159 protein-coding genes, 2 tRNA genes, 4 pseudogenes and 1 riboswitch are annotated in these 193,296 nt (G+C 72.1%); of the genes and pseudogenes, 88 read left to right on the forward strand and 77 right to left on the reverse strand.

Translation table 11 applies throughout. The features are described 5' to 3' along the window. A pseudogene (locus IE239_RS21235) lies at positions 1–102 on the forward strand (IS481 family transposase); the annotation flags it as partial. A gap of 159 nt (positions 103–261) precedes the next feature. Here the strand turns inward: IE239_RS21235 and IE239_RS21240 are convergent. Together IE239_RS21240 and IE239_RS21245 are read right to left on the reverse strand one after the other, a co-directional pair. Continuing rightward, complete coding sequence (locus tag IE239_RS21240) at positions 262–699, reverse strand: PLL family lectin (RefSeq protein ID WP_190150951.1); 438 nt, start codon at positions 697–699, stop codon at positions 262–264. 20 nt (positions 700–719) lie between these two features. After that, positions 720–1,067, reverse strand: coding sequence for an alpha-amylase inhibitor (locus tag IE239_RS21245; RefSeq protein WP_190150952.1), 348 nt, complete (start codon positions 1,065–1,067; stop codon positions 720–722). A gap of 331 nt (positions 1,068–1,398) precedes the next feature. On the opposite strand from IE239_RS21245, the gene IE239_RS21250 reads away from it, so the two are divergent. Further along, a complete protein-coding gene (locus IE239_RS21250; protein ID WP_190150953.1) occupies positions 1,399–2,280 on the forward strand; it encodes a helix-turn-helix domain-containing protein in 882 nt (293 codons plus the stop codon). Then, positions 2,277–3,095 (forward strand): helix-turn-helix domain-containing protein, encoded by an 819-nt coding sequence (locus tag IE239_RS21255; RefSeq protein ID WP_190150954.1) that lies wholly within the window; start codon positions 2,277–2,279, stop codon positions 3,093–3,095. Before IE239_RS21250 ends, IE239_RS21255 begins: the two co-directional genes overlap by 4 nt. A 214-nt stretch (positions 3,096–3,309) precedes the next feature. Here the strand turns inward: IE239_RS21255 and IE239_RS21260 are convergent, their stop codons facing one another. Next, positions 3,310–4,179, reverse strand: coding sequence for an alpha/beta fold hydrolase (locus IE239_RS21260; protein ID WP_190150955.1), 870 nt, complete (start codon positions 4,177–4,179; stop codon positions 3,310–3,312). A 148-nt stretch (positions 4,180–4,327) separates the two neighbouring features. After that, entirely contained in the window at positions 4,328–7,168 is a 2,841-nt protein-coding gene (locus IE239_RS21265; RefSeq protein WP_190150956.1) for a DEAD/DEAH box helicase, read from the reverse strand. Between the two features lie 512 nt (positions 7,169–7,680). Between IE239_RS21265 and IE239_RS21270 the strand changes: the two genes are divergently transcribed. Beyond that, on the forward strand, positions 7,681–8,424 hold the full coding sequence (locus IE239_RS21270) for a ferritin-like fold-containing protein (RefSeq protein WP_190150957.1): 744 nt from the start codon (positions 7,681–7,683) through the stop codon (positions 8,422–8,424). A gap of 215 nt (positions 8,425–8,639) precedes the next feature. On the opposite strand, the gene IE239_RS21275 is transcribed toward IE239_RS21270, so the two are convergent. The 4 genes from IE239_RS21275 to IE239_RS21290 all read right to left on the reverse strand — a co-directional run bounded on the left by IE239_RS21275 (position 8,640) and on the right by IE239_RS21290 (position 10,644). Then, positions 8,640–8,909 (reverse strand): hypothetical protein, encoded by a 270-nt coding sequence (locus tag IE239_RS21275; RefSeq protein ID WP_190150958.1) that lies wholly within the window; start codon positions 8,907–8,909, stop codon positions 8,640–8,642. A 308-nt stretch (positions 8,910–9,217) separates the two neighbouring features. Beyond that, the gene (locus IE239_RS21280; protein WP_020130831.1) at positions 9,218–9,445 is read right to left on the reverse strand and encodes a DUF3107 domain-containing protein; all 228 of its coding nucleotides are present in this window, start codon (positions 9,443–9,445) and stop codon (positions 9,218–9,220) included. Positions 9,446–9,603: 158 nt separating this feature from the next. After that, positions 9,604–10,245 (reverse strand): TetR/AcrR family transcriptional regulator, encoded by a 642-nt coding sequence (locus IE239_RS21285; protein WP_190150959.1) that lies wholly within the window; start codon positions 10,243–10,245, stop codon positions 9,604–9,606. A gap of 180 nt (positions 10,246–10,425) precedes the next feature. Further along, positions 10,426–10,644, reverse strand: coding sequence for an Rv3202a family protein (locus IE239_RS21290; RefSeq protein WP_190150960.1), 219 nt, complete (start codon positions 10,642–10,644; stop codon positions 10,426–10,428). Between the two features lie 233 nt (positions 10,645–10,877). Here IE239_RS21290 and IE239_RS21295 point away from each other — a divergent pair, with 233 nt between their 5' ends. From IE239_RS21295 to moeZ, 8 genes are all read left to right on the forward strand, one after another. Next, entirely contained in the window at positions 10,878–11,861 is a 984-nt protein-coding gene (locus IE239_RS21295; RefSeq protein ID WP_190150961.1) for an alpha/beta fold hydrolase, read from the forward strand. 7 nt (positions 11,862–11,868) lie between these two features. Next, complete coding sequence (locus IE239_RS21300) at positions 11,869–13,290, forward strand: DUF3152 domain-containing protein (protein ID WP_190150962.1); 1,422 nt, start codon at positions 11,869–11,871, stop codon at positions 13,288–13,290. A gap of 781 nt (positions 13,291–14,071) precedes the next feature. Then, positions 14,072–15,844 carry a DUF3492 domain-containing protein gene (locus IE239_RS21305; RefSeq protein ID WP_190150963.1) on the forward strand — a complete coding sequence of 591 codons (1,773 nt, stop codon included), beginning with the start codon at positions 14,072–14,074 and terminating at the stop codon, positions 15,842–15,844. Next, on the forward strand, positions 15,841–17,121 hold the full coding sequence (locus IE239_RS21310) for a hypothetical protein (protein WP_190150964.1): 1,281 nt from the start codon (positions 15,841–15,843) through the stop codon (positions 17,119–17,121). Before IE239_RS21305 ends, IE239_RS21310 begins: the two co-directional genes overlap by 4 nt. A gap of 129 nt (positions 17,122–17,250) precedes the next feature. Then, entirely contained in the window at positions 17,251–17,397 is a 147-nt protein-coding gene (locus IE239_RS21315; RefSeq protein ID WP_190151097.1) for a hypothetical protein, read from the forward strand. Further along, positions 17,346–18,356, forward strand: coding sequence for an NAD-dependent epimerase/dehydratase family protein (locus IE239_RS21320; protein WP_506005308.1), 1,011 nt, complete (start codon positions 17,346–17,348; stop codon positions 18,354–18,356). Before IE239_RS21315 ends, IE239_RS21320 begins: the two co-directional genes overlap by 52 nt. Beyond that, a complete protein-coding gene (locus IE239_RS21325; protein ID WP_190150966.1) occupies positions 18,344–19,102 on the forward strand; it encodes a spherulation-specific family 4 protein in 759 nt (252 codons plus the stop codon). Before IE239_RS21320 ends, IE239_RS21325 begins: the two co-directional genes overlap by 13 nt. Before the next feature lie 63 nt (positions 19,103–19,165). Continuing rightward, positions 19,166–20,344, forward strand: a complete 1,179-nt coding sequence (gene moeZ, locus IE239_RS21330; RefSeq protein ID WP_190150967.1) for an adenylyltransferase/sulfurtransferase MoeZ — start codon at positions 19,166–19,168, stop codon at positions 20,342–20,344. A gap of 86 nt (positions 20,345–20,430) precedes the next feature. Here the strand turns inward: moeZ and IE239_RS21335 are convergent, their stop codons facing one another. From IE239_RS21335 to IE239_RS21345, 3 genes are all read right to left on the reverse strand, one after another. Continuing rightward, entirely contained in the window at positions 20,431–21,993 is a 1,563-nt protein-coding gene (locus IE239_RS21335; RefSeq protein WP_190150968.1) for an alpha/beta hydrolase, read from the reverse strand. 155 nt (positions 21,994–22,148) lie between these two features. After that, positions 22,149–23,693, reverse strand: coding sequence for an alpha/beta hydrolase (locus tag IE239_RS21340; protein ID WP_190150969.1), 1,545 nt, complete (start codon positions 23,691–23,693; stop codon positions 22,149–22,151). A gap of 84 nt (positions 23,694–23,777) precedes the next feature. Then, positions 23,778–26,480, reverse strand: a complete 2,703-nt coding sequence (locus IE239_RS21345) for a lysylphosphatidylglycerol synthase transmembrane domain-containing protein (RefSeq protein ID WP_190150970.1) — start codon at positions 26,478–26,480, stop codon at positions 23,778–23,780. Positions 26,481–26,665: 185 nt separating this feature from the next. Between IE239_RS21345 and IE239_RS21350 the strand changes: the two genes are divergently transcribed. From IE239_RS21350 to nudC, 5 genes are all read left to right on the forward strand, one after another. After that, entirely contained in the window at positions 26,666–27,052 is a 387-nt protein-coding gene (locus IE239_RS21350) for an MGMT family protein (protein WP_190150971.1), read from the forward strand. Between the two features lie 311 nt (positions 27,053–27,363). Further along, a complete protein-coding gene (locus IE239_RS21355) occupies positions 27,364–30,939 on the forward strand; it encodes an ATP-dependent helicase (RefSeq protein ID WP_190150972.1) in 3,576 nt (1,191 codons plus the stop codon). A 268-nt stretch (positions 30,940–31,207) separates the two neighbouring features. After that, the gene (locus IE239_RS21360) at positions 31,208–34,801 is read left to right on the forward strand and encodes an ATP-dependent helicase (protein ID WP_190150973.1); all 3,594 of its coding nucleotides are present in this window, start codon (positions 31,208–31,210) and stop codon (positions 34,799–34,801) included. Positions 34,802–34,811: 10 nt separating this feature from the next. Next, positions 34,812–36,224 carry a dipeptidase gene (locus tag IE239_RS21365; protein WP_190150974.1) on the forward strand — a complete coding sequence of 471 codons (1,413 nt, stop codon included), beginning with the start codon at positions 34,812–34,814 and terminating at the stop codon, positions 36,222–36,224. A 149-nt stretch (positions 36,225–36,373) separates the two neighbouring features. Beyond that, the gene (gene nudC, locus IE239_RS21370; RefSeq protein WP_190150975.1) at positions 36,374–37,315 is read left to right on the forward strand and encodes an NAD(+) diphosphatase; all 942 of its coding nucleotides are present in this window, start codon (positions 36,374–36,376) and stop codon (positions 37,313–37,315) included. A 209-nt stretch (positions 37,316–37,524) separates the two neighbouring features. Here nudC and IE239_RS21375 read toward each other — a convergent pair whose 3' ends face one another. Further along, the gene (locus IE239_RS21375) at positions 37,525–37,860 is read right to left on the reverse strand and encodes a YnfA family protein (protein WP_190150976.1); all 336 of its coding nucleotides are present in this window, start codon (positions 37,858–37,860) and stop codon (positions 37,525–37,527) included. A gap of 336 nt (positions 37,861–38,196) precedes the next feature. Beyond that, positions 38,197–38,454, reverse strand: a complete 258-nt coding sequence (locus IE239_RS21380; RefSeq protein ID WP_190150977.1) for a mycoredoxin — start codon at positions 38,452–38,454, stop codon at positions 38,197–38,199. 225 nt (positions 38,455–38,679) lie between these two features. Between IE239_RS21380 and IE239_RS21385 the strand changes: the two genes are divergently transcribed. The 5 genes from IE239_RS21385 (at position 38,680) to IE239_RS21405 (ending at position 42,606) form a co-directional block, all read left to right on the forward strand. After that, positions 38,680–40,884, forward strand: coding sequence for an ATP-dependent DNA helicase UvrD2 (locus IE239_RS21385; RefSeq protein WP_190150978.1), 2,205 nt, complete (start codon positions 38,680–38,682; stop codon positions 40,882–40,884). Between the two features lie 189 nt (positions 40,885–41,073). Continuing rightward, on the forward strand, positions 41,074–41,391 hold the full coding sequence (locus IE239_RS21390; RefSeq protein ID WP_190150979.1) for a hypothetical protein: 318 nt from the start codon (positions 41,074–41,076) through the stop codon (positions 41,389–41,391). A gap of 178 nt (positions 41,392–41,569) precedes the next feature. Continuing rightward, positions 41,570–41,938, forward strand: coding sequence for a WhiB family transcriptional regulator (locus IE239_RS21395; RefSeq protein WP_190150980.1), 369 nt, complete (start codon positions 41,570–41,572; stop codon positions 41,936–41,938). Further along, entirely contained in the window at positions 41,935–42,258 is a 324-nt protein-coding gene (locus IE239_RS21400; RefSeq protein ID WP_190150981.1) for a putative WhiB-interacting protein, read from the forward strand. The genes IE239_RS21395 and IE239_RS21400 overlap by 4 nt, the downstream gene beginning before the upstream one ends. A 135-nt stretch (positions 42,259–42,393) precedes the next feature. Then, a complete protein-coding gene (locus IE239_RS21405) occupies positions 42,394–42,606 on the forward strand; it encodes a hypothetical protein (RefSeq protein ID WP_190150982.1) in 213 nt (70 codons plus the stop codon). 135 nt (positions 42,607–42,741) lie between these two features. On the opposite strand, the gene IE239_RS21410 is transcribed toward IE239_RS21405, so the two are convergent. Together IE239_RS21410 and IE239_RS21415 are read right to left on the reverse strand one after the other, a co-directional pair. After that, complete coding sequence (locus IE239_RS21410) at positions 42,742–44,166, reverse strand: ABC1 kinase family protein (protein WP_190150983.1); 1,425 nt, start codon at positions 44,164–44,166, stop codon at positions 42,742–42,744. Continuing rightward, complete coding sequence (locus IE239_RS21415; protein ID WP_190150984.1) at positions 44,159–45,373, reverse strand: TOMM precursor leader peptide-binding protein; 1,215 nt, start codon at positions 45,371–45,373, stop codon at positions 44,159–44,161. Before IE239_RS21415 ends, IE239_RS21410 begins: the two co-directional genes overlap by 8 nt. A 238-nt stretch (positions 45,374–45,611) precedes the next feature. On the opposite strand from IE239_RS21415, the gene IE239_RS21420 reads away from it, so the two are divergent. The 4 genes from IE239_RS21420 (at position 45,612) to IE239_RS21435 (ending at position 49,483) form a co-directional block, all read left to right on the forward strand. After that, positions 45,612–46,208: a M48 metallopeptidase family protein gene (locus IE239_RS21420; protein WP_190150985.1), complete on the forward strand. Its 597-nt coding sequence runs from the start codon at positions 45,612–45,614 to the stop codon at positions 46,206–46,208. A 144-nt stretch (positions 46,209–46,352) separates the two neighbouring features. After that, positions 46,353–48,017: a TerD family protein gene (locus IE239_RS21425; RefSeq protein WP_190150986.1), complete on the forward strand. Its 1,665-nt coding sequence runs from the start codon at positions 46,353–46,355 to the stop codon at positions 48,015–48,017. A gap of 11 nt (positions 48,018–48,028) precedes the next feature. After that, positions 48,029–48,709, forward strand: a complete 681-nt coding sequence (locus IE239_RS21430) for an AIM24 family protein (protein WP_109002741.1) — start codon at positions 48,029–48,031, stop codon at positions 48,707–48,709. Positions 48,710–48,727: 18 nt separating this feature from the next. Continuing rightward, positions 48,728–49,483 carry an AIM24 family protein gene (locus tag IE239_RS21435; protein WP_190150987.1) on the forward strand — a complete coding sequence of 252 codons (756 nt, stop codon included), beginning with the start codon at positions 48,728–48,730 and terminating at the stop codon, positions 49,481–49,483. A gap of 60 nt (positions 49,484–49,543) precedes the next feature. Here IE239_RS21435 and IE239_RS21440 read toward each other — a convergent pair whose 3' ends face one another. After that, the gene (locus IE239_RS21440; RefSeq protein WP_190150988.1) at positions 49,544–50,059 is read right to left on the reverse strand and encodes an NUDIX hydrolase; all 516 of its coding nucleotides are present in this window, start codon (positions 50,057–50,059) and stop codon (positions 49,544–49,546) included. After that, positions 50,056–51,519, reverse strand: a complete 1,464-nt coding sequence (locus IE239_RS21445) for a zinc-dependent metalloprotease (RefSeq protein ID WP_190150989.1) — start codon at positions 51,517–51,519, stop codon at positions 50,056–50,058. Before IE239_RS21445 ends, IE239_RS21440 begins: the two co-directional genes overlap by 4 nt. Positions 51,520–51,711: 192 nt before the next feature. Here IE239_RS21445 and IE239_RS21450 point away from each other — a divergent pair, with 192 nt between their 5' ends. The 4 genes from IE239_RS21450 (at position 51,712) to IE239_RS21465 (ending at position 54,953) form a co-directional block, all read left to right on the forward strand. Beyond that, entirely contained in the window at positions 51,712–52,821 is a 1,110-nt protein-coding gene (locus IE239_RS21450; RefSeq protein WP_190150990.1) for an SDR family oxidoreductase, read from the forward strand. Between the two features lie 197 nt (positions 52,822–53,018). Further along, positions 53,019–53,480, forward strand: a complete 462-nt coding sequence (locus IE239_RS21455) for a molybdenum cofactor biosynthesis protein MoaE (protein WP_190150991.1) — start codon at positions 53,019–53,021, stop codon at positions 53,478–53,480. Positions 53,481–53,642: 162 nt separating this feature from the next. Beyond that, positions 53,643–53,807, forward strand: coding sequence for a hypothetical protein (locus tag IE239_RS21460; protein ID WP_190150992.1), 165 nt, complete (start codon positions 53,643–53,645; stop codon positions 53,805–53,807). A 54-nt stretch (positions 53,808–53,861) separates the two neighbouring features. Continuing rightward, complete coding sequence (locus IE239_RS21465) at positions 53,862–54,953, forward strand: YlbL family protein (protein WP_190150993.1); 1,092 nt, start codon at positions 53,862–53,864, stop codon at positions 54,951–54,953. Positions 54,954–54,987: 34 nt separating this feature from the next. Here the strand turns inward: IE239_RS21465 and IE239_RS21470 are convergent, their stop codons facing one another. Further along, complete coding sequence (locus tag IE239_RS21470; protein WP_268254523.1) at positions 54,988–55,530, reverse strand: PPA1309 family protein; 543 nt, start codon at positions 55,528–55,530, stop codon at positions 54,988–54,990. Positions 55,531–55,694: 164 nt separating this feature from the next. Here IE239_RS21470 and IE239_RS21475 point away from each other — a divergent pair, with 164 nt between their 5' ends. From IE239_RS21475 to IE239_RS21490, 4 genes are all read left to right on the forward strand, one after another. After that, positions 55,695–58,661 (forward strand): UPF0182 family membrane protein, encoded by a 2,967-nt coding sequence (locus IE239_RS21475; RefSeq protein ID WP_190151084.1) that lies wholly within the window; start codon positions 55,695–55,697, stop codon positions 58,659–58,661. A gap of 47 nt (positions 58,662–58,708) precedes the next feature. After that, a tRNA-Met gene (locus IE239_RS21480) sits at positions 58,709–58,782 on the forward strand. 206 nt (positions 58,783–58,988) lie between these two features. Beyond that, positions 58,989–60,890, forward strand: coding sequence for a tetratricopeptide repeat protein (locus tag IE239_RS21485; protein WP_190150994.1), 1,902 nt, complete (start codon positions 58,989–58,991; stop codon positions 60,888–60,890). Positions 60,891–61,285: 395 nt separating this feature from the next. Continuing rightward, positions 61,286–61,359 (forward strand) — tRNA-Met (locus IE239_RS21490). A 129-nt stretch (positions 61,360–61,488) separates the two neighbouring features. Here IE239_RS21490 and IE239_RS21495 read toward each other — a convergent pair. From IE239_RS21495 to hisN, 3 genes are all read right to left on the reverse strand, one after another. Next, entirely contained in the window at positions 61,489–61,905 is a 417-nt protein-coding gene (locus IE239_RS21495; protein WP_190150995.1) for a Fur family transcriptional regulator, read from the reverse strand. A 48-nt stretch (positions 61,906–61,953) separates the two neighbouring features. After that, a complete protein-coding gene (locus IE239_RS21500; RefSeq protein ID WP_190150996.1) occupies positions 61,954–62,391 on the reverse strand; it encodes a CBS domain-containing protein in 438 nt (145 codons plus the stop codon). Between the two features lie 160 nt (positions 62,392–62,551). Then, a complete protein-coding gene (gene hisN / locus IE239_RS21505; protein ID WP_190150997.1) occupies positions 62,552–63,352 on the reverse strand; it encodes a histidinol-phosphatase in 801 nt (266 codons plus the stop codon). A gap of 187 nt (positions 63,353–63,539) precedes the next feature. Between hisN and IE239_RS21510 the strand changes: the two genes are divergently transcribed. Continuing rightward, positions 63,540–64,193, forward strand: a complete 654-nt coding sequence (locus IE239_RS21510; protein WP_190150998.1) for a TetR/AcrR family transcriptional regulator — start codon at positions 63,540–63,542, stop codon at positions 64,191–64,193. A gap of 2 nt (positions 64,194–64,195) precedes the next feature. On the opposite strand, the gene IE239_RS21515 is transcribed toward IE239_RS21510, so the two are convergent. The 4 genes from IE239_RS21515 to IE239_RS21530 form a co-directional block, all read right to left on the reverse strand. Further along, the gene (locus IE239_RS21515; protein ID WP_190150999.1) at positions 64,196–64,519 is read right to left on the reverse strand and encodes a DMT family transporter; all 324 of its coding nucleotides are present in this window, start codon (positions 64,517–64,519) and stop codon (positions 64,196–64,198) included. A 108-nt stretch (positions 64,520–64,627) separates the two neighbouring features. Continuing rightward, positions 64,628–65,638, reverse strand: a complete 1,011-nt coding sequence (gene rsgA, locus IE239_RS21520; RefSeq protein ID WP_190151000.1) for a ribosome small subunit-dependent GTPase A — start codon at positions 65,636–65,638, stop codon at positions 64,628–64,630. A 19-nt stretch (positions 65,639–65,657) separates the two neighbouring features. Further along, the gene (gene aroA / locus IE239_RS21525; protein WP_190151001.1) at positions 65,658–66,998 is read right to left on the reverse strand and encodes a 3-phosphoshikimate 1-carboxyvinyltransferase; all 1,341 of its coding nucleotides are present in this window, start codon (positions 66,996–66,998) and stop codon (positions 65,658–65,660) included. A gap of 128 nt (positions 66,999–67,126) precedes the next feature. Continuing rightward, a complete protein-coding gene (locus IE239_RS21530; protein ID WP_190151002.1) occupies positions 67,127–67,849 on the reverse strand; it encodes a M50 family metallopeptidase in 723 nt (240 codons plus the stop codon). Positions 67,850–68,131: 282 nt separating this feature from the next. Here IE239_RS21530 and IE239_RS21535 point away from each other — a divergent pair, with 282 nt between their 5' ends. The 11 genes from IE239_RS21535 to IE239_RS21585 all read left to right on the forward strand — a co-directional run bounded on the left by IE239_RS21535 (position 68,132) and on the right by IE239_RS21585 (position 80,545). Then, positions 68,132–70,117 (forward strand): glycosyl hydrolase, encoded by a 1,986-nt coding sequence (locus IE239_RS21535; protein ID WP_190151003.1) that lies wholly within the window; start codon positions 68,132–68,134, stop codon positions 70,115–70,117. A 180-nt stretch (positions 70,118–70,297) separates the two neighbouring features. Then, the gene (locus IE239_RS21540; protein WP_190151004.1) at positions 70,298–71,113 is read left to right on the forward strand and encodes an SOS response-associated peptidase; all 816 of its coding nucleotides are present in this window, start codon (positions 70,298–70,300) and stop codon (positions 71,111–71,113) included. Positions 71,114–71,168: 55 nt separating this feature from the next. Then, the gene (locus tag IE239_RS21545; RefSeq protein WP_373308129.1) at positions 71,169–71,825 is read left to right on the forward strand and encodes an alpha/beta hydrolase family protein; all 657 of its coding nucleotides are present in this window, start codon (positions 71,169–71,171) and stop codon (positions 71,823–71,825) included. 313 nt (positions 71,826–72,138) lie between these two features. Then, on the forward strand, positions 72,139–72,834 hold the full coding sequence (gene sigR, locus IE239_RS21550) for an RNA polymerase sigma factor SigR (protein ID WP_190151005.1): 696 nt from the start codon (positions 72,139–72,141) through the stop codon (positions 72,832–72,834). Continuing rightward, positions 72,831–73,133: a mycothiol system anti-sigma-R factor gene (gene rsrA / locus IE239_RS21555; protein WP_190151006.1), complete on the forward strand. Its 303-nt coding sequence runs from the start codon at positions 72,831–72,833 to the stop codon at positions 73,131–73,133. Before sigR ends, rsrA begins: the two co-directional genes overlap by 4 nt. A gap of 141 nt (positions 73,134–73,274) precedes the next feature. Then, positions 73,275–74,585, forward strand: a complete 1,311-nt coding sequence (locus IE239_RS21560) for an HD-GYP domain-containing protein (protein ID WP_190151007.1) — start codon at positions 73,275–73,277, stop codon at positions 74,583–74,585. Next, entirely contained in the window at positions 74,582–75,853 is a 1,272-nt protein-coding gene (locus tag IE239_RS21565; protein WP_190151008.1) for an HD-GYP domain-containing protein, read from the forward strand. Before IE239_RS21560 ends, IE239_RS21565 begins: the two co-directional genes overlap by 4 nt. A gap of 105 nt (positions 75,854–75,958) precedes the next feature. Then, positions 75,959–76,939 (forward strand): tetratricopeptide repeat protein, encoded by a 981-nt coding sequence (locus tag IE239_RS21570; RefSeq protein ID WP_190151009.1) that lies wholly within the window; start codon positions 75,959–75,961, stop codon positions 76,937–76,939. A gap of 181 nt (positions 76,940–77,120) precedes the next feature. Further along, positions 77,121–77,771 (forward strand): peptide deformylase, encoded by a 651-nt coding sequence (def, locus tag IE239_RS21575; RefSeq protein WP_190151010.1) that lies wholly within the window; start codon positions 77,121–77,123, stop codon positions 77,769–77,771. Between the two features lie 285 nt (positions 77,772–78,056). Continuing rightward, a complete protein-coding gene (gene cyc1 / locus IE239_RS21580) occupies positions 78,057–79,178 on the forward strand; it encodes an epi-isozizaene synthase (RefSeq protein WP_434093213.1) in 1,122 nt (373 codons plus the stop codon). Further along, a complete protein-coding gene (locus IE239_RS21585) occupies positions 79,175–80,545 on the forward strand; it encodes a bifunctional albaflavenone monooxygenase/terpene synthase (RefSeq protein ID WP_190151011.1) in 1,371 nt (456 codons plus the stop codon). Before cyc1 ends, IE239_RS21585 begins: the two co-directional genes overlap by 4 nt. 10 nt (positions 80,546–80,555) lie before the next feature. Here IE239_RS21585 and IE239_RS21590 read toward each other — a convergent pair whose 3' ends face one another. After that, the gene (locus tag IE239_RS21590) at positions 80,556–81,521 is read right to left on the reverse strand and encodes a GlxA family transcriptional regulator (protein ID WP_190151012.1); all 966 of its coding nucleotides are present in this window, start codon (positions 81,519–81,521) and stop codon (positions 80,556–80,558) included. Positions 81,522–81,613: 92 nt separating this feature from the next. Here IE239_RS21590 and IE239_RS21595 point away from each other — a divergent pair, with 92 nt between their 5' ends. Continuing rightward, on the forward strand, positions 81,614–81,883 hold the full coding sequence (locus IE239_RS21595; RefSeq protein ID WP_190151013.1) for a hypothetical protein: 270 nt from the start codon (positions 81,614–81,616) through the stop codon (positions 81,881–81,883). On the opposite strand, the gene IE239_RS21600 is transcribed toward IE239_RS21595, so the two are convergent. The 6 genes from IE239_RS21600 to IE239_RS21625 all read right to left on the reverse strand — a co-directional run bounded on the left by IE239_RS21600 (position 81,796) and on the right by IE239_RS21625 (position 88,919). Further along, entirely contained in the window at positions 81,796–82,830 is a 1,035-nt protein-coding gene (locus IE239_RS21600; RefSeq protein WP_190151014.1) for a ribonucleotide-diphosphate reductase subunit beta, read from the reverse strand. The two genes, IE239_RS21595 and IE239_RS21600, sit on opposite strands and share 88 nt — an antisense overlap. Beyond that, positions 82,830–85,214 (reverse strand): ribonucleoside-diphosphate reductase subunit alpha, encoded by a 2,385-nt coding sequence (locus IE239_RS21605; RefSeq protein ID WP_190151015.1) that lies wholly within the window; start codon positions 85,212–85,214, stop codon positions 82,830–82,832. Before IE239_RS21605 ends, IE239_RS21600 begins: the two co-directional genes overlap by 1 nt. A gap of 123 nt (positions 85,215–85,337) precedes the next feature. After that, positions 85,338–85,473: riboswitch (cobalamin riboswitch) on the reverse strand. A gap of 52 nt (positions 85,474–85,525) precedes the next feature. Next, on the reverse strand, positions 85,526–86,032 hold the full coding sequence (locus IE239_RS21610) for a GNAT family N-acetyltransferase (RefSeq protein WP_190151016.1): 507 nt from the start codon (positions 86,030–86,032) through the stop codon (positions 85,526–85,528). A gap of 106 nt (positions 86,033–86,138) precedes the next feature. Beyond that, on the reverse strand, positions 86,139–87,764 hold the full coding sequence (gene mctP, locus IE239_RS21615) for a monocarboxylate uptake permease MctP (protein ID WP_190151017.1): 1,626 nt from the start codon (positions 87,762–87,764) through the stop codon (positions 86,139–86,141). Continuing rightward, positions 87,761–88,054 carry a DUF3311 domain-containing protein gene (locus IE239_RS21620; RefSeq protein ID WP_190151018.1) on the reverse strand — a complete coding sequence of 98 codons (294 nt, stop codon included), beginning with the start codon at positions 88,052–88,054 and terminating at the stop codon, positions 87,761–87,763. The genes mctP and IE239_RS21620 overlap by 4 nt, the downstream gene beginning before the upstream one ends. A 100-nt stretch (positions 88,055–88,154) precedes the next feature. Next, positions 88,155–88,919 carry a GntR family transcriptional regulator gene (locus IE239_RS21625; RefSeq protein ID WP_190151019.1) on the reverse strand — a complete coding sequence of 255 codons (765 nt, stop codon included), beginning with the start codon at positions 88,917–88,919 and terminating at the stop codon, positions 88,155–88,157. 372 nt (positions 88,920–89,291) lie between these two features. On the opposite strand from IE239_RS21625, the gene IE239_RS21630 reads away from it, so the two are divergent. From IE239_RS21630 to IE239_RS21645, 4 genes are all read left to right on the forward strand, one after another. Further along, the gene (locus IE239_RS21630; RefSeq protein WP_190151020.1) at positions 89,292–90,572 is read left to right on the forward strand and encodes an extracellular solute-binding protein; all 1,281 of its coding nucleotides are present in this window, start codon (positions 89,292–89,294) and stop codon (positions 90,570–90,572) included. 74 nt (positions 90,573–90,646) lie between these two features. Beyond that, complete coding sequence (locus tag IE239_RS21635) at positions 90,647–91,645, forward strand: carbohydrate ABC transporter permease (RefSeq protein ID WP_190151021.1); 999 nt, start codon at positions 90,647–90,649, stop codon at positions 91,643–91,645. Next, positions 91,642–92,526, forward strand: coding sequence for a carbohydrate ABC transporter permease (locus IE239_RS21640; RefSeq protein ID WP_190151022.1), 885 nt, complete (start codon positions 91,642–91,644; stop codon positions 92,524–92,526). Before IE239_RS21635 ends, IE239_RS21640 begins: the two co-directional genes overlap by 4 nt. Before the next feature lie 8 nt (positions 92,527–92,534). Further along, the gene (locus IE239_RS21645; protein ID WP_190151023.1) at positions 92,535–94,040 is read left to right on the forward strand and encodes a glycoside hydrolase family 3 protein; all 1,506 of its coding nucleotides are present in this window, start codon (positions 92,535–92,537) and stop codon (positions 94,038–94,040) included. A 74-nt stretch (positions 94,041–94,114) separates the two neighbouring features. Here IE239_RS21645 and nagB read toward each other — a convergent pair whose 3' ends face one another. Further along, complete coding sequence (gene nagB, locus IE239_RS21650) at positions 94,115–94,900, reverse strand: glucosamine-6-phosphate deaminase (RefSeq protein ID WP_190151024.1); 786 nt, start codon at positions 94,898–94,900, stop codon at positions 94,115–94,117. A 532-nt stretch (positions 94,901–95,432) separates the two neighbouring features. Here nagB and IE239_RS21655 point away from each other — a divergent pair. After that, the gene (locus IE239_RS21655; RefSeq protein WP_190151025.1) at positions 95,433–96,908 is read left to right on the forward strand and encodes a sensor histidine kinase; all 1,476 of its coding nucleotides are present in this window, start codon (positions 95,433–95,435) and stop codon (positions 96,906–96,908) included. A 259-nt stretch (positions 96,909–97,167) separates the two neighbouring features. Here IE239_RS21655 and IE239_RS21660 read toward each other — a convergent pair whose 3' ends face one another. Together IE239_RS21660 and IE239_RS21665 are read right to left on the reverse strand one after the other, a co-directional pair. After that, on the reverse strand, positions 97,168–97,425 hold the full coding sequence (locus tag IE239_RS21660) for a WhiB family transcriptional regulator (protein ID WP_006142322.1): 258 nt from the start codon (positions 97,423–97,425) through the stop codon (positions 97,168–97,170). 320 nt (positions 97,426–97,745) lie between these two features. Continuing rightward, positions 97,746–98,711: a diacylglycerol/lipid kinase family protein gene (locus tag IE239_RS21665; protein WP_190151026.1), complete on the reverse strand. Its 966-nt coding sequence runs from the start codon at positions 98,709–98,711 to the stop codon at positions 97,746–97,748. Positions 98,712–98,857: 146 nt separating this feature from the next. Here IE239_RS21665 and IE239_RS21670 point away from each other — a divergent pair, with 146 nt between their 5' ends. Further along, entirely contained in the window at positions 98,858–99,298 is a 441-nt protein-coding gene (locus IE239_RS21670; RefSeq protein ID WP_190151027.1) for a hypothetical protein, read from the forward strand. 66 nt (positions 99,299–99,364) lie between these two features. Here IE239_RS21670 and IE239_RS21675 read toward each other — a convergent pair whose 3' ends face one another. From IE239_RS21675 to IE239_RS21685, 3 genes are all read right to left on the reverse strand, one after another. Beyond that, entirely contained in the window at positions 99,365–100,468 is a 1,104-nt protein-coding gene (locus tag IE239_RS21675) for an RNA polymerase sigma factor SigF (protein ID WP_190151028.1), read from the reverse strand. 17 nt (positions 100,469–100,485) lie between these two features. Beyond that, positions 100,486–100,899 carry an ATP-binding protein gene (locus IE239_RS21680; protein WP_004925829.1) on the reverse strand — a complete coding sequence of 138 codons (414 nt, stop codon included), beginning with the start codon at positions 100,897–100,899 and terminating at the stop codon, positions 100,486–100,488. Positions 100,900–101,266: 367 nt separating this feature from the next. Continuing rightward, the gene (locus tag IE239_RS21685) at positions 101,267–101,527 is read right to left on the reverse strand and encodes a UBP-type zinc finger domain-containing protein (RefSeq protein WP_190151029.1); all 261 of its coding nucleotides are present in this window, start codon (positions 101,525–101,527) and stop codon (positions 101,267–101,269) included. Positions 101,528–101,586: 59 nt separating this feature from the next. Here IE239_RS21685 and IE239_RS21690 point away from each other — a divergent pair, with 59 nt between their 5' ends. Further along, positions 101,587–103,185: a Na+/H+ antiporter gene (locus IE239_RS21690; protein WP_190151030.1), complete on the forward strand. Its 1,599-nt coding sequence runs from the start codon at positions 101,587–101,589 to the stop codon at positions 103,183–103,185. A gap of 6 nt (positions 103,186–103,191) precedes the next feature. Here IE239_RS21690 and IE239_RS21695 read toward each other — a convergent pair whose 3' ends face one another. Continuing rightward, a complete protein-coding gene (locus IE239_RS21695) occupies positions 103,192–104,142 on the reverse strand; it encodes a 1-aminocyclopropane-1-carboxylate deaminase/D-cysteine desulfhydrase (protein ID WP_190151031.1) in 951 nt (316 codons plus the stop codon). Between the two features lie 113 nt (positions 104,143–104,255). Between IE239_RS21695 and IE239_RS21700 the strand changes: the two genes are divergently transcribed. The 4 genes and pseudogenes from IE239_RS21700 to IE239_RS42230 form a co-directional block, all read left to right on the forward strand. Continuing rightward, positions 104,256–105,662 carry a family 2B encapsulin nanocompartment shell protein gene (locus IE239_RS21700; protein WP_190151032.1) on the forward strand — a complete coding sequence of 469 codons (1,407 nt, stop codon included), beginning with the start codon at positions 104,256–104,258 and terminating at the stop codon, positions 105,660–105,662. A gap of 50 nt (positions 105,663–105,712) precedes the next feature. After that, positions 105,713–106,771, forward strand: coding sequence for a family 2 encapsulin nanocompartment cargo protein polyprenyl transferase (locus tag IE239_RS21705; protein ID WP_229878242.1), 1,059 nt, complete (start codon positions 105,713–105,715; stop codon positions 106,769–106,771). A 388-nt stretch (positions 106,772–107,159) separates the two neighbouring features. Then, the gene (locus IE239_RS21710; RefSeq protein ID WP_190151098.1) at positions 107,160–107,363 is read left to right on the forward strand and encodes a hypothetical protein; all 204 of its coding nucleotides are present in this window, start codon (positions 107,160–107,162) and stop codon (positions 107,361–107,363) included. Between the two features lie 269 nt (positions 107,364–107,632). Further along, positions 107,633–107,806: pseudogene (locus tag IE239_RS42230) on the forward strand (polyphosphate kinase 2); the annotation flags it as partial. 153 nt (positions 107,807–107,959) lie between these two features. On the opposite strand, the gene sodN reads toward IE239_RS42230, so the two are convergent. Beyond that, positions 107,960–108,355: a superoxide dismutase, Ni gene (gene sodN, locus IE239_RS21715; protein ID WP_069773659.1), complete on the reverse strand. Its 396-nt coding sequence runs from the start codon at positions 108,353–108,355 to the stop codon at positions 107,960–107,962. A 145-nt stretch (positions 108,356–108,500) separates the two neighbouring features. On the opposite strand from sodN, the gene sodX reads away from it, so the two are divergent. Next, positions 108,501–108,935, forward strand: a complete 435-nt coding sequence (gene sodX / locus IE239_RS21720) for a nickel-type superoxide dismutase maturation protease (protein WP_190151034.1) — start codon at positions 108,501–108,503, stop codon at positions 108,933–108,935. On the opposite strand, the gene IE239_RS21725 is transcribed toward sodX, so the two are convergent. The 4 genes from IE239_RS21725 to IE239_RS21740 form a co-directional block, all read right to left on the reverse strand. Next, on the reverse strand, positions 108,839–109,468 hold the full coding sequence (locus IE239_RS21725) for a CGNR zinc finger domain-containing protein (RefSeq protein WP_190151035.1): 630 nt from the start codon (positions 109,466–109,468) through the stop codon (positions 108,839–108,841). The two genes, sodX and IE239_RS21725, sit on opposite strands and share 97 nt — an antisense overlap. A 219-nt stretch (positions 109,469–109,687) precedes the next feature. Continuing rightward, on the reverse strand, positions 109,688–110,449 hold the full coding sequence (locus tag IE239_RS21730; RefSeq protein WP_308435404.1) for an amino acid ABC transporter ATP-binding protein: 762 nt from the start codon (positions 110,447–110,449) through the stop codon (positions 109,688–109,690). Continuing rightward, positions 110,446–111,414, reverse strand: coding sequence for an amino acid ABC transporter permease (locus IE239_RS21735; protein ID WP_190151036.1), 969 nt, complete (start codon positions 111,412–111,414; stop codon positions 110,446–110,448). The genes IE239_RS21730 and IE239_RS21735 overlap by 4 nt, the downstream gene beginning before the upstream one ends. A 39-nt stretch (positions 111,415–111,453) precedes the next feature. Beyond that, a complete protein-coding gene (locus tag IE239_RS21740) occupies positions 111,454–112,416 on the reverse strand; it encodes an ABC transporter substrate-binding protein (protein WP_190151037.1) in 963 nt (320 codons plus the stop codon). 627 nt (positions 112,417–113,043) lie between these two features. Between IE239_RS21740 and IE239_RS21745 the strand changes: the two genes are divergently transcribed. The 4 genes from IE239_RS21745 (at position 113,044) to IE239_RS21760 (ending at position 116,534) form a co-directional block, all read left to right on the forward strand. Beyond that, complete coding sequence (locus tag IE239_RS21745; protein ID WP_190151038.1) at positions 113,044–114,273, forward strand: NAD(P)-dependent malic enzyme; 1,230 nt, start codon at positions 113,044–113,046, stop codon at positions 114,271–114,273. Positions 114,274–114,602: 329 nt separating this feature from the next. Then, complete coding sequence (locus tag IE239_RS21750; RefSeq protein WP_190151039.1) at positions 114,603–115,568, forward strand: zinc-binding dehydrogenase; 966 nt, start codon at positions 114,603–114,605, stop codon at positions 115,566–115,568. Between the two features lie 124 nt (positions 115,569–115,692). Continuing rightward, entirely contained in the window at positions 115,693–115,902 is a 210-nt protein-coding gene (locus IE239_RS21755) for a helix-turn-helix domain-containing protein (protein ID WP_040248424.1), read from the forward strand. Beyond that, on the forward strand, positions 115,902–116,534 hold the full coding sequence (locus IE239_RS21760) for a Clp protease N-terminal domain-containing protein (RefSeq protein WP_190151040.1): 633 nt from the start codon (positions 115,902–115,904) through the stop codon (positions 116,532–116,534). Before IE239_RS21755 ends, IE239_RS21760 begins: the two co-directional genes overlap by 1 nt. Before the next feature lie 134 nt (positions 116,535–116,668). Here IE239_RS21760 and IE239_RS21765 read toward each other — a convergent pair whose 3' ends face one another. The 4 genes from IE239_RS21765 to IE239_RS21780 form a co-directional block, all read right to left on the reverse strand. Continuing rightward, positions 116,669–117,808 carry a PadR family transcriptional regulator gene (locus tag IE239_RS21765; protein WP_190151041.1) on the reverse strand — a complete coding sequence of 380 codons (1,140 nt, stop codon included), beginning with the start codon at positions 117,806–117,808 and terminating at the stop codon, positions 116,669–116,671. A 1-nt stretch (position 117,809) separates the two neighbouring features. After that, positions 117,810–118,754: a DUF4097 family beta strand repeat-containing protein gene (locus IE239_RS21770; protein WP_190151042.1), complete on the reverse strand. Its 945-nt coding sequence runs from the start codon at positions 118,752–118,754 to the stop codon at positions 117,810–117,812. Positions 118,755–119,189: 435 nt separating this feature from the next. Further along, positions 119,190–120,311 (reverse strand): FAD-dependent oxidoreductase, encoded by a 1,122-nt coding sequence (locus tag IE239_RS21775; RefSeq protein WP_190151043.1) that lies wholly within the window; start codon positions 120,309–120,311, stop codon positions 119,190–119,192. Between the two features lie 393 nt (positions 120,312–120,704). Next, positions 120,705–120,884 (reverse strand): DUF6104 family protein, encoded by a 180-nt coding sequence (locus IE239_RS21780; protein WP_003992906.1) that lies wholly within the window; start codon positions 120,882–120,884, stop codon positions 120,705–120,707. 151 nt (positions 120,885–121,035) lie between these two features. Between IE239_RS21780 and IE239_RS43265 the strand changes: the two genes are divergently transcribed. The 8 genes from IE239_RS43265 to fxsT all read left to right on the forward strand — a co-directional run bounded on the left by IE239_RS43265 (position 121,036) and on the right by fxsT (position 135,407). Continuing rightward, a complete protein-coding gene (locus IE239_RS43265; protein WP_229878228.1) occupies positions 121,036–121,782 on the forward strand; it encodes a CU044_2847 family protein in 747 nt (248 codons plus the stop codon). Beyond that, complete coding sequence (locus IE239_RS42240; RefSeq protein ID WP_229878229.1) at positions 121,779–124,289, forward strand: VMAP-C domain-containing protein; 2,511 nt, start codon at positions 121,779–121,781, stop codon at positions 124,287–124,289. Before IE239_RS43265 ends, IE239_RS42240 begins: the two co-directional genes overlap by 4 nt. A gap of 109 nt (positions 124,290–124,398) precedes the next feature. Beyond that, the gene (locus IE239_RS21800) at positions 124,399–125,421 is read left to right on the forward strand and encodes an AAA family ATPase (protein ID WP_190151044.1); all 1,023 of its coding nucleotides are present in this window, start codon (positions 124,399–124,401) and stop codon (positions 125,419–125,421) included. 7 nt (positions 125,422–125,428) lie between these two features. Further along, positions 125,429–128,824: an SAV_2336 N-terminal domain-related protein gene (locus tag IE239_RS21805; RefSeq protein WP_190151045.1), complete on the forward strand. Its 3,396-nt coding sequence runs from the start codon at positions 125,429–125,431 to the stop codon at positions 128,822–128,824. A gap of 25 nt (positions 128,825–128,849) precedes the next feature. After that, on the forward strand, positions 128,850–129,092 hold the full coding sequence (gene fxsA / locus IE239_RS21810) for an FxSxx-COOH cyclophane-containing RiPP peptide (RefSeq protein ID WP_229878230.1): 243 nt from the start codon (positions 128,850–128,852) through the stop codon (positions 129,090–129,092). 414 nt (positions 129,093–129,506) lie between these two features. Beyond that, positions 129,507–130,649: an FxsB family cyclophane-forming radical SAM/SPASM peptide maturase gene (locus IE239_RS21815; protein ID WP_229878231.1), complete on the forward strand. Its 1,143-nt coding sequence runs from the start codon at positions 129,507–129,509 to the stop codon at positions 130,647–130,649. Then, entirely contained in the window at positions 130,649–132,232 is a 1,584-nt protein-coding gene (locus IE239_RS21820; RefSeq protein ID WP_190151089.1) for an aKG-HExxH-type peptide beta-hydroxylase, read from the forward strand. Before IE239_RS21815 ends, IE239_RS21820 begins: the two co-directional genes overlap by 1 nt. A 133-nt stretch (positions 132,233–132,365) precedes the next feature. Continuing rightward, a complete protein-coding gene (gene fxsT / locus IE239_RS21825; RefSeq protein ID WP_190151047.1) occupies positions 132,366–135,407 on the forward strand; it encodes an FxSxx-COOH system tetratricopeptide repeat protein in 3,042 nt (1,013 codons plus the stop codon). A 78-nt stretch (positions 135,408–135,485) separates the two neighbouring features. Here the strand turns inward: fxsT and IE239_RS21830 are convergent, their stop codons facing one another. The 4 genes from IE239_RS21830 to IE239_RS21845 form a co-directional block, all read right to left on the reverse strand. Next, complete coding sequence (locus tag IE239_RS21830; protein WP_190151048.1) at positions 135,486–139,328, reverse strand: multifunctional oxoglutarate decarboxylase/oxoglutarate dehydrogenase thiamine pyrophosphate-binding subunit/dihydrolipoyllysine-residue succinyltransferase subunit; 3,843 nt, start codon at positions 139,326–139,328, stop codon at positions 135,486–135,488. Positions 139,329–139,630: 302 nt separating this feature from the next. After that, a complete protein-coding gene (locus IE239_RS21835; protein ID WP_190151049.1) occupies positions 139,631–140,746 on the reverse strand; it encodes a HAMP domain-containing sensor histidine kinase in 1,116 nt (371 codons plus the stop codon). Next, the gene (locus IE239_RS21840; RefSeq protein WP_109002674.1) at positions 140,743–141,483 is read right to left on the reverse strand and encodes a response regulator transcription factor; all 741 of its coding nucleotides are present in this window, start codon (positions 141,481–141,483) and stop codon (positions 140,743–140,745) included. Before IE239_RS21840 ends, IE239_RS21835 begins: the two co-directional genes overlap by 4 nt. A 122-nt stretch (positions 141,484–141,605) precedes the next feature. Beyond that, positions 141,606–142,292 carry a spermidine synthase family protein gene (locus IE239_RS21845; RefSeq protein ID WP_190151050.1) on the reverse strand — a complete coding sequence of 229 codons (687 nt, stop codon included), beginning with the start codon at positions 142,290–142,292 and terminating at the stop codon, positions 141,606–141,608. 217 nt (positions 142,293–142,509) lie between these two features. On the opposite strand from IE239_RS21845, the gene IE239_RS21850 reads away from it, so the two are divergent. After that, positions 142,510–143,346 (forward strand): rhomboid-like protein, encoded by an 837-nt coding sequence (locus tag IE239_RS21850; protein ID WP_229878232.1) that lies wholly within the window; start codon positions 142,510–142,512, stop codon positions 143,344–143,346. 89 nt (positions 143,347–143,435) lie between these two features. Here IE239_RS21850 and IE239_RS21855 read toward each other — a convergent pair whose 3' ends face one another. Then, complete coding sequence (locus IE239_RS21855) at positions 143,436–144,455, reverse strand: DUF5954 family protein (RefSeq protein ID WP_190151051.1); 1,020 nt, start codon at positions 144,453–144,455, stop codon at positions 143,436–143,438. A 329-nt stretch (positions 144,456–144,784) separates the two neighbouring features. Between IE239_RS21855 and lon the strand changes: the two genes are divergently transcribed. Then, complete coding sequence (gene lon / locus IE239_RS21860) at positions 144,785–147,214, forward strand: endopeptidase La (RefSeq protein ID WP_190151052.1); 2,430 nt, start codon at positions 144,785–144,787, stop codon at positions 147,212–147,214. Between the two features lie 164 nt (positions 147,215–147,378). Further along, positions 147,379–147,861: a MarR family winged helix-turn-helix transcriptional regulator gene (locus tag IE239_RS21865; protein ID WP_190151053.1), complete on the forward strand. Its 483-nt coding sequence runs from the start codon at positions 147,379–147,381 to the stop codon at positions 147,859–147,861. 52 nt (positions 147,862–147,913) lie between these two features. On the opposite strand, the gene IE239_RS21870 is transcribed toward IE239_RS21865, so the two are convergent. After that, positions 147,914–148,705, reverse strand: a complete 792-nt coding sequence (locus IE239_RS21870) for a hypothetical protein (protein ID WP_190151054.1) — start codon at positions 148,703–148,705, stop codon at positions 147,914–147,916. A gap of 368 nt (positions 148,706–149,073) precedes the next feature. On the opposite strand from IE239_RS21870, the gene IE239_RS21875 reads away from it, so the two are divergent. Genes IE239_RS21875 through IE239_RS21895 form a run of 5 tightly spaced genes read left to right on the forward strand, consistent with a single transcriptional unit; the run spans position 149,074 to position 154,689 of the window. Next, positions 149,074–151,848 (forward strand): sensor histidine kinase, encoded by a 2,775-nt coding sequence (locus IE239_RS21875; RefSeq protein WP_229878233.1) that lies wholly within the window; start codon positions 149,074–149,076, stop codon positions 151,846–151,848. After that, on the forward strand, positions 151,845–152,348 hold the full coding sequence (locus tag IE239_RS21880; protein ID WP_190151056.1) for a roadblock/LC7 domain-containing protein: 504 nt from the start codon (positions 151,845–151,847) through the stop codon (positions 152,346–152,348). The genes IE239_RS21875 and IE239_RS21880 overlap by 4 nt, the downstream gene beginning before the upstream one ends. Continuing rightward, entirely contained in the window at positions 152,345–152,776 is a 432-nt protein-coding gene (locus IE239_RS21885; protein WP_190151057.1) for a DUF742 domain-containing protein, read from the forward strand. The genes IE239_RS21880 and IE239_RS21885 overlap by 4 nt, the downstream gene beginning before the upstream one ends. After that, positions 152,757–153,413, forward strand: coding sequence for a GTP-binding protein (locus IE239_RS21890; protein WP_190151058.1), 657 nt, complete (start codon positions 152,757–152,759; stop codon positions 153,411–153,413). The genes IE239_RS21885 and IE239_RS21890 overlap by 20 nt, the downstream gene beginning before the upstream one ends. A 22-nt stretch (positions 153,414–153,435) precedes the next feature. After that, the gene (locus IE239_RS21895) at positions 153,436–154,689 is read left to right on the forward strand and encodes a styrene monooxygenase/indole monooxygenase family protein (RefSeq protein ID WP_190151059.1); all 1,254 of its coding nucleotides are present in this window, start codon (positions 153,436–153,438) and stop codon (positions 154,687–154,689) included. Here the strand turns inward: IE239_RS21895 and IE239_RS21900 are convergent. The 10 genes from IE239_RS21900 to IE239_RS21950 all read right to left on the reverse strand — a co-directional run bounded on the left by IE239_RS21900 (position 154,662) and on the right by IE239_RS21950 (position 165,519). Further along, positions 154,662–156,071, reverse strand: coding sequence for a C40 family peptidase (locus tag IE239_RS21900; protein WP_190151060.1), 1,410 nt, complete (start codon positions 156,069–156,071; stop codon positions 154,662–154,664). The genes IE239_RS21895 and IE239_RS21900 overlap by 28 nt on opposite strands. Positions 156,072–156,141: 70 nt before the next feature. Beyond that, positions 156,142–156,504 carry a DUF8847 domain-containing protein gene (locus IE239_RS21905; RefSeq protein ID WP_190151061.1) on the reverse strand — a complete coding sequence of 121 codons (363 nt, stop codon included), beginning with the start codon at positions 156,502–156,504 and terminating at the stop codon, positions 156,142–156,144. A gap of 14 nt (positions 156,505–156,518) precedes the next feature. After that, a complete protein-coding gene (locus IE239_RS21910; RefSeq protein WP_190151062.1) occupies positions 156,519–157,169 on the reverse strand; it encodes a TetR/AcrR family transcriptional regulator in 651 nt (216 codons plus the stop codon). 226 nt (positions 157,170–157,395) lie between these two features. Further along, entirely contained in the window at positions 157,396–158,334 is a 939-nt protein-coding gene (locus IE239_RS21915; protein ID WP_190151063.1) for an AurF N-oxygenase family protein, read from the reverse strand. Positions 158,335–158,467: 133 nt separating this feature from the next. Beyond that, the gene (locus IE239_RS21920; RefSeq protein WP_190151064.1) at positions 158,468–159,925 is read right to left on the reverse strand and encodes a penicillin-binding transpeptidase domain-containing protein; all 1,458 of its coding nucleotides are present in this window, start codon (positions 159,923–159,925) and stop codon (positions 158,468–158,470) included. Next, complete coding sequence (locus IE239_RS21925) at positions 159,922–161,502, reverse strand: FtsW/RodA/SpoVE family cell cycle protein (RefSeq protein ID WP_229878234.1); 1,581 nt, start codon at positions 161,500–161,502, stop codon at positions 159,922–159,924. Before IE239_RS21925 ends, IE239_RS21920 begins: the two co-directional genes overlap by 4 nt. Positions 161,503–161,553: 51 nt before the next feature. Beyond that, positions 161,554–162,276 carry an SH3 domain-containing protein gene (locus IE239_RS42245; protein ID WP_229878235.1) on the reverse strand — a complete coding sequence of 241 codons (723 nt, stop codon included), beginning with the start codon at positions 162,274–162,276 and terminating at the stop codon, positions 161,554–161,556. A gap of 70 nt (positions 162,277–162,346) precedes the next feature. After that, positions 162,347–163,732 (reverse strand): ATP-binding protein, encoded by a 1,386-nt coding sequence (locus IE239_RS21940; protein WP_190151065.1) that lies wholly within the window; start codon positions 163,730–163,732, stop codon positions 162,347–162,349. Further along, entirely contained in the window at positions 163,729–164,484 is a 756-nt protein-coding gene (locus tag IE239_RS21945) for a hypothetical protein (protein ID WP_190151092.1), read from the reverse strand. The genes IE239_RS21940 and IE239_RS21945 overlap by 4 nt, the downstream gene beginning before the upstream one ends. 525 nt (positions 164,485–165,009) lie before the next feature. Then, positions 165,010–165,519, reverse strand: coding sequence for a protein-tyrosine phosphatase family protein (locus tag IE239_RS21950; RefSeq protein ID WP_190151066.1), 510 nt, complete (start codon positions 165,517–165,519; stop codon positions 165,010–165,012). Between the two features lie 112 nt (positions 165,520–165,631). On the opposite strand from IE239_RS21950, the gene IE239_RS21955 reads away from it, so the two are divergent. Next, a complete protein-coding gene (locus IE239_RS21955) occupies positions 165,632–166,435 on the forward strand; it encodes a nuclease-related domain-containing protein (RefSeq protein WP_190151067.1) in 804 nt (267 codons plus the stop codon). 65 nt (positions 166,436–166,500) lie between these two features. Here IE239_RS21955 and ligD read toward each other — a convergent pair whose 3' ends face one another. Beyond that, complete coding sequence (gene ligD / locus IE239_RS21960; RefSeq protein WP_190151068.1) at positions 166,501–167,400, reverse strand: non-homologous end-joining DNA ligase; 900 nt, start codon at positions 167,398–167,400, stop codon at positions 166,501–166,503. 55 nt (positions 167,401–167,455) lie between these two features. On the opposite strand from ligD, the gene ku reads away from it, so the two are divergent. The 6 genes from ku (at position 167,456) to IE239_RS21990 (ending at position 176,833) form a co-directional block, all read left to right on the forward strand. Further along, entirely contained in the window at positions 167,456–168,604 is a 1,149-nt protein-coding gene (gene ku / locus IE239_RS21965; RefSeq protein ID WP_444545010.1) for a non-homologous end joining protein Ku, read from the forward strand. Between the two features lie 222 nt (positions 168,605–168,826). After that, a complete protein-coding gene (locus IE239_RS21970) occupies positions 168,827–170,131 on the forward strand; it encodes an MFS transporter (RefSeq protein WP_190151070.1) in 1,305 nt (434 codons plus the stop codon). Between the two features lie 166 nt (positions 170,132–170,297). Further along, entirely contained in the window at positions 170,298–172,061 is a 1,764-nt protein-coding gene (locus IE239_RS21975; protein WP_190151071.1) for a glycoside hydrolase family 35 protein, read from the forward strand. Between the two features lie 222 nt (positions 172,062–172,283). Further along, on the forward strand, positions 172,284–173,390 hold the full coding sequence (locus IE239_RS21980; RefSeq protein WP_190151072.1) for a LacI family DNA-binding transcriptional regulator: 1,107 nt from the start codon (positions 172,284–172,286) through the stop codon (positions 173,388–173,390). A 132-nt stretch (positions 173,391–173,522) separates the two neighbouring features. Continuing rightward, positions 173,523–174,065, forward strand: coding sequence for a hypothetical protein (locus IE239_RS21985; RefSeq protein ID WP_190151073.1), 543 nt, complete (start codon positions 173,523–173,525; stop codon positions 174,063–174,065). Positions 174,066–174,235: 170 nt separating this feature from the next. Beyond that, positions 174,236–176,833 (forward strand): SpoIIE family protein phosphatase, encoded by a 2,598-nt coding sequence (locus IE239_RS21990; protein ID WP_190151093.1) that lies wholly within the window; start codon positions 174,236–174,238, stop codon positions 176,831–176,833. Positions 176,834–176,924: 91 nt separating this feature from the next. Here IE239_RS21990 and IE239_RS21995 read toward each other — a convergent pair whose 3' ends face one another. Further along, a complete protein-coding gene (locus IE239_RS21995) occupies positions 176,925–178,076 on the reverse strand; it encodes an eCIS core domain-containing protein (protein WP_229878236.1) in 1,152 nt (383 codons plus the stop codon). A gap of 380 nt (positions 178,077–178,456) precedes the next feature. Further along, on the reverse strand, positions 178,457–179,347 hold the full coding sequence (locus IE239_RS22000) for a fructosamine kinase family protein (RefSeq protein ID WP_229878237.1): 891 nt from the start codon (positions 179,345–179,347) through the stop codon (positions 178,457–178,459). 812 nt (positions 179,348–180,159) lie between these two features. Here IE239_RS22000 and IE239_RS22005 point away from each other — a divergent pair. Next, positions 180,160–180,450, forward strand: a complete 291-nt coding sequence (locus tag IE239_RS22005; protein ID WP_190151074.1) for a DUF6355 family natural product biosynthesis protein — start codon at positions 180,160–180,162, stop codon at positions 180,448–180,450. An 86-nt stretch (positions 180,451–180,536) separates the two neighbouring features. On the opposite strand, the pseudogene IE239_RS43270 reads toward IE239_RS22005, so the two are convergent. The 5 genes and pseudogenes from IE239_RS43270 to IE239_RS22025 all read right to left on the reverse strand — a co-directional run. Then, positions 180,537–180,698, reverse strand: a pseudogene (locus tag IE239_RS43270) (IS1380 family transposase); the annotation flags it as partial. Positions 180,699–180,832: 134 nt separating this feature from the next. Beyond that, positions 180,833–184,207, reverse strand: a complete 3,375-nt coding sequence (locus IE239_RS22010) for a S8 family peptidase (RefSeq protein ID WP_190151075.1) — start codon at positions 184,205–184,207, stop codon at positions 180,833–180,835. Beyond that, positions 184,208–185,293 carry a CU044_5270 family protein gene (locus IE239_RS22015; protein WP_190151076.1) on the reverse strand — a complete coding sequence of 362 codons (1,086 nt, stop codon included), beginning with the start codon at positions 185,291–185,293 and terminating at the stop codon, positions 184,208–184,210. After that, positions 185,290–185,934, reverse strand: coding sequence for an RNA polymerase sigma factor (locus tag IE239_RS22020; protein ID WP_190151077.1), 645 nt, complete (start codon positions 185,932–185,934; stop codon positions 185,290–185,292). The genes IE239_RS22015 and IE239_RS22020 overlap by 4 nt, the downstream gene beginning before the upstream one ends. Positions 185,935–186,173: 239 nt before the next feature. Further along, positions 186,174–186,551 (reverse strand): hypothetical protein, encoded by a 378-nt coding sequence (locus IE239_RS22025; RefSeq protein WP_190151078.1) that lies wholly within the window; start codon positions 186,549–186,551, stop codon positions 186,174–186,176. A 696-nt stretch (positions 186,552–187,247) separates the two neighbouring features. Between IE239_RS22025 and IE239_RS22030 the strand changes: the two genes are divergently transcribed. After that, positions 187,248–188,441 carry a PP2C family protein-serine/threonine phosphatase gene (locus IE239_RS22030; RefSeq protein ID WP_229878238.1) on the forward strand — a complete coding sequence of 398 codons (1,194 nt, stop codon included), beginning with the start codon at positions 187,248–187,250 and terminating at the stop codon, positions 188,439–188,441. 263 nt (positions 188,442–188,704) lie between these two features. Here the strand turns inward: IE239_RS22030 and IE239_RS43480 are convergent, their stop codons facing one another. The 5 genes and pseudogenes from IE239_RS43480 to IE239_RS22060 form a co-directional block, all read right to left on the reverse strand. Beyond that, positions 188,705–189,013, reverse strand: coding sequence for a hypothetical protein (locus IE239_RS43480; RefSeq protein ID WP_190151099.1), 309 nt, complete (start codon positions 189,011–189,013; stop codon positions 188,705–188,707). A gap of 207 nt (positions 189,014–189,220) precedes the next feature. Continuing rightward, positions 189,221–189,580 (reverse strand): transposase, encoded by a 360-nt coding sequence (locus IE239_RS22040; protein WP_190151079.1) that lies wholly within the window; start codon positions 189,578–189,580, stop codon positions 189,221–189,223. A 295-nt stretch (positions 189,581–189,875) separates the two neighbouring features. Continuing rightward, on the reverse strand, positions 189,876–190,484 hold the full coding sequence (locus IE239_RS22045) for a hypothetical protein (RefSeq protein WP_190151080.1): 609 nt from the start codon (positions 190,482–190,484) through the stop codon (positions 189,876–189,878). Beyond that, on the reverse strand, positions 190,481–191,068 hold the full coding sequence (locus tag IE239_RS22050) for an RNA polymerase sigma factor (protein WP_190151081.1): 588 nt from the start codon (positions 191,066–191,068) through the stop codon (positions 190,481–190,483). Before IE239_RS22050 ends, IE239_RS22045 begins: the two co-directional genes overlap by 4 nt. A 725-nt stretch (positions 191,069–191,793) precedes the next feature. Further along, positions 191,794–193,185, reverse strand: a pseudogene (locus tag IE239_RS22060) (Tn3 family transposase). Positions 193,186–193,296 lie beyond the last annotated feature (111 nt).

Consider the following 193,296-nt stretch of genomic DNA (forward strand, 5'->3'; position numbering starts at 1 on the left):
GCAGACTTCCTGCACACCTACAACCACCATCGCTGCCACACCGCACTCGGCGGCCAGCCACCCATCAGCCGTGTGAACAACCCTGCGGGTCAATACAACTAGCGCGCAGGGCCTGCACTCGGCCCCCCTGTGGCAGCGACCTCGACGAGCCGCCGCCTGTCCGCACCCCGGGCGTCCGGTCACGCCACCGGGCCCCCGGGCGTCCGTCAGGACGTCCCCCGAGGCCCGGCCCTGCGCGGGTCACGGCTGGAGGCAGGTGCGTCAGCCGCTGGTGGTCCAGTTGTGCCACCGGCCGTTGTAGTGGCAGTTCTGGTAGTAGCGGTAGCCCTTCTTGATCACGTAGACGATGATGCAACGGCTCCGTGAGCCGGTGCCGTTGTCCCCCACCATGTCGTCGGCACGGCCGCGGCCCGGCATCTCCTTCCAGCCCCCGGCGTTCTTCCAGGTGTGCCAGATGTGGCGGTTCGGCGCGATCACGAAGACCTCGTCGGTCCGCCCGTCCCTGTTCCAGTCGATGTAGCCGGCCTTCAGCTTCGTGCCGCACATGTAGTGGCCCCGGTAGCCCCAGGCCTTGACCGGGCACGAGTTCGAGGCCGTGGTGGGCGCGCCGGTGGTGGACGACGCGGCCGGCAGCGCCGTGCCCGCCAGTCCCGTCAGGGCCGCCGTGGCGACGAGGAGCGTCCTGGTGGCGATGTTCATGAGTTCTCTCCCCGTCCCGCTCAGCAGACCACGGTCCGGTCGTACCGGCCGCCGACCGTCTGGAAGAGCCGGCCGGACCCGTTCGGCATGGACCTGCACCCGCTGTCCGACCAGGACTTGACGATCACCTTGACGTGCATGGTCCTGCCGCAGAAGTTGCGGAGGTGGACCCGGACTCCCCCCTCGGGCTTGTTCGTGACGCTGGTGCGCTCGATGCAGGCGGGCGCGGTCCCGGCAGCGGTCACCCGTCCGGCCCTGCCGTCCTGTCCGGTGTCTGCCCGGTCGGCGGCCGTGGCGCCGCCGACGAGGCCGACGGTGAGGGCGGCCGCCGCAGCCGACGTGGCGAGGGCCGATGTGATCCTGCGCATGACTTCTCCTTGTCTGTCGTGACCGGTGAACGGTGCGAGCGGTGGACCGGGCCGCACCGTCCGGCTCGGCCCCACCGAGATTGCTGGCCAATCTGGAACGGGGCCAGCGGTGTCGGGGCGGTTGGGACACCGTGGGACGTCCCACGCGTTGACCTGCGAAGACGCGGGACGGGATGCCGGATCGCCGGGACGCCGGACCGCTGTGCGGGGTGGCCGACAAGGTACGGGCGGGGGATGGGGGCAGTGACCAGGAGCCTGCGCCGGGGTTGACCACGGTCGGAATATGAAGAAGGTGAGGGCTCTTCGGCCCTCACGTCCGACGGAGCGAGCCATGCCTTGGAAGGAACTGCCGGATTCGCTTGACCGGAGAGTCCGTCAGCTGGTCGTACAGCTGAGGAGAATGAAGGACCGCAGCGGGCTGAGCCTCACCTCGCTCGCGGCCAGGACGGGATACAGCCGGTCGTCGTGGGAGCGTTGTCTGAACGGAAAGGCGCTGCCCCCACGTCACGCGGTGGAGGAACTGGCACGGATCACGGAGACGGAACCGACCCGCTTGCTGGTCCTGCACGAGGTGGCCGAGCAGGCTTGGCAGCAGCGGACCGCGCCGTCGCCGTCGGTCGACGTGAAAAGCGAGGAGGACGAGCAGCGGCAGGGCACCGCCGGCCCGGCCGTACCGGCGGTGCCGCCCCACGAGGAGCGCGCCTCGGCGCGCAGCGGGCGTCGGCCGGGAGTCCCCGGGCCCGTCTTCGCCGTCAGCGTCACGGTCGCCGCGGTCGTCGGCCTGGGGGTGGGAGTGCTGGTGAGCGAAAAGCTGCCCGGTGACCGCGACGGCGGCCGAGCGGGCACCGCGTCCGCCGAGCCGACCGTACAGTCCGGTTCCTCTGCCCGGCCCGCGCCCCTCGCGCACGGCCCGGCGGGCTACGTTTTCGTACCGGGCAAGTCCTATCCCTGCGCGGTGCACCGGGCCGGTGGCCCCGGCAAGGGCGTCCTGGTCGCGGGCTACAGCACGACCCGCACCGCCGTCCTCGCCGGACCCGGCTGGGACGTGGTGGAGGCCCAGTGCCTGCTGAGGCACCACAGGATGGACCCGGGCACCGTCGACGGGGTCTACGGACAGCAGACGATCGCGGCGGTCGTGCGGCTGCAGAAGAAGGCGGGGCTGCCGGCGGACGGCATCGTCGGCCCCCACACCTGGCGGGTGCTGCGCGAATGACCACCCCCGCACCCGAATGCGCGGCTCTGGCCGAGGAACTCCGCGCGGTACGGGCCCGCACGGGCCTGAGCCTGGCGGCCCTGGCCGAGCGCACCCCGTACAGCAAGTCCTCCTGGGAGCGCTATCTCAACGGCAAGCTGCCGGCTCCCAGGCAGGCCGTCGAGGCGCTCTGCGCCATGGCGGGTGAGCATCCCGGGCGGCTGCTCGCACTCTGGGAGCTGGCCGACGCCGAGTGGAGCGGCCGCGCCCGTTCCACCGCCCGGCCGCCGGCCTCCCCGGGGCCGGGCACACCGGACGCCGGGCGGACGGCCGCCCACACCCGGCGGGTCCTGCGGTGGCGCCTGCCGGCCCTCGGCGCCGGAGCCGCTGCGGCGGCCGTCGCGATGACGGCAGCCCTGTGGCTGCCGAACCACACCTTCGGCGATCCCGCCACGCCCGTTTCCCCGGCACTGGATCCGGCCCCCGGCTGCCGGGGCAGGGCATGCGACGGCCAGGACCCCGCCCGGATGTTCTGCGGGCTGCCCGGCCGTGCCGGCGTGCTCGGGCCGCTCCACCGCACCCGCACCGGCGCACAGGTGGAGATCCGGTACAGCACGGTGTGCGCCGCGGCGTGGGGCCGGGTCTGGCACACGCGGGTCGGGGACGCGGTCGAGGTCTCGGCGCCCGGCGCACCGCCGCGCCGTGTCGTCATCCGGACCACGGCCGACACGAGCGCGTACCGCTTCACCCCGATGCTCGGCGGAGACCACCGGGCCGGTCTGCGGCTCTGTTTCCTGCCCGCCGACGGCGCGGTCCGCGAGTGCTTCCGCCCATGACGCCCACGTGGAATGACGCCCACGTGGAAGGAAGGAGCAGCGGCCGGAGGATCCACGCACGCCGGGCGCGCCAGGCACGTCAGGCGCGCCAGAAGAAGTCGAGCACTCTCAGCCGCCACCCGCATGGACGTCCTCGCGCCCGTGGACCGTCGAGAACACGCCCCAGCCGCAGACTTCACGGCCTTGGCGCCGGCCGGCGCCGCGGCGGTTCCGGTCAGCGGTCCCAGAAGTCGGCGAGCGCGTGGGCCGTCGGCAGCGGCTTGTCCAGGTTCGGCGAGTGTTCGGCGCCCGGCACGACCGTCCGGTGCGCGCGCAGGTCCTCGGCCATGGCGTCCAGGAGCGGCACCGGCCAGGTGTCGTCCCGCGCTCCCGACAGCACGTGCAGGGGCAGCGGCACCGTCGCCAGTTCTCCGACGCGGTCCGGTTCGACGCACAACTGGCGTCCCGTGGTGAGGAGTTGGGCCGGCTTGTGATTCAGCCAGCGCAACCGCATCTGTTCCAGCTTGCCGAAGCCGCGGGCCGGACCGCCGACCTCCTCGGGCGGTCCCATCGCCAGGATCGCCGCCCACACCTGCGACATGGACATCACCGCGAGCGCGTCGTGCAGCAGCTTCACCCGCTGCTTCTGGGACTCCGAGATCTCGCCGGGGCCCGAGGAGAGAAGCGTGAAGGAGACGAACGGGGAGTGGTCCAGCAGAACGGCGGCTCGGGCGATCTGGCCGCCCAGGGAGTGCCCGACCAGATGCACGGGAGCGTCGAGGGCGGCCGCCTGTGCGAGCACGTCCTTGGCCAACTCCTCCTGGGCGTAGGGCGATTCGTCCTCCGCCGGTCCGTCGGACTCGTTCTGGCCGCGCCCGTCCACGGCGATGCTCCGGTAGCCGCGGGCCGCGAGCGGCTCGTGCAGCCGGTGGAAGTCCTCCTTGCTCCCGGTGAAGCCGGGCAGCAGCAGCGCGACGCCGCGCTGCTCGACGCCGGCGGCCACGGGCGCGTCGACGACGGCGAACTCACCGCGCTCGGTCCGCAGCGCACGGGAACGCGCGCCGGGAGGGGGCGGGAAGGGGGTGGCGATGCTCGGCCTGGTCACGTGCCGAGGCTACCGGCAGGGCTCGCGACGCGCCCCCGCCGGGACCCTCCCCGAAGAATCGCCGACGGCCGGGAACGCCGACGGCCGGGAACGCCGACGGCCCGGCCCCTCACGAGGAGGGACCGGGCCGTCGGGCCGTGCTGTCCGCTCAGCCGTCCGCGGGTTCCGCGGCGGCCGTCACCTTGCGGGCGCGGCGCACCCGGGGCTTCGCCTCGGTCGCTGCTTCGGCCTCGGCGGGGGCCGGGGCGGTGGCGGCGGTCTTGCGGGTGCGGCGCGGCTTGGCGGGCTCCGCCTCCTGGGTGGCCTGGGCCGGGATCTCGGCCGCGGTGGCCGTCGTCTCGGGCTGGGCCGTCTTGCGCGTGGTGCGGCGGCGCGGCTTGGCCTCGGCCGCTTCGGCCGTGTCGACCACGCTCTCCGCGGCGGCCGCCGTCTTGCGGGTGCGGCGCGGCTTGGCCACGACGCCCTCGGCGGCCGGCTCGGCCTGCGCCTCCGTCGCCTTGACGGCCGCGGCGGCGGTCTTGCGGGTACGGCGCGGCTTGGCCTCCGTGCCCTCGGCCGTGTCGACCGCGGCCACGGCCGGAGCCGCCGCTGCCTTACGGGTGCGGCGCGGCGCGGCCTCGGCCTCGACGGCCTCCGCAGCCTGTGCGGTGACCGCCGCCGTCGCTGCCGTCTTGCGGGTGCGGCGCGGCTTGGCCTCGACGGCCTCGGCCGTGTCCACGGCGGCCTCCGCCGGGGCGGCGGTCTTGCGGGTGGTGCGGCGGCGCGGCTTGGCCTCCGTGCCCTCCGCCGTGTCGACGACGACCTCGGCCGCTGCTGCGGCCTCGGCGGGGGCCGGGGCGGTGGCGGCGGTCTTGCGGGTGCGGCGCGGCTTGGCGGGCTCCGCTTCCGGGGTGGCCTGGGCCGGGATCTCGGCCGCGGTGGCCGCAGTCTCGGTCTGGGCCGCCTGGGGCTGGGCCGCCTGGGGCTGGGCCGCTTCGGGCTGGGCCGTCTTGCGGGTGGTGCGGCGGCGCGGCTTGGCCTCCGTGCCCTCCGCCGTGTCGACGGCGGTCGCGGCGGCGACCGCAGACTCGGCCTCGACCGGAACCGTCGGCGCAGCCGTCTTCCGCGTGCGGCGCGGCCTGGCCTCGGCTGCCGGAGCCTCGACCTCGACCGCGGTCACGGCCTCCACCGGAGCCGTCGCCTTGCGGGTGCGGCGGCGCGGCTTGGCCGGCGCGCTCTCCGCGGCCTCGGCCGGTTCGACGACGGCCTCGGCCGCGGGGGCCTCGGCGACCGGCAGCTCGGTCACGGTGGCGACCGCGGCCTCGGCGGCCTTGCGGGTGCGGCGGCGGCGCGGCTGCGCCGAAGCGTCCGTCGTGTCCTCCGCGGGAGCGCCCGCGGTGTCCGGCGCCGGGCGCTGCGCCGTCGCCACGGCGGCCTCGGCGACAGCGTCGGCGGTGCCCGTCACGGTCGTCGCGGTCGCGGCGGCGATCTCCGGCGCGGGGCCGTTGCGGGTGCGGCGGCGGCGACGCGGGGTGCGCGGGGCGGCCGTCTCCTCCGCCACGGGGGCCTGCTCGGCCACGGGGGTCTGCTCTGCCGCGACGGTCCCGGTGGGAGCGGACGTCACGTCGAGCGGAGAGCCGTTGCGGGTACGGCGGCGGCGACGCGGCGTGCGCGCCGACCGCTCGCGCTCGTCGGGCCGGTCTGTGGCCCGGTCTGCCGACCGCTCGCCGGAACGCGACTCGCTCCGGCCGCCCCGGTCGCCACGACCGCCGCGATCGCGGCCGTTCCGGTCGTTGCGACCGCGTGCGTTGCGGCCGCCCGGCTCGCCCAGGTCCTCGAGCTCCTCGGCGTCGAGCCCGGCACGGGTGCGCTCCGCGCGCGGCAGGATGCCCTTGGTGCCGGCCGGGATGCCGAGTTCCTCGTAGAAGTGCGGGGAAGTGGAGTACGTCTCCGGCGGGTCGCTGAAGTCGAGCTCCAGCGCCTTGTTGATGAGCTGCCAGCGCGGGATGTCGTCCCAGTCGACGAGCGTGACCGCGATGCCCTTGGCGCCCGCGCGGCCGGTGCGGCCGATGCGGTGCAGGTACGTCTTCTCGTCCTCGGGGGACTGGTAGTTGATGACGTGCGTGACGCCCTCGACGTCGATGCCGCGGGCGGCGACGTCGGTGCAGACGAGGACGTCGACCTTGCCGTTGCGGAAGGCCCGCAGGGCCTGCTCGCGGGCGCCCTGGCCGAGGTCGCCGTGGACCGCGCCGGAGGCGAAGCCGCGCTGCTGGAGCTGGTCGGCGAGGTCGGCCGCCGTGCGCTTGGTACGGCAGAACACCATGACCAGGCCGCGGCCCTCGGCCTGAAGGATGCGCGCGACCATCTCGGGCTTGTCCATGTTGTGCGCGCGGTACACGTGCTGCTTGGTGTTCGCCACGGTCCGGCCCGCGTCGTCGGGCGACGTGGCGTTGATGTGCGTGGGCTGCGACATGTAGCGGCGGGCGAGACCGATGACCGCACCCGGCATGGTCGCCGAGAACAGCATGGTCTGGCGCTTCGCCGGAAGCATGTTGATGATCTTCTCGACGTCGGGCAGGAAGCCCAGGTCGAGCATCTCGTCGGCCTCGTCCAGCACCAGCGACCTGATGTGCTTGAGATCGAGCTTGCGCTGGCCCGCGAGGTCCAGCAGCCGGCCCGGGGTGCCGACGACGACGTCGACGCCCTTCTTCAGGGCCTCGACCTGCGGCTCGTAGGCGCGGCCGCCGTAGATGGCCAGGACACGCACGTTGCGGACCTTGCCGGCGGTCAGCAGGTCGTTGGTGACCTGCGTGCACAGCTCGCGCGTGGGGACGACGACGAGCGCCTGCGGGGCCTCGGTGAGAGCCTCGGGCGCGGCGCGGCCGGCCTCGACGTCGGCGGGGACCGTCACGCGCTCGAGGAGCGGGAGGCCGAAGCCCAGCGTCTTGCCGGTGCCGGTCTTGGCCTGTCCGATGACGTCAGAGCCCGACAGGGCCACGGGGAGCGTCATCTCCTGGATGGGGAAGGCTGTGGTGATGCCGACGGCCTCCAGGGCCTCGGCGGTCTCGGAAAGGATTCCGAGCTCTCGGAACGTCGTAGTCAGGGTGCTGCCTCTTCTGTGTGCGCGGTGCGAGGCGAGCGCGGGGGTCTTTGACGGACCGTGCCGGGGACGTCGGCGGCCTTACGGGCGAGCCGTGAAGGGCAAGCCGTTCGGCACGGGACCACTGCCGACGCTCGAGCGCTCGTACCGCTGGAGGGTGTCCCTCTGGCCGGCGTACGCAATGTGCCGTACGAGCCATGAGGGCTGTCGGGTCGGAGCCGATCGGGCCACCGACCGGGCATCCTCATACGTGCGGCCCGTCGAATATTCGGCAGGCGCATTACCACCATACCCCGGAATCGCGCACATGCGATGGCCGATTCGGTCACGTTGTGGTTGTCACAGTGCCGGGACCGGTCCCGTACGTCTTCGGTGTCACACTGACTGACCAGGGACTTCCACCGCGCGGGGAGCGGGCTATTGTGCGCTTCATGACGACCTCTGACAAGCCCGAGCCCACCGCCGCCGCAACCGGGATCGCCGCCCAGGACTGGGCGACGGCCGCCGCCGACCCGCAGTACCGGGCCGCCGTCGTGGACTTGCTGGGTGCGCTGGCGTACGGCGAGCTGGCGGCGTTCGAGCGGCTCGCGGAGGACGCCAAACTGGCGCCCACGCTGGACGACAAGGCGGAGCTGGCGAAGATGGCGTCGGCCGAGTTCCATCACTTCGAGCGGCTGCGCGACCGGCTCACGGAGATCGGTGCGGAGCCGACGCCGGCGATGGAGCCGTTCGTCGCCGCGCTGGACGGCTTCCACAAGCAGACGGCCCCGTCGGACTGGCTGGAGGGCCTGGTCAAGGCGTACGTCGGCGACTCGATCGCCAGCGACTTCTACCGGGAGGTCGCGGCGCGGCTGGACAGCGACACGCGCGGCCTGGTGCTGGCGGTGCTCGACGACACCGGACACGCCGGCTTCGCCGTGGACCGGGTGAGGGCGGCGATCGACGCGGAACCGCGCGTGGGCGGGCGTCTCGCGCTGTGGGCGCGGCGGCTGATGGGCGAGGCCCTGTCGCAGTCCCAGCGGGTGGTCGCGGACCGTGACGCGCTGTCGACGATGCTGGTGGGCGGCGTGGCGGACGGCTTCGACCTCGCCGAGGTGGGCCGGATGTTCTCCCGGATCACCGAGGCGCACACCAAGCGGATGGCGGCACTGGGGCTGGCCGCCTAGGAAGGGGCTCGCCGGGCGTCGGCGCACTGTCGGGGGCGCGCACGCGGTCCGGAGCGGCGGCGGTGCGCCCCCGGAGCCGTGTGCTCGCTCCAGCGCGCCGCACTCACGGAGCAGCGTGGCGCGCGCGGTTCACGGAGCGGCGTGGCGCGGGGTGCGATCGGGGGACGGGGGCGTGTTCGAGGGCCGGGTGCCGTGCTCAGGGACCGGAGCCGCGGCTACGCCGGCGCTGATCGTCGCCGGCGCAGGCCGGCCGGGCGCAGCAGGAGCGAGAGCGAGGCGGCGGAGACGATCGCCGCGCCGAGGAGGCTCGGCAGGGCCGATCCGGGGCCGAGTGCGCTGTGGGTGACGAAGTCGCCGAACAGGGCTCCGGCGACACCCGTCGCGTAGACGAGGGTGTGGACCGGCAGACGGTGGGAGAGGCGGGTGACCGCCGCCCACGCGAGTACGACACCGAGCGCAGTGGAGCCGAGCGCTTCCAAGATCATTTAGGTCCCTCCCGGACGGCGGGGCTGTGCACCGGTTGTCGTAGCCCGTCATACCCGTGACCTGCGAAAGGCAATCCTCCCCGGGGGTGCCTCGTGCTCCGTCCGCGACACGAACGCCGACGGCGAACCCGCCCCGGCAGGAAGCGGAGCCGGACGCCGGGCTCGAGAGGGCGGACGCCGGGCTCGAGAGGGCGGACGCCGGGCTCGAGAGGGCGGGCGGTGACGGACGTGGGTGGGCGGCGGTGCACGTGGGAGGGCCCGGCGATCACTCGGCCGAGTGATCGCCGGGCCCTCCCACGTCCGTTCGCCTACAGAGCGCCGAAGCCCACCTTGCGCGGGGCGGGCTCGCCCAGCTCGACGTAGGCCAGACGGTCGGCCGGAACCAGGACCTTGCGGCCGTGCTGGTCCACGAGGCTGAGCAGCTGTGACTTCCCGGCCAGGGCCTCGGCCACCACGCGCTCGACCTCCTCGGGAGTCTGACCGCTCTCCAGAACGATCTCGCGAGGCGCGTGCAGCACGCCGATCTTGACCTCCACGGCTATGTCCCTCCGACGGTCACGAGGTGCGCGGGCGTCCGCGCCGTACGCTGCACACATTAGCCCGGTGAGGGGATGTGCACGGCGCGACCGTCCACGCCAGGAGCGAACAGCGGGCGGGAATGAACGGGCGACCGCCCGCAGTACCGCCCCCGCGGTCAGTGCTGATCGGTTCCGTGCAGCGGGAAACCGGCGATGCCCCGCCAGGCCAGCGAGGCCAGCAGCTGGACCGCCTGGTCGCGCGGGACGCTGCGGTCGCTGTGCAGCCAGGAGCGGGCCACGACCTGCGCGAGGCCGCCCAGGCCGGAGGCGAGGAGCATCGACTCCGCGCGCGAGAGGCCGGTGTCCTCGGCGATGACCTCGCAGATCGCCTCGGCGCACTCGGTGGTGACCTTGTCGACCCGTTCGCGCACCGCGGGCTCGTTCGTCAGGTCCGACTCGAAGACCAGGCGGAACGCGCCGCCGTCGTCCTCCACGTAGGCGAAGTACGCGTCCATGGTGGCCCGGACGCGCTGCTTGTTGTCGGTCGTCGAGGCGAGCGCGCCGCGCACGGCCTGGATGAGCGCCTCGCAGTGCTGGTCCAGCAGGGCCAGGTACAGGTCGAGCTTGCCGGGGAAGTGCTGGTAGAGCACCGGCTTGCTGACGCCGGCCCGCTCGGCGATGTCGTCCATCGCGGCCGCGTGATAGCCCTGCGCGACGAAGACTTCCTGGGCGGCGCCCAGCAGCTGGTTCCGTCGGGCACGGCGCGGCAGGCGTGTGCCCCGCGGGCGCGCCGCCTCTGTCTGCTCGATGGCTGTCACGCCGCCTCCCAAAGTCGTCCTCATGCGGTGAGCGCCGCGTCGCCATCGTACTTTTCGGTAACCGTGGTGTGCGCGGTGCGAGCGCAGAATTTCACGGACTGGACGACGGCAAAAGCGGTAGAGATGGTTTCGAAACATCACGTTCCGGGCATACTCGCGCCCCGCTCCTGCTCAGCGCAGTCAGCGATAGTCCTCCTCGTCGAGCGAGACCACGCGTGCCTGTTCGATGAGGTCGCCCTCGTCGGCCCGGTCGGGGTCCACGTCCTCCAGGGAGTCGTCGCGCTCCGGCCTGACGTCGGTGGACTGCTCGGCGGCGTCGTTCTCCGGCGCCTCGACGTCGATCTCCCCGAGGTCGTCGTCCTCTTCGAACGTGCCCGGGTCGGTGGGGTCAACGGACATGGTGGGCTCCCTTCCTGCGAACGTCCCCGCGAGATGCAGGGCTACTAGCGGGTGCCCTCGCTACGAGCCTAGGAGACACCCGATTCGGACGCTATGCGATCGCTGTGCAGGGTGCCCCTGATTCCCGCCGTCATGGCGCGGGCGCGGCGTCGCCCGGTGCGGGTGCGGGTGCGGTCCGCGTGTGTGACGGCGAACACACAAAGGCGCACGTGATCGTCTCGTAACATTGCGGCATGTCTTCGACCGAGCTGCCCTCCGTGCCGCCCACCAGTGTGCTGCCGAAGGCGATCGCGGTACAGGTCGCGGAGGGCGAGCGGCTCCGGTCGGCCGGGCTGCCGGGCGTCACGCTGACGGTGCGTTCCAGGCCGCCCGCGCGCGAAGGGCTCCAGCCCGCGCTCTTCGTGCACGGGCTCGGCGGTTCCTCGCAGAACTGGTCCGCACTGATGGCCCTGCTCGACGGGGTCGTGGCGAGCGAGGCCGTCGACCTTCCGGGCTTCGGCGACTCCCCGCCGCCGGACGACGGCAACTACTCCGTCACCGCACACGCGCGTGCCGTGATCCGCTATCTCGACGCCACCGGACACGGGCCCGTCCATCTCTTCGGCAACTCCCTCGGCGGCGCGGTGTCCACCCGCGTCGCCGCGGTCCGGCCCGACCTGGTGCGCACCCTGACCCTGGTGTCTCCGGCGCTGCCGGAACTGCGGGTGCAGCGCACCGCGGTGCCCACGGGGCTGGTCGGACTGCCCGGCGTCGCCGCGCTCTTCAGCCGGTTCACCCGGGACTGGACGGCCGAGCAGAGAGTCCGCGGCGTCATGGCCCTCTGCTACGGCGATCCCGGGCAGGTGACTCCCGAGGCGTTCCGGCACGCGGTGGACGAGTTGGAGCGGCGGCTCCAACTGCCCTACTTCTGGGATGCGCTGACGCGTTCCACGCGTGGGCTGCTCAGCGCCTACACGCTGGGCGGCCAGCACGGGCTGTGGCGGCAGGCCGAGCGGGTCCTCGCCCCGACGCTCCTCGTCTACGGCGGACGCGACCAGCTCGTCGGCTTCCGCATGGCGCAGCGGTCCGCCCGTACGTTCCGCGACTCCCGGCTGCTCACCCTGCCGGACGCCGGTCACGTCGCGATGATGGAGTACCCCGAGACGGTCGCGGCGGCCTTCCGGGAGCTCCTCGCCGAGACGACGACCGGGACGACGACCGAGACGTCGGGGGGCTGAGGCCGACGTGGGACGCCACAGCCGGCGTGGGCGCGCCCCCAAGGGCGGCGCCAAGGGATCGTCCGAGGTCCCGCCACAGGGGCCCGCGCAGAAGCCCTCTCAGGGGTCCTCGGGGGGAGCGGCGCAGGGGCCTTCACAGGGCGACGCCAGGGACGCACGCGTCCGCGGCCCGCACTCCGGTCACGACGGAGCCCTGTCGCACGGAGCGGCCCCGTCCCGCGTTCCCGGCGCGACGCCAGGCCGCGAGGTCCCGCAGGCGCGCGGCGGCCACCCCGAGCAGCGTGAAGCCGGAGGCGGATGGGGTGAGTTGAGGGGGCGACAGGCGGGTACCGGGCAGCCCGTGATACCGCGTCAACGACCCGCCCCCGAGGGCGGTTCGCGTCAGGGGCCCCGCCCGGGTCCGCGTCAGGGCCCCCGCCAGGACTACCTCGCCGCCTTCGAGGAGGACGACGACGTCTTCGCGCGTGCCGGGACGCCGTACGCGTCGACGCGTACGCGCGGGGGCGGTCCGCCCGTCGGGGCCGCCGACGCGCGCACCGTCTCCCGTGGCTCCTACCAAGCCGCGTCGGCCGCCCTCGACGTCGCCGACGAGACGGCGGCCACCGGCGCGCCTGTCCCGGTCAGGGGAGCCAAGGGGCGGACGTTCACCGGCATCGCGGCCGCCGCCGTCACCACGGTGCTGGCCGTCGTCGTGGCCGGGCAGGTCACCGGCGGGCGGGACGACACCGTCCGCCCGCAGTCCGCGGTCGACCGGGCCGGCGGCGACGAGGGTGACACCGCGCGCGGGGACGACCGGCCCACTCCGTCGGCGTCCACCGGCGCGATCGCGCTCACCTACGCGCAGAAGATGGCAGCCAGGTATCCCCTCGGCGCCGGGCTCAAGGGGTCCGGCAGGTTCGAGGCGGTCGCCGGCGTCGACAAGGCCCCCGGCAAGGGCCGGAAGTACACCTACCGCGTGGACGTGGAGCAGGGTCTCGGACTCGACGGCGCGCTCTTCGCCGAAGCCGTGCAGCAGACGCTCAACGACGACCGCAGCTGGGCTCACGGCGGTGCCCGCACCTTCGAGCGGATCCACTCGGGCACACCCGACTTCGTCATCACGCTCGCCAGCCCCGGCACCACCGCCGTCTGGTGCGCCAAGTCGGGTCTGGACACCACCGAGGACAACGTCTCGTGCGACTCGGCCGCCACCGAGCGCGTGATGATCAACGCCTACCGGTGGGCCCAGGGCTCGAAGACCTTCGGCGACGAGATGTACGCGTACCGGCAGATGCTGATCAATCACGAGGTCGGTCACCGCCTCGGCTTCGGCCACGTCACCTGCGACAAGGACGGCGAGCTCGCGCCGGTCATGCAGCAGCAGACGAAATTCCTCGACCACGGCGGGATCCACTGTCTGCCCAACCCGTGGGCCTTTCCCGGTAGTTGACGGACAGCGTCGGAGAGCGCGCCGCCCTGCGCGGGACTGCTGGGCCGGCGGGTGGGGCGCGAGGCGTCGAGCATGCGTCGGGTGTGAGGCGTCGAGCAGGGGGCGTAGGGCGCGGGGGGCTCGAGTTGGCGCGCTGTGCCCCCGCCGCACGTTCGGCGGGGACCGGCTGCCCGCGCGTGGGCATAGGACCGGCGCTCGCGCCCGATAGCGCGTGATCGTCTGTGACGAGCCGGCCCGGCGCTCGAGGTGACGACCCGGGCCCAGGTCCTCGCCCTGCTCTGCGAGTCGCGAAGCGGGTCCGGGCCCGCTTCGCGACTCGTCGCCGCTGGCGGCGCGAGTCACCGAGGGCCCCTGCATCAGTAGCTGCCGAGTGCCGTACCGGCGCTCGCCCCGGCGGACGCGGCCCGGCGGCGCGCGCGATGGCGCAACGCGGAGCGAGGAGCGCGAGCACTCGCGTGACGCGCGCTGTGCGCCGTTGCACGCGCCCGTCGCACGCCCCGTCACGGGTTTCCTCGCGGGGAGTGGCCCGGTTCGGCGCGTGTCCTGGCGGGACGCCTCTTCGCACTAGCCGGGACGTGACATGTGGGGCGTGACGTTTCGCGGTCGGATGATCTCCTAGCGCGACCGAACGCGGCCCGCACGCGAAAGTTACGCCCGTTCACCCCTTTTGGTGGCGCGATGGACAACCGTCCGTCGCGCCACCGCCTTGTCCGCATACGTTCTTCCCGCTGCGAGCTGTCGAGTCAACGACGGCTCCCCAAACGGGAGATCGGGGGTACGCGTGCGCATCGCACTGCTTACGGAGGGTGGTTATCCGTATGTGAGCGGTGACGCCGGGGTCTGGTGCGACCGGCTCGTGCGCGGGCTCGGGCAGCACCGCTTCGACGTCTATGCGCTCAGCCGGGCCGCACACCAGGAGGAGGCGGGCTGGATCGCCCTTCCGCCGCAGGTCGGCCGGGTGCACACGGCGCCGCTGTGGCGGGCCGAGGAGGACGGGGTGTCCTACGGGCGGCGCGCGCGCCGGCGTTTCGCGGAGTGCTACGAGGAGTTGGCGGCCGCCTTGTGCGAAGGCGATTCGCCGGACGCGACAGCCCCTTCCGGAGCCGGTTCCACCGCTCAGGCGGACCGTTTCGCCAATGCGCTGTACGGCCTCGCCGAACTCGCCCACGACGAGGGCGGGCTCGTGGGGGCGCTCCGCTCGGAGACCGCGGTGCGCGCTCTGGAACGCGCCTGTCGCGCGCCCGGCGCGCTGCGCACGGCGCGCGAGGGGCGTTTACCCGACCTGCTCGCCGTCGTGGCCCACCTCGAACGCGCGCTGCGCCCCCTCTCGCTCGACTGGTACGACGACCAGGGCGGCGCCGAGGGAGCGAGCCTCGGCTCCGTCGACCTGTGCCACGCCGCCTCCGGCGGCGCCGCGGCCCTGCCCGGGCTGCTCGCCGCGCAATTCTTCGATGTGCCGCTCCTGGTGACCGAGTACGGGGTGCGGCTGCGCACGCACTATCTGAGCGCGGGCGGCCCGCCGTCGCCCGCGGGCTCAGGGAACACGCCTTCCGCCGAGGCCGCACCTGCCGTGCGCGCCCTGCTCGCCGCCTTCCACGGCCGGCTCGCGGCAGAGGTCTACCGGCAGGCGGCGTGCGTCACGCCCGGCAACGCACACGCCCGTCGCTGGCAGGAGCGCTGCGGCGCCGACCGCGCCAAACTGCGCACCGTGTACCCCGGGATGGAGGCGTCCCGCTTCGCCGACGTGGGCGATGCGCCGGACGCCGCCGACCCGCACACCCTCGTCTGGGTGGGCCGGGTGGAGCCGGCCAAGGACCTGGTGTCACTGCTGCACGCCTTCGCGGAAATCCGCAGGGAGGAGCCCAGGGCCCGCCTGAGGATCGTCGGCACCGCGGCCGGCGCGGAGGGCCGGGCCTACCTCGGCCACTGCAGGATGCTGGCCGCGCAGCTCTTCCCCTACGAGGCCGCCGGACCGCACTGCGTCGGCGACGACCCGGTGTCCTTCGAGGAGGTCGGCGCCCCGGAGGCCCCCACTCCCGCCGACGCGTACGCGGCCGGCGCGGTGGTCGTGCTGTCCAGCGTCGTCGAGGGATTCCCGGTCGGTCTGGTCGAGGCGATGTTCTGCGGCCGGGCGACCGTGTCCACCGACGTGGGCGCGGTGGTCGAGGTCATCGGAGGCACGGGACTGGTCGTACCGCCCCGCAACCCGCGGGCGCTCGCGAAGGCGTGCGGGGCGCTGTTGCGTGACCCCGCACGCCGTGCGCGCCTCGGCGCGGCCGCCCGAGCCCGCGCCCTCGAACTGTTCACCGTCGAGCAGAACGTGGCGGCGTTCCACGGCATCTACCTGGACCTCGTCTCCCGGGCCCCGGTGAGCCCGCACGTCTTCGACGACGACGGTGAGCCCCATCCGTTCGCCGTCCCAGCCGAGGCGCGGGTGCCGGGCCTGTGGATCGACCTGGCCGCGCGAGGCACCGGCCGGCAGAGCCCGTCCTGGGCGGCGGGACCGCCGGTAGGGGAGGCCGCACCGGTGGCCGCCACGGAGGGGGCACGATGAGCGGGCTCGGCGAACTGGACCGGCCCGGGGCGCCGGGCGGCTCCGATGCGCTCTCCGACGCGGGTACGGACCCCGACGGCCCCGGGCCCGGCGTCTCCGACGGTCGCGGGCCCGGCGTCTCCGACGGTCGCGGGCCCGGCGTCTCCGACGGTCGCGGGCCCGGCGTCTCCCGTCGCGGGGTGGCGGTGGACCCGGTGAAGGCCCTGATGCACCGTCACCGCGATCTGTGCCAACGGGCCGTCGATCCACTGGAGATCGCGGCGGGCCTGGAGGCGCACGGGGTCACCGACCGCACGGCCGCGCGGTTTCGGCACCGTGACGTCTTCTCCCTCGCCGAGGAGATGTACGCCCGTGTGCCCCGTGACGGCGACACGCCACCGCCCGCCCCGCCCACCGCACTTCCGCGGGAGGCACGGCTCCGACCGGACTGGGCGCTGCTCACCCTCCTGCCGGGCGCCTTGTGCGCCGCGACCTTGACCGGCGTGCGCCTCACCGACGGGCGGACCCGCCTCCTCGTAGCCGCCGCGGGCCTCCTCGCCGTGGCGCTCGCCGTGCACGCGGCGCTGCGCCGGGGCCCGCTGGGCGGACCCCGCCGCGTCCACCCCGGCCTGCAGCGGACCGAGGCCTGGACCTGCTGGCTCCTCGGCTACGCGGCCCTCGGTGACGGCCTGCTGCGCGCCGCCGTGGACGGCGGCCCCGACGCGCTCCCCGACGGCACTTCGGGAGGCCCCTGGCCCTTCGCCGCCGTCCCCCTGCTGACCCTCACCCTGGCCTGCGCACCCGCCGCCTGGAGCGCTCACTTCCTCGCCTTGCAGGCCCGCCGCCGTCTGAACTCCAGCCGTGGCCTGGAGGAGTTCGCGGCAGGTGTGCGGCCGCTGCTGTTCGCCGCCCTCGCCCTGTTCCTGAGTGCGCTGACCGTCCTGACCGCCCTCTGCGCCGCGGCCCTGGACGAGCCCGCCGACTGCGTCCCGGTCGTCGCCCTGGGCGCCCTCCTCTTCCTCGCCCGCCTTCTCACCGTGCACGGCTTCGCCCACGCCCCGGCCGTCGGCATCGCGGTGGCCGGCGCGGCGGAGGCGCTAGCCCCGGCCACGGTCTTCGCCGGCCGTCTGCCCGGATGCGGCTTCGTGGCCACCCCCGTCGAGAGCCTCGTGACCGCCTGGGGCCCCGTCGGCGTGCCCTCCCTCGCGTGCGCGAGCGCCGCCCTGATCCTGCTCATCCACGCGACCCGCACGCTGACCAGGGCCTCCGCCCACGTCCGAACGGACCAGCCGTGCTGAACCGAGCCCGCCGTCGCCGGCACCTCCGGCCACCGCGCGCACGCAGCCCCCACCGTGCCCGAGGGGTACGACGCGCGCTTTCCTCCACCCGGCCGCAACCCACCGCAACACCCTCGAAGGAGAGACCAGATGACCACCTCCCGATCCGGAGCGACCGGTGCCACCGGTGCCACCGGTGCCACCGGGGCACCCGAGGTCGCCGGAGCACCCGGGGCGACCGGAGCCTGCGCGGCCCCCGCCACCGCCGCGACGCACACCCCGGGAGCCGCACGATGAGGGTCCTGCTGATCGGAGCCAACGGTTACCTGGGCCGTTTCGTCGCCGACCGTCTGCTCGCCGACCCTGCGGTCCAGCTCACCGCGCTCGGCCGCGGCGACGACGCAGACGTCCGCTTCGACCTCGCGTCCGGCAGCCCCGGCGCGCTCACCCGGTTCCTCGACGCGGTCCACCCCCAGGTCGTCGTCAACTGTGCGGGCACCACCCGCGGCGGCGCCCGCGAGCTCACCCGGCACAACACCGTCGCCGTCGCCACCGTCTGCGAGGCACTGCGCCGCAGCGGCTGCGGCGCCCGGCTCGTGCAGATCGGCTGCGGCGCCGAGTACGGCCCGAGCCAGCCCGGCTCCTCCACCGCCGAGGACGCCGTTCCCCGCCCCGGAGGCCCGTACGGCGTCAGCAAACTCGCCGCCACCGAACTCGTCCTCGGCTCCGGTCTGGACGCGGTCGTGCTCCGGGTGTTCTCGCCCGCGGGCCCCGGCACGCCCGCGGGCTCCCCACTGGGCCGGCTCGCCGAAGCCATGCGGCGCACGATGCAGTCCGGCGACGGCGAGCTCAAGCTCGGCGGCCTCGGCGTCCAGCGCGACTTCATCGACGTCCGGGACGTCGCCCGCGCCGTGCACGCGGCCTCCCTCTCCGCCGCGCAGGGCGTCATCAACATCGGCTCGGGCCGAGCCGTCCGGCTGCGCGACGCGGCCGCGGTCCTCGCGCGCGTGGCCGGGTTCGGCGGCTCACTCCATGAACTCGACGGCCCGCCCGGCGGCCACCTCAGGAGCGCCATCGGCCACCCCCGCCCCGAGTCCGACCACGCGGGACCGGTCGCGTACCCGTATCCGGACGGGTGCGGAAGCTGGCAGCAGGCCGATGTGCGCACGGCCCGCGACCGGCTCGGCTGGCGTCCCCGCATCAACCTCGAGGAGTCCCTCGCCGACATCTGGATGGAGGCGGCGTGTCGTATCTGACCGGGACGCCGGCGGGCACCGCGAGCGCCGGGACCACCGACGTGCGCACCGGCCTCGGCGTCCCGGGCCTCGCGCACCCCCTCCTCGCGCCGGCCGAGTGGGCCGAACTCACCCGCCCCGGCCGGCCGCTGCACTGGGTCGTCCTCGACGTCGCCGACGGGCCCGGCGTCAGGCCCGACCCGCGCTGCCTGGAATCGGCGGGCCGGCTGCGCAACGCGGGCGTCCACGTCCTCGGCCGTCTCGACCTCCGCCACGGCGCCCGTGCCTTCGCCGAGGTGATCTCCGACGCACGGCGTCATCTCGACTGGTACCAGGTCGACGGCTTCCTCCTGGACCGCTGCCCGGCCGAGCGCGCCGCGCTCCCCGCGGTGCGCCGCACCACCGACACGCTCCGCACGCTCCAAGGCACGCCCCACCTCGTCCTCGGACACGGAGCCCACCCGTGCCCCGGCTACGCGGAGCACGCCGACCAGTTGATCACCTTCCGCGGCCCCTGGAGCGACTACCGCTGGTCGCAGGTGGCGGAGTGGACGGCCGATCATCCGCCCGAGCGCTTCTGCCACCTCGTGCACGGGGTGCCGCGCCGCCATCTCGACGAGGCCCTGCGCATCGCACGCTGGCAGGGCGCGGGGACGATCTGGTTCACCGACGGCACCGATCGCGGCGGCCTGACCGACCCCTGGGAGACCCTGCCCGGCTACTGGGACGAAATCGTCTCGCGCATTGGAACAGGTGTCTCGGAATGAAGAAGGCCGTGGCAGTGTTACGGGAAGAACAACCGTAGTGATCGACCGACCAACGGAGTCCCCGTGTCGCTGCCACCCCTGGTCGAGCCAGCCTCTGAGCTCACCGTAGACGAGGTTCGACGGTACTCCCGCCACCTGATCATCCCCGATGTCGGGATGGACGGGCAGAAGCGGCTGAAGAACGCCAAGGTGCTCTGTGTCGGCGCCGGCGGCCTGGGCTCGCCGGCGCTGATGTACCTGGCCGCGGCGGGCGTGGGCACGCTCGGCATCGTCGAGTTCGACGAGGTCGACGAGTCGAACCTGCAGCGGCAGATCATCCACAGCCAGGCCGACATCGGCCGCTCCAAGGCCGAGTCCGCCCGCGACTCCGTCCTCGGCATCAACCCGTACGTCAACGTCGTCCTTCACCAAGAGCGGCTCGAAGCCGAGAACGTGATGGAGATCTTCGGCCAGTACGACCTGATCGTCGACGGCACGGACAACTTCGCGACCCGGTACCTGGTCAACGACGCGTGCGTGCTGCTCAACAAGCCCTACGTGTGGGGCTCGATCTACCGCTTCGACGGACAGGCCTCGGTCTTCTGGTCCGAGCACGGCCCCTGCTACCGCTGCCTGTACCCGGAGCCCCCGCCCCCCGGCATGGTCCCCTCGTGCGCCGAGGGCGGCGTCCTGGGCGTGCTGTGCGCGTCCATCGGCTCCATCCAGGTCAACGAGGCCATCAAGCTCCTCGCGGGCATCGGTGAGCCGCTCGTCGGCCGCCTGATGATCTACGACGCCCTGGAGATGCAGTACCGCCAGGTCAAGGTTCGCAAGGACCCCGACTGCGCGGTCTGCGGCGAGAACCCGACCGTCACCGAGCTGATCGACTACGAGGCCTTCTGCGGCGTCGTCTCCGAGGAGGCCCAGCAGGCGGCGGCCGGCGCGACGATCACTCCCAAGCAGCTCAAGGAGTGGATCGACGACGGTGAGAACATCGAGATCATCGACGTCCGCGAGCCGAACGAGTACGAGATCGTCTCCATCCCCGGCGCGAAGCTGATCCCGAAGAACGAGTTCCTGCTGGGCACCGCCCTGGAGGGCCTGCCGCAAGACAAGAAGATCGTCCTGCACTGCAAGACGGGTGTCCGCAGTGCGGAAGTCCTCGCCGTGCTGAAGTCCGCGGGCTTCTCGGACGCCGTGCACGTCGGCGGTGGCGTGATCGGCTGGGTCCACCAGATCGAGCCGAGCAAGCCCGTCTACTGACAGGGCCGTTCGCTTCGCCCACCGGGCCGCCCGGTGGGATCGGCGGGGGCTGCGCGTACCGCGAGTGCGCGCAGCCCCCGCCGTCGTCATGAGCAGACCTTGCCGTCCTTCGGCACCGTCCCCTTCAACAGGTAGGCGTCCACCGTCGAGCCGACGCAGGCGCTCCCGCTCGTGTACGCGCCATGTCCCTCGCCCTTCCAGGTGAGCAGCACGCCGACTCCCTTGCCGAGCTCGTCCGCCATCTCGCGCGCGCCCTCGTAGGGCGTCGCCGGGTCCCCGGTGTTGCCGACCAGCAGGATCGGCGCCGCGCCCGCCGCGCTCACCTCCGGGGTGTCGTACTGTCCGGCCACCGGCCAGTCGTGGCACCAGCCGGCCGTGTCCCAGCCCAGGAATTCCCCGAACACGGGCGAGATCCTCTCGAACTCCGCGAGCCGCTTCCTCGTCGCCTCCGCGGTCGGCCGCTGCCTGTCGTCCAAGCACGATATGACCCGTTGTGCGTGGGCCGACGTGCCGTAGTGCCCTGAGGAGTCGCGGTCGTTGTAACCGTCGGCGAGCGCCAGAAGTCCGGTGCCGTCCCCGTCCTTCGCAGCCGCCAGCGCACTGGTGAGACGCGGCCAGCTCCGCTCGCTGTACAGCGGCACCACGATGCCGGTGAGAGCGAGCGTCTGCGTCAGCTTGCGCCCGCCCGAGGTGGGCAGCGGCTCGGCGTCGAGCCGGCCCAGCAGGTCCGCGATCTCCTGGCTGCCCTTCTTCGGGTCCTCGCCGGTCGACTCGAGGTAGTCGTCGAGAGCCCGCTGGAAACCGCGCGCCTGGTTCTGCGCATGGCCCACCGCGTCGGCGCTCGGGTCGACGACCGCGTCCAGGACGAGCCGCCCCACGTGTTTGGGGAACAGGTGGGCGTACACGCCGCCCAGTTCGGTGCCGTAGGAGATGCCGAAGTAGTGCATCTTCCGATCGCCGAGGACCTGTCGCATCAGGTCCATGTCGCGGGCGGTGTCGGTCGTCGACGCGTGCGCCATCAGCTTGCCCGCCGCCTTGGCGCAGCCCTTGCCGAAGTCGGTGGCGTCCTGGAAGAAGGCCTGTTCCTCGGCCGGGGTGTCGGGGGTGTAGTCCAGCGACTCGGCGGCCTGGATGTCCTTGTCGCTGCGGCAGCGGACGCCCTCGCTGGCGCCGACCGAGCGCGGATCCCAGCTCACCAGGTCGTAGTGCTCGCGGAGCGAGGAGAACGCGGAACCGTAGGCGGGCAGCGTCGAGACGCCCGAGCCGCCGGGGCCGCCGAAGTTGAAGAGCAGCGAGCCGAACCGGTCGCTTCCGCTCGCGCGGGACGTGGCGCGCACCAGGGCCAGGCCGATCGTGTCGCCGCCCGGCCTCGACCAGTCCAGAGGCGTCTTCAGCGTGGCGCACTGCCAGTCGCCGTCCGGTGCGGTTGCGTCCGCGGTGTCCTTGCAGCGCCCCCAGTCCAGCTTCTGTCCCGTCAAGGACGCGGGCAGGGCGACCGCGGCGCCCGTCGTCGCGGTGGAGCCGGTCGAGGCGTGTACGTCCGCCGTACTCCTCCCGCCGTCCCCGCTCCCGCCCGGCCCGCCGCCGCAGCCCGTCGCCAGCAGTGCGGCGGCGGCGCCCAGCGCCGTCCACCGTCCGAATCGCGCCATTGCCGTTCCCCCCTCGCAGGCCGTCCGCGCTCGGCGGCGAACGGCTGTCAGCCCATGTTAGGCGGCGGGTTATCCACCTGCCGAAGCCTGTGGATAACCCTTTGACCTGGCGTTTTCCGGAATTCGGAGGGGTCGGCCCTCAGATGGGGCGGGTGTCAGGAACAGACGGTTCCGTTGGCGGGGACCGTGCCGTTCAGCAGGTAGCCGTTCACCGCCCCCTGCACGCACTTGTTCTTGCTGTCGTACGCGCCATGGCCCTGACCCTTGTACGTCAGCTCGACCCCGACCCCGCGGCCCAGCGCGTCCACCATCTTGCGCGCGCCCTCGTACGGGGTCGCCGGATCCCCGGTGTTGCCCACGACCAGGATCGGCGCCGACCCCTGCGCGCTCACGTCCGGATGGTCGGCGGCGCCCGGCACGGCCCAGTCGGTGCAGCTCACCATGCCCCAGGCCAGGAAGTCCCCGAAGACGCGGGAGGCGGCCCGGAACCGGGGCAGCATCTGCTGCACATAGGAGGTCGAGTAGCGGGGCTTGTCGTCGGCGCAGTTGATCGAGACGTTGGCTGCCGTGAGGTTGCTGTACTCGCCGTTCTCGTTGCGCCCGTTCATCAGGTCGGACAGCAGCATCAGGGTCTGGCCGTCCCCGGCGTAGGCCTGTTCGAGGCCGTCGGTGAGGTATGGCCAGAACTCCTTGGCGTACAGCGCCTGCGCGATGCCGTTGGTCGCGGCGCTCTGGGTCAGCATCCGCGGGAGGATGCCCGGGATCGGCTTGCGGTCGAGGGCCCGCAGCAGCTCCGTGATCCGGTCCTCGACGTCCTGAGCGGTGTTCCCGACGGGACAGTCCTGTGCCTTGGACGTGCAGTCCTCGGCGAAGTTGTCGAGCGCGAGCTGGAAGCCTCTGGCCTGCCCGAGCGAGCCCTGCTCGGACGTCTGCGTCGGGTCGACGACCCCGTCGAAGACCGCCCGCCCCACGTGTTTGGGGAACAGGTGGGCGTACACGCCGCCCAGTTCGGTGCCGTAGGAGATGCCGAAGTAGTACAGCCGGTCGTCGCCGAGCACCTCGCGCATCAGGTCCATGTCGCGGGCCGCGTCGGTGGTCCGCACATGAGGGAGCGTCTTCCCGGAGTTCTTCTCGCAGGCCGCGTTGAACTTCTTGGTGTGGTCCACCAGGGCGGTGCGCTCCGCGGCGTCGTCGGGTGTGGAGTCCTGCTGGAAGTAGGCGTCGAGCTGCTGGTCGTTCTCGCATCGCACCCCGGCGCTGCGGCCGACGCCGCGCGGGTCGAAACTCACCAGGTCGTAGCGGGCGCGCAGGGCCGCGTACTGGTCGCCGAAGGCGGGCAGCGTGGAGACGCCCGAACCGCCCGGTCCGCCGAAGTTGAAGATCAGCGAGCCGATGCGTCTGCTGCGGTCGCCGTCGGTTCGGACCCTGATCAGGGCGATGCCGACGGTGTCGCCCCGGGGGTCCGCCCAGTCGAGGGGCGCCTTCATGGTGGCGCACTGCCAGGTGCCGCCGTGCGGCAGCGGGGTGGGCGCGCTGCCGCCCCCTTCCGCCTGGGACGGGGCGGGGCAGTCCTTCCAGGTCAGCTTCTGGGCCGACAGACCCTCGCCCCGGGCCTCGTCGCCGCAGCCCGCCACCAGGCAGGACAACAGCGCGCAGGTGGCGGTCACGGCGGCGACGCGCAGACGGGAGGGGGTCGGCATGACCCCATCCTGCGGTGGCGGGCGGGCACGCGCGCGGGGCGCGGGCCGTACGAGGTACACCGTCCGGTTCGGCCGGGCGGGTCCCTACAGGGCGCCCTTGCGGCTCAGTTGGTTGAAGGCGAGCCAGCCGGGGAGGACCGGCAGCCACAGGGTCAGCAGGCGGTAGAGCAGCACCGCGGGAGCCGCGACCTCCTTGGGGAGCCCGACCGCGATCAGACCGACCGTCAGGGTCGCCTCGACGGCGCCGACCCCGCCCGGCGTCGGCGCGGCGGAGCCGAGCGCGTTGCCGGCGAGGAAGACGACGGCGACGCTGGCGATGCTCAGCGAGGTCGATCCGTCGCCGAACGCGCGGATCGACGCGTCCAGGCACATCACGAAGCACGCGGTGAGCAGAAGCATGCCGCCGATGCCGGTGACCAGCTTCTGCGGCCGCTGCAGCACGTCCAGCATGCGCGGCACGACACCGGCGAACAGCGACCTCACGCGCGTGGAGACGAACTTGCGCAGGAACGGCACCGAGGTCACCACCAGCACGAGCACCGCCACGGTGAGCAGACCCGCGATGACCGTGCGGGACGGCGACAGCGACGGCGTCTTCTCCGTCCCGGTCAGATAGCCGAACGACAGCAGCATCAGGATGTGGCAGCCGAGCCCGAACAACTGCGACGCACCGACGCTGGCCACCGCGAGGCCCGGCCGCACCCCCGCGCGCTGCAGGAAGCGCGTGTTGAGAGCGACCCCGCCGACCGCGGCCGGAGCGACGATCTTCACGAAGGAACCGGCGACCTGGGCGGCCACGGTCCGCGGGAACGGCACCCGCTCCGGGACGAAGCCCAGCAGGCTCATCGCCGCGGCCACGTAACTGAGCGCCGAGAACAGCACGGCGGCGGCCACCCAGCCCCAGTCGGCGTTCTCGATGAGCGGGCCGAACTCGATGTGTGTGAGCTGCGTCAACAGGAAGTACGCGCCGATTGCGCCCGCGATGACACTCATCAGGGTGCGCGGCCGCACCCGCTCCAGCCGGGCCGGCTCGACCGGGGCCTGGGGGCGGATGAGCAGCACCTCGTGCCGGATCTGCGTCAGCAGGTCCTCCTCGCGTGCCTCCTCGCGGGCTTCCTCCACCGCCTCGTCGATGGCCCGTTTCTCTGCTCGAGCCTCCGCGCGTTCGGCCTTCTTGCCGGGCTTCTCCAGGACGACCGTCCCGGTGTCGTCGTGCCCTGCCGCCTCCAGGCGCGTCTGCTTGGCCTGCTGGGAGGCCCGCAGCACGGCCTCGCGCTCCCGCTGCGCCCGCTCGCGTGCCAGTCGGCGCAGCGTCGCGCGCGTGGAGCGGGTCAGCGCGATGGGCTGGAGCATCGGCAGGCAGTCCGCGACCGCGTCCGGTCCGAGGACGCCCACCGCGGAGGCCACCGCACGTTCGGCGCCGACCCGCAGCCCGAGCGTCGTCACGAGCTGGGCCACGTCCATGCGCAGCAGCAGGTCGCCTGCCGCGATCTCACCGCCGCGCAGATCGGTGAGGATCACCGTGCCGGAACGATCCACCAGGATCGCGTCGCCCGCGAGCCTGCGGTGCGCGATGCGCCGCGACTGCAGGGCCCGTACCTGGTGCCAGGCGTTGCGCAGCAGGTCGTCGGTGATCTCCTCGTCCGGCAGCGAGTCGAGGGTGCGGCCGCCGGTGTGCTCGTAGACGAGGATGACCGCGTCGGGCCCCAGCTCCGAGGTCGCGATCAACTTCGGCGCGTTGGCGCCCGCCGCGATGGCCGCGTAGGCGAGCAACGCCTCCTGTTCCAGGGCCTGGCGCAGCGACTGGAGGCTGCTGCGGGTGGCGAAGCCGCGCAGGGTCAGATTGCGCCACGCGCGGTAGAAGAACCCCTGGGCCTGCTGCTCCCGGTCGACGACCGTGACGTCCAGCGGCGGACCGTCCTCCAGGGTGACGAAGTAGCGTCGCCCGCGGTCGCCCTCGGCGGCGTCGGGGACCTCCTCGCGGGCCGCGCTCACCGGGCGGAACCCGACGTGCCGCAGACCCGCCATCAGGGTCCGTCCCGTGGGGCGCACGTTCGGCGAGCCGACCGCGTACAGCGTCCCGTACGCCACCGTCCATCCGATCAGCACCGTGAGGATGATCGAGAAGGGCGTCGTGTAGCCGGTCACGAGCATCGAGAAGGCGTCCAGCAGCAGCACGATCCACAGCACAGAGCGCCAGCGCGGCCGCCGCGACATGCCGACGGCGGTCATGTAGGCGATGACGGGCGCCAGGTAGCCGTGCACCGGGTCGGTGAGGGCGTGGATGTCACCGGGGGAGGGCTGGGTGAGCGCTTCCTGGATCGAGTTCGGAGCGGCCTTGGCGACCCAGAGGTCGGTGGCGAGGGTCACACCGTGCGCGAGGACGGCCGCGAGGACGCCGTCGGCGATGCGCAGCCCGTCCCGCTTGATCAACCGCTCGATCGCGAATGCTACGGGCACCAGCAGGATCGCGATGCTGGACGCCAGCCCCGCGATCTTGATCAGGAGATCGGGCGCCTGCCCGGTGCCCTTGTTGATGTCCTGTTCGAGGCCCGAGGTCGTTCCGTGCGCGAAGGCGGCGATGCCCAGCAGAACGACGATGCCGAGCACGCCGATCAGCAGGCGCATCAGGTCGGACGGACGGTGCACGCGCGCGGGAAGCAGGGGTTCGTCACCCTCCACCTCGTCGATGTGCACCTCCTCCAGTGCCTCTTCGGCGGTGTCCGGGCGCGGCGCAGCGTGAGAGGTGCCCTGCGCACCCTCAGCCTGCACGCCCTGCTGCTTCATCGTCTCTTCTTGGTCTCGTATCACCGGTCACCGCCCGCACGATGGTGGCATGCCGCACCGACACACGGGGGCATCAGGGTGCAAATGCGGGGGCGCACAGTCTGCCCGACGGGCCGTCGGGGAGCGAGAGGCACACGGAGTCGCGGCCCGTCGCATTGTCGGTGCCGTGGGGCAGGATGGTGCGGATGAGCGAGCAGAGCCTTCCGGACGACGCCCGCCCGGAGTACACCGACGCGCTGCCGGAGTACGCCGAGCGGGTCCTCGAGGTCGCGGAGCTGATCCCATCCGGCCGGGTCATGACGTACGGGGACGTCGCGGAGTGGCTGGAGGAGGGCGGGCCGAGACAGGTCGGCCGGGTCATGGCGCTCTACGGCGGCGCCGCCCCGTGGTGGCGTGTCGTGCGCGCGGACGGGATGCTGCTTCCCGGCCATGAGCTGCGGGCGCTGAACCACTACCGCGCCGAGGGCACCCCGCTGAAGGAGGCGAGCAGGGCGGCCGAGGGCCATGTGCCGCGTCTCGACATGAGACGGGCGAGATGGGACGGCGGCGCAGACACGGGAGGTCACACCTGACAGCTTCCGCCATCGAGCGGGGCCGGGGGGATCTTGTGGCTCGTACGGGGGAAACTGTGCAAACAGGGCACGCCCGCGGCATGGCGTACGTTCGAGGGGCGAGGGACGCGCGTGGCCTGCGGGCCGGGAGGGCTGTGCGGGCAACCGGGTTCGCGTGGGCGACCGGCATTGTGAGGGAAGAATCGGAAGCTGTCCTTCCGGGCTGCCGGTCGGCGTAGCGTCGGCCGCACACGTCCCCCTCATCCCGCGATCACCGCTCTTCCCGAGCGTCGCTCCGTCAACCAGCACACCCACCAGGACCGGCGAACCACGTGAGCTCCTCTTCCTCCACCAGGCGCCTGTCGCACCCCCAGGGTCGACAGGGGAGCCGTGGCGCTTACCGACTGGTGCGTACCCCGGCGGCCCGGGCGGACGCCCCTCGTCTGGACGCCGCCCAGCGCTCGGTGGTTGACCACGGCGCCGGTCCGCTGCTCGTCCTGGCAGGTCCGGGCACGGGGAAGACCACCACGCTCGTCGAGTCGGTGGCGGCCAGGATCGACCGCGGCGGCGACCCCGCGCGCATCCTGGTGCTCACCTTCAGCCGCAAGGCGGCCGTCGAACTGCGCGACCGGATGGCGCACCGCATGGGCGCCGCCCACGCGCCCCAGGCCACCACCTTCCACTCGTACTGTTACGCCCTTGTCCGCGCCCATCAGGACGCCGAGCTGTTCGTCGAACCCCTGAGGCTGCTGTCCGGCCCCGAGCAGGACGTGGCCGTCCGCGAGCTGCTCGCCGGCCAGCTCGACCTGCAACGGCTCGGCCTCGCGCACGTGAGGTGGCCGGACGAACTGCGGGCCTGCCTCACCACCCGCGGTTTCGCCGACGAGGTCCGCGCGGTGCTGGCCCGCAGTCGCGAACTGGGCCTGGACCCCGCTTCCCTGGACGCCTTCGCCCACCGCATCGGCCGTCCCGACTGGCGGGCCGCCGCCGCCTTCCTGGCCGAGTACCTGGACGTGCTCGACCTGCACGGCGTGATCGACTACGCGGAACTCGTCCACCGCGCGGTCCTCCTCGCCCATCGCGCCGAGGTCGCCCGACGGCTCGCCGCCCAGTACGACGCGGTGTTCGTCGACGAGTACCAGGACACCGACCCGGCCCAGGTGCGGCTGCTGCGGGCCCTCGCCGGCGGCGGCCGCACCCTGGTCGCCTTCGGCGACCCCGACCAGTCGATCTACACCTTCCGGGGCGCCGACGTGAACGGCATCCTGGACTTCCCGCATGCCTTCCCGCGCCGCGACGGCCGTCCGGCCCCTGTCGAGGTCCTGCGCACCTCCCGTCGCTCCGGAGCCGCCCTGCTGGCCGCCACCCGGCTGCTGACCCAGCGGATGCCGCTGACCCGCCTGCCCGCCGAAAAGGTCCGCGCCCACCGCGAACTCGCCGCCGCACGGGACGGCGGCAGCGTCGAGGTCCACACGTACCCGACCCCGGGCGCCGAGCTCGACAACATCGCCGACATCCTGCGCCGCGCGCATCTGGAGGACGGCGTGCCGTGGGGCGAGATGGCCGTCCTGGTGCGCGCCGGCTCCCGCACGATCCCGACCGTCCGCCGCGCCCTCACGTCCGCCGGCGTCCCGCTCGACATCGACGGCGACGACCTCCCCCTGCGCCACGAACCGGCGGTCGCCCCCCTGCTGACGGCTCTGCGGGCGGTCGCCACGGCGGAGACCGCCCGGCCGGCGGCCGCCACGCCGTCGGCGACCGCCTCGGTGTCACCCGACGGGGACGTCGACCAGGCGGGCGCGCCCGATCCGGGGACGGCGCAGGAGACAGGGGGCATCAGGGGCTCCCAGGGCCCAGGGCACTCCGAGAGCCCGGGGGACTCCGAGGCGCCAGGGTGCTCAGGGGACTCCGACAGCGGGGGAGACACCGACGCCCCGGCGAACCCCGGCGGTGCGGAGGCCACGAAGGCGGCGGAGTCCGTGGAGGCGGCGGAGTCCGTGGAGCACGCCCAGGACACCGGAGGCGCCGACGGCTGCTGGCTCGACACAGAGACCGCCCTCACCCTGCTCGCCTCACCCCTCGCCGGCATGGACGCTGCCGATCTGCGCCGACTCGGCCGTGCGCTGCGCGAGGAGGAGCGCGCCGCCGGCGACCCGCTGCCGCCGCCCTCCGACGTCCTGCTCGCCCGGGCGCTGGCCCAGCCGGAGCGGCTGGTCGCCCACGACCCGGCCTACGCGCGCGGCGCCCAGCGCCTGGGCGCGCTGCTGGCGACGGCCCGTGAGCGGCTCGCGCGCGGCGGCACGGCCGAGGAGGCGTTGTGGGACCTCTGGGACGGCACGCCCTGGCCGGCGCGTCTGGAGCGGGCCGCCCGACGCGGCGGCGCGGCCGGCCGCAACGCCGACCGGGACCTGGACGCCGTGTGCGCGCTGTTCGCCACCGCCGCGCGCGCGGAGGAGCGCACCGGCGGGCGGGGCGCCCTGAACTTCCTGGCCGAGATCGAGGCCGAGGACATCGCCGCCGACACCCTCGCCCGCCGGGCCGTACGCCCCGAAGCGGTGCGTCTGATGACCGCCCACCGCGCCAAGGGCCTGGAGTGGAGCCTGGTGGTGGTGGCCGGCGTGCAGGAGGGCCTGTGGCCGGACCTGCGCCGCCGCGGCTCGCTCCTGGAGGCCGACCGCATCGGCCGCGACGGACTCGCCGAGCCGCTCACCCCGGGCGCGCTGCTCGCCGAGGAGCGCCGCCTCTTCTACGTCGCCGCCACCCGCGCGCGGGAGCGGCTCGTCGTCACCGCCGTGAAGGCGCCCGCCGACGACGGTGACCAGCCCTCCCGCTTCCTGACCGAACTCGGCGTCGAACCCCAGGACGTCACGAGCCGCCCCCGCCGCCCCCTGTCGGTCGCCGCTCTGGTCGCCGAACTGCGCGCCGCGACGGTCGACCCGCGCGCCTCCGCCGCGCTCAGGGAGGCGGCCGCCCGTCGTCTGGCCCGGCTGGCGGCGCTCGCCGACGAGGACGGCAGGCCCCTGGTGCCGGCCGCCCACCCCTACCGCTGGTGGGGCATGTTCGAGCCGACCGAGAGCAAGGTTCCGCTGCGCGACCGGGACCAGCCCGTCGTGCTCTCCGGCAGCGCCCTGGACCAGCTCGCCAACACCTGTGCGCTGCAGTGGTTCCTGGGCCGCGAGGTGAAGGCCGACGCCCCCGCCACGGTCGCCCAGGGCTTCGGCAACGTGGTGCACGTCCTCGCCGACGAGGTCGCCTCCGGGCACACCCCGGCGGACCTCGACGTGCTCATGGAACGCCTCGACTCCGTGTGGAACGCCCTCGCCTTCGACGCCCCCTGGAAGTCGGCGCAGGAGAAGGCACACGCGCGTGTGGCGCTCGAACGCTTCCTGCAGTGGCATGTGATGGACCGCACGGGCCGCACCCCGGTCGCCAGCGAGCACGACTTCGACGTCACGCTCGAAGCAGGCGAGTACGAGGTCCGCATCCGCGGCCAGATGGACCGCGTGGAGGCGGACGGCGACGGCCGCGCCTATGTCGTCGACTTCAAGACGGGCAAGCAGGCGCCGACCGCCCGTGAGGTGGAGCGCCACCCCCAGCTCGCCGTCTACCAGCTGGCCGTGCGTGAAGGCGCCGTCGACGAGGCGTTCGACGGCGTGCGGCCCGTACCGGGCGGCGCGGAACTCGTGCAGCTGCGTCAGGGCGCCGCCAAGCGGGACGGCGGCGACGCCCTGCCCAAGGTGCAGGCCCAGGAGCCGCTGGAGGGCGAGTGGGTCGGCGACCTGCTCGCCACGGCGGCCGGCAAGGTCCTCGACGAGCGGTTCACTCCGACCGCGGGTCAGCAGTGCGCCCACTGCGCGTTCCGCGCCTCGTGCAGCGCTCGGCCCGAAGGACGGCACGTCGTCGACTGAGCCGACCGAGCCGACCGAGCCGGGCGAATCGGGGGATCGGGCGAAGCGAGCGAGTCGGAAGAGTCAGGGACGGTCGAGTGGGTCGAGCGAGCCGGGGCGCCGGAGGGCCGGGTGGGCCGGGGAGCCGGGGGAGCGGGCGTCGGCAGATGTCGAGCGAGGTCTTCCCGTACGGGTGTGACGGACCGCACCACCGGCGCCGACCTGCGTTTCTGCCGAAGTGACGGGTGATTTGTCATCGAGTGTCAGTGCCCGCCGCTAGCCTCTCCCCATGCCCGCCCGTATCAGCGATCCCGAGCAGCTCAAGGAGCTCCTCGGGATCCCCTTCACCCCGGAGCAGACGGCCTGCATCATCGCGCCGCCCGCCCCGCAGGTGATCGTGGCCGGGGCCGGATCGGGCAAGACGACCGTGATGGCGGCGCGCGTGGTGTGGCTGGTCGGCACCGGCCAGGTCGCTCCCGAGCAGGTCCTCGGCCTGACCTTCACCAACAAGGCCGCCGGAGAACTCGCCGAGCGCGTCCGCAAGGCACTGGTCAGGGCAGGCGTCACCGACCCCGACGTCATCGACCCCGACAACCCGCCGGGCGAGCCGGCGATCTCCACCTACCACGCCTTCGCCGGCCGTCTGCTGACCGATCACGGCCTGCGCATCGGACTGGAGCCGACGGCCCGCCTGCTCGCCGACGCCACCCGCTACCAGCTCGCCGCGCGCGTGCTGCGCGAGGCGCCCGGCCCCTATCCGTCGCTCACCCGCTCCTTCGCCGATCTGATCAGCGATCTCCTCGCGCTCGACGCCGAGCTCGCCGAGCACCTCGTGCGGCCCGAGGACCTGCGCCGGTGGGACGCCGGGCTGCTGCAGTCCCTGGAGGGCGCCCGACTCAGCAACGCCGATCTGCGCAAGGCGCCCGAGACGGCCGCCGCCCGGCGTGAACTGGCCGACCTGGTGCTGCGCTACCGGGCCGCCAAACGCGAGCGCGATCTGCTCGACTTCGGCGACCAGATCGCCCTGGCGGCACAACTCGCCCAGGTTCCCGAAGTGGGCCCCCTTCTGCGGGACGAGTTCCGCGTGGTCCTGCTCGACGAGTACCAGGACACCTCGGTGGCCCAGCGCATTCTCCTGGCCGGGCTGTTCGGCGAAGGCACCGGCCACCCCGTGACCGCCGTCGGCGACCCCTGCCAGGCCATCTACGGCTGGCGTGGCGCGTCCGTCGCCAACCTCGACGACTTCCCCGAGCACTTTGCGCACGCCGACGGAAGCACGGCGCGGCGTCAGTCGCTCAGCGAGAACCGCCGCAGCGGCGGCCGCCTCCTGGAGCTCGCGAACGGCCTCGCCGAGCCCCTGCGCGCCATGCACGCGGGCGTGGAGGCGCTCAGCCCCGCACCCGGCGCCGAACGTGACGGAATGGTCCGCTGCGCCCTTGTGACCACGCACGCCGAGGAGATGGACTGGATCGCCGACTCGGTCGCCCATCTCGTGCGCACCGGCAAGGAGCCCGGCGAGATCGCCGTCCTGTGCCGCACGGCCGGCGACTTCGCCGAGATCCAGGGCGCGTTGGTCGCCCGGGACATCCCCGTCGAGGTCGTGGGCCTGTCAGGGCTCCTGCATCTGCCCGAGGTCGCGGACCTCGTCGCCGTCTGCGAGGTCCTGCAGGATCCGGGAGCCAACGCGTCCCTGGTCCGGCTGCTCAGCGGCCCGCGCTGGCGCATCGGCCCACGCGACCTCGCCCTCCTGGGCCGGCGGGCCCGGCTGCTCGTCAGCCACGCGCGCGGGGGCGGCGACGACGACCCGGACCGCCGCCTCGCCGAGGCCGTCGAAGGGGTCGATCCGTCCGAGGTGATATCGCTCGCGGACGCCCTCGACACCTTCCTGGAGACACCCCTGTACGCGGACGGCGGCACCGGGGACGACGACGGGCTGCCCTTCTCACCGGACGCGCGGGTGCGTTTCGCGCGACTGGCCACCGAACTGCGCGACCTGCGCCGCTCGCTTGCCGACCCCCTGATGGACGTCCTGCACCGCGTCCTGGCCGTCACCGGACTGGAGGTCGAACTGTCGGCGTCCCCGCAGGCCCTGGCCGCCCGACGCCGCGAGACACTGGCCAACTTCCTCGACATCGCCGCCTCCTTCGCCGCCCACGAGAGCGAGGCGAGCCTGCTGGCCTTCCTCGGCTTCCTGCGCACCGCCGCCCAGTACGAGAAGGGCCTGGACAACGCGCTCCCCGGCGGTGAGAACACCGTCAAGGTGCTCACCGCGCACCGGTCCAAGGGCCTGGAGTGGGACGTCGTAGCCGTCCCCGGCCTGGTCGACGGTGCCTTTCCCAGCGGTCAGGGCCGGGAGAAGTGGACCGCGCAGGCCAAGGTGCTGCCGCACGAGCTGCGCGGCGACGCCGACACGCTCCCCGACGTGGAGTCCTGGGACGCGCGAGGCATGAAAGCCTTCCACGAGGCCATGAAGGACCATCAGCACACCGAGGAACTCCGCCTCGGCTACGTCACCTTCACCCGCCCGCGCTCCCTCCTCCTGGGCTCCGGCCACTGGTGGGGCCCCACCCAGAAGAAGCCCCGCGGGCCGTCCGGCTTCCTCCAGGCCCTGCACGACCACTGCGCGGCCGGGCACGGCGAGATCGAGGTCTGGGCGGACGAACCGGAGGAGGGTGAGGAGAATCCCGCCCTGCACCGGGCCACGCTCGACCAGGTGTGGCCGCTCCCGCTGGACGACGCCGCGCTGGCCCGTCGGCGCGCCGCCGCCGAGACCGTCCTCGCCCACCTGGAGAACCTCGCCGCGCACGAGGACGGCCACCCGGCGGCCCCCCACGACTCCGACGCCTACGACGACCCCGACTGGCCCTCTCCGCCGGACGAGGACGAGCCGCCCTATGACGAAGCAGACCCCTTCGCTGCGGACCCCTTCGAGGACGCGCCCTTCGAAGCAGACCCCTTCGAGGACGCGCCTTCGCCTTACGAAGACGCGCCTTACGAAGACGCGCGTTCCGAAGACACGCCCGTCGCGAACCCTCGCGGCGAGGCCCGCCCCTCCGTGCCCCACCAGACCACGGGCCCCGACTTCGACGCCGTCCGCCCGCGCGGGAACCGTCTCACCCCCGAGGAGGCCCGCGCCGTCGCCTCCTGGGACCGTGACCTGGACGCGCTCGCCGGGGAACTGTTGCGTGCCCGCCGGAGTGTCACGGACGTCCCCCTGCCGACAACCCTGACCGCCTCCCAGGTGCTGCGGCTGGCCACCGACCCGGACGGTCTCGCCCAGGAACTCGCGCGCCCCCTGCCGCGCCCTCCACAACCGGCCGCGCGCCGGGGCACCCGGTTCCACGCCTGGGTGGAGGCCCGCTTCGAGGAACTGACGCTCCCCCTGCTCGGGCCGGACGAACTGCCCGGAGACGACGCCGAGATCGCCGACGAACGCGACCTGCAGGCGCTCAAGGACGCCTTCGAACGCACTGAGTACGCCCACCGCACGCCGTACCGCGTCGAGGCGCCCTTCCAGCTCGCCCTAGCCGGCCGCGTCGTGAGGGGCCGCATCGACGCCGTCTACAAGGAGGGCGACGGGGAGTCCGCGACCTACGACATCCTCGACTGGAAGACCCATCGCGCCCACACCGCCGACCCCCTCCAGCTCGCGCTCTACCGGCTGGCGTGGGCCGAGCAGCAGGGCGTGCCCGTGGAATCCGTCACAACGGGGTTCCTGTATGTGCGCACCGGCGACGTCGTACGCCCGCCGGGGCTGCCCGACCGTGCCGCGCTGGAGCGCCTGTTGACCGGGGAAGAGGCCGCCGGGCGCGACCGCGACGCACGCGCCGGGCAGGCACAGCCCGCTCGAAGGCCAGGCGAGGATGTCGGCGCGGGCCGATAGGCTCGTGACCATGAGCCATCCCGTTGACAGTGCCGTCAGCGCCGTCCGTTCGTACATCGAGCAGCACCGCGCCGCCTTCCTCGACGACCTCGTCGAATGGCTGCGCATCCCGTCGGTGTCGGCCCAGCCCGACCACGCACCCGACGTACGGCGCAGCGCGGACTGGCTCGCCGCCGAGCTGAGGGCGACCGGCTTCCCCACGGTCGAGGTGTGGCCGACGCCGGGTGCGCCGGCCGTGTACGCCGAGTGGCCGTCCGGTGATCCGCTGGCCCCCACCGTCCTGGTCTACGGCCATCACGACGTACAGCCCGCGGCCCGCGAGGACGGCTGGGACACCGACCCCTTCGAGCCCGTCGTGCGCGACAACCGCCTCTACGCGCGCGGGGCGGCAGACGACAAGGGCCAGGTCTTCTTCCACACCCTGGGCGTACGCACCCACCTCGCCGCCACCGGCCGCTCGGCTCCGGCCGTCACCCTCAGACTGCTGATCGAGGGCGAGGAGGAGTCCGGCTCCCCTCACTTCCGCGACCTGGTCGAGCGGCAGGCGGAGCGGCTCACCGCGGACGCCGTGATCGTGTCCGACACCGGCATGTGGTCCGAGGACACCCCCACCGTGTGCACCGGCATGCGCGGTCTCGCCGAGTGCGAGATCCGGCTCTTCGGCCCCGACCAAGACATCCACTCCGGCTCCTTCGGCGGCGCCGTGCCCAATCCGGCCACCGCGCTCGCGCGCCTGGTGGCGGCCCTGCACGACGAGCACGCGCGTGTGGCCGTCCCCGGCTTCTACGACGGCATCGTCGAGCTCACCGACCGTGAGCGCGAACTCTTCGCCGAGCTGCCCTTCGACGAAGAGCGGTGGCTGCGCACCGCCCGGTCGCACGCCGTCCACGGAGAGGCGGGACACTCCACCCTGGAGCGCGTCTGGGCCCGCCCCACCGCCGAGGTCAACGGCATCGGCGGCGGCTACCAGGGCCCCGGCAGCAAGACGATCGTCCCGTCCTCGGCGTTCGTGAAGCTGTCCTTCCGGCTCGTCGCCGGCCAGGAACCCGAGCACGTCGAGAAGGCCGTCCGCGCGTGGGCGGCCGAGCAGCTGCCCGCGGGGATCCGGCACGAGATCACCTTCAGCCCGGCCACCCGCCCGTGTCTGACCCCGTTGGACCACCCGGCGCTGCAGTCCGTGGTCCGCGCCATGGGCCGCGCTTTCGAAACGCCCGTCCGCTTCACCCGCGAGGGCGGCTCCGGACCGGCCGCCGACCTGCAGGAGGTCCTCGGCGCCCCCGTGCTCTTCCTGGGCATCTCCGTCCCCTCGGACGGCTGGCACGCGCCGAACGAGAAGGTCGAGGTGGACCTCCTCCTGAAGGGCGTCGAGACCGCCGCCCACCTCTGGGGCGACCTCGCGGAGAACTGGCGTCGTGCACCCTGACGTCCCCGATCGGTCCGGAGGGTCTGCGCGCGGGGCGCACACTGGAGAGACCGCCCCGCACCGCGACACCGCACCGGTCGTCCCCTGCTGTACGTCCCGCTGAACCGCCCGCCGAAACAACCGTTCCACCGGGGGAGTTGGAAGTACCCGTGACCACCTGGACCGACCAGAACGCCGATCGACCCATCTCGCTCACCGCGCCGAGCGGCGTCGACCGGGCCGCCCACCACCGGCTCGACGAGGCCTGGCTGGCCGCGGCCTGGAGCCACCCGACGACGCGGTGCTTCGTCGTCTCCGGCGGCCAGGTCCTCATCGACGAGACGCCCGACGGCCGCACCGAACTCGTCATGACCCCGTCGTTCGAGGCGCCCCTCACCGAGGCGCACCGCTACTTCCTCGGGACCGACGACGACGGCGTCAGTTACTTCGCCCTGCAGAAGGACGCGTTGCCCGGCCGTATCGACCAGTCCGCGCGCCCGGCCGGACTGCGCGAGGCGGGACTGCTCCTGTCACCGCGCGACGTGGGGCTCATGGTGCACGCGGTCGGCCTGGAGAACTGGCAGCGCACCCACCGCTTCTGCTCCCGCTGCGGCGAGCGCACGGTCATCGCCGCCGCCGGCCACATCCGCCGCTGCCCCGCCTGCGGCGCCGAGCACTACCCGCGCACCGACCCCGCGGTGATCATGGCGGTGACCGATGACGACGACCGCATTCTTCTCGGCCGCCAGGTCCACTGGCCCGAGGGCCGTTTCTCCACGCTCGCCGGCTTCGTCGAGCCGGGCGAGTCCATCGAGCAGTCCGTGCGCCGGGAGGTCTTCGAGGAGGCCGGCATCACCGTCGGCCCGGTCGAGTACATCGCCAGCCAGCCCTGGCCCTTCCCGTCCAGCCTGATGCTCGGCTTCATGGCCCGCGCCACGTCCACCGAGATCGACGTCGACGGTGACGAGATCCACGAGGCCCGCTGGTTCTCCCGCGACGAACTCGGCGCCGCCTTCGAGTCAGGAGAGGTGCTGCCCCCCTACGGCATCTCCATCGCGGCCCGCCTGATCGAGCTCTGGTACGGCAAGCCGCTGCCCACCCGCAGCGTCTGACCCGACGCGGACGAAGGGCTGCCCCGGGATTCCGGGCGTCGGATTTCGAGGCCGCCCTTCCTCCTACGGCTGCGCCCGGTCACGCGCGGGACACGATCCCACGCCGATCTTCGAACCGGGGAGCCGCAGCGATCACCGGAACTGGAGCCGAGCCGGTAGCCGCCGCCGGCGTGCAGGGGCGTCCGTCTGACGGGTGGTCGAGGAGCGGATCAGTGGCTGCGCGGCGCGTACATGATCACAGCCATCCCCGACAGGCACACCAGAGCACCGATGACGTCCCAGCGATCAGGCCGGTAGCTGTCGGCGACCATGCCCCAGGCGATCGACCCGGCCACGAAGATCCCGCCGTACGCGGCGAGGATGCGCCCGAAGTTGTCGTCGGACTGGAAGGTGGCCACCACCCCGTACACGCCGAGGGCGATGACACCGGCACCGATCCAGAGCCAGCCCCTGTGCTCGCGGATGCCCTGCCAGACCAGCCAGGCGCCGCCGATCTCGAAGAGGGCGGCGACGACGAACAGGGCGACGGAACGAGCGACAGTCATACCGGCTGACCCTACCGACCTGCCGGACCGGTGATCTTCAGCGGATTCTGGGACGCCCGACAGCCGCGTCCCCCTCGCCTGCGGTCTTCGACGCGCATGAGCGGGAGCGACGGTGCCGGCCCCGGCCACCGGTTTCCGCCGGCCGGCAGGGCGAGGACGACGGCGAGAGCAGGCAGCCGGTCCACAGCCACCCCGGCATCCCCCGACGACGCCCGCAGTGATCAGGACCGGCACCGCACAGCACGCCGCACAGGCCGGCTCGCCGCCCGCTGTCCCTGCATACAGAGCGGCCCCCTCCGGTGACCTTGACCGGAGGGGGCCGAAGCGCTGGGGGCGTCAGACCGCGAGAGCCTGCTTCACCTGGGCAAGGCTCGGGTTCGTCATCACGACCTCGTCGCCACCGGTGGAGGGGACCACCCGAACCGTCGGCACCGTCTGGTTTCCGCCATTCGCCTTCTCGACGAAGGCTGCGGAATCCGGGTCCTGCTCGATGTTGATCTCGGTGTACGCGATGCCCTCGCGGTCCATCTGCTTCTTCAGCCGCTGGCAGTAGCCGCACCACGTGGTGCTGTACATCGTCACGGTGCCCAGCATGTCTCTCGTGCTCCTTAGGCGGGTCGGGGGGACAGGGAGTCGTAGGGGGAGAACGTACGTGCAAGGGCTGCCATTCCCGCGAGCCGAGGCCGGACGCGGGCCCCGACGTGACGACGGCTACCGCGTCAGGTCGCCGTGACGACGCTCACCGCATCAGTACGACTGCGAGGGCCTGCCTGTGGACAACCGACCCGCCCGTCTCCGGAGACCTGGCAGCATGGCTGTGTGACAGCAGCAACGCACTCCCCTCTCTTCCCGCAGGCACCGGACTCGGCCGACGCGGTGCTCGAAGGGCTCGACCCCGAGCAGCGCGAGGTGGCCACCGCCCTGCGCGGTCCGGTGTGCGTGCTGGCAGGAGCCGGCACCGGCAAGACCCGGGCGATCACCCACCGCATCGCCTACGGAGTCCGCGCCGGCATTCTGCAGCCCTCCAGCGTGCTCGCCGTCACCTTCACCAACCGTGCCGCCGGAGAGATGAGGGGCCGGCTGCGCCAGCTCGGCGCCCACGGGGTCCAGGCCCGCACATTCCACTCCGCGGCCCTGCGTCAGCTCCAGTACTTCTGGCCGAAAGCGATCGGTGGCTCCCTGCCCCGGCTCGTCGACCGCAAGATCCAGCTCGTCGCCGACGCAGCCGTCGCCTGCCGTGTCCGGCTCGACCGGGGCGAGCTGCGGGACGTCACCGCGGAGATCGAGTGGTCCAAGGTCACCCAGACCGTCCCGGCCGACTACGCCCTGGCCGTCGGCAAGGCGGGCCGTGAGATCCCCCGCGACCCCGCCGAGATCGCCCAGCTCTACGCCGCCTACGAGGACCTCAAGCGGGCCCGCGCCGTCATCGACTTCGAAGACGTCCTGCTGCTGACCGTCGCCGTCCTGCAGGACCGGCACGACATCGCCGAGCAGGTGCGCGCCCAGTACCAGCACTTCGTGGTCGACGAGTACCAGGACGTCAGCCCTCTTCAGCAGCGCCTGCTCGAACTGTGGCTCGGCGAGCGGGAGGACCTGTGCGTGGTCGGCGACGCCAGCCAGACGATCTACTCCTTCACCGGCGCCACCCCCGACCACCTTCTCGACTTCCGCACGCGCCATCCCGGCGCCACCGTCGTCAAGCTGGTGCGCGACTACCGCTCCACCCCTCAGGTCGTCCATCTCGCCAACGGCCTGCTCGCCCAGGCCCGTGGCCGCGCCGCGGACCACCGCCTGGAGCTGGTCTCCCAGCGCGCGCCCGGTCCCGAGCCCGCCTACGCCGAGTATCCGGACGAGCCGGCCGAGGCCGAGGGCGCGGCCCGCCGCATCCGCGAGCTCCTCGACGCGGGCGTCCCCGCCGCGGAGATCGCCGTCCTGTTCCGCACGAACGCGCAGTCGGAGACCTACGAACAGGCGCTGGCCGACCTCGGCGTCCCCTACCAGCTGCGCGGCGCCGAGCGGTTCTTCGACCGGCCCGAGGTGCGCAAGGCGAGGGTCGCCCTGCGCGGCGCGGCACGCTTCGGCGGCAATGACACGCTTCTGGAAGACGCCGTCGACCTGCCCTCCCAGGTGCGTGCGGTCCTCTCCGGCGAGGGCTGGACCTCGCAGCCGCCGGCCGGCTCCGGAGCGGTCAGAGAACGCTGGGAGTCGTTGGCCGCGCTGGTCAACCTCGCCCAGGACTTCGCCGGCGCCCAGCGCGGCGCCACGCTCGCCGACCTGGTCGCCGAGCTCGACGAGCGGGCGAGCGCCCAGCACGCCCCGACCGTCCAGGGCGTCACCCTGGCCTCCCTGCACTCGGCCAAGGGTCTGGAGTGGGACGTCGTCTTCCTCGTCGGCGTCGCCGAGGGCATGATGCCGATCGCCTACGCCAGGACCGACGAGCAGATCGAGGAAGAGCGTCGCCTCCTCTACGTCGGGGTCACCCGGGCCCGCGAACGCCTCCAGGTCTCCTGGGCGCTCGCCCGTTCACCCGGCGGCCGCCCCAACCGGCGTCCCAGCCGATTCCTCGACGGCCTGCGCCCCGGTTCGGGCGCCGCCACCGGTCGCGCCGGTGTCGGAGGCGCCGGTGGCATCGAGCGCGGCTTCGCCGGCACGACGGCGCACACGCCCGTCGTGCCGCGCCGGACCCAGCGCAGCCCGGCCCGCTGCCGGGTCTGCGGAAGGACCCTGACGGACGCCGGCGAGATGAAACTGATGCGCTGCGAGGACTGTCCCTCCGACATGGACGAGGGACTCTACGAACGGCTGCGGGACTGGCGGGCGGTCCAGGCGCGGCGGAGCGGACAGCCGGCGTACTGCGTCTTCACGGACAAGACGCTGATGGCGATCGCCGAGGGCGTGCCCGAGGAGGAGGGCGAACTCGCCCGGATCCCGGGGGTCGGAGTGCGCAAGCTCAACCGCTACGGCGCGGACGTTCTGGCCATCTGCGCAGGCCAAGAGGCCACTGAGGGCGACGCGCAGGGCTGAGGAACGAGGCGCGAGGGATCGATCGGAACTCGTCGAAAAAATAGTTTGCGCATGCCCCGGCAATCCCCATAGGTTCTTAGGCACGGGAACGGCGGCCTTCTCCAAGGCCCTGATTCCGTGCTGTACTTGCATATCCGTCGGGCCGGGCTCACCCCCGGTCCCCCGAGACGCCGAGAGGAGGCGATTCCAGTGATCATCATCAACCGCAACTCCACCGTCAAACTGACCGATCGCTCGATCGTCTCCACGTGCATGCTCGGCGTCTCCACCCTGGGCACCGGTCTGTCCGGCATCAGTGTCGGTCGGCCGGCGTTCTCCGCCGTCACCTCCGCGGATCTTCCCGTCCGCGAGCGCAATGAGCGACCGACCGAGGCACTGGAAGCAGTAAAGGGACAGGCGCACGCCTATGCCTTTGCGGCAGCCGGTGCCGGATTCCGGAAGCAGACGACGCAGCACCACCTGATGTGGGCCTTCCGTGGGCCGGAACCCTGGAGCGATCCAGCCTGATCGACGATCAGGCCGGCGCCTTCAGGGCCGCGGAACCCCACCCGGGATCCGCGGCCCTTCTGTTTGTCCCGCACACGGGGACGACGGAGCGAAGGGGCCTCGGGACAAGAAAAGAACCCGGTACCCGCCGACAACCGGTCCCACCGGACCGGAACGACCAGACGAGGACAAACACACCGTGCAACTCGAAGCGCACGCCCCGTCCGTACCGCCTTCCGAAACGATCCCCCCGCCCGGCCTCACGAAGGACCCCACCTTGACCCCGCTCACGGCGCTCACCGCGCTCGACGACGCCATCGAGAACCTCGGCGTGCCCGTCCCCTGCCGTTCCTACGACCCGGAGGTCTTCTTCGCGGAGACGCCGGCCGACGTCGAGTACGCCAAGTCCCTGTGCCGCACCTGCCCGCTGATCGAGGCATGCCTCGCCGGTGCCAAGGAGCGCCGCGAGCCCTGGGGTGTCTGGGGTGGCGAGCTGTTCGTCCAGGGTGTCGTCGTCGCCCGCAAGCGGCCGCGTGGCCGCCCGCGCAAGAACCCGGTCACAGCATGAACATCCCAGGAACGATCGACCGCCCCCTCACGCAAGACCCGAAGAAGCAGGCCCCGATGAAGCCGTTCACCAGCGAGCCCGCAGGCTCCGCGACCGAAGACGTCACCACCACCGGCGCGTACGACTCGCGTCAGAACAGGACCCGCGAGATGCAACTCATCCCAGAAGCCCTGGCTCGTGCGCATATGCACGACCGCCTGCGTGAGGCCGAGCAGGGCCGTCAGGCGGCGCGCCTGCTGGCCGCTCGCCGGATGCAGCGTCGGGCCGAGCGCGCCTCGCTGCGCGCCCGCCGGGCGCTCGCCATGGCCGTGATGCAGTAACGACACCCACCTGAAGCGGTGGCCTCCGCACACCGGGGGCGAAGCTCTCCTTGAGGGGCCCGGTCCGTCCGAACGGACCGGGCCCCTCGGTGCGTTGTGCGAGCGAACCGCTGCCTCGGCGTTATCGTCCCGAGGATGACGCGTCCTCCCGGAGACAGTGACCGAGACGACTCCTCGACCGAGTCCGGCCCTGTGGTGTGCGCCCGCTGCGGCGCGCAGGCCGCGCAGCCCCCGCCCCTCACCTGGACGTGCTCCGTGGACAAAGGCGTCCGGAGCTACTTCTGCGGGACCTGTTCCCGCGACAACCTCAGGGCGATCGAGGGGCGGCTGGACTCGGACTGGTGGTGAGAAACGTCACGCCGGGCTGCTCGGGGCCGCTTCAGCAGGCCGGACCCTGCCCGTCTCGCACTTCCCTCTCCCTCCTCATGCGCCCCCTGCACCCCCTGCACCCTCTGCGCCTTCCCCACCTCCGCACCTTCCGCCTCATGCCTCCGCGACCGACTCCTCGGCCTCCAGCTCGTCCAGTTCCTCCAGCGCTTCCTGCCCGTCCGGTGCTTCCGAAGCATTCAGTGCCTCCTCCGGGAGAAATCCGGGCAGCCACTCCTCCAGTTCCTCGCGCAGCCGTACCGTCGCGCCGAGCTGGCACAGCACGCCGATCGTGCTCAGGGTCACCCGGTGTATCAGCAGGTAGGCAGGCGGAAGGTTGAGCTGCTTGCCCAACTGGTGGGCGGGGGAGCGTATGTCGGCGATCCTGGCCGCCTGGCTGCGCATCCAGCCACGGGTGAACGTGAACTCCTCCACCCGGGCCGGCTCGATGATCGGCAGGAGATAGTCGAGGACCGCGTCGGGGTCCAGCTCGATGGACTCCTTGACGAAGCCCTCCCTGCGAAGGAGTTCGTAGACCGCCTCCGCCTCGCTGTCCAGGGTCATACGCAGCGACTCGCCGATCGGATCGGGCAGTCCGCCCGGGAGCCGGTCCACCGTGCCGAAGTCCAGTACCCCCAGCCGCCAGTCGTTCTCACCGCCCGGCCCGCCCGGCAGGAGACGGAAGTTGCCGGGGTGCGGGTCGGCATGCAGCAGGCCGGTGCGCGCCGGGCCGGAGAAGAGGAAGCGGGACAACAACTGACCCGCGCGATCGCGCTGCTCCTCGGTGCCGTCGGTGATCACCTCGGAGAGCGGCACGCCGTCGATCCACTCGGTGACCAGGATCTGGTCGCACTGGTGGACGACCGCCGGGACCATGACGTCGGGGTCGTCGGCGAACTCCTCCGCGTGGGCCTGCTGGGCCTGCGCCTCCAGGGCGTAGTCGAGCTCCTCGGAGACACGGTCCCTGAGTTCCGAGATCAAAGGCTTGACGTCCATGCCCGGGATGAGCGGGCCCAACAGCCTTGCGAAGCGGCTGAGTTGGTTCAGGTCGGACAGCAGGGCCTCGCCGGCCCCCGGGTACTGGACCTTGACGGCGACCTGCCGGCCGTCGTGCCACACCGCTCGATGCACCTGGCCGATCGAGGCGGCCGCGGCCGGCTTGTCGTCGAACTCGACGAACAGCTCGGACCAGTCCTCGCCGAGCTGTGCCGTGAGCACGGAGTGCACGGTGCGGGCCGGCATCGGCGGCGCCGCGTCCTGGAGCTTGGTGAGGGCCGCGCGGTAGGGCCCGGCCACCTCCTCGGGCAGGGCTGACTCGAAGACGGACAGCGCCTGGCCGAACTTCATCGCGCCCCCCTTCAGCTCGCCCAGGACCTTGAAGAGCTGCTCGGCGGTGCGCTGCTGCAGCTCGCGGCCGACGATCTCCGCGGACTCGCCCACGATCCGCTTGCCCAGGCCCCAGGTCGCCCGCCCGGCGAAGCCGAGCGGGAGCGCGGCGAGCTTGGCGGTCCGGGTGACCGCCTTCCGGGGAAGATCAGACATGCGCCCTCCAAGTCCCAGACAGCCGCGTCGCGTCCGCCGTACGGCGATGCTCCGTCGGATGCCGATGCCTCTCCATTGTCGCGTGCGATCCCCGGTCCTCGGAGGAGTGTTCCCGCTCACCTTTGCGCGCGGCACCGCACGGGCAGGCGGAGTGGGGACGTACCGGTCGCGAGCGCCACCGAAGGGCGGGGGCGCTGACCTCCCAGCGTGCGCCTTCGTCGGCCGGGGCCCGGCCGTCGAGGAACGCGAGGGCATGGGCGGCCGCCAGTCCGGCGACGGTCGTGGCCAGGGCCAGGTCACAGGCGCGTGCCGCTCGTCTCGCTCCGGAGTGCCACTGGGCGACCAGCCGTGGCCAGGCCGGGTCCCGGTCGATGCGCTCCTGCTGCAGACACCCCGCGCAGCCCGTCTCGCCCGGCAGCACCAGCGGGCCGACGATGCCAGTGCCCTCCACGACGCCGGTGTAGAGATGGGGTGTGCCCGAGGCGATCAGCGGCTCCGCGGCCGACGGTGCGGGCGCGTGCACGGACACATCGTCCCGCGGAGAGAGGATCACCAGGCTGAAGCCCGGGGTGTCCGACCCGTGCGGCGACCCCGAGGGCCTGCGCGGCGGACGGTCCGGTGCGGCCCGGCGAACGACGCGACGGGCGGACTCGTCCCGCCGCTCGCCGATCGCCTCGGCCGGCAGCCCGCCCGGAGCGACGTCCCCCGGCTCCACCCGGCCGCCGTCCTGCACGTCCACCTCGCCGACGCCCGCCCCCGACAGCAGTGCGGCGAGCACCGCGCCGACTCTGCCCGCACCCCGCACCTGGACCCGCAGCCCGCGCCGGGCGGCCAGACGCTCGATCGCGTCGCCCGGTTCCGGCGTGAGGAGGGAGAGCCCGGCGAGATCGGGCCGCATCCGGTCCATGACCTCCTTCTTCTCCCGCAGCGCGTGGGCGTCCGGTCCGCCGCCGCGCGCGTCGTCGAGCAGCCCGGCCCGGGCCAGCCGCTCGACCAGCCGGTCGACGTGGCCGTCGGGCAGGTCCATGCGGCGGCCCTCCTCGCGCAACAGCGCCAGCCCGCGCGTGCCGTCGAGCAGGTCGAGGAAACTCCCGGTGGCCGTGTCCACCGGGCCGAGCGTCAGTGCGTGCGCCGGCGTCATCCCGAACTGCACGGTGTTGAGGTCACGCCAGCCGCGCCGCAGTGCGTGCTTCACGATCGGATGCATCGAAGGCCCCCGTATGCCTGGAAAACTCCCCGTCACGTCGACGGAGCGGGGCGCGGGGTCCTCGCTCCGCCGACGAGTGCCAGCATGCCCGGACCCGCCGGAGGCCGCCGAAAGTTGTCCACAGGCAGACGCATTCATCGTACAAATCCGTCGTATGAGGCAAACGTGGCGGCAGAGATCGGAACCGAACCGCCCCGGAGCCGGGACTTCCCCCATGTGCAGCGGGTAACGTCGGGGCGTGTCCGCCGACCCCCTGCACCGCGCCGGAACACCACAGCGCAGTACGACGAGCCAGCCGCCGAGCGGCCCCCGGGCGAGCGCCATCGAGGTCCGCAGGAGCGCCCGTCGACGGCGGACGGTCTCCGCGTACCGCGAGGGCGACCGCACCATCGTGCTGATCCCCGCCCGGATGTCCGAGGCCGAGGAGCAACGCTGGGTGAGCGTCATGCTCGACAAGCTCGCCGCCCAGGAGAGCCGGCGGGTGCCGGGGGACGCCGAGCTGGCCGAGCGCGCGGAGCGGCTGTCGGCCCAGTGCTTCGGAGGCCGGGCCCGGCCCACCTCGGTCCGCTGGGTGACCAACCAGAACACCCGCTGGGGGTCGTGCACCCCGGCCGAGGGCAGCATCCGGCTCTCGCACCGCCTCCAGGGCATGCCCGAGTACGTCATCGACTACGTTCTCGCCCACGAACTCGCACACCTGCTCGTACCCGGCCACGGCCCCGACTTCTGGCGGCTGCTGGAGGCGTACCCGCGCACCGAGCGCGCACGCGGCTATCTGGAGGGCGTCGTCGCGGCCGAACGGCTGCCCCACCCGCCGGACGCACGCGGGGAGTGACCTGCTCCGTGCGCGCAGTGAACCCCTCGGCTCTCCCGTGACGCCGGTTGTGTACCGGGTCTGTACCGACATCGTGCGTTGTCCGACTTTGCCGTTAGCCTGACGCGACGCACTCGCAATCGGGATGGGGGACGGTCGTTACGCATGCCCAGGGAATTCCAACGCGGCCACAAGGCCAAGATCAGTGACCTCACCGTGGGCACCGACCTGTACGTAGGCGTGCAGATCACCGCACCCGGCCTGACCTTCGACATCAGCTGCTTCGGCCTCGACGCCGACGAGCGGCTCTCGGACGACCGGTACTTCGTCTTCTTCAACCAGCCGAAGTCCCCCGAGGAGTCCATCCAGCTCCTGGGCCCCCAGGCCGGCGACACGGAGTCCTTCCGCATCACTCTGGACCGGATCCCGCCGCAGATCCACAAGCTCTCCTTCACGGCGACCCTCGACGGCGCCGGGCAGATGTCGCAGATCCGTCCCGGATATCTCCGCATCGTCGCGGGCGGTGAGGAAGTGGCGCGCTACGCGTTCAGCGGCGCGGAGTTCACCACCGAGCGGGCCGTGATGCTGGGCGACTTCTACCTGAAGGACGTCTGGCGGTTCGCGGCCGTCGGCCAGGGCTTCGACGGCGGTCTGGACGCGCTGCTGAAGAACTTCGGCGGTGAGGTCGCGGAGGAGGAGGCGCCTGCCGCGCCCGCGCAGCCCCAGGCCGGCGGGGCCGCTCCCGCCTTCGCTCCGCCCGCGTTCGGCGCCCCCTCGGCGCCGGCCCCCGCCCCGCATCAGCCGCAGCCCGCCGCGCAGGGCTTCGCGGCCCCGCCCGGCGCGACTCCGCCGCCCGCCCCGGCGCCCGCGCCCTCGGTGCACGGTGCGCCGACCATCATCGCGCCCCTGGCCCCGCCCGGCGGCGGCCACGTCCCGCCCCCGGCCCCCGCCCCGGCGCCCTACGGCCAGCCGCCGCAGCAGCCCTACGGGCAGGGCCCCGCACCGACCGTGCCCATGCCGCCCGGCTACGGCCAGCAGCCCCAGGCCCCGCAGGCCCCGCCCGGCTACGGACAGCCGGCCCCGCCGCCCGGCTACGGCCAGCAGCCGCCGTTCGGCCAGGTCCCGGGCCAGCAGGGGTACGGCGTGCCACAGGGCGCTCCGCAGGGCGGCGCCGGTGTTGCCGCCGCTCTCCAGCAGTTCAAGGAGACGCCCACCGGGCAGCGCTGGACGCAGCAGAACAAGAAGCTGATCCGCGTCGACCTCGGCATGGGAGGCCAGCCGGTGCTCGCCCGTCAGGGCAGCATGGTCCTCTACCAGGGCAAGGTCGACTTCAGCTACAAGGGCGCCGGGTTCGCCGGCCGGATCGTCGGCGGCGCCACCGGCCAGGAGATGCAGCTGATGCGCTGCACCGGCCAGGGGCAGGTCTTCCTCGCCGAGAACGCCACCCATGTGCACCCCATCGAGCTCCAGGGCGACGCGATCTGCGTCTCCGCCGAGAACGTCCTCGCCTTCGACGAGAGCCTCCAGTACGAGGTCCGTCGCATCGAGGGCCACGGCATTCCCGGCGGCGCGCTGTTCACCATGCAGTTCCAGGGCACCGGCACGATCGTCGTCAAGACGCACGGCACGCCCGTGGTCCTGCCGGTCACGCCCACCACGTTCGCCGACTGCAACGCCGTCGTCGCCTGGTCGGCCGCCGCCCAGGTGGTCGTCTCCAGCCAGGTGCGGATGCGCCGCAACGCCTACCCCGGCGACACCGGAGAGAGCGTCAACCTCCAGTTCCGGGGAGCTCCCGGCAACTTCATCGTCGTCCAGCCGTACGAGGTCTGAGGGAGCCCGTCATGAACCAGCCGCTCGCGGGCTACGCCCCCGCACCCGTCACCGCCCGCATGGAGAACCATGGCGACCACATGCTGAAGGTCGCCATGCAGACCGGGAACGACCTCTTCGCGCGCGTGGGCTCGATGGTCGCCTACGAGGGCTTCGTCCAGTACGAGCCCAACCCGCCGGCCGTGCGGCAGATCGCGCGCGACTGGATGACCGGCGAGGGCGCGCCCCTGATGAAGTGCACCGGCGACGGGCTGCTCTACCTCGCCGACTACGGCGCGAACGTCGTCGTGATCAACCTCAACGGCGACGGCATCTCCGTCAACGCCACCAACCTGCTCGCCTTCGACGCGCACCTCACCTGGGGCGTCGAGCGCGTCAAGGGGCTCGCGAAGTTCGCCGGCCAGGGCCTGTGGAACACCAAGATCAGCGGCCAGGGATGGGTCGCGCTGACCTCCCGGGGCAAGCCGATCGTGGTCGACTGCGGAGGCGGCGAGGACGAGACGTACGTCGACCCCGACGCGCTCGTCGCCTGGTCCCCGAACCTGAAGGTGAAGGGCAAGCGCAGCTTCAAAGCGCAGTCGCTCATCGGCCGGGGCAGCGGCGAGGCCTACCAGATGGCCTTCTCCGGCCAGGGCATCGTCGTCGTCCAGCCCAGCGAGGACAGCACGGACCGCCTCCGGGTCCGGGGCTGAGGGGGAGCCAGAAACGTCATGCAGAGCCCACTTTTCGCGCACAACGACTCGCAGACCCAGGAACGCTGGAGTCTGCAGAACAAGCAGATGCTCCGGGTCGCTCTGGGGGGCCACGACGACATCCTCGCCCGCAAGGGCACGATGGTCGCCTACCAGGGCCTGATGGAGTTCGACGCCGAGTACCAGAGCAACCAGCAGGGACGCGCCCGTGCGCGCACGGGCGAGGGTCTGGACCTGATGCGCTGCCACGGCCAGGGCACGGTCTACCTCGCCAACCTCGCCCAGCACATCCACGTGATGGAGGTGGAGCAGGACGGCCTGACCGTGGACAGCAGCTATGTGCTCGCCATGGACTCCTCGCTGCACCATGAGGTCATCGCCGTCGACAGCCTCTACGGCATCTCCGGCTCAGGGAAGTACCAGCTCAACATCACCGGCCGGGGCAAGGTCGCCCTGATGACCTCGGGCGCGCCCCTGATGATGCAGGTCACGCCGGACAAGTACGTCAACTGCGACGCCGACGCCATCGTCGCCTGGTCCACCGGGCTGCGGGTGCAGATGCAGGCGCAGACCCACTCCTCCGGGGTGTGGCGCCGGCGCGGCAATACCGGTGAGGGCTGGGAGCTCAGCTTCATGGGCTCCGGCTATGCGCTCGTACAGCCCAGTGAGCTGCTGCCGCCGCAGAACGCGGCGATCGGCTCCGGCCTGGCCGCGCAGTACGGCATGGGCCAGCAGGGGGTGCGCGGTCAGAACCAGGGCAACGCCTGGAGCTGATCGTCCGGCGGACGACGACGTGAGGGGCGGCCCGCAAGGCCGCCCCTCACGCGTTCCGGCTCACAGCCGCGCGCGGGTCGCCTCGAGCAGCCGCACGACCGACTCGTCGGCGACGTCCGCCACCTGCGCGTAAGGGAACCAGCGCAGGTCGAGGGACTCGTCGCTGATGGCCTCCACGGACCCGGCCGGGGCCAGGGCCGCGTACTGGACGTCGTAGTGCCAGGCGCACGGTGTCAGATGCCGGTCGAGCCGGACCGGGCCGCCGGGCAGCAGGGTCAGACCCGGCACGCCCGACTCCTCGGTCCCCTCCCGCAGGGCGGCGGCCGCCAGCGTCACGTCGACCGGCTCGCAGTGCCCGCCCGTCTGCAGCCACATCCGCAGCTTCCTGTGGAGCGTCAGCAGCACCCGCTCCCGCTCCGGGTCGATCACCAGCGCGCTCGCCGTGACGTGCCCGTCCCGGCAGGCCTTCCACACGCCGTCCGCATGCGCCGCCAGATGGTCCAGGTAGGACTGGCGCAGCTCCTCCTGGCCCTCGTACCCCTTCAGGACGAGGACCGCGTCGTCGTACAGGCTCACTCGGTGTCGTCGCCCTCGGAGTCGTTCTCGGCGTCGTCCTTCTTCAGGTTCGGCTTCTCGCCGGAGGCTCCGCCGCTCGCCGCCTCGCCGAGCATCTTGTCCAGCTCGGAGAAGTCCATGTGCTCGCGGTGCACGAAGCCGTCCGGGTCGTCCAGGTCGGAGGCCGTGGGCAGCATGTCCGGGTGCGCCCACAGGGCGTCCCGGCCGTCGACCCCGCGCGCGTCCGTCAGTGAGGCCCACAGGCGGGACGCGTCGCGCAGACGGCGCGGGCGCAGCTCCAGGCCGATCAGCGTCGCGAACGTCTGCTCCGCGGGACCACCGGTGGCACGACGACGGCGCAGCGTCTCGCGCAGCGCGTCGGCGGACGACAGACGCGGCTTCGCGGCCGCGTGCACCACCGCGTCCACCCAGCCCTCGACGAGCGCCAGAGCCGTCTCCAGACGGGCCAGCGCGGCCTTCTGCTCCGGGGTGTCCTCGGGCTGGAACATGCCCTGCTGCAGCGCGTCCTGCAGCTGTTCGGGGTTCTGGGGGTCGAACTGGCCGACCACGTCCTCCAGCTTGGCGGTGTCGACCTTGATCCCGCGCGCGTAGCCCTCGACCGCGCCGAACAGGTGCGAGCGCAGCCACGGCACATGCGCGAACAGACGCTGGTGGGCGGCCTCGCGCAGGGCGAGATACAGCCGCACCTCGTCCTGGGGCACGCCCAGGTCCTTGCCGAACGCCGCGATGTTCACCGGCAGCAGCGCCGCGCGCCCGGCCGGACCGAGCGGAAGGCCGATGTCGGTCGACCCGACGACCTCGCCCGCGAGGACGCCGACGGCCTGGCCGATCTGTGAGCCGAACATCGCTCCGCCCATCGAGCGCATCATGCCGATCAGGGGGCCGGCCATGGCCTGCATCTCCTCCGGCAGGACGTCGCCCATGGCGGCGCCGACGCGTTCGGCGACCGGGTCGACGAGCTCCTTCCACGCGGGCAACGTCGCCTCGACCCACTCCGCGCGCGACCACGCCACCGCGGAGCCGGCGCCGGACGGCAGGGAGGTGGCGTCGTCCAGCCACAGGTCGGCCAGGCGGACGGCCTCCTGCACGGCGGTGCGCTCGGAGGAGCCGACGCTCGCGTCCTTCACGCCGTCGGAGGTGCCCTGGGAGACCGTCTGGCGGGCGATCTGCTTGGCCATGTCCCAGTTCACCGGCCCGCCCTCGTACGAGAGCATCTGACCGAGCTGCTGGAACGCGGCGCCCAGGTCGTTGGGGTTCAGTGAGCCGAACATCGCGGCAAGGGGGTTGTCGGCGCCGGGACCGCCCGGAGCGCCGAAGCCTCCGGCGCCGGGGAACCCGCCGAAGCCGAACGGGTTGGCCGGTCCCTGACCACCGCCGCTCTGCGAGTCCTTCTTCTTGCCCTCGTCGCCGTCTTCCGGCTCCTCCGGCGGAAGGCCGAATCCGAATGGGGTGTCACTCACGGGGTTCCTCGGCTGGTAAGGCCACCGGTTCTCGCCCGGCGGCGACTGCCCTGCAACACCACCCAGCGTAGACACCCCGGCTCGATCGGGCCTCGGTGCTTCGCCGACTGCCGGCCTGCGGCAGGATGGATGCCACCTGGTACGTACGCGTCACTCACGCCCGTATGCCAAGACAACCGCTGGAGACACCCGGTGAGTTCCCCAGATCCGCAGGTTCGCGCAGCGCGAAACCCTTCGACCCCGGGCGGTTCGCGCGGGCCCGTAGTGGCCGTGACCGGCGCGGCGAACGGGGTGGGCGCGCTGCTCACGGAGCGCCTCGCCGCGTCGGAGGAGGTCAAGCAGGTCGTCGCCATCGACGAGCGGCGCGGCGAGTGCGACGCCGCGCAGTGGCACATCCTCGACGTCCGCGATCCGGCGATCGCCGACAAGCTGCGCGGGGCGGACGTCGTGGTACATCTCGCGCTCGACCTCGACCTGGGGAGTGACGCCGCCGCCCGGACGGCCTACAACGTGCGCGGCACGCAGACCGTGCTGACGGCCGCCGCGGCGGCCGGGGTGCACCGCGTGGTGCTGTGCACCTCCGCGATGGTCTACGGCGCGCTGGAGGACAACGAGCTGCCGCTGTCCGAGGACGCCGAGCTGCGGGCGACGGCCGAGGCGACCGGCGTCGGAGACCTCCTGGAGGTCGAACGGCTCGCGCGGCGCGCACCCCGGGCGCACCCCGGGCTCAACGTCACCGTGGTGCGGCCCGCGATCCTGGTCGGCGGCACGGACACGGCGCTGACCCGGTACTTCGAGTCGCCGCGGCTGCTGGTCGTCGCGGGGTCGCGGCCCGCGTGGCAGTTCTGCCACGTCGAGGACCTGGTGAGCGCCCTGGAGTACGCAGTCCTGGAGAAGGTCGACGGGGAGCTGGCCGTCGGGTGCGACGGGTGGCTGGAGCAGGAGGAGGTCGAGGAGCTCAGCGGGATCCGCCGGATGGAGCTGCCGTCGGCGGTCGCGCTGGGCGCCGCGGCCAGGCTGCACCGGATCGGGCTGACGCCGTCCCCGGCGGGCGACCTGGCGTACACGATGTATCCCTGGGTGGTGAGCGGGAGCCGGTTGCACGACGCGGGATGGCGGCCTCGCTGGACCAACGAGGAGGTCCTCGCGGAGCTGCTGGAAGAGGTCTCCGGACGGCACACCGTCGCCGGACGGCGGCTGGGACGCAAGGACGCGACCGCGGCGGGCGCGGCCGGCGCCACGGTCGCCCTGCTGGGCGCGGCGGCTGTCGTGCGGCGAGCCCGGAAGGCCCGGCGGAGGTGAGACCGGGGCGGCGGGTGACGGGGTCTTTCCCCACTGCGCTTCCTCGCTGCCCTTCCCCGTCGGCAGGCGCCGCCCCGTCGCCGCCGGACAGGCGCGGTCTGCAGGTCGCCCCCCCGAGGCCGCTCCGAAGCGGCACGCGCGTGTGCCGGGCGATCACACAGTTCCGTCGCGTCTCCCGGGTACGGCACGATGGGGGTATGGCAGCCATCGACGACCATCCGGGCGAGCACGCGGCGCAGGACCCCATCAAGCTGATCGCCGTGCGCGACACGGCGCTTTCCCTGGACGAGGTCTTCACAGCCGTCGGGGACGACGCGGCCGGCGGGACCGCGCTGTTCGTGGGCACCGTGCGCAACCACGACGGCGGCGCCCAGGTCGACGCCCTCGGGTACTCCTGCCACCCCAGCGCCGAGGCCGAGATGCGGCGCGTCGCGGAGAAGGTCGTCGCCGAGTACCCGGTGCGGGCGCTCGCGGCCGTCCACCGGGTGGGGGACCTCGCGGTGGGCGATCTCGCCGTCGTCGTCGCCGTGTCGTGTCCGCACCGCGGCGAGGCCTTCGAGGCCTGCCGGAAGCTGATCGACGACCTCAAGCACGAAGTCCCCGTCTGGAAGCACCAGAAGTTCTCGGACGGGACGGAGGAGTGGGTCGGCGCCTGCTGACCCGCGGCCCCGGCGGACGCGGCTCCGGCGGGCGCGGACCCGGCCGCCGCCCGGTCATGCGTCCGGTTGCGTAACCCGACCCCTGCCATGAGCGTTGTCAGTGCGGACGGTTAATCTGCTGATCAGTCAGTTGCGGTGGTTCGTCGGGGTTGGGAGGTCGGCATGGCGGCGCTCGTCTGGTTGCTGATTCCGCTGGTCGCCGCGATCGGTGCGGGCCTGTGGGGCAGTTGGGCCAACCGGACCCGCAAGGCCCGGGGCGACGGCCCCGAGCTGGACGGATACGCCCGCTTCCGCGAGGCCATGGAGAAGCCCCGCTCACGTACGTGACCCGGGTGGCAGCCCTGACGGGGCGCTGACAGACCCGTCACGTAATGTCGAGGCATGCCACGCCGCACCGCGACGATGCTCGCCTCCACCCTGATGCTGATCGCGCTCCTGTGCGCGGGAGTGCTCATCCCCGTGCCGTACGCGGAGATGTCCCCGGGGCCGACGGTGAACACGCTCGGCGACCACGACGGCGAGCCGGTGCTGCAGATCTCCGGGCGCAGGACCTACGCGACCAGCGGCAACCTGAACATGACCACCGTGCGGGTCACCAGCGCCGACTACCGGATGAACCTCGTCGAGGCCGTCTACGGCTGGCTCGCGCACGACACCAAGGTGGTCCCGCACGACACGCTGTACCCGGACGGCAAGACCGAGGAGCAGTCCACCCAGGAGAACGCCGAGGAGTTCAGCCAGTCCCAGGAGAGCGCCAAGGTGGCGGCCTTGAAGGAGCTGAAGGTCCCCGTGACGTCCTGGGTGATCGTCTCGACCGTGGTGAAGGGTTCTCCGGCCGAGGGCAGGCTGCACGCCGGCGACGTGATCAAGGCGGTCGACGGGACGGCCGTGAAGCAGCCGGGCGACGTCGCCAAGCTGGTGACCAGGCACAAGCCGGGCGAGAAGGTCGTCTTCACCATCGTCCCGGCCAAGGAGCAGGCGGCCGCCGAGAAGGCGCACAAGGCGGCGACCGTGACCCAGGAGGTGACCGTCACCACGGCCGCCTCCGCCGACAGCGGCCAGAAGCGGGCGATCGTCGGGATCTCGGCCGGCACCGACCACACGTTCCCGTTCACCGTCGACATCAAGCTCGCCGACGTCGGCGGGCCCAGCGCCGGTCTGATGTTCGCCCTCGGCATCTACGACAAGCTCACCCCGGGCAGCCTCACCGGCGGCAAGTTCGTCGCCGGCACCGGGACCATCGACGACGACGGCAAGGTGGGGCCGATCGGCGGCATCGAGTTGAAGACGGTCGGCGCGCGCAGCCAGGGCGCTCAGTACTTCCTGACGCCCGCCGACAACTGCGCGGCCGCCGCCAAGGACACCCCCTCGGGGCTCAGGCTCGTCAAGGTGAACACCATCGACGACGCCCTCGGCGCCCTCAAGGACATCCGCGGCGGCGACACCGCCGCCCTGCCCTCGTGCACGAAGTAGCCGCACGGCCACCCGGCTTCGGGCTCGGGAGCCGCTATTCGGCGAACGTCGCCGACAGCGCCTCCGCAAGCCCCGGCACCAGGCCCGCGCCGGTGAGGACCTCCGTGGGGGCGTCCTTCTCCCGCAGCCGCAGGGCGGAGTCACGGGTGCCGTCGCGCAGGACGCCGACCGTCATCCGGACCTCCTGGCGGTCGGGATGGTCCGACACCCACTTCGCGAGCTTGGCCTCGCTCAGGCCCTGAGGGACCTGGGCCTCGGCGGACGGCGGCAGCATCAGCCGCTCCACGGTGAGGGCGCAGCCGACCACCGCGTCGGGCCAGGCGATCGTGGCGAGGAACTCGTCGAGCGGCTTGTCCGTCGGCACCTCGTCCTGCTCGATGGGGGTGAGGCCGGTGATCTCGGGCTCGTCCTGAAGGCCGAGCTGGGCCGCCAGCGACGGTTCCTGGGCACGCAGCCGAGCGGTGTCTACGAGGGCGAAGAGGCGGGCGGGCTGGTCCCAGCCGAGGCCGGAGGCGTACTCGTCGATCTCGAGCACGGCCCGGGTGAGCGGGCTCGCCGCCATGGGAGTGTTGGACATGGTCACAATCCTCTCTCGTTCCTGGCCGGAATCGGGAACCGAGTAAACCGTGAGTAAGTTGCATAGGTGTGGGCCCGCGATCACGGGGGGCCACGAACGGTCCACGAACACGCGGGCCTGACGTATCTACTGCGACTTTCGAGGTGCGCACCTTGGCTTTCCAGATGCCGGACCGCGGCGGAGGCCCCACGGGGCCGCGGATCAGAGTGGGCCGCCCGTCCCGGCGGGTCCGGACCCTGCTCACGACACTGGGCGTCCTGGCCGTCCTGGCCATGGCGTTCACCATGTTCGCCGGGTTCTGGACGGACTGGCTCTGGTACCGCTCGGTGCATTACTCGTCGGTCTTCACCACCACGCTGTGGACCAAGATCGGGCTGTTCTTCGTCTTCGGTCTGCTGATGGCCCTCGCGGTCGGCGTCAACATCTGGCTGGCGCACCGGCTGCGGCCGCCGCTGAGCGCGATGTCCGTGGAGCAGCAGAGCCTCGACCGCTACCGCATGGGCATCGCGCCGTACAAGACGTGGCTGCTGCTCGGCATCACCGCCCTCGTCGGCCTGATCGCCGGCGCGTCCGCGGCTGGCCAGTGGCGGACGTGGCTGATGTGGGTCAACGGGGTGTCCTTCGGCCAGAAGGACCCTCAGTTCCACCTCGACGTGTCCTTCTTCGCCTTCGACCTGCCCTGGTACCGGTTCCTGCTCGGCTTCGGCTTCGCCGCCACGATCCTGTCCCTGATCGCCGCGGCGCTCACCCACTACCTGTACGGCGGGCTGCGGGTCACGAGCCCGGGCGCGCGTGCCACCGCCGCGGCCACCGGCCACCTGTCGGTGCTGCTGGGCGTCTTCGTCACCCTGAAGGCGGTCGCCTACTGGCTCGACCGCTACGGCCTGGCGGTGAAGTCCAGCGACTTCAAGGCCACGGACAACTGGACGGGCCTGCGCTACGTCGACGCCAACGCCTATCTGCCGGCGAAGACGATCCTGTTCTGCATCGCCGTCATCTGTGCCCTGCTCTTCTTCGCCACCCTGTGGCGGCGCACCTGGCAGCTGCCGGTGATCGGCTTCGGCCTGATGGTGCTCTCGGCGATCCTGATCGGCGGGCTGTACCCGGCGATCGTCCAGAAGTTCCAGGTCCAGCCCAACGAGCAGGCCAAGGAAGCCCCGTACGTCGAGAAGAACCTCAAGGCGACGCGCGAGGCGTACGGCATCGACGGCGCGCAGGTCACCGAGTACTCGGGCACCAGCACGGCCAAGGACAAGACGACGCTGCGCGATGACGTCGACTCCACCGCGAGCATCCGCGTCCTGGACCCGAACATCGTCTCCCCGACGTTCCAGCAGCTCCAGCAGATGCGGAAGTACTACGCGTTCCCGACCAACCTGGACGTGGACCGCTACAACGTGAAGGGGACCGACGAGGACACCGTCATCGGTCTGCGCGAGCTGAACCTCGCGGGCGTCGACAAGCAGAACTGGATCAACAACCACTTCCGCTACACCCACGGCTACGGCGTCGTCGCCGCCAAGGGCACCACGTCCGACCCCGAGGGGCGCCCGGTCTTCACCGAGTCCGACCTGCCCTCCGAGGGCGAGCTCGGCACCTACCAGCAGCGGGTCTACTACGGGGAGAAGACGACCACGTACTCGATCGTCGGAGGTCCCCAAAAGGAGATCGACTACTCCGACAACCAGGGTGAGAAGACCACCAGCTACACCGGCAAGAGCGGCGTGAGCCTCTCCAGCCCGGTCAACCGCGCCGTGTACGCGGTGGCGTTCGGCGAGCCGCAGATCCTGTACTCCGGCGCCATCGGCGAAGGTTCGCGGATCCTGTACAACCGCACGCCCAAGGAGCGCGTCGAGGCGGTCGCCCCGTGGCTGACCATCGACGGCGACGCCTACCCGGCGGTGGTCGACAACAAGATCCAGTGGATCGTCGACGCGTACACGACGACCAACGGGTATCCGTACGCCTCCCGTACGACTCTCGGCGACACGACGGCCGACTCGCTGACCGCGACCAACGACAACCGTGCGGTGGTGGCCCAGCAGAACCAGGTCAACTACATCCGCAACTCGGTGAAGGCGACCGTCGACGCGTACACGGGCGAGGTCAAGCTCTACCAGTGGGACACCGAGGACCCGGTCCTGAAGACCTGGATGAAGGCGTTCCCCGGCACGGTGAAGGCCAAGTCGTCCATCTCCGGCTCGCTGATGGCCCATCTCCGGTACCCGCAGGACCTGTTCAAGGTCCAGCGCGAGCTGCTCAGCCGCTACCACGTGAAGGACGCGACGACGTTCCTCAGCGGCAGCGAGGTGTGGCAGGTGCCGAACGACCCGTCCAACAAGTCGGGCGACGCGGTGCCGCCGTACTACCTGAGCATGAGGATGCCCGACCAGAAGGCGCAGGCGTTCTCGCTCACGACGACGTTCACGCCCAACGGCCGTGACAACCTGAGCGCGTTCATGGCGGTCGACTCCGAGGCGGGCACACCCGACTACGGCAAGATCAGAGTCCTGAAGCTGCCGACGAGCACGACCGTCGACGGGCCCAAACAGGTGCAGAGCCAGTTCAACTCCGAACAGGACATCGCCGAGTCCATCAGACTCCTGAAGGGCGGCGACTCCGACATCGAGTACGGCAACCTGCTGACGGTTCCGCTCGACGGCGGCCTGCTCTACGTGGAACCGGTCTATGTGCGCGGCGGCGGGCTCAAGTACCCGCTGCTGAAGAAGGTGTTGGTGACCTACGGAGGCAACACCGCCTTCGAGGACACCCTGGACGAAGCCCTCAACAAGGTCTTCGGCGCGGAGGGCGCGCCCCAGACTCCGCCGCCGGCGGACGAGGGCGGGGGCACGACCCCGCCGCCCACGTCGTCCAACCCGACGGTGCGCCAGGCGCTGGCCGACGCCCAGAAGGCATTCGAGGCCGGCCAGGAAGCGCTCAAGAAGCCCGACTGGGACGCGTACGCCAAGGCGCAGAAGGATCTCGAGGCCGCGCTGAAGCGGGCCGAGGACGCGCAGGCCCAGGCGGACAAGAGCGCCAAGCCGAGCAGCAGCCCGAGCCCGACGGGTTCGGCGAGCCCGAGCGCGGGCAGCGGAAAGGCGACCGGCAGCCCCAGTCCCGGTACGAGTTAGCGGCTGATCAGGACCGCTCCGCGTCGTGGTACGGTTGTGGAACACGACGCGGGGTGGAGCAGCTCGGTAGCTCGCTGGGCTCATAACCCAGAGGTCGCAGGTTCAAATCCTGTCCCCGCTACTGAAAACGAAGGCCCGGATCCGGAAACGGATCCGGGCCTTCGTGATGTGCGAACGCATGTGCCGGGCGGCGCGATGGCCGCGCCGCGGTGGGGAGTTGAGGGATCTGTGTTTCACTTGTCTCTCTGTGGGCATGTCGACAAAACGCTGAAGTGACCTTACGGGCCGCGGTATACCAGGTGTACCCGGGTTGCGGGTGGTGCGACGATGGACGTTATGGGGGACAAGGCAACTCTGTTCGAGACAGGGCGGTTTGTGCAGCCTTCCGGTGAGGAAGCGACCCCGGACGAGAGCCGGGACGAGGCGGCGGACGCCGTCGAGACGGGGGAAGCCGTCGAGGAGATGCGGCTGCGGCTCGCGGCGGAAGCCGGCGACGTCGAGGCCGTGAGCGTCCTCGGGGCCATGCTGCTGCGCCGTGGCGACCTCGACGGAGCCGAGCCCCATCTTCGCGCCGCCACCGCCGAGGGCGACCGGGCCGCCGCCAACAACCTGGGCGTCCTGCTGCACCAGCGCGGCTATCCCGACGAGGCGGCCGGCTGGTGGCGGGTCGCCGCCGTCGCCGGCTCCGCCGCCGCCGCGCACGCCCTGGGCCGCCACTGCCGGGAGTGCGGGGACGAGCCCGCGGCCGAGTACTGGCTCCGCCAGTCCGCCGAGCAGGGGCACGCGCTGGGCGCCTACGCCCTCGCCGACCTGCTGGAGCACCGCGGGGACGCCGGGGCCGAGCGGTGGATGCGGGCCGCCGCCGAGCGCGGGCACCGGGAAGCGGCGTACCGACTGGCCCGCGCCCTCGACCTGAAGGACCACGAGCAGGGCGGCGAACTCGGCGAGTGCGGGAACCCGTCCGCGGGCGGCTCGTCGGCCGGCTCGTCAGGCGGACGCGGACAGGACGGCGGTGCCGCCGTGCGTGCGGAGGCCGAGCAGTGGTACCGCCAGGCCGCCGCGCGTGGACACCGCCGGGCCGCGCTCCACCTCGGGACGATCCTGGAGAAGCGGGGCGACCTGAAGGAGGCCGGGCGCTGGTACCTGACGTCCGCCAAGGACGGCGAGACGCGCGCCGCCTGCGCCCTCGGGTTCCTGCTGCGCGACGCCGGCGACACCGAGAACGCCGCCATCTGGTGGCTGCGGGCCGCGCAGGAGGGCGACGGGAACGCGGCGAACGCGCTGGGCGCGCTGCACGCCGAGCGGGGACAGACCCAGACCGCCGAGCGCTGGTACCGGGCCGCGATGGACGCGGGCGACGACAACGGCGCCTACAACCTCGCCCTGCTCTGCGCCGAGCAGGGCCGCACCGCGCAGGCCGAGCAGTGGTACCGCCGCGCCGCCTACGCCGGGCACCGGGAGGCGGCCAACGCGCTGGCCGTCCTGCTGCTCCAGGGCGGTGACACGGCCGGGGCCGAGCCCTGGTTCTCCAAGGCCGCGGAGGCGGGCAGCGTCGATGCCGCGTTCAACCTCGGCATCCTGTTCGCCGGGCGGGGCGAGGAGGCGCTCGCCCTGCGCTGGTACGAGCGGGCGGCGGCCGCCGGGCACACCGAGGCGGCGCTCCAGGTCGGCATCGCGCGGCTGCGGGACGGCGACGAACAGGAGGCCGAGCGGCATCTGCGCTGCGCCGCCGGCGGGGGCAGCGCGGAGGCGGCGTACCGGCTGGCTGCCGTGCTCGACGCGAGGCGGCCGCCGCAGCCCGCGCACGAGCTCGGGGAGATCGTGCACGAGAAGACCGAGTGCGAGGAGTGGTACGAACGGGCAGCGACGCAGGGGCACCGGCGCGCGCAGGTGCGGGTCGGGATGCTGGCCGCCGCCCGGGGCGATGTGGTGGAGGCGGCACGCTGGTACCGGACGGCCGCGGAGGCCGGGTCCCGTAACGGCGCCTTCAACCTCGGGCTGCTGCTGGCGCGGGAGGGCAGCGAGCCCGAGGCGGCGGTGTGGTGGACGCGCGCGGCCGACGCCGGACACGGGCGGGCGGCGTTGCGGCTGGCCCTGGTCTACGCGCGTCGCGGGGAGCTGGCGGAGGGGCAGCGGTGGGCGGATCGGGCGGTGTCGCTCGGGCCGGCGGAGGTGGCCGAGCGTGCGGCCCGGCTGCGGGACGCTCTACGGGAGGAACTGTCCGCGTGACGGCGCCCTGTGCTGCGGCGGCGCCCCGTGGCTCCCGAGGCAGAGAGGTGTCGGCGCCCCGTGGCCCCGAGGCAGGGACGCGACGGCGCCCCGTGGCCCCCGAGGTGGGAGGCCCGGGGCGTCGCGGTCCCGTGCAGGGGGTTCCCGCCCCGGCTGTCCCCTCACCTGCCCCCGCTCCCTCACCTGCCCCGTCTCCGGAGGCCGTGGCCTCGGACTTCCGCTGCCGCCGGACGGGCCGGAAGGGTGGGGTCGAGCTGCCCGTTCGCACGGCCGGGGTGCTGATGCGCGGGCAGCGGCGGCCGCCCGCGCACGAGCACGGTGGTCGGCGTGGGTCCTGGCCGGAAGGCGTTGATTTGCCTTCGGGCCTGGCCTTCACGTAACGTTGCGTTCATCGACGCGGGGTGGAGCAGCTCGGTAGCTCGCTGGGCTCATAACCCAGAGGTCGCAGGTTCAAATCCTGTCCCCGCTACTGAAGGCCGAGGGCCGGAATCCGAAAGGGTTCCGGCCCTCGGTCATATCGCCGTGAGCGGGCGTCGCCCGTGCGTGCGTCAGGGGCGTAGGGGTCGGTCCCGAAGCTCCGCGGGGATCGGGGCGGGAGCTATGCCGCCGCGCAGGCGGGGCAGACGCCGCGGTACGTCACCTCGACGTCCGTGACCGTGAAGCCGAAGCGCTCGGAGCCCGGGAGGTCGGCCAGCGGATCGCCGCTCGGGTGCACGTCCTTGATGGCGCCGCACCGGGCGCACACCAGGTGGTGGTGCGGGCGGTGCGCGTTCGGGTCGTACCGCTTGGCGCGCCGGTCGGTGGCCACCTCGAGCACCTCGCCGAGGGAGACCAGTTCGCCGAGCGTGTTGTAGACGGTCGCCCGGGAGATCTCCGGCAGCCGGGCGGTGGCCCTGGCGTGCACCTCGTCGGCCGTCAGATGGACGTGCTCGCCGTCGAGCACCTCGGCCACGACGCGCCGCTGCGCGGTCATCCGCCATCCGCGGCCGCGCAGTCGGTCCAGAAGGTCACTCATGAATCCAGCCTAACAGCCGGTGTGACCAGGTCCCGAACGGGTGTGACTTTAGATTCTGACTTGGCTTGGACTCGATCCACTGTAGGACGGGGTACGGCCTTGGCCGAGCGGCCGGGCCGGCGCCCAGCATCGGATGATGTCGCGCACCGAGACGATGCCGGCCGGCCCGTGGTGGTCGAGGACGATCAGATGGCGGAAGCCGCCGTGGGCCATCGCCCGGGCCGCCTCCTCCAGGGTCCACGTGGGGGCGGCGAAGACGACCTCGTCCGTGGTGTGGGCGTGGGTGCGTTCTTCGTCCGGGTCCTGGCCGAGGCCCACGGAGTCGAGGATGTCCCGCTCGGTGAGGATGCCGATGCCGCCGGCGTCCGGGTCCAGGACGACGGCCGCGCCGACGCGACGGGCGGACATCAGGGCCGCGGCCTGGCGGAGGGTGTGAGCGGGGCCGATGGTGAGGATCATCGTGGTCATGGCGTCACGGACGAGCATGGCTGGAGCCACCTCCTGGGAATCCACGGCACGCGTGCGGGGATTCACAAGTTCACAAGTAGGGGTGCTGTCAGCGTGACAGGTAAAGCAGGGGTCAACAAGAGGGCGCGCGCGTCCAATTGAGGGCGCACGCGCTCATCTGTCGTGCTTACGGGCGCCTTCAGTAGCGCTGGTTGAGATGGTCCAGCAGGTGGTCGTGGAGCAGGCCGTTGGACGCGGCCGCGTTGCCGCTGTGCGGGCCCGGACGCCCGTCGAGGCCCGTGAACACGCCGCCGGCCTCCGTCACCACGATCGCCGTGGCCGCCATGTCCCACAGGGAGAGCTCCGGTTCGGCGCACATGTCGATCGAGCCCTCGGCGACCATCATGTACGGCCAGAAGTCGCCGTACGCGCGCGTGCGCCACACCGCACGGGTGAGGTCCAGGAAGCCGTTGAGACGTCCCCGCTCCTCCCAGCCGCCGAGCGAGGAGTAGGCGAAGGAGGCGTCCGAGAGCTCCGAGACGCGGGAGACGTGCAGCCGGGTCGCTGCGGACAGACTGCGGCCGCTGTAGGCCCCGTGTCCCTTCGCGGCCCACCAGCGGCGGCCCAGCGCGGGCGCCGAGACGACGCCGACGACGGGCTGGAAGCCGCTCTCCCCCGCCTCCATCAGCGAGATGAGGGTGGCCCACACGGGAACGCCCCGCACATAGTTCTTCGTGCCGTCGATCGGGTCGATCACCCAGCGGCGCGGGCCGGTGCCCTCGACTCCGTACTCCTCGCCCAGCACCGCGTCCCGGGGCCGGGCCCGCTGCAGCTGGCCGCGGATGAGTTCCTCGGCGGCCTTGTCGGCCTCGCTCACCGGGGTCATGTCCGGTTTCGTCTCGACCTTGAGGTCGAGGGCCTTGAAACGGTCCATGGTCCCGGCATCGGCGGCGTCCGCGAGGACGTGCGCGAGTCGGAGATCGTCGAGGTAGTCCGCCATGGGACGAACCGTATCGGGCAGAGGCGAACCGGGGCCACAGGGGACCGCGAGACGGACGGTCCGCGAGGGGCGGCCGCGCCACCGGCGGACGGTCCGGCGACCGCCCCGGTCCGGCCGCGAACCCTTGACAGTGCTCCCTCGCGCGTCAAACCTGGGGCGCAGAGCCGCTCGCTCCCGGGAGGCGACGATGCCTGCAGCGCGGGAATCCCTACTGGACGCCGCCTTCGAGGCGCTTGCGCTACGGCCGTGGGCCCAGGTGCGCATGGTGGACGTCGCCGTGACGGCCGGGGTGTCCCGGCAGACGCTGTACAACGAGTTCGGCAGCAAGGAGGGCCTGGCGAGAGCACTGGTCCGGCGCGAGGCCGACGGGTACCTCGCCGGGGTCGACCGGGCGCTCGCCGGGCACGGCGACGCCCGGGACAGGCTCACCGCCGCCGCCGAGTGGACCGTCTCGGCCGCCCGCGACAACGTGCTCGTGCGGGCCGTCCTCACCGGCTTCTGGAGCGAGCGTCTGCCCACGCCGACGCTCTCGGCGGTCCCGTCCTCCTCCGCCGTCCCGGCGCAGCGGCGGGCGGACGGGCCGCTGCCCTCGCCCGGCGATCTGGTGGGAGCCGTCCGCGACCGGGCGGTGGCCGTGTTCTCCGGGCCCGGCGCCGTCCGGGCCGACGCCGCCGAACTGGCCCGCTGCTGCGAACTCGCCGTCCGCCTCGCCCTGTCCTGCGTGGCTGCGCCGCCGCCGGGCGAGGACGGGGTGGCGGATCTGGTGCGCGGGGCCCTGCACCGGCGCCTCCGGAGCCAGGGGCCGCCCGCCGGACCGGGACCCGACCCCACGGGTCGGTGACCCTAGTGAGCCGACCCCGACAGCTGCAGCCCGATCACCCCTGTGATCACCAGGCTGATCGAGACGATCTTCAGGGCCGACACCAGGTCGCCGAGGAAGACCATGCCGTAGATCGCGGTGCCGGCCGCGCCGATGCCCGTCCACACGGCGTAGGCGGGGCCGACGTCCAGCTTCTTCAGAGAGAGCGTCAGCAGGCCGAAGCTGCCCAGCGCGAAGGCACAGAAGGCGACGGTCGGCCAGAGCCGGGTGAAACCGTGCGACAGCTTGAGGCAGACGGCGAAACCGGTTTCGAGCAGTCCGGCCACGACTACCAGCAGCCACGCCATGTGCTGTCCCTCCGTTTGACCGGCCCGGTCCGGCTCGGTGCGATTATGCACTTGCCGGACTCGGGGTCACGCAAACAACGCGGTGGTCAGTGGGCCGTTCGACGGGGGTCAGTCGCCTTCCGTGCGCTCCCGCGTGGACAGCAGCCGGCGCAGGGAGTACAGCCGTGCCGGGTCGGCGTGGCCCTCGGCCACCCACGCGTCCAGCGCGCAGTCCGGCTCGTCGTGACTGCACGCGCGCGGGCAGCCCTCGGTGCCCGGCACCAGGTCCGGGAAGGCGAGGATCACCCGGGACGGGTCGACGTGGTGCAGGCCGAAGGAACGGATGCCCGGGGTGTCGATCACCCAGTCGTCCGTGCCCGCCAGCGGCAGGGCCAGCGCCGAGGTCGTGGTGTGGCGGCCGCGGCCGGTCACCGCGTTGACATGGCCGGTCACCCGCCGCCGCTCCAGCGGGACCAGCGCGTTGACCAGCGTCGTCTTTCCGACGCCCGAGTGGCCGACGAACGCCGTGGTCCGCCCCACCAGCAGCTCGCGCACCCGCTCCGCCGCGCCGCCGTTCTCCAGCTCCTCACGGCTGGTGACGACGTACGGGATGTCGAGGTGGCCGTACAGCTCCAGCAGCTTGTCCGGCGACGCCAGGTCCGACTTCGTCATGACCAGCAGCGGGGTCAGACCGCCGTCGAACGCCGCCACCAGGCAGCGGTCGATCAGCCGCGGGCGCGGCTCGGGGTCGGCCAGGGCCGTGACCACGGCGAGCTGGTCGGCGTTGGCGACCACCACCCGCTCGTACGGGTCGTCGTCGTCCGCGGTGCGGCGCAGCACCGAGGTGCGCTCCGCGATGCGGACGATCCGGGCGAGGGTGTCCTTCTGGCCGGACAGATCGCCGACCAGGGCGACCCGGTCGCCCACCACCGCGGCCTTGCGGCCCAGTTCGCGGGCCTTCATCGCCAGGACGATCCGGTCGTCGACCAGACAGGTCAGCCGGCCCCGGTCGACGGTGAGGACCATGCCGTCGGCGGCGTCCTCGTGCTTGGGGCGGGTGTGCGTACGAGGCCGGCTGCCCTTGCGGTTGGGGCGGTTGCGGATGTCGTCCTCGTCGGTGTGCTTGCCGTAGCGGCGCATGTGTGATTCCTGCCGTCTCTTATACCCCGAGCATCCCGGTCCACAGTTCCGGGAAGTCCGGCAGGGTCTTCGCCGTCGTCGCCACGTTCTCGATCCGCACGCCCTCCACGGCCAGGCCGATGATCGCACCGGCCGTGGCCATGCGGTGGTCGTCGTAGGTGCGGAAGATCCCGCCGTGCAGTCGGCGCGGACGGATGTGCAGGCCGTCGGCGGTTTCCGTGACGTCGCCGCCGAGCTCGTTGATCTCCTTGGTCAGCGCGGCCAGCCGGTCCGTCTCGTGCAGGCGCAGATGGGACACGCCCCGCAGGGTGGACGGGGAGTCCGCGAGGGCGGCTACCGCGGCGATGCCCGGGGTCAGCTCGCCGACGTCGGCCAGGTCGACGTCGATGCCGTGGATCGAGCCCGAGCCCGTGAAGACCAGCCCGTAGTCGGCCAGTTCGCAGGAACCGCCCATCTCGGTGAAGATCTCGCGCAGCCGGTCACCCGGCTGGGTGGTGTGGGCCGGCCAGTCCGGGATCAGCACCCGGCCGCCCGTCACCAGCGCCGCCGCCAGGAACGGCTGGGCGTTGGACAGGTCCGGCTCGATCGTCAGGTCCCGGCCCAGCAGGGCGCCCGGGGTGACCCGCCAGACGTTCGGCTCGCCGCCCGACTCCGGGCTGTCCACCTGGGCGCCCACCGCGCGCAGCATGTCCACCGTCATCCGGATGTGCGGCGCCGACGGCAGCGAGGCGCCGACGTGCCGGACCTCCACGCCCTGGTTGAAGCGCGGCGCGGAGAGCAGCAGGGCCGACACGAACTGCGACGACGAGGAGGCGTCGATCTCCACCGTGCCGCCGTCCAGCCCGCCCGAGCCGTGCACGGTCAGCGGGAGCGCGCCGCGGTCGTCGTCGTCGATGCGCGCGCCGAGGGCGCGCAGCGCGTCGATGACGCCGTTCAGGGGACGCTCGTACGCGCGCGGGTCGCCGTCGAAGCGGATGGGGCCGTCGGCGAGGGCGGCGACCGGCGGCAGGAAGCGCATCACCGTGCCGGCGTTGCCGACGTCGACGGTGGCGGGTCCGCGCAGCCCCGCGGGCAGGACGCGCCAGGCTTCGCCTGCGCGGTCCTGGCCCGCCGCCACGGAGGAGCTCGAGGAGACCGTCTCCTCGATGCCGACGCCCATCTCGCGCAGCGCGGCCGCCATCAGCAGGGTGTCCCGGGAGCGGAGCGGGCGGCGCAGCCAGCCGGGCTCGGAGGCGAGCGAGGCGAGGACGAGGGCACGGTTGGTGACGGACTTCGACCCCGGCACGTGGACCGTCGCGTCGACGGCCTCGCTCGCGTGCGGGGCGGGCCAGAGGGCGGTGTGGGCGGGGTTCACGGGCATGCGCCCACTTTAGTCCGCGGCCGGGATCCGGGTGCGTCGCCGTCCGGCCCGCCCGCGCCTTGCGACCGGCCCCCGGAGGCCGGCCCTGCGGCCCCGGCCCGCGCCCTCGGAGGCCGTATCCGGGCCGGTCACAGCCCGAGCAGCCACCGGCCGCCGCCGAGCAGCGCGCACAGGCTCACCGCGTGGAACAGGAACAGCCACAGACCGGCCGGCACATGGGTCAGACGGGACAGCTGGTCCGCGTCCGAGTCGCCCGCGCCGCCGCGCGAGCGCTTCGCCTGGAGCTCGAAGGCGGGCCGTACGCCGCCCAGCAGCAGGAACCACACCACGGCGTACGCGAAGGCCGCCTGCACCTGGGGGCCGGCCAGCCAGGACACCAGCAGGAAGGCGCCGCCGGTGAGGACGACGGTCAGGGCGCCGTACGCGTTGCGGATCATCACCAGCATCGCCAGCAGCAGCGCGGTCGCCGCCCAGAGCAGCAAGGTGATGCGGCCGGCGCCCAGGAGGGCCGCGCCGCCCAGGCCGAGCAGCGGGGGAGCGGTGTAGCCGGCCGCCGCGGTGAGGATCATGCCGAGGCCGTGCGGCTTGCCCCGGCTGACGGTCAGGCCGCTGGTGTCGGAGTGCAGCCGTATCCCGGTCAACTGGCGCCCGGTCAACAGCGCGACCAGGCCGTGGCCGCCCTCGTGGGCGATGGTGATGGCGTTGCGGGAGAGCCGCCACAGGCTGTGCGGTACGACGACCGCGAGGGCCGCCACCGCCGTGGCGATCACCACCCACAGGTCGGGGTCGGACTGGGTGCCGACGAGGCGGCCCCACAGGTCGGGCAGCGCGAGGGCGGCGGTGCTCTCCATGATCTCGGGTGGCTCCCGTTCTCTCCGAGGAAGCTGGCAGTGTGGCACGTATGTGCGGACGGTGTCTGAGACGCCGATGCGACAGAGATCGTTCCTGACGGCCATGGGGCAGGCCGCAGCCGTGGCGGGCCCGGGTCCCCCCCCGGAGCCTTTTCTTTTTCTTCAACCTCTAGTCGAATAGCGCCACTTGACCCACCCGTGTGCCGTGCGTCGCGGAGGTCCCCGACCAGGACCCGCTTTTCCGGGGCCGTGTGAGCGCCGCCCCCGTCGAAGGAGACGCACATGCCCGGTTCCCCCCTGAAGCGCCGCGCGGTCCTCCTCGGCGCGGCGGCCGTCGTGGCCGCCGGCGCCGGGACCGCGGCGGCCGCCGGCCCGCCGACGCCGGTCCGGATCGCCGACGACAGGGCGACCCCCGCAACCCGCGCGCTGTTCGCGTACCTGAGGCGACGGCAGGGCGACGGCATCCTCTTCGGCCACCAGCACGATCTGACCTACGGCTTCACCTTCACCCACCCCGACGGCAGGGCGTCCGACACCCTTGCCGCCGTGGGCGACCATCCCGCGGTGTTCGGCTGGGACACCCTCGTCCTCGACGGCGACGAGCGCCCCGGCGCCGAGGACGCGGGCGAAGCCGAGAACATCGCCGCGCTCAGCCGGTGCATCCGGCAGGGAGACGCGCGCGGCGGGATCAACACCCTCACCGCCCACCTGCCGAACTTCGTCACCGGAGGGAACTTCTACGACACCAGGGGCGCAGTGGTCGGCCGCATCCTCCCCGGAGGCGCACGGCACGCCGACTTCAACGCCTTCCTCGACCGCGTCGCGAAGGCGGTCAAGGGCGCGCGGCGACCCGACGGCACCGCGATCCCCGTCGTCTTCCGCCCCTTCCACGAGAACAACGGAGCCTGGTTCTGGTGGGGCGCCGGCCACACCACCCCGGGCGAGTTCGTCGAGCTGTACCGGTACACCGTCGAGTACCTGCGCGACACCAGGAACGTCCACAACCTGCTCTACGCCTACTCGCCCAACTCCTCATTCGGTGGCGACCCCACCGGCTACCTGAGGACCTACCCCGGCGACCGCTTCGTCGACGTCCTCGGCTACGACTCCTACGACGAGGGCGCCGGACCGGCCCCATGGTCGGACGGCCTGGTGACGGACCTGGCGATGGTGGTCCGGCTGGCCCGGGAGCGGGGCAAGGCCGCCGCCCTCACGGAGTTCGGGGAGAGCGGCACCGAGGTGCGCGACCCGCAGTGGTTCACCCGGCTGCTGCGGGCGCTCACGGCGGACCCGGTGGCCCGGCAGGTGGCGTACATGCTCACCTGGGCCAACTTCGGAGGCGCCAAGCGCGCCTACGTGCCGTACCCGGGCCATGTCCTGCTGCCGGACTTCGTCGCGTTCCACCGGGATCCCCGCACCCTGTTCGCGGCCGACCTGCGGGGGGTGTACTCCGCTCGCACCACGGCGGTCGCCAATGCCCCCTTCCTGCACCTCGTGACCCCCACGGACCGACAGCGCGTGTCGGCCTCCCGGACCGCCGTCCGGGTCCGGGTCACGCCCGCGCGGGCGAGCCGGGTCGCCTTCCGCGTGAACGGCGGACGCGCGCGACCGCTGTGCCTCGACGCCGACGGCCTCTACTCGGGCGACTGGACGATCGACCCGTCCTCGGCGGCCGGCGGTTCGGCGACCGTCACCGTGAGCGCGCGGGTCGACGGCCGTACGCTCACCGACTCGGCCCTGGTGCTCCTGGGCGAGGTCACGCCCCCGCCGGCCGGCCGGGTCGACGACTTCGAGGGATACGCCGGGGACGACACCGCCCTGAGCGGCGCTTACACCCACGTCAACTCCCACACCATCACCCTGTCGTCCGACCACAGGGCCTCGGGCTCCTACGGCCTGGCCTATGCGTACGACTTCACCGGCGCCGAGTACACGAGCATCGGCAGACCGCTCGTCGCGGACTGGTCCGGCTTCACCTCCCTCGCGCTGTGGCTGAAAGGCGACGGTTCCGGGAACGCCGCGGCGCTGCAGATCGTCGCCGGCGGCGTCTACTTCTGGTACCAGGTCCCGCTGGACGACACCCACGGGCAGGAGGTCAGGATCCCCTTCCGGGAGTTCGCACCGGCCCCCTGGGACACCGCGAACGAGGGGGCTGCGCTCGACGCGGCCCGTCTCACCGAGGTGACGGAGTTCAACCTGTACCTCGGCCGTGGAAGCGGCGGGGCGACCCGGGGCGTCGTCCACGTGGACGACATCAGGGCGGAGTGACGGCCCCGGAGACCGTGCGTCCATGGTCACCGGCAAGGCGCGGTCGCAACCGGACCGGCACCGCGCTCGGCGGCGGTCTGCCACTCTTGGACGTGTCCCCGGCGCGGGGCACAGGGTTCCGACTCAGGCGCCAAGACCGGGCGTTGTCATGCGTTCCCGCAGTTCGGAGGGGTGTTGCTCATGTGTGGCCGGTATGCGGCGAGTCGCGGGCCCGAGGATCTCGCCGGGACCTTCGGGATCGAGAAGTGGGAGCCCGAGGAGACCCTGGAGCCCGATTACAACGTGGCGCCGACCAAGGAGGTCCACGCCGTCCTGGACCGACCCCTGAAGGACGCCGACGACAGGCGCCCGGTTCGCCAGCTGCGCAGGCTGAAGTGGGGACTGGTCCCGTCCTGGTCGAAGACGCCCGAGGGCGGGGCGCGGATGATCAACGCCCGCGCCGAGACCGTCCACGAGAAGCCCTCGTACCGGCGGGCCTTCACCGCCAGGCGCTGCATCCTGCCCGCCGACGGTTACTACGAGTGGGTCACCGGCGTCCAGGAGCGGGACCTGGAGGTGGAGGGGAAGAAGAAGCGGCCCCGCAAGCAGCCCTACTTCGTGCTCCTGGCCGACGGCTCGGTCTTCGCCATGGCGGGCCTGTACGAGTTCTGGCGGGACCGGACCCTGCCCGACGACCACCCGCAGGCCTGGTGGGCGACCTGCTCGGTGATCACCACCGAGGCCGAGACGACCCCGCTCGCCGTGGCCCCCGCCGAAGGGCCGCGCTCCCTCGCCGACATCCACCCCCGGATGCCGCTGATGCTCACCCCCGACCGCTGGGACGCCTGGCTCGACCCGGCGCACACGGACGTCGACGACCTGCGCTCCCTCCTCGCCCCGCCGCCGGCCGGGCTGATGCGGGCCTACCCGGTGTCCACGGCCGTCAGCAACGTCCGCAACAACGGGCCGGAGCTGCTGAAGGAGCTGGAAGGGCCCGAGGAGGGCACACTCTTCTGATGTGACGAACGTGAACGGCGCGACCGGCGGGGCGGACGAGACCGATGCGCCCAGGGTGACCGACGCGGCCCAGGTGACCCAGGTGACCCGCGAGACGATCGAGACCGAGGCGGGCCCCGCCCGCGTCACCTGGCACCGGGCCGGGACGCCGCGCCTCGTGCTCGCGGTGAGCCACGGCGCCGGGGGCGGTGTCGAGGCACGGGACCTCCAGGCACTCGCCGAGGTCCTGCCGGGCCACGACGTCGCTGTCGCGCTGGTCGAGCAGCCGTGGCGGGTGGCCGGCAAGAAGGTCGCACCCGCGCCGAAGACCCTCGACGCCGGCTGGCGCGGGGTCTGGCCCGCCCTCGTCGCGCCCGGCCTGCCGGTGATCGCGGGAGGACGGTCGGCGGGCGCCCGGGTGGCCTGCCGCACCGCGACCGAGCTCGGCGCCCACGCCGTGCTGGCGCTCGGCTTCCCCCTGCACCCGCCGGGCCGGCCGGAGAGGTCCCGCGCGGGCGAACTGCTCGGGGCCGGGGCGCCGACCCTCGTCGTCCAGGGCGGCAACGACCCGTTCGGCAGGCCCGAGGAGTTTCCCGACGGCGGCTACGAACTCCTCGAAGTCCCCTACGCCGATCACGGGTTCGCGGTGCCCAAGCGGGCTCCCGTCACCCAGGAGCAGGCACTGGAGACCGTCACCGCCGGGGTCGTTCGGTGGGCCGGGTCACTCATGTGAACAGGTGGGAATGTGCGGGGGGCGCGTGCTGTTGAGGCGGACGAGAAGTGCTGAACGACAGGCACCGACGACAGTGGGAGAGGAAGTCCGCCGCATGGGTTCGACCATCTGCCCGCCCGCCACCCAGTTCCACCCGGTGGACGGGCTTCGCCCGGCAGAGTCCGATTCGGGCCGCAGCAGCCGCGCCGACCTGGACTGGACGGTTCTGCATGCGGCCAAGGCCACGCCTGTTCGAGCGGCGGCCGGCACCGGTAGTCGTCTATCCTCCGATTCGAGTGGGACCGGTTTCGGTTCCGCCCGCGATCTTGAGGAGGTGGGTCCGGTCACCGGTACCGACGCAGGGACCGACAACGGCCAGGCGGAGCTGCCCGAGGGCCAGGGCGTGAGCGGGGAGACCGGCGCGGAGTCCACCGCCGAGCGCACTGCGCGCTTCGAGCGGGACGCGCTGGAGTTCCTCGACCAGATGTACTCGGCCGCGCTGCGCATGACGCGCAACCCCGCGGACGCCGAGGACCTGGTGCAGGAGACGTACGCCAAGGCGTACGCGTCCTTCCACCAGTTCCGTGAGGGCACCAACCTCAAGGCCTGGCTGTACCGGATCCTCACCAACACCTTCATCAACTCGTACCGCAAGAAGCAGCGCGAACCCCAGCGCTCGGCGGCCGAGGAGATCGAGGACTGGCAGCTGGCGCGCGCCGAGTCGCACATGTCCACCGGTCTGCGCTCCGCCGAGTCGCAGGCGCTGGACCACCTGCCCGACTCGGACGTGAAGGAAGCGCTCCAGGCCATCCCGGAGGAGTTCCGGATCGCCGTGTATCTCGCGGACGTGGAGGGCTTTGCGTACAAGGAGATCGCGGACATCATGGGGACACCCATCGGCACGGTGATGTCCCGGCTGCACCGGGGCCGCCGTCAACTGCGCGGCATGCTGGAGGACTACGCCCGTGAGCGCGGACTGGTCCCGGCCGGCGCCGGAGAGTCGAACGAAGCGAAAGGTTCGGACTCATGAGCTGCGGAGATCCGCACGAGACGGACTGCAGTGAGGTCCTCGACCACCTGTACGAGTATCTCGACAGCGAGATGCCGCCACTGGACCGGGACAAGTTCCAGCACCACTTCGCGGAGTGCTCCCCCTGCCTGGAGAAGTACGGGCTGGAGGAGGCCGTGAAGAAGCTGGTCAAGCGGTGCTGCGGGCATGACGACGTGCCGAGCGACCTGCGCGCCAAGGTACTGGGGCGACTGGATCTCATCCGCACCGGCCAGGCCGTCCCCGAGCACGACGTCACCGCCGAGCCGCAGGAGTCCTGACCCCGCCCGCATCCCGTCCCAGCGGGATCCGGACCCCCTCCGCGTCACCCGAATGTGCTAACCCGCGGGTGATACGCCCGCGAGCCGCCCCCGGCCGTCCTAGGCTCCTGAGCCCGGACAGGCACGGCTGGGGGAGGCGTCATGGAGGGGAGTCCGGCGCGGGCACGCGGCTACGTCGCCTGTGCCGCCCTCGGCGCCCTGCTCTGTCTGCTCCCGCTGCCGGGCCTGCGGACCCCCTGGTGGGCCGTCGCCCTGCTCGCCGCCCTGTACGCCGGGGGCGAGCAGATCGCCCGGCGCAGGTTCGCCGGCACCTTCCACCCCGTGCTGCTCGCCGGGGCCTTCCTGCTGGCACCGCCCGCAGCCGCCCTGGTGCCGCTGCCCGGGGCGCTGTTCTCGCACGTCGAGCAGCCCCCCGCCCTGCTGCGCCGGATCTGGCGGGCCGTCCAGTCGGCGCTCGCCGTGTGGGCCGCGTCCCGGGTGCACGGGGCGCTCGGCGGCCGTGAGGCCGTGGCCGCCTCCGACGTGCCCTTCGCCCTCGCGCCGGCCGGCGCGGCGGTGCTGGTGTTCTGCGCCGCGCTCGCCCTCCTGGACGGCGGGATGCTCGCGCTCGCCGAGGGGCTGCCGCTGCGGCAGGCCTGCCGCGGGCTGTTCTTGCGCTCCCTCGCCCCCCTCGCCGTGCACGGGCTGGCCGGGCTGATGACGGCCGTGCTGTGGCGCAGCCCGTACGGTCCCGTGGCCGCGCTGCTCGTGCTGTTCCCGATGGGCGTGTCCTGGTGGGTCTTCGCGCAGTACCACCGCGAGCGCGCCGCCCACCAGGCGACGATCCGCGCGCTGGTGCAGGCCGTCGACATCAAGGACGGCTACACCCGCGGACACAGCGAACGCGTCGGCCAGGCCTCGATGATGATCGCCCGCGAACTCGGCATGGACGAGGCCCGGATCGAGGTGCTCCGCTTCGCCGGCATCCTGCACGACGTCGGCAAACTCGGCGTCCCCACCCGGCTGTTGCGCAAGAACGGACCGCTGACGCCCGAAGAACGCCGGGTGATCGAGCTGCACCCCGAGTACGGGCACGAGATCACCCGGGGCATCTCCTTTCTCGGCGAGGCCCGCTCGGCGATCCTCCACCACCACGAACGCATCGACGGCACCGGCTATCCGTACGGCCTGGCAGGCGCCCAGATCCCCGAGCCCGCGCGCGTGGTCGCCGTCGCGGACGCCTTCGACGCGATGACGTCCACCCGGTCCTACAGCCGCGCCCGGCCGGTCGAGGCGGCCCTGGAAGAGCTGCGCCGGTGCGCCGGAGCCCACTTCGACCCCCGGATGGTCACGGCGCTGGCCCGGGTCGTCGAAAGAGAAGGCTGGCGCCCGGTGGTGACCGCCGAGGAGACCCGGCCCGCCCTCCCCTCGCCCGCGCAGCCCTCCGAGGACCGGTCCGGGGCCAGCCGATGACCGGTCGCCGCGGCCTCGTCGCCCTGCGCGCCGCCGCGGGCCTGCTCGTCGCCGGCTGCCTCCTCGTCACGTTCCTGACCGGCGTGGACCAGCGGCCCATGGCGCTCGCCTTCGGGATCGTCGTCGCCGTGGGCGAGCTGCCCCTTCTGGACCCGCGGCTCCTCCCGGACGAGACGCCCGCCGACGGGCCAGGACCGCGCGAGCGCGCGCCGCTCGGCGCGGCCGGCGCGCTGGCGTACGCGCTGGTCGGCGAGCACGCCGGACACCCCACCCACCACGGGGTCGCGCAGGTCGTCGTGGTCGTCGCCGCCGCCTCCCTGCTCGGCAGCGTGCCGTGTCTGGCGCGCGGAGAGGGCCCCGTCCTCGACCATCTGGTCCGGCGCGTCCTGGCCGTCGGATTCGCCGCCGTCTGCTTCCAGCCGCTCTACACCCGCGGGGTGTTCGACGACTGGTGCGGCCCGGCCTACGTGCTGCTGCTGCTCGCGCTGCTGGTCCTGACCGTCCTGTGCGACGCCGTGCTCGCCGCCGCGCTCGCCTGCTCCCGCACCGGCTGGCCGTTCGCCCCGCTGCTGCGGGACGAACTGCGGGCGGTGCCCGGGATCGGCTCGGCGGTCTGCGCGACGGGCACGGTGATGGCGCTCGCGGTCGCCGTGGTCGGGCTGTGGGCGCTGCCCGTGTTCTCGGTGCCGCTGCTGCTCACCCAGCTGTCGCTGCGCCGGTACGCGGCCGTGCGGGCCACCTATCGGCAGACCATCGCCTCCCTGGCCCGCGCCACCGAGATCGCCGGATACACCCCGGCCGGGCACGCCCGCCGGGTCGCGGCCCTCAGCCAGTCCGTGGGCCGCGATCTGCGGCTGCCGGAGCCCGAGCTGACCGTTCTGGAGTACGCGGCCCTGATGCACGACATCGGACAGCTGAGCCTCGTCGACCCGGTCCCGGCCGGGGCCACCGCCGGCCTGGCCGCGGCGGAGCAGCGGCGGATCGCGCTGCTCGGCGGGGCCGTCGTCCGCCAGACCGGGGCGAGCGCCCAGGTGGCGACGGTGGTGGAGCGGCAGGCCGACCCCTACCCGGAGCAACCGGTGGCGGCCCGGATCGTCCGGGTGGTGAACGCATACGACGAGAAGGTCCGGGGCAGCGGTCCAGGCGGGGCCCTGAGCGCCCTGGAGGAGCTGCGTCTGGGCGCCGGCGGGGAGTACGCCCCGGAGGTGGTCGAGGCGCTGGCCCGGGTGCTGACGAAAGGCCGTCTGACCTTGTCCTCGGGTGGGTAACCCATGGGTAATGAGCGGCCCTGCGGCCACACGTGGTTGGATGCGAGGGAGACAGTGTCCGGGGGCACTGGCCAGCCCACAGAACGGAACTGGCAGGCGGGAATCGTGAGGATCTTCGGCAAGGGACGGCACCGGCCCTCCGCCTCCTGGCGGCAGGCCACCGACCGCGCGTTCACGCTGATCGGCGACGGGCGGTACGAGGACGCCGGCGCGCTGCTGACACGTGCCGCCGACCTGGAACCCTGGTTGTCCGAGTCCTGGTTCAACCTCGCCCTGCTGCACAAGTTCCGGCACGACTGGGAGCAGGCCCGTACGGCGGGTCTGCGGGCCGTCGCGCTGCTGGACCGCGGGGCCGGGGCCCCCGACTGGTGGAACGTCGGGATCGCCGCGACCGCTCTGCAGGACTGGCCGCTGGCCCGCCGGGCCTGGCAGGCGTACGGGCTGCATGTGCCCGGCGAGGCCACCGGCGCGGGCGAGCCCGTCGGGATGGAGCTGGGCAGTGCGGCCGTGCGGCTGTCGCCCGAGGGCGAGGCCGAGGTGGTGTGGGGGCGCCGGCTGGACCCCGCCCGCATCGAGGTGCTGTCGATCCCGCTGCCCTCCTCCGGGCGGCGCTGGGGCGAGGTCGTGCTGCACGACGGCGTGCCGCACGGCGAGCGGACCACCGCGACCGGCCACTCCTACCCGGTCTTCGACGAGATCGAGCTGTGGGCCCCGTCCCCGGTGCCGACCTGGGTGGTCCTCCTGGAGGCGGCCTCCGAGTCGGACCGCGACGCGCTGGAGCAGCTGGCCGCCGACGCGGGCTTCGCGGCGGAGGACTGGTCCTCGTCGGTGCGGCTGCTGTGCCGGATGTGCTCGGAGTCCCGGATGCCCTCCGACGAGGGCGACGGCGAGCATCTCGATCCGCACGACCACAGCGAGCCCGGGCATCCGGGTCCGCTCGGCCATCGCACGGACGGCCAGCTGTGGGTTCCCGAGCGGGAGTGCGGGGTGGCCGCGCCGGCTTCCCTCGTCCGGGGGCTGCTGGACGGGTGGGTCGCCGACAGTCCCGGCTCGAGAGGCTGGCGCGACCTCGAAGAGGTGTGCTGACCGTCGTCGGCCGCGGGTTCGCCCTGGCGGGTCGTTCCCCCCGCTCCCGGCTCCGCCCGGGCGGGGGAGCCGTTCACGGCGGTGTCGCGCATCGATACGGTCCGCGCCTTCGAGGGGTGCCCTGCCCGTACCCTGTATCGAGCATTCACCCCCTGTCTGTTTGAGGAAGGCATCGTCGGTCATGGCGCAGCAGGACACCGATCAGCAGCACGCGGGCGTGCTCCCCGTGGACGACGAGGGCTTCGTCATCGACACCGAGAAGACGGAGGAGCGCGAGCTGGCCTGGCGTGAGGCCGGCGTCTCGCGGCCGATCACCGTCGTCGGGAACCCGGTGCTGCACAAGGAGTGCGGGGACGTCACCGAGTTCGACGAGGAGCTGCGGCGGCTGGTCGCGGACATGTTCGCCTCGCAGCACACCGCCGAGGGCGTGGGCCTGGCCGCCAACCAGATCGGCGTCGGACTGAAGGTCTTCGTCTACGACTGCCCCGACGACGACGGCGTCCGGCACACCGGCGTCGTCTGCAACCCCAGGCTGGTGGAACTGCCCGCGGACCGGCGGCGGCTGGACGACAGCAACGAGGGCTGTCTGTCGGTGCCCACCGCCTACGCGCCGCTCGCCCGCCCCGACTACGCCGAAGTCACCGGGCAGGACGAGCACGGCAACCCGATCAAGGTGCGCGGCACCGGGTATTTTGCACGGTGTTTGCAGCACGAGACCGATCATCTGTACGGGTACCTCTACATCGACCGGCTGTCCAAGCGGGAGCGCAAGGACGCCCTGCGGCAGATGGCCGAGAACGAGCCCCGCTACCCCGTGGTCGCCAACGACTGAGCTCGACCCACGCCCACGCGACGCCCGGCCGGGAGGCATCCCGGCCGGGCGTCGTTCGTGCGGCCGTCGGACGTTCGATCGTTTACGCGCATATGCCGCGCATCAGCTGATCCATAACCAGTCAGCCCGGGGCGGATTCTCGGTATACAGGGGTAGTGAATGAAGCAAGTCCGTTCCCAGAACGGTCGGTTGTAGGGCTGAATGGGAAGTGCGGGGATACGCAACGGCGCACGCCCGGCACGGTGGGAGAGGTGTGCGTCCACCGGCGGCTGAGAGGGGTTGTTCGTGCCAGCCTTCCGATACAGCACCACATACAGCACCACATACGGCACCAGATACGGCACCACTGCGACGGTGGCCGCGCCCGCGGTCCCTCCCTCGCTCGCTCTTCCGGTCATTGAGGCGACGTTTCCCCGGCAACTGCACCCGTATTGGCCCCGGTTGCAGGAGAACACCCGCTCCTGGCTGCTGGAAAGGCAGTTGATGCCTGCGGACAAGGTCGCCGAATATGCCGACGGTCTGTGCTATACGGACTTGATGGCGGGCTACTACCTCGGCGCGCCCGAAGAGGTCATGCAGGCCATCGCGGACTACAGCGCGTGGTTCTTCGTCTGGGACGACAGGCACGACCGTGACGTCGTGCACGGCCGCGCCTCGTCCTGGCGGCGACTCAGGTTCCGCTTGCACGCGGCTCTGGACTCCCCGGCGGCTCATCTGCGGCATCGGGACCCACTCGTCGCCGGACTCGCGGACGGAGTGGCCCGGCTGTACGCCTTCCTCCCCGGCACCTGGAACGCGCGGTTCGCACGTCACTTCCACGCCGTGATCGAGGCCTACGACCGCGAATTCCACAACCGAGTCGAAGGACGCATTCCCGGTGTCGAGGAATACCTCGCGCTGCGACGGCTGACCTTCGCGCACTGGATCTGGACCGATCTGCTGGAGGCGAGTGCGGGGTGCGAACTCCCGGTCGCGGTGCGGAAACACCCGGCCTATCGGCGGGCGGCCCTGCTCAGCCAGGAATTCGCCGCCTGGTACAACGACCTCTGCTCGCTGCCCAAGGAATTAGCAGGCGATGAGGTGCACAATCTCGGCATCAGTCTCATCGCCCATGAGGGAATGACCCTGGAGGAGGCGGTCGAAGAACTCCGCCGACGCATCGAGGAATGCATATCCGAATTCCTCGTCGTCGAGAAGGACGTCCTGGTTCTCGCCGACCGACTCGACGACGGGACGGTGCGCGGAAGGGAACTCGGCACCGCCGTCCGAGCCTGCCTCGGCAATATGCGCAACTGGTTCAGTTCCGTCTACTGGTTCCACCACGAGTCCGGCCGTTACATGGTGGACAGCTGGGACGACCGGTCCACGCCCCCGTACGTCGACAACGAAGCGGCAGGTGAGAAATGACCGTCGAGTCGGTGAATCCCGTGACCCCCGGGGCCCGGGAACCGAGTGAGCCGCCGGTGGCCGGTGGCGGGGTCCCGCTCCTCGGGCACGGCTGGAAGCTGGCCCGCGACCCGCTCGCCTTCATGGCGCGGCTGCGCGACGACGGCGACGTCGTACGCCTCAGGCTCGGCCCCAAGACGGTGTACGCCGTCACCGCTCCGGACCTCACCGGGGCCCTGGCGCTCAGTCCGGACTACATCATCTCCGGGCCCCTGTGGGAGTCCCTGGAGAGCCTGCTCGGCAAGGAAGGCGTGGCCACGGCCAACGGCCCGCTCCACCGCCGGCAGCGGCGCACGATCCAGCCCGCGTTCCGGCTCGACGCCATCCCAGGCTACGGGCCGATCATGGAGGAGGAGGCCCACGCGCTCGTCGAGCGGTGGACGAAGGGCGAGGTCCTCGACGTCACCGCGGAGGCCTTCCGGGTGTCCGTGCGCATCTCGGCCCGCTGTCTGATGCGCGGCAGCTATATGGACGCCCGGTCCGAGCGCATCACCTCCGCGCTCGCCACGCTGTTCGCCGGTATGTACCAGCGCATGGTCGTGCCGCTGGGGCCGCTTTATCGGGTACCGGTTCCGGCCAATCGCGCATTCAACCGCGCGCTGGCCGATCTGCATCGGCTGGTGGACGAGATCGTCGCCGACCGCAGGGCCTCCGGTCAAAAACCGAACGATTTGCTGACGGCTTTGCTGGAGGCGAAGGACGAGAATGGCGAACCCATCGGGGAACAGGAGATCCACGACCAGGTCGTCGCGATACTCACCCCGGGCAGCGAAACCGCCGGCTCAGTGGTCATGTCGCTGCTCCACGTCCTCACCGAGCACCCGGATCAGGTGGACAAGATCCGCGAAGAGGTGAAAGGCGTTGTCGGTGACCGGCCGGTCGCTTTCGCCGACGTCCGAAAGCTCCAGCACACCGCCAATGTCGTCGTCGAGACCATGCGGCTGTATCCCGCCGTCTGGATATTGACCCGGCGCGCGGTGACCGACACGGAGCTCGGCGGATACCGCATTCCCGCCGGAGCCGACATCGTGTACAGCCCGTACGCGGTTCAGCGCGATCCGCGGTCGTACGAGCGGCACACCGAGTTCGACCCCGACCGCTGGCTGCCGGGCCGCTCCCCGAAGCTGCCGAAATACGCCATGACGCCGTTCGGCGTCGGCAATCGCAAGTGCCCGAGCGACCACTTCTCGATGGCCGAACTGACGCTGATCACGGCGGTGGTGGCGAACGCGTTCCGCTTCGAGCCGGCGCCCGGCTCCGACAACCGGACGCACATCGGCATCACGCTCCGGCCGCGCCGCCTGCTGCTGCGGGCGATACCCCGGTGAGGGCCGCGGCTCAGGCCACGGCCTGCGGACCGCGGAACGTGCGCCGGTAGGCGTGCGGGGTCGTCCCCAACGCCTGCACGAACTGGTGGCGCAGCGCGCCCGCCGTGCCGAACCCGGCACGCCAGGCGATCGCGTCCACCGTCTCGTCCGTCGCCTCCAGCAGGTGCTGTGCCAGCAGCACCCGCTGGCGCAGCAGCCATCGGTAGGGGGTCGTGCCCGTCTCCTGCTGGAAGCGCCGGGCGAAGGTGCGCGGCGACATGTGGGCGCGTTCGGCGAGCTGCTCGACGGTGACCTCCTCGTCGAGGTGCTGTTCCATCCAGGCGAGCACCTCGCCGACGGTGTCGCACCGCGACCGGGGCAGCGGCCGCTCGATGTACTGGGCCTGGCCGCCGTCCCGGTGCGGCGGCACCACCATCCGCCGGGCGATCCGGTTGGCGATCTCGGGGCCCTGCTCCTTGCGGACGATGTGCAGACAGGCGTCGATGCCCGCGGCCGTCCCGGCGGAGGTGATCACCGGGTCCTCGTCGACGTAGAGCACGTCCGGCTCCACCGTCGTGCGCGGATACTGCCGGGCCAGCTGTTCGGCGTGCCGCCAGTGCACCGCGCAGCGCCGTCCGTCCAGCAGACCCGCCGCGGCCAGCACGAACGCCCCGGAGCAGACGCTGAGCACGCGCGTGCCCCGGTCCACGGCCCGGCGCAGCGCGTCGAGCAGCTCCGGCGGGAAGTCCCGGCTGCCGTAGGTCTCCCCGGCGGGGACGGCGATCAGGTCGGCGCTCTCCAGCCGTTCGAGCCCGTGCCGGGTGCCCAGGGTGAAGCCCGCGTGGGTGCTCAGCGTCGGCCCCTCGGCCGAGGCGACGGCGAAGTCGTAGACCGGCAGTCCCTCGTCGCTCCGGTCGATCCCGAAGACCTCGCAGACCACGCCCAGTTCGAAGGGGTGGACACCGTCCAGCAGGATCACGGCCACGTTGTTCAGCATGCCGCCAGTGTGCACCGGAAGTGGCAGTAATTTGAAGGTGTGCGGCAGTCCTGCCACTGTCAGGAGCGTCCGACGCGTACGACGCTTACCTCATGAACGCACTCACCGCATACCTCACCGTCCTGGCCCTCTTCCTGCTCCTCGCGGGTCCGGCGCTCGTGGGACTTCGCCACGAGCGCCGGATCGACCGTCAGGTGAAGGCCGCGGAAGCACAGGCCGCCCGGGAAGCACAGGAAGCGCAGGGCGTGCGGCCCGTGCGGTCCGGGGCTCCGGGTCAGAAGTCCTGGTCCAGGTCGACGGTGCCCTCCACCGCGACCTGGTACGCCGACGGACGGCGCTCGAAGAAGTTGGTCAGCTCCTGAACGCCCTGCAGCTCCATGAAGGAGAACGGGTTCTCCGAGCCGTACACCGGGGCGAAGCCGAGCCGCGACAGCCGCTGGTCGGCGACGCACTCCAGGTACTGCCGCATGGAGTCGGTGTTCATACCCGGCAGACCCTCGCCGCACAGGTCGCGCGCGAACTGCAGCTCGGCCTCGACGGCCTCCCGGAGCATGTCGACGACCTGCTCCTCGAGCCGCTCGTCGAAGAGCTCCGGCTCCTCCTTGCGCACGGTGTCGACCACCTCGAAGGCGAAGCTCATGTGCATCGTCTCGTCGCGGAACACCCAGTTGGTGCCGGTCGCCAGGCCGTGCAGCAGGCCTCGGCTGCGGAACCAGTAGACGTACGCGAAGGCCCCGTAGAAGAACAGCCCCTCGATGCAGGCGGCGAAGCAGATCAGGTTGAGCAGGAAGCGGCGGCGGTCGGCCTGGGACTCCAGCCGCTCCAGCTTCTCGACCTCGTTGATCCACTTGAAGCAGAATCCGGCCTTCTCACGGATGGAGGGGATGTTCTCCACCGCGTCGAAGGCGGCCGCCCGGTCCTGCGGATCGGGCAGGTACGTGTCCAGCAGCGTCAGATAGAACTGGACGTGCACGGCCTCCTCGAACAGCTGCCTGGACAGGTACAGGCGCGCCTCGGGGGAGTTGATGTGCTTGTACAGCGTCAGCACGAGGTTGTTCGCCACGATCGAGTCGCCCGTCGCGAAGAACGCGACCAGCCGGCCGATCATGTGCTGCTCGCCCTCGGACAGCTTCGCCAGGTCGGCGACGTCCGAGTGGAGGTCGACCTCCTCGACGGTCCAGGTGTTCTTGATGGCGTCCCGGTAGCGCTCGTAGAAGTCGGGGTAGCGCATGGGACGCAGGGTCAGCTCGAAGCCCGGGTCGAGCAGGTTCTTCTCGGCCTTCTCGGCCTTCTCGGGTGCGGTGGTCATTACTGGCAGGCCTCGCAGGACTCGGGGTTCTCAAGGGAGCAGGCGACGGCCTCGGGGTCGGCCGCCTGCTGCACGGGGACGGTCTTCTCGGGCTGCGCCTGGGCCCGGGCGGCGCGCGCGATGCGGGTCGCCGGGCGCGAGCGCAGGTAGTACGTCGTCTTCAGGCCCGACTTCCAGGCGTACGCGTACATGGAGGAGAGCTTGCCGATGGTCGGCGTCTCCAGGAACAGGTTCAGGGACTGGGCCTGGTCCAGGTACGGCGTGCGGGCGGCGGCCATGTCGATCAGGCCGCGCTGCGGGATCTCCCACGCCGTGCGGTACAGCGCCCGCACCTCCGCCGGGATCCACGCGAAGCCCTGCACGGAGCCGCTGGACTCGCGCAGCGCCTCACGGGTGCGGGCGTCCCAGACGCCGAGCTCCTTCAGGTCCTGCACCAGGTACGAGTTGACCTGGAGGAACTCGCCGGACAGCGTCTCGCGCTTGAACAGGTTGGACACCTGCGGCTCGATGCACTCGTACACCCCCGCGATGGAGGCGATCGTGGCGGTGGGCGCGATGGCGAGCAGCAGCGAGTTGCGCAGCCCGGTCGCGGCGATCCGCTCGCGCAGGGCGGCCCAGCGCTCCGGCCAGGCGAACGTGACGCCGTAGTGGTCGGGGTGCAGCACGCCGCGGGCGGTACGGGTCTTGTCCCAGGCGGGGAGGGGGCCGTTGCGCTCGGCGAGGTCGGCGGAGGCCTCGTACGCGGCGAGCATCACGCGCTCGGCGATACGGGTGGAGAGGGCCTTGGCCTCGGGTGAGTCGAAGGGGACGCGCAGCTTGAAGAAGACGTCCTGCAGACCCATCGCGCCCAGTCCGACCGGACGCCAGCGGGCGTTGGAGCGGCCGGCCTGCTCGGTCGGGTAGAAGTTGATGTCGACGACGCGGTCGAGGAAGGTGACGGCCGTGCGGACGGTCTCGTCCAGCCGCTCCCAGTCGAGGTCGCCGCTCGCCGTGTCGACGAACGCGCCCAGGTTCACCGAGCCCAGGTTGCACACGGCCGTCTCGCCGTCGTCCGTGACTTCCAGGATCTCCGTGCAGAGGTTCGAGGAGTGGACGACATGGCCCGGCTCGGCCGTCTGGTTGGCGGTGCGGTTGGCGGCGTCCTTGAAGGTCATCCAGCCGTTGCCGGTCTGCGCGAGGGTGCGCATCATGCGGCCGTACAGGTCACGGGCCGCAATGGTCTTCCGGGCCAGACCGGCGGCCTCGGCCCTGCGGTAGGCCGCGTCGAACTCGTCGCCCCACAGGTCGACCAGCTCGGGCACGTCGGCGGGGGAGAACAGCGACCACGGCTGGTCGGCGTCGACCCGGCGCATGAACTCGTCGGGGATCCAGTGCGCGAGGTTCAGGTTGTGCGTACGCCGGGCGTCCTCGCCGGTGTTGTCGCGCAGCTCCAGGAACTCCTCGATGTCGGAGTGCCAGGTCTCCAGGTAGACGGCGGCCGCGCCCTTGCGCCGGCCGCCCTGGTTCACGGCGGCGACCGAGGCGTCCAGCGTCTTCAGGAAGGGCACGATGCCGTTGGAGTGCCCGTTCGTGCCGCGGATCAGCGAACCGCGGCTGCGGATGCGGGAGTACGACAGTCCGATGCCGCCGGCGTGCTTCGACAGGCGGGCCACCTGGTGGTAGCGGTCGTAGATGGAGTCCAGCTCGTCCAGCGGGGAGTCGAGGAGGTAGCAGGACGACATCTGGGGGTGCCGGGTGCCGGAGTTGAAGAGCGTGGGGGAGGACGGAAGGTAGTCCAGCCGGCTCATCAGCCCGTAGAGCGCGGCGACCTCGTCCACGGCGCGGGCCGTGTCGTCCTCGGCGAGGCCGGAGGCGACGCGCAGCAGGAAGTGCTGGGGCGTCTCGACGACCTTGCGGGTGATGGGGTGCCGCAGGAGGTAGCGGCTGTGCAGGGTGCGCAGTCCGAAGTAGCCGAAGCGGTCGTCGGCCCGTTCGTCGATCAGCGCGTCGAGGCGGGCCGCGTGGACGCGCACGAACTCGGCGGTGCGGTCCGCGATCAGACCCTCGCGGTGGCCGACGGCGACCGAAGCGGTGAAGGACGTGACGCCCTGGGAGGCGGCCTCCGCGGCGATGCTGATCGTCAGCAGCCGGGCGGCCAGCTTCGAGTAGGCGGGGTCCTCGGAGATCAGACCGGCGGCAGCCTCCGTGGCCAGCTCGCGCAGCTCCGCGGTGATCTCGGAGGCGACCCGCGCAGACCGGCCGCGCAGGGCCGCGGCGGCGACCCGGCCGGGGTCGGCGTCGGGCAGGTCGGCGGTCAGCTCGGTCAGGGTACGCAGCAACGCGGTCCCGGGACCGTCGGTCTCCAGTTCGGCGACTGAAACCGGTTCGGCTGGCGCGATGGTCACGTGGGGCTCTCCCTCGCTCGGCGGGGGCCTGGCGCAGGGCAGGCGGCAGCACACGAGCGCGCGGGGGCGTCGCGTCCACCGGCCCACTCCGCGAGGCCTGGACGTCAGGGCGCCCGGACCGGACGGCCGGGCACGCTGTCGGCAGGACCTCGGACTGAACAGGCGTGCGCATAACGGCATGGATGCACGCGAGTACACCGTTGCGGGACAGTTCCGGATTCGCACCGGATTCCCCTGCGGCGACAGCGAGCATGAGCATACATCTTGTGCTCGCCCGTCATGTCACCCCCAGATGTTGTGTCGCGGTGGTTTCAGAGCGTCAACTGATAGGTGAGCAGAGTGATGTCGGCGGTCTCCGGCAGGGGGCTCCAGTCCCGCTCCGGTGTGCGGACGAAGCCGAGGCGTGCGTAGATCCGGTGGGCGGCGTGCATGGTGCTCTGCGTCGACAGCACGACCGCCGTGCGGCCCCCCGTGCCGCGCGCCCGCTCGACGCAGGCCCGTACGAGGGCCTCGCCTGTCCCTCTGCCGCGGCCTGCCCGCCCGACCGCGAGCATCCTGATCTCCGCCTCCCCGGGACGCGCGATGTCGGCCATGGGGCCGGGGCCCGGGACGAAGGTGACTCCGCCCAGCACCCGCTCCCCGTCAACGGCCACCAGGACCTCGGCGGCGGCCGCCCGTTTCGCCACGTCCCTCAGCTCGTGCAGATACGCGTCGCTCTCGCCGAAGTCGAGGAGGCCGTCGTCCAGGTAGGCGCGGGCGGTGAGGTCGCCGAGGGCCCCGAACTCGGCGGGGAGCGCGGTCCGGATGTCGATGTCCATACCGGACAGTGTGCTTCAACCGCACGAGAGCGGGCCGCCGGATTTCTCCGACGGCCCGTTCCCCGGCGCCGGGCGCGCGAACTCGCGTGACCGGGTCAGGCAGCCCCTAGTGGGACGTCCCCGCCGTCGCCGCCGGCAGCTCCACCTGCACGCCCGGGTCGCCCGCGTCCGCCGTGTAGTCCTCCGGCTTCGTCTGGTCGATGCCCTCGGGGGCCTTGGCCGCCTTCAGGACGAACGTCAGGACCACCGCGACGACGACGTTGAGGACGAACGCCGTGAGGCCGATGTAGCCGATCTCCCCGATGCCCGGGATCTCCTTCGACGAGCCGCCGAAGTGCGCTTGCGTCGGGGAGGCGACCCCGTACGCGGCGAAGGTGCCGTAGACCATGCCGACCGCCCAGCCCGCCAGCAGGGCCCAGCGGTGGAACCAGCGGGTGAACAGGCCGCCCACGAGGGACGGGAAGGTCTGCAGGATCCAGATGCCGCCGAGCAGTTGGAAGTTGATGGCCACCGTCTTGTCCATGGTGAGGACGAAGACCAGGGCGCCCACCTTCACCAGCAGCGAGACCAGCTTGGAGACCTTCGTCTCCTGCGCGGGAGTCGCGTCCGGTTTGATGAAGTCCTTGTAGATGTTGCGGGTGAAGAGGTTCGCGGCCGCGATCGACATGATGGCCGCCGGCACCAGCGCGCCGATGCCGATCGCCGCGAACGCCACACCGGCGAACCAGGACGGGAACATGTCCTCGAACAGCTGCGGGATCGCGAGCTGCCCGTTGGTGACCTTGACCCCGGCCGCGATCGCCATGAAGCCCAGCAGCGCGAGCAGCCCCAGCATCAGCGAGTACAGCGGCAGGATCGTGGTGTTGCGGCGGATCACCTCACGGCTGCGCGACGACAGCGTCGCCGTGATGGAGTGCGGGTACATGAACAGCGCCAGCGCCGAGCCCAACGCCAGTGTCGCGTACGTCCACTGGCCCGGCTCCGCGGGAGCGAGCGCGCCGCGCGGCTTGCCCGTCGCCGGGTTGGTCTGGCTGAACGCCTCGCCCGCCTTGGCGAAGATGTCGTCGAACCCGCCCAGCTTGATCGGGATGTAGATGATCGCCACCGCGATGACGATGTAGATCAGCGTGTCCTTCACGAAGGCGATCAGCGCGGGGGCCCGCAGACCCGAGGAATACGTGTAGGCCGCCAGCACGCCGAAGGCGATCAGCAGCGGCAGGTCCTTCACGAACCAGTTGGTGTTCTCGCCGCCGCCGACGCCCATCACGTCGAGCACGGCCTGGATGCCGACCAGTTGGAGCGCGATGTAGGGCATCGTCGCCAGGATGCCGGTGACGGCGACCGCCAGCGACAGGCCCTTCGAGCCGAAGCGGCCCCGCACGAAGTCGGAGGTCGTCACATAGCCGTGCTTGTGCGACACCGACCACAGACGCGGCAGGAACGTGAAGATGAGCGGATACACCAGGATCGTGTAGGGCACCGCGAAGAAGCCGGCCGCGCCCGCCGCGTAGATCGCCGCCGGCACGGCGACGAAGGTGTACGCGGTGTACAGGTCCCCGCCGAGCAGGAACCAGGTCACCCAGGTGCCGAACGACCGGCCGCCCAGGCCCCATTCGTCGAGACTGTCGTGCTCGGCCTTGCGCCAGCGCGCGGCCAGGAAGCCCATGGCCGTGACGGCCAGGAAGAAGAAGATGAAGACGGCGAGCGCCACGCCGTTCACGCCGTCCTTCACTCCGACGCACCGCCCTTCGGGGAGGCGCCGGAGGAAGCCGGGGCGGCGGCCACGCGGCCGCGCCGGTCACGCTGCCACAGCTTGTACGCCGTCACGGTCAGCGCGGCGGAGAGGGGCACCCACAGCATCTGGTACCAGTAGAAGAAGGGGATCCCGATGAACACCGGGTCCACCTTCGCGTACGAACCCACCCACAGCATCGCCACGAAGGGCGCCAGCAGACAGAGGGCGATGACGACGCGCACAGGCGTCACCACCGGCCCTCCGCTCACTTCCGGGGTCTCTGACATCGGCGGCTCCGTCCCCTCATCCGATCGCCTTGATCACATGTGTAATGCGCAGGCAATGTAAGGGACGGACAGGGTCGGCGGAAGGCTCTCCACAGACCCTCTACTCGACGGGCCTCTTCAGCCGCGCCACGAACTTGTACCGGTCGCCCCGGTACACCGACCGCACCCACTCCACCGGCCGGCCCGTCCTGTCCAGCGAGTGGCGGGAGAGCATCAGCATGGGCAGGCCCACGTCGGTGCCGAGCAGGCCCGCCTCACGGGGGGTGGCCAGGGACGTCTCGATGGTCTCCTCGGCCTCGGCGAGATGGACGTCGTAGACCTCGGCCAGGGCGGTGTACAGCGAGGTGTACTTGGCCAGCGACCGGCGCAGGGCCGGGAAGCGCTTCGCCGACAGATGGGTCGTCTCGATGGCCATCGGCTCGCCGTTGGCCATGCGCAGGCGCTCGATGCGCAGCACCCGGCCGCCGGCCGTGATGTCGAGCAGAGCGGCGAGGCGGTCGTCGGCGGTGACGTAGCCGACGTCCAGCAGCTGCGACGTCGGTTCGAGTCCCTGGGCGCGCATGTCCTCGGTGTACGAGGTGAGTTGCAGCGCCTGCGACACCTTCGGCTTGGCGACGAAGGTGCCCTTGCCCTGGATGCGCTCCAGCCGGCCCTCGACCACGAGCTCCTGGAGGGCCTGACGGACGGTCGTGCGCGAGGTGTCGAACTCGGCCGCCAGGGTGCGCTCCGGCGGGACCGGAGTGCCCGGCGACTGGGTCTCGGTGATGTCGAGCAGATGCTTCTTCAGGCGGTAGTACTTGGGCACACGCGCGGTACGGACGGTCGCCCCACCCTCGTTCTCCGCACTGCTGACGTCGGTGCTCATGGCCTGCCTTCCCGGCTGCGGGTGCCGAAACGGCCGACACACCGTCGGCCGCGGCTCAATCGTGGCACGGGCGCGGCGATGCGCGCGCCGCCGTCCCGTGATCCTTCTGTATACCGTCGCAACCTTTGCTGGTCTAGTCCACCAGGGTAAATGGTCTACCGGACCGACCGCCCTCTGGGTGGATGTTTTCGACGGCTTCTTACTTAAAGGTTCCTGCATATGTAGGTCGCATAACGGCTGGTCGGAGGGGGTTCGGCCACCCTTGACAGGCCTATTGGCCTGAGCCAAGCTCTGCGCACTGGTCTACACCATTGGTCCAGATCGAGGTCCCGGCCCGTGGGCGGGGGGTGTGGCATCCCTGAGGAGGATGGCGTGAAGCGCAAGCTGACAGCCGCGATCGGTATCGCGGGCATGATGGTCTCCATCGCGGCGTGCGGGGACGACAGCGGCAGCGGGGACTCGAAGGGCACGGACGCCAAGGAACTGACCGTCTGGCTCACCGTCGACGCGCAGAACAACTGGCCCGAGCTGGTGAAGGCCGCCGACGCCGCCGTGCAGAAGGCGCACCCCGGCGTCAGGATCAACCACGAGTACTACGGCTGGCCGGACAAGAACGCCAAGCTCGACGCGGTCCTCGCCACCGACAAGGCCCCCGACGTGGTCGAGATGGGCAACACCGAGATGCTCGGCTACATGGTCAAGGGCGCGTTCGCCCCCCTCGACACCGCCCGGTTCGACAACTCCTCGGCCTGGCTCGACGGCCTCAAGGCGTCGGTGAGCTACGACGGCAAGACCTACGGCGTGCCGTACTACGCCGGCGGCCGCGTGGGCAACTGGCGCAAGGACCTCTTCGCCGCGGCCGGCGTCAAGTCCGCGCCCAGGACGTACGCGGAGCTGACCGCCGCCCTGGACAAGGTCCAGAAGAGGGAGGGCGACAAGTTCTCCGCCTGGTACCAGCCCACCCGTGACTGGTACGCGGCCATGTCGTTCGTCTACGACGCCGGCGGCTCCATCGCCAAGGAGGAAGGCGGCCGTTGGAAGGCCGGCCTCTCCTCGCCCGAGGCGCTCAAGGGCCTGAACGAGTTCAAGACGGTCGTCGACAAGTACATGCACGGCGACAGGACCAAGGACGAGTCGGACCGCTACATCGTCTACGGCCAGGGCAGGTCCGGCATGATCTTCGGCGCGGCCTGGGAGGGCGCGACCTCCGCCGACCCGAAGAACGACAAGACCGGCAAGCTCAAGGACAACCTCGAGAACTTCGTGATGCCCGGCCCGTCCGGCAAGAACCTGCCCGTCTTCCTGGGCGGTTCCGACCTCGCCGTCCCGGTCAGGTCCCACGCGCAGGCCCTCGCCGCCGAGTGGATCAACGCCTTCACCGGCCCCGCCGGCCAGAAGGGACTGATGGCCAAGGGCAACCTGCCCAACAACAAGACCGATCTCGCGACCCTCAAGAACGACCCGAAGACGGCCGTCCCGGCCACCGCGGCCGAGTCCAGCTGGTTCGTCCCCATGGCCCCCGGCTGGGGCCACGTCGAGAAGGCCCAGGTGCTGCAGACCATGCTGCAGAGCATCGGCACCGGCAAGAAGTCGGTCGAGGCCGCCGCGAAGGACGCGGACGCCGCGATCGACAAGGTCATCAACGACAAGTGACCTGAGAGCAGGGCCCCGCAGCGGGCAGGGCCCTGCTCCCCGTACGACCCGAGGGACCGCTGAGGAGCGCGCGGATGAGTGCCGCAGACACGACCACTGCCGAAGTGCCGCCGACGCGGCAGTCGCCACCGCCGCCACCGGCCGGCGAGGCGGACGCCAGGAGACCCCGCGGCGGCCGCGGTCCGGGCGGGACCGCCTCCCCCTGGCTGCTCCTGGCCCCCTGTCTGCTGGTCCTCGTCCTGGTGATGGGTTATCCCCTGGCCCGGCTGGTCACCCTCTCCTTCCAGAAGTTCGGGCAGTCCCAGCTGTGGGGCTTCCAGCCGGCCGAGTCGGTGGGTTTCGGCAACTTCGCGGACGTGCTGGGCGACGCCGAGTTCTGGCGGGTCGTCCTGCGCACGATCGTGTTCGCGGCCGGCTGCGTGATCGTGACCATGGTCCTCGGCATGCTGGTCGCGCTGCTCCTCCAGCGCGTCTCCGGCTGGGTGAAGACCCTCGTCAACATCGCGCTCGTGGCCGGCTGGGGCATGCCGGTCATCGTCGCCACCACCGTCTTCAAGTGGCTGTTCGACTCCGACTACGGGATCCTCAACGCGGTGCTGAGCCGACTGCCCGGCGTCGACCTGATCGGCCACAACTGGTTCGCGAGCGGGCCGCAGGGCCTCGCGGTGATCATGCTGCTGGTGATCTGGGGCGCGGTGCCCTTCGTGGTGATCACCCTCAGCGCCGGCCTCACCCAGGTCCCGGCCGAACTCGAGGAGGCGGCCCGCCTCGACGGCGCCGGCGCCTGGGGCGTCTTCCGGTACGTCACCCTGCCCGTCCTCAAGCCGGTCGTCGTGATGCTCACGACCCTGTCGGTCATCTGGGACATGGGCGTCTTCCCCCAGGTCTTCGTGATGCGCAACGGGCATCCGGAGGCCGAGTTCCAGCTGCTGACGACGTACTCCTACGACCGCGCGTTCGTCGTCAACGACTACGGCCAGGGTTCGGCGATCGCCCTGGTCACCGTGGTGCTGCTGCTCGGGGTGGTCGCCGTCTACATGCGTCAGATGCTGAAGATCGGAGAGGTCGAATGAGCGCCATCGCCTCCGGGGCGAACCCGGCCGGAGACCGGCCCCGGCCCCGACTCCGGCCCCGGCGCCGGAAGTCCAAGGCCGGCTGGAACCTCCTCGGCCTGTTCGTCTTCGCCGTGGCGGGATTCCCCGTCTACTGGATGCTCAACACGGCGTTCAAGCCGGCGAAGGACGCCATCGACCCCGACCCGAGCCTGCTGCCGACGGGCCTCACCCTGTCCAACTTCAGCCGCGCGCTGCACATCGCCGACTTCTGGGGACCGGTGGGCCGCAGCCTGACCGTCTCCCTGGCGGTCGTCGCGATCGGCGTCGTCGTCGGCCTGCTGGCCGCCCTCGCCATCTCCCGGTTCGCCTTCCGCGGCCGCAGGATCGTGATCGTCGGCATCCTGGCCGTCCAGATGATCCCGCTCGTCGCCATGATCATCCCGGTCTTCCTGCTGCTCAACGACCTGGGCCAGTACGACAGGCTCTCCGGCCTGATCCTCACGTACCTGACCTTCATCCTCCCCTTCACGGTGTGGACGCTGCGCGGGTTCATCGTCAACATCCCGAAGGAGCTGGAGGAGGCCGCGATGGTGGACGGCTGCAGCCGCACCGGGGCCTTCGTCCGCGTCGTCTTCCCGCTGCTGGCCCCCGGCATGGTCGCCACCTCGGTCTACGGCTTCATCCAGGCCTGGAACGAGTACCTGTACGCCCTGATGCTGCTCAGCCAGAAGAACCAGACCGCGACCGTCTGGCTCAGCAACTTCTCCACCAAGCACGGCACCGAGTACGCCCCGATGATGGCCGGCGCCACGATGATGGCCGTACCGATCGTCGCCCTGTTCCTGCTCGTCCAGCGCAAGATGGCCGCGGGGCTGACCGCGGGCGCCGTGAAGGGATGACGCCCCCGATGACGACGATCGCCGACGGCGCCGGCACACTCACCCGCGACGCCCTGACGGTCCTGCAACCCGGCTTCCCCGGCACCACCGCCCCCGACTGGCTGCTGCGCCGGCTCGGCGAGGGCCTGGCGTCGGTGGGACTGTTCGGCAGGAACATCGCATCGCCCGAACAACTCGCCGCGCTGACCGCCCAGTTGCGCACCGAGCGGGACGACGTCCTGGTCGCGGTCGACGAGGAGGGGGGAGACGTCACGCGCCTGGAGGTGCGCACCGGCTCCAGCTTCCCCGGCAACCACGCCCTGGGCGCGGTGGACGACGTCTCGCTCACCCTGGAGGTCGCCGCCGAGCTGGGCCGGCGTCTCGCCGAGAGCGGCGTCAACCTCAACTGGGCGCCCTCCGCCGACGTCAACTCCAACCCGGCGAACCCGGTGATCGGCGTCCGCTCCTTCGGCGCCGCCCCCGGCCTGGTCGCCCGGCACACCGCCGCCTACGTCACCGGCCTGCAGTCGGCGGGCGTGGCGGCCTGCACCAAGCACTTCCCCGGCCACGGGGACACCGCCGTCGACTCCCACCACGCGCTCCCGCGCATCGACGCCGGCCCGGCCGTCCTGACCGAGCGCGAGCTGACCCCGTTCCGCGCGGCCATCGCCGCCGGCACCCGTGCCGTGATGAGCGCGCACATCCTGGTCCCGGCCCTGGACCCGGCCCGCCCGGCGACCCTCTCGCCCCGCATCCTCACCGAGCTCCTGCGCGACGAGCTCGGCTACGACGGCCTGATCGTCACCGACGGCATGGAGATGCGGGCGGTCGCGGCGACCTACGGCATCGAGCGCGGCAGCGTCCTCGCGATCGCCGCCGGCGCGGACGCCATCTGCGTGGGCGGCGGCCTCGCGGACGACGACACCGTGCGCCGGCTGCGCGACGCGCTGGTCACCGCCGTCCGCTCGGGCGAGCTGCCCGAGGAGCGCCTCGCGGACGCGGCGGAACGGGTCCGGACACTGGCGCGCTGGACGGCGGCGGGCCGCGGGCGGACGCCGGCCCCCGCAGGTGCGGCCGTGCGCGCCGACGTCGGCCTGATCGCGGCCCGCCGCGCCCTGCGGCTCACCGGCGGCGAGGTCTTCACGCCGCTCGTCGCCCCCCCGTTCGTCGCCTCGCTCACCCCCGTCACGAACATCGCCGTCGGCGACGAGACCCCGTGGGGCGTGGCCGCGGAACTGCTCCGGCTGCTGCCGGGCACGCGGACGGACGGCTTCACGGGCGCGGACGCCGGGCACGCGGCGCTGGCCGCGGCGGGGGAGCGGCGGATCGTCGCCGTGGTCCGCGACGAGCACCGGCACGCGTGGATGGCGGAGGCCCTCGACGTCCTCCTGGCGGCCCGCCCGGACACCGTCGTCGTCGAGATGGGCGTCCCCCAGGCCCCGCCCCGGGGCGCTCTGCACATCGCCACCCACGGAGCGGCCCGGGTCTGCGGCCGCGCGGCGGCGGAGGTCCTCGCGGCCGGCCCGCACGGCTGAGCGCCATGACGCCGAAGGCGCCCGGCCCCAGGAGAGGGGCCGGGCGCCTTCGGCGTCGTGCGGGGAGGCCGCCCTCAGATGCCCTGCCACCGCGGCTTGCCCGCGAACGTGTACCGGAAGTACTCCGCGAGCTTCAGCTTGGAGGCGGCGGCCTCGTCGACGACGACGGTCGCGTGCGGGTGCAGCTGCAGCGCGGAGGCCGGGCACACCGCGGCGACCGGTCCCTCGACGGTGGCCGCGACGGCGTCCGCCTTGCCCTCCCCGGTGGCCAGCAGGACCAGGTGGCGCGCCTCCAGGATCGTCCCGATGCCCTGGGTGATGACGTGGTGGGGGACCTGATCGACGTCGCCGTCGAAGAAGCGCGCGTTGTCCGCCCGGGTCTGCTCGGTCAGCGTCTTGATCCGGGTGCGCGAGGCGAGCGACGAGCACGGCTCGTTGAACCCGATGTGCCCGTCGGTGCCGATCCCGAGCAGCTGGACGTCCACACCGCCGGCCGCGGCGAGCGCGCGGTCGTACTCCTCGCAGGCCGCCTGCACGTCGTCCGCCGCGCCGTCCGGACCGAGGAAGGCCTCCATGCCGACGCCCAGCGGCTCCAGCACCTCCCGCCGCAGCACCGAGCGGTAGGACTGGGGGTGGTCGGCGGGCAGGCCCACGTACTCGTCGAGCTGCGCTATCCGCGCCCGCCCGGTGTCCACGGCGCCGGAGCGGACCTTGGCCGCCAGTGCCTCGTAGACAGGCAGCGGGGTGGAGCCGGTGGCCACGCCGAGCAGGGCGTCCGGCTTGCGTCGCAGGAGCTGTGCCATGGCCTCGGCGATGAGTTCGCCGCCCGACCTGGCGTCCGGAACGATGACAACTTCCACGCTGGCCCGCCGTTCTCATAAGCGTGTGTGGTTTAGACCAATCTTTGGGGGTCAAATCTAACAGAGTCGGATGTCCCGGCCCAGGCGGGAGGGGGTCCGGGATCCCTGCGGCGGGCCGCCGACCGCTCTCGGCGGCGGCCGGGTCCCGGAAATTGCCCTCGCCATGTGGCCCCGCGCGGGAACCCGTACAGGCTAGGCTGCGTTGTGGATGACAGGACGTCCCGAATACCACAACAACCAACAAGCTCCGACGCATGGACACGCCTAGTGGTCTAGTCCACAATGGCGGGGGCGAGCGACACGGCCCAGCGACACACTGAGCCTCCGTCTTCCCCGCACAGGAAGGCGGACCGAGGATCCGGGCTCTCTGCCCTGACTGCCCCGGCTCCTCACCTTCGGTCGACGGGACCGCACACCCCGCGGCCGGATACAGCTCCGGGCTGCGGTGCCGGGAGGGTTGAGGGTCCCTCCCAGGCGCCGCGGCCCGCGGGTGTTTCCCGCCCCGCCCATACCCCCGGGTACGCTCGCAGACGTGCCCTCCATGAACGAACTCGTACGCCAGCACACCGCACTCGACGACTCCGACCTCGAGTGGCTGCATCTGCTGGTCTCGGAGTGGCAGCTGCTCTCCGACCTCTCCTTCGCCGACCTGGTCCTGTGGGTCCCCACCCGTGACGGCGCCCGCTACGTCTCCGTCGCGCAGATGCGGCCCAACACCGGCCCCACCTCCTACCAGGACGACATGGTCGGCCATCTCGTCCCCCGCGGCCGCCGCCCCCTGCTGGACGCCGCCCTGGACGAGGGCCGGATCGTGCGCGAGGGCGACCCGGAGTGGCGCGAGGAGGTCCCGGTCCGGGTCGAGTCCATCCCCGTCCGTCGCGACGGCCGCGTGCTGGGCGTGATCGCCCGCAACACCAACCTGCTCACGGTGCGCACCCCGAGCCGGCTGGAGCTCACCTATCTGCAGAGCGCGTCCGACCTCGCGCAGATGATCGCGGCCGGGTCCTTCCCGTTCCCCGACCAGCAGATGGACATGGACGCGGCCCCGCGCGTGGGCGACGGCCTGATCCGCGTCGACGCCGACGCGGTCGTCCAGTACGCCTCCCCGAACGCGCTGTCCGCCTTCCACCGCATGGGCCTCGCCTCCGACCTGGTGGGCCAGCACCTCGGCCTGACCACCGCCGAACTGGCCCCGACCCGCGGCCCGGTGGACGAGGCGCTCGCCAAGGTCGCCAGCGGCTGGGCGCCCCGCGAGTTCGAGATCGAGGCCCGCGACGGGGTCATCCAGTTCCGCACGATCCCGCTCAAGCCGAAGGGCACCCGCATCGGCGCGCTCGTCCTGTTGCGCGACGTGACCGAACTGCGCCGCCGAGAGCGCGAATTGATCACCAAGGACGCGACCATCCGGGAGATCCATCACCGGGTCAAGAACAACCTCCAGACGGTGGCGGCCCTGTTGCGGCTCCAGGCCCGGCGCATCGAGTCCGAGCGCGGCCGGGAGGCCCTCGAAGAGGCCGTCCGCCGGGTCGGCTCGATCGCCATCGTGCACGAGACGCTGTCCCAGAACCTGGACGAGCGGGTGGAGTTCGACGAGATCGCCGACCGCGTGCTGGCGATGGTCGCGGAGATCTCGCCGGGCAAGGTCGCCGGCCGGCGCAGCGGACGCTTCGGCATCCTGGACGCCGAGGTCGCCACACCGCTGTCCATGGTCCTCACCGAGATCCTGCAGAACGCCCTGGAGCACGGCTTCGCCGAGGGCGAGACGGGAACCGTCGAGGTCTCGGCGGTCCGCGGGGGCACCAGCAAGGAGGCCCGTCTGCTGGTCACCGTTCAGGACGACGGCGTCGGCCTGCCCGTCGGCTTCGACCCGCACACTTCGGGCAACCTCGGCCTGCAGATCGTGCGGACGCTGGTGGAGGGCGAGTTGAGCGGGACCTTCGACATGGTCCCGGCCCCGGAGCGCGGGACGCGGGTGATCCTGGACATTCCGGTGCGCTCGCAGAAGTAGCCCCTGGGACGGCGCCGCGCGGGCGGCGCGGCCCGCGCGGTGAGACCGGCGCGGTGAGACGGCCGCGGGGGCGAGCGCGCACAGCAAGAAGCCCCGGACCGTTCAGGGGTCCGGGGCTCGAATGCTCGTTGCCAGCTTGTGCTGCGCATCGGGGGTACTGCGCGCTGCGGCTCGGGGGCGGGAGAAGCGTACTCGCTGTCAGGGAGTAATGCCGACAGGCACACGCGCCGCCAAGCTCAGGCTTGCGGGGCGGGTCTTGTCAGGCGGAGGCCTGACGGGCCCGGTTGCGGGCGGCGCGGCGCTTCATCGCACGACGCTCGTCCTCGCTGAGGCCACCCCAGACGCCGGAGTCCTGGCCGGACTCGAGCGCCCACTGCAGACACTGATCCATAACGGGGCAGCGACGGCAGACGGCCTTGGCTTCCTCGATCTGCAGCAGCGCAGGACCGGTGTTGCCGATGGGGAAGAAGAGCTCGGGGTCTTCCTCGCGGCAAACGGCGTTGTGACGCCAGTCCATGGCTGCTACCTCTCCTTGGTATTACATGCGGGGTGCTTGTGAATGTGAACGCTTTCACGAATCCCCCAACAGATGAAGGGCCACCAGCCGGGTTTCCCTGGCGTGGTCCTGGAGTTTGTTGAGGGGTTCCGGTGATCAGTGGATGCCGGTGTTGCGGGCTGTCCCGATCGCCACGTAGAGACTCGCAAACCTCAGCGGCGGATACAACCCCTTCCGGAAAGTTTTTTTTGATTCCTCGGTGTCGACTAGGTCACAGCCGTACTTCCATGGGGTGGATCCTGGCCTAAACGTTCGAGTGAAAGGACTTCAGCCCTTTCTGCTCACACAATCACACGCAGTGCATGGCGTACGCCTGTGAACGTCACGCTGGTACGCAGGCCCAGGTGGTCACCGTCCATCTGGAGGGGGAGCGGGACCTTCGAATGCAAGGTGAACCGGTCCAGGTCGTGCAAGGAGACGGCATGCCTGCCATGCGGTCCCCGCTCGGGGGACGAAGTGAGCAACTGGGTGCCATACCGGACAACCGAGACGCTCGACAGGCGGCTGAGACCGAGTACGTCGAGCCCTGTATCGAACGAGGCCTTAGGCGACGCGTACACCGGGCGATTGCCCAGATAGGTCCACGGAGCCGTGTTGCAGACTATGGACAGCACCAAATCGGTCACGGGGTCCGCGCCCGGCCGCTCCAGGGTGATGGTTCCGTGCCGGCGCTGTGATTCGCCCAACAACTGACGCACCGCCTGGCGAATGTAGAGAGCGTGCGTGGATTTCCTGCCGCGTTCACGCTGCTGCTCCACACGCCCCACCACTCCGGCGTCGAAGCCGAGGCCGGCGTTGAAGGTGAACCAGCGGGACGGCACGGCCTCGTCCTCCGTGCCGGGCGTGCCTTCGGCGAGGCCGAGGCCCACCGTGCGCTCGCGGCCCTCACGCAACGCGTCCAGCAGGGCGCCGGTGGCCTCCACCGGATCGTTGGGCAGATCCAGGGCGCGCGCGAAGACGTTGGTGGAGCCGCCCGGGACCACCGCGAGAACGGGCAGGTCCGGGCCGGGGCCCGCGTGCAGCAGACCGTTGACGACCTCGTTCACCGTGCCGTCCCCGCCGAGGGCCACCACCAGGTCGACGTTCCCGCTCTCCGCCGCCTGGCGGCCGAGGTCGCGCGCGTGCCCGCGGTACTCGGTGGTGACCGCCTCCAGCTTCATCTCGCTCGCGAGAGCGTGGAGGAGGACATCGCGCGTCCGTGCACTGGTGGTGGTTGCCGCCGGATTGACCACGAGAAGTGCACGCATGAGTTGCAGCGTACCTACTGGGTGGTACCGGGCACAGGCCGAGGTGGGGATCGGGTAAGAGATCACGAAGTGAGCCTCGACACGGGCGCCGCCCGGCCTTGTGGACGGTCCGGGGACGGGCCCGGTGCGCGGGCTACCCTTCAGGAGTGAGCAGTGAGCAGACCCCCGCCGCCCCGGAAACCGAAGCGTCCCGCCCGCGCCGGGTGACGTACGCCGCCGCCCTCTGCGCGCTGGAGGGGCTGGCGCTGGTCACCGGCGGAGTGTGGATGCTCGTCCTCGGCCTCACCGGCGCCCCGGACGACCGGCAGCAGGCCGTCACCGGCGGAGTCACCCTGATCGTGCTCGCGCTGCTGCCGCTGCTGGCCGCCCGCGGGCTGCTCAGCCTGCGCGGCTGGAGCCGGGGCCCCGCCGTCATCACCCAGGTCATGGCGCTGCCGGTGGCCTACACCCTGCTCCAGGCCGACAGCATGGCCATCCCGGCGGGCATCGCCCTGATGGCCATGGCCGTCACCGCGCTCGTGCTGCTGGTGAACCGGGAGACGACCAGGGCCCTCGGAATCCGGGGACCCGGCCGCACACCGGAGTAGCGCCGCACGCGGGTGCCGGCCGCACCGGAGTGGCCGCAGGCCGCCGACGGCCGCGCCTCGGCTCGCCTACTCCTCGACGAGCAGCTTCTCCCGCAGCTGCGCGAGCGTGCGCGCCAGCAGCCGGGAGACGTGCATCTGCGAGATGCCGACCTCCTGCGCGATCTGCGACTGGGTCATGTTGCCGAAGAACCTCAGCAGCAGGATCCGCTTCTCGCGCGGCGGGAGATCCTCCAGGAGCGGCTTGAGCGACTCCCGGTACTCGACGCCCTCCAGCGCCTCGTCCTCCGCGCCGAGCGTGTCGGCGACCGCGGGGGACTCGTCGTCGGTGTCGGGTACGTCCAGGGACAGCGTGGAGTACGCGTTGGCCGACTCCAGGCCCTCCAGGACCTCCTCCTCCGAGATCGCCAGCTTCTCGGCGAGCTCGTGGACCGTGGGGGAGCGGCCGTGCTGCTGCGACAGCTCGGCCGTCGCCGTGGTCAGCGCGAGGCGCAGCTCCTGGAGCCTGCGCGGCACCCGCACCGCCCAGCCCTTGTCCCGGAAGTGCCGCTTGATCTCGCCGACGACCGTCGGCGTCGCGTAGGTGGAGAACTCCACGCCGCGCTCCGGGTCGAAGCGGTCGACCGACTTGATGAGACCGATCGTCGCGACCTGGGTGAGGTCGTCCAGCGGCTCACCGCGGTTGCGGAACCGGCGCGCGAGATGCTCGACCAGCGGCAGATGCATGCGGACCAGCTGGTTGCGCATCTCCGCGTACTCGGGGCTGCCGTCCTGCAGCTTGCGCAGCTCCACGAACATCGCCCGCGCCCCGCTGCGGTCACCCGGCGCCGGCACCGGCGCAGGGGGCGCCGGTGGTTCGTGCCGCGTGCCCGGCACGCTGTGTTCGCCGTCTCGCTCGTGCTCGCTCATCGTCCCGCCCGTCGCCCTCTGTCGAGCCCTCGCCTCTGCCCGGCCCGTGGGCGAGCCCCCGGGCCGTCTCTCCCGGGGCGAGTCCTGCACGGCTGCGTCCGGCGGGCCCGCCTGCGCGGAGGCCGGGTAGTCCTCCGGATGCGGCCGGGCCTGCTCGGGAATGCCGTCGATGCCGTCGGCCGTGCGTCGGGAACCGTCCGGAGAGACCGGCATCCCGGCGTCGCCGGCCGGCAGCTCCCGTGCGCCGCGCTCTTCGTCCCGCACCGGCCCGTCCCCGTTCCTCACGCCGGCCCGGGTCCCGCGCCGCGCTGTTTGTAGAGGCTGATCGACACGGTCTTGTCCTCGTCGACCGCGGAGGACACCTTGCCCGCGAGGGCGGACAGCACGGTCCAGGCGAAGGTGTCACGCGAGGGCGCGTGACCGTCCGTGGTCGGCGCCGAGACGGTGACTTCGAGCGAGTCGTCGACCAGCCGGAACACGCAGCTGAGCACCGAGCCGGGCACGGCCTGCTGGAGCAGGATCGCGCAGGCCTCGTCCACCGCGATGCGCAGGTCCTCGATCTCGTCCAGGGTGAAGTCCAAACGGGCCGCGAGGCCGGCCGTGGCCGTCCGCAGCACCGACAGGTAGGCACCCGCAGCCGGCAGCCGGACTTCCACGAAGTCCTGGGTCGCGGGCTCGCCTGCGATCTGGGACACCCTCACCTCCAAGGTGGTACAAGCTTTTCGGGGCCGAGGGTCGCCCCCCGGGGTAACGCATGTGTGGTGCAGCGGTGACGCTATCGCGCCCTCACGTTTCCTGTCCCGGACCCCAACCCCCCGGCGTCACTCACAGTAAAGCTGTGAACACGCTCCGTGTCTAGAGGTCTGCGGACCCAAATGGGAAGAGGGCGCGCCGGGTTGACGTACCCAGGCGTCAGATGGTCGAACCGTACCCGCCGGACGGCCGACGCGTCTCATGAGTTCAACGGTCGCACCGCCCCAGAAGTTCGCGCGGGGGCCGCACCGCTCGCCGCGGGGAGGCCGACCGGCCGCAGCGAACAGGGCCGCAACGTGCTCGGACGCGTCATACGAGCACATGGTCCACGAAGCACCAGCGCCAGTTCTCGCCAGGCTCGAACGTCCGCATCACCGGGTGACCGGTCTCCTTGTGGTGCGCAGTGGCGTGCCGGCTCGGCGAGGAGTCGCAGCAGCCGACGTGGCCGCACGTCAGGCACAGCCGCAGTTGCACCGGGTGGGTGCCGTCCCGCAGGCACTCCGGACATGTCTCGCCCAGCGGGACGGGCTCGGGGTGGGGCAGCGCGTCGGCGTGGGTGCACTGTTTCATGATTGCCAGATTACGACGGGCGTGCGGACGACCGCGCGGAAGAAGAGGGCGGGCCTGACATGGACGTGATGCCACTGCTGTTGCTGGTGGCCGGCAGTGCGGCGATCGCGGCGGCGGCCCGGCGCACCCCGGTGCCCGCGCCGCTGCTGCTGGTGGCGGTCGGCCTGGCGGTCTCCTACGCGCCCGGCGTGCCGGACTACACCCTGGACCCCGACATCGTCCTGCCCCTGCTGCTGCCGCCCCTGCTGTACACCTCGGCCACCGACAGCTCCTATCTGGATCTGCGCGCCCAGCTGCGGCCGGTGGCGCTGCTGTCCGTCGGCTACGTGCTCTTCGCGACCGTCGCCGTCGGCTGGGCCGCCTACCTGCTCGTGCCGGGGCTGCCGCTGACCGCCGCACTGGTGCTGGGCGCGGTGGTCGCGCCGCCGGACGCGGTCGCGGCCACCGCGGTGGCCCGCCGCGTCGGCCTGCCCTCCCGGATCACCACGATCCTCCAGGGCGAGTCGCTGCTGAACGACGCCACCGCGATCACCGCCTACAAAGTCGCCCTCGCGGTCGTCGTCGGCGAAGGCGCGTCCTGGGCCGGCGGCATCAAGGAGTTCCTGGTGGCGGCGGTCGGGGGGACCGCCGTCGGCCTGATCCTGATGGCCCCGCTGCACTGGCTGCGCACCCACCTCAAGGAGCCCCTCCTCCAGAACACGCTCTCCCTGCTGATCCCCTTCGTCGCGTACGCGGCCGCCGAGCAGTTCCACGCCTCCGGCGTGATCGCCGTGGTCGTCGTCGCGCTCTACCTCGGCCACCGCGCGTGGGAGGTCGACTTCGCCACCCGCCTCCAGGAGGAGGCCGTGTGGAAGATGGTCGCCTTCGTGCTGGAGTCGGCGGTCTTCGCACTCATCGGCCTGCAGCTCCCGGTCGTCCTGAAGGGCCTCGGCGCCTACGAGGGGCTGGACGCCGTCCGGTACGCCGTCGTGCTCTTCCTCGTGGTCGTCGCGGCCCGCTTCCTGTGGGTGTACCCGGCGACCTTCCTGCCGAGGCTCCTGTCGGCGCGCATCCGCGCGCGGGAGGAGAACCCCACCTGGCGAGGGCCCTTCGTCATCGCCTGGGCCGGAATGCGGGGCGTGGTCTCGCTCGCCATCGCCTTCTCCATCCCGCTCACCGTGAACGACGGGAACGCGCCCTTCCCGTACCGCAACCTCATCCTCTTCCTCACCTTCACCACCGTCATCGGCACCCTCGTGCTCCAGGGCCTGACGCTGCCGCCGCTGATCCGGCTGCTGCGGTTCCCCGAGGCCGATCCCCAGGCCGCCACGCTCGCCGAGGCCAACGCCCAGGCCCAGGCCTCCCGTGTCGCCGAGGAGCGCCTGGACGCCCTCCTGGCCGACGAGCGCAACGCTCTGCCCCCGCCCCTCGCGGACCGCCTGCGCAACGTCCTGGAGCGCCGCCGCAACGCCGTCTGGGAGCGCCTGGGCCAGGTCAACCCGGTCACCGGCGAGACCGTCGACGACGCCTACCGGCGGCTGTCGCGCGAGATGATCAGCGCCGAGCGCGAGATGTTCGTCCGTCTGCGCGACGGCCGCCACATCGACGACGAGATGCTGCGCACGCTGCTGCGCCGGCTGGACCTGGAGGAGGCGGCGGCCTACCGGGAGGTGACCTGAGCGGGCCTAGCGCACACCGAACGGCGCGCCCGTCACCACGGCCGCGAGGCGGGTCCCGCGCGGGAAGGCGCCCTCCTCGGCCAGGACGGCGAGGGCGAAGAGCGACTTGGCGACATAAAGACGCTCGACGGCCACGTCGTGACGACGCTCGAAGTCCGCCGCGAAGGCCTCCAGCTCAGGGGTGACCCGCGCGTACCCCCCGAAGTGGAAGCGCTCGTCGAGCCGCCACTCGCCCCGCCGGCCCCCGAAGGCCTCCACCTGAAGGGCGCGTATCGCCTCGCCCAGGAAGCCGCCCTTGAGGACCGGTATCCCCAGTGCCCGCTGGCCGGGCGCGAGACCGGCGGCCAGGCCCGCGAGCGTGCCGCCGGTGCCGCAGGCGAGGGCGACCACGTCGGCCCGGCCGCGCAGCTCCTCGCCGAGCGCCCGGCAGCCGCGCACGGCCGCCGCGTTGCTGCCGCCCTCGGGGACGACGTGCGCGTCCTCGGCGCCTGCCGCGCCCAGGATCTCCGCCAGCACCTCCGGCTCGGACTTGCGCCGGTAGGCCGAGCGCTCCACGAAGTGCAGCCGCATGCCGTCGGCGGCGCAGCGGGCCAGGGAGGGGTTCAGGGGCCGGCCGGCCAGTTCGTCGCCGCGCACCACGCCCACCGTGGGCAGTCCCAGCAGGCGGCCGGCCGCGGCCGTGGCCCGCAGGTGGTTGGAGTACGCGCCGCCGAAGGTCAGCAGCGTGCGCCCCGCCGCGCGCTCCAGATTGGGCGCCAGCTTGCGCCACTTGTTGCCGATCAGCTCGGGATGGATCAGGTCGTCCCGCTTCAGCAGCAGCCGTACGCCGTGTCGTCCGAACCGGTCGTCGGCGACCTCCTGGAGCGGGGAGGGCAGGCTCGGGCGCAGGTCGGTCACGCGCTCATTGTCGAACACCGTTCGGGTGAACGTGTCGCTTCCCAGGCCATGATGATCCATTCCCGCTCTTTCGGGTAATAGCACGAGCACACACCGTGATGGAAGGCTGGCCGACGTGAACAGTGCATCGGCGCAGTTCGGCGCCCGTGCATGAATCGGGAGGGCAATTTCTCATGTCGGTAGGCGAAGAGGTCCGCTCGGAGTCGGGCAAGCCGCAGCAGAGCCTCGGCACCGCGGCCGCGCGGAACCTGGCCACCACGACCAAGTCCGCACCGCAGATGCAGGAGATCAGCTCCCGCTGGCTGCTGCGGAATCTGCCCTGGGTCGATGTGCAGGGCGGCACGTACCGGGTCAACAGGCGTCTGACGTACGCGGTCGGCGACGGCCGCATCACGTTCGTCAAGACCGGCGACCGGGTCGAGGTCATCCCGGCCGAGCTGGGCGAGCTGCCCGCGCTGCGCTCCTACGAGGACGAGGAGGTGCTCGGGGAGCTGTCCCAGCGCTGCAGGCAGCGGGAGTTCGGCCCCGGCGAGGTCATCGCCTCCTTCGGCAGCCAGACCGACGAGGTCTACCTGCTGGCGCACGGCCGGGTGGAGAAGGTCGGCACCGGCCCCTACGGCGACGACCAGGTGCTCGGAGTCCTGGCCGACGGCGCCTACTTCGGCGACCAGGCGCTGCTCGACGCGGACGCCATCTGGGAGTACACCGCCCGCGCGGACACCGCCTGCACGGTGCTGATCCTGGCCCGGCAGGACCTCGAGCAGGTCGCGGAGCGCGCCGACTCCCTGCGCGAACACCTCCGGCAACTGCGCACGATTCCCGAGCAGCGCACCAACAAGTACGGCGAGAAGGAGGTCGACCTCGCGGTGGGCCACGCCGGCGAGCCGGACATCCCGCACACGTTCGTCGACTACGACGCCAGGCCGCGCGAGTACGAGCTGAGCATCGCGCAGACCGTCCTGCGCATCCACTCGCGTGTGGCCGACCTGTACAACCAGCCCATGAACCAGACCGAGCAGCAGTTGCGGCTGACGGTCGAAGCGCTCAAGGAGCGCCAGGAGCACGAGCTCGTCAACAACCGGGAGTTCGGTCTCCTCCACAACTGCGAGTACGACCAGCGGCTCCAGCCCCACGACGGCGTGCCCGGCCCGGACGACCTGGACGAGCTGCTCAGCAGGCGGCGCGGCACCAAGATGCTGCTCGCCCACCCGCGCGCGATCTCCGCGATCGGCCGTGAGCTCAACAAGCGCGGCCTCGTGCCCGAGACGATCGACGTCGGCGGCAACCGGATCCCCACCTGGCGCGGGGTGCCGATCTACCCGTGCAACAAGATCCCCGTCACCGCGGCGCGGACCAGCTCGATCATCGCGCTGCGCCTCGGCGAACAGGACCAGGGCGTCATCGGTCTGCGCCAGTCGGGCATCCCGGACGAGATCGAGCCCAGTCTGTCCGTGCGGTTCATGGGCATCAACGAACAGGCCATCATCAAGTACCTGGTCACGGCGTACTACTCGGCCGCCGTGCTGGTGCCGGACGCGCTGGGCGTCCTGGAGAACGTCGAGATCGGCCGCTGGCGGTGACCTCCGCCATCCGGCGGCGCCGGGGCGAGGCACGCGAGAGGCGGACGTCCATCGGAAGCCAGGGCGAGGGCGGCTCCGGGGCAGCCGACGGACACGAGGCCGCGGCGATCCTGGAGCGGTCCAGGGCGGCGGTCGACCCCGAACTGCGTTCGGCAATGGATTCGTTGCCCGCCTCGATGCGTCGGATCGCGCTCTACCACTTCGGGTGGGAGCACGCGGACGGCACTCCGGCGGCGGGCAACGCCGGGAAGGCGATCCGGCCGGCTCTCGTGCTCGCCGCGGCCGCCGCGCTCGGCGGCCCGGCGTCCCGCGCGGCGGCCGTGCGGGCCGCCGCCGCGGTCGAACTGGTCCACAACTTCACGCTGCTGCACGACGACGTGATGGACCGGGACGCCACCCGCCGACACCGGCCCACCGCCTGGACCGTGTTCGGCGACGCCGACGCGATCCTCGCCGGGGACGCCCTGCAGGCCCTCGCCCTCGGCCTGCTCGCCGCGGACCCGCACCCCGCGTCCCGGGCGGCCGCGGCCAGGCTCGCCGCCTGCGTGATCGAACTGTGCGCCGGCCAGCAGGCGGACACCGCCTTGGAGAAACGCGGGCCCGCCGACATCACCCTCGACGAGGTGCTCGCCATGGCCGAGGCCAAGACGGGCGCGCTGCTCGGCTGCGCCTGTGCGGTCGGGGCGCTGTACGCGGGAGCGGCCGAGGAGGACGTCGCCGCGCTGGACGCGTTCGGCCGTGAGGCCGGGCTCGCCTTCCAGCTCATCGACGACGTCATCGGGATATGGGGGGACCCGCGGCACACCGGCAAGCCGGCCGGCGCGGACCTCGCCGCCCGCAAGAAGTCCCTCCCGGTGGTCGCCGCGCTCACCTCCGGCACCCCGGCGGCCGTCGAACTGGCCGCGCTGTACGCGGCGCCCTTCGAGCCGGCCGACCTGGACCGCACGACGCTGGCCGTGGAACGGGCCGGCGGCCGCGCATGGGCGCAGGAGCAGGCGGCCGACCGGATGGCCCGTGCGATGCAGGAGCTGGCCCGGGCGATCCCCGACCCGGAGTCGGCGGGCGGCCTGCTGTGCCTGGCGGAGTTCGTGACCCGCCGCAGCACGTAGGACCCGCCCGCCCTCGGCCCCTCACCGGCCCCGCCCCGGTCGACGGCGCATCCGTCGACCGGGGCGGGGCCGGGGGGTCGGGGCTGTGTGTCGTTCGTCGGGGCGGTGCGTCCGGGCGGGGAGCCCCTCGTCCGTCCGGGCCGGGGCCGCCGTTCGCCCTGGCCGCGCACCGAGCGGTCCGGGCGGGACGCCGTTGGTCCCGGGCCGGGCGTCGGTCGGGCCGGGAGCCCGTCCGGACGGGGGCCCTTGTCTCGTCGTCCGGATCGTACGGGTGCCGGGGCCCGCTGCCGGGAACGTCGGCGCACGGTGGGGCGCGCTCTGGCGGTGGTCGTCCTACTCTGAGGACATGGACAGGGAACAACGAGTCTGTTCCGCCTGCGGGGAGCCCGTGCAGTCAGTCGTCCGGCGGTACAAGACGCTGGGCGTGTGGGTCCCGCGCTGGGTGCCGGGGCCGTGCCACAACCCCGAGTGCGAGGCGTACGTGGAGCCGGGGGCCCAGCCCCACCTCGCCGACTCCGGGCACACCGCCGACTCCGGGCACACCGCCGAGTCCGAGGAGGAGCCCGGCGCCCCCGCCGCCCGGAGCTCGTGACCGTCGGAGCGGGGCGGGAGCCCTCCGGGCTCGCCCTGCCGCTTCCGCTGTCGTTCCCGCAGGTGGACGTGGACGACGACGACCCGTGTCGCGCGGAACGGGCCGAACACGGTCCGGACGGCGAGCGGCATGTCGCGTGCGGCCGCGCCCCTGGTTCCTGACGCCCGCGGCCCCTGACGCCCGGCCCGTGCGGCAGGGGCAGAGGCACGTGCAGGTCAGGAACCGGCCCGAGACGGTCCGCCCGGCTCCCCGTCGCGGCCGGTCAGGCAGTGAAGAGCAACGACACGAGGCGGGCCCGGGGCGAGGCCATGCGCAGCGCGCCCGCCCGGTTCGACTGAGACGACAAGAACGCGGAGGTCGTCGGCGCCCCCGACCCGCGCACAGTCGGCGCGGCGGCCGGCCTGCCGGAGGTGGGCGAGGGCGACACGGAGGACGACGGCTGAGCGTCGGTGAGCGTCTCCTCGAACGGCACGACGAAGGGGCCCGGTCGAACGACAGCGTCGGCTGTCCGACCGGGCCCCTCCACAGGTCCGACGAGCGTCCCCCACGACCCGCGATGGTGCACCGATCGCAGGTCACGAGCGGGGACCGGCGGGTCAGGCCTTCTTGGTCTCCCAGAAGATGTCGCTGATCTCGGCGATCAGCTCCAGGGCCTTCTCGCCGGTCTTCGGGTCCGTCGAGGCCTTGGCGGCCGACAGGGCCTTCAGGGCGTCGTTGACGAGCTGGTGCAGCTGGGGGTACTTCTCGAAGTGCGGGGGCTTGAAGTAGTCGCTCCACAGCACGGAGACGTGGTGCTTCGCGAGCTCGGCACGCTGCTCCTTGATGACGGTGGCGCGCGCCTGGAAGTGCGGGTCGTCGTTGGCGGCCATCTTCTCCTGCACGGCCTTCACCGACTCCGCCTCGATGCGGGCCTGGGCCGGGTCGTACACGCCGCAGGGCAGGTCGCAGTGTGCGCTGACCTTGACCGTGGGGGCAAACAGGCGGGAAAGCATGGAGCGTTCCTTCCTCGTGATCGTCTTCTCAGGTGGGACATTACTCCCTGAGGGAGGGCTTTTGGCGGGTGCCCCCTGGGGCCTAGGACAAAAGTCCGGGGTCAGACTGGGACTGGTGGAGGAACGGACCGGGGAGGTGCCGGGGATGCCGGAACCGTCGCAGGACACTGAGCGGGGCAGGGCCGCCGCGCCCTTCGGGCTGGCCGAGGTGACCGGCCCGTCCATGGTGCCCACGCTCCGGCACGGGGACCTGCTGCTGGTGCAGTACGGCGCGCGGGTCCGGCCGGGTGACGTGATCGTGCTGCGGCACCCGTTCCAGCAGGACCTGCTCGTCGTCAAGCGGGCCGCCGAGCGCCGGGAGGGCGGCTGGTGGGTCCTCGCCGACAACGCCTACGCCGGCGGTGACAGCACGGACTACGGGACCGTGCCCGACGAGCTGATCCTGGGCAGGGCGCGGCTGCGGTACCGTCCGCTGAAGCCGGATCAGCGCTCGCTGCCGGCCGTGCTGCGCTGGGCGCTGTCGGCGGCCAGGCCCCTGTCGCCGCCGTGGCCCGCCTCCAGGCGTTTGCGGGCGCGGTAGGCGGCCACGTTGGCGCGGGTCGCGCAGCGGTCGGAGCAGTAGCGCCGGGAGCGGTTGGTGGAGGTGTCGAGATAGGCGTTGCGGCACGGGCTCGCCTCGCACAGGCCGAGCCGGTCGACTCCGTACTCGGTGAGATGGAAGGCCAGCCCCATGGCCGCGATGGCCGCGTAGCCCGCCGTCGCGTTGGACGGGTGGTCGGCCAGGTGCATGTGCCACAGCGGGCGGCCGTCGTCGTCGCGGAAGTCGTGGCCGGAGATCTGCGGGCTCACCGGGAACTCCAGGAGCAGGGAGTTCAGCAGGTCCACCGCGAGCGTCTCGTCGCCGCCGTCGGCCGCCTCGAAGACCGCGCGCAGCCGGCCGCGGACCGAGCGGAACCGGGTGACGTCCGCGTCGGTGGCACGACGGGCGGCCGACTGGTTGCCGCCGAAGAGGCTCCGGACGGCCTCGACCGAGGTCAGGGAGTCCTTGCCCCGGGCCGGCTCCTCGCTGTTGACGAGCCGCACGGCGTAGTCCGAGTAATAGGCCAGTTCCACTTGTAGTCCTTACGGAGGCGCTCTGTGGCCGGGGTGCGGGCGGAGTAACGGCCGTTCTTCCTTCCAGGCTATTACGCAACCTGTGGAAGGGATGGCGACGACGGGCGCGCGGACGACCGTCAGGGGCGCCACGGACGCAACCGCGAGCGGCCCGGCACGTGCGAGGAGGGGCGGTACGGAGTTCTCCGTACCGCCCCTCCTCGCACGTACCGCGTACCGCTACAGCACCTTCGACAGGAACGCCTGCGTCCGCTCGTGCTGCGGGTTGGTCAGCACCTCGCGCGGGTTGCCGGACTCGACGACCACGCCGCCGTCCATGAAGACCAGGCTGTCGCCGACCTCGCGGGCGAAGCCCATCTCATGGGTGACGACGACCATCGTCATCCCGGACTCGGCCAGGTCGCGCATGACGTCGAGGACGTCGCCGACCAGCTCCGGGTCGAGGGCCGAGGTCGGCTCGTCGAACAGCATCAGCTTGGGGTCCATGGCGAGCGCCCGCGCGATGGCGACCCGCTGCTGCTGGCCGCCGGAGAGCTGCGAGGGGTAGCTGCCGGCCTTGTCGGCCAGGCCGACCCGGTCCAGCAGCTCCCGCGCCCGCTCCCGGGCCTGGGCCTTGCTGACGCCCTTGACCTGGACCGGGGCCTCGACCACGTTGTCCGCCGCCGTCATGTGCGGGAAGAGGTTGAACCGCTGGAACACCATGCCGATGTCCCGGCGCTTGAGCGCGACCTCGCTGTCCTTGAGCTCGTACAGCTTGTCGCCCTTCTGGCGGTAGCCCACCAGGTCCCCGTCGACGTACAGCCGGCCGGCGTTGATCTTCTCCAAGTGGTTGATGCACCTGAGGAAGGTCGACTTTCCGGAGCCGGACGGGCCGATGAGGCAGAACACCTCGCCGTTCTTGACCTCCAGGTCGATGCCCTTGAGGACCTCGACCGCGCCGAAGGACTTGTGGACTCCCTCGGCCTTCACCATCGCGGTCATGCCGCACTCCTTTCGCGGCCGATCGAGAGCAGGTTCGTCCGGATCTTCTGGAAGACCGTGGGCGGGAGGCTGCGGCTCGAACCGCGGGCGTAGTAGCGCTCCAGGTAGTACTGGAAGACGCTGAAGACGCTGGTCATGACCAGGTACCAGATGGAGGCGACGAAGAGCAGTTCCATCACCGCGAACGACGAGGAGCCGATCACCGAGGTGGAGCGCAGCAGCTCGTTGTACGTCACCACGTACACCAGCGACGAGGTCTTGAGCATGTTGATGAACTCGTTGCCGGTCGGCGGCACGATCACCCGCATGGCCTGCGGGATGACGATCCGGCGCAGCGTCTTGCCGTGGCTCATGCCGAGTGCGTGGGCCGCCTCGGTCTGTCCCTCGTCCACGGCCAGCAGACCGGCACGGCAGATCTCGGCCATGTAGGCGGCCTCGTTCAGACCCAGGCCGAGCAGGGCGCACATGAACGGCGTCATGACGTCCGTCATCTCGTCCTTGTAGATCGGACCGAGGTTCAGGACCGGGAAGATCAGCGCCAGGTTGAACCACATCAGCAGCTGCACGTACACCGGCGTGCCGCGGAAGAACCAGATGTAGACCCAGGCGACCGTGCTGGTCACCGGGTTCTTCGACAGCCGCATCACGGCCAGCAGAACGCCCAGGACCACGCCCAGCACCATGGACAGCACGCTGATCAGCAGCGTGCGCCCGGCGCCCGCGATGACCGTCGAGTCGAACAGCTGGTCGCCGACCGTGTTCCACTGGATGTCGCCGTTCGCGAAGGCGTTGACCAGCAGCGCCAGCAGCGCGAGGACGATGACGGCGCTGACCCAGCGGCCGTAGTGGCGCACCGGAATGGCCCTGATGGCCTCCGGAGGCCCGGAGTACGCGGACTCCTCGCCGCCCCGCGGGGTGTCCTCGGGTGGTGCGCCCGCGGAGGACTTGTCGAGCTTGTCAGTCATGGGGACTGCCCTTCGAAGACTTCGAGAGGTGCGGGTGGATCACTTGCCGCCGTTGATCGCGGCAGACTTGATCGCGCCGCTCTCGGCGCCCCACTTCTCCAGCACCTTCTGGTAGGAGCCGTCCTTGATGATCGCGTCGACGGCCTCCTTGAGGGCGTCGCGCAGCTGCGTGTTCTTCTTGTCGACGACGATGCCGAACGGAGCGGCCTCGTACTGCTTCTCGAGCACCTCGAAGGTGTTGCCGCCGCCCGCCTTGCGGGCCATGTCCACGGCGACCGGGTAGTCGTTGACGCCGGCCACGGCGCCGCCGGACTTCACGCGGGTCTGGGCCTCGGTGTCGTTCTCGAACGACTCGATCTTGAGGGCCTTCTTGCCGCCCCCGGTGCACGTCTTCGACTGCGCCTGCAGGGCCTCTTCGTAGGTGGTGCCCCGCTGCACCGCGACCGTCTGGCCGCAGAGGTCGTCCAGGGTCTTGATGCCCTTGGGGTTGCCCTTCTGCACGTAGACGGCGGTGCCGGCGGTGAAGTAGTCGACGAAGTCGACGCCCTCGCCGAGCTTCTTGCCCTTGTCGTCCAGGCCTTCCTGGCGCTGCTTGTTGTCCGTGATCGACGACATGGCGACGTTGTAGCGGCCGGTGTTCACCGCGGTGATCAGGGTGTCGAAGCCGCCTGACGTGAACTGGAACTCGACGCCGAGCTGCTTGCCGAGCGCGGCGGCGATGTCGGGGTCGACACCCACGATCTTGCCGCCGTCGACGGATTCCATCGGGGCGTACTCGGCGTTGGTGCCGACCTTGATGACGCCCGACTTCTGGATGTCGGCCGGGAGCTTGGAGAAGAGGGGAGCCTTGTCGGAGCTGGTCGACGACTCGGAGGAGCTGCCGCCGCCCTCGGTCTGGTCGCCGCAGGCGGTGAGCAGCAAGGCGCCCGCGACCGCGAGAGATCCGACCGCTGCCAGGCGGGTGCGCGCGGCGGTCGTGTGTCGGGTGGAGCGTGCGGTCATGGTGGGTTCCTCCGGCGGATGGATGGAGATGCCGATGGCTCGACACATGTCGACGGGTCGACGAGAGCACACACCTTCGGGTGTCGCGACCTCGTGTGATGACGGCATCTTGCCATTCGGGCGACGCCATTCAGGGGGCCAGCCATGTCAAAATCGGATAACGGGCCACCCCCGAAACGCATCAGTCCGGTACATCACGACCGGACGGAGCCGGACCATCTGCGGGAATCTCCCGTTCTGGCCGAAAGATCTTCGGTTCCTCCCTTGATGTGATCGTCCGCTGTGAGTCCCGTCATCGGCCCGACCCCACGTCAAGGCGGTGTCAAGGGCGTCAGGGGTCTCCCGGAGTCCGGCGGTCCGCGGGCACGAGCCGTGCCGCTCGCGGTGATCTCTGTCGAAGGTCCACAGTTGCGGGGATGTGACCTTGCACCGAATGGACTCGTCGGCTGTGGTCTCCGTCGGGTAAGAAGGTTTTTTACACCCCTCATCCGGGGCTCAGGGCGCGTGTGCGGCGCGCCCGACGCCAGGCGCCCGTACGCATCACCTCAGGGTCCTGCGCGATGCCCGCCCACTTCTCAATCAGGAGTGGCCACCCTCAAACCATGCAGACCTAAGGGGTACAACACAGTGGCAGCGGAGATCGTCAATCCTCGCAGCGAGAGCGCCGACCAGACGGGCCGGGAGGGCGGTGCGGAGCCCCTCGACTCGTTCGACCCGGTGTTCGCGCTGCACCGAGGCGGAAAGATGGCCGTGCAGGCCACCGTCCCGGTCCGCGACAAGGACGACCTGTCCCTCGCTTACACCCCCGGCGTCGCGCGCGTGTGCACCGCGATCGCGGAGCAGCCGGACCTGGTGAACGACTACACCTGGAAGTCGTCCGTCGTCGCCGTCGTGACCGACGGCACGGCCGTGCTCGGGCTCGGCGACATCGGCCCCGAGGCCTCCCTCCCCGTGATGGAGGGCAAGGCCATCCTCTTCAAGCAGTTCGGCGGGGTGGACGCGGTTCCGATCGCGCTCGCCTGCACGGGCGTGGAGGAGATCATCGAGACGGTGGTGCGACTCGCGCCCTCGTTCGGCGGAGTCAACCTGGAGGACATCTCGGCGCCGCGGTGCTTCGAGATCGAGCGCCGGCTCCAGGAGGCCCTCGACATCCCCGTCTTCCACGACGACCAGCACGGCACCGCGATCGTGACGCTGGCGGCGCTGCGCAACGCGGCGCGGCTGAGCGGGCGCGCCATCGGCGAGCTGCGCGCGGTCATCTCGGGCGCCGGTGCGGCCGGGGTGGCCATCGCCAGGATGCTGGTCGAGGCCGGCATCGGGGACGTCGCAGTCGCCGACCGCAAGGGCGTCGTCTCGGCGGAGCGGGAGGACCTGACCGACGTCAAGCGCGAGCTGGCCTCCTTCACCAACAAGGCCGGGCTGACCGGCTCGCTGGAGAGCGCGCTCGCCGGCGCCGACGTCTTCATCGGCGTCTCCGGCGGCACGGTGGCCGAGGAGGCGGTGGCCTCGATGGCGAAGGGCGCGTTCGTCTTCGCCATGGCCAACCCGAACCCCGAGGTGCATCCGGACGTCGCCCGGAAGTACGCCGCGGTCGTCGCGACCGGGCGGTCGGACTTCCCGAACCAGATCAACAACGTGCTGGCGTTCCCGGGGATCTTCGCCGGCGCGCTGCAGGTGCGGGCGTCCCGGATCACCGAGGGCATGAAGATCGCGGCCGCCGAGGCGCTGGCCGGGGTCGTCGGGGACGACCTCGCGGCGGACTACGTGATTCCGTCGCCGTTCGACGAGCGGGTCGCTCCCGCGGTGACCGCGGCGGTCGCCGCCGCGGCTCGGGCCGAGGGCGTCGCCCGTCGCTGACGCGTGGCACGGACGGCCCCGCCGGTCATGGCGGGGCCGTTCCGTTATTCCCCTGCTCCTGCCGCTGCCGCCCGCCGCCTGCCCGTTCGGGTGATGGCCGGGCGCGTGTCCCGGGGCTGCCGTCCCAGCTCCCTCGCTTCGGTCCGGACGTGCCCCGTCCTCGCTCGCTCGCCGGACGCGCCGAGTCGTCCTCGCCGGACGCGCCGAGTCGTCCTCGCCGGACGGGCCGAGTCGTCCTCGCCGGGCCGCCGGGCGTCGGAGTGCAAGAGGGCATGTCTCACAGCGCTGTCCTGTTTCGCTCGACGTCGCCGGACCCTAGGGTCGGGATCATGTTCGCCGCCTACGCCGCCCGAATCGACCGCGACCAGCCGCTTTCCGGCCTGGAGCTGGGGGAGCGCCCGGCCCCCGAGGCCCGTCCCGGCTGGAGCGTCGTCGACGTCCGGGCCGCTTCCCTCAACCACCACGATCTCTGGTCGCTCCGGGGCGTCGGCCTCCCGGAGGGCCGGCTGCCGATGATCCTCGGCTGCGACGCCGCCGGAATCGACGCGGACGGCAACGAGGTCGTCCTGCACTCCGTGATCGGGCAGACCGGGCACGGCGTCGGCCCCGACGAGCCCCGTTCCATCCTCACCGAGCGCTACCAGGGCACCTTCGCCGAGCAGGTCGCCGTGCCCACCTGGAACGTCCTGCCCAAGCCCAGGGAGCTCTCCTTCGCGGAGGCCGCCTGTCTGCCCACGGCCTGGCTGACGGCGTACCGCATGCTCTTCACCAACGCCGGCGTGCGCCCCGGGGACTCGGTTCTCGTCCAGGGGGCGGGCGGCGGTGTCGCCACGGCGGCCATCGTGCTGGGCAAGGCGGCCGGTCTGAGGGTGTTCGCCACCAGCAGGGACGAGGCCAAGCGCAAGCGGGCCGTGGAGCTCGGCGCGGTCGAGGCGGTGGAGCCGGGCGCCCGGCTGCCGCAGCGGGTGGACGCCGTCATCGAGACCGTGGGTGCGGCCACCTGGTCGCACTCGGTGAAGTCGCTGCGGCCCGGCGGCACGCTCGTCATCTCCGGAGCCACCAGCGGTGACCGGCCCTCGCACGCCGAGCTCACCCGGATCTTCTTCCTGGAGTTGAAGATCGTCGGCTCCACCATGGGCTCGAAGGACGAGCTGGAGGACCTGCTCGCCTTCTGCGCCCTCACCGGCGTGCGCCCCGTCATCGACGAGGTGCTTCCCCTCGACCGGGCCCGTGAGGGCTTCGAACGGCTCGCGTCGGGCGAACAGTTCGGCAAGATCGTGCTCACTCACGGCTGACCGGCCTGCCGGCGGTCCGGCGTACACGGTCATGGGGCGGTCCCGGGTTCCGGGCCCGCCCCTTTTCCGCCCGCGCTTGTCAACCTCGGTTGACGCGCACCTGTTGTCAATGTAGGTTGACGCCATGACCGAAGCAACGGATCTCGCCGAGCGTGCCGGCGACCGCGATCCACGGATCGGGCTGCGCGCCGTCGCGGCGCTGCGCCGGCTGCTGGAGCAGCTGGAGGCCGTGCAGGTGCGCAGCGCGCGCAATCAAGGCTGGTCGTGGCAGGAGATCGCCGCGGAACTCGGGGTCAGCAGGCAGGCCGTGCACAAGAAGTACGGGAGGCAGTGATGTTCGAGCGGTTCACGAAGGACGCGCGCGCCGTGGTGCGCTCGGCGGCGGTGCATGCCGAACGGGCAGGGGCGCAGCGGGTGGAGGAGACGCATGTGCTGCTCGCCCTCCTCGACGGGGAGGGCGGTCGCGGCTCGCGCGCGCTGACCTCGCTCGGGCTGCCGCCGGGGAGACGCGAGGGGCTCGTGCGGGATCTGGGCGAGGTGCGCCGCCGGGGCGGTCTCTCCCGGGCCGACGCGGACGCTCTGTCGGGGCTGGGCATCGACGTCTGCGAGATCGTCTCGCGGGTGGAGGAGGCGCACGGGGAGGGCGCGCTGGCGACCGAGGGCAAAGGGAGCTCCGGCGCGCGGGTCTTCGGCGGGCGGCTGTTCGACCGCGGGGCCCGGGAGCTGCTCGCCGACACACTGCGCATCGCCCTCGCCCGCCGCGAACGGCACATCGGGGACGAGCACCTGCTGCTCGCCCTCAGCGCCCGCCGCGGCGCGCCCTCGGAGATCCTCGCCGACCACGGCGTCACCTACACCGCCCTCGCCCGCGTGCTGTACGGCGAGGACGGCGAGGACGGCGAGGACGGGCGCGGGGACGACGGAGGTGACGAGGGCGACGGGGGCGTCACCGCGAAGGCCGGTTGAGGGGGAGGGAGTAGGGACGGGGAGGGGAGGGCGGCTGAGGCTTCGGTGAGCCGCGGCTCAGGGGTCCGGGGGATCGGCTCCGGGGCCGGGGCTCGGCTGGTTCGGGTCGGGTGCGGGGCTCGGCTTGGGCCGGATCAGGGCTTCGGGGTGCGGAGCACCACGCCGATGTGCGCCGCCGCCGTGGACAGATGGCGGCGCACATCGCGGAGCTGTCCGCCGGTGACGCCGTGGTCGCGGGCCGCGTCCCGGATGTCGTCCCGGAAGCGGTCGAGGAGCCGGTCGAGGTCCCGGGCGGGGTCGCCGCTGGACTCCTCGTGGGCCCAGGTCGGCTCGTACTCGGCGGGGAAGTCCTCCGGGGTGTCGGAGTACTCCGGGATGTCGGAGTGCTCCGCACGCGCGCCCGCCGCAGTCCCCGTTGATCCGGCCGTCTTCGGGGACGAGCCGGACTCCGTGGACGCCCCCTGGCCGGTGGCGCCGGGGCGGCCGAAACCGAAGTCCCTGCCGTACTCGCGTCCGAAGTCCTTGCCGAACTCCCCGAATTCCTTGGCGAGTTCCGTCAGGCCCTCCCGGACGCCCGTCGGCCAGTCGCCCCGCGTGAAGTGGTCCTGGACGTGTTCCTGCACCCGGCGCGCTATGCGCTGGACCTCCTCCTGGGCCTGGGAACGCGCCCGGTCCTGCGCCTCCTTGGCCTGGCGGCGCGCCCGCTGAGCCTCGTCGCGCGCGCGGCGGCTCTCGTCCTTGGCCCGGCGCGCCTGCTCCTTCCACTCCTGCTTGACGCGACGCATCTCCTCCTTGGCGGCCCGCCACGCCTCCCGGTCCCCGTACTCGCCGTACTCTCCGGGCTCTCCGTGCCCACCGGGATCCGCGGAGCCCACCCCCTCGCCCTTGCGCACCTGCGAGGCCGCCGCGCGCATCTCGCGTCGCAGATCGCCCGCCGCGCCGCGGACGTCGGCCCTGATCTCCGCGGCCAGCTCGGCGACCGACTCGCGGATCTCCAGCTCCAGGTCCGCGAGTTCGCCGCTGCGGTCCGCCAGTTCGGCCCGGCCCGTGTCGGTGATGGCGTACACCTTGCGGCCACCCTCGGTGGTGTGGGTGACCAGACCCTCGGCCTCCAGTTTGGCCAGCCGGGGGTAGACGGTGCCGGCCGACGGAGCGTACAGCCCCTGGAAACGCTGCTCCAGGAGGCGGATCACCTCGTAGCCGTGGCGCGGCGCTTCGTCCAGCAGTTTCAGCAAGTAGAGGCGCAGGCGGCCATGGGCGAAGACGGGAGGCATCTCAGAGCACCTTCTTGTCGGTCGTGCTGTCGGCCTGGCCGCTGGAGAGGTTCTCGCCGACCGGGCCGGAATCGGCATTCTCCCCCGAGTCGGAGCGCGGCCCGGACGGAGCCTCGTCCTGCGCGTCGACGTAAGGATCGTCCGCCGCGGGCCTGCGCAGGAGAGCGATCGCCCCGGACACCGTGGTGGCCTTGAGCCGGCCGTTGCCCGCGCCCAGCCGGCCGGTGATGCGCTTGGCGCCCCACTGGCCGCTGACCCGGAGATCCTCGAAGGCGTTGGAGACCGAGCCGCTCGCGGTGTTCGCCTCCACCTGGGCGTCCGCCGGCTGGGGCAGCCGGATGGCGATCTCGCCCGAGACGCTCGTCAGGTCGATGCTCGTGGGCCGGCCGGCCGGGTCCAGGTCGACGATCATCGACCCGCTGACGGAGTCGGCCTTCACGGAGGAGCCCGCCTCGACCACGGTCAGGTCGCCGGAGACCGAATGGAAGCGCAGGTCACCGGTGAGGGCCTGGGCGTCCACGTTTCCCGAGACGGTGTCCGCACGTACCTGGCCCGCGAGCCCCACCAGGGTCGTGTCGCCGTTGACGCCCTTCACCTCGGCGGGGCCGTCGATGCCCGAGACCACCGCCCCCGCGCTCACCACGCCCACCTCCACGCGGGTGCCGGCCGGCACGGCGAGCGAGACGACGGCGCTGCGCCGCCAGCCCTTGCGGTCCAGCCACTTGAGGAAGCCCTTCCAGGGCAGATCCTCGTACGCCACCGTCAGGGTCCCGTCGCGATGGCTCACCACCAGGGGCGGCCCCTCGATCCGGGACACCTCCAGTCGTGCCGTTCTCCCGTCGGTGCCCACCACGTTCACGGTGCCGTCGACGATTCGCACGTGCAGTTCACGCACGGGCTCGTCGAAGGAGAGCTTCCTCGGCTCGGCGACGGACCATTCGGACATGGTGCGGACCTCCTTCGCGGTGACGACACGACACGCCATATCGCGTCTCCCGTGAAACACGATATATCGCGGCAGTCGAAAGTCAAGACACCCGATCGGTGAGGGATGTGGCTCTCGCTCAGGGAAGAACGTCGGTCAGGCCGCGCGGAGCCTGAGGGCGGCTTCGGCTCCGGCCAGGCCCCAGTGGTCGCCCGTCGCGTCGAGGCGGTCCGATGAGATGCCCGCGTGCTCCTTCCGTCACGCCGGTGGCGATCGGCCACGTACCTTCTCGGGCTGGGTGTACGCCGCGTTCGTCATCGACGTCTTCTGCCGCATGGTCGTCGGCCGGCAGGTACAGGGACGTCCGGTACCGAGCCGTCCGTCCGGTGATCACGCGGTGGCCGTACCCGTTCCCCGTCGGGTCCGGCGGCAAGGCCGCGAACCCGGACTGAGGCATCAGGAGTGATCGAACAGCGTGACTACGCTCTGCGGTGCTTCCCGGCCGAAAAAGATCTCCAGGTTCTGCGCCGAGCGGCCGGCGGCGTCGCTGCTGCGCGGGAACAGCCGCTCTTCGTAGGCGCTGAGCGCGACCTCGATGTCGGATTGCCCGGCCAGCTCGCCGGCCAGGTCCGCGCCGTCGTACATGGCGAGGTTCGCGCCCTCGCCGGCAAAGGGCGACATCAGATGCGCGGCGTCGCCGACGAGCGTCACTCCGGGCACCCTGTCCCATGTGAGCCCGACGGGAAGGGCGTAGACGGGTCGGAGCCACGGTTCCGCGTCGCTCTCTGCCACGAAGGCGGTGAGCAGCGGTGACCAGCCGTCGAACTCGTCGGCAAGTCGGCGGAGGCCCGCGGACGGGTCGCCGAAGTCGATCGACCTCATCCACTCCTCGGGCTTGTTCAGCGCCACGTATCCGCGCACGCGCCCGTCGGCGTAGCGATGGGCGATGATGCCTTTGCCGGGCGCGACCGCCATCAGCGTGCCGCTGCCGATGGCAGCCACGCTCGCCCGAAAGTTCTGGCCGCCCGAGGTGAGGGCGATCTCTATGAAGCAGGTTCCGCTGAAGAGAGGCTCGGCGGGGGTGAGCAGCGGACGCACCGTCGACCAGGCGCCGTCCGCGCCGATGACGATGTCGGCGCGCGTGGCGGATCCTTCCGCGAAGGTGAGGACGTAGCCTCCCTCCGGACGGCGCCGGACCGAGGCGAGCTTGTGACCCCACCTGATCGTCCCGGGTGCCAGCGAGTCGATGAGCAGGCGCCTGAGTTCGCCACGATCCACCTCAGGACGGGCCGAACCGGGGTCCGCAGGCATGTCGAACAGGATCGTGCCGTGGCGGTCGACCACACGCTTGGCGTCCTCGCCCGGGCGGACCAGAGTGAGGAACTCGTCGTACAGACCAGCGGCGCGAAGCGCGACCTGTCCGGTCTCTTCGTGGATGTCGAGCAGGCCGCCCTGTGCCCGGGCCGCCGCCGAAGCCTCACCCTCGTAGATCGTCGCGGCGACGCCGTGAGCCTGAAGCACCCGGGCGAGCGTCAGCCCGCCCAGTCCCGCTCCGACGATGGCGATGGTCTTCTGCATGCTGCGCTCCTCTGCAACGCCGACACGCGTCGGCGACGGTCAGCGCCGTGAGCGGACGGGAAGTCCGGTCCCGGCAGGAGACGCTCACCGATCAGAACCATCTGCATCGATGTATGCGCGATGCCCGGCGGGTGGACCCGCGGGACATCGTTTTTCGCGACCGCGCGACTATACCCGGCATCCACCTCGCAGCGACCGGGGCCGCTCACGCTGCGACGCCACAACTCTTGCCCCGGAGAGATATCCCGAAGCGAGACCTTCCTGGGCGGTTGAGCTCAACCGTCCGGAGAACGGGAAGACCGCAGAACCGGAAGACCGGGGGGTGCCCGGGAACGGGAAGAGGGGCGTCGCCCGACGCCCCTCTTCGTGCAGCCGGCCGTGAACGGCCCGCCCCTACTCGTCGTCCTCGTCGTCCAGCCGTGCCAGCCACGTCGCCAGGCGTTCCACCGGTACCTCGAAGTCCGGATTCAGGTCGACGAACGTCCGCAGCTGCTCGGCGAGCCACTCGAAGGTGACCTCCTCCTCGCCGCGCCGCTTCTCGAGTTCCTCGATTCCGCGATCGGTGAAGTACATGGATCGTGCTCCGTGGGTGCGTCGCAGGGATAGGGATCCCCCCTCGGGGGAAGGACCCTTGTTCCTGTGAGGGGAGGAAGGGGTCGCTCTCCGGTGCGGAGGGGACAGGAAAAGGATAGGCGCAGGGGGACAGGGGAAGCGGGGGAGTGCCATGAGCGGTGAGGACGTGACACGGGTGGCGCGCATCGCGCTGCCGGACGGGACGCCCGTATGGGCCAGGATCTCGGGCGCAGGCGAGCTGTCCGCGCCGTCCGGGCGGTTGTCGTACAGCGACACCGGGTTCGCGGAGCGGGTGGAGGCGAGCGTCGAGAGCCTGCACGCGCTCGTCACGGGAGTCGCACGGTCGCTGGCGGAGCCGCTGCGCGCGGTGCGGCCGGACGAGGTGAGCGTCGAGTTCGGCATCGAGCTGACCGCCAAGGCCGGGAAGGTCGTCGGCCTGCTCGCCGACGGCGAGGCCAAAGCGGGCATCACCGTGACCCTCACCTGGAACAGCGGGCCGCCGGACCTCGACGCGCCGCCCCCTGCCACGGCGACGCGCGCTCCGACGGGGGCAGGCACCGCGACGGGGGCACCCGCGCCCGAGGACGCGGCCCTCGCGGCGCCGGGGCCCCGCGCGCGTGCCGACGTCCCGCCGGGACGTGTCCCGGCCCCCGCCGACCCCGTGCCGAGTGCGCCGCACGCGCCCTACCCGGCCCATCCGCCCCGCCCGCCCCGTCCACCCCGCGCACCGGACGCGCCCCCCGCTGCGGACGCCCGCGCGCAGGACGGCCCAGCGGCGGACGGCCGGGCGGCGGGCGGCCCGGGGGCGGACGGGGACCCGGCTCGGCGCGCCGGGGCGTCTCCCGGCGCGCCGATGCACGGGGGCGGCGACGGCCCCGGCGGCGGGGGCGGAGCGTGACGGGCGGGCACGCCCCGGGCGCATCGAACGCCTTCGATGCGGCCCGCCGTGCGCTGCGTGGACTCGTCGTGGCGGCGACGGTGCGCATTCATCGCCCGGTCGTCGGGTATGCCCTGGAGGAGCCCGCAACGTTCCTCGGGAGCGGCTTCTTCGTCGCCCCGAACTGGGTTCTGACCTGCGCACATGTGGCCTGCGGCGGGGAGGGGGGCGAGGTCGCGGTGGTGTATGAGACAGCGCCGGGACGCGGCGTGTCGACGGCCCCCGGCAGGGTCGTGGCGACGCTCCCCGACCTCGCCGGCGACGCCGGACGGACCGCGCCCGCCGGCAACTGGCCGGCCCCGGACCTCGCCCTGGTCCAGCTGACCTCACCCGTCGTCGACCACGAGTGCGTCTACGTCTCCGAGCGCCCGGCGGCCTACTACGGCGAGGGCAGGGTGCTGTACGCGGGCTGGACCGAGAACGAGGGCCGCCTCCAGGTCATGGACGGAACGCTCACGGTGCAGGGCACCATCGGCGGCTGGTCCTCGGACGTGCAGATGCGCCTGGGCGACAACGACCTGCCGTACGGCGTCTCGGGCGGCCCGGTGATCGACCCCGTGCGCGGCGAGGTGATCGGCGTGCTCAAGGCGCGCTCGGACCACCGGCCCGGCGGCACGTCCACCGGGATCGAGCAACTGCGCACCCTGCGGGTGCCCGGGGAGCGGGCGACGGCCGAGCACAGCGACGTCTACCAGGCGGTCTTCCATGCCCACGACCGCTACCACCGCGACCGGCAGCGCCACCCGGCGTCCCGCCGCCAGACGTGGACCGACGTGCAGGGCCGGCTCGGCGCCCGTCCGGGCCGCACGCTCAGTCCGGACGAGCGGATCCAGCTGCTGGGCCGGCTCGCCGAACTCCCGCCGCCGGAGAGCACCCGCGGCCTGCTGGACATCCTCGACTCGCTCCCCGACTTCCAGGCCTCCACCCCGCTGCCCGCGCCGCGCGGCTGGCGCGACGGCCTCGGGGCGCTGTACGAGAGCGCCAGTGACGACGGGGCGCTGGAGCTCGTGCTCGACTACGCGATGCGCGCGATGTCCGCTCCGCGCCCCTTCGTCGTGCCGAGCACGTCCGACGCCGAGAAGGCCCTGTGGGTGTGGGTGTGGCAGGCCGCGCAGCGCCTGAGCGCCCGCTACCGCTCCGGCCTGGCCGAGCAGCGGATGGAGCGGTTGCGCAGGCGGGAGGAGGCCCGGCGGCGGTCGGACGGCGACGAGCCCGGCACGCTCTTCGACAGGCCGGGCACGGTCCTGGACAGGTCCGGCACGGTCCCCGGCGGGCCCCGCCCGCCACGCCCGGGCCGTGACGTCGCCGCGAGGCCCGGCCCGCGCGTCCCGCAGCGGCGGATCGCGTCCGACGCACGCGTGCGTGCCCGTGCCGTCGCCGGTGCGGCGCGGCCGTCCGCCCTGGTCGAACTCATTCGGCGCGGCTGGGAGCCGGACCGCTGCGACTGGTCGGTCTCGGTCGCCGGGCCCGGCGGCGAGGCGGTCCGGCTGCACGAGGCCGAACGCACCCCTCTCGCCGACCTGCCCGCGCACCTGGCCGGTCCGCTGGCGGAGGCCTTCCGGCACTGCGACGAGCCCGGCAGGCCCGCGCTGTTGCAGGTGGCGCTGCCCCACGCGCTGCTGGGCCTCGAGGTGGACGCCTGGCAACTCCCGCCCGACACGGAGCCGTTGGGTGCGCAGCGGCCGGTCGTCGTGCGCTGCGCGGACCGCGACCGGCTCCCCGGGGAGGCGTACGGCGCGTTCGGCGCGGACGGTGCCTATGAAGGCTATGGAGCCTATGGAGTAGACGCTCCGGACCACTTCCGGCCCGACCGCGACGGCCCCGACCGGGCCCGCGGCCGTCACCCCGGTGACGGCATGGGCGACTTGGGCGACATGGCTGCCGTGGACGGCGTGGACGGCGTGGAGGCGCGGGACGGCCTGGAGGCGTCGGTGCGGGCGTCGCGGGACGAACCGAACGACTGGGGCGACGTGGACGACTGGGGTGACCTGGACGGCCGGGACGACCTCGAGGAGGAGCGCCGGGCCCGCTGGCGTTGGCTGCACGCCCACCGCGCGCGGGCCGAAGTCCTGGACTGCGACGAGGGCCTGCGCAAACCCGTGCCGTCGGTGGAGCAGTTGCGCGCCCTGTCGCACGGCACCGTCCCGGTGCTCTGCCGGTACGGCGACCTCCGCTACGAGGACGACGCGGAGGCACTCGCCCGGATCGTCCTCGGCGGCTACGGGGTGGCCCTGTGGCGCCGTCGGCGCGGCCGGCCCGACGCCGTGTGCGGTGAGTTCCACCGCGGCACGATCGACGAGATCGCCGAACCGGCCAGCGCGCATCACCTCCCCGAGGCCGTGCACGACCTCCGCATGCGGCTGCGCGCGGGACGCACGGAGACCTTCTGGGCCGACGGCGTGGCCCTGCTGTACGACGACCCCCACCATCCCCTCCCGGGCGCCGGCGACCTGCTGGAGGCCCCTTGAACCCAGCCGCCCGCGGGGCTCATCGGCCCCTTACCAGGCACTCTCAGGATGGATAACGTGATGCACGTTCGGACGGCCGCGGCGGTGGACGAGTGACGAGGACCGGATCATGACCGAATCCAGTGAGTGGCTCATCTACCGAGGCGCCGGCGAACCGCACGACGGGATCGAGCGGCTGCCCTCTCCGCCCCCCTGGCGGGACTTCACCAGCCGGGACGCCGCCGGCTCCGGCGACGGGTCCGAGGACCGCAGGCTCGGTGCGCACCGGCATCTGGCCGAACTGCACCGGCCGGGCGCCGAGGAGCTGGAGATGATCAACGCGGCGCTCTATCTGCGCCGTCCGCTGCTCGTCACGGGCAGTCCCGGCGCGGGCAAGAGCACCCTCGCCCACTCGGTGGCGTACGAACTCGGCCTCGGCAACGTGCTGCGCTGGTCCATCGTCAGCCGCTCCGCCCTCCAGGACGGGCTCTACCACTACGACGCCATCGCCAGGCTCCAGGACGTCCAGATCGCCGCACAGGGCGGGTTCGGGTCGGCGGCCGGCTCGCCCGGCGCGGTCGAGGGCATCGGCAGCTACCTCCGGCTGGGGCCGCTCGGCACCGCGCTGCTGCCGTCCGACACCCCGCGCGTGCTGCTCATCGACGAGCTCGACAAGAGCGACATCGACCTGCCCAACGACCTGCTGAACGTCCTGGAGGAGGGCGAGTTCGCGATCCCCGAGCTGGAGCGCGTCGCCGACCGGCTGCCGGACGGCGAGGCGGAGGTGCTGACCGCCGACGGGGTGAAGGTCCGGGTCCGCGACGGCCGGGTGCGCTGCCGGGCCTTCCCGTTCGTGGTGCTCACCAGCAACGGGGAGCGCGACTTCCCGGCCCCGCTGATGCGCCGGTGCATCCACCTGGAGCTGGGGCGCCCCGACCACAACCGGCTCGCCACCTTCGTCCGCGCTCATCTCGGTGACGAGGCGGCACGCGCGGGGGACGATCTGATCACCCGGTTCCTGGAGCGGTCGCGCAGTGAACTCCTCGCCGCGGACCAGCTGTTGAACGCGATCTACCTCACCGACGCGGCCGCGCCGCCCAGCCGCGACCGCCTGGCCGACCTGCTCGTCCAGCGACTCGACCGCCCGAGGTGAGGGCCTGATGCCCGACGCAGCGGCCCGTCACGGCCCCGTCCCGCCCGACGGGAACCGTCCCGACGCCGGACCCCCGCCGGCGCACGGCGGCGATCCGCTCGCCGAGCTCGTCGCGCGACTGCGCGGCGTCGGACTCGACCCCGATGTGGCGCAGTTGTGCGACGCGCTGTGGCTGGCCCGATGGGCCCGGCCGGCGGCCGCGCCGGACGCAGACGAGACGCGGTCCGGACGCGACGGGCGGCCGGCGCGGCCCGGCGGACCGCACGGCCGCGCCGCGACCACATCGCCGCGGAGCGACCGGAGGGACCGGAGCGAACGCCCGCGACGGCCGCCGCAGGACGTGACGCCCGACGGGCGGGTGAGCCTGTACCCGGTGCCGCAGGACGGGGCGCCGCGTGGCCGGGGCGCGAGCCGGACCACCGCGTTGCCGGTGGGCGTGCCCGCCGCCCCCGCACTGCCGTCGCTGCTCGAACTCCAGCGCGCGCTCAGGCGGTTGCAGCGCTACCGCAGCCCCGCACCGCCCCTGCGCACACGCCTCGACGAGACCGCGACGGCGGAGCGCAGCGCGCAGGCGGGCGGACTGATCCTGCCCGTCCACCGTGCCGTCACCCGGCGCGACGCCCGGCTCCAACTGGTCCTGGACGCCTCCTCGTCGATGCGCGTGTGGGACCGCCTCTTCGTCGAACTGCAACAGGTGTTCGGCCAGTTGGGAGCCTTCTCCGACATCCGCGTCAGCCATCTGCACCAGGGCCCGGACGGCGAGGCGGCCGTCAGCCGCAGCCCCGACGCCTACGCGGCGCCGCTGCACTCCACGGACCGGCTCAGCGACCCCACCGGCCGCCGGATCGTCCTGTTCGTCAGCGACTGCGCGGGGCCCCTGTGGCACAGCGGCCACGCGCACCGGCTGCTGCACCACCTCTCCCGCCAGGGGCCGGTCGCCGTGCTCCAGCCGCTGCCGCAACGCCTGTGGAACCGCACCCGACTGCCCGTGATGTTCGGCGAGTTGAGCCGGGGCGAGACGCTCCGCGGAGCCGCCGCACTGTCCGTGCGCACCCCGGCGGGCGTCCCGGCGGAGGCCCGTGGGGGAGCGCTGCCGGTGCCGGTGCTGCCGCCCGAGCCGGTGGCCCTCGGCGCCTGGGCCGGACTGCTGGCCGGCGGTGGGCCCGTGCCCGGCGCCGTCGGCTGGGTGCGCGCGGACCAGCAGCCCGCGCCGGCCCCGCGCGCGGACCGGCGTCGCACGCCCTTCGAGCGGGTCAGCAGGTTCAGTTCCAGCGCCTCCCCGGCCGCCGGACGGCTCGCCGTCCAGCTGGCCGCCGCGCCGCTGTGCCTGCCGGTGATGCAGCTCGTCCAGCGCACGATGCTGCCCGACTCGGGCCCGTCCGACCTCGCCGAGGTGCTGGTCGGCGGTCTGCTGACGCGCGCGTCCGAGGACCACGCCGACGGCGGCGCCCAGTGGTACGGCATCGAGCCGGACATCCGGGACGCCCTGCTGTCCCGGCTCGGCCGCGACGAGGCCATGCTCGTGCTCAAGCACTGCTCGGAGTACATCGAGCAGCGCTTCGGCAAGGGCGGCCCCAACTTCCCCGCCCTCGCCCTGGCCCAGCTCGGCGACAGCGGTGCGGGCCGCCCGTACGCGCCGGCCGTCCGGCCCGCCGACCACGCCGACCACGCCGACCACGGCGGAACCGGCGAGGAGACCCCCGTGCCGCAGCCGTTCGCCGAGGTCGCGGCACGCGTCCTGCGCCGGTTCATGCCGCTGCCCGAGCAGTTCGAGAGCCACGGCGCCCGGACCGGCCCGGGACCGGACGCGGACCGGCCGACCCACCAGGCGGTCCGCCGCGCCCGCGCGCTGATCGAACGCTTCGACGCCGAGGGCATGATCCAGGACGTCATCGACGCCGTGCAGCTGCTGCGCGGCGCCACCGGCCGCGAGCGGCCCGCCGGCGCGGACCCTGAACTGTGGGCCGAGTACGCGCACTGCACGCTGCGTCTGTGGGAGGTGCAGGGCGGCGACGAGCTGCTTCAGGAGGCCGAGGCGGCCGCGGAACGGGCCGCCGCGCATCCGCGCCGACTGCACGAACGAGCCGTGCTGGCCCGGGTGCTGCACGCGGCCGCGACCGACCGCAGGCGGCACGGCGATCCGACCGGCGCACTGGATCTGCTGCGCCGCGCCGACCGCGAGTACGCCGTCGCCTGCGCGGCCCCCGGCCTCGACGAGAACCAGGCGCTGAAGCTCACCCTGGAACGGGTGCGCGCCCTGGAGGCGCAGTGGCGGCTCGGCGGGGACAGCGCCCTGCTCCAGGGCGCGGTCGGCATGCTGGAGGCCTTCGCCGACGTCTGGCCCGACCGCCGGCAGCGGCCGCCCGAACTGCCCCTGGAACACGGCCGGATCCTGCTGCGGCTGTCCGGCGCCACCGCCGACCCCGGCCAGGCCCGGCTCTACGCCGAGCAGGGGGCGCAGTCCCTGCGCAACGCCCTGGACTCCGACGCGGAGCCCTACGACGCCGAGTCGGCACGCGCGCGCGTACGGATCCTGCTCGACCTGGTGGACGCGCTGCTGCAGGCGGGCGGCCCGCTGCGCGACGCCCAGGCCAGGGTGGACGAGGCTCTCGCCCTGGTGCGCGAACAGGGCCAGCGGGCGGCTCTGCTGACGCGGGCCGGCCGGATCGCCGTGGCCCGTTACGCCGAGTCGGGCGAACCGGCGGAACTGGAGGCGGCCGCGGACCGCTTCGAGCAGGCCGCTCAGCGCATGTCACGGGACGCGCCCGCGCACGCGGACGTCCTCGCCGAATGGGGCGAGACGCTGCTGCGGCTGGCCGGGCTCCCGTACGCGCGCGCCCAGGGGATGCTGTCCCGGGCGATCCGCGTCCTGCGGGACTGCCGGATGGAGACCCCGGCGGGCAGCCGCCGGGTCGCCCACCGGCTGCTGCTGCTCGGCCGCGCGCTGATGCTGCGCTACCGGCTGCGCGGGGACCGCGTCGACCTGCGTGAGGCCGAGCACCTCTTCGGCCTCGCCGCAGCGGACGCGGAGGACCCGCTGCTGGCCGCGCGCTGCAGCCTGGACCTCGGTCAGGTCCAGTACGAGGCCTATCGCAGCCTGCGCCGTCCGGCCCGCCTCGACCTCGCGGTCGACGCGTTCCGGGACGCGGCGGAGGCCGCTCGGGAGGCGGAACAGGTGGCCGAAACCGATCGCCGCCGTCAGGAGGCCGTCGAACTGGGCGCGCAGGCGCACCACTGGCGGGGTAGGTCTTATGAGGCGGCCGCGCGGCCGCGCGCGGCCCGCGAGGCCTACCGGATCGCGCGCAAGGAGTGGTCGCGGCTGCCGGAGGGCGGTCTGGTCGCCGACGGCCCGACGCCCGCCGACACGGCGGCGCGGCTGGCCGCACTGGAGCGGGTGACATGAGCCCGGCGAACGGGGAGGGACGGGCATGGACGTACGGGGCGAGCCCACGGGGATGACGCGCGCGGCGGGGACGGCCGTGGCGCCGCGGGCGCCGGACGAGACCTTCGCGCCGGATCCTCTGCCGGAGCCGCTGCCGGATCTGCTGGCCCTGGATCTGACCGAGTTGGGAACGATCGGCCATCCCGTGCTGCGCGAGGTCGTCGCGGAGCTGCGCGACCGGGCGGGGCTGTCGAGCGAGACGCTGTGGGGTTTCGACTCCGTACTCTGACCCCGCCCGGCCACACCACGCCGGTCCACGGCCCGAACCGGCTCGAACTGCCGTGTCGCCCGAGGGCCTGAACCGCCAGGACCGCCCGAGCGGCCTGGACCGACCGGAGCTGCCGTGTCGCCCGCACCGGCTGAGCTGTCGAGCCGGTCCGCTCGAGCCGCCCGAGAGCCGCGCCCGCCGAGTCCGCCTCCGGACCGGTGCGAGGACGATGCGAGGGCTGTGCGAGGCCGGGAGTCGGTGTGCGTCGCCGCCCCGGAGAAGCGGGTGCGTGAGCTGATTCGATCGTTTGTCGTCAGTTCTGGGCTGATGTGTGCGCGACTCGGACAAAAACGGTCTGGCGGGGTTTGTGCCCGGCGTCGGTCCGGGAAAGCGCCCCCGTGCGGCGCACAGGGGCGAAGGCATGGGGGTGCTGGAGTGTCCGGACAGGCCTTCCGGCAGTTCATCGTGAAGGTGCACGGCCGCTGCAACCTCGCCTGCACCTACTGCTACCTCTACGCGGGCCCCGACCGGACCTGGCGCTCCCGACCCGCGGCCGCCGCTCCCGAGGTCCTCGACCGCACCGCGACCCGGATCGCCGAGCACGCCCGTGCCCACGCCCTGACCTCGCTCTCGCTCGTCCTGCACGGCGGCGAACCCCTGCTGGCCGGGGCCGGGACGCTGGCCCGCTTCACCGCGCTGGTCCGCGACCGCGTCCCGGCCGGCTGCACCGTCGACGCCGTCGTCCAGACCAACGCCACCCTCCTCACCGCACGGCGGCTCGCCGTCCTGGCCGACTCCGGCCTGCGGATCGGCGTCAGCCTCGACGGGGGTCTCGCCGCGCACAACGCGCGGCGCGTCGACCACGCCGGACGCCCGTCCTGGCCGGCCGCCTCACGCGGGGCCCTGCTGCTCGCCGACCGCGCCCCGCAGGCGTACGCCGGCGTCCTGACCGTCGTCGACGTCACGCTGGACCCGGTGGAGACGTACGAGTCGCTGCTCACCCTGCGCCCGCCCGCGCTCAACCTGCTGCTGCCGCACGGCAACTGGTCCGCCCCGCCGCCCCACTGGGCGGGCGCCCGGCACGGGGAGTGGCTGTGCGCCGTCTTCGACCGCTGGTGGACGGCCGGCAGGCGGGAGACGCGGATCCGCCTCTTCGAGGAGTGCGTCGCTCTCCTGCTGGGACTGCCCTCGGCCACCGAGGCCCTGGGGCTCGCGCCCTTCGACGCGGTCGTGGTGGAGACCGACGGATCCGTCGAGCAGGTCGACTCCCTGAAGTCGGCCTACGACGGCGCCGCCCGCACCGGCCTGGACGTCTTCCGGCACGCGTTCGACGAGGCGCTGCGGCACCCCGCGGTGGCGGCCCGGCAGGCGGGCGCCGCCGCCCTCGCGGACCGGTGCCGGGCCTGCCCCCTGCTGAGGGTCTGCGGAGGCGGCCACTACGCCCACCGGTACCGGGCCGGCCACGGCTTCCGCAACCCGTCCGTGTACTGCGCCGATCTCCAGCGCCTCATCCACCACGTCGCCGCCCGACTCGCGACGGACGCGACCCCCGCGGTCCGCGACGAGGTCGCCTCGTGATCGCGTCGTCGGTCCCGGACGAGGCTCTCGTGGAACTCGGGAGCACCGGGGGCGGCGCCGGGACGCTCGCGCTCCTGGTGCGGGACCAGGACACCCGGCGGCTGCTCCTGCTGCGCGCCGTGCTCGACGCGGTCGACGCGGCGGATCCCGCTGTCTGCCCCGCCGAGCGCAAGGCGCGGCTGCGCGAGGACTGGGCCATGCTCGCCGAGGCCGACCGCGCACCGTCCCCCGCAGCCACCCCTCGCCCGCCCGGGGGCCGCCACTCACCCGGCGCCCCTCGTCCGTCGGCCGCCCACCCCGGCCCGCCCGGCGCCGTTCACCCGCCCAGCGCCCACCACCACCCACCGGGTGCCGTCCACCCGCCCGGTGCCGTCCACCCGCCCGGCGGCGCGCTCTCGCCCGCGCGTGCCCGCATCTTCCATCCCCTCACCGGCCCGTGGGCCCTGAGCTGCCTGCGGGGACTCGACCACCGCGAGCGTTCCCCGGACGGGCGCGGAGCGCGCAGGCTCCGGCAGGACCTCGCCCACTTCAGCGCCGTCGCCGCCGTCGCGGCGGCCCGTGCCGGAATCCCCTTCGCCGTCCGCCTGACCGCCCGCGCCGGCGTGCTCACGCTGCCCTCCCTCGGCTCCCTGCGCACGGCCGCCCCGGGCGACGCCCCCGTCGGCCTCGGGCACCGGGACGGAAGGCTGACGTTCCGTCAGTCCGGCGTGCCGGACGTCGTCGTGCACCTGGAGAGCGGGATCGGGGCCTGGTCCGGGGCCCTGGCCTGGACGTCCGCGCACGCCCTGCCCGGGCTGCTGCCGGACGCCGCCCCCATGCCCCTGGACGACCTCGACCCGTACCGGGGCGCACCCGGTCCCCGGCACCGCACGCTCGGCGGCCCGGCCACCCTCGACGACGCGGACCGCAAGCGGTGGCTGCAGGCCTGGTCCGGCACCGCGGCCGCACTGCGCACCGGCGGCGAGCAGCGGGTGACCGAGGCGTCGGCCCTGCTGCGCTGCCTGGTCCCGCTGGAGCGACCGCCCGGCGCGGGCGCCGACGGGCGGGACAGCTGCAGCGCGACCCGCCACGAGGCGTTCGGCGCCCTGCTCGCCAGCCCTCCGCAGGACGCCGTGGCCCTGGCGGCCACCGTCGTCCACGAACTGCACCACGCCAAACTCGCGGCCCTCGGCGATCTGGTGACGCTCCATCACGCCGGTTCCGAAGCGCGCTACTTCGCCCCCTGGAAGACCGCTCCCCGGCCCTACGACAGCCTGCTGCAGGGCGTCTACTCGCATCTGGCCCTCGCGGAGTACTTCCAGCGCCGGGCACTCGTCACCCCGCCCCCCGACGCCGAGTACGCCTGGTCCCGGCACGCCCGCTACCGCGCCCAGGTGGCAGCGGCCCTGCCGGCCCTCGTCGCCTCGCCCGACCTCACCGTCCCCGGACGCCGGTTCGTCGACGAGATGGCCGCCGCCTACGAACGCATGGCCGAACACCCGGCGCCCCGCGACCACACCGTCCGGGCCCAGGCGTACGTGAAGGCCGCGCGCGCCCTGTGGACGCAGCGTCATGCTCCCGCCCTGCCACGCCCGAAAGGATGAGGATGGCCTGCGCGGCGCCCTCGGGTGCGCGAAGATCGTCGGGCCGAGGCGCGCGCCGAACGGGTCCGCGGACTTACGCGCGCCGCGCCGAGGTCCTACGATTTTCGAGGTACTACGTGCTGGAGGCCGCTGCATGTCTGGAGCTCGTACGCCGGTCGGGGCAACCGGGAGGAGGTCCGCGAAGCAGACGGTCACGATCCACTTCGCGGGGTTCAACCGGGCCTGGGCGGCCTGGATCGGAGACCGGCTCGAACGGCGCGGCCTGCGGGTCGTCTACCTGCGCTGGGACTCCCCGGCGGATGTGCCCCTGGTCGACCTGCTGCGCGACCTCGAACTCGCCGAGGGACGCATCCTCATCGTCGTCAGCGAGTGGTACTTCCAACTCGGGCCCCGCACGCAGGAGGAGTGGAACACGGCGCTGCGCGAGGTCGTGGCCCCCGACCCGTCCCGGTTCGCCGCCGTCTCCGTGACCACGGCGTCCGTGCCCGCGGCGACCGCCGTCCTCGCCCCGGTCGACCTCACCAACATGGGCTCCGAAGAGGCCGAGCGCCGCCTGTTCGACCGGCTCGACCTGCCGCTCGACCCGCTGCCCGAGACCCCCGACGCCGCCCGCCGCGGCCCCCGCTTCCCCGCGGCGATGCCCGAGGTCTGGGGCGGGGTGCCCCGCCGCAACACCCGCTTCACCGGCCGCGAGGTGCTGCTCAACGACGCCTACCACCTCCTCCAGGGCGCGGAGCCGGGCGCCGGCGTGGTCACGTTCCACGGCATGTCCGGGGTCGGCAAGACCCAGATGGCCGCCGAGTACGTGTACCGGTTCGGCTCCGAGTACGACGTCGTGTGGTGGGTCAACGCCGAGAAGCGCGTCACCTACCGCCGTCTGCTGGCCGAACTCGCCCCGAAGCTGGGCCTGCAGACCGGCCAGGAGTACGGCGAACGGCTGCGCGCCGTCCGCGACGCGCTGCGCCGCGGCGACCCCTACGGGCGCTGGCTGCTGATCCTCGACGGAGCGGACGAACCCGACCAGGTCTGGGACCTGGTGCCGACCGGCCCCGGCCATGTCCTGATCACCTCCCGCAACCCCGAATGGACCGAGCACAACAGCAAGTTGCTGGAGGTGCCCGTGTACGCCCGGGACGAGTCGGTGGCGTTCATCCGCCGCCGCGCGCCCCGGCTGTCGGAGGCCGAGGCGAGCCAGCTCGCGGACGCGCTGGAGGACCTGCCGCTGCTGCTGGACCAGACGGCGGGCTGGCTGAACGACTCCGACCTGTCCGTGCGGGATTACATCGCCCTGCTGGACGGCGGCATCGACAACGACGTCGTGAAGGTGTCGGCGGACTTCCCGCTCGCCTTCCAGACCGCTTGGTCGATACTGCTGAACAAACTCCGTGAGACCGTCCCCGAGTCGGTCGACCTGCTGCGGCTGTGCACGTTCTTCGCCCCGGGCTTCATCCCCGTCCGCCTGCTGCGCGAGATGTCCAGCGACGAACTGCCCGAACAGCTCGCCGGACTCCTCAACGACCCGCTGCTGTGGAACAAGGCGATCAACCAGCTCCGCCAGTACTCGGTGGTCCGCCTCGAGTCACACGAGACCGCGGGCGAAGAGGGCTCCGTGTCCGGGGAGTCGCTGTACCTGCACCGCATGGTCCACCAGATCGTGCACAAGGACATGCCGGACGCGGACCGCAAGGAGTTCGTCGACGTCGTACGGAAGGCCCTCGCGGGAGCCGACCCGCGCCGTCCCACCGACCCCGACCTGTGGCCCGGGTACGCCGAGATCGTGCCGCACCTGAAGTACGCGGACGTGCTGCAGACCCAGGACCCGAACGTGCAGCGGCTGGTCTTCAACTGCCTGCGCTACATGTACTTCTCCGGCGAGTACAACGCCGGAATCAAGCTCGGCGAACGCGCGATGGACGCCTGGCGCGAGCTGCTCGGCCCGACGCACCCCAGGATCTGGGAGCTGACCTACCACTACACCAACCTGCTGCGGGCCACCGGCGACTACGCGCGCACCGAGGCCCTCAGCCGTGCGGCCGCCGAGCACCTGAAGGCCGAGCGCGGGTCCCAGGACCTGGAGCACCTGCGGGCCGCCGCGGGCCTCGCCGCCGACCTGCGCGGCCTCGGCCGCTACGACGAGGCGCTGGAACTGTCCGAGTGGGTGCTGGTCGCCTACCGCGAACTGCTCGGCGAACAGGATTCGCGCAGCCTCAACTCCCGCAACAACCTGGCCGTCTCGCTGCGCCTCCTCGGCCGCTACCAGGAGGCCCTGGAACACGACCGGCGCACCATGGAGTCCCGGCGCCAGCTGCTGCGGGCCCGGCATCCGTGGACCCTCGGCTCCGAGATCTCCTACGCCATCGACCTGCGCCTCCTCGGCAACTACACCGAGGCCGAGTCCATCCAGGCGAACAACGTGGGCGAGATCCGCCGGGTGCTGGGCCGCGACAACCCGCAGACCCTCAAGGCCGAGCACAACCTCGCGCTGTGCCGCTACCGCCTCGGCGACCGCGACCGCCGCCGTGACCGCGGCGCCGACCCGCAGGAGCCCGGGGACCTGCTGTCCAGCGTGCTGGAACGCGGCGAGCGGGTGCTCGGCGAGACCCATCCGCTGACCTTGATCTTCGCGACGGCCCAGAGCTGCTACGCCCGCGAGCACGGCGACATCGACCGGGCCCGCGAGCTCAGCGAGGCCGTCGTCGCGCGCTACGAGGTGATGCTCGGCGAGGGCCATCCCTTCGTCGCCGGCGCGCGGGCCAACCAGGCGCTGATCCTGCGCAACGTCGGCGAGCGGGAGGCCGGGCACGTCCTCCTGGAGCAGGCGCTCGCGGCGATGACCGAGGCGGTGGGGGAGAACCATCCCTGGACGCTGGGCTGCGCCCTGAACGCCTCGGCCCTGCGCAACATCGTCGGCGACACCGAGAGCGCCGCCGACCTCAGCCGGGACACCGTGACCCGCGCCGTCGAGTCGCTCGGCCGCACCCATCCGCTGACCCTGTCGGCACGGATCGCCCACGCGGCGGACCTGCGCGGCCTGCGGGACCGGCGGCAGGCCGAGAAGGCCGAGCAGGAGGCCCTCGCCGACCTCGACGCGACGCTGGGCAGCAAGCATCCGCACACCGTCTCGGCCCGCTCCCGAAACCGCCCGTACTGGGACTTCGAACCCCAGGTCATCTGAGGACGGCACGCCGCAGGGCCCGGCCCCCGGAAAGCTCAGCTTTCCGGGGGCCGGGCCCTGCGCGCGACGGCCCGAGGACTACGCCTCGAACACCTCACGCACCAGCTGCTCCTGCTCCGCCTGGTGACGCTTGGCGGAACCGACCGCCGGGGACGAGCCGTGCGGGCGCGAGATACGGCGCAGGCGCTCGCCGTGCGGCACCTCCGCGCCGACCGCGAGGTCCAGGTGGTCGATCAGGTTCAGGGCGATGAACGGCCAGGCGCCCTGGTTGGCCGGCTCCTCCTGGGCCCACAGGTACTTCTCGGCGCCCGGGTACTTGTTGACCTCCGCCTGGACCTCGGCGCCCGGCAGCGGGTACAGCCGCTCCAGCCGGATGATCGCCGTGTCCGTGGCCCCGCGCTTCTGACGCTCGGCGTCCAGGTCGTAGTAGACCTTGCCGGTGCAGAAGACGACCTTCTTCACCGCGTTCGGGTCGACCGACGCGTCGCCGATGACCGGGCGGAACTGGCCCGTGGTGAACTCCTCCGCCTTCGACGCGGCGGCCTTCAGACGCAGCATCGACTTCGGGGTGAAGACGACCAGCGGCTTGTGGTGCGGGTTGTGCACCTGCCACCGCAGGAGGTGGAAGTAGTTCGACGGCGACGTGGGCATCGCGACCGTCATGTTGTTCTGGGCGCAGAGCTGCAGGAACCGCTCGACACGGGCCGAGGAGTGGTCCGGGCCCTGGCCCTCGTAGCCGTGCGGCAGGAGCAGGGTGACGCCGGACGTCTGGCCCCACTTCTGCTCGGCGGCCGAGATGTACTCGTCGACGACCGTCTGCGCGCCGTTGACGAAGTCGCCGAACTGCGCCTCCCACATCACCAGCGCGTCCGGGCGGGCCAGCGAGTAGCCGTACTCGAAGCCCATGACCGCGTACTCGGACAGAAGCGAGTTGTAGACGTTGTAGCGCGCCTGCTCGTCGGCGAGGTACTGGAGCGGGGTGTGCTCCTCGCCCGTCTCGCGGTCGATGAGGACCGCGTGACGCTGGCCGAAGGTGCCGCGCTGCGAGTCCTGGCCGGACAGCCGGACCGGGGTGCCCTCGAGGAGGAGGGAGCCCACGGCCAGCGTCTCGCCCATGCCCCAGTCGATCGTCCCGTCCTCGACCATCGTGGCCCGGCGCTGCAGCTGGGGCAGCAGACGCGGGTGCACGTGGAAGGAGTCGGGGATGTTGACCTGGGACTCGGCGATGCGCTTGACGACCTCGGTGGAGATCGCGGTGTTCACGGCGACCGGGAACTCCGCCCGCGGGTCCGACACCGGGCCCGCGCTCGGCTGGGCCGTGACGGCCTCGCGGACCTCCGTGAAGACCTTCTCCAGCTGGCCCTGGTAGTCCTGCAGCGCCTGCTCGGCCTCTTCCAGGGTGATGTCGCCGCGACCGATGAGGGACTCGGTGTACAGCTTGCGCACCGAGCGCTTCTTGTCGATCAGGTCGTACATCAGCGGCTGGGTGAAGGCCGGGTTGTCCGACTCGTTGTGACCGCGGCGGCGGTAGCAGATGAGGTCGATCACCACGTCCTTGTTGAACGCCTGGCGGAACTCGAAGGCGAGGCGCGCGACGCGCACCACGGCCTCCGGGTCGTCGCCGTTCACGTGGAAGATCGGGGCCTCGATCATGCGCGCCACGTCCGTGGCGTACATCGACGAGCGCGAGGACTCCGGGGCGGCAGTGAAGCCGACCTGGTTGTTGATGACGATGTGGACCGTGCCGCCGGTGCGGTAGCCGCGCAGCTGCGACATGTTCAGGGTCTCGGCCACCACGCCCTGGCCCGCGAAGGCCGCGTCGCCGTGCAGGGCGACCGGCAGGACCGTGAAGTCCGAGCCGCCCTTGTTGATGATGTCCTGCTTGGCGCGGGCGATGCCCTCGATGACCGGGTCGACCGTCTCCAGGTGGGAGGGGTTCGCGGCCAGCGAGACCTTGATCTGCTCGCCGTCCAGGCCCGTGAAGGTGCCCTCGGCGCCCAGGTGGTACTTCACGTCGCCGGAGCCGTGCATCGACTTCGGGTCGAGGTTGCCCTCGAACTCGCGGAAGATCTGCGCGTACGACTTGCCCACGATGTTCGCGAGGACGTTCAGCCGGCCGCGGTGGGCCATGCCGATGACGACCTCGTCCAGGCGGGACTCGGCGGCCGAGTCCAGCACCGCGTCGAGCAGCGGGATGACGGACTCGCCGCCCTCCAGCGAGAAGCGCTTCTGGCCGACGTACTTCGTCTGCAGGAAGGTCTCGAAGGCCTCCGCCGCGTTCAGCCGGCGCAGGATGCGCAGCTGCTCCTCGCGCTCCGGCTTGGTGTGCGGGCGCTCGATGCGGTCCTGGATCCAGCGGCGCTGCTTGGGGTCCTGGATGTGCATGAACTCGACGCCGGTGGTGCGGCAGTACGAGTCGCGCAGCACGCCGAGGATGTCGCGCAGCTTCATCAGGGACTTGCCGGAGAAGCCGCCGACCGCGAACTCGCGCTCCAGGTCCCACAGGGTGAGGCCGTGCTCGGTGATGTCGAGGTCGGGGTGCTTGCGCTGGCGGTACTCCAGCGGGTCGGTGTCGGCCATGACGTGGCCGCGGACCCGGTAGGAGTGGATCAGCTCGAAGACGCGGGCGGCCTTGGTGACGTCGTCGTCGTGGCTGGCGTCGATGTCCTTGAGCCAGCGGACCGGCTCGTAGGGGATGCGCAGCGCCTCGAAGATCTCGTCGAAGAAGCCGTTCTCGCCGAGCAGGAGGTTCGCGACGATCCGCAGGAACTCACCCGAGGCGGCGCCCTGGATGACCCGGTGGTCGTAGGTCGACGTGAGCGTCATGACCTTCGAGATGCCGAGCTTGTTCAGGGTGTCCTGGCTGGTGCCCTGGAACTCCGCCGGGTAGTCCATGGAGCCGACGCCCATGATGACCGACTGGCCGGGCATCAGACGCGGCACCGAGTGGACGGTGCCGAGACCGCCGGGGTTGGTCAGGGAGACCGTGACGCCGGTGAAGTCGTCCATCGTCAGCTTGCCGTCGCGGGCGCGGCGGACGATGTCCTCGTAGGCCTGCCAGAACTCGAAGAAGTTCAGCGTCTCGGCCTTCTTGATGCCGGCGACGACGAGCTGGCGGTCGCCGTTGGGCTTCACCAGGTCGATGGCCAGGCCGAAGTTGACGTGCGGCGGCTTGACGAGGGTGGGCTTCCCGTCCTTCTCCGCGTAGTGCCAGTTCATCGACGGCATGGCCTTGATGGCCTGCACCATCGCGAAGCCGATCAGGTGCGTGAAGGAGATCTTCCCGCCCCGGGCGCGCTTGAGGTGGTTGTTGATGACGATGCGGTTGTCGAACAGCAGCTTCACCGGGACCGCGCGCACGGACGTGGCCGTGGGCAGCTCCAGCGAGGCGTTCATGTTCTTGGCGACCGCGGCGGACGGGCCGCGCAGCGTCACGAACTCGGGGCCCCCGGGGGAGGCGGGCGCCGCGGCGGCGGGCGCGGGCTTCGCGGCGGCGGCCGGCGATGGGGGTCCCCCCGCGCGAGTGGATCCGAGCGTGGGGGAGGCGGGGGCCGCCTTCGCCGGAGCCGGGGCGGCGGCCGCGGGCTTCGCAGGGGCGGCCGGGGCGGGAGCCGCGGCGGCGGGAGCCGGAGCAGCGGGCGCCGCCTGGGCCGGGGCGGCGGCGGGCGCCGTGGGCGTGGTGGTGGTCGCTGCGGCCCCCGCGGCCGCAGTACCCGCCGGAGCCGAGGGAGCGGCCGCTCCTGGCTTGTAGTCGGCGAAGAAGTCCCACCAGGCGCGGTCTACCGAATTCGGGTCCTGGAGGTACTGCTGATAGATCTCGTCGACGAGCCACTCGTTCGGCCCGAACGCGGCAGCGGGGTTCTTGCCCGCTTGGTCTGCGTCGGTCGAGATGCTGGAGTTACTGGGGGACTGTGGCGACACGGCGGCAACCGCCCTCTTCCGCTTCACAAGGTGATGGACAGCGGGAATAAAGGCTACGCCCCCTGGAGGGGGAAGGTCAGGCCGGACCAGTCCATCGTCGTGTAAGTCACATCGGAAAGTGTGTTTCGGGGGTGAAAATGGCGGGAAACAAGCGCGGTTGTGCGTCGCCAGGGATGCAGGGGAGCGGATGACGCGCGCCGGGCGCGTACACCTGTGCCGACCTGGGTCGGTGCGCCACCCGACGACACGCGTCCGGCCGCGCGGGCACACGCGGATGGTGTGGCTTCTCGAGAAACTTTACGTCAACTTGGAACGGATGACTCTCCCGGAAGAGTGATAAGAATCCGGCATCCCCGCTCGGATTCGGCCACGCCGATCCGGCCTCCGTGAAGATCGACCGCCCAGCGGGCGATCGCCAGTCCCAGCCCCGTGCCGCCGTCGCTGCCCGGCCCGTGCGGCCGGCGGACCGTCCCCCGGTTGAACCGCTCGAACACGCGGTGCCACTCCGAGCGCGGAATGCCGGGCCCTTCGTCCAGCACCTCCAGCTCCAGCGAGTCCGGCAGCGCCCCGCGCCGCGCCTTCACCGTCACCCGCCCGTGCGGCGGGCTGTGCTTGACCGCGTTGTCGATCAGGTTCGCGACGACCTGGTGGATGCGCTCCGGGTCCGCGTGCGCGGTCAGCTCCGGGGGAGTGACGTCCAGGTGCAGATGGACGTCCGTACGGGTGTGGCTGCCGCCCGAACCCATGGTGGCGCGGGCCGAGGCGACCATGTTGGCCTCCTTCAGCACACCCGACAGATACGGCCACACCTCGAAGCGCCGCCTGCGCAGCGGGACGACGCCGTTGTCGAGGCGGGACAGGTCGAGGAGCGTCTCCACGAGCCGTCCGAGCCGCTCCGTCTGCTTCAGGGCGGTGCGCATCGTCTCGGTGTCCGCCTCGGCTATGCCGTCGACGACGTTCTCCAGGACGGCGCGCAGCCCCGCGATGGGCGTGCGCAGCTCGTGCGAGACGTTGGCCACCAGCTCCTTGCGGTGCCGGTCCTGCGCCTCCAGCTCGTCCGCCATGACGTTGATCGTCTGGCCGAGGTCGCCCAGCTCGTCACGGCGCTTCTCGCTCACCCGGCGGGTGTAGTCGCCGTGCGAGATGGACCGGGCCACCGTGTTCATCTCGCCCAGCGGCGCGGTGAGCGAGTGCGCCACGAACTGCGTGATGAGCAGCGTGGCGATCATCGAGAAGACCGTGATGAAGCGCAGCTCCGTCTTGGTGTGCACCGCGATCATCGACAGGCCGGTGGTGATCAGCACCGAGATGACGACCAGCGCGCCCAGCTTGGTCTTGATCGAGAACGGCCGCATCCCGCCCCAGGGCTCCCCGGGGCCGGGAGCGGGGCTTCTCGGTCCGTCCTGCCCACGGCTCATGGCGTCGGGGTCTCCAGCGCGTAGCCGACGCCGTGCACCGTGCGGATCCGCTCGGCGCCGATCTTCCGCCGCAGCGCCTTGATGTGGCTGTCGACCGTGCGGGTGCCGGAGGCGTCCGCCCAGTCCCACACCTCGGCCAGCAGCTGCTCACGGGAGAGCACCGCGCGCGGGGTGTTCGCCAGGCAGACCAGCAGGTCGAACTCGGTGGGCGTGAGGTGCACGTCCTCCGAGCGCACCCGCACCCGGCGCTGCGCGTGGTCGATCTCCAGCTCGCCGAGCCGCAGGATCCCGCTGCGCGGGGTCGTCGCCGCGATGGCGGCCCGCTCCACCCGGCGCAGCAGCACGTGCACGCGTGCCGCCAGCTCCCGCATCGAGAAGGGCTTGGTCATGTAGTCGTCGGCGCCCACGCCGAGGCCGACCAGCATGTCGGTCTCGTCGTCGCGCGCGGTGAGCATCATGACCGGCACCGGACGGGCGGCCTGCACGCGGCGGCAGACCTCCAGGCCGTCGAAGCCGGGCAGCATGATGTCGAGGATCAGCAGGTCGGGCTGCCAGGCCTCTGCCGTGTCGACGGCCGCCGGACCGTCGCCCGCCGTTTGCACGAGGAATCCCTCGGCGCGCAGGCGGGCGGCGATGGCGTCGACGATCGTCGGGTCGTCCTCGACGACCAGGACGCGCCGCTGCGCGCCCGGAGTCGCCGTTGCCGCGGTGTTGTGTGCGGTGTGTGTCTGCTCCATCGCCCGCCCCTGAGTGTGCTTTCCGGAACCAGTGGGGTGGCTCCTTGATTGCGCATGACTGCGGTTGACGCGTAAATGATCGGCGTCAGGGATGCAGCGTACGGGGAGTCACCACGGCTTTGCTATCCAGGTCGGACGGCGAGATGCACCACGTCCGGCACGCCTCGGGCAACCGGGATCTCTTCGGTACGCACCCGCTGGAACCCGGCATTCCCCAAGGTTCCCTCGAATTCCGGAGAGGGCCGGGCCGACCACACCGCCAAGGCTCCGCCCGGTCTCAACACCCGCGCGCAGCCCGAGAGTCCGGACACCGAGTACAGGCTGTCATTGCCCTCGGTGACCGTCCAGTCCGGCCCGTTGTCGATGTCCAGGCACACCGCGTCGAAAGTGGCACATGTCTCATTGACGAAGTCCAGAAGATCCGCTTCGACGATCTTCGTGCGGGGATCGGCCAGGGCCGGGCCGGACACGGCGGCCAGCGGGCCGTTCAGGTGCCAGTCGATGACGGCGCGCTCGCGCTCCACGACCGTGACGGCGCCCCAGCGGGGATCGGCGGCGGCGTGCGCGAGGGAGAAGCCGACGCCCAGTCCTCCGATCAACAGGGCGGGAGCGGGACGGTCGTCCAGCGCGTCCCGTGCCGCGTCGACCAGCAGCCGCTCCGAGCGGCCGTCCGAAGTGTCCATCAGGAAGCAGCCGTTGGCGATGATCTGGAGCAACTCCCCGTGCCGGCGCAGCACGACCTCGCCGTAAGGGCCCTCGCGGCGGTCCAGGACCTCTGGCGCGTCGGGGATGTCGTACGGGATGGCCATTGCTCCATCCTGGCAGTTCCGTGACCGTTCGTTGAGGGAATTTCCCCGGAGGGCGGACGAGGTTGACGCACGTGCGTTCGGGAACGGTTCGAGGCGGGTGAGAAGAGGCGGGGGGAACTCTCAGAGGTTCCTGAGAATCGGCCCGCACGTGGCGTCGGTCACAGACAGCGGGCGGCCGGGCCCCGAAGGGTGGGGGAAACGGAAGGAGCGCCTCTCAGTGGAACGCACGGCCTCCCCCACGAGCCTGCCCCCGCCCGACGCCCGCGCGCTGCCCGACGACCGAGAGTCGCCCGACGACCGAGAGCTGCTCGGCGCCCGCGGGCTGCCCGACGTCTCCGGGCTCCTGGACGGCATCCCCGGGCAGCGCACCCCGTCGGCCGTCCGGCCGTCTGCCGGGGCGGGCCTCCGCCCTCCGCGCCGGATCCGGGTCCCGGTTCCGTTCACGCTCGGCTACGCGGCCGTCCTCGCCGTCACCTCGTATCTCGCGGAACACCTCGACCCCGCTCTCGTGTACACCCTGCTCCAGGGCTCCAGCACCGACGTGGCGCATCTCGTGCAGGCGCCGGCGTCCGTGCTGGCGGCCAGCGCGCTGTGGGTGGCGGGCGGCTTCGCCTCGCCCTTCACCCTCGGCTTCCTGGTCGTCCTCGCGGCGCTGGAACGGCGCGTCGGCGGCGCCCGCACGGCCGTCGTCTTCCTGCTCGGACATGTCCTGGCCACCCTCGCGACCGAGGTCCCGGTCGGACTCGCCGTCCTGGCGGGGCGGCTGCCCGACAGCTCGCTGCACCGCCTCGACTACGGCATCAGCTTCGGCGTCGCCGCATGCGTGGGCGCGCTCGCGGGACTGCTGCGGCCGTGGCTGCGCTGGCCCCTGCTGGCCGGCTTCGGGGCCATGCTGCTGCAGGACCTGCTCGCCTACACCGACCCCATGACCGACTGGGGGCACCTCATCGCGCTGGCGACCGGCGTCGCCGCCTGGCCCTGGGCGCGCCGCTGGGCCCGCGATCCGGGCCGGCGGCCCGTCTGGGGCAGGGACGACAGCGGTGGCGCAGCGTAACCCGGCGTAGTGGGCCGCGGGCAGGGTCCGCTCGACCGGCGCGTCCGTCCGGGGCCAGAACCTCGGGCGAGGTCCGGGGGCGGTGGCGGTCAGTCGTCGAACTGGACGGTGCCGTTCTCGTGCAGCGTCGGGTGGAGCTTCATGGGGCCGTACTCGTCGACGTCCGACGGCCGCGGCGGTTCCGGGCCGTCCGGGCCCAGGCGGACCATCCGCTCGACCCGGCAGATCCGGAACAGCCGGCCCTCCACGCTCGCCTCGTCGGCCCGGCCGGCGCTGCGGAACGTCTCCGCGGCCCGCGCGTACACGGCCTTCTTGCGCTCGTCGAAGCGGTACAGCATGGCCCACACGCGGGCCATCCCCTCGTACAGCGAGCGGCGTGCCTCGTGCGGGGTGGCCGTCAGGGAGCCGCACGCGGTCCAGCCCGACTCGTCGCGCTCGGCCACCGAGAAGCCGACCGGCAGCCTGACCACGTCCGGGTGCGTCCGGGCCGCCCGCGCGGAGTCCGCGCGCACGTCGGCGGGGAAGCGGGCACCCGTGTACGTGAAGTCGCGCAGCCCCAGGCGCAGGGCGCCCGCCATCGGCCCCTCGTCCCGGTCGGGATCGAGGACGAAGTCCACGTCCGGGGACGGCACGGCGCACGGTTCCTCCCACGACGGGTCGAGGACCTCCGGGTCGGTGGGCCGGGGCGGCTCCGGACCGTCGTCACCCGTGCGGGCGAACTCGTCGCCGCGCACCACGCGGTAGCGCACCCCCAGCGCCTCCACCTCGTCGGCCGGGGCCCGCTCCAGCACGGCGACGGCCGCCAGCAGGCCGCGCCGGGTCGCCGGATCGCCCGTGCCGTCCTTCGCCTGGAACCACAGGTGCGAGTTGAGCCCGTCCCGGGCCTGCTGCGGCATGTTGTCCACCACCGGCTTCAGCAGCCGCCAGCACGGCTCCGCGGTCGCCGGGTCCAGTCTGGCGACGCCGAAGACGGGCCCGCGCAGCGCGATGTGCGGATAGCGCCGGGAAGCCTCGACCGCGTCCGCCTCCGTCACCCAGGCGACGGGGTCGTCCCGGCGGACCAGCTCCGCGTGCAGGGCGTCCAGACGTCGCTTCCAGTCATCGGTCATACGCGCATTGTGGTCGGGCCGCGGGGCGGGTTCGGGGCGAATGCCGGAAGTGGGCGGGGTGCAGGCAGGGGGCGCGGGGGGCGTGCCCCGTCGTGCGGCGCCGAGGGGTGCGCCCCCACGGTCGCCGGACGTCACCCGTGTGCGTCCCCCGTGAACGCCGCGCCGCCCGCCGCCGCTCGGCGCGCCCCGTCGGCGCGCCCGCAGAACGACTCCCGCGGCGCGCACCCGACTCTGATCGCCCACAGCGAACGGGCGGGAGTGCGGGGAACATTCGCAGGCTCACGTGCATTGAGTCGGCATAGCTCAACTTGACTGCCGAAGGGGAGATCATGGCTTCGACGTCCGCACCGCTCACCTTGCCCGTATTGCCTCTCGATGACGAGGTCGTGCTCCCCGGCATGGTGGTTCCGCTGGACCTCAACGACACCGACGTACGCGCCGCGGTGGAGGCCGCGCAGGCCGCCGCCCGTTCGGAACCGGGCAAGCCGCGCGTCCTGCTGGTGCCGCGCGTCGACGGCACGTACGCGAGCACGGGTGTGCTCGGCACCGTCGAGCAGGTCGGCCGGCTGGCCGACGGCGACCCGGGCGCGCTCATCCGCGGCCGCGGCCGTGTGAAGATCGGCGCCGGCACCACCGGCCCCGGCGCCGCGCTGTGGGTGGAGGGCGTCACGGTCGACCAGAGCGTCCCCGAGCCGCTGCCCGGCCATGTCGCCGAACTCGTCAAGGAGTACAAGGCGCTCGCGACCGCCTGGCTCCGCAAGCGCGGCGCCTGGCAGATCGTCGACCGCGTCCAGGCCATCGACGACGTCTCCGCGCTCGCCGACAACTCCGGCTACTCGCCGTTCCTGACCACCGAACAGAAGGTGGAGCTCCTGGAGACCGCCGACCCGGTGGCCCGCCTGAAGCTCGCCGCCCAGCACCTGCGCGACCACCTCGCCGAGCAGGACGTCGCCGAGACCATCGCCAAGGACGTCCAGGAAGGCGTCGACAGGCAGCAGCGCGAGTTCCTGCTGCGCCGTCAGCTCGAAGCCGTCCGCAAGGAACTGCGCGACCTCAACGGCGACGGCAAGGACGCGGCCGAGGAGTCCGACGACTACCGTGCCCGCGTCGAGGCCGCCGACCTGCCCGAGAAGGTCCGCGAGGCCGCCCTCAAGGAGGTCGACAAGCTGGAGCGCTCCAGCGACCAGTCGCCCGAGGGCTCCTGGATCCGCACCTGGCTGGACACCGTCCTCGAACTGCCGTGGAACGAACGCACCGACGACAGCACGGCCGCGCACGACATCCAGGGCGCCCGGGCCGTCCTCGACGCCGAGCACGCGGGCCTGGAGGACGTGAAGGAGCGCATCACCGAGTACCTGGCCGTGCGCAAGCGCCGCAGCGCCCGCGGCCTCGGAGTCGTCGGCGGCCGGCGCGGCGGCGCGGTGCTGGCCCTCGTCGGGCCGCCCGGCGTCGGCAAGACCTCGCTCGGCGAGTCCGTCGCCCACGCGATGGGCCGCAGGTTCGTCCGCGTCGCCCTCGGCGGCGTCCGCGACGAGGCCGAGATCCGCGGCCACCGCCGTACCTACGTCGGCGCGCTGCCCGGCCGGATCGTGCGGGCGATCAAGGAGGCCGGGTCGATGAACCCGGTGGTCCTGCTCGACGAGATCGACAAGGTGGGCTCCGACTTCCGGGGCGACCCGGCGGCGGCCCTCCTCGAAGTGCTCGACCCGGCGCAGAACCACACCTTCCGCGACCACTACCTGGAGGTCGAGCTCGACCTGTCGGACGTGGTCTTCCTCGCCACCGCCAACGTGCTCGAAGCCATCCCCGAGGCCCTGCTCGACCGCATGGAACTCGTCCGCCTCGACGGCTACACCGAGGACGAGAAGGTCGTCATCGCCCGCGACCACCTGCTCCCGCGCCAGCTGGAGCGGGCGGGCCTGGACACCGACGAGGTCGTCCTCGAGGAGAGCGCGCTGCGCAAGCTCGCCGGCGAGTACACCCGCGAGGCCGGCGTGCGCACCCTGGAGCGTTCCCTCGCCCGGCTGCTGCGCAAGGTCGCGGCCCAGCACGAGCTGGGGGAGCGGGAGCTGCCCTTCACCGTCCGGGACGAGGACCTGCGCGCCCTGATCGGCCGGCCGCACCACGTGCCCGAGTCCGCCCAGGACCCGGCCGAGCGCCGGACCGCCGTCCCCGGGGTCGCCACCGGCCTCGCGGTCACCGGGGCCGGCGGTGACGTCCTCTTCGTCGAGGCGTCGCTGGCCGACCCGGAGACGGGCGCGGCGGGCCTGACGCTGACCGGTCAGCTCGGCGACGTGATGAAGGAGTCGGCGCAGATCGCGCTCAGCTTCCTGCGCAGCCACGGCGCCGAACTGGAACTGCCGGTGGGCGACCTCAAGGACCGGGGCGTGCACATCCACTTCCCGGCGGGCGCGGTCCCCAAGGACGGCCCGAGCGCCGGCGTCACCATGACGACGGCCCTCGCGTCCCTGCTGTCCGGGCGGCTCGTCCGCACGGACGTGGCGATGACCGGCGAGGTCTCCCTGACCGGCCGGGTGCTGCCCATCGGCGGCGTGAAGCAGAAGCTGCTCGCCGCGCACCGGGCCGGCGTCACCACCGTGATCATCCCCAAGCGCAACGAGCCCGACCTGGACGACGTCCCCGCGGAGGTGCTGGACAAGCTCGACGTCCACGCCGTCACCGACGTCCGCCAGGTGCTGGAACTGGCGCTCGCGCCCGCCGTGAACGGCGCGGCGTCGGAGGTTCCCGTGGCGGCGTGACGGACGCCGCGGGACGGCGCGGCCCGGGTCCCGTGAGGGAGGCCCGGGTCTTCGCCGTGCCCGCAGTGCCCGGCACACGGCCCTGAGACGGGCCGCCGGCCTGCGCCTGGGGAATACTTGAGCGCTGCGCGACCGCGGCGACCGGTGAGATCAGGGGTGCTGACGTGCACGAGGACACGAACGACGACAGACGGTCGTCGCGTGGTGTGGAGCAGGGCGACCGGGAGTTCCTCTCCCTGGAGAGGGAGCTCACGGTGCTGCTGCGCCGTGCCCGCGCCAACCAGGGCGAGATGGCCCGCGAGGTCCATCCGGACCTGGAGTCCGCCGCCTACGGGCTTCTCGTCCGGCTGGAGGAGTGCGGCCGCCAGCGTGCCACGGAGCTCGCCGCCTACATCGGCGTCGGCAAGGCCACCATGTCCCGTCAGCTGCGGGCCCTGGAACAGCTCGGCCTCGTCGCCCGCGCACCGGACCCGGCGGACGGCCGCGCCTGGCTGGTCGACCTCACGGAGGAGGGCCGCAGCCGGGTGGGCCGGGTCCGCGAGGCCCGCCGCGAGCGGTACGTCAGCCACTTCTCCCACTGGGACCGCACCGAGGTCGCGGAGCTGGCCCGTCTGCTGCAGCAGCTGAACCGCGGCATGGAGAAGTAACCCCGTCCGGCCCCGTCACGGCCACGGCCGCCCGCCGGGCCGCGGCCGGGTTTCACAGGTCCGCGTAGACCACCGTCGCGTCGTCGTGTGTCTTCGCCCGGGTCAGGCGGGCGCGGCCGGTCGCGTCGTCCGCCCGTTCCAGTCGCCGGACCCGCTCCACCAGGGAACGGGCCCCCTCCTGGCGGACCAGGGCGAACAGGTCGGTCCAGTCGCCCTGGTGGAACAGCTCCGTCCAGCGGGCGGCCCCGTCCGACAGGGCGGCCAGCGTGGCGACCTCGGGGCGTGGCACGGCGCCCGTCACCGCGCGGGCGGCCACCGAGGGGTCGGCCGCGGCCGTGAAGAACCCGCCCTCCTTGTTGCGCAGAGTGCCGTCCACGACGTCGGCGCTGCGCAGCAGGGCGCGGGGCAGCCCGGCGAGCCGGTCGTCGCGCACGGGTGCGACCCTGCCGTCCGGCGACGCCAGCAGCAGCGTCGCGTCGCACAGGACCAGGTACTCGACGCTCTCCGGCGACCACCGCGCGAGGACCACCGTGGCCTGCGGTGTGCGCGGGTGAGAAAGGTCACAGGTTTCCGCGTGGGCCTCGGCGGTACGCGCGATGGCGAGGGCGAGCGCCTCGGCCAGCGGAACATCCGGGAGGGAAACGGTCAGTTCGGTCAGGGCGCCGCCCAGCCGTGCCGTGAACCAGGGGACCGAATGCCGGCAGCCCGCGCCGTCCCGCGGCGGGGTCACGCCGTCCAGCAGGACGAGCGAACCGCCCTGCCCGGAGGCGGGAAGCCCGATGCTCGCGAAGTCCTCGTTGGGGCGGGCCGGATCGCCGCCGTCCGACACAAGTTCCGTGCGCATCCGGCCAGTCTGCACGACGCCTCCACAGTCTTCGCAAAGACTGCCATCGCGTCCCGAACGGGCGCGCCGCCGCAGGTCAGACGCCTGTTTTGGGCGGGAATGAAGCACTCCGGGAAGACGTGTCGGCGAATACTGCCAAAGCCCGCCGCCCACGTCCAACCGGCCTGTCGGTCAGGACCGCCGCACACGCCAGGGGAACTTGCCCGCCAACTCCCCTCCGATGTTCACTCCTTCGGGTGGCGGGGCAAGCGATGCGCGGCCCCCGCACACCGGCACTGGGAGGGTCGGAAACCGTACCGGACGTACGCGCCAGTTGACGGAGCGTCAAATCCGGCCCATGGGTAAACGAGTCAGGAATGCGAGCACCGGTGCAGAAGACGCGGCCTCGGCGTACAGGCAGCCAGACGGCCTCCGAGGGGGGCGCGGAGCGCACCCCTGTCGGCAAGGGCCGCCCGACCCACGTACGCAACCGGCTGATCGTCGCGGTGGCCGTGGTGGCCGCCGCGATAGCCGGAGCCGGCGCGCCCTCGGTCCTGGCCGCGTCCGGCCAGTTGAAGGACTCCCAGGACCTGGTCACCCTGGCCGAACAGAGCCAGGACGCCCTCGCCCTCGCCCAGTCCCTGGCGGACGAGCGCGACGAGGTCACCGCCTACGTGGCGGCCGGCCGGGTCAAGTCCAGGGCGCCCTCCGCGCAGGGCGGCGCCCGGGTCGACCGTCAGGCGCGCGAACTCACCACCCGGACGGACGTCTCGGCCGCGCTGCGCAGTGCCCTCGCCGCCGTCCCGTCGGTGCGGCAGTCGGCCCTCACCGGCAAGAGCACCGCACTCCAGGCGCATCAGGGCTACTCCGAGGCCATCGCCGCGCTCCACGTCCTCGTGGACCGGCTGGCCGAGGAGATGCCGCCGCGCGCGGGCTCCGGCGCGTACGCCCTCGCCGAGCTCGACAGCGCCGTCCAGCAGGCCTCCGCGGCCCGGGGGCTGCTGCTCGCGGCGCTGAACGTGCCGACGGAGGAGGAGACCTCCTACGACCCCGTCAGCGGCCGGTCGAGCACCGTGAAGGTCTCCTCCAAGGCCGACACCAAGCAGCGCGACGCCCTCACCGCCGCCGCGCAGCAGGCCCGGCTGCGCTCCGACGCGGCCCTCGCCGACTTCCGCGAGGGCGCGCCCGAGGACGCGGTCGCCTCCTACGACTCCACGGTCACCGGTGGCGACGTCGACGCCGCCGAGGCCTACCTCGCATCCCTCACCGACCAGCCGGAGCTGAGCGGCCGCGACCTCGACACCGGCGTCAAGAAGCTGGACGCGGCGCTCTCCGCCCGCCTCGACCTGATGCGCGGGGCCGAGTCCTCTCTCTACGGCCACCGCGTCGAGGACCTCGCCCGGTTGCGCGACGACGACGTCACCGGCCTGGAGATCCGCGTCGCGGTCCTCGGCGCGCTGATGCTGCTCGCGGTCGCCGTGGCGACGGGCATGGCGCGCAGCCTCACCCGCCCGCTGTCCGTGCTGCGCAGGGGCTCGGCGCGACTGGCCGGGGCCGAGAACCCGGCGGCCGAGGAGCCGGTCGCGTTCACCGGCCGCAACGACGAGTTCGCCCAGGTCGTCCGTTCCGTCAACGCCCTGCACCAGCACGCCGTCGCCGTCCACGAGCGCGTAGCGACCCTGGAGTCCGACCGCAAGCACCTCGTGGGCCAGCGCCAGCGGATGGCCGACGCCCGCGAGGAACTGCGCGCCGAACTGGACGCCTCTGCAGCCCAGTTGGACGGGCTGCGGGACAGCATCAGCGGCACCTTCGTCAACCTCGCCCTGCGCACCCTCGGCCTGGTCGAGCGTCAGCTCGCCGTCATCGAGGGCCTGGAGGAGCGGGAACAGGACCCCGACCGGCTGGCCACGCTCTTCAAGCTCGACCACTTCGCCACGGTCATGCGCCGGCACAGCGAGAACCTGCTGGTGCTGGCCGGCACGGAGCACGTCCAGCAGCACGCGGGCCCCATCCCGCTGGTCGACGTGGTCCGCGCGGCCGTCAGCGAGATCGAGCGCTACGAGCGCGTACGCATCTCGGCGCTGCCCCCGCACGCGCACGTGGCGGGCTTCGCCGCCGACGACCTCTCCCACCTGCTGGCCGAACTCCTGGAGAACGCCACCTCGTTCTCCCCGCCCGACCTGCCCGTCGAGGTCTCCGGCTGGCTGCTGGAGAACGGCGAGGTCATGCTCTCCGTCCAGGACGAGGGCATCGGGATCCCGGACGACCGGCTCGGCCGGCTCAACGCCCGCCTCGCCGAGTTCGACCCCGAGACGCCCTACGACCAGGAGGGCGAGGAGGGACTCGGCCTCGGCCTGTACGTGGTGGCCCGGCTGGCCCACCGGCACGGGGTGCGCGTCCGGCTGCGCGAGCAGAAGCAGGGCGGGGTGGCCGCCGTCGTCGTCCTGCCGACCCAGCTCCTCGCCGCCGCCCCGGCCGCCGCGGTCCCCTCCTCGGCGCCGTCCGCCGGGGCCGCCCACTCCTTCTCCCTGCCCGGCGCCGACGCGGAGGCCAACTCCAACGTCCTGCCGGGCCGTTCGAAGCCCGTCGACCCGCTGATCGCGCTGGCCGAGAAGGCCGTCCGGCAGGCGGAGAGCCCGGCGGAGAGCCCCGCGGAGTCGCCCGCGGAGACCACCATGGAACTCCTGCTGCCGGACCCCGAGGGGGAGCCCGGCGCCACGCAGGACGAGCACGCCCACGCGTCCCCGGCCGCCGGCCACGAGGACGCGTCCCGGCAGGCGCCCGCCCCCGCCGGCGAGACCGCCGCAGGCGAAGCGGGGACGGAACACGCACGCACGTCCGAGGCCCCGGAGGAACCCCTCACCGACAAGGGCCTCCCCAAGCGCACACCCAAGATCACCGCACCCGCCCACACCCCGCGCCAGCGGACCGGCTCCGTCGACGCGGACGCCCTCCGCCGCCGTCTGGGCGGCTTCCGCCGGGGGGCGGAGGCCGGCTACCGCGACGTGGAGGCGGAGATCGCCGAGAAGACGGGCCAGAACCAGGTCCCGTCGCAAGGGGCAGTACGCGACGCAGCACGCGACACCGCAGCAAAAGCAGCTCGAGAAGCACACGTACACGCCGAAGACGGCACGGGGGGCACAGTCGAGGAGGCAAGCAGTTGACCGCGCCCAGTACCTTCGGACTGAGCAGTGAAGCCCGTAACCTGCACTGGCTGTTGACCAACCTCGTGGAGGAGGTCCCCGGCATCCAGTCCGTCGCCGTCGTGTCCTCGGACGGCCTGCTCCTGCTGTCCTCGGACGCGGCGCACAACGAGGAGGCCCGGCAGGCCCGCGAGGCCAGACCCTCCGGCCCGCGCGGCTCCTCCGCGGACCTCGCCACCATCGTCTCGGGCATCGGCAGCCTCACCGTCGGAGCCGCCAAGCTCATGGCGTTCGGCGGAGTGAAGCACACCATGATCGCGATGGACGAGGGCAGCCTCTTCGTGATGTCGATCAGCGACGGCTCGCTCCTGGGCGTGCACGGCTCCGCGAACTGCGACATGAGCGTGGTGGCGTACCACATGGCGCTCTTCGTGGGCCGCGCCGGACACGTCCTGACCCCCGAACTGCGCAGCGAGCTGAGGCAGTCGCTGGAGTCCGACTCGACGGGGAGCATCGGATGAGCGCCGTCCCGCAGCAGCCGCAGGGCGGCAGGCAGCAGCTCCCGCTCCGCGGCGGCGACCGCAAACCCGCCCGGGTGCGCCCCTATTCGCTCACCGGCGGCCGTACCCGCTTCGGACACGTCCTCCTCGTCGAGACGTTCGTGGCGGCCCTCGAAGCCCCCGAGGAACGCCGGGAGCTCACGAACGGCTCGCTCAAGTCCACGGTCATGCCGGAACTGCGGGCCATCGTCGAGCTGTGCCGCCGTATGCGCACGGTGGCCGAGATCGCCGCGCTGCTGAAGATGCCGCTCGGCGTGGTCCGGGTGCTCCTCAGCGACCTCGCGGACCAGGGAAAGATCCGTGTGTACGGCACCGGTACCGCTCACGGTACGGGCCGTCCCGACCGCGCTCTGCTGGAAAGGGTGCTGAGTGGACTCCGTCGTCTCTGACGCCGCCGCCTCCTTTGGCGTCTCCCCCCTCGCCGGGCCCGTGACCGGGCCCGACGAACCCCTGCAGCCGTGGCAGACGGACCGCACCCGCGCCCCCATAGCCACCAAGATCGTGATAGCGGGCGGCTTCGGCGCCGGCAAGACCACCCTCGTCGGCACCGTCTCGGAGATCGAGCCCCTCCAGACCGAGGCGCTGATGACCGAGGCCAGCGAGGAGACCGACGACCTCACCGGCACGCCCGAGAAGATCACCACCACGGTCGCCATGGACTACGGCCGCCTCACGCTCGACGACGACCTGGTGCTCTACCTGTTCGGCACGCCGGGCCAGCAGCGGTTCTGGTTCATGTGGGACGACCTGGTGCGCGGCGCGATCGGCGCGGTCGTGCTGGCCGACACCCGCCGCCTCAAGGACTCGTTCCCGGCGCTGGACTACTTCGAGAGCTGCGGGCTGCCTTACGTCGTCGCCGTCAACCACTTCGACGACAGCGAGCTGTTCGAGCCGGAGGACGTGCGGGAGGCGCTGACGATCTCCCCGCACATACCTGTCATGATCATGGATGCGCGGCGCCGGATCTCAGTGATCGAGACCCTCCTGGCCCTGGTGGGCCACGCGCTCGACGAAACCCCCGAGTAAGGCCCTTCAAGGAGTCCCCCGCATGCGGAAGATACTCGTCGTCGGAGCCGGCCAGTCCGGTCTCCAGCTCGCCCTCGGCCTCCAGTCGCACGGGTACGAGGTCACCCTGATGTCGAACCGGACGGCGGACGAGATCCGCTCCGGCCGGGTCATGTCGACGCAGTGCATGTTCCACACCGCCCTGCAGCACGAGCGCGACCTCCAGCTGAATTTCTGGGAGCAGCAGGCCCCCAGGATCGAGGGCCTGGGCGTCTCGGTCGCCGCTCCCGGCTCGCACGACCCGGGCCCCACCCAGCGCGCGATCGACTGGCTGGGCCGACTGGACGGGTACGCCCAGTCCGTCGACCAGCGGGTCAAGATGGCCGGCTGGATGGAGACGTTCGCCCAGCGCGGCGGCCAGCTCGTCATCCACGGCGCGGCCGTCTCCGACCTCGACTACTTCTCCCGCGCCTACGACCTCGTCCTGGTCTCGGCCGGCAAGGGCGAGCTGGTCCAGATGTTCGGCCGCGACCCGGAGCGCTCCCCCTACAGCGAGCCGCAGCGCGCCCTCGCCGTCGCCTACGTGCACGGAATGGGCCCGCGCCCGGAGCACCCGGACCTGGACGCGGTCCGCTGCAACCTCGTCCCCGGCGTCGGCGAACTGTTCGTCATGCCGACGTTCACCCTCTCCGGCCGCGCGGACATCCTGTTCTGGGAGGGCATACCCGGCGGCCCGCTCGACGTCTTCAACGGCGTCAAGGACCCCGCGGAACACCTCTCCCTGACCCTGGCGCTCATGGAGAAGTTCACGCCCTGGGAGTACGCGCGGGCCACCCGGGTCGAACTGACCGACGCCGGCGGCACCCTGGCCGGCCGTTACGCGCCCACCGTCCGCAACCCCGTCGGCCGGCTCCCCGGAGGCGGTCTGGTCCTCGGCGTCGCCGACGTCGTCGTCGCCAACGACCCGATCACCGGTCAGGGCTCCAACTCGGCCTCCAAGTGCGCGGCCGCGTACCTCGCGTCGATCCTGGAGCGCGGGGAGAAGGAGTTCGACGAGGAATGGATGCGCGCCACCTTCGAACGGTACTGGGACACCGCGCGGCACGTCACCAAGTGGACCAACGCGATGCTGGCCCCGCCGCCGGAGCACATCATCGGCCTGCTCGGCGCGGCCGGACAGCTGCAGCCCGCGGCCGACCGCTTCGCCAACGCCTTCAACGACCCGGCCGACTTCGAGAACTTCTTCTACGAGCCCGAGAAGACCGCCGCCTACCTGGGCTCGCTGACCGGAGCCTGACGGTCCGCCGCCTCTCCCGCCCCGGTCGCCGCCGGCGGGAGCTTCGGCGGCCGGTACCGGCGCAGGGGCTCGCCGCCCGGATCCGGACGCACCGCGCCGAGCACCGGGTTGGACGCGATCGGGGAGACCTTCACCTTCTCGCCGGTCCGCGGGGCCTGCACCACCATGCCGTGCCCGAGGTACATCGCCACATGCGTGGCCTCGGGAAAGTAGATCACCAGGTCGCCCGGGCGCAGCTCCTTCAGCGGGATCCTCGGCAGCCGAGCCCACTGCTCCTCGCTGGTCCGGGGGACCTTGGTCCCGGCATGTTCCCAGGCCTGCGAGGTCAGGCCGGAGCAGTCGTACGACCTCGGCCCCTGCGCGCCCCACTCGTACGGCTTGCCGAGCTGGCGCACCGCGTACCGCACGGCCTTCTCGCCCTGCTCGGACGGCTTGCCGTCGTCGCCGAGCGCACCGGACGCCACGAGCCTCTTCTGCGCCCGCGCCACCCCGTCGCTCTCCAACGCGGCGAGCGCGGTGAGCTGCTCGGCGGTGAGGGAGGCCAGGAGCTTCTCGACCTCGTCCAGGCGCCGGCGCACGGCGTCGCGCTCCTTCTTCCTGCGCGCCGTCAGGGTGAGCTGGGCGTCGAGAGCGGCGCGGGCCCGGCGGGCCAGCCCGGCGGCTCTGCGCTCGCCGTTCTCCAGCCGCCCGACCGTCTCCTTCCGCTCGCGCGCCAGCCGGCCGATCACATGGCCCTGGTCGAGAGCGTGCTGCGGATCCCGGGCGAGCAGCAGGCGTACGTAGGGGGAGAGGGCGGTGCTGCCCTGGTACTGCCGGCGGGCGAGCCGCCCGGCCGCGTTCCGGCTCTCGTGGAGCGAGAGCCGGGCCTTGACCAGGTCGGTGTCCAGCCGCCCGGTCTCGGCCCGTCGCCGCCGGAGCTGCTCCTCGGTGGCGTTGTAGGCCTCGGTGGCCGCCTCGGCCTCCCGGTACAGCCGCTGAAGGTCCTTCAGCAACTCGGCCACGGTTCGTCCGCCCGGAGCGGAGCCCGGGTCCGCCCCTTGACCGGGTGCGTCGGGGACGTCGGGTGCGTCGGGTGCGTCTCCCCCGGTCGCCGACGGTCCGCCCGAGGCCGGATCCGTGTCCGCGTCCTGACCCGAATGCGAGCCTGTGCCTGCACCTGTGCCTGAGTCCGGTTTTCGGTCCCGTTGCCGGTCCTGTTGCCTGTCCGGGGTCCGTGGTGCGGCCGTCGTCCGTTCGCCGGCCGCCATGGCCCCCGTCGTGGCCACGGCGAGTCCGGGAGCCAGCACGGTCTGCGCGGCGAGGGCCGCCGTGGAGACCGTACAGGCCAGACGCAGCAGTCTTCCTGACACGACATCACCTCCGCTGCGGGGTGGCCCCTCCATCCCGCAGGGTGAGCATCAGGCGTGCGCGCGCGGTCCGCGCGCCGGGCGTGCGCGGTTCGGCGCAACGACGTCACCCGTCGGCGTCGTCCCGCCCTTCCTCCGGCGTGGCGTCGGGCGTGGCGCGGGGCCGGTACTCCCGCCCCCCGCCGGGTCGCGCGTCCGGTCGCGCGGGGGGCGTGGACCAGGGCCAGCGCAGCCGCTCGTCCTTCTTCCCTTCGGGGTCGAACTCGTACTTCCAGCCCCGGGGGAGCCCGAGCCGCCTGCTGTGGCCGCGCGGCACGCGCCGGTAGACCAGGACGGCCGGCGGGCCCCCGGCCGCGTCGGGGACGGGAATGCGGTAGGTCTTGGGCGGGTGCCCGGTCGGACCCAGCAGCACGGGCAGCACCCGGCCGTCCATGGGACCGCCCTCGAAGGGGGTGTCTTCGCTCTTCACGGCACCAGTGTCGATCAGGTCTCCGTGCCCAGCGCGCCCCGGACCAGTTCGGCGGTCTGCGCGTCCCGCGCGGCGGTCACCGCGAGGACCGCGACGAACTGGTCGACCAGCCAGTCCCGCAGTTCGTCGGCGGGCGGCTGCTTGTCCTCGTCGAGCCAGATGAGGGAGGCCGCCTCGACGGCCGTGATCCACATCCGTACGGTCATCCGGAGCCGCGGACCGGGGTCGGGAACCGCCAGGTGGCGGTAGATGGCCTCGGCGGCGGCCCGCCGTACGCCGTCCACGGTCGCGGTCGTCCGGGAGGTCTCCACGACGCTGCCGCCCTGCAGCAGTGCGCTGAAGCCGGCGTCATGACGGCCGACGAAGGTCAGATAGCGGTCGAGCACGCGGGCGAGGCGGGGGAGGAGCGGGCCGTCCTGGGGTTCGTCGAAGCAGTGGTGCAGTTCCTCGGCGGCGGAGCGCAGCGCGGCCTCGTACAACTGCTGCTTCCCGCCGGGGAAGTACCGGTAGACGAGCGGCCGGGACACCCCGGCTGCCTCCGCCACGTCGTCCAGCGAGACGTCCTCGGGAACGCGGTGCGCGAAGAGCGACAGCGCCGCGTCGAGAAGCTGACTGCGGCGCTCCTCGACGCTGAGACGACGGTAGGCGGGGGCGGCTGGCGTCATGACGAGCAGCGTAATCGCCCGCACGGCACAGCGCCCGGCCCCCCGCTCGGACGATGCCCCCGCCCGCGAGTGCTCCCGGCCCGGGCCGGACGACCCCCCGCCCCGGCCGGACGACCCCCCCGCCCGGCCGGGCGAGCGCTCCCGCCCTGTCGGGCGGCGCCCGCGAGGACGTCGGTCAGGCGAGGGGCAGACCGACCGGTGGCGTCGCCGCCTCACGACCTCTCTGTCAGGCGAGCAGGCCCGATGACTTCCACAGGCGGCGGCCCACCCCGCGCAGCACGCCGATGTCGTCCAGGAAGTCCGTCAGCCGCTTCGCTCCCGTCTGCATGACCTCCCGCCGGTGCCCGCTCGCCTGCACCTGTGCCATGGCCTCGCGGCGGTCCAGGCCCACGTTCCGGTAGACCTCGGGGTTCACGAAGGCCACGGAGAACACCCGGGCGAACTCGCCGGACGTGACCCGGGTGAACTCCTGCGACCACCTCGGCGCCGTCACCATCTGGCGGCGCAGCTCCTCACGGGCGTAGCGCACGTGCCGGGCCTCCTCCACGACGTGGATCCGGGTGACGCCCCGGACCAGCGGCTGGACCCGATCGTCGGGAAAGGTCAGCCGCTGCATCCAGTCGAGGACCTCCTCGCCGAGCAGGGTCGCGGTGAAGGAGCCGGGGGTGGTGGAGACCGTCTTGAACAGGCGGCCCATGTTCTGGTGGGCACGGCTCACCGGGTACAGGGGCGTGCCGCCGCGCGCGATGAGCCGGGCGAACATCTTCGAGTGCCGGCACTCGTCCTCGATCTCGGTCAGCGCGTACCGCACGTGCGCGCTCGTCGCGGCCTTGTCGTAGATGTGCCGCACGAGCAGCTGCATGAGGATGATCTCGAACCAGATGCCGAGCGAGGCGAGCGCGGCGGCCTCGTGCCGGGACAGCAGGATCCGCTGCTCCTCGCTCATCCGCCGCCACATCGGCGTGTCGTACAGCGACACGAGTTCCGGCGGCCAGAACCACTTGCCGTCCTCGAAGGGCGCGTCCCAGTCAAGCTCCTCGTCCGGGTCGAAGGAGTGCTTGGCGGAGGACGCGAGCAGCCGCTCGGCCACCTGCTCCCGGTCCTTGAGCAGGCCCAGCGCGTCCCGCAGCCCTTCCAGCGCGTCGGCATCCGTGAGGGTCGTCATGCCTCTTATGAGACTGCCTGTCAGCAAGGCCGTCAATCCCTCGGACGCCACTTCTTGCCGAGTCCTACGACTTCGGGAGTCCTGCCGGCCGACTTCGCAAGTCCTGCCGGCCGGGCCCCGGAAGCCCGACGGCTCACGAGTCGAGCACCGCCTCCATCACCGCCCGCGCGATCGGCGCCGCCATCCCGCCCCCGGTGATGTCCCCGCGGCGCGCCGACCCGTCCTCCACCACCACCGCGACCGCGACCCTCGGCACCGGGTCCCGCTGGCCCTGCGCCCAGGAGACGAACCAGGCGTAGGGAATGCCGGCGTTGCCGAGGCCGTGCTGGGCGGTGCCCGTCTTGCCGCCGACGATCGCGCCGGGGATCGCGGCGTTGGTCCCGGTGCCCTCCCGCACCACGTCCGCCATCAGCTCCCGCAGCCGCCTCGCCGTCGAGGGGAGCATCGCCTGCCGGGACGGCCGGGAGCCGGCCGTGGCCACCGTCGCCCCGCCCTTCCGTGTGGTCCGCTCCACCAGGTACGGCGTGCGCACCTGCCCCCCGTCGGCCACGGCCGCCGACACCATCGCCATCTGCAACGGGGTGGCCCGCGTGTTGTACTGACCGATCGAGGACAACGCGAGCTGCGCCCTGTCGAGCGAGGTGTCGAAGGTGCTCGGCGCGACGCCGAACGGGATCCGCACGGATTCGTCGTTGAAGCCGAACGCCCGGGCCGTCCGGGTCATCCCGGACAGTCCCGTGTCCACGCCGAGCTTGGCGAACACCGTGTTGCAGGACCACTCGAAGGCCTCCCGCAGGGACGCGTCCTCGCAGCCGTCGCCCTCGTTCGTCAGTCTCGTCGTCGTGCCGGGCAGCCGGTAGGGGGCGGGGGAGTCCGTCGCCGCGTCCAGGTCCGTGACGACGCCCGCGTCCAGCGCCGCCGCCGCGGTGACCACCTTGAACGTCGACCCCGGCGGATACGTCTGCCGCACCGCACGGTTCAGCATCGGCTTGTCCGGGTCGCGGTTGAGCCGGGCCCAGGCCCGCTCGGCCCGGGCGTCGTTGCCGGACAGCATCCCCGGGTCGTACGACGGACTGGACACCAGCGCCAGCACCCGCCCCGTCGACGGCTCCACCGCCGCCACCGCGCCCTTGCGCCCGTCCAGCCCCTCGTAGGCGGCCCACTGGGCGTGGCGGTTCAGCGTCGTCACCACGTCGCCGCCGGGCGCCCGGCCGTGCGTGACGTCGTTCCACAACGGGAACGGCGAGAGCAGCGGATCCGAGCCCGAGAGCAACGCGTCACCGGCGTGCTCCAGGAACGTCGTCCCGTACACCTGCGAGGCGAATCCGGTCACCGGTGCGTACAACGGCCCGTCCTGGTAGGTGCGTTCGTAGCGCAGCTGCTCCCCGGTGTCCCGGGAGCCGGTGACGGGCGTGCCGCCGACGAGGATGTCACCGCGCGGCTGCGCGTAACGGGCGATGGAGCCACGCCGGTTGGCGGGGTTGGCGTCGTAGGACCCCGACTGGACCAGCTGGACGCGCGCGGCGTTGACCAGAAGCGCTGCCAGCAGCAGGGCGCAGAAGACGGCGGCATGCCGGATGTGCCGGGTCACCCGGTTCTCCCTGGACTCTTGGGACCCTTGTCGACCAGCGCGTCGACCGGTTCGCCGGGTTGTACGCCGAGTGGCGCGGTGGGGGGTTCGGTGCGCGGTTCGGTGGGTTGTACGGCGGTCGGTCCGTGCGGCCGTCGGGCCGCCCGACGGGCGACCGGACCGGCGAGCGGGGCGGCGGCCGGGTCGGTCGGCGGGGCGGCGGACGGGGCGCCGCAGGGTCGGCGGGCCGAGTCGCTCACCCGGATCAGCAGCGCCACGATCGCCCAGTTGGTGACCACGGAGGAGCCGCCCTGGGCCAGGAACGGCATCGCCATCCCGGTCAGCGGGATCAGGCCGGTCACCCCGCCCGCGATCACGAACACCTGGAACGCCACGATCGAGGCGAGCCCGGCGGCCAGCAGCCGTCCGAAGGGATCGCGCGCCGACAGCCCCGCGCGGTAGCCGCGCTCGACGAGCAGGCCGTAGAGCAGGAACAGCGCAGAGAGCCCCGCCAGGCCCAGCTCCTCGCCCGCCGTCGCCAGGATGAAGTCCGACTTCGCGGCGAAGCCGATGAGGATCGAGTGGCCGACGCCCAGCCCGGTTCCGAACGCCCCGCCGGCCGCGAAGGAGAACAGCGACTGCGCGAGCTGGTTGGCGCCCTGACCGGCCTCGATCGAGGCGAAGGGGTGCAGCCAGTCCTCGATCCTGCTGTGCACATGCGGTTCCAGGCGGCCGACGGCGACCGCGCCGAGCGAGGCGAGCAGCAGACCCACCGCGATCCAGCCGGTGCGGCCGGTGGCGACGTAGAGCATCACCACGAACAGGCCGAAGAAGAGCAGGGACGTGCCGAGGTCCCGTTCCAGGATCAGCACGCCGACGCTCAGCAGCCAGATCGTGACGATCGGGCCGAGCACCCGCCCGGTGGGCAGCTGCATCCGGCTGAAGCGCCAGATCCGGCGGCCCGCGTACGACAGCGCCGTGCGGTTGGCCGCCAGGTAGGCGGCGAAGAACACCGCCAGCAGCACCTTGGCGAACTCCCCCGGCTGGATGGAGAAACCGGCGATCCGGATCCAGATGCGGGCCCCGTTGACCGCGGGGAACAGGATCGGAAGGGTCAGCAGGGCGAGTGCGGCCACCACGCACACGTACGAGTACCGCTGCAGCACGCGGTGGTCGCCCAGTGCCGTCACGACCACGATGAACAGGGCCACCCCGACCGTGGACCACACGAGTTGCGTGGGCGCCGCCCGTTCGCCGGGGGTCTCCAGATCGAGCCGGTAGATCAGCACCAGGCCCATCCCGTTGAGCAGCACGGCGATGGGGAGCAGCAGCGGGTCGGCCCAGGGAGCGCGCAGCCGCACCGCGAGATGTGCCAGCAGCGCGAGCACGCCGAGCCCCGCGCCGTAACCTGCGGCGCCGGGCGGAAGGGAGCCGTTCCGGGCCAGGCCGACAGCGCAGTACCCGTACACGGACAGCAGGACGGCCAGCACGATGAGGGACAGTTCGACGCCGCGGCGCCGGGGGAGGCCCACCGTGGCGGCGGGCGCGTCGGCCGCCACGGTGGTGCCCGTTCCTGCTCCGACTCCGGCTTTCGTCATGTCCGGAACCTACCCAAATAGGGCTCCTGCGAGCCTTGGACGGTCTTCGTGTCAGCACCAGCGCGGCGTCGCGCCGATGACGTCGATGTACCGCGCCGCGCCCCAGGCCCAGGTGCCGTCCGTGAGGAGGTACCAGACGGGGTTGCCCTGGACGTTCTGGCCGGGGGTCCTGCAGAAGATGGAGACGATCTCGCCGCGACGGGCGACCCGGATCACCTGGCCGCCGCGGTTGGGTGCGCTGCGCAGCAGCAGTTCGCTCGCGGTGACGCGCCCGCGGTAGTGGCGGGAGTCGTTCTGGTGGCCGGACTGCCAGGCGCCGCCGTCGCCGCCGGTGCCGCCGCCGGACTGCCAGGTGCCGCTCTGGCCGTTCTGATTCCCTTGGCCGGTCAGGCCGTTCTGGCCGTCCTGGCTGTGCTGGTTGCTTTGGCCGGCCTGATTGCCCTGGCTGTTCTGGTGGCCCTGGCCTGCCTGACTGCTCTGGCTGCTCTGGTTGCCCTGGCCGGCCTGATTGCCCTGGCCGGTATGGCCGTTCTGGTTCCCCTGGCCGTTCTGGTTGCCGAGCTGCTCGTTCTGGCCGCCTCCGCCGTCTCCGCCGTCTCCGCCGCCTTGGCCGCCTTGGCCGAGCCAGTCGTACGAGTCGTCGCTCTGGGTGTTGTTGCCGCCGCCGTCGCCGTCCCAGTCGTCGGCGAGGGCCGGGGCGACGGCCGCGGTGGTGGCGAGTGCGCCCGCCGCGGTGACCATGGCCAGACGGGTGAGAGCCGAACGCAAGGGCATGGCGATACCTCCATGAAGAGGGTGAACCTGACTAATCGCCACATTAGGAGCGGTTTGTGCGGGCCGCCCGTCACGCTGCGCCATCGGGGAGGCGCGCCGGGGCGGGCGGCGACTGAGGCAGCGTCAGCGTCGCCACCGCACCGCCGTCCGGGGCGTTCGTGAACGCCAGCCGCGCCCCCAGCACCTCGGCCTGCCCGACCGCGATGGTCAGCCCGAGCCCGTGCCCCCTGGCCCCGCCCTCGGTGCGGAACCGCTGCGGCCCGTGCGTGACCAGGTACTCCGGATATCCGTCCCCGTGGTCCCGCACGGTGACCACGGGCCCGTCCACCGTCAGCGTCACCGGGGCCCGCCCGTGCCGGTGCGCGTTGGCCAGCAGATTGCCGAGCACCCGTTCCAGCCGCCGCCGGTCGGTCTCCACGTGCGTGTCCCGGACGATGACGACCGCGACCTCGCCGTCCGTGGTCGCCGACGCCCCGCCGGTCGCCGACGCCCCGGCGGCGGTCGAAGTCCCCGAGGCCGCCGGAGGCCCGGCGGCCGGCGGGGTTCCGAAGAAGTCCGAGGCCTCCACCGCCCGCACCACCCGCACCGCCAGTGCGCCCAGGTCCTCGACGTCCAGCTCCAGCCGTTCCCGTCCGGTGTCCAGCCGGGAGATCTCCAGCAGGTCCTCGGTCAGCGTGCGCAGCGCCGTCACCCGGTCGCGCACCAGTTCCGTCGGCCGTCCGGGCGGCAGGAGTTCGGCCGCCGCGTGCAGCCCGGTCAGGGGGGTGCGCAGTTCGTGCGCCACGTCGGCGGTGAAGCGCTGCTCGCTGAGCAGCTTGCCCTGCAGCGAGGAGGCCATGGAGTCCAGCGCGACGGCGACCGCGCCCACCTCGTCCTGCGGTCGGCCCGGCTCCTTGGCGCGGCGGTCGTCCACGCGCGCGTCCAGGTCGCCGGCGGTGATCCGGCGGGCCACCTGTGCGGTGGTGTGCAGCCGCCGGGTCACCCGGGTCACGGCGACGGCGCCGACCATCAGCGTCGCGCCGATCGCCAGCGCCGACGACCACAGGATCGCGGTGTCGAGCGCCTCGATGGTGTGGGCGCTCTGCGAGTAGTCGATCGCGACCGCGAGAGCCCGCTCGCCGTCGGCGGGGCCCGCCGCCCACATCGTGGGGCGGCCCCGGCGGTCGGCGACCATCGTGCCGCGCTCCCCGGCCACCGCCAGCCTCCGCAGCGACGGGGGCAGCTCGGGCGGATCCAGCCGCGCTTCCTGGCCGAGCGAGCCCCCGGCCTCGAACGCCGTGGTCGCGTCCTCCAGCCGGGACAGCGCGAGGTCGCGAGCCCGGCCGACGGTCTGGTTCGTCACCGAGACGTGCACCAGGATGCCGAGCAGGGCGGCCAGCGCGCAGCACATCACCGTGATGAAGGCGGCGGCCTTCACGGCGAGCGTGCCGGCCCAGGAGGGCAGCGCCGGCCTCATCGGCCGCTCGCGGACGACGACACCCGCGACGACGCGGACGCAGACGCGGGCGCGGACGACGCGGCCGGCGGGCGGGACGGCGACGCCGAGGGGGCGGGGGTGACGGACGCGGAGCGCCGGCGGGAGCGCTTGGGGCTGCCGGTGCGGAGCATCTCGTCATGGGTGAGCAGCATCGCCTGCTGCTGCTGGTCCCAGGTCCACTGCAGCCGGTACTCGTAGCCCGCGACCTCCGAGGGCGCGCGGATGATCACGGACCGCCTGGCCAGCTCGACCCCGCTCACGGCATCCTCGTACGCCATGACCTGCACGAGCCTGTTCTTGCGCACGGTGTAGACGCGGACGGCCGTCAGGTTGCCCGGCAGCTGCCGGAAGCCGAGGGTCAGGTCGGGGCGGCCGTCGCCGGTGAGGTCCCGGTAGTACGCCTTGAGTACGGGACATCTGCGGCCCTCCGCGCCGCTCTTGCCGCAGTCGGCCATCCGCCGGGCCGTCTCGGCGTAGGATCCCGCGCCGTAGTCGCCCGGGTGGTCGGCGATCTCCCTGCGCACCACCGCGACCGGGTCCACCCTGCGGATGTCGCCGTCGGGCACGGTGATGCCCTTGACCACCTGGGTCTCCACCTCGCCGATGTCGAACGCCGGGCTGGAGGCGGGGTGCAGGTCGGGCCAGAGCTTGTCCGGGCTGACCGCCGTCGGCGTCGACCCCGCGCCTTGCAGGTCGCCGGCGTCACCGCAGCCCACGGCGGCGGAGGCCATCAGGAAGACGACGGCGGCGACGAGCAGGGGACGAGCGGGGCGGCCGGGGAGACCGGGGCGGCCGGGGAGACCGGGGCGGCCGGGGCGGCTGTGGAACACGGGACTCCTGGGGCTCCTCTTGGGTGACGGCGATGGCAGGCCCCGTACACCTTATTCATAGGGAAGTCCGTTTTGCGTACCGGTGGGCCGGTGGAGCTGAGGCAGCGTACTGCGGCGCTGAGGCGCAGTGCTGTGGATGAGTGCTGTGACGCTGACCATGGGCGAAACGCTTACCCGGCTACCCGAGCGCTCGGCTGCCCGAGCGCTCGGGCAGCCGGCCGCTCGATTGCTCGGGCAGCCGGCCGCTCGATTGCTCGGCCACTCGATTGCCCGGTCACCCGGCTGCCCGGCTGCCCGATCACCCGGCCACCCGGCCGTTCAGCAGCTCGGCCGCTCGCGCACAGGGCCTCTCAGCCACTCGGCCACTGGACCGCTGGGCGACTGGACCGCTCGGCCGATTTGCCGCTCGGCTACTCGGCTACTCGGCTACTCGGCGAGTTCCTCCAAGAGCCTGGCCGTGGGCAGCCCCGCCCGCAGGTACTCCACGAACAGTTCGTTGTGCAGGGCCCAGGGCGAGCGCCGGGACCGTATCAGCCGGATGGCCGCGTCGGCCGAATGACCCAGGTCCGTCAACGTGTGGGCCACGACCAGGCCCGAGCGGTTGTAACCGCTGTAGCAGCGGACGAGCACCGTGAGGCCCTCGTCCAGCGCGTCTCCCGCTGCCTGCGCCAGCCGGATCACCCCGGCGAGCTGGGTCCCGTCCAGCGGACCGTCCGGGATGGGCCACACCTGGTGGCGCACGCCGGGATCGGGTCCGTGCCCCTGCCGGGCCCGCGTCAGCGTCTGGACGAGATCGAACTCGTCGCGCGCCACGGCGAGCCGCCGCTCTCCGCCGGGCCCCCGGAACTCGTGGCCGCCCATCCACAGGCCGGGCACGATCTCGCTCCACGGGCGGTCCGGAACCGGTACGTCGGGTTGCTTCCTGCGGGTCCGCAACGGCGCCTCCCCAAACGCGCTGCCCAGTGCTTGCCCACCTCGCGCCGGAGGCAACCGCCTTCTTGCCCCTGGAGCGCCCCTCCTGTTCCCATGGTCGTAGGGGTGATGGTGCATGAACGGACTGCGCGTCGTACCGACCCGGCGGCATGGTCGGGAGCGGCTCTACGTCCGCCTCGCGGACGGCAGCGACATAGCCTGGTACGACCGTGAGTCGGCCAGGGTCAACCTCATCGGGGACGACCGCAGGGAGGACGTCCTGAAAGCCCTCGGCCCCTTCCTCACGGGCCCGGTCACGGTGGGCCCGCCCCCGGTGCCGACCCCGGTGGAGCTGGCCCGTCTCTCCCTCCACCCGGACGACGACCTGGCCCCCAACCGCCCCGGCGAGGCCCTGGTGATCGACCTGGACCGCGACCCGCCCCCCGCCCACCGGCTCAGGACCGACCCGCGCCGCCATGCCCTGACGGCCGAACAGACGGTCGGCGAGGCGCTGGACCGTCTCGACGGCGCGGGCTGGCACACCCTGCACTCCGTCGCGCTGCCCGGCGGCGACCGCGTCCACCACCTGGCCATCGGCCCGGCCGGCCTGTTCGCGGTCCACGCCGTGTACGCCCGCAGGCAGCGGGTCCGGATCGCCGACCCGATGGTCGCCCTGGGCCGCCGCACCCCCGAGCCCCTGCTGCGCCGGGTGCGCGCCGAGGCCGACCGCGCCTCCCACGCCCTGACGGCCGAGGTCCACCCCGTGCTGGCCCTCGTGGGCCCGACGGACGTCTCCGTCACGGCGCCCCCGCGGGCGACCCGGATCCTGACCGACGCCGACCTCCCCGGCCTGGCCCGGCTGGGCGGCGTGCTCAAACCGGCGGACGTGGAAGCCCTGCACGCGATGGCGAGAGACCGGGGAACCTGGGCAAGGGTGTGATGAGGAAGAGGGTGTGAACGGGCGCCGTCCACGAGGCGCCCCACGCGCCCCACGGGTCCCACGCTTCAGGACGCAGCCCCGCCCTCCGGCACCGTCCCCGCCCGCCCCGCATCGGTCAGCGGCGCCAGCAGGTCGCCGAAGTCCTGCAACCGCGGTGCGACGTCGGACGCCATGAACGTGAGCGTCCCGGCCGACCGGCACTCCTCGACCTCCTCCCACGTCACCGGCGCCGACACGGTCGGCTCGGCCCGTGCCCGCAAGGTGTACGGAGCGGCCGTCGTCTTGCGCGCCGCGTTCTGACTCCAGTCGACGAACACCTTTCCCGGTCGCAGGCTCCGCGTCATCCGGTGCAGAGCCAGCCGCGGAGCGGCCCGTTCCGCCTCCACGGCCAGCTGTCTGGCGTACTCCGTGACCCGTTCGGACGACGCCCCCCGCACCGCCGCCAGCAGATGCAGCCCCTTCGAGCCGGACGTCTTCGGATACGCCTCGATACCGTCCGCCGCCAGCCGCTCCCGCAGCCACAGCGCGACCTCGCAGCACTCGACGACGGTCGCGGGCGCACCGGGGTCGAGGTCGAAGACGAGCCGGTCGGCGAGCTCCGGCCGCTGGATCACCCACTGGGGCGTATGGAACTCGGTGACGAGGTTCGCCGCCCAGACGAGGCTCGCCAGATCCTGCACCACGACCATCCGCGCCGGGCCCTCCGAACGCGGCACCTCGGCGGTGGTCACCCACTCCGGCGTCCCCGGCGGCACGTTCTTGGCGAAGAAGACCTGCCCGTCGGGCCCGTCGGGGTAGCGCAGGAAGGACAGCGGCCGGTCGCGCAGATGAGGCAGCAGGGCGTCGGCGACGGTCGCGTAGTAGTGCAGCACCTCGCCCTTGGTGAACCCGGTCGCCGGATACAGCACCTTCTCCAGATTGCTGAGCGCGAGCCGCCGCCCCTCCACCTCGGTGATCGGCGTCATACGATGAGAATCACATAAAACTGGTGCATAACGCTCACTCGGGAGGGTGCTGCACGTGCGATCCATCTGGAACGGCGCCATCTCGTTCGGCCTCGTCAGCATCCCGATCAAGCTGGTGAACGCCACCGAGAGCCACTCGATCTCCTTCCGTCAGATCCACACCGAGGACGGCGGCCGCATTCGCTATCGCAAGGTCTGCGAGCTGGAGGAGAAGGAGGTGAGCTCGGCCGAGATCGGCAAGGGGTACGAGGACGCGGACGGCACGATCATCCCGATCACCGACGAGGACCTCTCCCATCTGCCGCTCCCGACCGCGAAGACGATCGAGATCGTGGCCTTTGTCCCGGCCGACCGGATCGACCCGCTCCAGATGGACGCCGCCTACTACCTCCAGGCGGGCGGCGCCCCGGCGGCGAAGCCGTACACGCTGCTCAGGGAGGCCCTGAAGCGCAGCCGCAAGGTGGCCATCGCGAAGTACGCCCTTCGCGGCCGTGAACGCCTCGGCATGCTCCGCGTGGTCGGCGACGCGATCGCCATGCACGGCCTGCTCTGGCCGGACGAGGTCCGCGCGCCGGAAGGCGTCGCACCGGACACCTCCGTCACCGTCCGCGACAAGGAACTCGACCTCGCGGACGCCCTGATGGACACCCTCGGCGAGGTCGACCTCGACGACCTGCACGACGAGTACCGCGAGGCCGTCGAGGAGGTCGTGGCGGCGAAGGCGGCCGGTGAGACGCCGCGGGAAGCCCCGAGCGCGCCGTCCGGCGGCAAGGTGCTGGACCTGATGGCCGCCCTGGAGAAGAGCGTGCGGGCGGCGAAGGAGTCGCGGGGTGAGGAGCCGGAGCGGGCGGCGGACTCCGAGTCCGACTCCGATTCCGGCTCGGGCTCCGAATCCGGGTCTGCGTCGGGGTCTGCGTCTGCGTCGGGTGAGGCGAAGGTGAGTCGCCTGCCCCAGCGCAAGTCCGCCCGCGGCGCGCCCAAGCAGACCGGCGGCAAGAAATCGACGTCGGCGGCGAAGAAGACGGCGGCGGCCCCGAGGAAGTCGACCCAGGCGACGAGGAAGTCGACGTCCTCGAAGACCGCGACGGGAGCGAAGAGCTCGGCGAGCGCCAAGAGCACGACGAAGAAGACCGCCGCGAAGAAGACGGCGACGGCGAAGAAGACCCCGGCGAAGAAGACGGCGGCCCGCAAACGCACGGCCTGACCGGCTGGGCGGCCGGCCCGCGCGGCAGCGCCCGTGGCCGGGTCCGTGCCCGGCCCGCCACCCCGTGTTCCTGTCGGTGGCCGCCCTGACGGCCACCTGACGGCCACCTGACGGCCATCTTGACGGCCATCTTGACGGTTGTGATGTTACCGGTAACATCGACGCTCGTCGGAGCAGCAACCGCACCCCCACCGCTGTGGGCCGTCCGCCACTGGAGTCCGCGTGACCGACCACCCCACGGCACAGCGCACCCCGGCCGCCCACCCCCGGCCGACGGCCCCGCCCGGGCCGGCCGCCCCGCTCACCCCCGTCTTCACCACGACCGCGGTCGTGGCCTCCTGTGCGGGCTTCGTCCTCATAGGCGCCCTGCAAGCCCTCTACGGCCCTTCGATCCCGTCCCTCCGCGACCGGTTCGGCCTCTCGCCCTCCGCGGCGGGACTCGGCCTGAGCGCCCACTTCGTCGGCGGTGTCGTCGGAGTCCTCCTCTGCGACCGGCGCTACGGGCGCACGGGCAACCGTCAGATCCTGGGCTCCTCGTACCTCCTGATGGCGGCCGGAGCGGCGGGCTTCGCACTCGCGCCCCACTGGCCCGTCGCCCTCGTCTCGGCGTTCGTCGCGGGGCTCGGCTTCGGCGGCATCGACTATGGCCTCAACCAGCTCTTCTCCGTCGGCTTCGGACACCGTTCCACGGCGATGCTCAACATCCTCAACGCCCACTTCGGCATCGGAGCGATCCTCGGCCCCGCCCTCATCGGCGTGGTCGGATCCGAGCACTACCCAGCCCTCTTCCTGGCCTTCGCGCTCGCCAACCTCCCCCTGCTGCTCTGCCTGCGAGGCGTGAGAGACCACGTCCCGCACTCCACCGACGAGTCCGGCGCCGATCCCGAGTCCGGCCCCCATGTCCAGTCCGGCACCGATCCCGAGTCCCGCGGCCCCGAGGCCGGCGCCGCGGGCCGCGGGCCGGCGGACGCCGCCCTGCGCTCCGTCCTCGCCGTCTTCGTCACCCTCTACGTCCTGCACGTGGGCATAGAAGCGGGCGTGGGCGGCTGGGAGCCCACCCATCTGGAGACCGTCGGTTACGGCGCGGGCGCGGCCGCCACCGCGACCAGCGTGTACTGGCTGATGATGACCGTGGGCCGCTTCCTGGTCGCCCCGATCGCCCTGCGCTTCTCCGCCCAGGCCATCATCACGGTCTCCTGCGCCGGGATGACCGCGTGCCTGCTCCTGGCGGGAGTCCCCGACCTCGCCCCCTACGCCTACGCGGGCGTGGGCCTCTTCATCGCCCCGATCTTCCCCACCGGCCTGCCTTGGCTCAGCCGGGCCGCCCCGAGAGCACGCCGCGCCGGAGCGGTGGTCATCGCCGCGTCCATGCTGGGCGGTGTGGCAGCGGGCCCGGCGCTCGGCAGGACCATCGAGTGGTCCGGCGTCCGGGCCGTCCCCCTCATCCTCGCCGCGGTCTCGGCAGCCTGCCTGGCAGCCACCCTCTGGCTGATCCGCGCGACACGGAAGCACCGGACGTCCCCGTGAGAGCGAGGGCGCGGGAACGACCCACCCGCAACCGCCCTCGACCGGAACGGGTCCACACCGCATCGCGCCCGAACCCCACCTGAACTGCATCGCGCCCGAACCCCACCTGAACCGCACCCCACCCCACCCGAACCGCATCGCGCCGCACCCGAACCGAAGGGACCCCATGCCCGCCCTCACCACGACCTCCGACGGCTTCCTCCTCCACGGCGCCCCGTTCCGGATCATCTCCGGCGCCCTGCACTACTTCCGGGTCCACCCCGACCAGTGGACCGACCGCCTCCGCAAGGCCCGCCTCATGGGCCTGAACACGGTGGAGACGTACATCCCCTGGAACCTCCACCAGCCCGGACCCGGCACCCTCGTCCTGGACGGCCTCCTCGACCTGCCCCGCTTCCTCCGCCTGGCCGCCGCGGAGGGACTGCACGTCCTGCTGCGTCCCGGCCCCTTCATCTGCGCCGAGTGGGACGGCGGCGGCCTGCCCCACTGGCTCACGGCCCACCCCGACATGCGCCTGCGCAGCAGCGACCCCCGATTCACGGACGTCATCGACCGCTACCTCGACCTCCTCCTCCCGCCGCTCCTGCCGTACATGGCCGAGGCGGGCGGTCCGGTCATCGCCGTCCAGGTGGAGAACGAGTACGGCGCCTACGGCGACGACGCCGCCTACCTCAAGCATCTGGAGCAGTCCTTCCGCTCACGCGGCGTCGAGGAACTCCTCTTCACCTGCGACCAGACCGACGGCGACCACCTCGAGAACGGCACGCTCCCCGGCGTTCTGGCCACCGGCACCTTCGGCAGCCGCGTCGAGGCGTCGCTGCGGCGACTGCGTGAGGCGCAGCCCGAAGGCCCGCTCATGTGCTCCGAGTTCTGGATCGGCTGGTTCGACCACTGGGGCGGCCCGCACCACGGGAGGAACACCGAGGACGCCGCCGCCGACCTGGACCGGCTCCTCTCCGCGGGCGCGTCGGTCAACATCTACATGTTCCACGGCGGCACCAACTTCGGTCACACCAACGGCGCCAACCACCACCATGCCTTCGCCCCCACCGTCACGTCGTACGACTACGACGCCCCGCTCACCGAGAGCGGCGACCCGGGCCCGAAGTACCACGCCTTCCGTGAGGTCATAGCCCGCCACGCCCCTGTCCCCGACGAGCCTGCGCCCGCCCCGGCACCCAAACTCCCGCAGACCACAGTCGAGTTGACCCACCGGACCCCCCTCTTCTCCCTCGCCGGGAACCCCGTCCGGGCCGCGGATCCGCTCACCGCGGACGACCTGGGCCGACGGGCCGGATACACCCTGTACCGGACGACCGTCCCGGCCCACGGCCCCGGCCTCCTCCACTTCGCGGGCGGCGTGGGAGACCGGGCCCAGGTCTTCCTGGACGGCGCTCCCGTGGGCGTGCTGGAACGCGAGCGCTACGACGAGACGCTGCCCGTGCACGTCCCGCGCCCCGACGCCGTCCTGGAGGTGCTCGTGGAGAACATGGGCCGGGTCAACTACGGCCCGCGCATCGGCGTCCCCAAGGGCCTCCTGGGTCCCGTCGCCTTCAACGGCGCCCCCCTGCGAGGCTGGGACTGCCACGCCCTGCCGCTGGACCACGCCCTCGCCACGCCGGAACCCGCCGCCGAGGCCACCTCGACCGAGTCGCCCTGCGTCCAACCGGCCTTCCATCACGGCGAGTTCGAGGTGACGGACCCCGCCGACACGTTCCTCTCCCTCCCCGGCTGGACCAAGGGCGAGGCCTGGATCAACGACTTCCACCTGGGCCGCTACTGGAACCGCGGCCCGCAGCGCACCCTCTACGTGCCGGCCCCCGTCCTGCGCCCCGGCGTCAACGAACTGGTCCTCCTCGAACTGCACGGCACGACCGCCCTCCGGGCCCATCTCACGGACACCCCCGACCTGGGCCCGACCGGCCCCTGACCCACAACGCACCGCCGCCCACCCCTCCCACTGCCCGCGCCCCTCACCCTCCCCGTCCCGTTCCCCTCTCTCCGCCGCCCTCCCCGACTCTCCTTCGCCGTCCCGCGCCCTCGCCCGCCACCGGCCTATCCTGTGGGTCCGCCGGGCAGGGCAGGCCCGTCGGATCCGCGGTCGGGACCGGACTCGCCCGCGGACCACCCCAGGCCGAAGGAAGCACCCACCATGACCCCAGGCGCCGCCGACGGCCCGGCGACCAAGGGACGCAGCCGCCGCAACTTCGCGGGCGCCCGCCCGGTGATGGACGACGTCGCGAAACTGGCCGGCGTCTCCAAGCAGACGGTCTCCCGGGTGCTCAACGACCACCCGGCCGTCCGCGCCGAGACCAGGGAGGCCGTCCGTACGGCCATGCGCACGCTGGGCTACCGCCCCAGCAGCAGCGCTCGCTCGCTGGCCAGCGGCCGCACCCGCATGCTCGGCGTGATCTCGTTCGACGCCGCCCGCTACGGCCCCGCCTCCACGCTGACCGCGATCAACACGGCGGCGCAGGAGGCGGGCTACCTGGTGAGCTCCATCGCCCTGGACACGGCGGACCGGGACACGGTCGTGCGGGCCGCGGACCGGCTGTCGGCGGAGGGCGCGGACGGCGTGATCGCGATCGCCCCGCAGGTCAGGGTGGCCCGGGCGCTCGCCGAGGCCCGGCTGGACACCCCGCTGGTCGTCATGGACAACGACCTCGGGGACGGCACTCCCATGGTCACCTCCGACGCCCGCACCGGCGCCCGCAAGGCGACGCGGCACCTCCTCTCCCTCGGCCACCCCACGGTCCGGCACCTCGCGGGCCCGACGGGCTGGTCGTCGGCGGACCGAAGGGCGCAGAGCTGGCGCGACACCCTGAAAGCGGCCGGAGCGCAGATCCACGCCCCCCTCGTGGGCGACTGGAGCGCCGACTCCGGCTACGACCTCGGCCGCACACTGGCCAAGGACCCGACCCTCACCGCGGTCTTCGCGTCGAACGACCAGATGGCACTGGGCCTCCTTCGCGCCCTCCACGAGGCCGGACGCCGGGTCCCCGAGGACGTCAGCGTCGTCGGCTACGACGACATCCCGGAAGCCGCCCACTTCCTGCCGCCGCTGACCACGGTCCGCACGGACTTCACGGACATCGGCACCATCGCGCTGCGCATCCTGCTGGACCGGATGGACAGCCTGCCGCGGCCCGGTGAACCGCCCACGGCTGCCGTCCCCGCCCTGACCCTCGTCCCCGTCGAACTGAGAGTCCGCCACAGCACCACCACGCGCGCCGCCGCGAGCCCCACCACGAGAGGCTGACGAGCGCGGGCCGGAGCGCCGGTTCGGCCGACGAGGCCGAGTGATCGGGGCCGCAGCCTGTCCTGAAGCCCCCGAGTACGGCACTGTGTTCCCACGGGGGCGTCGGACATCTGAGAGCAGGGGGAAACGGCGTTGTGGGAGCAGGTCCCGGCTTTGCTGGGTGTGGTGGTCGGAGCGGCGAGTTCCTACGTGGCGACGAGCATCGCGGAGCGGAGCCGGTGGCGGCGAGGCCGAGCCGAGCGATGGGACGCGAAGCGACTGGACGCGTACGCGTCCTACGCCAACATCCTGAAGCAGCAGCTGAGCATCGCGCAGCGCATGGGCGCCACACGCGGCTTTCCGCACGCCGCGGACCCGCTCGATTTCGAACTGGGCATGACACAGCTCGCGGAGAACGAGGTGCGGCGGGCGGCCGAGTGGGAGTCCGTCCTCCTGATCGGAGACGCGGAAACGATCGGCGCGGCGCGTAAGTGGCACGAGGCGGTGTGGAACGTCGAGCTGTACGCGCGCGGCCTGAAGGACGGTCACGCAGGATGGACCAGAGCCGTCCAGCAGGTGAGCCGCGCGCGGGACGCCTTCTACGCGCTCGCCCGACGCGACCTGGACATAGCGGGCCCGCCCCCGCCGTCGGGCAACTGGCCTCGCGCCTGGCAACAGGAGGACGAGCCCGTCTAGACCGAGGGCGCCGCCACCCCGCCGGGTACGGAGGCTGTGAAGGCAGGCCCGTGACTAAGCGGGGTGAGCAGTGTTAGAAAGGCCAGATGGAAGACCGTTTTGCCCGAGATCGTCATATAGCGCGGCTGTGGTCACTGGTGCGGAAGAACACGCGAAGCGTCGCGGGGCAGATGTTCCTCATGCAGGTGGCCCTGGTGGTGCTGCTCGTGGCATTCGCCGTCTTCGCCCTGGTCCTGCAGTCGCAGCGGCACACCGACGCCGAGGCCAAACGAAGATCCATAGCCGTCGCGCAGACGTTCGCCCACTCCCCGGGCATTCTGTCCGCGCTGCAGGCCCCCCATCCCTCGAAGATCCTGCAACCGCTCACCGAGGCCGGACGCAAGTCCGCCGGCGTCGACTTCGTCGTGGTGATGGACACCAAGGGGATTCGTTACACCCACCCCCTGCCGGACCGGATCGGGAAGCGGTTCGTGGGGAAGATCGAGCCGTCGCTGGCGGGAAAGGTCTACACCGAAAGCGTGCACGGCCCCCTCGGGCAGGAAGTCCAGGCGACCGTGCCCATTCGGAACGCCCGGGGCCAGGTGGTGGCCCTCGTCTCCGCCGGGCTGAAGGTCAAGAACGTGACCGGTCTCGTCGAGCGGCAGATACCGATCATCCTGACCGCCGGGGCGGTCGCCCTCGGAGCGGCCACCGCCGCCACGGTGCTGGTCAGCAGGCGGCTGCGACGGCAGACCCACAGCCTGGCCCCGAACGAGATGGCCCGCATGTACCAGCACCACGACACGGTGCTGCACTCCGTGCGCGAAGGGGTGCTCATCGTCAACGACGAGGGGCGCCTGCTGCTGGCGAACGACGAGGCCAGGCGGCTCCTGGAACTGCCCCCGGAGGCGGAGGGGCAGCATGTGTCCCAGATGCCGTCCCTCGAACCCGAGATGATGTCGTTGCTCAGCTCCGGCCGCGAGGCCAACGACGAGGTGCACCTGGCCGGGCCACGGCTGCTGGTGGTCAACCAGCGGCTCACGGACCGCGGCGGAGGCCCCAAGGGCACCGTGGTGACCCTGCGCGACTCCACGGAGCTGCGGGCGGTGTCCGGCAGAGCCGAAGTCACCGGTGAGCGGCTGAAACTGCTCTACGACGCCGGACTGGGCATCGGCACCACACTGGACGTCGTCCGGACGGCCGACGAACTCGCCCGGATCGCCGTCCCGCGCTTCGCCGACTTCGTCACCGTCGACCTGGCCGACGCCGTGCTGCACGGCGAGGAACCGGCGAGCACGGCCAAGGGAATGAGACGTGTCGCCGTCTGCGGCATCCGCGACGACCAGCCGCTCTACGAGAAGGGCCGGCTGATCGACTTCCTGCCCTCCACGCCCCAGGCGCGCGGCTACGGCACCGGCCGCTCGGAACTGGTGCCCGACCTGTCCACCGCGGAGGGCTGGCATCTGCAGGACCCGGAACGCGCCGGGCAGATCGTGGACTACGGCATCCATTCGCTCATCACGGCTCCGATCCAGGCCCGCGGTGTCGTCCTGGGCATGGCCAACTTCTGGCGCTCCGAGGAGCACGACCCCTTCGACGAGGAGGAGCTCTCACTCGCTGAGGAACTGGTCGCCCGGGCCGCGGTCAGCATCGACAACGCCCGCAGGTACACGCGCGAGCACGCCCTGGCGGTCACCCTCCAGCGCAGCCTGCTGCCACGGGGCCTGCCCGAGCAGAGCGCCCTCGATGTCGGCTACCGGTACCTCCCGGCCCAGTCGGGTGTCAGCGGCGACTGGTTCGACGTGATCCCCCTGCCGGGCAGCCGCGTGGCGCTGGTCGTCGGGGACGTGGTCGGCCACGGCCTGCACGCCGCCGCGACCATGGGGCGGCTGCGCACCGCGGTGCACAACTTCTCCACGCTCGATCTGCCGCCCGATGAACTGCTGAGCCACCTGGACGACCTGGTCGGGCGCATCGACCAGGACGAGGCGGGCACGGACAGCCCGGCCGGCGTCGTGGGCGCCACCTGCCTGTACGCGATCTACGACCCTACGACGCGCCGCTGCACGGTGGCCCGCGCGGGCCACCTGGCGCCCGCGCTGGTCCATCTCGACGGACAGGTCACCTTTCTCGACCTGCCGCCGGGTCCGCCGCTGGGTCTCGGCGGCATGCCCTTCCAGGCCGCTGAACTGGAGATCGCCGAAGGCTCCCAGCTCGTCCTGTACACCGACGGTCTCATCGAGGACCGCAACCGCGACCTCGACGAGGGAATGGAACTCCTGCGCAAGGCCCTGGCGGGGCAGCCCGAGCGCGCGCCGGAGGAGAGCTGCCGGGCCGTGCTGGCAGCGCTGCTGCCCGAACGCCCCGCGGACGACGTGGCTCTGCTCATCGCCCGTACCCATGCGCTGCCGCCGGACCGGATCGCCGAGTGGGACGTGCAGCCCGATCCGGCCGCCGTCGCCGGGGTACGCGCAATGGCGACCGACAAGCTCGACGAGTGGGGGCTGTCCGAACTGGGCTTCAGCACGGAACTGGTGCTGAGCGAGCTCGTCACCAACGCCGTCCGCTACGGCTGCGGGCCGATCCACATGAGGCTGATTCACGACCGCGCGCTGATCTGCGAAGTCACTGACGGCAGCAGTACCTCGCCTCACCTGCGGTATGCCACGACGACCGACGAAGGCGGCCGGGGCCTGTTCCTGGTGTCGCAGTTGACCGAACGCTGGGGGACCCGCTACACCCCCCAGGGCAAGGTGATCTGGGCCGAGCAGGCGCTGCCGAAACCCTGAGACGCCATACGAGCCCGAGCCCGCGCCCGCGTCCTCTCCCGCGCCCGCGTCCTCTCCCGCGTAGCGCCGGCGCCCGCGTTCCTTCCGCGCGTCAGCCCGCGCCGCCCGGGTCGTCGAAGTTCTTGTATTTGTCGACCGGGAAGCCACCCGTGATGCCGGCCACCTGGCCCGCGTCACCGCCTGTGGGCCGGTAGTGGCCGCTGTCGTTCGTCCACTTCTCCAGGACGCCGTCGGTGAACACGGCCGTGCCCGCCCAGTACACGTGCCCGTCCCCGGCCTTCGTGGCCTTGGCGAGCGCGGAATGCCCCTCTTCGTGCTCGTTGCCGACCTGCGAGGCCATGATCTTGTCCGGCTTCCGGACGGGAATCACGAAGTTGTACTTGCCGTTCGCCGGCTCAGGGGCTCCGTACTGCTTGCGACCCTCGTGAGGCGCCGCGTAGTAGAGCATCGTCGAGAGGTCGAGGGAGAGCTTGTAGCGTCGGCCGTGGCGCTGCTGGACCAGCATCTCGTTGGCGAACGCGACCGTCCCCTCCGCGGGGAGGGGAAGCGACTTGTCCAGCTGGTCCTCCAGCTTGGCGGCCAGGGCGTCCTTGCCCTGGGACCGGAGCAGCCGGGCGGTCCGGGTCAAGGCCGCAGCGGACCTGGACGCCTCCATGTCCTCCCGGGTCGCCCGGTTGGTGCGCTGAACCGCGACGGCGCCGGTCGCGACACGCTGCACGTTGTGCCCGCAGCCCTGGCCGTGCCGGTGCTGCTCGACGTCGCCCGTCCGCCCGCCGGACGCGATCCTCTGGACGGGCGCGGGCCCCTGCATGACCCGGTCCGCAGTGTCGACGGCATGGCGTTCACCGGAGTCCTCCTCCCGCGAGATGCTCAGACCGGCGCCGTTGTCCACACCCGGGACGGGCCCCTCCATCTGGTCCCTGGTGTGCGCCAACTCGTGCGCCCAGTCCTTCCGGCTCATTCCGCCGCCGTCCACGATGCTCTGACCGGTGGTGAACGCCTTGGCCTCGACGAGGGCCGCCGCCTCCCGAGCGGCAGGTCCGTCATGCACCCTGACACCGCTGAAGTCCGCGCCGCCGAAGCGTGCCTCCATCTCGTTCCGCAAGCCGGGATCCAGCTGGCGTGCCGGGGAATCCAGGGCCTTGTCCACTGCGAGGCGCTGTATCTGAGCGTGGTCGGCTGACTCCTCCTCGCGGCCGGCGGACCCGCTCCCGCCGGCCGCGATACGTTGCAGGTGGGTCAACCAGGCGCCTGTCAGACCCGGACGAGACGTCCCGGCACGCGACGTGGGTGAGGAGTTCTCGCTCCTACGGGCGTGTCCGTGTCCTTGGTAGTGCACGCGAGTCCTCTCCGACAGCACGGGTTTTTCACCCCGTTGTAAGCCACCTGGAGGGTCGGGACAAGGTCCGTCCGGGCAGACCGCCCGCCCTTCGGGTGCGCGTTCAGACACACGGTGAGGCCCCCCGGCGCTCGGGTTCCGGTGGTCGTCGCAACACCCCGGTTCAAGGGGTGCGATGGACTTCGAGATCCGCAAGCACCGGTACCTGGTCCGCCACCCGTGCGGGGCGGAAGCCGGGATGCCGGCCCCGAAGGCGGACGGCGGGGAGTCCGGCGGTACGCCGGTCACGCCGTCGCAGGGCCGTCGTCCCGCCGGAACGGGGCGATGACCTCCCGAACGGCCTCCGCGGCCCCCCAGTCGTCGTCGCCGTGGGCGATGACGCTCAGCAGTTCCCGAAGATGGAAGAGCTTCATCCGGTCCCGCCAGCCGCCCTCGATCCCCGTGATCTCCTCGTACACGGCGAAGAAGCGGTCCGAGGCAGGCGGGCGCGGGGAGCACCACAGCATGCTGAGGTCGATCTCCGGCCAGTTGTAGGACACGGCGGGGTCGATGAGCGCGGGCGCGCCGTCGGCGGTGGCGACGATGTTCTCCTGCCACAGATCGCCGTGGGTCAGGCACGGGGGCCGGTCCGGCACGAGTTCGGGCAGGGCGGCGCAGAGCCGTTCCAGGGCCTGCCGCTCCGCGGCGTCGAAGGCCGCCTCGACCAGAGGTTCCGACAGCCAGCGCAGGATGCGCCGCTCCGCGAGGAACGCGTGCCCGTCGCTGTCCCACGTGTTCTCCTGACACAGCCGGCCCAGCCGTCCCGGACGGTGCCAGCCGAACCGCTCGGCGGTCGCGGAGGTGTGCAGGGCGGCGACGGCGTGGGCGAGCCGCTCCCAGAAACGCTCGTCGTCGCGGCGTGGCCACATCTTCTCCAGCACGAGCAGCCGGGGCGAGGCGCACAGCACCTCCGGCGTGATCACCCCGCCGGTCTCGCGAAGCTCCGTCAGGCCGGCGGCCTCGACGGGGAAAATGTCCCGGTCCGGCTCGAGAAGCGTTTTGGCGAATATCTGGGAATCATCCTCGAGAGTCACCAGACCTGCAATTGCGACCACTCCGCCGGTGGCTTTCCTCACCTCCCTGGCTGCGTATCCCGATTCCTTGAGACGCTTGATGAGTATCTCTTCGTCAGACACACGGAAATCACACCAAATTTTTCCCGGAGACGCCAGGGGATTCGCCCTTTCCGACCTGACCAGCGAGCCTGCCCCGCCTTGCTGCTCGCATCGAGTACGGGCACCTTCAACAGCGCGGCTGAACAACGCGGTTGAACAGGGGGCCCGGGCTACCGTTCGGGCCCACGAAGCGACTGCCAGGCATCAACACGCATCGGCGTCCCGAGTCGGTCGATCGCCTTCGGCTGGGTGCGCCTATCCCTCGAGCCAGGCCATGAAGCGCGTGCACTCGTCGCCGCACCGGTCGTGGGACTGGCCGCATTCGGCTGCTAGCGAATAGCGGTGGCGGGCTGGTGGGGAAGCATCCTCCTTCCATCGGCCCACGCCCGCTGAACACCGACGAGCGCGCAGCGCTTGAACGCGTTCTTTCGACGGAATTCGTTGCCGCGTCGCAACTGCGCAGTCAGCTGAACCGCGCAGAGGTGAGCGCCATCTGGAGCCCGGCTCCGTGAGCGTCTGCCTGCAGGTCCCGGAATCTTGCGGGCACGCGGCACTGCCGGGTGCCCGTAGAGGCACATGTCCATGACCCGTCCGGCGTCCACGTCGGCGAGAGCCTCGTGTGGGCGGACCGGGAGTCCTGACGGAAAGTCGCTCTTTGCCGCGAGGCTTGCGCATTTGGGCGAAGATTACATGTTCGAGTTAATCGAGCGAACTTGAGCGGAAGGGATGAGGGCCGTAAACCCCTGGAGTGCCCCAGAACGGGTCGACGGATCCTGGAAAGGTTGGCTGTGACAGTTCTCGGACTATGCAGAAGAGTTGCAGTGGTAACAGCAATGACTGTTGCCGCGGTCACCTCCACCGCTGGTATTTCGGCCGCACAGGCGGAAGCCCGTCAGGCGAATCCATGCAACTTCCGCGTGGACAGGGACAGCGCCTATCCCTATTTCATGTTCGCTCACTGGAACAACTGCACCGATCACAGGCAACTCGTTCATGTCGATCTCGCCTTCTGGCCTGATGAGGAGCGTTGCCTTCCGCCGGGAGACACTTTCCTCGGTGCGGCGGATCCACGTCTCCTGCCCATCTCGTTCGTCCGTAATGCCTGGCTTGTCCGGGACTGCTGAGGGATTCACACCCCCCGACACGGTCGTCGTGGGCGTGAGGCGGGATCTGGCAGCCGGAGAGGGCGCCGGTGGAAGGATGACCTGGGCGCCCTGACGAGAAGCAGAGGGGGGATGGTCTGGGATATGGCCTGGTCAAGACCGGTCTTGCGAACCGTTTCGATGAGCAGGACCGACCCGGCCCGGGAGACGGCCCGGCGGCCGTCGTCCTGGACGCGGACACGGGGGTAGGACCCGATAGGGTGCTTCACCTGGGAAGTGCCTCTGGCGTTGGCAGGAACAAGGACCTCAACAATCCCTCATTCCTGCTGTTCAGAGGCACTTTTTTGCTTTCCTGGCCGCCTGCCGGACAGCCCGCCTCGTGAAAGGGCGAGGCTGGACCAAGTCAGGTCAGGAGGTATGCCTTCAGGATCGTCACCGCGTAGGTGTTGCCGGTGGTGTCGGTCAGGGTGGATCTGAGGGAGACCGAGCGGGCGTTCTCCGGGTGGGTCAGGGTGAGGGTCCTTTTGCCGTGGGCGGTGGTCACCGGGGCGGGGGACCAGGTCTTGCCGGCGTCGTAGGAGACCTTCACCGTCAGGGATTCCAGGTGGGTGGCCGCCGGGCCCTGGAGGGAGAGGGGGATCGTGGTGCGGCGGCCTGCGAGGGCCGTGCCGGTCGGGGTCAGCTTCGGGTGGAAGCGGACCGTGGAGAGGGGCAGCGAGCCGGAGCCGGACGGGCTGGACGTGAAGGTCCAGGCCGCTGTCAGGCGGCTTGTGGTCGTGGCCACGCCCGGCGGGCGGGTCAGGTTCGTTCGGATCGTGTAGCGGGCCGGGACGGACGGGAGCTTCTCCACGGTCTGGCAGAGGTCTCCGTCGTCGTCGAGCAGGGTGCTGCCGTCCGCGGTGACCGTGGTGTGGCGTTTCGCCGTGGAGAAGGCGGGGTGTCCGCTCCCGTCGGCGAGGTCGGGGACGCACAGGTCCAGGGTGTCGCCGTCGCGCCGTGCGCCGTACTGGCCGCCGGTGATCGGGCTGAAGACACCGACGTTGTACGTGGCCGCGTAGGTCCGGCCCGCCTGGTACGACTTCGCGCTCTCCGTGCCGTAGAAGACGTCCTCGTCGTCTCCGGAGGCGTTTCGCTGGCCCAGGTTGGCCGTCCACTTGAAGCCCTTGGGCGTGGTGACGTAGATCTTCGCGGTCGTCGGCAGCGGGAAGGGGTCGCTCACCGTGCCCAGCGACAGGGTGGGGCCGCTCCACAGCACGTTGACGATGCCCGTGCGGTGTGCGACGGACGAGCCGAAGTTCCGCTTCAGCAGGGCCAGTTCGTTCATGCGCGTGGTGTGCCGATATCCGGTGGGGAAGCGGTCGGGCAGGTTGTGGAGCAGGTGGTAGGTGGTGCTGCCCTTCTGCCACAGGCCGCCGAGCTGCGTGCTGAGCCTCCCGGGAGGGGCGGTCGGTCCCAGGGTCGCGGTGCGCAGGTTCTTGAACGTTCCCCAGAACAGGGTGCTGTTGTGCGGCTCGCTCCCGGTGTCCCCGGCGCCCACGGCGAGGTTGAGCTGGCCGTCGGACATCTTCGCGCCCTGCGGCGCGGTGATCCGGACCGGCTTCGCCTTGCGCGCGTCGAGGACGACCGTGGTGTCCCCGGTCAGCGAGAGCCTCGGCCGGACCAGCGCGGAGGCGCCCCCGGCGTCGTCCAACACGGTGTCCACGACGTAGTCGCCGCGCGGGACCCGCACCCGGTACACGCCTTTGGAGATCTGCTCGGAGTCCGCGAGGTTCGTGGTCCAGTACGTGCCCGAGTACCCGAGGATCTCGGTCAGCGGAGCGCTCACGGGCTTGCCGCCGCGGTCGAGGAACTTCAGGGTGAGGTCGTACGCCTCGGCCTCGCGTACGACGCCGAAGGCGGTCCGTACGGCCGCGGGGTCGGCGCCGTTCCGCGCGGTGGCGAGCAGCGTGCCCGAGTAGGCGCCGTCCGCCGCCTCGACGCGGGTGTCCGCGGTGAGGTCGACGCCGGCGGTGCCGCCCGCCGGGACGGTGAGCTGAGTGGTGCTCAGCGTGAACATGCCTTCGGGGGACGTGCTGCCGCCGGGGCCGGTCGCGGTGGCCGTCAGGTCCAGGGTGACGGGGTGGTCGCCGTCGTTGCGGTAGGTGATGTGCTGGGTGACCGGCCGGTCGTCGGTGTGGGGCCACAGCTGCTTGCCGAAGGACACGGAGGTCTGTTCGCTCGCCACCGCCCCCTCCAGTGCCCTGGACACGTCGACCCGGCCCGTCCCCTGCTGGTAGCCGGTCGCGCCGGTGGTCGGGGTGGTGGACGCGGTGAGCGCCTGCTTGATCCGTGCGCCCGTCCAGTCGGGGTGCCGCTGGGCGAGGATCGCGGCCGCCCCCGCGACATGCGGCGTCGCCATCGACGTACCGGACATGGAGACGTAGCCGTCGGCGGCCGGGTCGCCCAAGTGACCGTGCGCCGCCCTCGCCGAGACGATGTCCACGCCCGGCGCCGTGAGGTCCGGTTTCAGCGCGCTGTCGGCGGTCGGGCCGATGCTGGAGAAGTCGGCGAGCCGGTCCTCGCCGTCGACGGCGCCCACGGTGAGCGCCGACTCCGCGGCCCCCGGGGAGCCGACGGTTCCCGCGCCGGGGCCCTCGTTGCCGGCCGCGGCGACGGTGAGCATGCCGGTGCTCTTCGAGAGGGCGTTCACCGCCGCCTCGACCGGGTCCTCCCCCGGGGTGTCCTCCTGGCCCAGGCTGAGGTTGGCCACCTTGGCGCCCTGCCCGGCGGCCCACTCCAGGCCGGCGATGACGCTGGAGTCGCTGCCCTCGCCGCTGTCGTCCAGCACCTTGGCGTCGAGGATCCCGGCACCGGGCGCGACGCCCTTGTACCGGCCGCCGGACCGTGCGCCCGAGCCCGCCAGCGTCGCGGCCACATGGGTGCCGTGGCCGGCCATGTCGTCGGTGCTGCCGGTGCCGGTGAAGTCCTTCGACGCCTTCACCGCCGAGGCGAGGTCCGGGTGTGTGGTGTCGACGCCGGTGTCCAGGACGGCGACCTTGACGCCCTTGCCGTCGTATCCGGCCGCCCAGGCGGCCGGGGCGCCGATCTGCGCGACGCCGCCGCCCGCCTCCCCGGCCTTCGCGCCGCCTTCGTCCGCCGACGCCTTGAACCGGCCGTCCAGCCAGACCCGCGCGACTCCCTTCCCCTCGGTGAGGGCCTGCCACATGTCGTCGGCCCCGGCCTTGGGCACGGTGATCGCGGCGCCCGCCACGCTGGGCAGCTCCCGGCGCACGGTGGCGTCCGCGTCCGCGACCAGTGACTTCTGGGTGCTCCTGCGCTGGGCGGACTTGCCCTCGTACGACACGATCAGCGGGAGCGTGCCGCGCCGGGTGTCGTCGTAGCCGGCGCGTATCAGGCCGCTGACGTCGAACAGCCGTTTGTCCAGGAGGCCTTGGCCGATCAGGGCTGCGGCGTCGGCGGGAACGACGTACTGATCGCTCCCGACGCCGCGCACGGACACCGGGACGTGCTCGCGGCCCGGTGCCCGCCGTACGCCCGTCACCCGGCCCCGGGCGTCCAGCCGGACCCGGTCGCCGGTGAGGAGGGTGACGTACCGGCCGGCCGCGGAGGCGGAGCCCGCGGTCCGCGCGCCGAGGGCGGAGCCGCCGGGCGCCGCGACGGTGGCGGTGTCCTGCGTCCGTAAGCCGAGGCCGGAGCCCGTGGCCGCCACCGAGACGCCCGTCATCAGCCCCGCCACCAGCAGGGCGGCCAGCGAGGCGCTTGTGGTTCTGTCGCGCATTCAGCTCGCCTGCCCGGGGAGCTGCTTGTTGGCGTCGACGACCGCGCGCTCGGTGATCGCGCTGGTGTGCGTGACGGTACCGACCTTGAGGGGATTGTCCGCCGTGGCCTTGACCACCACGATGCGCTCGCCGAGGAACCGCAGGGTCTTCTTGTCGAAGATCCACTCGATGCGCTCGCCGTTGCCGGAGTCCTCCCGCGCGATCGCGACCCCGTGCCGGCCCGTGGCGTCGACCGCGTCATCCACCGAGACGACGCCGGGGATCTTGGCCGCGGCCTTGTAGAGGGCGGCGCCGACCTCGGCGGGCGGGTAGCTCGCGTTCAGCAGATCGCCGATCGCGACGAAGGCGGCCTGGTCGCGCGGGACTTCGGGGTCCCGGACGGCGTCCGACTCGCGGTAGATCCGCTGGAGCAGCGCGTCGGGGTCGGTCGGCAGCCCGGCCAGGGCGTTGTAGGCGCCGCTGAACGGGGTGTCGCTCTTCAGGGTGATGCCCTTGTCGCTCGTCTTGCCGGCCTCGATCAGCCAACCGTCCCTGCCGTCGAGGGAGTTCCAGACCTGGCGGGAGTGCAGCTCGTCGCTGACCACCTCGCTCTTGTCGCCGACGGTCTTGATGTAGCTGTCGGCCACCTTCGAGGCGATGTAGATGTACTGGCCCTTGCGCGGGGTGGGCGCGGAGGTGTCGGCGGCGGCCAGGGAGATGCGTTCGAGGAGCTGGGGGGCGCCCTTGGCGTCGGCGACGCCGAACCTGGTGGTCAGTGCGGGGCCGGTGGCCAGGGCGGTCTTGCCGCCGTGGGTCCCGCCGCCGGTGAGGGCGAGGCCGCCCGCGACCGCGCCGGCCAGGGCGAAGGCCGCGGCGGGCAGGAGGATCGTACGGCGCAGGAACGGGTTGGAGCGCTTCACCGGCGCGACCGGAGAGGTGCCGGACGGACGGGAGGAGGTGCGGAGGTCTTCGTGGATCCGGGCCATCATCTGCTCCTTGTGGAACTGGTGGCGGCCCGCCGGCAGATCCCGCTCGGCGGAGGGCAGCAGACTCTGCGTCTCCGTCCACTCGGCCGGGTGGGGCCGGTGGGAGGGGCTGGCGTTCATCGGTTTCCTTCCTGTGCGGACCGGACCGCGTATCCGCGATCACCTGTTATCTGCCGGTTCATGCGGGTGGGTTCCCGTTTTTCTCCGAGCAGTTGCGCGTCGGCGAGCTTGCGCAGCTTGGCGCGGGCGCGGGAGAGGCGGGAGCGGACGGTGCCGACCGGGACACCGAGGGCACGGGCCGCCTCGGCGTACTCCATCCCCTCCCACAGGCACAGCGTCAGGACCTCACGCTCGGGGCGCTTGAGCAGGCTGAGGGCGGTGAGTGTGGCGTTGATACGGCGCCGGTCGTCCAGGCGCCCGGCGGTCTCCTCGGCGTGGTCCTCGACCCGTTCCTCGGCGGCGTACGCGGCGGCCGCGGCGCTCGCCGCGTTGCGGTAGCGGCGGTTGCTGCGGTGGTGGGAACGGGCGACGTTGGTGGCGACGCCCAGCAGCCACGGCCGCAGCGAGCCGCCCTCGGCCTCGACCGAGGCCCGGCGCCGCCACGCCTCCATGAAGGTCGTCGACATCACGTCCTCGGCCAGCGACCAGTCGGCGGTCAGCCGGAAGGCGTGGTTGTACACCGCGCGGGCGCACTCGTCGAAGAGTTCCGCGAAGGCGTCCGGATCTCCGTTTCGCACCCGGGTTCGCATATCTGTGGTCACGTCTTGAACTGACGCTCGGTGCGGGCGAGTTCCGGTGGGATACGTCACAGCCGTCGCTCAGGTCACCGGGGCGGTGACCGCACGAGGACTCGCCGGACGTGGCGGCCGCTCAGCCGCGCACCGCTCAGCCGCGCACCGCTCAGGCTGCGAGGCCCGAAAGCAAGGCACCCGATCTGATGCGGGACCCGGTCCGGGTGCTGCGCACGCCGGTCCCCACGAGAGCATGTTCGGGCGGTGAGTCAGTCGCGCCGCGAACTCAAAATGCCAAGGGCGGTGCCGAGGGTGGTGGAGGCAGTCAACGAGTGGGCCGCGCTTCTCAGGTCGTGCTCCCATCGTGAGAGCTCGTCGGGGCCGATCCATTCGCTGTAGTGCGCTGCGACGGAGAGGAACCGTGCTTCCTCATGGGTGCCGGCTGCGACCGCCATCGACAACCGGTCAGACACGTCCCCCGGGCTCAGCTCGCCTCTCGCGAGACCGAACGCGAGGCTTGCCAGTAGGCGTCGGCCGGCCGCCTTCTCGTCGGGAAGCGGTACGCCGAGTTCGTGCAGGGCCTGGACGTACAGCTCACGGATTTCTGTCGCGTCGCTCCTGCGCGACAGCCCGGCCAGCTCGCGCAAGGCAGGGGAATGTCATCCGCTGATGTCACTTCGCGGAGCGTCGACGCGTTGCCAGTCGTCGCAGCCTACGGCGGCGCTGTCCCGCTGCGCGTCGCTGAGCTCTCACGACGGCGACTGTCTGCGGATCACTGGTTAGGTCGTACTCGTGCAACAGGAGGGCGTCGTCATCCTCGGCGAGTAGGCACCGCATCGTGTCGATGTGACGCTCAGGCCTGGTGAGTGGCCGCTTCGATTCCAGCCAAGCGGCCAGACCGCCATCGGCCTGCGGCCGAAGGGTCGCACGGGTGTCGTTGGCTGTCGTCATCTGTCGCCGGCGGCCAGCCTCGGACGGCCCACAGGCGGCCCCGCAGGCGCCATCGCGTTCAGCACTCTGTTCCCCGCCCTGGGCCGTGACTACGGGGATCACGGTGACCACGGCGACTTCCGGGACGATTTCTCCGGGGGCCACCACGGTCACGGTTACTGATGCACCCCTACCACCAGTGATGCGGAGCGGGCCGGAGGCCGTGGGAACCGGCCCGCTCCGTCATGCGTCGACATGCATCCGGGCAGTCGGCGACCGCCGAAGGAGGAGGTATGCAGATAATCGCCTCAAAGGTGGACCAACCGGCCCATTGCGGTTCGCCGGGCGGGCCCGCTTCCCTGGAGGGAAGGAAGCACCGGGACTCGGGGCCGCGCAGGCTGGAGGTGACCGGAGTGCGAGACATCCGCGGCGGGCTGTCGCGCGCCGGCGAGATGTGCCGTCGTCCCCAGGTCCTGGTGGCGGCGCTGTCGCTCCTGCCGGTCCTGTTGCTGATGGGGGACCTGGTGACGCCCCCGGTGGTCCGCTTCGGGCCCATGATGGTGGCGGCCCCGGCCCTCGCGGCCATTTTCTGCACTCCTGCCGGAGTTCTCCAGGTGACTGCGGTAACCCTTCCCTGCGTGGTGGCGGCCTCCGCGCGGAACGGGCAGATCGGCACCGCGAATTTCCCGGTGCAGCTCGTCACCATCGGGCTGATCAGTGCGGCCGCCGTGGCGGCCAGCGCCGTGCGGGTGCGCAGGGAGCGGGAGCTCGCCAAGTCCCGGTGGGTGGCCGAGGTCACCCAGCGGGTGCTGCTGCACCCGCTGCCGCGCCGGGTCGGCCCGTTCGAGGTCGCGTCGTTGTACCAGGCGGCGGACGAGGAGTCCGCCATCGGCGGTGACTTCTACGCCGTCGCCCACCACGGTCAACGCACCCGGGTCCTCCTCGGTGACGTGCAGGGCAAGGGTCTCGCGTCCCTGGAGATGGTCAGCTGCGTGCTGAACAGCTTCCGGCAGTCGGCCCGGCACGGCAGCCCGCTGCCGGACGTCGTGCGGGAGCTGGGCGAGGCGTTCCACGAGGAGATCCAGGACCTGCGCGCGGCCGCGGAGTCGGGGTCCGGCTCGGGCAGCCAGTACGGGGAGGAGTCGTTCGTCACCGCGGTTGTGCTGGAACTCGCCGAGGACGGCCCCCTGCGCCTCGCGAACCTGGGGCACCCGGCGCCGCTGCTCCTCCAGGACGGCACCGTCACTCCGCTGGAGCCCACCGTGCCGGTGCCGCCGCTGGGTCTGGAGGAGCTGAACGGCGGGGAGCTGATCGTGGACCGGGCCGACTTCCCGCCCGGGTCCACACTCCTGCTCTACACCGACGGGGTGACCGAGGCCCGGGACGCGTCCGGAACCTTCTACCCGCTCGCCGAGCGGCTCCGGCGCTGGGCCGGCCTGCCACCGGAGCAGCTGGTGAAGGCCGTCCACCGCGACCTGCGCCAGTACGCGGGCTCCCGGCTCACCGACGACGTGGCCATGGTGGCGGTCCGGCGGACTCCCGCCGCCGTGCGCGCGTCCGGGGTGCACCGGGGCGAGCTGACGGAGGCGCGCAGGAGGGCTGCCTGAGCGGAGAGGACGTCGCCGGCAGACGAGAGGGCCCGCCGCACCTGCGTGCAGCGGGCCCTGGTCGTACCGTCCCGGCCACCGCTCAGCCGCCTCCACGAAGGCCACCATCAGCAGCCACACCACCGGTGCCGCTGGAGCGGCCAGGACCATAGCCTCGGACACCGAGGAGCCGTCCGGAGAGTGACGGCCCAGAGACGGCCCAGCGCCCCAAGGAAGGCCCCCTGAGCACGCCGAACGCGCTGGGGGGTGTCCCTATGTGGTTGTCAAGCCGCAGCTGCGGCGGGAGCTGGCTCGGGATGCCGGTAGTGGGTGCCGTTGCGCAGCATCGCGTAGAGGACGTCGCAGCGTCGGCGGGCCAGGCAGATCAGCGCGGCGTTGTGCTTCTTGCCGACGGTCGTGGCCCCGTCTGTGTCGATCCCGGCGAGTTTGCTGCCGCCCGGAAGGGAGACCGAGGTCTGCATACGTTGCTGGTCGCGCAACTCACGGCGCCGCTCCCTGCGACACTCGATCATGATCTTCGTGCCGCACAGCATCGTGACCACGGTTATCACCACCCCGATCACCATCCACATGCCGACTCCCTGTCCAGATGTCAAACCCGGCACCATCGTGGCGGGCTACCCACTATGCGCAGTTAGCTCGGCCCGGCATGACTTTACGCAGGTCAGCGGCGCAGTCGCCGTCGCAGAGCGCCACCGCTCGCCCTCGACCACCGCGAGCCAGCCGCGGTTTTCTCGCCACTCGTACCCCGATCAGTCGGGCACGGGGAGCGGCGTCGGTCAGGTCCAGGCTCGCCACGAGTACGTCGCACCGGCACCGACCGACAACCGCCGCCGCGACCGAGCCGGCAGGCCTGTGATCGACTCGTCCGCTCGGGCTTCGTGACCGCCGGGGGTGACCTGGGTGTCGTTGACCCAGGTGACCAGCACGTGTGCGGCGTCGTGCGCTTCCAACCACAACCGCAGGTACTTGACCTGCCTATATGCCTCATCGGCGGTGACCCGGCTGAACGGCACGTTCGCGGCGAACGCCCGCGCCGGCGTCGCCATGGGCTGCCGCGGCTTGGTCTTGAACTCGGTCCCCTGCGGAATCCCCGCCCGCCGGCACAAGGCGGGATCGGTGATCCAGGGCTCGGGCAAATACGGGTTCCCGGTCGATCAGCGCATGCCCACGAGTACGCGTATAGGCCAGGAACGGTCCCTGAGTACTGCAGCTGCACCCCGGCCGACATCCAGCCCCAGAGACCTGTTGTTGGGGCACATCCCTCGGCTAGTGAATACGCAGAGTGATGACCGAGAAGAGGAACTTCTCCTACCCACTGCCAACTATGCCGGTTTCAGACGGGCTGAGTTGGGTCGGGGGCTGGAAACGGAGCCCTCACAGGCCACCGCGCCAGTCCCCGACCCTACTGAACCTGGTCGACCCCAGTCAGCCTCAACCGCCTGCCACGGGCCTGGAGCCGATGGCCGCGCAGGCCGCCTTCTTTGTGGGGTAGCCGTCCGCCGGGTAGATCACCGGCCCGCCGAGTTCCGCATGGCCGTCGGTGGCGGAGGACTCGCCGCTGTCGGGCTGCGCGTTGGGGAAATAGCAGGCCGCGAACCGGGTCGGCCTTGGGGTCCGTGGCACTGTGCCCTGTGCCGGCTGGTTCCACATCCGGTCCCAGGACGCCGCGCAGGAACGCGCCGCGTCCTGCGGATCGAAATCCTTCATGGCTTTGAGCGGCAGCTGGCTCAGGTCCGCCTCGGGCGACAGCGTGCGAGCGCACATGACGTTGCGCCCGTCCTCGCCCCATGGCCCGAATGTGGCTACGGCAGCCGTGGTGGCGCCCCCGAGGAGGACGGCCGTGACCGCACCCACCATGAACAGGTGCCGGCGCCTCCCGGAACCGGCTGTGCCACGCGGCTGCTCGCTACGTCGCAGGACCTCCCGCAGGACGGCCTTGCCGTCTGCGGACGCTGCCCAGCCTTCGGTGCCGTCGGGGCGCAGGGCACGGATGGCGGCGAGGTCGGGCGCCTGGCTGTGCTGGGTGACGGTCTGCTTCATGCTGACTCCCGTTGGGTGAAGTAGGGCTGGGCAAGAGCGCCATGGACCGGCTGTGCATGGCCTGCACGGGGCAGCGCTGCCCTGAACCGTTTGCGCGCCCGGTGTAGGCGCACAGCGAAGGCAGTGGCCGTGCAGCCTGCGACCACGGCCGCCTGCTTGGCCGTCAAGCCGTACCAGGCGCTCAGCACGAGTACTTCCCGGTCCTGTTCGGAAAGCGCCGACAGCGCGGCGGCCACCTCGGCACGCGTCCCTATCGCGTCCCCGATCTCCGCAGCCCCTGTCCGGTCGGCCATCACCGCCAAGCGCTCGGTCAGTGCGCGGTGCCGCTGGTCGGACCGCACGCGGTTGGCGAGCAGCCGCCGGGCCGAGGCGAGCAGCCACGGCAGGGCATCATCGGGTACGGACCCGGACTTGCGCCAGGCCAGCACGAAGGTCTCCGACAGGATGTCCTGTGCTGTCTCCCGGTCCGTACGGTGCAGCAGATACGCCAGTACCCGATCAGCATGAGCCGTATAGAGAGCCTCCAAGGCCCGGTGTCCGGCCGGGTCCCCGTACTCCCCGGCGGTTGTTCGTCGTCGTCTCACGGCACCTCCATGTTCCGTCCATCAACGGCCGTCAACCGGGAGATGTACGGCCGGGCCGGATCTCTTACAGCCTCTGGCGCTTCAGGTTCGGGCCGTCTCGGCAGGCGTGACACGGAGCACGAGCCTGCCGTGAGTACACACCCCGCGCGAGTCGCCCGTGTGCGATCGCCGCCGGCTCCAGAGCGAAGGGGTCACCACCTCGCCCACCACCCATGGCCTGACCCTTGAGAGGTGCTCGCCAGGCGCCCTGCCCCACAGGCCCGGGGAAGATTCTGTTCGCGTTCTTTGCCGCGACGGCGGAGACCAAGCGGGTGCCCTGGAACTGTCCGGCGAGGGTCACCCGAGCCGACATGGCTGATTTCGGCCCGTCGCGATCGCCGATCGCATCGAGACGGACCCGGTGCACCGCCGACGCGGCCTGGGCCGCGCCATGATGGGCACTCCGGCGGAGGCCGCCGTGGTCCAGGGCGCCCGTACCGGTCTTCTCATCGCCAGTGAGGAAGGGCAGCGCCTCTACTCCTTCCTCGGCTGGCACCACGAAGCCGACGTCCTGATTGCCCGGGGCCGGTGGTTCCCTCCAACAGGTAGGACTGGCTCACTCCGGCCGATCCACCCTTACGTACGGCGTACTCCTGCGGATCCCGCCGAGCGAAGATGCCCAGATTTACTGCGATTGCCTGTTCCGGTCGTACTCCGGTTGGCCGCCGATCTCGGCCGCCCCACTGTCAGAGACCACCCGTAGGAAGGTGAAGCGCGCTGTCGTACGGGCCGGGCGGGATGTGGAGGGTGGCGGTGTCGTAGTCGCCGAAGCGCAGCACGTTGTCCCTGCGGTGCGGGCTGAGCGCGGCGATGTCGTCGGGGTTTACCTCCCGGCCTTGGGCGGCCATCTGGCGCAGGGTTTCGGCCATGTCGACGGTGGTGGAGAAGATGATGCTGCTGGCCATCAGGTCGAGGAACTTGACGGCCTTCTCCTGGAGTTCGGGAGCGCAGGTAGCCGTCTCCGCCGAAGTGCAGCCATTTCGTGTACCCGTTGTATGCCTCGGCCTTGTTCGTCGCCCTGGTGATCTGTTCCCGCAGCTGTGGGTCCGACAGGTAGCGGAGCAGAACGATCGTCCTGACGGCGCGGCCGACCTCGCGGAAGACCCGGTAGATCTGGTTCTTGCGGGAGTGGTTGTTCAGGCGCCGCAGGAGGGTGACGGAGGAAACGGTGCCTTCCCGGACCGACAGGCCGACCTGCATGAGGTCCTTCCAGCCGTTCTCGATGAGCTGCCAGTCGATGCAGGTGCGCGGGTCGGCGGAGAACAGCGTGTCGATATGCCGGTAACGCGCTCGCGGGTCGGGGCGGTGGAAGGTGAGGTCCTGGAAGTTGCGGATCCGCGGGAGCAGGTCGATGCCGAGCAGGTGGGCGAGCCCGAAGACCGGGAAGGACTGCCCCTGGGTGTCCACGTGTACGGTGCCCGGCCTGACTCCGACTCGTTCGCGAGCAGCGCGTCGATGAGGTAGACGGCCTCCCACACCCCACATGGGATGAACCGGGAGAAGAGCGCGACGTAGGTGTCGGAGACCAAGTGGTGCGCGATTCCGCCGTAGCCGCCGTAGCGGATAGAGGTCTCGGCGAGGAGGTTGTCGTTGACGGTGTCCATCATGGTGCCGTCCACCGCGGCCACCGACCCGTCACCCCACGCCGCGGTCAGGTCCAGGCCGGCGTGGGCGTTGACGACGTCGGCCCCGCACCGGTTGAGAACCGGGATGGTGAAGTGGCGCTTGGCGATCGCGCCGAGTTCGTGCGCGGCCACGCTGCCCCGCATGTGGCGCACCGCCTGGGCGGGGCCGAGCCCGGAGTCGTAGACGAAGGCGGTGGTCACGTAGCGCGGCAGGGGCTCCTTCAGCTTCGGCGCGCTGCCCGAGCGTGGGCCGGGCCGTTGCCACCAGTCCGTCCAGTGCGCCGCCCGCGCCAGATGTTCCAGCACGCTGCGGGCGGGAAGCCGCTCGGAGAGAGCTTCTTCCAGCTTCTCCGCGGAGGCAGTGCGCTCGCCTGCTCTGCGTAGGGCAAGGGAGGGGACGCCGGTGACCGGGTCGATGGTGAGGTCCTTGTGGTCCGGATACCCGGCGTCCACGGTCTCAGCGATCGTGGTGAGCCGCTCGCGCAGCCGAACGGTGAACTCGCTCGCGGTGGCCGGGAAGCCGGCCTGCTCGCAGAAGCCCGCGAGCTTGGGCTCGCACTGCTC

The organism is Streptomyces humidus, from assembly GCF_014649655.1.
In the GTDB taxonomy this organism is placed as follows: Bacteria; Actinomycetota; Actinomycetes; order Streptomycetales; family Streptomycetaceae; genus Streptomyces; species Streptomyces humidus.

What these genes read in the sequence shown, in the direction of transcription:
- IE239_RS21240 (WP_190150951.1), bottom strand. Translation starts at nt 699, where the DNA reads ATGAACATCGCCACCAGGACGCTCCTCGTCGCCACGGCGGCCCTGACG.
- IE239_RS21245 (WP_190150952.1), bottom strand. Translation starts at nt 1,067, where the DNA reads ATGCGCAGGATCACATCGGCCCTCGCCACGTCGGCTGCGGCGGCCGCC.
- IE239_RS21250 (WP_190150953.1), top strand. Translation starts at nt 1,399, where the DNA reads ATGCCTTGGAAGGAACTGCCGGATTCGCTTGACCGGAGAGTCCGTCAG.
- IE239_RS21255 (WP_190150954.1), top strand. Translation starts at nt 2,277, where the DNA reads ATGACCACCCCCGCACCCGAATGCGCGGCTCTGGCCGAGGAACTCCGC.
- IE239_RS21265 (WP_190150956.1), bottom strand. Translation starts at nt 7,168, where the DNA reads ATGACGCTCCCCGTGGCCCTGTCGGGCTCTGACGTCATCGGACAGGCC.
- IE239_RS21275 (WP_190150958.1), bottom strand. Translation starts at nt 8,909, where the DNA reads ATGATCTTGGAAGCGCTCGGCTCCACTGCGCTCGGTGTCGTACTCGCG.
- IE239_RS21290 (WP_190150960.1), bottom strand. Translation starts at nt 10,644, where the DNA reads ATGTCCGTTGACCCCACCGACCCGGGCACGTTCGAAGAGGACGACGAC.
- IE239_RS21295 (WP_190150961.1), top strand. Translation starts at nt 10,878, where the DNA reads ATGTCTTCGACCGAGCTGCCCTCCGTGCCGCCCACCAGTGTGCTGCCG.
- IE239_RS21310 (WP_190150964.1), top strand. Translation starts at nt 15,841, where the DNA reads ATGAGCGGGCTCGGCGAACTGGACCGGCCCGGGGCGCCGGGCGGCTCC.
- IE239_RS21315 (WP_190151097.1), top strand. Translation starts at nt 17,251, where the DNA reads ATGACCACCTCCCGATCCGGAGCGACCGGTGCCACCGGTGCCACCGGT.
- IE239_RS21335 (WP_190150968.1), bottom strand. Translation starts at nt 21,993, where the DNA reads ATGGCGCGATTCGGACGGTGGACGGCGCTGGGCGCCGCCGCCGCACTG.
- IE239_RS21340 (WP_190150969.1), bottom strand. Translation starts at nt 23,693, where the DNA reads ATGCCGACCCCCTCCCGTCTGCGCGTCGCCGCCGTGACCGCCACCTGC.
- IE239_RS21345 (WP_190150970.1), bottom strand. Translation starts at nt 26,480, where the DNA reads ATGAAGCAGCAGGGCGTGCAGGCTGAGGGTGCGCAGGGCACCTCTCAC.
- IE239_RS21350 (WP_190150971.1), top strand. Translation starts at nt 26,666, where the DNA reads ATGAGCGAGCAGAGCCTTCCGGACGACGCCCGCCCGGAGTACACCGAC.
- IE239_RS21360 (WP_190150973.1), top strand. Translation starts at nt 31,208, where the DNA reads ATGCCCGCCCGTATCAGCGATCCCGAGCAGCTCAAGGAGCTCCTCGGG.
- IE239_RS21365 (WP_190150974.1), top strand. Translation starts at nt 34,812, where the DNA reads ATGAGCCATCCCGTTGACAGTGCCGTCAGCGCCGTCCGTTCGTACATC.
- IE239_RS21375 (WP_190150976.1), bottom strand. Translation starts at nt 37,860, where the DNA reads ATGACTGTCGCTCGTTCCGTCGCCCTGTTCGTCGTCGCCGCCCTCTTC.
- IE239_RS21380 (WP_190150977.1), bottom strand. Translation starts at nt 38,454, where the DNA reads ATGCTGGGCACCGTGACGATGTACAGCACCACGTGGTGCGGCTACTGC.
- IE239_RS21400 (WP_190150981.1), top strand. Translation starts at nt 41,935, where the DNA reads ATGAACATCCCAGGAACGATCGACCGCCCCCTCACGCAAGACCCGAAG.
- IE239_RS21405 (WP_190150982.1), top strand. Translation starts at nt 42,394, where the DNA reads ATGACGCGTCCTCCCGGAGACAGTGACCGAGACGACTCCTCGACCGAG.
- IE239_RS21410 (WP_190150983.1), bottom strand. Translation starts at nt 44,166, where the DNA reads ATGTCTGATCTTCCCCGGAAGGCGGTCACCCGGACCGCCAAGCTCGCC.
- IE239_RS21415 (WP_190150984.1), bottom strand. Translation starts at nt 45,373, where the DNA reads ATGCATCCGATCGTGAAGCACGCACTGCGGCGCGGCTGGCGTGACCTC.
- IE239_RS21425 (WP_190150986.1), top strand. Translation starts at nt 46,353, where the DNA reads ATGCCCAGGGAATTCCAACGCGGCCACAAGGCCAAGATCAGTGACCTC.
- IE239_RS21430 (WP_109002741.1), top strand. Translation starts at nt 48,029, where the DNA reads ATGAACCAGCCGCTCGCGGGCTACGCCCCCGCACCCGTCACCGCCCGC.
- IE239_RS21435 (WP_190150987.1), top strand. Translation starts at nt 48,728, where the DNA reads ATGCAGAGCCCACTTTTCGCGCACAACGACTCGCAGACCCAGGAACGC.
- IE239_RS21455 (WP_190150991.1), top strand. Translation starts at nt 53,019, where the DNA reads ATGGCAGCCATCGACGACCATCCGGGCGAGCACGCGGCGCAGGACCCC.
- IE239_RS21460 (WP_190150992.1), top strand. Translation starts at nt 53,643, where the DNA reads ATGGCGGCGCTCGTCTGGTTGCTGATTCCGCTGGTCGCCGCGATCGGT.
- IE239_RS21465 (WP_190150993.1), top strand. Translation starts at nt 53,862, where the DNA reads ATGCCACGCCGCACCGCGACGATGCTCGCCTCCACCCTGATGCTGATC.
- IE239_RS21470 (WP_268254523.1), bottom strand. Translation starts at nt 55,530, where the DNA reads ATGTCCAACACTCCCATGGCGGCGAGCCCGCTCACCCGGGCCGTGCTC.
- IE239_RS21475 (WP_190151084.1), top strand. Translation starts at nt 55,695, where the DNA reads ATGCCGGACCGCGGCGGAGGCCCCACGGGGCCGCGGATCAGAGTGGGC.
- IE239_RS21485 (WP_190150994.1), top strand. Translation starts at nt 58,989, where the DNA reads ATGGACGTTATGGGGGACAAGGCAACTCTGTTCGAGACAGGGCGGTTT.
- IE239_RS21495 (WP_190150995.1), bottom strand. Translation starts at nt 61,905, where the DNA reads ATGAGTGACCTTCTGGACCGACTGCGCGGCCGCGGATGGCGGATGACC.
- IE239_RS21500 (WP_190150996.1), bottom strand. Translation starts at nt 62,391, where the DNA reads ATGCTCGTCCGTGACGCCATGACCACGATGATCCTCACCATCGGCCCC.
- hisN (WP_190150997.1), bottom strand. Translation starts at nt 63,352, where the DNA reads ATGGCGGACTACCTCGACGATCTCCGACTCGCGCACGTCCTCGCGGAC.
- IE239_RS21510 (WP_190150998.1), top strand. Translation starts at nt 63,540, where the DNA reads ATGCCTGCAGCGCGGGAATCCCTACTGGACGCCGCCTTCGAGGCGCTT.
- IE239_RS21515 (WP_190150999.1), bottom strand. Translation starts at nt 64,519, where the DNA reads ATGGCGTGGCTGCTGGTAGTCGTGGCCGGACTGCTCGAAACCGGTTTC.
- rsgA (WP_190151000.1), bottom strand. Translation starts at nt 65,638, where the DNA reads ATGCGCCGCTACGGCAAGCACACCGACGAGGACGACATCCGCAACCGC.
- aroA (WP_190151001.1), bottom strand. Translation starts at nt 66,998, where the DNA reads ATGCCCGTGAACCCCGCCCACACCGCCCTCTGGCCCGCCCCGCACGCG.
- IE239_RS21530 (WP_190151002.1), bottom strand. Translation starts at nt 67,849, where the DNA reads ATGGAGAGCACCGCCGCCCTCGCGCTGCCCGACCTGTGGGGCCGCCTC.
- IE239_RS21535 (WP_190151003.1), top strand. Translation starts at nt 68,132, where the DNA reads ATGCCCGGTTCCCCCCTGAAGCGCCGCGCGGTCCTCCTCGGCGCGGCG.
- IE239_RS21540 (WP_190151004.1), top strand. Translation starts at nt 70,298, where the DNA reads ATGTGTGGCCGGTATGCGGCGAGTCGCGGGCCCGAGGATCTCGCCGGG.
- rsrA (WP_190151006.1), top strand. Translation starts at nt 72,831, where the DNA reads ATGAGCTGCGGAGATCCGCACGAGACGGACTGCAGTGAGGTCCTCGAC.
- IE239_RS21560 (WP_190151007.1), top strand. Translation starts at nt 73,275, where the DNA reads ATGGAGGGGAGTCCGGCGCGGGCACGCGGCTACGTCGCCTGTGCCGCC.
- IE239_RS21565 (WP_190151008.1), top strand. Translation starts at nt 74,582, where the DNA reads ATGACCGGTCGCCGCGGCCTCGTCGCCCTGCGCGCCGCCGCGGGCCTG.
- def (WP_190151010.1), top strand. Translation starts at nt 77,121, where the DNA reads ATGGCGCAGCAGGACACCGATCAGCAGCACGCGGGCGTGCTCCCCGTG.
- IE239_RS21585 (WP_190151011.1), top strand. Translation starts at nt 79,175, where the DNA reads ATGACCGTCGAGTCGGTGAATCCCGTGACCCCCGGGGCCCGGGAACCG.
- IE239_RS21590 (WP_190151012.1), bottom strand. Translation starts at nt 81,521, where the DNA reads ATGCTGAACAACGTGGCCGTGATCCTGCTGGACGGTGTCCACCCCTTC.
- IE239_RS21595 (WP_190151013.1), top strand. Translation starts at nt 81,614, where the DNA reads ATGAACGCACTCACCGCATACCTCACCGTCCTGGCCCTCTTCCTGCTC.
- IE239_RS21600 (WP_190151014.1), bottom strand. Translation starts at nt 82,830, where the DNA reads ATGACCACCGCACCCGAGAAGGCCGAGAAGGCCGAGAAGAACCTGCTC.
- IE239_RS21610 (WP_190151016.1), bottom strand. Translation starts at nt 86,032, where the DNA reads ATGGACATCGACATCCGGACCGCGCTCCCCGCCGAGTTCGGGGCCCTC.
- IE239_RS21620 (WP_190151018.1), bottom strand. Translation starts at nt 88,054, where the DNA reads ATGTCAGAGACCCCGGAAGTGAGCGGAGGGCCGGTGGTGACGCCTGTG.
- IE239_RS21625 (WP_190151019.1), bottom strand. Translation starts at nt 88,919, where the DNA reads ATGAGCACCGACGTCAGCAGTGCGGAGAACGAGGGTGGGGCGACCGTC.
- IE239_RS21635 (WP_190151021.1), top strand. Translation starts at nt 90,647, where the DNA reads ATGAGTGCCGCAGACACGACCACTGCCGAAGTGCCGCCGACGCGGCAG.
- IE239_RS21640 (WP_190151022.1), top strand. Translation starts at nt 91,642, where the DNA reads ATGAGCGCCATCGCCTCCGGGGCGAACCCGGCCGGAGACCGGCCCCGG.
- IE239_RS21645 (WP_190151023.1), top strand. Translation starts at nt 92,535, where the DNA reads ATGACGACGATCGCCGACGGCGCCGGCACACTCACCCGCGACGCCCTG.
- IE239_RS21660 (WP_006142322.1), bottom strand. Translation starts at nt 97,425, where the DNA reads ATGGACTGGCGTCACAACGCCGTTTGCCGCGAGGAAGACCCCGAGCTC.
- IE239_RS21665 (WP_190151026.1), bottom strand. Translation starts at nt 98,711, where the DNA reads ATGCGTGCACTTCTCGTGGTCAATCCGGCGGCAACCACCACCAGTGCA.
- IE239_RS21685 (WP_190151029.1), bottom strand. Translation starts at nt 101,527, where the DNA reads ATGAAACAGTGCACCCACGCCGACGCGCTGCCCCACCCCGAGCCCGTC.
- IE239_RS21690 (WP_190151030.1), top strand. Translation starts at nt 101,587, where the DNA reads ATGGACGTGATGCCACTGCTGTTGCTGGTGGCCGGCAGTGCGGCGATC.
- IE239_RS21695 (WP_190151031.1), bottom strand. Translation starts at nt 104,142, where the DNA reads ATGGATCATCATGGCCTGGGAAGCGACACGTTCACCCGAACGGTGTTC.
- IE239_RS21700 (WP_190151032.1), top strand. Translation starts at nt 104,256, where the DNA reads ATGTCGGTAGGCGAAGAGGTCCGCTCGGAGTCGGGCAAGCCGCAGCAG.
- sodN (WP_069773659.1), bottom strand. Translation starts at nt 108,355, where the DNA reads ATGCTTTCCCGCCTGTTTGCCCCCACGGTCAAGGTCAGCGCACACTGC.
- sodX (WP_190151034.1), top strand. Translation starts at nt 108,501, where the DNA reads ATGCCGGAACCGTCGCAGGACACTGAGCGGGGCAGGGCCGCCGCGCCC.
- IE239_RS21730 (WP_308435404.1), bottom strand. Translation starts at nt 110,449, where the DNA reads ATGACCGCGATGGTGAAGGCCGAGGGAGTCCACAAGTCCTTCGGCGCG.
- IE239_RS21735 (WP_190151036.1), bottom strand. Translation starts at nt 111,414, where the DNA reads ATGACTGACAAGCTCGACAAGTCCTCCGCGGGCGCACCACCCGAGGAC.
- IE239_RS21740 (WP_190151037.1), bottom strand. Translation starts at nt 112,416, where the DNA reads ATGACCGCACGCTCCACCCGACACACGACCGCCGCGCGCACCCGCCTG.
- IE239_RS21750 (WP_190151039.1), top strand. Translation starts at nt 114,603, where the DNA reads ATGTTCGCCGCCTACGCCGCCCGAATCGACCGCGACCAGCCGCTTTCC.
- IE239_RS21755 (WP_040248424.1), top strand. Translation starts at nt 115,693, where the DNA reads ATGACCGAAGCAACGGATCTCGCCGAGCGTGCCGGCGACCGCGATCCA.
- IE239_RS21760 (WP_190151040.1), top strand. Translation starts at nt 115,902, where the DNA reads ATGTTCGAGCGGTTCACGAAGGACGCGCGCGCCGTGGTGCGCTCGGCG.
- IE239_RS21765 (WP_190151041.1), bottom strand. Translation starts at nt 117,808, where the DNA reads ATGCCTCCCGTCTTCGCCCATGGCCGCCTGCGCCTCTACTTGCTGAAA.
- IE239_RS21770 (WP_190151042.1), bottom strand. Translation starts at nt 118,754, where the DNA reads ATGTCCGAATGGTCCGTCGCCGAGCCGAGGAAGCTCTCCTTCGACGAG.
- IE239_RS21775 (WP_190151043.1), bottom strand. Translation starts at nt 120,311, where the DNA reads ATGCAGAAGACCATCGCCATCGTCGGAGCGGGACTGGGCGGGCTGACG.
- IE239_RS21780 (WP_003992906.1), bottom strand. Translation starts at nt 120,884, where the DNA reads ATGTACTTCACCGATCGCGGAATCGAGGAACTCGAGAAGCGGCGCGGC.
- IE239_RS43265 (WP_229878228.1), top strand. Translation starts at nt 121,036, where the DNA reads ATGAGCGGTGAGGACGTGACACGGGTGGCGCGCATCGCGCTGCCGGAC.
- IE239_RS21800 (WP_190151044.1), top strand. Translation starts at nt 124,399, where the DNA reads ATGACCGAATCCAGTGAGTGGCTCATCTACCGAGGCGCCGGCGAACCG.
- IE239_RS21805 (WP_190151045.1), top strand. Translation starts at nt 125,429, where the DNA reads ATGCCCGACGCAGCGGCCCGTCACGGCCCCGTCCCGCCCGACGGGAAC.
- fxsA (WP_229878230.1), top strand. Translation starts at nt 128,850, where the DNA reads ATGGACGTACGGGGCGAGCCCACGGGGATGACGCGCGCGGCGGGGACG.
- fxsT (WP_190151047.1), top strand. Translation starts at nt 132,366, where the DNA reads ATGTCTGGAGCTCGTACGCCGGTCGGGGCAACCGGGAGGAGGTCCGCG.
- IE239_RS21835 (WP_190151049.1), bottom strand. Translation starts at nt 140,746, where the DNA reads ATGAGCCGTGGGCAGGACGGACCGAGAAGCCCCGCTCCCGGCCCCGGG.
- IE239_RS21840 (WP_109002674.1), bottom strand. Translation starts at nt 141,483, where the DNA reads ATGGAGCAGACACACACCGCACACAACACCGCGGCAACGGCGACTCCG.
- IE239_RS21845 (WP_190151050.1), bottom strand. Translation starts at nt 142,292, where the DNA reads ATGGCCATCCCGTACGACATCCCCGACGCGCCAGAGGTCCTGGACCGC.
- IE239_RS21855 (WP_190151051.1), bottom strand. Translation starts at nt 144,455, where the DNA reads ATGACCGATGACTGGAAGCGACGTCTGGACGCCCTGCACGCGGAGCTG.
- lon (WP_190151052.1), top strand. Translation starts at nt 144,785, where the DNA reads ATGGCTTCGACGTCCGCACCGCTCACCTTGCCCGTATTGCCTCTCGAT.
- IE239_RS21870 (WP_190151054.1), bottom strand. Translation starts at nt 148,705, where the DNA reads ATGCGCACGGAACTTGTGTCGGACGGCGGCGATCCGGCCCGCCCCAAC.
- IE239_RS21885 (WP_190151057.1), top strand. Translation starts at nt 152,345, where the DNA reads ATGAGCGCCGTCCCGCAGCAGCCGCAGGGCGGCAGGCAGCAGCTCCCG.
- IE239_RS21895 (WP_190151059.1), top strand. Translation starts at nt 153,436, where the DNA reads ATGCGGAAGATACTCGTCGTCGGAGCCGGCCAGTCCGGTCTCCAGCTC.
- IE239_RS21900 (WP_190151060.1), bottom strand. Translation starts at nt 156,071, where the DNA reads ATGGAGGGGCCACCCCGCAGCGGAGGTGATGTCGTGTCAGGAAGACTG.
- IE239_RS21910 (WP_190151062.1), bottom strand. Translation starts at nt 157,169, where the DNA reads ATGACGCCAGCCGCCCCCGCCTACCGTCGTCTCAGCGTCGAGGAGCGC.
- IE239_RS21915 (WP_190151063.1), bottom strand. Translation starts at nt 158,334, where the DNA reads ATGACGACCCTCACGGATGCCGACGCGCTGGAAGGGCTGCGGGACGCG.
- IE239_RS21925 (WP_229878234.1), bottom strand. Translation starts at nt 161,502, where the DNA reads ATGACGAAAGCCGGAGTCGGAGCAGGAACGGGCACCACCGTGGCGGCC.
- IE239_RS42245 (WP_229878235.1), bottom strand. Translation starts at nt 162,276, where the DNA reads ATGCCCTTGCGTTCGGCTCTCACCCGTCTGGCCATGGTCACCGCGGCG.
- IE239_RS21940 (WP_190151065.1), bottom strand. Translation starts at nt 163,732, where the DNA reads ATGAGGCCGGCGCTGCCCTCCTGGGCCGGCACGCTCGCCGTGAAGGCC.
- IE239_RS21945 (WP_190151092.1), bottom strand. Translation starts at nt 164,484, where the DNA reads ATGGCCTCCGCCGCCGTGGGCTGCGGTGACGCCGGCGACCTGCAAGGC.
- IE239_RS21955 (WP_190151067.1), top strand. Translation starts at nt 165,632, where the DNA reads ATGAACGGACTGCGCGTCGTACCGACCCGGCGGCATGGTCGGGAGCGG.
- ligD (WP_190151068.1), bottom strand. Translation starts at nt 167,400, where the DNA reads ATGACGCCGATCACCGAGGTGGAGGGGCGGCGGCTCGCGCTCAGCAAT.
- IE239_RS21975 (WP_190151071.1), top strand. Translation starts at nt 170,298, where the DNA reads ATGCCCGCCCTCACCACGACCTCCGACGGCTTCCTCCTCCACGGCGCC.
- IE239_RS21980 (WP_190151072.1), top strand. Translation starts at nt 172,284, where the DNA reads ATGACCCCAGGCGCCGCCGACGGCCCGGCGACCAAGGGACGCAGCCGC.
- IE239_RS21990 (WP_190151093.1), top strand. Translation starts at nt 174,236, where the DNA reads ATGTTCCTCATGCAGGTGGCCCTGGTGGTGCTGCTCGTGGCATTCGCC.
- IE239_RS22005 (WP_190151074.1), top strand. Translation starts at nt 180,160, where the DNA reads ATGACTGTTGCCGCGGTCACCTCCACCGCTGGTATTTCGGCCGCACAG.
- IE239_RS22010 (WP_190151075.1), bottom strand. Translation starts at nt 184,207, where the DNA reads ATGCGCGACAGAACCACAAGCGCCTCGCTGGCCGCCCTGCTGGTGGCG.
- IE239_RS22015 (WP_190151076.1), bottom strand. Translation starts at nt 185,293, where the DNA reads ATGAACGCCAGCCCCTCCCACCGGCCCCACCCGGCCGAGTGGACGGAG.
- IE239_RS43480 (WP_190151099.1), bottom strand. Translation starts at nt 189,013, where the DNA reads ATGTGGATGGTGATCGGGGTGGTGATAACCGTGGTCACGATGCTGTGC.
- IE239_RS22045 (WP_190151080.1), bottom strand. Translation starts at nt 190,484, where the DNA reads ATGAAGCAGACCGTCACCCAGCACAGCCAGGCGCCCGACCTCGCCGCC.